The sequence below is a fragment of the Pseudomonas sp. p1(2021b) genome (assembly GCF_020151015.1).
GTDB lineage: Bacteria > Pseudomonadota > Gammaproteobacteria > Pseudomonadales > Pseudomonadaceae > Aquipseudomonas > Aquipseudomonas putida_K.
Window position 1 is genome coordinate 2,897,245 of record NZ_CP083746.1, and the last position, 230,686, is coordinate 3,127,930.

191 protein-coding genes and 5 pseudogenes (2 of these 196 running past the window's edge) are annotated in these 230,686 nt (G+C 64.4%); 100 read left to right on the forward strand and 96 right to left on the reverse strand.

Annotated features, from left to right (window positions below; genetic code table 11):
• On the forward strand, positions 1-3,271 hold the 3' portion of the coding sequence (locus K8374_RS13545) for a transporter substrate-binding domain-containing protein (RefSeq protein WP_224455984.1). 44 nt of this gene lie to the left of the window's left edge; 3,271 of the gene's 3,315 nt are visible here — the last part of the coding sequence; its start codon lies beyond the left edge, outside the window; the stop codon is at positions 3,269-3,271.
• Between the two features lie 19 nt (positions 3,272-3,290).
• Here K8374_RS13545 and K8374_RS13550 read toward each other — a convergent pair whose 3' ends face one another.
• On the reverse strand, positions 3,291-4,310 hold the full coding sequence (locus tag K8374_RS13550) for a LacI family DNA-binding transcriptional regulator (RefSeq protein WP_224455985.1): 1,020 nt from the start codon (positions 4,308-4,310) through the stop codon (positions 3,291-3,293).
• 208 nt (positions 4,311-4,518) lie between these two features.
• Between K8374_RS13550 and K8374_RS13555 the strand changes: the two genes are divergently transcribed.
• The 3 genes from K8374_RS13555 to K8374_RS13565 all read left to right on the forward strand — a co-directional run bounded on the left by K8374_RS13555 (position 4,519) and on the right by K8374_RS13565 (position 6,905).
• Positions 4,519-5,058 (forward strand): gluconokinase, encoded by a 540-nt coding sequence (locus K8374_RS13555; RefSeq protein ID WP_224455986.1) that lies wholly within the window; start codon positions 4,519-4,521, stop codon positions 5,056-5,058.
• Between the two features lie 100 nt (positions 5,059-5,158).
• Entirely contained in the window at positions 5,159-6,511 is a 1,353-nt protein-coding gene (locus K8374_RS13560) for a GntP family permease (protein WP_224455987.1), read from the forward strand.
• 76 nt (positions 6,512-6,587) lie between these two features.
• The gene (locus K8374_RS13565) at positions 6,588-6,905 is read left to right on the forward strand and encodes a hypothetical protein (protein ID WP_224455988.1); all 318 of its coding nucleotides are present in this window, start codon (positions 6,588-6,590) and stop codon (positions 6,903-6,905) included.
• Positions 6,906-6,967: 62 nt separating this feature from the next.
• On the opposite strand, the gene K8374_RS13570 is transcribed toward K8374_RS13565, so the two are convergent.
• From K8374_RS13570 to K8374_RS13585, 4 genes are all read right to left on the reverse strand, one after another.
• The gene (locus tag K8374_RS13570) at positions 6,968-8,392 is read right to left on the reverse strand and encodes a sigma-54-dependent transcriptional regulator (protein WP_224455989.1); all 1,425 of its coding nucleotides are present in this window, start codon (positions 8,390-8,392) and stop codon (positions 6,968-6,970) included.
• The gene (locus K8374_RS13575; protein WP_224455990.1) at positions 8,361-9,854 is read right to left on the reverse strand and encodes a sensor histidine kinase; all 1,494 of its coding nucleotides are present in this window, start codon (positions 9,852-9,854) and stop codon (positions 8,361-8,363) included. The genes K8374_RS13570 and K8374_RS13575 overlap by 32 nt, the downstream gene beginning before the upstream one ends.
• Positions 9,855-10,135: 281 nt before the next feature.
• Complete coding sequence (locus K8374_RS13580; RefSeq protein ID WP_224455991.1) at positions 10,136-11,590, reverse strand: sensor histidine kinase; 1,455 nt, start codon at positions 11,588-11,590, stop codon at positions 10,136-10,138.
• A gap of 107 nt (positions 11,591-11,697) precedes the next feature.
• A complete protein-coding gene (locus tag K8374_RS13585) occupies positions 11,698-12,306 on the reverse strand; it encodes a lytic transglycosylase domain-containing protein (protein ID WP_224455992.1) in 609 nt (202 codons plus the stop codon).
• Between the two features lie 183 nt (positions 12,307-12,489).
• Here K8374_RS13585 and gspG point away from each other — a divergent pair, with 183 nt between their 5' ends.
• Both gspG and K8374_RS13595 read left to right on the forward strand, forming a co-directional pair.
• The gene (gspG, locus tag K8374_RS13590; protein ID WP_084858087.1) at positions 12,490-12,915 is read left to right on the forward strand and encodes a type II secretion system major pseudopilin GspG; all 426 of its coding nucleotides are present in this window, start codon (positions 12,490-12,492) and stop codon (positions 12,913-12,915) included.
• Positions 12,916-12,926: 11 nt separating this feature from the next.
• Entirely contained in the window at positions 12,927-14,117 is a 1,191-nt protein-coding gene (locus K8374_RS13595; protein ID WP_224455993.1) for a type II secretion system F family protein, read from the forward strand.
• Between the two features lie 114 nt (positions 14,118-14,231).
• On the opposite strand, the gene xerC is transcribed toward K8374_RS13595, so the two are convergent.
• Entirely contained in the window at positions 14,232-15,146 is a 915-nt protein-coding gene (gene xerC, locus K8374_RS13600) for a tyrosine recombinase XerC (RefSeq protein WP_196145359.1), read from the reverse strand.
• A 517-nt stretch (positions 15,147-15,663) separates the two neighbouring features.
• Between xerC and K8374_RS13605 the strand changes: the two genes are divergently transcribed.
• A complete protein-coding gene (locus tag K8374_RS13605; RefSeq protein ID WP_084858090.1) occupies positions 15,664-15,924 on the forward strand; it encodes a DUF1652 domain-containing protein in 261 nt (86 codons plus the stop codon).
• On the opposite strand, the gene K8374_RS13610 is transcribed toward K8374_RS13605, so the two are convergent.
• The 10 genes from K8374_RS13610 to ggt form a co-directional block, all read right to left on the reverse strand.
• Positions 15,921-18,014, reverse strand: coding sequence for a putative bifunctional diguanylate cyclase/phosphodiesterase (locus K8374_RS13610; protein ID WP_224455994.1), 2,094 nt, complete (start codon positions 18,012-18,014; stop codon positions 15,921-15,923). The genes K8374_RS13605 and K8374_RS13610 overlap by 4 nt on opposite strands.
• A 198-nt stretch (positions 18,015-18,212) precedes the next feature.
• Complete coding sequence (locus K8374_RS13615) at positions 18,213-25,460, reverse strand: neuraminidase-like domain-containing protein (RefSeq protein WP_224455995.1); 7,248 nt, start codon at positions 25,458-25,460, stop codon at positions 18,213-18,215.
• Positions 25,461-25,878: 418 nt separating this feature from the next.
• Positions 25,879-27,375: an efflux transporter outer membrane subunit gene (locus tag K8374_RS13620; protein WP_224455996.1), complete on the reverse strand. Its 1,497-nt coding sequence runs from the start codon at positions 27,373-27,375 to the stop codon at positions 25,879-25,881.
• Positions 27,372-30,479 carry an efflux RND transporter permease subunit gene (locus K8374_RS13625; protein WP_224455997.1) on the reverse strand — a complete coding sequence of 1,036 codons (3,108 nt, stop codon included), beginning with the start codon at positions 30,477-30,479 and terminating at the stop codon, positions 27,372-27,374. Before K8374_RS13625 ends, K8374_RS13620 begins: the two co-directional genes overlap by 4 nt.
• Positions 30,476-33,574: an MdtB/MuxB family multidrug efflux RND transporter permease subunit gene (locus K8374_RS13630; RefSeq protein ID WP_224455998.1), complete on the reverse strand. Its 3,099-nt coding sequence runs from the start codon at positions 33,572-33,574 to the stop codon at positions 30,476-30,478. The genes K8374_RS13625 and K8374_RS13630 overlap by 4 nt, the downstream gene beginning before the upstream one ends.
• Entirely contained in the window at positions 33,571-34,860 is a 1,290-nt protein-coding gene (locus tag K8374_RS13635) for an MdtA/MuxA family multidrug efflux RND transporter periplasmic adaptor subunit (protein WP_224455999.1), read from the reverse strand. The genes K8374_RS13630 and K8374_RS13635 overlap by 4 nt, the downstream gene beginning before the upstream one ends.
• A 263-nt stretch (positions 34,861-35,123) precedes the next feature.
• Positions 35,124-35,624, reverse strand: coding sequence for a thiol peroxidase (gene tpx, locus K8374_RS13640; protein WP_224456000.1), 501 nt, complete (start codon positions 35,622-35,624; stop codon positions 35,124-35,126).
• 158 nt (positions 35,625-35,782) lie between these two features.
• Positions 35,783-37,072 (reverse strand): serine/threonine transporter, encoded by a 1,290-nt coding sequence (locus K8374_RS13645; protein ID WP_224456001.1) that lies wholly within the window; start codon positions 37,070-37,072, stop codon positions 35,783-35,785.
• A 203-nt stretch (positions 37,073-37,275) separates the two neighbouring features.
• Positions 37,276-38,157 carry a LysR family transcriptional regulator gene (locus K8374_RS13650; RefSeq protein ID WP_084856982.1) on the reverse strand — a complete coding sequence of 294 codons (882 nt, stop codon included), beginning with the start codon at positions 38,155-38,157 and terminating at the stop codon, positions 37,276-37,278.
• 75 nt (positions 38,158-38,232) lie between these two features.
• Entirely contained in the window at positions 38,233-39,996 is a 1,764-nt protein-coding gene (ggt, locus tag K8374_RS13655) for a gamma-glutamyltransferase (protein WP_318010866.1), read from the reverse strand.
• Between the two features lie 226 nt (positions 39,997-40,222).
• Here ggt and K8374_RS13660 point away from each other — a divergent pair, with 226 nt between their 5' ends.
• From K8374_RS13660 to K8374_RS13670, 3 genes are all read left to right on the forward strand, one after another.
• Positions 40,223-40,873 (forward strand): ankyrin repeat domain-containing protein, encoded by a 651-nt coding sequence (locus tag K8374_RS13660; RefSeq protein ID WP_263498515.1) that lies wholly within the window; start codon positions 40,223-40,225, stop codon positions 40,871-40,873.
• Positions 40,874-41,022: 149 nt separating this feature from the next.
• A complete protein-coding gene (locus tag K8374_RS13665) occupies positions 41,023-41,430 on the forward strand; it encodes a MerR family transcriptional regulator (protein ID WP_224456003.1) in 408 nt (135 codons plus the stop codon).
• A 20-nt stretch (positions 41,431-41,450) separates the two neighbouring features.
• A complete protein-coding gene (locus K8374_RS13670; RefSeq protein WP_224456004.1) occupies positions 41,451-42,350 on the forward strand; it encodes a hydroxymethylglutaryl-CoA lyase in 900 nt (299 codons plus the stop codon).
• 538 nt (positions 42,351-42,888) lie between these two features.
• Here the strand turns inward: K8374_RS13670 and K8374_RS13675 are convergent.
• A complete protein-coding gene (locus tag K8374_RS13675) occupies positions 42,889-43,413 on the reverse strand; it encodes an MgtC/SapB family protein (RefSeq protein ID WP_224456005.1) in 525 nt (174 codons plus the stop codon).
• Positions 43,414-43,574: 161 nt separating this feature from the next.
• On the opposite strand from K8374_RS13675, the gene K8374_RS13680 reads away from it, so the two are divergent.
• Both K8374_RS13680 and mapR read left to right on the forward strand, forming a co-directional pair.
• Positions 43,575-43,814, forward strand: coding sequence for a DUF3203 family protein (locus tag K8374_RS13680; protein WP_224456006.1), 240 nt, complete (start codon positions 43,575-43,577; stop codon positions 43,812-43,814).
• A gap of 122 nt (positions 43,815-43,936) precedes the next feature.
• The gene (gene mapR, locus K8374_RS13685) at positions 43,937-45,346 is read left to right on the forward strand and encodes a GntR family transcriptional regulator MpaR (protein ID WP_224456007.1); all 1,410 of its coding nucleotides are present in this window, start codon (positions 43,937-43,939) and stop codon (positions 45,344-45,346) included.
• A 30-nt stretch (positions 45,347-45,376) separates the two neighbouring features.
• Here the strand turns inward: mapR and K8374_RS13690 are convergent, their stop codons facing one another.
• The 4 genes from K8374_RS13690 to K8374_RS13705 all read right to left on the reverse strand — a co-directional run bounded on the left by K8374_RS13690 (position 45,377) and on the right by K8374_RS13705 (position 49,467).
• Positions 45,377-46,123, reverse strand: a complete 747-nt coding sequence (locus K8374_RS13690) for an SDR family oxidoreductase (protein WP_084856965.1) — start codon at positions 46,121-46,123, stop codon at positions 45,377-45,379.
• A gap of 114 nt (positions 46,124-46,237) precedes the next feature.
• On the reverse strand, positions 46,238-47,773 hold the full coding sequence (locus K8374_RS13695) for a DHA2 family efflux MFS transporter permease subunit (protein ID WP_084856963.1): 1,536 nt from the start codon (positions 47,771-47,773) through the stop codon (positions 46,238-46,240).
• Complete coding sequence (locus tag K8374_RS13700; RefSeq protein ID WP_224456008.1) at positions 47,770-48,963, reverse strand: efflux RND transporter periplasmic adaptor subunit; 1,194 nt, start codon at positions 48,961-48,963, stop codon at positions 47,770-47,772. Before K8374_RS13700 ends, K8374_RS13695 begins: the two co-directional genes overlap by 4 nt.
• Positions 48,964-48,993: 30 nt before the next feature.
• Positions 48,994-49,467 (reverse strand): MarR family winged helix-turn-helix transcriptional regulator, encoded by a 474-nt coding sequence (locus K8374_RS13705; RefSeq protein ID WP_224456009.1) that lies wholly within the window; start codon positions 49,465-49,467, stop codon positions 48,994-48,996.
• Positions 49,468-49,688: 221 nt separating this feature from the next.
• Here K8374_RS13705 and K8374_RS13710 point away from each other — a divergent pair, with 221 nt between their 5' ends.
• Positions 49,689-50,696 (forward strand): FecR family protein, encoded by a 1,008-nt coding sequence (locus tag K8374_RS13710; RefSeq protein WP_224456010.1) that lies wholly within the window; start codon positions 49,689-49,691, stop codon positions 50,694-50,696.
• A 107-nt stretch (positions 50,697-50,803) separates the two neighbouring features.
• Here the strand turns inward: K8374_RS13710 and K8374_RS13715 are convergent, their stop codons facing one another.
• Complete coding sequence (locus K8374_RS13715; RefSeq protein ID WP_224456011.1) at positions 50,804-52,123, reverse strand: Na+/H+ antiporter family protein; 1,320 nt, start codon at positions 52,121-52,123, stop codon at positions 50,804-50,806.
• Between the two features lie 629 nt (positions 52,124-52,752).
• Between K8374_RS13715 and K8374_RS26450 the strand changes: the two are divergent.
• Positions 52,753-53,670 (forward strand): annotated as a pseudogene (locus K8374_RS26450) (chemotaxis protein); the annotation flags it as partial.
• A 393-nt stretch (positions 53,671-54,063) separates the two neighbouring features.
• A pseudogene (locus K8374_RS26455) lies at positions 54,064-54,576 on the forward strand (methyl-accepting chemotaxis protein); the annotation flags it as partial.
• A gap of 193 nt (positions 54,577-54,769) precedes the next feature.
• On the opposite strand, the gene K8374_RS13725 reads toward K8374_RS26455, so the two are convergent.
• The gene (locus K8374_RS13725; protein WP_224456013.1) at positions 54,770-56,728 is read right to left on the reverse strand and encodes a S8 family serine peptidase; all 1,959 of its coding nucleotides are present in this window, start codon (positions 56,726-56,728) and stop codon (positions 54,770-54,772) included.
• 160 nt (positions 56,729-56,888) lie between these two features.
• On the opposite strand from K8374_RS13725, the gene K8374_RS13730 reads away from it, so the two are divergent.
• On the forward strand, positions 56,889-57,902 hold the full coding sequence (locus K8374_RS13730) for an ABC transporter substrate-binding protein (RefSeq protein ID WP_224456014.1): 1,014 nt from the start codon (positions 56,889-56,891) through the stop codon (positions 57,900-57,902).
• On the forward strand, positions 57,899-58,750 hold the full coding sequence (locus K8374_RS13735) for an ABC transporter permease (RefSeq protein WP_224456015.1): 852 nt from the start codon (positions 57,899-57,901) through the stop codon (positions 58,748-58,750). Before K8374_RS13730 ends, K8374_RS13735 begins: the two co-directional genes overlap by 4 nt.
• 109 nt (positions 58,751-58,859) lie before the next feature.
• Here K8374_RS13735 and K8374_RS13740 read toward each other — a convergent pair whose 3' ends face one another.
• The 5 genes from K8374_RS13740 to K8374_RS13760 all read right to left on the reverse strand — a co-directional run bounded on the left by K8374_RS13740 (position 58,860) and on the right by K8374_RS13760 (position 62,059).
• Positions 58,860-59,942 carry a DUF1615 domain-containing protein gene (locus K8374_RS13740; RefSeq protein ID WP_411969643.1) on the reverse strand — a complete coding sequence of 361 codons (1,083 nt, stop codon included), beginning with the start codon at positions 59,940-59,942 and terminating at the stop codon, positions 58,860-58,862.
• 5 nt (positions 59,943-59,947) lie between these two features.
• On the reverse strand, positions 59,948-60,499 hold the full coding sequence (locus K8374_RS13745) for a hydrolase (RefSeq protein WP_224456016.1): 552 nt from the start codon (positions 60,497-60,499) through the stop codon (positions 59,948-59,950).
• Positions 60,500-60,583: 84 nt separating this feature from the next.
• Entirely contained in the window at positions 60,584-61,303 is a 720-nt protein-coding gene (locus K8374_RS13750; RefSeq protein WP_224456017.1) for a thioesterase II family protein, read from the reverse strand.
• Between the two features lie 10 nt (positions 61,304-61,313).
• Positions 61,314-61,535 carry an MbtH family protein gene (locus K8374_RS13755; protein WP_084856942.1) on the reverse strand — a complete coding sequence of 74 codons (222 nt, stop codon included), beginning with the start codon at positions 61,533-61,535 and terminating at the stop codon, positions 61,314-61,316.
• 119 nt (positions 61,536-61,654) lie between these two features.
• Positions 61,655-62,059, reverse strand: coding sequence for a hypothetical protein (locus K8374_RS13760; RefSeq protein ID WP_224456018.1), 405 nt, complete (start codon positions 62,057-62,059; stop codon positions 61,655-61,657).
• A gap of 232 nt (positions 62,060-62,291) precedes the next feature.
• Here K8374_RS13760 and K8374_RS13765 point away from each other — a divergent pair, with 232 nt between their 5' ends.
• On the forward strand, positions 62,292-63,152 hold the full coding sequence (locus K8374_RS13765) for a CAP domain-containing protein (protein WP_224456019.1): 861 nt from the start codon (positions 62,292-62,294) through the stop codon (positions 63,150-63,152).
• A 32-nt stretch (positions 63,153-63,184) separates the two neighbouring features.
• Here K8374_RS13765 and K8374_RS13770 read toward each other — a convergent pair whose 3' ends face one another.
• Entirely contained in the window at positions 63,185-64,204 is a 1,020-nt protein-coding gene (locus K8374_RS13770; RefSeq protein ID WP_224456020.1) for a GlxA family transcriptional regulator, read from the reverse strand.
• Positions 64,205-64,306: 102 nt separating this feature from the next.
• Here K8374_RS13770 and K8374_RS13775 point away from each other — a divergent pair, with 102 nt between their 5' ends.
• The 5 genes from K8374_RS13775 (at position 64,307) to K8374_RS13795 (ending at position 70,791) form a co-directional block, all read left to right on the forward strand.
• Positions 64,307-64,918, forward strand: a complete 612-nt coding sequence (locus K8374_RS13775; RefSeq protein WP_224456021.1) for a LysE family translocator — start codon at positions 64,307-64,309, stop codon at positions 64,916-64,918.
• A 46-nt stretch (positions 64,919-64,964) separates the two neighbouring features.
• On the forward strand, positions 64,965-65,318 hold the full coding sequence (locus tag K8374_RS13780; RefSeq protein WP_224456022.1) for a cupin: 354 nt from the start codon (positions 64,965-64,967) through the stop codon (positions 65,316-65,318).
• A gap of 107 nt (positions 65,319-65,425) precedes the next feature.
• Positions 65,426-67,843: a glucose/quinate/shikimate family membrane-bound PQQ-dependent dehydrogenase gene (locus tag K8374_RS13785; RefSeq protein ID WP_224456023.1), complete on the forward strand. Its 2,418-nt coding sequence runs from the start codon at positions 65,426-65,428 to the stop codon at positions 67,841-67,843.
• Between the two features lie 112 nt (positions 67,844-67,955).
• Positions 67,956-69,227, forward strand: a complete 1,272-nt coding sequence (locus K8374_RS13790; RefSeq protein ID WP_224456024.1) for a carbohydrate porin — start codon at positions 67,956-67,958, stop codon at positions 69,225-69,227.
• Between the two features lie 190 nt (positions 69,228-69,417).
• On the forward strand, positions 69,418-70,791 hold the full coding sequence (locus tag K8374_RS13795) for an APC family permease (RefSeq protein ID WP_224456025.1): 1,374 nt from the start codon (positions 69,418-69,420) through the stop codon (positions 70,789-70,791).
• A gap of 70 nt (positions 70,792-70,861) precedes the next feature.
• Here the strand turns inward: K8374_RS13795 and argE are convergent, their stop codons facing one another.
• Entirely contained in the window at positions 70,862-72,022 is a 1,161-nt protein-coding gene (argE, locus tag K8374_RS13800) for an acetylornithine deacetylase (RefSeq protein ID WP_224456026.1), read from the reverse strand.
• Entirely contained in the window at positions 72,015-72,689 is a 675-nt protein-coding gene (locus tag K8374_RS13805) for a DUF1028 domain-containing protein (protein WP_224456027.1), read from the reverse strand. The genes argE and K8374_RS13805 overlap by 8 nt, the downstream gene beginning before the upstream one ends.
• 299 nt (positions 72,690-72,988) lie before the next feature.
• Between K8374_RS13805 and K8374_RS13810 the strand changes: the two are divergent.
• Together K8374_RS13810 and K8374_RS13815 are read left to right on the forward strand one after the other, a co-directional pair.
• Positions 72,989-74,345: pseudogene (locus K8374_RS13810) on the forward strand (flavin-containing monooxygenase).
• Positions 74,345-74,761: a RidA family protein gene (locus K8374_RS13815; RefSeq protein ID WP_224456029.1), complete on the forward strand. Its 417-nt coding sequence runs from the start codon at positions 74,345-74,347 to the stop codon at positions 74,759-74,761. The pseudogene K8374_RS13810 and the gene K8374_RS13815 overlap by 1 nt, the downstream one beginning before the upstream one ends.
• Positions 74,762-74,821: 60 nt before the next feature.
• Here K8374_RS13815 and K8374_RS13820 read toward each other — a convergent pair whose 3' ends face one another.
• Both K8374_RS13820 and sodC read right to left on the reverse strand, forming a co-directional pair.
• Positions 74,822-75,727, reverse strand: coding sequence for a LysR family transcriptional regulator (locus K8374_RS13820; RefSeq protein WP_084856998.1), 906 nt, complete (start codon positions 75,725-75,727; stop codon positions 74,822-74,824).
• A 237-nt stretch (positions 75,728-75,964) separates the two neighbouring features.
• A complete protein-coding gene (gene sodC / locus K8374_RS13825; protein WP_224456030.1) occupies positions 75,965-76,480 on the reverse strand; it encodes a superoxide dismutase family protein in 516 nt (171 codons plus the stop codon).
• Positions 76,481-76,658: 178 nt separating this feature from the next.
• Between sodC and K8374_RS13830 the strand changes: the two are divergent.
• A pseudogene (locus tag K8374_RS13830) lies at positions 76,659-76,922 on the forward strand (short chain dehydrogenase); the annotation flags it as partial.
• A 65-nt stretch (positions 76,923-76,987) separates the two neighbouring features.
• Here the strand turns inward: K8374_RS13830 and ureG are convergent.
• From ureG to K8374_RS13870, 8 genes are read right to left on the reverse strand one after another with little or no spacing between them, the layout of a single operon-like run.
• On the reverse strand, positions 76,988-77,611 hold the full coding sequence (gene ureG / locus K8374_RS13835; RefSeq protein ID WP_224456031.1) for an urease accessory protein UreG: 624 nt from the start codon (positions 77,609-77,611) through the stop codon (positions 76,988-76,990).
• Between the two features lie 11 nt (positions 77,612-77,622).
• Positions 77,623-78,297: an urease accessory protein UreF gene (locus K8374_RS13840; RefSeq protein WP_224456032.1), complete on the reverse strand. Its 675-nt coding sequence runs from the start codon at positions 78,295-78,297 to the stop codon at positions 77,623-77,625.
• On the reverse strand, positions 78,297-78,842 hold the full coding sequence (locus K8374_RS13845; RefSeq protein ID WP_224456033.1) for a HupE/UreJ family protein: 546 nt from the start codon (positions 78,840-78,842) through the stop codon (positions 78,297-78,299). Before K8374_RS13845 ends, K8374_RS13840 begins: the two co-directional genes overlap by 1 nt.
• A gap of 17 nt (positions 78,843-78,859) precedes the next feature.
• Positions 78,860-79,333 (reverse strand): urease accessory protein UreE, encoded by a 474-nt coding sequence (gene ureE, locus K8374_RS13850; protein ID WP_224456034.1) that lies wholly within the window; start codon positions 79,331-79,333, stop codon positions 78,860-78,862.
• A gap of 10 nt (positions 79,334-79,343) precedes the next feature.
• Positions 79,344-81,047: an urease subunit alpha gene (ureC, locus tag K8374_RS13855; protein WP_224456035.1), complete on the reverse strand. Its 1,704-nt coding sequence runs from the start codon at positions 81,045-81,047 to the stop codon at positions 79,344-79,346.
• Positions 81,044-81,361: an urease subunit beta gene (locus K8374_RS13860; protein ID WP_224456036.1), complete on the reverse strand. Its 318-nt coding sequence runs from the start codon at positions 81,359-81,361 to the stop codon at positions 81,044-81,046. Before K8374_RS13860 ends, ureC begins: the two co-directional genes overlap by 4 nt.
• A 10-nt stretch (positions 81,362-81,371) precedes the next feature.
• Positions 81,372-81,674 (reverse strand): urease subunit gamma, encoded by a 303-nt coding sequence (locus tag K8374_RS13865; protein WP_224456037.1) that lies wholly within the window; start codon positions 81,672-81,674, stop codon positions 81,372-81,374.
• A gap of 10 nt (positions 81,675-81,684) precedes the next feature.
• Positions 81,685-82,518: an urease accessory protein UreD gene (locus tag K8374_RS13870; RefSeq protein ID WP_224459326.1), complete on the reverse strand. Its 834-nt coding sequence runs from the start codon at positions 82,516-82,518 to the stop codon at positions 81,685-81,687.
• A gap of 312 nt (positions 82,519-82,830) precedes the next feature.
• On the opposite strand from K8374_RS13870, the gene K8374_RS13875 reads away from it, so the two are divergent.
• The 3 genes from K8374_RS13875 (at position 82,831) to K8374_RS13885 (ending at position 86,079) form a co-directional block, all read left to right on the forward strand.
• A complete protein-coding gene (locus tag K8374_RS13875) occupies positions 82,831-83,850 on the forward strand; it encodes a branched-chain amino acid aminotransferase (protein WP_084856899.1) in 1,020 nt (339 codons plus the stop codon).
• Positions 83,851-84,029: 179 nt separating this feature from the next.
• Positions 84,030-84,710 (forward strand): response regulator transcription factor, encoded by a 681-nt coding sequence (locus K8374_RS13880; RefSeq protein ID WP_084856898.1) that lies wholly within the window; start codon positions 84,030-84,032, stop codon positions 84,708-84,710.
• Positions 84,688-86,079 carry a sensor histidine kinase gene (locus tag K8374_RS13885; RefSeq protein WP_084856896.1) on the forward strand — a complete coding sequence of 464 codons (1,392 nt, stop codon included), beginning with the start codon at positions 84,688-84,690 and terminating at the stop codon, positions 86,077-86,079. The genes K8374_RS13880 and K8374_RS13885 overlap by 23 nt, the downstream gene beginning before the upstream one ends.
• 137 nt (positions 86,080-86,216) lie before the next feature.
• Here the strand turns inward: K8374_RS13885 and cysS are convergent, their stop codons facing one another.
• Both cysS and K8374_RS13895 read right to left on the reverse strand, forming a co-directional pair.
• Positions 86,217-87,599, reverse strand: a complete 1,383-nt coding sequence (cysS, locus tag K8374_RS13890; RefSeq protein ID WP_084856894.1) for a cysteine--tRNA ligase — start codon at positions 87,597-87,599, stop codon at positions 86,217-86,219.
• Between the two features lie 9 nt (positions 87,600-87,608).
• Positions 87,609-89,312, reverse strand: coding sequence for a glutamine--tRNA ligase/YqeY domain fusion protein (locus tag K8374_RS13895; RefSeq protein ID WP_224456038.1), 1,704 nt, complete (start codon positions 89,310-89,312; stop codon positions 87,609-87,611).
• Positions 89,313-89,560: 248 nt separating this feature from the next.
• Between K8374_RS13895 and K8374_RS13900 the strand changes: the two genes are divergently transcribed.
• Both K8374_RS13900 and K8374_RS13905 read left to right on the forward strand, forming a co-directional pair.
• Complete coding sequence (locus K8374_RS13900) at positions 89,561-90,061, forward strand: peptidylprolyl isomerase (RefSeq protein WP_224456039.1); 501 nt, start codon at positions 89,561-89,563, stop codon at positions 90,059-90,061.
• Positions 90,058-90,783 (forward strand): UDP-2,3-diacylglucosamine diphosphatase, encoded by a 726-nt coding sequence (locus tag K8374_RS13905; protein ID WP_224456040.1) that lies wholly within the window; start codon positions 90,058-90,060, stop codon positions 90,781-90,783. Before K8374_RS13900 ends, K8374_RS13905 begins: the two co-directional genes overlap by 4 nt.
• A 129-nt stretch (positions 90,784-90,912) precedes the next feature.
• Here K8374_RS13905 and K8374_RS13910 read toward each other — a convergent pair whose 3' ends face one another.
• Positions 90,913-93,207, reverse strand: coding sequence for an acylase (locus K8374_RS13910; RefSeq protein ID WP_224459327.1), 2,295 nt, complete (start codon positions 93,205-93,207; stop codon positions 90,913-90,915).
• Between the two features lie 218 nt (positions 93,208-93,425).
• Between K8374_RS13910 and K8374_RS13915 the strand changes: the two genes are divergently transcribed.
• Positions 93,426-93,800: a fe2+ zn2+ uptake regulation protein gene (locus K8374_RS13915; RefSeq protein WP_084856886.1), complete on the forward strand. Its 375-nt coding sequence runs from the start codon at positions 93,426-93,428 to the stop codon at positions 93,798-93,800.
• A gap of 36 nt (positions 93,801-93,836) precedes the next feature.
• On the opposite strand, the gene K8374_RS13920 is transcribed toward K8374_RS13915, so the two are convergent.
• A complete protein-coding gene (locus tag K8374_RS13920) occupies positions 93,837-94,031 on the reverse strand; it encodes a hypothetical protein (RefSeq protein ID WP_084856884.1) in 195 nt (64 codons plus the stop codon).
• A 146-nt stretch (positions 94,032-94,177) separates the two neighbouring features.
• Between K8374_RS13920 and K8374_RS13925 the strand changes: the two genes are divergently transcribed.
• From K8374_RS13925 to K8374_RS13940, 4 genes are all read left to right on the forward strand, one after another.
• Positions 94,178-94,639: a hypothetical protein gene (locus K8374_RS13925; RefSeq protein WP_224456041.1), complete on the forward strand. Its 462-nt coding sequence runs from the start codon at positions 94,178-94,180 to the stop codon at positions 94,637-94,639.
• 285 nt (positions 94,640-94,924) lie between these two features.
• The gene (locus K8374_RS13930) at positions 94,925-95,305 is read left to right on the forward strand and encodes a Mor transcription activator family protein (protein ID WP_224456042.1); all 381 of its coding nucleotides are present in this window, start codon (positions 94,925-94,927) and stop codon (positions 95,303-95,305) included.
• A gap of 39 nt (positions 95,306-95,344) precedes the next feature.
• Positions 95,345-95,974 (forward strand): DUF2589 domain-containing protein, encoded by a 630-nt coding sequence (locus K8374_RS13935; protein WP_224456043.1) that lies wholly within the window; start codon positions 95,345-95,347, stop codon positions 95,972-95,974.
• 107 nt (positions 95,975-96,081) lie between these two features.
• Positions 96,082-96,618: a DUF2589 domain-containing protein gene (locus K8374_RS13940; protein WP_224459328.1), complete on the forward strand. Its 537-nt coding sequence runs from the start codon at positions 96,082-96,084 to the stop codon at positions 96,616-96,618.
• Between the two features lie 3 nt (positions 96,619-96,621).
• On the opposite strand, the gene K8374_RS13945 is transcribed toward K8374_RS13940, so the two are convergent.
• From K8374_RS13945 to K8374_RS13955, 3 genes are read right to left on the reverse strand one after another with little or no spacing between them, the layout of a single operon-like run.
• Complete coding sequence (locus K8374_RS13945; RefSeq protein ID WP_224456044.1) at positions 96,622-100,296, reverse strand: translocation/assembly module TamB domain-containing protein; 3,675 nt, start codon at positions 100,294-100,296, stop codon at positions 96,622-96,624.
• The gene (locus K8374_RS13950; RefSeq protein WP_224459329.1) at positions 100,293-102,035 is read right to left on the reverse strand and encodes an autotransporter assembly complex protein TamA; all 1,743 of its coding nucleotides are present in this window, start codon (positions 102,033-102,035) and stop codon (positions 100,293-100,295) included. Before K8374_RS13950 ends, K8374_RS13945 begins: the two co-directional genes overlap by 4 nt.
• A gap of 52 nt (positions 102,036-102,087) precedes the next feature.
• Positions 102,088-102,738, reverse strand: a complete 651-nt coding sequence (locus K8374_RS13955; protein ID WP_224456045.1) for a GNAT family N-acetyltransferase — start codon at positions 102,736-102,738, stop codon at positions 102,088-102,090.
• 156 nt (positions 102,739-102,894) lie between these two features.
• Between K8374_RS13955 and xthA the strand changes: the two genes are divergently transcribed.
• Positions 102,895-103,707, forward strand: a complete 813-nt coding sequence (gene xthA / locus K8374_RS13960; RefSeq protein ID WP_224456046.1) for an exodeoxyribonuclease III — start codon at positions 102,895-102,897, stop codon at positions 103,705-103,707.
• Positions 103,708-103,763: 56 nt separating this feature from the next.
• Here the strand turns inward: xthA and K8374_RS13965 are convergent, their stop codons facing one another.
• Genes K8374_RS13965 through K8374_RS13985 form a run of 5 tightly spaced genes read right to left on the reverse strand, consistent with a single transcriptional unit; the run spans position 103,764 to position 110,245 of the window.
• Positions 103,764-104,141, reverse strand: coding sequence for a response regulator (locus tag K8374_RS13965; protein ID WP_224456047.1), 378 nt, complete (start codon positions 104,139-104,141; stop codon positions 103,764-103,766).
• Positions 104,142-104,185: 44 nt separating this feature from the next.
• Positions 104,186-105,412, reverse strand: coding sequence for a hybrid sensor histidine kinase/response regulator (locus K8374_RS13970; RefSeq protein WP_224456048.1), 1,227 nt, complete (start codon positions 105,410-105,412; stop codon positions 104,186-104,188).
• Entirely contained in the window at positions 105,406-105,981 is a 576-nt protein-coding gene (locus K8374_RS13975; protein ID WP_224456049.1) for a chemotaxis protein CheB, read from the reverse strand. Before K8374_RS13975 ends, K8374_RS13970 begins: the two co-directional genes overlap by 7 nt.
• Positions 105,978-106,799, reverse strand: a complete 822-nt coding sequence (locus tag K8374_RS13980; RefSeq protein WP_084856865.1) for a CheR family methyltransferase — start codon at positions 106,797-106,799, stop codon at positions 105,978-105,980. The genes K8374_RS13975 and K8374_RS13980 overlap by 4 nt, the downstream gene beginning before the upstream one ends.
• Positions 106,796-110,245, reverse strand: coding sequence for a response regulator (locus tag K8374_RS13985; RefSeq protein ID WP_224456050.1), 3,450 nt, complete (start codon positions 110,243-110,245; stop codon positions 106,796-106,798). The genes K8374_RS13980 and K8374_RS13985 overlap by 4 nt, the downstream gene beginning before the upstream one ends.
• Before the next feature lie 224 nt (positions 110,246-110,469).
• On the opposite strand from K8374_RS13985, the gene K8374_RS13990 reads away from it, so the two are divergent.
• The 9 genes from K8374_RS13990 to K8374_RS14030 all read left to right on the forward strand — a co-directional run bounded on the left by K8374_RS13990 (position 110,470) and on the right by K8374_RS14030 (position 120,546).
• Positions 110,470-110,820, forward strand: a complete 351-nt coding sequence (locus tag K8374_RS13990; protein ID WP_224456051.1) for a response regulator — start codon at positions 110,470-110,472, stop codon at positions 110,818-110,820.
• Positions 110,821-111,009: 189 nt separating this feature from the next.
• A complete protein-coding gene (locus tag K8374_RS13995; protein ID WP_224456052.1) occupies positions 111,010-112,176 on the forward strand; it encodes a DUF1624 domain-containing protein in 1,167 nt (388 codons plus the stop codon).
• A gap of 20 nt (positions 112,177-112,196) precedes the next feature.
• The gene (locus K8374_RS14000) at positions 112,197-113,567 is read left to right on the forward strand and encodes an OprD family porin (RefSeq protein WP_224456053.1); all 1,371 of its coding nucleotides are present in this window, start codon (positions 112,197-112,199) and stop codon (positions 113,565-113,567) included.
• A gap of 44 nt (positions 113,568-113,611) precedes the next feature.
• Positions 113,612-114,091, forward strand: a complete 480-nt coding sequence (locus K8374_RS14005; protein WP_224456054.1) for a hypothetical protein — start codon at positions 113,612-113,614, stop codon at positions 114,089-114,091.
• An 88-nt stretch (positions 114,092-114,179) separates the two neighbouring features.
• Positions 114,180-115,760 (forward strand): sensor domain-containing diguanylate cyclase, encoded by a 1,581-nt coding sequence (locus K8374_RS14010; RefSeq protein ID WP_224456055.1) that lies wholly within the window; start codon positions 114,180-114,182, stop codon positions 115,758-115,760.
• A 90-nt stretch (positions 115,761-115,850) separates the two neighbouring features.
• Entirely contained in the window at positions 115,851-116,195 is a 345-nt protein-coding gene (locus tag K8374_RS14015) for a hypothetical protein (RefSeq protein WP_224456056.1), read from the forward strand.
• Positions 116,196-116,417: 222 nt separating this feature from the next.
• Positions 116,418-116,825 carry a DUF2946 family protein gene (locus K8374_RS14020; RefSeq protein ID WP_224456057.1) on the forward strand — a complete coding sequence of 136 codons (408 nt, stop codon included), beginning with the start codon at positions 116,418-116,420 and terminating at the stop codon, positions 116,823-116,825.
• Positions 116,826-116,881: 56 nt separating this feature from the next.
• Positions 116,882-119,032, forward strand: coding sequence for a TonB-dependent receptor (locus tag K8374_RS14025; RefSeq protein WP_224456058.1), 2,151 nt, complete (start codon positions 116,882-116,884; stop codon positions 119,030-119,032).
• Between the two features lie 191 nt (positions 119,033-119,223).
• Positions 119,224-120,546: an MFS transporter gene (locus K8374_RS14030; protein WP_224456059.1), complete on the forward strand. Its 1,323-nt coding sequence runs from the start codon at positions 119,224-119,226 to the stop codon at positions 120,544-120,546.
• 92 nt (positions 120,547-120,638) lie between these two features.
• Here the strand turns inward: K8374_RS14030 and K8374_RS14035 are convergent, their stop codons facing one another.
• From K8374_RS14035 to K8374_RS14055, 5 genes are all read right to left on the reverse strand, one after another.
• The gene (locus K8374_RS14035; RefSeq protein ID WP_224456060.1) at positions 120,639-123,785 is read right to left on the reverse strand and encodes an efflux RND transporter permease subunit; all 3,147 of its coding nucleotides are present in this window, start codon (positions 123,783-123,785) and stop codon (positions 120,639-120,641) included.
• Positions 123,786-123,800: 15 nt separating this feature from the next.
• A complete protein-coding gene (locus tag K8374_RS14040) occupies positions 123,801-125,006 on the reverse strand; it encodes an efflux RND transporter periplasmic adaptor subunit (RefSeq protein WP_224456061.1) in 1,206 nt (401 codons plus the stop codon).
• 55 nt (positions 125,007-125,061) lie between these two features.
• A complete protein-coding gene (locus K8374_RS14045; RefSeq protein ID WP_224456062.1) occupies positions 125,062-126,237 on the reverse strand; it encodes a TolC family protein in 1,176 nt (391 codons plus the stop codon).
• Between the two features lie 306 nt (positions 126,238-126,543).
• Complete coding sequence (locus tag K8374_RS14050) at positions 126,544-127,074, reverse strand: thioredoxin family protein (RefSeq protein WP_224456063.1); 531 nt, start codon at positions 127,072-127,074, stop codon at positions 126,544-126,546.
• Entirely contained in the window at positions 127,064-127,336 is a 273-nt protein-coding gene (locus tag K8374_RS14055) for a DUF2790 domain-containing protein (RefSeq protein WP_224456064.1), read from the reverse strand. Before K8374_RS14055 ends, K8374_RS14050 begins: the two co-directional genes overlap by 11 nt.
• Before the next feature lie 210 nt (positions 127,337-127,546).
• Between K8374_RS14055 and K8374_RS14060 the strand changes: the two genes are divergently transcribed.
• From K8374_RS14060 to K8374_RS14070, 3 genes are all read left to right on the forward strand, one after another.
• The gene (locus K8374_RS14060) at positions 127,547-128,287 is read left to right on the forward strand and encodes a response regulator (protein WP_196143056.1); all 741 of its coding nucleotides are present in this window, start codon (positions 127,547-127,549) and stop codon (positions 128,285-128,287) included.
• On the forward strand, positions 128,284-129,570 hold the full coding sequence (locus K8374_RS14065; RefSeq protein ID WP_224456065.1) for an ATP-binding protein: 1,287 nt from the start codon (positions 128,284-128,286) through the stop codon (positions 129,568-129,570). Before K8374_RS14060 ends, K8374_RS14065 begins: the two co-directional genes overlap by 4 nt.
• Positions 129,571-129,727: 157 nt before the next feature.
• Complete coding sequence (locus K8374_RS14070; protein ID WP_224456066.1) at positions 129,728-130,237, forward strand: DoxX family protein; 510 nt, start codon at positions 129,728-129,730, stop codon at positions 130,235-130,237.
• Here the strand turns inward: K8374_RS14070 and pssA are convergent.
• Positions 130,221-131,549 carry a CDP-diacylglycerol--serine O-phosphatidyltransferase gene (gene pssA, locus K8374_RS14075; protein WP_224456067.1) on the reverse strand — a complete coding sequence of 443 codons (1,329 nt, stop codon included), beginning with the start codon at positions 131,547-131,549 and terminating at the stop codon, positions 130,221-130,223. The genes K8374_RS14070 and pssA overlap by 17 nt on opposite strands.
• Before the next feature lie 168 nt (positions 131,550-131,717).
• Between pssA and K8374_RS14080 the strand changes: the two genes are divergently transcribed.
• Positions 131,718-132,716 carry a GlxA family transcriptional regulator gene (locus tag K8374_RS14080; RefSeq protein WP_196143060.1) on the forward strand — a complete coding sequence of 333 codons (999 nt, stop codon included), beginning with the start codon at positions 131,718-131,720 and terminating at the stop codon, positions 132,714-132,716.
• A gap of 159 nt (positions 132,717-132,875) precedes the next feature.
• On the opposite strand, the gene K8374_RS14085 is transcribed toward K8374_RS14080, so the two are convergent.
• From K8374_RS14085 to K8374_RS14105, 5 genes are all read right to left on the reverse strand, one after another.
• Entirely contained in the window at positions 132,876-134,204 is a 1,329-nt protein-coding gene (locus K8374_RS14085; RefSeq protein WP_196143061.1) for an MFS transporter, read from the reverse strand.
• A 153-nt stretch (positions 134,205-134,357) separates the two neighbouring features.
• A complete protein-coding gene (locus K8374_RS14090; RefSeq protein WP_196143062.1) occupies positions 134,358-135,569 on the reverse strand; it encodes a M24 family metallopeptidase in 1,212 nt (403 codons plus the stop codon).
• Positions 135,570-135,818: 249 nt separating this feature from the next.
• Complete coding sequence (katG, locus tag K8374_RS14095) at positions 135,819-138,071, reverse strand: catalase/peroxidase HPI (protein WP_224456068.1); 2,253 nt, start codon at positions 138,069-138,071, stop codon at positions 135,819-135,821.
• 161 nt (positions 138,072-138,232) lie between these two features.
• Positions 138,233-139,111 (reverse strand): DMT family transporter, encoded by an 879-nt coding sequence (locus tag K8374_RS14100; RefSeq protein ID WP_224456069.1) that lies wholly within the window; start codon positions 139,109-139,111, stop codon positions 138,233-138,235.
• Positions 139,112-139,603: 492 nt separating this feature from the next.
• Positions 139,604-139,816, reverse strand: a complete 213-nt coding sequence (locus K8374_RS14105; protein ID WP_084859055.1) for a PLD nuclease N-terminal domain-containing protein — start codon at positions 139,814-139,816, stop codon at positions 139,604-139,606.
• A gap of 145 nt (positions 139,817-139,961) precedes the next feature.
• Between K8374_RS14105 and K8374_RS14110 the strand changes: the two genes are divergently transcribed.
• Entirely contained in the window at positions 139,962-140,969 is a 1,008-nt protein-coding gene (locus tag K8374_RS14110) for a GlxA family transcriptional regulator (RefSeq protein WP_224456070.1), read from the forward strand.
• 17 nt (positions 140,970-140,986) lie between these two features.
• On the opposite strand, the gene K8374_RS14115 is transcribed toward K8374_RS14110, so the two are convergent.
• The 7 genes from K8374_RS14115 to K8374_RS14145 all read right to left on the reverse strand — a co-directional run bounded on the left by K8374_RS14115 (position 140,987) and on the right by K8374_RS14145 (position 155,827).
• Positions 140,987-141,658 carry a TetR/AcrR family transcriptional regulator gene (locus K8374_RS14115; RefSeq protein WP_224456071.1) on the reverse strand — a complete coding sequence of 224 codons (672 nt, stop codon included), beginning with the start codon at positions 141,656-141,658 and terminating at the stop codon, positions 140,987-140,989.
• 96 nt (positions 141,659-141,754) lie between these two features.
• Positions 141,755-148,816 (reverse strand): neuraminidase-like domain-containing protein, encoded by a 7,062-nt coding sequence (locus K8374_RS14120; protein WP_224456072.1) that lies wholly within the window; start codon positions 148,814-148,816, stop codon positions 141,755-141,757.
• A 784-nt stretch (positions 148,817-149,600) separates the two neighbouring features.
• Positions 149,601-151,013 (reverse strand): DOPA decarboxylase, encoded by a 1,413-nt coding sequence (locus tag K8374_RS14125; protein ID WP_224456073.1) that lies wholly within the window; start codon positions 151,011-151,013, stop codon positions 149,601-149,603.
• 199 nt (positions 151,014-151,212) lie between these two features.
• Positions 151,213-152,157 (reverse strand): LysR family transcriptional regulator, encoded by a 945-nt coding sequence (locus K8374_RS14130; RefSeq protein ID WP_224456074.1) that lies wholly within the window; start codon positions 152,155-152,157, stop codon positions 151,213-151,215.
• 110 nt (positions 152,158-152,267) lie between these two features.
• On the reverse strand, positions 152,268-152,978 hold the full coding sequence (locus K8374_RS14135) for a YebC/PmpR family DNA-binding transcriptional regulator (protein ID WP_224456075.1): 711 nt from the start codon (positions 152,976-152,978) through the stop codon (positions 152,268-152,270).
• A gap of 128 nt (positions 152,979-153,106) precedes the next feature.
• Positions 153,107-154,498: an FAD-dependent oxidoreductase gene (locus K8374_RS14140; RefSeq protein ID WP_224456076.1), complete on the reverse strand. Its 1,392-nt coding sequence runs from the start codon at positions 154,496-154,498 to the stop codon at positions 153,107-153,109.
• A gap of 12 nt (positions 154,499-154,510) precedes the next feature.
• Positions 154,511-155,827, reverse strand: a complete 1,317-nt coding sequence (locus tag K8374_RS14145) for an MFS transporter (RefSeq protein ID WP_224456077.1) — start codon at positions 155,825-155,827, stop codon at positions 154,511-154,513.
• Positions 155,828-156,091: 264 nt separating this feature from the next.
• On the opposite strand from K8374_RS14145, the gene K8374_RS14150 reads away from it, so the two are divergent.
• Together K8374_RS14150 and K8374_RS14155 are read left to right on the forward strand one after the other, a co-directional pair.
• Positions 156,092-156,961 carry a LysR substrate-binding domain-containing protein gene (locus tag K8374_RS14150; RefSeq protein ID WP_224456078.1) on the forward strand — a complete coding sequence of 290 codons (870 nt, stop codon included), beginning with the start codon at positions 156,092-156,094 and terminating at the stop codon, positions 156,959-156,961.
• Between the two features lie 123 nt (positions 156,962-157,084).
• Positions 157,085-157,456 (forward strand): DUF2784 domain-containing protein, encoded by a 372-nt coding sequence (locus K8374_RS14155; RefSeq protein ID WP_224456079.1) that lies wholly within the window; start codon positions 157,085-157,087, stop codon positions 157,454-157,456.
• Here K8374_RS14155 and tam read toward each other — a convergent pair.
• Entirely contained in the window at positions 157,446-158,222 is a 777-nt protein-coding gene (tam, locus tag K8374_RS14160) for a trans-aconitate 2-methyltransferase (RefSeq protein ID WP_224456080.1), read from the reverse strand. The genes K8374_RS14155 and tam overlap by 11 nt on opposite strands.
• Positions 158,223-158,521: 299 nt before the next feature.
• Between tam and K8374_RS14165 the strand changes: the two genes are divergently transcribed.
• Positions 158,522-160,147, forward strand: coding sequence for a methyl-accepting chemotaxis protein (locus K8374_RS14165; protein WP_224456081.1), 1,626 nt, complete (start codon positions 158,522-158,524; stop codon positions 160,145-160,147).
• 209 nt (positions 160,148-160,356) lie between these two features.
• Here the strand turns inward: K8374_RS14165 and K8374_RS14170 are convergent, their stop codons facing one another.
• Positions 160,357-161,763: a purine-cytosine permease family protein gene (locus K8374_RS14170; protein WP_224456082.1), complete on the reverse strand. Its 1,407-nt coding sequence runs from the start codon at positions 161,761-161,763 to the stop codon at positions 160,357-160,359.
• 315 nt (positions 161,764-162,078) lie between these two features.
• On the opposite strand from K8374_RS14170, the gene K8374_RS14175 reads away from it, so the two are divergent.
• The 9 genes from K8374_RS14175 to K8374_RS14215 all read left to right on the forward strand — a co-directional run bounded on the left by K8374_RS14175 (position 162,079) and on the right by K8374_RS14215 (position 169,337).
• Entirely contained in the window at positions 162,079-162,564 is a 486-nt protein-coding gene (locus tag K8374_RS14175) for a flavin reductase family protein (protein ID WP_196143078.1), read from the forward strand.
• Between the two features lie 89 nt (positions 162,565-162,653).
• A complete protein-coding gene (locus K8374_RS14180; RefSeq protein WP_224456083.1) occupies positions 162,654-163,697 on the forward strand; it encodes an LLM class flavin-dependent oxidoreductase in 1,044 nt (347 codons plus the stop codon).
• Between the two features lie 191 nt (positions 163,698-163,888).
• The gene (locus K8374_RS14185; protein ID WP_084853534.1) at positions 163,889-164,485 is read left to right on the forward strand and encodes an amino acid synthesis family protein; all 597 of its coding nucleotides are present in this window, start codon (positions 163,889-163,891) and stop codon (positions 164,483-164,485) included.
• 71 nt (positions 164,486-164,556) lie between these two features.
• Positions 164,557-165,390: an alpha/beta fold hydrolase gene (locus K8374_RS14190; protein WP_224456084.1), complete on the forward strand. Its 834-nt coding sequence runs from the start codon at positions 164,557-164,559 to the stop codon at positions 165,388-165,390.
• Positions 165,387-166,868 (forward strand): aldehyde dehydrogenase, encoded by a 1,482-nt coding sequence (locus K8374_RS14195; protein WP_224456085.1) that lies wholly within the window; start codon positions 165,387-165,389, stop codon positions 166,866-166,868. Before K8374_RS14190 ends, K8374_RS14195 begins: the two co-directional genes overlap by 4 nt.
• 14 nt (positions 166,869-166,882) lie before the next feature.
• Positions 166,883-167,368: a flavin reductase family protein gene (locus K8374_RS14200; RefSeq protein WP_224456086.1), complete on the forward strand. Its 486-nt coding sequence runs from the start codon at positions 166,883-166,885 to the stop codon at positions 167,366-167,368.
• Between the two features lie 170 nt (positions 167,369-167,538).
• Positions 167,539-167,928, forward strand: a complete 390-nt coding sequence (locus K8374_RS14205; RefSeq protein ID WP_224456087.1) for a carboxymuconolactone decarboxylase family protein — start codon at positions 167,539-167,541, stop codon at positions 167,926-167,928.
• A 90-nt stretch (positions 167,929-168,018) separates the two neighbouring features.
• On the forward strand, positions 168,019-168,771 hold the full coding sequence (locus tag K8374_RS14210; protein ID WP_224456088.1) for a GntR family transcriptional regulator: 753 nt from the start codon (positions 168,019-168,021) through the stop codon (positions 168,769-168,771).
• Positions 168,772-168,773: 2 nt separating this feature from the next.
• Complete coding sequence (locus tag K8374_RS14215; protein ID WP_224456089.1) at positions 168,774-169,337, forward strand: NUDIX hydrolase; 564 nt, start codon at positions 168,774-168,776, stop codon at positions 169,335-169,337.
• A gap of 7 nt (positions 169,338-169,344) precedes the next feature.
• Here K8374_RS14215 and K8374_RS14220 read toward each other — a convergent pair whose 3' ends face one another.
• From K8374_RS14220 to K8374_RS14230, 3 genes are all read right to left on the reverse strand, one after another.
• The gene (locus K8374_RS14220) at positions 169,345-169,833 is read right to left on the reverse strand and encodes an RES family NAD+ phosphorylase (protein ID WP_318010849.1); all 489 of its coding nucleotides are present in this window, start codon (positions 169,831-169,833) and stop codon (positions 169,345-169,347) included.
• On the reverse strand, positions 169,815-170,321 hold the full coding sequence (locus tag K8374_RS14225; RefSeq protein WP_224456090.1) for an antitoxin Xre/MbcA/ParS toxin-binding domain-containing protein: 507 nt from the start codon (positions 170,319-170,321) through the stop codon (positions 169,815-169,817). Before K8374_RS14225 ends, K8374_RS14220 begins: the two co-directional genes overlap by 19 nt.
• Positions 170,322-170,450: 129 nt before the next feature.
• A complete protein-coding gene (locus K8374_RS14230) occupies positions 170,451-170,744 on the reverse strand; it encodes a DUF1330 domain-containing protein (RefSeq protein ID WP_224456091.1) in 294 nt (97 codons plus the stop codon).
• A gap of 76 nt (positions 170,745-170,820) precedes the next feature.
• On the opposite strand from K8374_RS14230, the gene ribBA reads away from it, so the two are divergent.
• The 5 genes from ribBA (at position 170,821) to K8374_RS14255 (ending at position 176,200) form a co-directional block, all read left to right on the forward strand.
• The gene (gene ribBA, locus K8374_RS14235) at positions 170,821-171,942 is read left to right on the forward strand and encodes a bifunctional 3,4-dihydroxy-2-butanone-4-phosphate synthase/GTP cyclohydrolase II (protein WP_224456092.1); all 1,122 of its coding nucleotides are present in this window, start codon (positions 170,821-170,823) and stop codon (positions 171,940-171,942) included.
• 335 nt (positions 171,943-172,277) lie between these two features.
• Positions 172,278-173,303 (forward strand): polyamine ABC transporter substrate-binding protein, encoded by a 1,026-nt coding sequence (locus tag K8374_RS14240; protein ID WP_224456093.1) that lies wholly within the window; start codon positions 172,278-172,280, stop codon positions 173,301-173,303.
• Positions 173,300-174,217 (forward strand): ABC transporter permease, encoded by a 918-nt coding sequence (locus tag K8374_RS14245; protein WP_224456094.1) that lies wholly within the window; start codon positions 173,300-173,302, stop codon positions 174,215-174,217. The genes K8374_RS14240 and K8374_RS14245 overlap by 4 nt, the downstream gene beginning before the upstream one ends.
• 5 nt (positions 174,218-174,222) lie before the next feature.
• Positions 174,223-175,032 (forward strand): ABC transporter permease, encoded by an 810-nt coding sequence (locus K8374_RS14250; protein ID WP_224456095.1) that lies wholly within the window; start codon positions 174,223-174,225, stop codon positions 175,030-175,032.
• Positions 175,033-175,051: 19 nt separating this feature from the next.
• Entirely contained in the window at positions 175,052-176,200 is a 1,149-nt protein-coding gene (locus tag K8374_RS14255; protein ID WP_224456096.1) for an ABC transporter ATP-binding protein, read from the forward strand.
• Positions 176,201-176,312: 112 nt separating this feature from the next.
• Here the strand turns inward: K8374_RS14255 and K8374_RS14260 are convergent, their stop codons facing one another.
• Positions 176,313-177,224, reverse strand: a complete 912-nt coding sequence (locus tag K8374_RS14260) for a LysR family transcriptional regulator (RefSeq protein ID WP_224456097.1) — start codon at positions 177,222-177,224, stop codon at positions 176,313-176,315.
• Positions 177,225-177,323: 99 nt separating this feature from the next.
• Between K8374_RS14260 and K8374_RS14265 the strand changes: the two genes are divergently transcribed.
• From K8374_RS14265 to K8374_RS14310, 10 genes are all read left to right on the forward strand, one after another.
• On the forward strand, positions 177,324-178,415 hold the full coding sequence (locus K8374_RS14265; RefSeq protein WP_224456098.1) for a tartrate dehydrogenase: 1,092 nt from the start codon (positions 177,324-177,326) through the stop codon (positions 178,413-178,415).
• A 183-nt stretch (positions 178,416-178,598) separates the two neighbouring features.
• Positions 178,599-180,197, forward strand: a complete 1,599-nt coding sequence (locus K8374_RS14270; protein WP_318010850.1) for a BCCT family transporter — start codon at positions 178,599-178,601, stop codon at positions 180,195-180,197.
• A 200-nt stretch (positions 180,198-180,397) separates the two neighbouring features.
• Entirely contained in the window at positions 180,398-181,516 is a 1,119-nt protein-coding gene (locus K8374_RS14275) for an aromatic ring-hydroxylating oxygenase subunit alpha (protein WP_224456100.1), read from the forward strand.
• Between the two features lie 48 nt (positions 181,517-181,564).
• On the forward strand, positions 181,565-183,013 hold the full coding sequence (locus K8374_RS14280; protein ID WP_224456101.1) for an NAD-dependent succinate-semialdehyde dehydrogenase: 1,449 nt from the start codon (positions 181,565-181,567) through the stop codon (positions 183,011-183,013).
• Positions 183,014-183,075: 62 nt separating this feature from the next.
• Positions 183,076-184,050: a PDR/VanB family oxidoreductase gene (locus tag K8374_RS14285; RefSeq protein ID WP_224456102.1), complete on the forward strand. Its 975-nt coding sequence runs from the start codon at positions 183,076-183,078 to the stop codon at positions 184,048-184,050.
• A 91-nt stretch (positions 184,051-184,141) separates the two neighbouring features.
• Complete coding sequence (locus tag K8374_RS14290; RefSeq protein WP_224456103.1) at positions 184,142-185,374, forward strand: M20/M25/M40 family metallo-hydrolase; 1,233 nt, start codon at positions 184,142-184,144, stop codon at positions 185,372-185,374.
• Between the two features lie 65 nt (positions 185,375-185,439).
• Positions 185,440-186,939 (forward strand): glycolate oxidase subunit GlcD, encoded by a 1,500-nt coding sequence (glcD, locus tag K8374_RS14295; RefSeq protein WP_224456104.1) that lies wholly within the window; start codon positions 185,440-185,442, stop codon positions 186,937-186,939.
• Complete coding sequence (gene glcE / locus K8374_RS14300; protein ID WP_224456105.1) at positions 186,939-187,991, forward strand: glycolate oxidase subunit GlcE; 1,053 nt, start codon at positions 186,939-186,941, stop codon at positions 187,989-187,991. Before glcD ends, glcE begins: the two co-directional genes overlap by 1 nt.
• An 8-nt stretch (positions 187,992-187,999) precedes the next feature.
• Complete coding sequence (gene glcF / locus K8374_RS14305; RefSeq protein ID WP_224456106.1) at positions 188,000-189,214, forward strand: glycolate oxidase subunit GlcF; 1,215 nt, start codon at positions 188,000-188,002, stop codon at positions 189,212-189,214.
• Positions 189,215-189,342: 128 nt separating this feature from the next.
• The gene (locus K8374_RS14310; protein ID WP_224456107.1) at positions 189,343-190,776 is read left to right on the forward strand and encodes a PLP-dependent aminotransferase family protein; all 1,434 of its coding nucleotides are present in this window, start codon (positions 189,343-189,345) and stop codon (positions 190,774-190,776) included.
• Here the strand turns inward: K8374_RS14310 and K8374_RS14315 are convergent.
• Entirely contained in the window at positions 190,769-191,965 is a 1,197-nt protein-coding gene (locus K8374_RS14315; protein WP_224456108.1) for a CynX/NimT family MFS transporter, read from the reverse strand. The two genes, K8374_RS14310 and K8374_RS14315, sit on opposite strands and share 8 nt — an antisense overlap.
• Entirely contained in the window at positions 191,962-192,420 is a 459-nt protein-coding gene (locus tag K8374_RS14320; RefSeq protein WP_224456109.1) for a nucleoside deaminase, read from the reverse strand. The genes K8374_RS14315 and K8374_RS14320 overlap by 4 nt, the downstream gene beginning before the upstream one ends.
• 246 nt (positions 192,421-192,666) lie before the next feature.
• Between K8374_RS14320 and K8374_RS14325 the strand changes: the two genes are divergently transcribed.
• Entirely contained in the window at positions 192,667-193,104 is a 438-nt protein-coding gene (locus K8374_RS14325; protein ID WP_084853580.1) for a carboxymuconolactone decarboxylase family protein, read from the forward strand.
• 107 nt (positions 193,105-193,211) lie between these two features.
• Here the strand turns inward: K8374_RS14325 and K8374_RS14330 are convergent, their stop codons facing one another.
• The gene (locus tag K8374_RS14330) at positions 193,212-194,222 is read right to left on the reverse strand and encodes an AraC family transcriptional regulator (protein WP_084853582.1); all 1,011 of its coding nucleotides are present in this window, start codon (positions 194,220-194,222) and stop codon (positions 193,212-193,214) included.
• Between the two features lie 169 nt (positions 194,223-194,391).
• On the opposite strand from K8374_RS14330, the gene K8374_RS14335 reads away from it, so the two are divergent.
• Genes K8374_RS14335 through K8374_RS14345 form a run of 3 tightly spaced genes read left to right on the forward strand, consistent with a single transcriptional unit; the run spans position 194,392 to position 197,034 of the window.
• A complete protein-coding gene (locus K8374_RS14335; RefSeq protein WP_224456110.1) occupies positions 194,392-195,576 on the forward strand; it encodes an acetyl-CoA C-acyltransferase family protein in 1,185 nt (394 codons plus the stop codon).
• Positions 195,577-195,587: 11 nt separating this feature from the next.
• On the forward strand, positions 195,588-196,436 hold the full coding sequence (locus tag K8374_RS14340) for a 3-hydroxybutyryl-CoA dehydrogenase (RefSeq protein WP_224456111.1): 849 nt from the start codon (positions 195,588-195,590) through the stop codon (positions 196,434-196,436).
• Positions 196,437-196,449: 13 nt separating this feature from the next.
• Positions 196,450-197,034, forward strand: coding sequence for a TetR/AcrR family transcriptional regulator (locus K8374_RS14345; protein WP_224456112.1), 585 nt, complete (start codon positions 196,450-196,452; stop codon positions 197,032-197,034).
• Between the two features lie 289 nt (positions 197,035-197,323).
• Here K8374_RS14345 and K8374_RS14350 read toward each other — a convergent pair whose 3' ends face one another.
• Both K8374_RS14350 and K8374_RS14355 read right to left on the reverse strand, forming a co-directional pair.
• Positions 197,324-198,076 (reverse strand): anti-sigma factor family protein, encoded by a 753-nt coding sequence (locus tag K8374_RS14350; RefSeq protein ID WP_224456113.1) that lies wholly within the window; start codon positions 198,074-198,076, stop codon positions 197,324-197,326.
• The gene (locus K8374_RS14355; protein ID WP_224456114.1) at positions 198,073-198,588 is read right to left on the reverse strand and encodes a sigma-70 family RNA polymerase sigma factor; all 516 of its coding nucleotides are present in this window, start codon (positions 198,586-198,588) and stop codon (positions 198,073-198,075) included. Before K8374_RS14355 ends, K8374_RS14350 begins: the two co-directional genes overlap by 4 nt.
• A 129-nt stretch (positions 198,589-198,717) precedes the next feature.
• Between K8374_RS14355 and K8374_RS14360 the strand changes: the two genes are divergently transcribed.
• From K8374_RS14360 to K8374_RS14380, 5 genes are all read left to right on the forward strand, one after another.
• Positions 198,718-199,764: a catalase family peroxidase gene (locus K8374_RS14360; RefSeq protein ID WP_224456115.1), complete on the forward strand. Its 1,047-nt coding sequence runs from the start codon at positions 198,718-198,720 to the stop codon at positions 199,762-199,764.
• On the forward strand, positions 199,761-200,294 hold the full coding sequence (locus tag K8374_RS14365) for a cytochrome b (protein WP_224456116.1): 534 nt from the start codon (positions 199,761-199,763) through the stop codon (positions 200,292-200,294). Before K8374_RS14360 ends, K8374_RS14365 begins: the two co-directional genes overlap by 4 nt.
• Positions 200,295-200,342: 48 nt before the next feature.
• Positions 200,343-201,548, forward strand: a complete 1,206-nt coding sequence (locus K8374_RS14370) for an MFS transporter (protein WP_224456117.1) — start codon at positions 200,343-200,345, stop codon at positions 201,546-201,548.
• A gap of 82 nt (positions 201,549-201,630) precedes the next feature.
• Positions 201,631-202,176, forward strand: a complete 546-nt coding sequence (locus K8374_RS14375) for a cupin domain-containing protein (RefSeq protein ID WP_196143115.1) — start codon at positions 201,631-201,633, stop codon at positions 202,174-202,176.
• A 311-nt stretch (positions 202,177-202,487) separates the two neighbouring features.
• Entirely contained in the window at positions 202,488-203,081 is a 594-nt protein-coding gene (locus tag K8374_RS14380; protein WP_224456118.1) for a DUF4157 domain-containing protein, read from the forward strand.
• Positions 203,082-203,102: 21 nt separating this feature from the next.
• Here the strand turns inward: K8374_RS14380 and K8374_RS14385 are convergent, their stop codons facing one another.
• Positions 203,103-205,877 carry an RHS repeat domain-containing protein gene (locus K8374_RS14385; protein ID WP_224456119.1) on the reverse strand — a complete coding sequence of 925 codons (2,775 nt, stop codon included), beginning with the start codon at positions 205,875-205,877 and terminating at the stop codon, positions 203,103-203,105.
• Between the two features lie 203 nt (positions 205,878-206,080).
• Complete coding sequence (locus tag K8374_RS14390) at positions 206,081-206,959, reverse strand: LysR family transcriptional regulator (RefSeq protein ID WP_224456120.1); 879 nt, start codon at positions 206,957-206,959, stop codon at positions 206,081-206,083.
• A 111-nt stretch (positions 206,960-207,070) separates the two neighbouring features.
• Between K8374_RS14390 and K8374_RS14395 the strand changes: the two genes are divergently transcribed.
• From K8374_RS14395 to K8374_RS14405, 3 genes are all read left to right on the forward strand, one after another.
• Positions 207,071-208,132, forward strand: a complete 1,062-nt coding sequence (locus K8374_RS14395) for a YeiH family protein (RefSeq protein ID WP_224456121.1) — start codon at positions 207,071-207,073, stop codon at positions 208,130-208,132.
• Positions 208,133-208,220: 88 nt separating this feature from the next.
• Positions 208,221-209,594: a nucleotide 5'-monophosphate nucleosidase PpnN gene (gene ppnN, locus K8374_RS14400; RefSeq protein WP_224456122.1), complete on the forward strand. Its 1,374-nt coding sequence runs from the start codon at positions 208,221-208,223 to the stop codon at positions 209,592-209,594.
• Positions 209,595-209,897: 303 nt separating this feature from the next.
• On the forward strand, positions 209,898-210,539 hold the full coding sequence (locus tag K8374_RS14405; protein WP_084858809.1) for a TIGR04211 family SH3 domain-containing protein: 642 nt from the start codon (positions 209,898-209,900) through the stop codon (positions 210,537-210,539).
• A gap of 85 nt (positions 210,540-210,624) precedes the next feature.
• Here the strand turns inward: K8374_RS14405 and K8374_RS14410 are convergent, their stop codons facing one another.
• The 3 genes and pseudogenes from K8374_RS14410 to K8374_RS14420 form a co-directional block, all read right to left on the reverse strand.
• On the reverse strand, positions 210,625-211,560 hold the full coding sequence (locus tag K8374_RS14410; RefSeq protein ID WP_224456123.1) for a 5'-nucleotidase: 936 nt from the start codon (positions 211,558-211,560) through the stop codon (positions 210,625-210,627).
• Positions 211,550-211,675 (reverse strand): annotated as a pseudogene (locus K8374_RS14415) (3-alpha domain-containing protein); the annotation flags it as partial. The pseudogene K8374_RS14415 and the gene K8374_RS14410, both read right to left, overlap by 11 nt.
• A 166-nt stretch (positions 211,676-211,841) precedes the next feature.
• Entirely contained in the window at positions 211,842-212,111 is a 270-nt protein-coding gene (locus K8374_RS14420) for a hypothetical protein (RefSeq protein WP_224456124.1), read from the reverse strand.
• 191 nt (positions 212,112-212,302) lie between these two features.
• Here K8374_RS14420 and K8374_RS14425 point away from each other — a divergent pair, with 191 nt between their 5' ends.
• Entirely contained in the window at positions 212,303-212,989 is a 687-nt protein-coding gene (locus K8374_RS14425) for a GNAT family N-acetyltransferase (RefSeq protein ID WP_224456125.1), read from the forward strand.
• Positions 212,990-213,086: 97 nt separating this feature from the next.
• Positions 213,087-213,827: a FecR family protein gene (locus K8374_RS14430; RefSeq protein WP_224456126.1), complete on the forward strand. Its 741-nt coding sequence runs from the start codon at positions 213,087-213,089 to the stop codon at positions 213,825-213,827.
• A 51-nt stretch (positions 213,828-213,878) separates the two neighbouring features.
• Here K8374_RS14430 and K8374_RS14435 read toward each other — a convergent pair whose 3' ends face one another.
• The gene (locus K8374_RS14435) at positions 213,879-215,288 is read right to left on the reverse strand and encodes an amino acid permease (protein WP_224456127.1); all 1,410 of its coding nucleotides are present in this window, start codon (positions 215,286-215,288) and stop codon (positions 213,879-213,881) included.
• A gap of 485 nt (positions 215,289-215,773) precedes the next feature.
• On the opposite strand from K8374_RS14435, the gene K8374_RS14440 reads away from it, so the two are divergent.
• Together K8374_RS14440 and K8374_RS14445 are read left to right on the forward strand one after the other, a co-directional pair.
• The gene (locus tag K8374_RS14440) at positions 215,774-217,225 is read left to right on the forward strand and encodes a PLP-dependent aminotransferase family protein (protein ID WP_224456128.1); all 1,452 of its coding nucleotides are present in this window, start codon (positions 215,774-215,776) and stop codon (positions 217,223-217,225) included.
• 53 nt (positions 217,226-217,278) lie between these two features.
• A complete protein-coding gene (locus K8374_RS14445) occupies positions 217,279-218,187 on the forward strand; it encodes a LysR family transcriptional regulator (RefSeq protein WP_224456129.1) in 909 nt (302 codons plus the stop codon).
• A gap of 36 nt (positions 218,188-218,223) precedes the next feature.
• Here the strand turns inward: K8374_RS14445 and K8374_RS14450 are convergent, their stop codons facing one another.
• Entirely contained in the window at positions 218,224-218,970 is a 747-nt protein-coding gene (locus tag K8374_RS14450; protein WP_224456130.1) for a hypothetical protein, read from the reverse strand.
• A gap of 183 nt (positions 218,971-219,153) precedes the next feature.
• Here K8374_RS14450 and K8374_RS14455 point away from each other — a divergent pair, with 183 nt between their 5' ends.
• Positions 219,154-219,660, forward strand: coding sequence for a VOC family protein (locus tag K8374_RS14455; RefSeq protein WP_224456131.1), 507 nt, complete (start codon positions 219,154-219,156; stop codon positions 219,658-219,660).
• A gap of 61 nt (positions 219,661-219,721) precedes the next feature.
• Positions 219,722-220,480 (forward strand): glucose 1-dehydrogenase, encoded by a 759-nt coding sequence (locus K8374_RS14460; RefSeq protein ID WP_224456132.1) that lies wholly within the window; start codon positions 219,722-219,724, stop codon positions 220,478-220,480.
• Positions 220,481-220,637: 157 nt separating this feature from the next.
• Here the strand turns inward: K8374_RS14460 and K8374_RS14465 are convergent, their stop codons facing one another.
• Entirely contained in the window at positions 220,638-222,395 is a 1,758-nt protein-coding gene (locus tag K8374_RS14465; protein ID WP_224456133.1) for an FAD-dependent oxidoreductase, read from the reverse strand.
• 165 nt (positions 222,396-222,560) lie between these two features.
• Between K8374_RS14465 and K8374_RS14470 the strand changes: the two genes are divergently transcribed.
• Entirely contained in the window at positions 222,561-223,151 is a 591-nt protein-coding gene (locus K8374_RS14470) for a TetR/AcrR family transcriptional regulator (RefSeq protein ID WP_224456134.1), read from the forward strand.
• 4 nt (positions 223,152-223,155) lie between these two features.
• Here the strand turns inward: K8374_RS14470 and K8374_RS14475 are convergent, their stop codons facing one another.
• The 3 genes from K8374_RS14475 to K8374_RS14485 form a co-directional block, all read right to left on the reverse strand.
• Positions 223,156-223,329, reverse strand: coding sequence for a hypothetical protein (locus K8374_RS14475; RefSeq protein ID WP_172403065.1), 174 nt, complete (start codon positions 223,327-223,329; stop codon positions 223,156-223,158).
• 92 nt (positions 223,330-223,421) lie between these two features.
• Complete coding sequence (locus tag K8374_RS14480) at positions 223,422-224,348, reverse strand: alpha/beta hydrolase (protein WP_224456135.1); 927 nt, start codon at positions 224,346-224,348, stop codon at positions 223,422-223,424.
• Entirely contained in the window at positions 224,335-225,165 is an 831-nt protein-coding gene (locus K8374_RS14485) for an SDR family NAD(P)-dependent oxidoreductase (RefSeq protein WP_224456136.1), read from the reverse strand. Before K8374_RS14485 ends, K8374_RS14480 begins: the two co-directional genes overlap by 14 nt.
• Positions 225,166-225,352: 187 nt before the next feature.
• Between K8374_RS14485 and K8374_RS14490 the strand changes: the two genes are divergently transcribed.
• From K8374_RS14490 to nudE, 3 genes are all read left to right on the forward strand, one after another.
• On the forward strand, positions 225,353-226,396 hold the full coding sequence (locus tag K8374_RS14490) for a Rieske 2Fe-2S domain-containing protein (RefSeq protein ID WP_224456137.1): 1,044 nt from the start codon (positions 225,353-225,355) through the stop codon (positions 226,394-226,396).
• A gap of 139 nt (positions 226,397-226,535) precedes the next feature.
• The gene (locus tag K8374_RS14495) at positions 226,536-227,663 is read left to right on the forward strand and encodes a LuxR C-terminal-related transcriptional regulator (protein WP_224456138.1); all 1,128 of its coding nucleotides are present in this window, start codon (positions 226,536-226,538) and stop codon (positions 227,661-227,663) included.
• A 94-nt stretch (positions 227,664-227,757) separates the two neighbouring features.
• Positions 227,758-228,309 carry an ADP compounds hydrolase NudE gene (gene nudE / locus K8374_RS14500; RefSeq protein WP_224456139.1) on the forward strand — a complete coding sequence of 184 codons (552 nt, stop codon included), beginning with the start codon at positions 227,758-227,760 and terminating at the stop codon, positions 228,307-228,309.
• 122 nt (positions 228,310-228,431) lie between these two features.
• Here nudE and nfuA read toward each other — a convergent pair whose 3' ends face one another.
• The 3 genes from nfuA to K8374_RS14515 form a co-directional block, all read right to left on the reverse strand.
• The gene (gene nfuA / locus K8374_RS14505; RefSeq protein ID WP_224456140.1) at positions 228,432-229,016 is read right to left on the reverse strand and encodes a Fe-S biogenesis protein NfuA; all 585 of its coding nucleotides are present in this window, start codon (positions 229,014-229,016) and stop codon (positions 228,432-228,434) included.
• A gap of 58 nt (positions 229,017-229,074) precedes the next feature.
• Positions 229,075-230,109: an acyltransferase family protein gene (locus tag K8374_RS14510; protein WP_224456141.1), complete on the reverse strand. Its 1,035-nt coding sequence runs from the start codon at positions 230,107-230,109 to the stop codon at positions 229,075-229,077.
• A gap of 222 nt (positions 230,110-230,331) precedes the next feature.
• Positions 230,332-230,686, reverse strand: partial view of a fatty acid cis/trans isomerase gene (locus K8374_RS14515; protein WP_224459331.1) — the final stretch only. It continues 1,946 nt past the right edge of the window; the window shows 355 of its 2,301 coding nt (coding positions 1,947-2,301); its start codon lies off the right edge, out of view; the stop codon is at positions 230,332-230,334.

Below are 230,686 nucleotides of genomic sequence, written 5' to 3' on the forward strand. Positions count from 1 at the left end.
AGCCACCTCGCCTGCGGCAAGCACGGACAGCGAGGCCCGCCACTTGCTGGCCCGGTCCCTGAGCGTCGCACCACCCTTGCCGTTGGACCCGGTCGATCGGCAATGGCTGGAGCGGCGCAAGGCCTTGGTGCTTGGGAGTTCGAAGCCGGACTACCCACCGTTCGAGATCAACACCAGCCTCACCGATTACGAAGGGATCAGCGCCGACTATGCCGGCCTGATCGCCGAACAGTTGGGTGTGGCGATCGAAGTCCGGCGCTTCCCCGATCGCCAGGCAGCCATCGAGGCACTCCACGCAGGCAGTATCGACCTGCTGGGCAGCTCGAATGCGTTCGAGGCCGCCGATGCCCAATTGGTGCTCAGCCAACCTTATGCCGATGACCTGCCGGTGATCGTCAGCCGGCAAGACCGGATGCTCGCCCGGCACGCCAAGGACCTGGCCGGCTTGCGCCTGGCGATGGTTGATCACTACCTGCCGGAGTCGGAGGTCCGCAAACAGTATCCCCAGGCGCAGCTACGCCTGTATCGCTCGACCCTGGCTGGGCTCTCCGCCGTGGCGCTGGGCGAGGTGGATGCCTACCTGGGCGATGCCATCAGCACCGACTACCTGGTTGGCAAGAGTCTGCAGGGCCTGGTGAAGATCGACCATTTCAGCCCGCTGGCAACGGATGTCTTCGCCTTTGCCCTGGCTCGCGACAACCCTCGCCTGCAGCGACTGGTCGATAGCGCCCTCGCCAGGATCAGTGACAGTGAACGGCTGGACATATTGCGCCGCTGGAGCACTGGCAACACCAGCCTGCTATTGAAAAACCACACTGGGGCCCTGACTGCCGAAGAGCAGGACTGGATCAAGCAAACCCCGAAAATTCGCGTACTGGTAAACAGTTCACTCGCCCCCCTGACCTTCAATGATGCCGCACATCACCCCAGCGGTATCACGATCGACCTGCTCAAGCAGATCCGCCTGTTGACCGGCCTGCGCTTCGAAATCGTCGAACGCGACTCGATCCAGGAAATGGTCGACCAGGTGGCCGAGGGCAAAGCCGAGATGATCGGCGCCCTGGGCTATGGCCCCGAGCGGGCGGCACGCCTGCGCTATACCCGCCCTTATCTGGTGAGCCCGAGGGTCCTGGTCACCCGCAGCGATGCTTACTGGGCCGGCGGCCCCACCGCCTTGGACGGGCGCCGGGTCGCGCTGCTGCGCGGCGCCCCACAGCGGGAGGCGCTGCGGCAGAAATACCCTCGGGCACGCCTGGTCGAGGTGGACACCCACCTGGAACTGATGGAAGCAGTGGCCAATGGCGAGGCGGATGTCGCGCTCAGTTCGCACATCAATGCCAGCTATTACATCGCCCATGTGTTCAAGAACACCTTGCGCATCGCCGGCCTGCAGAGTGACGAACCGGCGGTGGCGGCCTTCGCGGTGGCGCCCAACCAGCCACTGTTGCAATCGATCCTGAACAAGACACTGTTGAGCATACCGCCCGAGGAGCTGGATCAGGTGGTCAATCGCTGGCGCACCACCACCGTGGTCAGCGACAGCCCGTGGCGCAATTACCGCACCCTGGTCTTGCAAATCGTCGTGCTGGCCGTCCTGCTGCTGGCCGGCGTGGTGTTCTGGAACACCTACCTGCGCAAGCTCATTCACCAGCGCACCGAGGCCGAACGTGCCCTGCAGGCCCAGCTGGCCCTGAGCCGGAGCTTGCTGGAGCAATTGCGCCAGGCCAAAGACGACGCCGAGCAGGCCAGCCAGGCCAAGAGCACCTTCCTGGCGATCATGAGCCATGAAATCCGCACGCCCATGAATGCCGTGATAGGCCTGCTCGAACTGGCGCTGGAAGACAGCCGTCACGGCCGCAGCGACACACAGGCGCTACAAACCGCACACGGCTCGGCGGTAGGCCTGCTTGAGCTGATCGGCGACATCCTCGACATTTCGCGCATCGAGTCCGGCCATCTGACCCTGCAACCGGCGCCCACGGACCTGGTCGAGCTGGTCCGCTCGACCTTGCGTGTGTTCGAGGGCAATGCCCGCATCAAAGGCCTGCTTCTGCACGCCGAACTGCCCCAGGCTCCGGCCTGGCTGCAAGCCGATCCGGTGCGCCTGAAGCAGATTCTCTCCAACCTGATCAGCAATGCCATCAAGTTCACCGACCACGGCAGCGTGAAGGTCAGCCTGAGGCTTGCGCCGGATACGTCCGGGGCAACGGTTCGCGTGGCATTGGCCGTACAGGACACGGGTATCGGCATAAGCCCTGAGAACCAGGCGAGGCTATTCAATACCTTCGCCCAGGTAAACGGGACCCAGGCCCACCAGGGCGCAGGCTTGGGGCTGGTGATCAGCCGCACCCTGGCCGAGCTCATGGGTGGCCAGTTGCACCTGCAAAGCGTGGAAGGCATGGGCACCCGGATCGAAGTGGAGCTTTCCCTGCCGCCTGCCACGCCACTGCCCCGGCACGAACACCCCGAAGCCCCCCCATCACAGGCGAGCAGACCATTGAATATCCTGGTGGTCGACGACTATCCGGCCAACCTCCTGCTGCTGGACAAGCAGTTGACGACCCTGGGACATCGGGTCACCCTGGCCGAACACGGTGCGGCAGCCTTGGCGCTATGGGAAGCCGGCAGCTTCGATGTGGTGTTGACCGACTGCAGCATGCCCGTGATGGATGGCCATGAGCTGAGCCGGCGGATCCGCGCCCTGGAACGTGAGCGCAATTTGCCGCCTTGCCGGTTGCTTGGCATCACGGCCAATGCCCAGGCCGAGGAAAAGGCCCGGTGCCTGGCCAGCGGGATGGACGATTGCTTGTTCAAGCCCATCGGCCTGCAGGCACTCAAGGCCCACCTGCCCCAGGCGCGACCGCAGCCGTTGCCGACCTCCGAACCGCCAGCGCCTGAGGAACCCAGCCCGGTCGACGTCCCGACCACCGGCTTCAACCTCAATGAGCTGCGTCACCTGACCCAGGATGACGAGACACTCATTCGTCGCCTGCTGGATCAGCTTGCTCATAGCGCCAGCGAAGACCTCGCCGCGCTGCGGGCCCTGGGCGACACGCCCGAAGACGAAGCGACCCGCGCCCTGGCCCACCGTATCAAAGGGGGTGCCAAGATGCTCAAGGTCCGTGGCGTGGTAGGTGACTGCGAAGCGGTCGAGCACGCCATCGCCCAAGGCCAGCCAAGCGGGGCCGCGTTGCACCGCCTGGAAGCCAGCCTGGAAATCCTGCTGCAGGAGTTGCGGGAAAGTCTCGCCAGGCTCGATAGGTCGGCGTGATCCCTCGGCCTGCCCAACCTCAGGTGCTTTCGCGAACCATCAGCTCGAACCCCAGGTCCTGCTGCTCGGTCGCCACCCGCTTGCCGTCGAGCAGGGCCAGCAACGCCTGGGCCGCACCACGGCCGACAGCGGCCCTCGGCGTGCGGATCGAGGTCAGGCGCGGCACCATGTGTGCCGAGGCCGGCAGGTCGTTGAAGCCAACCATCGCCACCTGGTGCGGCACCTGAATCCCTTGGCGCAGCGCCTGCAGCACCGCGCCCTGGGCGAGGTCGTCGTTACAGAAGAAGATGCCATCCACGTCCGGCGACTGCGCAAGCAAGCGGCTGAATAGCTCGCTGCCAAGGGCGATGGATGAGGGCTGCGGCGCCAGCAGCTCCAGCTCCGGCGCGTGCAGGCCGGCTTCGGCCAGGGCCTGGCGAAAGCCCTCGGCGCGCTGCATCACCCGCGGGTCGAGCTGGGCGGCGATGAACGCCAGGCGCCGCCGGCCTCGCTCGATCAAGTGGCGTGCCGCTGCACGCCCGGCCTGCTGCTGGGAGAACCCCACCGACAGCTGGCCCGCCTCGCCGCCCAGCTCCATCATGTGCACGCAGGGCACACCGCTGGCCATCAGCATCTGCCGCGCGGCGTCGCTGCGCTCGAAGCCGGTGAGCAACATGCCGCAGGGCTGATAGGCCAGGTAGTTGCGGATAAGGTTTTCTTCTTCGGCAATGTCGTAGTGATAGTTGCCGATCAGCACTTCCAGCCCGCGCGGGCGCATCACCTCGTGGATCGCTTCGAGGGTATCGATGAACAGCTGGTTGGACAGCGATGGGATCAGCACCACCACCGATTGGCTGCGCGCCGACGCCAGTGCTCGCGCAGCCGGGTTGGCCACATAGCCAAGGCTGGCAGCGGCGAGCATGACTTTCTCGACCAGCTCCGGGGCGACGGTACTGACGCCGCGCAAGGCGCGCGACGCGGTGATGGGGGAAACGCCGGAGAGCCTGGCGACTTCTGCCAGAGTGGGGCGACCGGTGGTACGCGAGCCTGTGCGGGACATGGGAGTTGTAATTTTACTACTTGCCAGAAAGGGGAACGGCCACTAAGGTAGCGCTGTCTCAGGACACAGGCAACGTAAAACTTTAGCGGCTATGTGCCCAGCGTCCATACTGCGTGAAGACAAGACCAATAACACCCGGGAGGGTGGCGCTTGCAACCTCGTTTCGTCGTCAGCGAGACAGCGCTATCTTACCCCGCAGGAGGTACTGATGAACTCTCCCCTGTCTGCAATAGTGGTGATGGGTGTGGCTGGCTGCGGCAAGAGCTGCATCGGTTCGGCCATTGCCAGCACCAGCGGCGGTCGCCTGATCGAAGGCGATGCCTTTCACCCTGCCGAGAACATTCGCAAGATGAGCGCCGGCATTCCCCTGGACGACGATGACCGTGCTGGCTGGCTGGTGCGCCTGGGCCAGGAATTGCAAGCCACGCTCCAGGCCGGCGAACGCCCCATCCTCACCTGCTCGGCGCTCAAGCGCCGCTACCGCGAAACCCTACGTCAGGCCGTGCCGGGTCTTGGTTTCGTATTCCTCGAGCTGACCCCGGCCGAAGCCGAAAAACGCGTGCTCGCCCGCCCTGGCCACTTCATGCCGGCCAGCCTGATCGACAGCCAGTTCGCCGCCCTCGAGCCGCCCCATGGCGAACCGCTGACCCTGACGCTGGACGCCACCCAGCCGATCGAGACCCTGGCCCAAGCCGTAGACACCTGGCTAAAGCCCTGCGGTGACCGGAGACTGGCGCGAACTGCCTGATGCCGGCGGTTTTTCCGGCTCACCAAAGACAGCGCTGTCTCGACACCTGAGCGTGTCGAACGTTCCGCCAAAACAACGATAAGATCGAGGCACTTCAACCATGTTCGGACTGGCTACTGATACCTTCCTGCTGCTCGACGCCCTGGTGACCATCGTCGGGCTCATCCTGCTGATCACCCATTTCAAGGTCCACCCCTTCGTCGCCCTGACCCTGGCCGCGGGCTTTCTCGGCCTGACCTCCGGCATGCCGGTGGCCAAGGTCATGAAGTCGTTCCAGGACGGCTTCGGCGGCGTGCTCGGCTTCGTCGGCATCGTCCTGGCGCTGGGCACCATGCTCGGCAAGCTGATGGCCGATTCCGGCGGTGCCGACCAGATCGCCCAGACACTGATTCGCGCCTTCGGCAAGCAGAAGGTGCACTGGGCCATGATGTTCGCCGCCTTCCTGGTGGGGATCCCGCTGTTCTTCGAGATCGGCTTCGTGCTGCTCATCCCGCTGGTGTTCATCGTCGCCCGCCGCTCCGGGGTGTCCCTGGTGAAGATCGGCATCCCGCTGCTGGCCGGCCTGTCCGTGGTCCATGGCCTGGTACCGCCGCACCCGGGCCCGCTGTTGGCGATCGGTATTTTCCATGCCGATATCGGCAAGACCATCTTCTACGGCCTGCTGGTCGCGCTGCCGACCGCCGTGATCGCCGGCCCGCTGTTCGGTAATTTCATCTCTCGCTACATCCCCGGCAACCCGTCCCAGGAACTGATGGACCAGATCGCCCGGGAAACCGACCAGAAGAACCTGCCAAGCTTCGGCATCACCCTACTCACCGTGCTGTTGCCGGTGGCGCTGATGTTGCTCAAGACCTTTGCCGATGTGGTACTGCCGGCCGAACATATCGTGCGCCAGTGGATGGACCTGATCGGCCACCCGATCACTGCCCTGCTCGCTGCCCTGCTGCTGGCGTTCTACACCTTCGGTTCTGCCCGCGGCTTCTCGCGCCAGCAGATCATGAAGATGCTCGACCAGAGCTTGGCGCCCACCGCCGCCATCGTACTGATCGTCGGTGCCGGCGGCGGCTTCAAGCAGATGCTGGTGGACACCGGTGTCGGCAACGTGATCGGGCAGATGGCGGTACAGGCCGAGATCTCGCCGATCCTCCTGGCATGGCTGGTGGCGGCGGTGATCCGTATCGCCACCGGTTCGGCCACCGTGGCGACCATCACCGGCGCCGGCATCGTCGCTCCGGTGGTGGACCTGGTTCCCGGCGTGAACCGCGAACTGCTGGTGCTCGCCACCGGCGCGGGGTCGTTGATCCTGTCCCACGTCAACGACGCGGGTTTCTGGCTGGTCAAGCAGTACTTCAACATGACCGTGGCCGAAACGTTCAAGACCTGGAGCATGATGGAAACCATCCTTTCGGTGGTGGGCATCATCTTCATCATGCTGCTTTCGACGGTGGTCTGACCGTTCATCGTGGTGATGGCACCTTGCTGCAGGCCTGTAGCCCAAACCGGTACAGGTCATTTGCAAGGAGCCCCACATGAAACTGCACCACACCTGCCTGCTCGCCGCCCTGCTGGCCTCTCCCCTGGCCCTGGCGGCGGGCACTGGGCCGACCCACCCGGACGACCCGCACAGCCCCGCGCCCCAGCCCGGCGCCGACAGCACGCTCAACCCGATCGAAAAGCCCATGCCGCGCGACACCGACCCGCGGATCCAGGGCAATGACCCGGACAGCCCGCCCGCCGAACAGAACGACAATCGCGACCTGCCCGGGATGGATGGTGGCGGGTCGGAAGGGATGCGCGGGCATGGCGATGGCAGCGGGACGCGCGGTGGCGATAGCGGCCAGCCCTGAGGCGTGCGCACGGAACAACGCAAAACTGCTGGTTTTGCGGCGTCTATATCACGTGCCAAGCCTCACCACTGACGCTTGTCGGGCCGGGTCAACCCCAGCTTCTCGATCCGATAACGCAGCATGTCCCGCGATAACCCCAGCAGGCGCGCCGACTTGGTGACGTTCCAATCGGTCCGATCCAGGGTCTTGCACACCAGGTCGCGCTCCATGTCCGGCAGGCTGGTGCCAGGCTCCGGCTCCTGGCGCGGCAGCTCGAATGCTGCGGGCATCGGCTGGGCCATGGGTTCATCGACAAGCGTCATGCACAGGTTCAGCTGGTGGGCGGCGATCACGTCGCTGGGCGCCAGCAGCACGGTTTGCTCGAGCATGTTGCGCAGCTCGCGCACGTTGCCCGGCCAGCTGTAGGCGAGCATCAAGGCCTCGGCCTCGGCACTGAAGCGCAGGTTGGGCTTGCCATAGCGGCGGCCGTGATGGGCCAGGAAGTGCCGGGCCAGCAGTAGGATGTCCTGCCCTCGGGCATACAACCGCGGCACCTTCAGGGCAATGATGCGCAAGCGGAAGAACAGGTCGCGACGGAACTTGCCCTGCTGCACCATCTGCTCGAGGTTACAGTTGGTGGCACTGATCACCCGTAGGTCGACCTTGCGCTCCTTCACCGCACCAATGCGCCGAATGCTACGGTCTTCGAGGAGCTTGAGCAATTTGGCCTGAAGCACCAGGTCCATCTCGCCGATCTCATCGAGGAACAACGTACCGCCGTCGGCCGCCTCGACCAGGCCCACCCGGCGTTCCTTGGCGTCGGTGAACGCGCCTTTCTCATGGCCGAACAGTTCGGCCTCCAGGAGGTTGGCCGGGATCGAAGCGCAGTTGAACTCAATGAACGGGCCCTTGCTGCGCGCGCCATCGAAATGCAGCGCACGGGCCACCAGTTCCTTGCCAGTGCCTGTCTCGCCTTCGACCAGCACCGGCGGCAGGTCGTCGCTGGCCATGCGCCGCTCGGCATCGAGCAACTGGCGCAGGGTGTGCTTGAGGCTCTGCATCACCGGCGATTCGCCGATCAAAGCCTGCAACCCGGATTTCTGCGCCTCGCGCTCCTGGTAGAACGACAAGGTACGCTCCATCCGCTCGGCGGCCAACGCCTTGTCCAGCATCAGCTTGAGCTCAGCGAGCACCACCGGCTTGGTCAGGTAGTGGAAGGCGCCCTCCTTCATCGCCAGCACGGCATCTTCCACGTTGCCGTAGCCGGTCATCATGATCACTTTCAGGTCCGGCGCCTGGGCCACCAGATTGCGCAGCAAGTCGTGGCCGCTCATGCCCGGCAATGAGTTGTCGGTCAGCACTGCGTCGGGCAGGCCCTGCCGAATCTGCTCCAATGCCTGCTCGGCGCTATGGCAGACCGTGACCTCGAAGCCCTTCAGGCCCAAGTATGTGCGTATGTTGTCAGCGAGGATCTCGTCATCCTCGACCACCAGAATGCTGGGCCCCATGGTCCCCTCCCGCTGCGATATTGAAAACAAGGCTGACGCGGGTTCCTTCCTCTTCGCGGCTGCTCAAGCTGACCGAGCCGCCAAAGCGTTCCATGATGCGCTTGACCAGGGCCAGGCCAACACCGAGGCCGCCCTGCTTGGTGGTGAAGAACGGCTTGAAGACCATTCGCTCCTGTTGCTGGCTCATGCCTTTGCCGGTATCGCTGAGCACCAGCTTCACCTGCTGACCCTCCAGGTTGCTGACCTCGGCGCACAACAGGCCGCCCTTGGGCATGGCCTCCAGGGCATTGGCGAACAGGCTGTTGAGGATCTGGGTCAACTGCAACGGCTGGCTGGCCACCCAAAGCTGGGTGGGCCCTTCGAAGCTGAACTGCACGCCGTTGCGTTCGATCTGCTGCAGGAACGCCAGCCGGGTGTCCTCGATTGCCGCTACCAGGTCCACCGCCTCGGGCTCGTCGCTGGTCGGGCGCAGCGACACCAGCAGGTCACGCACCCAGCGCGACATGCGGTCGACCTGGCTGATGATGTCGGCGATGTTCTTGCGCGCCGGCTCGCTGGCGATTTCCTGGGCCAGTTCGGCACTGGAGCGGATATTGGCCAGCGGGTTGCGCAGGCTGTGAGCCACCGCCGAGGACATCTCGCCAAGGGCGACATAGGTCTCGCTGGCCACCAGACAGTCCTGCTGGTGGCGGAGCATGCCGGCGGCGCGGCGCACGATCCAGAACAGGCCAAAATAGACCAGCGCCCCGCCCAGCAAGGTCGACACCCAGATCAGCACGTAGCCGCGCTGGATACGCCGGACCAGGTCCTGGGGCTCTTTGTAGATCTCGACCATCGACAACACCTGCTCGCCCTGGCTGTCGAACAGCGGGATGTAGTTCTCGATGAACAGGTACTGCGGCTCACGCTGGAACTTCTGCTCCTCGCGGTCCTCGTCGGCCTTGTGGTAGCTGGCCGACACCGGTTTGCGCGAATGGAAGGCGTGGTCCAGGTCGTCGTCCTCGGCGATGCGCTTGCCTAGCAATGCCGGGTTGGTCGACCAGACGATCGTGCGATCGTGGGCATAGACATTGGCCAGCAACGTATCAGGCAGGTGCTCGACATGGTCGAGGAATTCCACCCGGGTCGACTTGACCAGCGCCGGCGCGATCTGCAAGTGCTGCGCGTCCAGCCGCGGGTCGAGCAACTCACCCATGGTGGTGCCGGGCGGCAATTGCGAATGACGGACCTCGGCCTGGGCCATGGCCTGGATGAACTGGGCAGTGAGCATCGCGTCGCGCTCGACGCTGTCGCGCACCACGAAGCGGGTGGAGAAGTAACCCAGCCCACCGGCCACGGCGGCGATCACCAGCAGACTGATCACCGAAAACCAACGTAGCAAGTTGAATTCACGCAGCGGCGCGGCCAACCCGCTCGAGCCAGGCGCCGTCTTGTCGGGAACATCATGATCCAGCGTCTGCATGGTGGGGTTCCCGCTCTGAGGTCTTCATCAACGGCGTCGCTACCGCCCGTAGCAAGGTGATAGCACTTTGCCTATTGCGCTGCCGCCGCCGTCTGTCGCCAAAGGGCTCAGCAAGAAATCGGCCAATCCAGTTCGAAAACTAAATATTCATATAAAACAGTAGGTTATGAAATATTTATAACCCTGACTCGAGGTCGGTGACCCACAATTGGGTATTCTTCACCCAAAAAACAAAACACATTAAAAAACAATTGGTTATATAAACTAAATGCCGCTTTGCTTTAACTCTTGATCAGCCGAAAGCTCAAGGAAACGTTCGTACCCACGCCCTCCCGGCTGCTCAGCCGGACCGAGCCACCGAAGCGCTCCATGATCCGCTTGACCAACACCAGCCCAACCCCAAGCCCACCTTGCTTGGTGGTGAAGAAAGGCCGGAAGGCCATGCGCTGCTGTTGTTCGCTCATGCCTCTGCCGGTGTCCGAAACCCGCAAGGTCAGGCTGCGACGGTCCTGGCGTACCACCTCCACTCGCAACTGGCCGCCTTGCTCCATCGACTCCAGGGCATTGGCGATCAGGCTGTTGAAGATCTGCCCCAGCAACACCGGATGCCCGAGCACCTGGAGCGGCGGCAAGGGCTTGAGATCCAGGCTCACACCATTGCGCCCCAGCGGCACGGCGAAGGCCTGCAAGCTGTCCTGGAGCGTTTGCGACAGGTCCACGGGGACCGCATCGTCGTTGAGCGGGCGCAGCGATTGCAGCAGTTGGCGCACCCACTGGGACATTCGATCGACCTGGCTGATGATGTCGTTGATGTTCTTCTGCGCCGGCCCTTCGTCGAACGCCTGGGCCAGTTCGGCGCTGGAACGGATGCTGGCCAGCGGGTTGCGCAGGCTGTGAGCGACCGCCGAGGACATCTCCCCCAGCGCCACGAAGGTCTCGTTGCTGATCAGCCGCTTCTGCTGCACCGCCATCACTCGGGCGGCACGCCGCATGATGCCGTACAGGCCCAGGTAGACCAGGCTCGCCCCGATGGCGATGGCCAGCCAGATCAGCAGCAGGCCGTGTTCGATGCGCACGATCAGGTCATGGGGTTCCTTGTAGATCTCGACCATGGCCGCGACCCGCTGGCCGTCGGCGTCGAACAGCGGAATATAGTTCTCGATGAACAGCTGCTTGGGTGGGGTCACGAATTTCTGCTCGCTGCGTGCATCGTCGAAATCGTGGTAGCTGGCCGACACCTGCATCTTGTATTCGAAGGCACGCTCAAGGTCGTCATCGGACTCGATCATCTTGCCGATCAACGCCGGGTTGCTCGACCAGATCACCGTACGGTCGGGCGCATAGATATTGGCCAGCAGCACATCCGGCAAATGGGCGATATGGTCAAGGAACTCGCCACGGGCGCGGCGCCGTGCATCCGGGTCGACATCGGGCATGGCCAGGTCCATGCGCGAATCGAGCAGTTCGCCCATGGTGCGCACATTGGGGATGGACACGTGGCGCACTTCGGCGTCGGCGATGGCTTGGATGAACTGCGCGGAGAGCAGCGCATCGCGTTCGACGCTCTCATTGATGATGAAACGGCTGGAAATCAGGCCCAAACCCACAGCCACCGAGACGATGATCGCCAGGCTGACCCAGGCATACCAGCGCAACAGGTCGAACGGCTTATGGGCCGTACCGCCATCACCACTTGCGGGCACTTCGAGTGTGTCGGAACGTGGGGCGAGGTCCATGACGGACTCCAACGGCTGGGGCACCTTCTGAAGGTTATAGCCCAGAGTTGGGGGTTCGCCCGCTGCTCACCGAACAGGTTCCTGGCAAAAAGCCACACGCCTCGCCTTCACCACCCGCTGTAGAGCGGCGCATCCTCGGCCAGCCCCTGCAAGCGGCGGTAGTCACGCAGTACATTGGGCACGTACTTCTGCGTCTCGGCGAACGGCGGCACCACCCGCCCCCGGCTGAGCACAGCTTCCGGGCCGGCATTGTAGGCGGCCACGGCCAGCGTTATGTCGTTGTCGAACAACGTGAGCATGCGCTTGAGGTAACGCGCACCGCCTTGCAGGTTGGCCGCGGGGTCGAGCACATCCTTGACGCCCATTTCCTTCGCCGTGCCGGGCATCAGTTGCATGAGCCCAGCCGCGCCCTGGGGCGAGCGCGCCTTGGGGTTGTAGCCGGACTCGGCCTTGATCAGCGCATGCAGCAGCGCTTGGGGCACGCCATGGGTACGCGCGGCGGCGGCCACCAGGTCAGCATAGGGGCGCCCGGTGATCAGTTGCGCATCGACAGGCCCAGGGTGGGCCTGGGGTTCGCTGATGATCTTTTCATAGTGCCGCCCTGGTCGATGCACGTTGGACAGCACATAGCCGCCCTTGGCATCGATGGCGATGTACATGTCGGCCTGGGCAGCACCTGCCGCCAACCAGACCAACACCAGGATGATTCCACGCATGTCGGCTGCCTCCCCGTCGTGGCCCCCGATGTGGGGGAAATGCCCCGGAAAACCCGAGGTTTCCAGCTGCGACGCAAGCACTGTGCCGCTTGCCATGGCCCATGGCGCAAGGGCCCGAGCCAGACGTGCACGGCTGTTGCATGGCGAAGGCGAACCTGCCCGAACGCACTGGAGGGTTTCACCATGCAGCGCAGATCCATCACCCAACGCGGCTTCACCCTGCTCGAACTGTTGGTGGTCCTGGTGGTGCTCGGCCTTCTGGCCGGCATCGTCGCCCCTAAGTACTTCAGCCAGCTCGGCCGCTCGGAGGCCAAGGTCGCCCGGGCGCAGATCGAAGGCCTGGGCAAGGCACTGGACCTGTACCGCCTGGAGGTCGGCCATTACCCCAGCAGCGAGCAGGGCTTGCAGGCATTGGTAACTGCACCGAGCGGCGAACAACGCTGGTCGGGCCCCTACTTGCAGAAGGCCGTGCCTCAGGACCCCTGGGGGCGCCCCTATATCTACCGTCAACCCGGTGAGAACGGCGGCGAGTACGACCTGCTCTCGATGGGCAAGGATGGCCAGCCCGGCGGAGACGGAGAAAATGCCGAAATCACCAGCTGGCAATGAGGAGAGCCGCCATGCGCTACAGCCTCAAGGCCCTGGGCCGGCAGGGCATCGTCCAATTGCAGGTCGAGGCCGAGGATGCCGGCCAGGCGCGGCGTCACGCCGAGGCCCAAGGCCTGCGGGTGGTCAGCCTGCGCAGCCAGGGCGGCGGCTTGCACTCGCTGCCTTGGCGCCGCACGGCACGTTTCGACCTGGTGTTGTTCAGCCAGGAACTGGGCACCTTGCTCAGTGCCGGCCTGCCACTGATAGAAGCTCTGGAGAGCCTGGCCGAAAAGGCCCCCACCCCTTCGGCGCGCCAGGTCCTGGAAGCCTTGGTACGCCAGCTCTACGAGGGCCACTCGCTATCCCAGGCCCTCGGCCAGCAGGCGAAGATATTCCCCGCCCTGTATGTAGCACTGGTGCAGTCGAGCGAGCGCACCGGCGCGCTGGGCGATGCGTTGGCACGCTATATCGGTTACCGGCAACGCCTGGACCTGGTTCGGCAGAAGCTGGTCGGAGCCTCGGTCTATCCGTTGCTGCTGTTGCTGGTGGGCGGCGGTGTGGTGTTGTTCCTGCTCGGCTACGTGGTGCCTCGCTTCAGCCTGGTATTCGAGGGCATGGGCAGCGAGCTGCCTTGGCTGTCGCGCCTCTTGATGCAGGTCGGCCTGTTCCTGCATGCGCAGCAGCTGCCCCTGGCATCGGCGGCACTGGGTGGCCTTTGCGCCTTGGCGCTGCTGCGACGCCACCCTGCCGTACGCCGCTGGGCCAGCCGCCAGTTGCGGCGCCTGCCGGCCTTGCACCAGCGCCTGGTGATGTATGAGCTTGCCCGCTTCTATCGCTCGCTGGGCATTCTCTTGCAAGGCGGCATCCCCATCCTCACCGCCATGGGCATGGCCCGAGGCCTGCTCGGCAGCGCCGCTGCACAAGGCCTGGAACAGGCGTGCCGACGCGTGGGCGAAGGCCTGCCGCTGTCCGATGCGCTGGAGGGGGGGCAGCTGGTGACGCCGGTGTCGCTACGCCTGCTGCGGGCGGGCGAGCGCTCAGGCAACCTGGGCGAGATGCTCGAGCGCTGCGCCGACTTCCATGACCAGGAGATCGGCCGCTGGGTGGAATGGTTCGTGCGCCTGTTCGAGCCGTTGCTGATGACCTTCATCGGGCTGCTGATCGGCCTGATCGTGATCCTCATGTACATGCCGATCTTCGAGCTGGCTTCAAGTATTCATTGAAACCCACGCCGGCCCTGAAGACCGGGCTCGCCCGGCTTGCCGCCGCTGCACACCCGATCGCGGGACAAGCCCGCAGAGGGTCATGCCGAGCTCAACAGTGTGGGAGCAGCCCGGTCAGTAGTCGAAGCGGTCCACCGCCCGACGCCGCTCGTTGTCGTCACGCCGGTCATAGCTGGCGGTGGTCTGGATATTGGCGTGGTGCGCCAGCTTCTGAGCAATCGACAGGTCATGCTCCTCGATCACCCGGGTAATGAATGCCCGGCGGAAATCGTGGGGCATGATCTTCACCCCCACCTGAGACCCACGCTGGCGAGCGATGTAGTAGATCGCATGCTTGGTGATGCGCGCCCGGGTAATGTGGCTGCCGCGCCGGATACGGTTGAACAGGAACGCATCATCGGCCTCGCCCGCCGGCAGGTGCGCGCGGCGCAGGTCCAGCCAGGCCTGCAGCTTCTCAAAGGCCCAGGCCGGTGCGTACTTGATCAGCTGCCGGTTGCCCTTGCCCACTACCTGCAGGCTGCGTGCCTGGAAGTCCACCTGGGCCAGGTCGATGTCCACCGATTCGGACTTGCGCATGCCCGTGCCATACAACAGCGCGATGATCGCGGCATCGCGCACGCCCTGTGGGCGCGGGTCGGCCGCGCACACGTCCATCAGCTCGCGGATCAGGCTGCGGCGCAGGTTGCGCCCCGGCGGCAGGCGGCTGCCGCTGGCCGGTTTGACCTCGCGGATGTGCAGCAGCTTTTCATGGTCTATCAGCCCCTGGCGCCACGCTTCGTTCATCACGCCACGTACCGCGTTCACATACAACGACGAGGTATTGGGCGCATAGCCATCGGCGCGCAGCGCCGCCACCAGGGCGACCACATGGCCAGGCTCGAGCAGGTGCCACGGCACTTCGGTGATATCGCAGTCGACGAAACCCAGGCGGTCGGCCGCGTCCTGGAGGATATAGCGCATGGTCAGCTGGCTGGAGGGGGCCAGGCGGGCCAGGTACTGCAGCAGAGGATTGTGCAGGTGATCGGACAAAACGTGGATCCTGTAGCGGGAGCTTCGAGCAGGGTATGACATGAAGCGAGTCATTACGACTGGGTTAATAAATCAGCGCGACAACAAAAATGGACAGGTCGTTGAGACCCAGGCCGTGCCATCACCCCCGATATTCAGGGGCTGCCGGCGGCACGGTTGGTGATGGTACCCCATTAGCCGCCCACTGTTCGAACCGAGGATCGCCCCATGCTCATCCCGTCGGATTGCTGTACCTGATGCGGGTGGCGACCTGCCAGGTGGACCGCTGGTCTGAAAGTGCAGCATTTCTCGATCAATGGCCGGAACCTCCAGACCGGCCGGTTTTGCCCCGAAAAAACGTTTGCCCCAGCGGCTTGCGCCGCGCGGCCAGCCACCGCTCGCCTGTGACGTACGTCAAGCAATGGCATTTTTGTCATGTTCGGCGCGAGACACTGGCGATACAGGTGCTATGGTTAGATTCCCACCGGCCGAGTGAGCGGCCGATCACCGGGTTCAGGATCAGAACAAGGAGGCTGGCATGAACAAGATGACGTTCCCCAACGCCTGCCAGGTGATGCGCTGGCATTTTCACCCATTGGGCTTCGAGGCCAGTATGGATGCCCCCCGCAGCATGGTGGCACGGCTGTTCGACCGCGCGACCGGCGAGACCCTGCTGGCCATTGCCGGCATCCCCTGCGCCGCGATCATGCCCGCAGCGGATGTGGAACGTATCATCGAAGCCGTCGAGGCCGAGATGGAAGCGTTCGAACCTTCCTATGTCCTGCGGGACGCGGTCTAGCCAGCCCGAACCTCGTCGCCAGGCTGGCCCATGGCATCTAGCCGTGCCATGAACTGCTCGGCCGGCACGGGCTGGCCGAGCAGGTACCCCTGCAACGAATCGCAACCCAGCCGGGTGAGGAACTCCTGCTGGCGATTGGTCTCCACGCCTTCGGCGACGATGCGCAGGTCCAGGGCTTGGCCCAGGGCGACGATGGCCGAGACGATCGCCGCATCGTCGCTATCCTGCTCCAGGTCGCGGACGAACCCGCGGTCGATCTTCAGCTCGTTGGCCGGCAGGCGCTTGAGGTACATCAGGCTGGAATAGCCCGTGCCGAAGTCGTCGATGGACAGATCCACTCCCATGCCGGACAGTTTCTGCAGTACCGCCAGGCTGGCATCGGCGTCGCGCATGGCGGTGGTCTCGGTGATCTCCAGGGTCAGGCGATTGGCCGGCAAGTTGTTGTCCTGCAGCGCGCGGGCCACGCTGTCGACCAGCCCGATATGACAGAACTGAATGGGCGACAGGTTCACCGCAATGCGCCAGTCGCTGCGCCCTTGGTCAAGCCACACCCGCATCTGCCGGCAGGCTTCGTCGAGCACCCAGTCACCGATCGGGATGATCAACCCGGTCTTTTCCGCAAGGCCGATGAAACGGTCCGGCAATAGCAGGCCATGTTGCGGGTGCTCCCAGCGCAGCAGCGCCTCGGCACCGATCGGCTGGCGGGCAACAGCATCGAACTTGGGCTGGTAGTGCAGGCGGAACTGGCCGTGCTGCAGGGCCGCACGCAGGTCCTGCAACAGCTGCAGTTGCTGGCGTGCATTGGTGTTCATGGAAACATCGAAGAAACTGTAGCCGTTCTTGCCGGCGCTCTTGGCGTGGTACATGGCAGCATCGGCGTTGCGCAGCAGTTCGTGCTGGTCTTGCCCGTTGCCGGGGTACAGGACGATGCCCACGCTCGCCGACAGCTGCAGGTCATGCTCGGCCACCCGGTAGGGCCGGGCGACCAGGTCGACCTGCTTGGCTGCCACGTCCATGGCATCGGCCGGTTCGTCCAGCGCCACCAGCAGGACGAACTCGTCGCCACCGATACGCGCCAGGGTGTCCTGGCTGTGCAAATGACCACGCAGGCGCGCCGCCACGGCCTTGAGCAGTTGGTCGCCGACATGGTGGCCAAAGGCATCGTTGACCGGCTTGAAGCCATCCAGGTCGATGAACATCAGGGCGAAACAGCCGCCCTGCTCCGCGACCTTGCTGATCGCCTGCTCGATGCGCTCGGCCAACAGGGTGCGGTTGGGCAGGCCGGTCAGGGTGTCGTGCAGGGCCAGCTGGGTCAGCTCCTGGTTGGCCAGGGTCAGCGAATGCGCCAGTGCCGAGGTACGCGCCTCCAGGCGCGCATCCAGCACCGAGGTGAGCAGCGCCACCGCCAGCACCGCCAAGGTGGTGATCAATACCAGGTAGGCCAGGCCGTCGCCGCGCAGGCCACCGGCCAGCGCGCCACAGAAACTGCCTTCCGGGAAACTGGCTGCCGCCATGCCGGTATAGTGCATGCCCACGATGGCGATGCCCATCACCACCGCTGCGGCACCTCGGATATGACGCACGTAGGGCGTATGCTGACGCAGACGGAAGGCGATCCACAGCGCCGCCGCCGAAGCCCCGACGGCGATGCCCAGGGACACGCCGAACAACGTCGGGTCGTAGTCGATGCCTGGCAGCATGCGCAGGGCCGCCATGCCGGTGTAATGCATGCTGGCGATCCCGCCGCCCATGATCACGGCACCCAGGCCCAACTGCAGCCAGGGCAGGTGCGGCTGGCTCACCAACCACAGGGCGAAGGCCGATGACAGCACGGCGATCAGCAACGACAACGCGGTCAGGGTCAGGTCATACCCAAGTTCGATGGGCAGGCTGAAGGCGAGCATGCCGATGAAGTGCATCGACCAGATGCCGACGCCCAGGGCGAAAGCCCCTCCTCCCATCCACAGGTAGGCCGCACGGCCCTTGGCCGTGGCGATGCGACCGGTGAGGTCCAGGGCGGTGTAGGACGCCAGGATGGCCACACACAACGAGATCAACACAAGGGAAGAGGAGTAGCTACCGATCAGCATTCGAATCCCAGCCAGCGCTGTACATGAGTCCGGAAAAAGCCGCTCATTGTACTGGAGCGCGGGTGAAACGCACGGGCTTTCGAGAAGAGGGATAGCTGGACGAAAAGGCCGCGCAGCCCATCGGATTGCGCGGCATCGCACCACGAACGCGCCGTGGTTGCAGGAGAGCAAGGGAGGGGTTGCCCCTCCCCGCCTTGTTCAGCGCACGGTGAATTGCACGTGCACGATGATGTCGCTCAGGCTTTCCAGCAGGCTTTGCTGGTCGCCTTGGGCCTCGGTAAAGCTCAAGGTCATCACGGTATCGGCACCTGGTTGGTTGTCATCGGCGCCAGCTTCTGCAATGTGCAACCCTTCGAAAGGCAGCCACTGGGCGCCCCACCGCGGGTGGGAGTCACCACCATCCGGCGAGAACAACCCCTTGTCCTGCATGCCATGGGAGATCACGGTCTCCTCGCAGCCATTCGGCAGCCCCTGGGCATTCGTGCGCAAGCGCGCCCGCACATCCTGGTAGGGGCCGAGCAGTGCCGGCAGGGAGACGGCGATGCTGCGCACCCTGCGCACTTTGCCGGCGAAATCGCCTGCCAGGCCCAGCTCCTTGAGGCCGAAATGGACAGCCAAGGCACCGGTACTGGCCATTTCCAGCTTGCTCAATGGCAGATCCTTGACCGGAATGTCCGACTCACCCTCATTATCGATCAGCGTGCGCAGGGCGCCATTGAGCGTCCGGGGACGTTCGTCCTGATCCGTGCCGAGCCGGCCTTCGAAGAGCTGAGCCAACGACACCGTACGGGTCACCTCCAACTCTCGCTTCTGCCATTTCACCCAGGCATTTTCCATCTGGCCCAGGGCCAACATCAGCCCTTCGCCACACAGCAGCCCGGCCCAGGCGCCATTCCAGGTGCCGGTGCGCAGGTAGCGTGTGTTGTCACCCATTTCCCATTGCAGCGCCTTCTGCGCCATCATGCAGCGCGACGCGGTCAGGTCGTAGTAGGTATAGAAAATCGTCGCCAGACGCGAGCGCAGCCAGCTGTACATCTTCTTGCCGGTGAACTTGCCACGCAGCAACTCCAGCTGTGCCTGGGCATGGGCCGCCTGGGTCTGCATATGAGCAATCTGCATGTTGGCCGAGGTCTCGCGCACGTCCAAAGCGTCGAGCTGGGCCTGGATGACGTTCATTTCCTGCTCTGCTGCCTTGTACTGGATCTCCCAGTCCTGGCGCCGACGGCGGTACATCTCCTCCTGGCCGACCCGCCACGAGGCAGTCTCAAGCGCATCGGACGCCAGGTCTGAGGCAATGGCCGCGGCCTTGAATGCAGCCCCCCAGTGGCTACCACCGTTGGCCAGACCAAAGATATTCGGCGCCGATTCTGCGAGCGAGGCCGCCATATGCAACCCCTTGGTAGCGGCTCTGATGGTCTGGGACGAGGTGGACATATCCAACACCATGCGTTCGCGAGCATTGATGTCTTCTTCGTAAAGCCGATGGTAGTGGCTATAACGCAAGCTGGCGGTTACGTAGGAAGCCGTTAACACGTCACGCTCGGCTGCCAGTTCATTCACGGTTTGCTGCTGCAGCTTCACACTGCTTTGCGCCAGCTCCACACCTTGGGTATTGAGCAGTTCTGCCAATGCCTCGGCATCCTGGCGCTCCAAGATGTTCTGCATGGTGCTGCCGAATTGGATGAGCTGGGAGGCCATGGTCCGCGCCCCTTCCATCAGCGGAATGAAACGCAACGCCGGCACGTTGTCGATGGGCGGCAAGGCATTGGCCCCGCCCGCCTCGGCAGCCACCGCGTCGGCCCACAAGGCCTTCGGGTCCGCCGGCGTGGCGTACAGCGCCAGGTTCAGTGGCTGGCCATCCAGCGTCAGGTTGTGCCGCAGGTTATACAGGCGGATGCGCAGCGCTTCCCAGTATTCCAGCAGCATGCGGTTGGCCTCGGGCAGGAACAGCGTCCTGCCGGCCTCGGCGCGTGCCGGCCCCGCAGCGCGCAGCTTCACCACGTCCTCGGCGCGTATGCCTTCGGCCATCATCGCCAAGGCGTCCATGCGATCGTCCAGTACCTGTTGCGAGGCCGCATCGCCCAGCTGCGGGTCGTCCCAGTCGGTGCTCGGCTCGATCCATGGTTCGTCGCCCAGCAGGCGCAAGGCGCGCTGGTACCACACCTTCGCTTCGCTCAGGGTGTCGCGTTCGAGCTTGCGATACGCCGCATCGCCGCGCCCCAGGGTGATGTCCAGCAAGCGCATGAAGGCGTTGAGCTTGTAGTGCATCGGGTCGTTCTGTGCCACGGCGTCCGGGTCCAGCACCGCCAGCGGCTCGTCGTTCCAGGCGGTGTCTTCCTCCAGTGGGCGCACATTCCACAGTCGTGGCGTGTAATGGCCATTCACCGTGTAGCCAGCCGGGTTGAAGATGTACTTGAGCCATTGCTCGGCCAGGTCGAAGCGCTCTTCCTGCAGGAAGCGCTGCATCACCATCATCGGCGTGTAGTAGAACAGTTCCCAGAAATACAGGGCGTTGGCACCCCCGAAGTCCATCATCGGGCTGGCATCGCTGCCCTCGATGACCGGTTCCGGCATCTGCTGGGTGTCGTAGCTGAGGATGGTGTCGATGCCTAAAGCCGCACGCTCGGTGAGCTTGCGGGCGAACAGCGTGTTGAGCCGGGTGACCGAGGTACCGCGCTTGAAGTACTGGGCCCCTTCGGCGGTTTCGCCGATGATGGGGCTTTTCACCGAGGTGACCGCTGCGAGCCTCGCTCCCCATTCGGCCGGACGGGTCTCGGTACCGGGTTGCTTGTACAGATTGATCCGCCAGTGGCGTTGCACTTCGCCGACCGTCAGGGTCATCGTGTGCGAAACTTGATCCTTACCAGACCACTCCGACATCCGACCAATGTCCAGAACGCTGGAGAACTTAGCCTGCTGCGCACCCAGGGCCAGATCGAAATCGACCTTCGCGGTCTCACTGACAGATCTTGTTTCATCGACGCCATAGACGATACGGCGAATATCCGACTTGCCGACCTTGCCCGGCGGATTCAAATAGCGGCTAGGCGTTACCAGCTCTCGGCTCATCCCGCTGTATTCGAGCAACTTCGCGACATTGACTTCGTGACTGACAAAGCTGCTGCCATATCGGAACTTTATATTTATCGCAGACAGCGGATAGTTAGCGGTGTTTATCTTGAATCTGCAAAGAATGTAGCCCGATTCGTGACGGACCCCAGTCCCCACCCCCACGGGCACATCATAAACATCGGCAATGGTCGAAAAAAAGACGCCAAAATTGCTGAGCTGCGCAAAACTGACGCACAGGTACCCCCAGTCCTCTGCATTCTCATGGCGGACCAGGAAGGCGCCCTCCTGAGTCAGCGCCAACGCTCTGACTGGGGTGGTTTGCATGGCAAGCCCCTCGAAGCCCTTGACCAGCTTGGTGATCCAGGGGTTGGCGACCTCCGGACGCACGGCCTCCACCGACAGCGTGGTATCCAGGCGCAGGCTATAAGTACCCTCTTGGGTAGCGGAGGTGTCGATGACCCTCACGCTCGCATCGGACAGGTCGAACGACACGAAATCCGTCGGTTTTCCAGACGCAGGCGTGATGTCCTTCGCCACGGGCCGGTCTTGGCGATCGAACACGCTGCACAGCCCCGTATGCAGGGCCGTGTCCAGCCAATGCGGGACTTGCTGCAGGTCATTCAATAGCGCAATCGACGTGCTGGTGAAATCCTCCCGGATCTCGATGCCGCCGTACTCCTTGGCCTCGTCACCGGCGCCGACGCCCCGATCATAGATACCGGCCACCAGGGCGTTCAGCCCTGACAGGTTGACCAGGAACAGCGAGAGGTTTTCACGGGACTCGACCGACTCCAGTTCTTTCACGTTCTCGGCCGACATCGGGTAGCTCAGCGGCGCACTCCAGGTCCCGTCATAGCGCAGCCATGCCAGCTTGTAGGCCCACACATGTTCCTTCTGGTCTGGCTGGCCCTGTTCGTTGCGGGTCAGGATATGCTCCTGCCGCTCCACCCACATCAGATACAAGCGCTCGTTGTAGATCACCGGCCGGATCAGCCGGCCCACCACCTGGGGCGCCAGATCGATCTTGGTCCAGCCGCGCCAGGCGTTGGCCGGCAGCGCGCCGGTGTCCTTGTCACGCTTGCTCTCGTCCACCGTCCGCCACCAGTACTCGCGCGGCTCGCCGCGGCTGCGGCCGATGAACCAGGTCTTGTCCAGCGCCGAGTCGGCCTCCTGCGGCTCCCGGCCGTTGTAGTAGCCGCTGATCGTCTCCAGGTTGGCCACTTCCTCGAAAGCACTGAGGTAGCCGTGGAAGGCATCGCCCACCGTATCGCCGTTGATCTGTGCCTGCCCCAGCACTTGCAGCATGTCGTCCATCGCCTTGGTCTGGCCCAGGCGTACGGTCGGGTCGATGTAGTTCTCCGGGTAGTACATCAGCATCTGCCCCGCCGACCAGGTGGCGTAGCGGGCGTTCCAGCGGGTCCAGTCTCGGAAGAACGGACGGTCCAGCGCGGCGCTGTTGAGGCCGTGCTTGTCCTCAGGCTCCGACAAGGTGCGGTGGATGAACAGTTGCAGCGCCGCCATCGCCTCGGCGATACGCGAGGTCGTCACCTGGGCACTGTTCAGGCTGTCGAGCAACAGGTGCTGGTTCAGGCGCTCCACACCCAGGTTGCCGCGCGCGGCCAGCACACCGGCCAGCGCCTTGCTCAGCGGCGCCTCGGTCGCGGCCTGCGCACGCTTGACCTGCGACGGGCTCAGCCCCGCTTCGACACTGTTCGCCAGGGCTTGCCACTGAGCCCACGCCTCTGGGGACACCAGTAACGTCGCCAGGGTCTCGGGTCGCACGCCCAGCGTTGTCGCCAGGTCGGTCCATTGCCGGACCACGGCGATCTCCTGCCAATTGGCCAGGGCCGAGGCGTTTTCGACATCCCGTTTCAGGGCTGCCTGCCTGGCGGCCTCGGCGACCACCCCTTCTGCCTGGCCGGTGGCCGTGGCCAGCAGCGCTGGCGTTACGCCTTCGGCCACCAGCGCAGCCATCAGCGCGCTCGCCGACTCTGGCCGTGCTTTCAGCCAGGTGCTGAAGTCCGTCAGGGCCTCGACCGTGGCCACGCTGCGCTTCAGGGTCGCGTTGCCCCCTGCGCCTTCCACGGCCTCGGCGCCCAACACATGGGGTTGCGTCACCAGCACAGCCAGGACGTCGGCGGTCACGCCGCTGGCGTGCACGATCAGGGCCATCTGGGCCAGGCCGTAGGTGAAGGCGATTATCTGGGGATCGGCTACCGGGTCGGAAGGCTCTTCTGGCTCTTCCGACGCTTCTGGATCTTCCGATTTCAGGCGCTCGCCCACCTCTTGCAGCGAAAGCCCACCGGGCTTGCCACGGTCCGCCCAGATCAGCAGGGCCCGGGCCGCGGTTTCACCGCTCAGGCCAAAGGTCGAGGCGATCAGCGGAGTCAGTGCGCGCAGGTAGTCTTCCATGACGGGCTCGCCAGGCAGTTCAGCATTGGCGAGCGCCGCTTGCATTTCCTTGATCAGGTTGGTGATCTCGGGGCTCGGAGGAATATCGCCCACGTCCCGGGTCATCAGCACCAGGTCAGAGACCGTCCAGCCACGAGCCTGCAGCCAACTGGCCAGGTGCTCCACGCAGCCCAGCAAACGCAACCACTCGGCAGTGTCCGCCTGGCGCAGGTACCGCGGCGCGCCGAAGGTCTCCAGCAGCAGCCCCAGCTCGCCAGGCGCCAGACCATGCAGGCGCGCCCACAGGCTCAGGGTGTAGAGGCCGGACAAGTCCTCGTGCGTGGTGGCGAAGCGCACCTCATCGTCTTCTGCATCGCTGGCCTGCGCCTCCAGCGCCAGGAAGCGGCCCAGCTGGTACAGCCCTTCGTCGTCCACCTGACAGGCGCGCTTGAGTGTGGCCTTGATGTCGGCCTGCTCCGCGGCCTGGTCGGGACGCAGGTCGATCACGACGTAGTCGGCCGGGTCCAGCCCCCCTTCGACCAGCGCGGGGTCGTTGAACAGCCGGTCGTATTGGCTCAGCTCGCCGCCCCGGGCGGTCACGGCGATCAGTTGCCGGCCCATGACCAGCGCCTGTTCATGAGGGATGGCGTAACGTTTGGCCAAACGCACGGTCTGCGTCAGCACCGCCAGCGATCGCTCGCTGATGGCCAGCGGGTCCACGCTGTGGAGGATGCGCGCCAGCGCCTCGGCCCCAAGGCCGGTGGCCTTGTGCAGCCTGATCACCTTGTTGAGCCTGAGCAGGAACTGTGCCGGCGCAAGCTTCGGCGTGGTGAAACGGGCGCTCAGCACACGGCCCTGGTCGGTGGCGTGGGTGAACTTGATCCGGTAGCTGGCATAGGAGCGATCTTCGTTCGGTCCCTTCCATTCGAATGCATAGCGGTAGTCGGTGTCCGGCACGAAGGCCTCGACCTCGAGCATCTGGGGCGACACCCTCAGGTGGTGCACTTCTTCCAGGATGAACTCGATCGCCCCGGCCTGCTTGAGGCTGAAGCTCAACTCCCAGCGATCGCCGCCCAGGAAGAACAGGTAGGCGTAATGGATCGCCGTGCTGGCCGAGCCCACGCCCAACTGGTAGGTCACGCCCTCGCGATTGAGCAGCTCGGAGACATGCGTTTGCGGCCCCAGGCGCTCGTCCTCGACCTGGGCGCCGCCGTCGATGAAGGCCTTCAGTTCCGGGTCGCTCAAACCAAACCAATCGCGGAGACGGGCCGGGCGCAGCATGTCCTGGGGCACGGTGCCGGGGAAATAGGTCGCGAACTTTTCGTCGGCGTTTTCATCGGTGATCTCATCGGTCAACAGCCCGTACAGCGCGGGTGGGATATCGTGGCAGAGCCCGGCCAGCGACGGCGCCGCGAAGTGCTTGGCGACGTCGGTTGCTGCCCATAGGTGCTTGAAGTCCGGGTCTTTCAGGCGGTAAGCCTGGCGCAGGCGAGTGTGCTGATGGTGATAAGGCGTGGCGCCGAAGCCTACCTGGCTCGACAAGCCTTCGAGGGTGTCGCCGTGCTCGCCCAGCCGCTCCATCAGGATAGCGTTGGACAGGCTCAGGGCGCTGACCGGTGTGTCCAGGTTCACCTGGCTCAGCACCAAGTGCTTCAAGTCAGGACGACGTGTGTCGATATGCCATGGATTGCCTTCGGGGTAGAGCTTTTTCGCTTCCCGGTACAGGGTTGTCAGGTAGGCCGCTGGCGAGAACATCGAGGCGACGCTGCCTGGGGCGGCAAACTTCGCTGCGCGGCCCCCGAACCATTCTTTGTAGTCATCCAACGAAACGTCCGGATGCTGGATGCCGCGCTTGATCGCCTGGGGCAACAGCGGCGAGGCACGGGTGAGGATTTTCTTTTCCAGCAGTACCGCATCCTGGTTGGCCTTGATCGCGGCCGCGTGCAGCGCCTGCACGTCGCTCGACGTCAGTGTATCGTCCAACTCGCGCAACTGCGCACAACTAAGAAGACCAACAGGTGCCAATGAACGAACACCGGTTTTCGCACATATCGCAACCGGCGGCTGAGTATTTTGCGGCATCAATCTATATCCTTTCCATATATGGCCTTGCGACTTGTTCAAACCAAGCAACCTCACGCCCCCAGTCGGTGCGCGGAAAGTTATTTGGTTTAAAGAATGCACCCGACTTCGTGGCCGCTTGCGGGTTGTAAAACCGCACAACGCCATACATCACGGATGCATGTATATGGAAAGCTTAGAGCCACACCTCCCCTGCCATAACCAGCAACCCTACGAGGTTATTGATTGTTTAACTTCCTGTACCCTGCCCACTCATTTCAATCCGTATGAAATGAATACGATCTTTATTAATTGTTGAAGTAGCTGCCGAACACTACCGTCAGTACCCTTGACCAGCCTCGGCCAGGGCCTGCTTGGCATCCCAGCCTCCCCCCAACGCGGCGATCAGCTGTACGCTGGCAACCAACCTGCCCTGGAGCAAGCTCAGCACGCTGCGCTCATTGCTCAGCGCGGTGGTCTGCACATTGACCACATCCAGGTAGCTGATCAGGCCGGCACGATACTGGTTCTCGGTCAGGCGCAACGATTCGCGGGCCGCCTCCAGCGCCTCCTGGCGCACCACCGCTTCGTCGCTGTATACCTTCAGCTGTACCAGGTAGTTTTCCACTTCCTTGAACCCATCGAGCACGGTTTGTCGGTACTGGGCCACGGTCTGGTCGTATACCGCGACGGTGCGGTCGACCTCGGCACTGCGCCTGCCAGCATCGAACAGGGTCATGGCCAGTGACGGCCCTACCGACCAGTAGCGGTTGGGCAGCTCGATCCAATTGCTGAAACTGCTGCTGGAATAGCCACCGCTCATGCTCAGGCTCAGGTCCGGGAAATAAGCCGCGCGGGCCACGCCGATGTTGGCGTTGGCGGCCATCACGTTGCGCTCGGCCGCTGCGATGTCGGGGCGGCGTTCCAGTAATTGCGAAGGCAGCGACAGCGGAATCTGTGGCAATGCCGGAATGGCCTTGCTGTCGGCCAGAGCAAAGTCCGCCGGCGCCTTGCCCAGCAAAACGGCAATGGCATTCTCGTACTGGGCACGCTGCCAAGCCAGGTCGATCAGGTCCGCCTGGGTGCTCTTGAGCTGGGTTCGCGCCTGGGCGACCGCGTCAGGCCCGGCGACACCTGCCCGGTACTGGTTCTGGTTCATCCGCAACGAGCGCTCGTAGGCCGCCACGGTGGCTTCCAGCAGGCGCTTGTGTTCATCGATGACGCGCAATTGCAGGTAGTTCTGCACCAGTTCCGACTGCAGGCTCAGGCGAATGCCGGCCAGGTCAGCCAGACTAGCCTGGGCACTGGCTTCGTTGGCATTCAAGGTTTCGCGTAGCTTGCCCCACAGGTCTATCTCCCAACTCACGCCAAGCTGGGCGTTGTAGGTGTTGCGAATACCGCTGCTGTTATTGGACAAGCTCGAACTGCTGCTGCCGGTGCCCTGGGCCGAACGGGTCTTGCCCACCGACAGGTCGAGGCTGGGGAACAGTGCGCCCCGGCTGCTGCGCACCAGAGCCTGGGCCTGGCGGTACTGGGCCTCGTACTGGGCAACGGTCTGGTTGCTGCGGTTGAGCTCATCGACCAGCGCGTTCAGCTCGCTGTCACCGTAGATTTCCCACCAAGCCCCTCGGGCGATGGCGTCGGAGGGGTTGGCCTGGGTCCAGCCTTCGGCCTGCTTGAACTGTGCCGGGGTCGCAAGCGCTGGGCGGTGATAGTCCGGGCTCAAGGTACAGGCACTGAGCAGTACTGCGCACAGGCCAGCGCCGACCAGGCGCGAGCCGCGCCCGCGGGTCAGCATCTGCAGGGCGCGGTGAAGTGGGGTCTGGGCGAAATTCATAGCGGGGTATCCAGTGCGGCGTCGGTGCGCACGCCGCGCCAACGGTTGAAACGGTGGCGCAGGCGGTCGAGGTACAGGTAGACCACAGGCGTGGTGTAGAGGGTCAGGACCTGGCTGAATACCAGGCCGCCGATGATGGTCAAGCCCAATGGCTGGCGCATCTCGGCACCTTCGGCACGGCTGAGCAACAGCGGCAGCGCGCCAAGAATGGCTGCCAGGGTGGTCATCAGGATCGGACGCAGGCGCAGCAGGCACGCCCGACGGATGGACTCCTCCGGGCTCAGGCCATCATGGCGCTCCAGCTGCAAGGCCAGGTCGATCATCAGGATGGCATTCTTCTTCACCACCCCGATCAGCAGGAACAGCCCCAGCAGCGAGATCAGGCTGAACTCACCGCCGGTTGCGTACAGTGCGAGCAAGGCGCCGACGCCAGCCGAAGGCAAGGTGGAAAGAATGGTCAGCGGATGGATATAGCTCTCGTAGAGGATCCCCAGCACCAGGTACACCAACACCAGGGCGCCGAGGATCATCAGTGGCTGGCCCTGGGTAGTCTTGGCGAACACATCGGCTGTACCACCGAGCTTGGCAATCACTTCTTCCGGCAGGCCGAGCGTGGCCACCGCGCGCTCCACCGCCGCCATCGCCTGGTCCGGGCTGTAGCCTTCGGCAACGTCGAAGGCAATGTTCTCGGAGGCGAACTGGCCCTCATGGCTGACGCGGTCATTGGCCAGGCTGTTCTCGTAATGGGCGAAGGTGGACAACGGCACGCGGGCACCCTCGGCAGTGATCACCTGCACCTGTTCCAGGGTCTTGGGGTCCCAGGCATACCTGGGGTTGATCTCCAACACCACCTGGTACTGGTTGAGGCTGTCGTAGATGGTCGAGATCTGCCGCTGGCTGTAGGCGTTGTTCAACACCGTGGTGACCATGTCCATGTCGATGCCCAGGCGCTTGGCCTGGTCGCGATCGACCACCAGCGTCACCTGCTGGGTGCCGGCGCCATCACGGGCATCGATGGCGGTCAGCTGCGGCAAGGCGCGCAAGGCAGCGACCACCTTGGGGAACCATTCGCGCAGTGCCGCCAGGTCACCGCTCTGCAGGGTATAGAGGTACTGCGATGTGGACTGGTCGCGCCCGGCGCTGCCCAATTGCAGGTCCTGGTCAGCCATCAGGAACAAACGCCCGCCGGGTACCTTGGGCATTTCCTTGCGCAGGCGCTCGATCACCTGCTGAGCCGACAGCTTGCGCTCGCCGATCGGCTTGAGGCGCACCAGCACGAAGGCATTGTTGGTGCCGCTGTTGCCACCGATGAAACCGGCCACGCTCTGCACCGCAGGGTCTGCCAGCAGGGCCCGGCGGTAGATTTCCATCTTCGGCTGCATCACGCTGAACGACAGGCCATCGTCGCCCCGGATGAACCCCTGCAGTTGACCGGTGTCCTGTTGCGGCATGAGGGTCTTGGGCACCACCACGTACAAGGCGATATTGACGCCGATGGTCACCAGCAGGCTGAGCAGGGTCAGGCGCTTGTGCCGCAGGGCCCAGCCCAAGCTGCGGTCATAGGCCGCCACCATGCGTTGGTGCACGCGGTCGCTCCACTGCTGCAGGCGGTTCTGCTCCTGGGCGTGGGGCTTGAGCCAGCGCGAGCACAGCATTGGCGTCAGTGTCAACGACACCAGCAGCGAAACCAGGATGGCGGCTGCCAGGGTGATGGAAAACTCCAGGAACAAGCCGCGGACGATGCCCCCCATGAACAGGATCGAGACGAACACCGCCACCAGCGAGACGTTCATCGACAACAGCGTGAACCCCACCTCCTTGGCCCCCAGGAAAGCCGCACGCATGGGCGGTTGGCCTTCTTCGATGTGTCGGGAGATGTTCTCCAGCACGACGATGGCATCGTCGACCACCAGACCTGTGGCGAGGATCAACGCCATCAGCGACAAGTTGTTCAGGGAAAAGCCGCACAGGTACATGACCGCGAAGGTGCCGACCAGCGACACCGGCACGGCCAGGCTCGGGATCAGCGACGCACGCAGGTTACCGAGGAACAGGTAGACCACCAGGATCACCAGCACCACGGCGATCAGCAAGGTGTGCTCGGCTTCCTTCAGGGTGGCCTTGATCACCGGCGAGCGGTCCATGGCCACATCCAGCTTGACGCTGGCCGGCAGCAGCGACTGCAAGGCGGGTAGCTGGGTCTTGATCTGCTCGACCGTCTGGATGATGTTGGCGCCGGACTGGCGGTTGACCACCAGCAACACCGCGCTCTGGTCGTTGAAGAAGCCGCTGTTGTAGCGGTTCTCCACGCCATCGGTGATGGTGGCCACGTCGGCCAGGCGCAGGATCGAACCGTCCTGCTGGCGGATCACCACCGGCTTGTAGTCGTCGGCTTTTTCCAGCTGGTCGTTAGCCCGCACCTGCCAGTTGCGCTCGGCGTCCTCGACGAACCCCATGGGCCGGCGCTGGTTGGCGTTGGCCACCGCCGTGCGCACCTCGTCCAGGGACAGGCCGTACTGGTTGAGCAACTGTGGCTCCACGGCGATGCGCACCGCCGGCAGCGAACTGCCGCCGATCTGCACTTCCCCTACCCCACTGACCTGGGACAGGCTCTGGGCCAGGATGGTATCGGCCAGGTCGTACAGCTGGCCTTTCTGCAGCACATCGGAGGTCAGCGACAGCACCATGATCGGCGCCTGTGACGGGTTGATCTTGCGGTAGGTAGGCATGCTGCGCATGCCGCTGGGCAACAGGTTGCGCGTGGCATTGATCGCCGCCTGCACCTCGCGCGCCGCACCATCGATATCGCGGCCCATCTCGAAGCCGATGATCACGCGGGTCGAGCCCTGGTTGGAGCTGCTGGTCAGCGTGGTGACGCCGGCGATACTGCCCAGCTTGCGCTCCAGCGGCGTGGCCACCGTCGCGGCCATGACTTCGGGGCTGGCACCCGGCAGGTTGGCCTGCACCACGATCACCGGGAAATCCATCTGCGGCAAGGGCGACACCGGTAGCAGGCCGAAGCTCACGCCACCGAGCAGCATGATCGCCAGGCTCAGCAGCATGGTCGCCACCGGCCGGCGGATGAAAGGCCCGGAGAGATTCATGCCTCGGCCTGCTGCGTGTCGGTGGCCGGGCGCCTGCGGCGTGCCAGGCGGTCGAAGTACAGGTAGATCACCGGCGTGGTGAACAGCGTCAGCACCTGGCTGACCAGCAGGCCGCCGACCATCACCAGCCCCAGCGGCTGGCGCAGCTCGGCGCCGGAGCCGGTGGCGAGCATCAGCGGCACAGCACCGAACAATGCTGCCAGGGTGGTCATCAGGATCGGCCGGAAGCGCAGCAGCGCAGCCTGGTAGATCGCCTCGCGTGGGGACATGCCCTGGTGGCGCTCAGCCTCCAGGGCGAAGTCGATCATCATGATGGCGTTCTTCTTGACGATGCCGATCAGCAGGATGATGCCGATGATGGCGATCATGCCCAGGTCATTGCCGCTCAACAGCAAGGCGAGCAACGCGCCGACCGCTGCCGACGGCAATGTCGAGAGGATGGTCACGGGATGGATGTAACTCTCATAGAGCACGCCCAGCACGATGTACATGGTCACCACCGCCGCCAGGATCAGCAGCAAGGTGCTCGACAACGAGGCCTGGAACGCTTCGGCGGCGCCCTGGAAGCGCGTCTGCACACCCAGCGGCATACCGATCTGCTGCTGTACCTGCTCGATGACCTTGACCGCCTCGCCCAGGGACGCGCCGTGGGCCAGGTTGAACGACATCATCACCGCTGGAAACTGGCCGATATGGGAAATCGCCAGCTGCGCCTGGCGCTGCTCGATGCGGGCGAGCGCCGAGAGACGCACCTGGCCCCCGTCGCTGGCCTTGACGTGGATCGACTCCAGCGCCTGCGGGCCGATGCTCGAGGCGGTCTGCGACTGCAGCACCACGCGGTACTGGCTGGCCTGGGTGTAGATGGTGGAGATCTGCCGCTGGCCGAAGGCGTCGTACAAGGCATTGGTGATCTGCGACACGCTGATGCCCAGGCGGCTGGCCATGTCACGGTCGATCACCAGGTATACCTGCAGGCCCTTGTCCTGCAGATCGCTGGCCACGTCCTGGAGTTCGGGGCGTTGCTGCAGGGCCTGGACCAGCTTGCCGCTCCATTCGGCGAGCAGGTCGGCGTCCGGGGACGACAGGCTGAACTGGTACTGGGTACGGCTGACCCGGTCCTCGATGCTCAGGTCCTGCACCGGTTGCATGAACAGGCGAATACCCACCAGTGTGTCGAGCTGCGGTTGCAGGCGCTCGATCACCCCGCTGGCGGTGACATCGCGCTCGCCGTGGGGCTTGAGGTTGATCAGCAAGCGGCCACTGTTGAGGGTGGCGTTGTCACCGTCCACGCCGATATAGGACGACAGGCTCTGCACAGCCGGGTCCTGCAGGATCACCTTGCTCAGGGCCTGCTGGCGTTCGCTCATGGCGGCGAACGAGGTGGCTTGCGGTGCTTCGGAAATGCCCTGGATCACCCCGGTGTCCTGCACCGGGAAGAAACCCTTGGGCACGATGATGTAGAGGAACACCGTCAGCGCCAAGCTGGCGACAGCGACCAGCAAGGTCAACGGCTGGTGCTTGAGGACCCACTGCAGGCCACGGCCATAGCGCTCGATCAGCCAGTCGATCCAGGCGCCGCTGGCACGGTAGAAGCGCCCCTGCTCCTCTTCCCTGGGCTCGCGCTTGAGCAGACGTGCGCACATCATCGGCGTGAGGGTCAGCGACACCACCAGGGAGATCAGGATCGCCACCGCCAGGGTGATGGCGAACTCGCGGAACAGGCGGCCGACCACATCGGCCATGAACAGCAGCGGGATCAGCACCGCGATCAACGAGAAGGTCAGCGAAACCAAGGTGAAACCGATCTGCCGGGCGCCCTTGAGCGCCGCCTGCAGCGGCGTCTCACCCTCCTCGATGTGCCGCGAGATGTTCTCCAGCATGACGATGGCGTCGTCCACCACGAAGCCGGTGGCGATGGTCAGGGCCATCAGGGTCAGGTTGTTGACCGAGAAGCCGGCCAGGTACATCACGCCGAAGGTACCGATCAGCGACAGCGGCACGGCGATCGACGGGATGATGGTGGCGCTGAAGCGGCGCAGGAAGACGAAGGTGACCATGACCACCAGGGCGATAGCGATCAGCAGCTCGTGCTGCACGTCCTTGACCGCGGCACGGATGGTCTGGGTACGGTCGGTCAGGACCATCACGTCCAGGCCGGCCGGCAGGTTGTCGGTGATCGACGGGAGCATGGCCTTGATCAGGTCGACCACTTCGATGACGTTGGCCCCGGGCTGGCGCTGGATGTTCAGCAGCACCGCCTGGTTTTCGTTGGCCCAGGCCGCCAGGCGCTCGTTCTCGGCGCCATCGACGATCTCGGCGACATCCTTCAGGCGCAGCGGTGCCCCATTGTTGTAGGCCAGGATCAGGTTGGCGTATTCCTCAGGCGAGCGCAGCTGGTCGTTGGCGTCGAGCATCGACACACGGGTCGGGCCATCGAAGTTGCCCTTGGGCTGGTTGACGTTGGATGCCCCGATCAGGGTGCGCACGTCCTCGAGGTTCAGGCCGTTGGCCGCCAGGGCGTCGACGTTGACCTTGATGCGCACCGCCTGGCGCTGGCCACCGGCGATGCTGACCATGCCCACGCCGCTGATCTGCGCAAGCTTCTGCGCCACGCGGGTATCGACCAAGTCGTTGAGCTTGGGCAGTGGCATGGTTTTGGACGAGATGGCCAGGGTCAGCACCGGGGTGTCGGCCGGGTTGACCTTGTTGTACACCGGCGGTGCCGGCAGGTCGCTGGGCAGCAGGTTGGTAGCGGCATTGATCGCAGCCTGCACCTGCTGTTCGGCGACATCCATGTTCATGTCGAGGTTGAAGCGCAGGGTCAGTACCGAGGCGCCGCCGGAGCTGGTCGAGGCCATCTGGGTCAGGCCGGGCATCTGGCCGAACTGGCGTTCCAGCGGGGCGGTGACCGCGCTGGTCATGACCTGTGGGCTGGCGCCGGGGTACAGGGTCATGACGCGGATGGTCGGGTAGTCGACCTGGGGCAACGCCGAGACCGGCAGCAGCTTGTAGGCGATCAGGCCGGCCAGGACGATGGCCAGCATGCTCAGCGTGGTGGCGACCGGCCGCAGGATGAACAGGCGCGAGAGGTTCATGCGCCCGCCTTGCCCGACTCACCGGCCTGGGCCGAGCCCTTGGCATCCTGGCCCTGCAGGTGCTGGCCGGGAGTGGTCGGTACTTGCGAGCTGTCCTCCACCACTTCGACCTTGCTGCCTTCGCGCAGGCGGTCGGTGCCTTCGAGCACCAGACGATCACCTGCGGCCAAGCCTTCCAGGATCACGCTCTGTTCACCATCGCTGGCACCGACCTTGACCTTGCGGATATTGACGTTGCTTTCGGCATTGACCACGTAGGCGAAGGTACCGTCGTTACCAAACTGGATCGCTGCGGCCGGGGCCAATACCACTTGCTTGAGCGTGTCGGCCAGCAGGCGCACATTGACGAACTGGTTGGGGAACAGAGCCTGGTCCTGGTTATCGAACCGGGCCTTGAACTTCAGGGTACCGGTGGTGGTGTCGATCTGGTTGTCGAGGCTGCCCAGCACACCGGTGGATTGCAGTTTGCTGTCTGCGCGGTCCCACGCTTCGACCGGCAGGCTGGCACCGCTGCGGTAGCGCGTAAGCACCGTGGAGAGTTCGGTTTCCGGCAGGGTGAAGGCGACGCTGATCGGCTCGGTCTGGGTGATGACCACCAGGGCAGTGGTGTCGTTGGCTGCCACCAGGTTGCCCAGGTCGAGCTGACGCAGGCCGACGCGGCCGCTGATCGGGGCGCGGATCTGGGTGAAGTCCAGGTTCAGGCGAGCGTCGGCGACCGCGGCCTGGTTGGTCTTGACCAGCCCCTGGAACTGCGCCACCTGGGCCTCGGCAGTGTCGAGGGTCTGCTTGGCGATGCTGTCCTCGGCATACAAGCCCTTGTAGCGCGCCAGGTCGACCTGGGCGTTCTTCAACTGGGCCTGGTTCTGCGCCAGGGTACCTTCGGCCTGTTGCAAGGCGATGCGGTACGGGCGTGGGTCGATCTCGGCGAGCAGCTCGCCAGCCTTGACCTGCTGGCCCTCCTTGAAGTGGATCTTGACCAGTTCACCGGCCACGCGGCTGCGTACGTTGACGGTGTTGGTCGCGGTAACGGTACCCAGGGCCTTGTAGTACAGCGGGAAGTCACCGACATGCACCGGCGCCACACGCACCGGCACCGGGTCACTGGAGGCGCCAAAGCCTGGACGCCCGCCCATTCCCATGCCCATGCCCTTCCCCGGCCGGCCGCTGGGCTGCGCCTGGTGGGGCGGCGTCGCGGGCCACAGCCACCAGGCCAGCAAGGCCACCAGCAGCAGGATCAGCAGGCCGAAAAGCCAGCGACGAGGGGAGCGAGAGACAGAAGCTTGCATGGGTTGAACGAACCTTGTTCGGTGATGACGACTTGGGGAGGTTGAACGATAAGCACTGGGGCGGTGTTAGCAAAGCACCTTTACCAGGCATTTACCTTCGCCTTACGTTGCCAAGATGCTGAACTTTAAATGAAAACGGCCTGGAAATCGTTCCAGGCCGTCATGTTGATCTCGTAGGACTCTGTGGGAGCGACGGTCCGACCTGCCCCGCGATCAAGGGCAAAGCCCAGATCAACGATGGGGCGCGAAGCGCCCCGGTACGCTTACTTCAGGACAGCCAGCGCCGCGTCGTAGTTCGGCTCGTCGGCGATCTCGCCAACCAGCTCGCTGTGCAGGACCTTGTCGTTCTCGTCCAGCACCACCACCGCGCGGGCAGCCAGGCCAGCCAGCGGGCCGTCGGCGATGGCCACGCCGTAGTTCTCCAGGAACTCGCGACCACGCAGGGTAGACAGGTTCTGCACGTTCTCCAGGCCTTCGGCACCGCAGAAGCGGGCCTGGGCGAATGGCAAGTCGGCGGAAATGCACAGCACCACGGTGTTGGTCACCTCGTTGGCCTGGGCATTGAATTTGCGTACGGACGTCGCGCAGGTCGGGGTGTCGACGCTTGGGAAGATGTTCAACACCTTGCGCTTGCCGGCGTAGTCCTTCAGCGACTTGTCGGCCAGGCCTTCACCGACCAAGGTGAAAGCTGGGGCCTGGGTGCCCACCTGAGGGAGGCTGCCGCTGACTTGAACCGGGTTACCTTGCAAAGTTACTTGAGCCATTACGAAAATCCTAGCAATTGAAAAGGAGGGCTGAGTTAACCATGAAGGTGCGGTGGTGCCTATGAGAAATGCGAAATTGTTGAATTGTCCGACAACAATTGTGAACAAAAAAAAGCCCGAGTGGCGACAGTGCCCTCGGGCTTTTTCGCTGCGATAGATCAGCCCAGCAGACTATCGACCACCGAATAGACCACCGAAGACATGGCGACCAGGCCAAGCACCACGACGAAGACGTTGGACATCGCGCCGCTGTACTTACGCATCGACGGCACGCGACGGATGGCGTACATCGGCATCAGGAACAGCAGCGCCGCGATGATCGGGCCGCCCAGGGACTCGATCATGCCCAGGATGCTCGGGTTCAGGGTAGCGACGACCCAGCACACCACCAGCATCAGCGCGGCGACCACGCGGTCCAGGGCCTTGGCGCCGGGGCGCAGGCCAGCCTTGGCGATGATGCCCTTGAGGCCTTCGCTGGCACCGATGTAATGGCCCAGGAACGACTTGGCGATGGCGATGAAAGCAATCAGCGGCGCCGCAAAGGCAATGGCCGGGTTGCTGAAGTGGTTGGCCAGGTAAGACAGGATCGACAGGTTCTGCGCCTTGGCCTCGGCCAGTTGCGCGCTGCTGAGGGTCAGCACGCAGCTGAAGACGAAGAACAGCACCATGGCCACCATCAGCAGGTGGGCACGGGCCAGGATCTGGCCACTGCGCTGGTCGGCATGCTCACCGTAACGGCGCTTTTGGTCGACCGCGAAGGCCGAAATGATCGGCGAATGGTTGAAGGAGAACACCATCACCGGAATCGCCAGCCACAGGGTATGCAGGAAGGCCGAACCGGTCGGCAGCGTGGTGGCGCTGTCCAGGATGCCGCCGTTCCAGTGCGGCACCAGGTACAGGGCCAGCAAGGCCAGGGCAACGATGAACGGATACACCAGCAGGCTCATGACCTTGACCGTGGCCTGCTCGCCGCAACGCACGATCGCCAACAGCCCCAGAATCAGCACGAACGACAGGATCGCTCGCGGTGGCGGGGTCATGTGCAGTTGGTGCTCCATGAAGCTGCTGACGGTGTTGGTCAGGGCAACGCTATAGATCAGCAGGATCGGGAAGATGGCGAAGAAATACAGCACGGTGATCAAGGCACCGGCCTTGAGCCCGAAGTGTTCTTCCACTACGTCGGTGATGTCGCCACTGTGCCCGGAAAGGACGAAACGGGTCAGGCCACGGTGGGCATAGTAGGTCATCGGGAAGGCCAGCACGGCCAGGATCAGCAGTGGCCAGAAACCGCCAAGGCCGGCGTTGATCGGCAGGAACAAGGTCCCGGCACCGATCGCCGTGCCAAACAGGCCCAGCATCCAGGTGGTGTCTTGTCGCGACCAGCTGCCAAGGGTGGCGGGGGTCGATTCTTCGAAGCGCTGTTCGACGCTTGGGGCCTGCTCATTCATTCCGGGTGCAACTCCACTCGCAAGACTGCAACAGGCTGAGAGTGGCGAAACACGGGGCCTCGCGCACCTCAACCGAAAAAGAGGGGCGCGATTGTGCGCTGATCGGGTTGCACTTGCATAGCCCCGCCCGAGGAGCGGTTGCACCTTTTGTGTAGGAATTACCTTAAAAAATCACCACCGAACAACAGAGAGAGTTGCACCCATCAGATTTCATGGGCAGCGAGAAGCTCCGTGAGTACGTCGGCCAGCGCCCGCACCATGGCGTCCGCGGTGGGCCGGTGCACGACCACGATCTCGTAGCTGTCCACCTCCGGCAGCCCTTGCCCTGCGCCCAGTACCCTGTGCTCGGCAGTCGCTGCGCGCGGCGGCAACAGGCTGATGCCCATGCCGTCGGCCACCGCAGCCTGTATCCCGCTCAGGCTGGAGCTGGTGAAACTGATGCGCCAGCGCCGGCCCATCCCCTCGATGGCGGTGATCATGTCGTCCCGGTATAGCCCCCGGGGCGGAAAGGTCACCAAGGGAATGGGGTCCAGTTCGAACGCCGGGGTCCGCACGCTGTCGATCCACTGCAGGCGCTCCGGCCAGCAGGCCACGCCCTCGCGTGCATTGCGGCGCTGCTTGAGCAGCACCAAGTCCAGCTCGCCATTGTCGTAGGCCTGGCTGAGGTCGCGGCACAACCCGCTGGTCACTTCCAGCTTGACCTCGGGGTGGCGCCGGCTGAACGCCGACAAGGCATTGGTGGTGCGCCCGCCAACGAAATCCTCGGGGACCCCGAGGCGTACGGTCACGCCCACCATGGCACCGGCCAGGGCTTCGAGCATCTGGTCATTGAGCGCGAGCATGTGTCGGGCATAACCGAGCAGCGTCTGCCCCGCATCGGTGGGCAACACGTCGCGGTTGCCTCGCACCAGCAAGCGATGGCCGACCATATCTTCCAGCCGGCGCACCTTCTGGCTGATGGTGGACTGGGTCGAGTGCAGGCGTGTCGCGGCGGTGGTGAAACTGCCGCAGTCAGCCACCACGACAATGGCACGCAACAAGTCCAGGTCAAAAAGAGCCCTATTCGATTTAACGCTGATAGACATGGAACTATTCAACTTTTGAATGGCAGGCTCGACTTCTAGCACGCCTGCCCATGGCGGGCAACAGCGCCCAAGGAATCAGTCGCCCAGCGCCACCCCTTCGCGGCGCGGGTCGGCACCGGCCGACCAGCCATCAGCCGTGCGCTGGATGACCTGGGTACCGCTGGTCATCGTCATGGGCGTTACCTCATGGCCCAGCGCCTGGAGCTCATGCACCAGCTTCGGGCTGACCAGGCCCGCTTCCACTTCGGTGCCGACATTGCGGCTGCCGAAATTGGGCAGATTGATGGCCTGCTGAGGGTCGAGCTGCCAATCCAGCAGCCCGATCAGCGCCTTGTTCACGTAGCCGATGATCTGCGAGCCACCGGGCGAACCGAGGCTGGCCACCAGCTCACCGCTCTGGCGGGAAAACACCAACGTCGGCGACATGGACGACAGCGGCCGCTTGCCCGCCTCGACGCGGTTGGCGACCAAACGGCCACCTTCGCTCGGCACGAAGGAGAAGTCGGTAAGGTGATTGTTCAGGACGAACCCCTTGACGAACAGGTGCGAGCCGAACGCGGCTTCCACCGAGGTGGTCATGGCGATGGCCCCGCCCTGCTCGTCGACCGCCGAGACATGGGATGTGGCGATTCGCAACGGCGAGCGGTCCGGGGCCAGCGACAGGTCGGCGCCAGGTGGGGACCCGGCCTGCGCGTGCTTCATGCTCCGCGCACCGATCAGCCTGGCGCGCTCGGCCAGGTAGGCCTTGTCGAGCAGGCCCTGGGTATTGACCGGGACATAGTCGCTGTCGCCCAGGTACTGGGCGCGATCGGCATAGGCCAGGCGCTCGGCCTCGGCAATCAGGTGAACCGCCGTGGGTGTCGGCTCCAGGCCCGCCAGGGACGGTACCGGCACGGGCGGCATGCGTGCGAGGTCCAGCCGGGGCGTCGCCGTTTGCAGCGCTTCGAGAATGCCCAGTGTCTGCAGCACGGCAACCGCGCCGGAAGACGGCGGCGGCATGCCGCATATACGCCAGGCCTTGTAGGGGCCACACAAGGCGGTGCGGGGTTTGGCCCGGTACTGGCGCAGGTCCTCGAGTGACAAGACACCAGGGTTGGCGTGGCCACGCACGGCGGCCACCATCGCCTCGGCAACCTCTCCGGTGTAGAACCCATCCGGGCCCTGGTCGGCGATCAGTTCCAGGGTATGGGCAAGCTCGGGGTTTTTCAGCAACGCGCCAACCGCCAGAGGCTTGCCCTGGGCATCGAGGAAATAGCGAGCCATGCTCGGCGAACCGGCAATGAAGGCGTCGGAGGCCAGCAATGTATGCAGGCGGCTGGAAACCGGGAAGCCCTCGCGCGCCAATTCGATGGCCGGCGCGAAGAGGTCGCGCCACGGCAACCTGCCATGCTGCTCATGGGCCAGTTTCAGCGCCCGCAGCACGCCAGGCACCGCGACCGAGCGACCGCCGATCTGGGCATCCCTGAAGGCCATGGGTGTGCCGTCTGGCTTGAGGAACAGGTCTGGAGTCACACCGCTGGGGGCGCTTTCGCGACCATCGAAGGCCTGCACGTTCCGGTCGTCCCAATACAGGATGAATGCCCCACCACCAATGCCGCTGGACTGCGGCTCGACCAAGGTGAGCACCGCCTGCATGGCGATTGCCGCATCGATGGCGCTGCCACCGGCACGCAACATGGCCCGTCCCGCCTCGCTGGCCAGCGGGTTGGCTGCAGCGGCCATATAGCGGCTGGCCTGAGTAGGTACCAGGCCTGCACGATAGCCGGACGCAAGTTCCGGTGCAGGTGGCAGGGAAGGCGACCCTGCCCGCCCGCCCCAGCCGCAACTGGTCAGGGCCAGGAGGCAGCAGAGGACAAGCGGCAGTGTGTGCGAAGGCCTTTTCAAGCGTGACGTCCTGTAATCGAGGGGCAATAGGTGCCAAAAACAGCGATTTTAGCCGAACCTGCGTGAAAAGCCGCAAAGCGTCTCGTATCAAGAAATGCACTGCATGCCATGCGGATAATTAACTTCCAAGCCAGCCTGTGGTTTTCCTAGGATGAAAGCCGGTCAATCAGGAGCCCAGCCCATGCGCTTGCCGTTCGCCACTGCCCTTTTCGCCTTGTTCACAAGCTTCGCTGCCCACGCCGAGACCTCTGCCATGGATACCCAGTTACTCGATGCCGCCCAACGTGGCGATGCCACAGCCATACGCCACCTGCTCGACCAGGGGGCCACAGTGGATGCCCGCGACAGCCAGGACCGTACGGCGCTGCTGGTCGCCACCCACGCCAACCGCGTGGAAGTGGCCAAGGTGCTGATCGAGGCCGGTGCCGACGTCAACGCCAAGGACACTATCCAAGACAGCCCCTACCTGTATGCCGGCGCCCGCGGCCTGAACGACATCCTGCGCCTGACCCTGGATCACGGGGCCGACCTCAAGAGCACCAACCGCTACGGCGGCACGGCATTGATCCCCGCTGCCGAGCGCGGGCATGTCGAGACCGTGCAGCTGCTGATCGATGCCGGCGTCGACGTGAACCACCTCAACCGGCTGCACTGGACCGCCCTGCTCGAAGCGGTGATCCTCGGCGACGGCGGCCCACGTCATGTGGAGATCGTGCGTCGTCTGCTGGCGGCCGGTGCGGACCCGATGATCACCGACAAGGATGGCGTGACGGCCCTGGAACATGCGCGCCAGCGTGGTTATCGGGAGATGGTGTCGCTATTGGAAAAGTAGGATCCCCCACTGCTCCCACAGTGCTCGTGCGAACCGCTGCTCTTTACGATGTTCCGCCTTCCCTGTCGGAACATGGCCCGGAACGGCCTGCTTGACGTAAACGTCAACCTGCCTTTAGCTTACGGCTATCCACTCTTCCGAGCCCGAGCATGAGCACCCAGACCTACAGCATTTCCGACCTGTCCCGTGAGCTGGACATCACCACTCGCGCGATCCGCTTCTATGAGGAACAAGGCCTGCTCAGCCCTGAGCGCCGGGGGTTGGAGCGCATCTATTCAGCGCGTGACAAGGTCACCCTGAAACTGATCCTGCGGGGCAAACGCATTGGTTTTTCATTGGCCGAGTGCCGTGAGCTGATCGAGCTGTACGACCCCAGCGGCGGCAACCTCAAGCAGCTGACCAGCATGCTCGCCAAGATCGCCGAACGTCGCGCTCAGCTGGAGCAGCAGATGCTCGACATCCAGCAGATGCACCTGGAGCTGGACACCGCCCAGGAGCGCTGTGAACAGGCCCTGGCCGCCACCTTGAACAAGCAGCACCACAACAATAGCCATTGATCCGCCACAGGAATCCCGCCATGTCATTGCCTCAGAATGTCCGCCTGGTCGAGGTCGGCCCACGCGACGGCCTGCAGAACGAAGCCCAGCCCATCAGCGTCGCCGACAAGGTCCGGCTGGTGGATGATTTGACCGATGCTGGGCTGTCCTATATCGAAGTGGGCAGTTTCGTCTCGCCCAAGTGGGTGCCGCAGATGGCGGGCTCGGCCGAGGTGTTCGCGGCGATCAGGCAACGTGCAGGCGTGACCTATGCCGCATTGGCGCCCAACCTGCGCGGCTTCGAAGATGCCCTGGCAGCGGGCGTGAAGGAGGTGGCGGTATTCGCGGCCGCCTCCGAGGCGTTTTCCCAGCGCAACATCAACTGCTCGATCAATGACAGCCTCAAGCGCTTCGAGCCGATCATGGACGCAGCGCGCAACCATGGCGTACGCGTGCGTGGCTATGTCTCCTGCGTGCTGGGCTGCCCCTATGAAGGCAAGGTCAGTGCCGAGCAGGTCGCGCCAGTGGCCCGTGCACTGCACGAGATGGGCTGCTACGAAGTCTCCCTGGGCGACACCATCGGCACCGGTACCGCAGGCGACACCCGCCGGTTGTTCGAGGTGGTTTCGGCCCATGTGCCGCGCGAGCGGTTGGCCGGGCATTTCCATGACACCTACGGCCAGGCCCTGGCCAATGTCTATGCCAGCCTGCTCGAAGGCATCCAGGTGTTCGACAGTTCGGTCGCAGGCCTGGGCGGCTGCCCCTATGCCAAGGGTGCTACCGGCAACATCGCGACCGAGGACGTGATCTACCTGATGCAGGGCTTGGGCATCGAGACTGGCATCGACCTTGCGCGACTGATCGCCGCTGGCCAGCGCATCAGCACGGTGCTGGGCCGCGACAATGGGTCGCGGGTCGCACGGGCCTATAGCGCACGATAAATCATCGAGGTGTCACATTCGTGTGGGTGGAGTGTTACCTCCCCCACGTTTGCCAGCGAAAAATCGGGTAACAGGGAAACAAATCGGCAGATTTTCAGGCCCTCAGATTTTTTCGATTGCGCTCAACCAATTGATTTTAAAGGGTTTTTAAAAGTTGGCACGGCACCTGCTTTATCTCTGGCATAACAAGAACAAAAACGCGATACCCAATAAAAACAATAGGTAACGGCTCTGACATAACAAGAACAACACGGCAGAGGCGTAGCAAGCAGATTTTTTTGGAGTAAACACGCTTTTCAGGGGTTCGCCCCGCGGTCTGGCACAGAACAATAAAACTACCTCCAGGTAGCGGCAGCCAGGTTCGGATCAGCAATGATGGAAGCGGGTCGGCGCTCAAAAAAATACGTTTGCTCTTGTGCCCCGAATGGGGGCCACCCGCGGTACAGAGGCAAAGGCTGACAAAAACAACAACAGGCCAGTCTCCAATAATAAAAAAAGAGCAGGCAACAAACGCTTATGAGGGGAGCTTCGGCTCCCCTCAGTGCTTCCTGTCATCCCCTTCCGGCCTCTCCTCCTCGCCCTCGATCTTCTCCACCAGCACCGGCATGCTGCCCAGCACCAACAGCGCCAGCACCGTACTGATCACTGCCGTGGCCTCGCGACCCATGCCGGCGGCGGTACCGATGGCGGCGGTCATCCACAGCCCAGCAGCGGTGGTCAGGCCTTTCACGTGGCTGGTGTCCGTGCCGTTTCCCTTGAGAATGGTACCGGCACCGAGAAAGCCGATGCCCGCGACAATGCCCTGGATCACTCGGCTCAATGCCTGTTCGTCCGCACCCGCCATGCTTGGCGCCAATACGAACAGCGCCGCGCCCAGGGATACCAGCATATGCGTGCGCACGCCCGCCGACTTGCCCTTGTGCTCGCGCTCGAAACCCAGCACCGCGCCGAGAAGCGCCGCCATGATCAGGCGTACGAGGACCTGGGTGACCTCGCGCACATCGGTGATGTCGGCGAACTCGGCCTGTATCGCCTGCCATATCGTGTACCACCAAGGATCCATGCTGTGCCTCCCAGGTTGTGCACCACCCTTGTATGCACCGTTCCCCTGTAGGTTGACCGTTGTGCCTGCCCGGAGTGCGATCGGCCCCGCCGAGCGGAACGATGCAGCAACCGCGAACCTGGTGCGGTCACAACCGATGACTGCCATAGGAGGAATTCGCCATGCCCGTTGAAATCGATGAAACCACCCGCCGCTGCACGCTGATCGGCGAGGACCTGCGCCTCGAGGCCGAAGGCCCGGACATCGAGATCGTCACCGATGAACAGCTGCGCATGTCCGTGGCACTGCTCGCAGGCCAGCGCGTCCCTATCACCGAGGCCGAAGCCGACGCGCTCACCGTGGCCGGCGCGCTGGACAGCCGCAGGCACCTGAAGTCCAGCGCACCGGGCTCCGTGATCTAAGGGGTGCATGACAGTTGGAGTTGATCTGATACGTCATGCCCGCCGGGGTCCGACAGCCAGTTCGTCGTACCCCGCAGCCGCGGATCCCTTACACTGGCATGTCACTTGCCTGACGAGCCACGATGAAACGCTACGAACGATTCGCCGACGACATTGCCGAACTGATCCGCTCCGGGGTGCTCGCCCCTGGCCAGCGCGTGCCCTCGGTGCGCTACGCGAGCCAGACCCATGGGGTCAGCCCGTCCACGGTGTTCCAAGCCTACTACCTGCTCGAGCGCCGTGGCCTGATCCGGGCCCGGCCGCGCTCGGGCTATTTCGTCAATGCCCATGCGCCACGCCAATTCAGTGAACCTCTGGCCCAGGCACCGGCCAGTGAGTCCACCGACGTGGATGTCAGCGCCTTGGTGTTTTCCATCCTCGACTCGATCAAGGACCCGCACACCGTGCCGTTCGGCTCGGCCTTCCCCAGCCCGGAACTGTTTCCGCTGCAACGTCTGTCGCGCTCACTGGCCAGTGCCAGCCGCGCCATGGACCCGCAGATGGTGGTCACCGACCTGTCGCCGGGCAATCCACAGCTACGGCGGCAAATCGCCCTGCGCTACATGGTTACAGGCCTGATGTTGCCGATGGAGGAACTGCTGATCACCAATGGCGCGCTGGAAGCCCTGAATCTGTGCCTGCAGGCGGTCACCCAGCCCGGCGACCTGGTGGCGATCGAGGCACCGGCTTTCTATGCCTGCCTGCAGGTACTGGAACGGCTCAAGCTAAAGGCCGTGGAGGTTCCGGTCCATCCACGCGAAGGTATGGACCTGGGGGCGCTGGCCCAGACCCTGGAGAAACACCCGATCAAGGCCGTGTGGTGCATGACGAATTTTCAGAACCCGGTAGGTGCCAGCATGCCGGAGGCGAAGAAACAGGAGCTGGTCGAACTGTTGCGCCGCCACCAGGTGCCACTGATCGAAGACGATGTCTACGCGGAACTCTATTATTCGCAGCAAGCGCCCAAGCCGGCCAAAGCGTTCGATACCGATGGGCTGGTGATGCATTGCAGCTCGTTCTCCAAGAGCCTGGCACCCGGCTACCGCATCGGCTGGGTGGCGGCCGGGCGCTTCGCCCAGAAGACCGAACGGCTCAAGCTGATGACCTCGTTGTGCGCCTCGATGCCGGCCCAGGCAGCCATTGCCGACTATCTGCAGCACGGGGGCTACGACCGGCATCTGCGCAAACTGCGCTACGCCCTGGAGGGCCAGCAACTGAGCATGCTCGGCGCGATCGCCCGGCACTTTCCGGCCCAGACTCGGGTCAGCCACCCCACCGGGGGTTATTTCCTGTGGCTGGAGCTGCCCGAACAGATGGACGCCCTCAAGCTGTTCCACCTCGCCCTGGCCCAGGGCATCAGTATCGCACCGGGGCCGATCTTCTCGCCGACCCGACGCTTTGGCAATTGCATTCGCCTGAACTACGGCAGCCCTTGGCACGACACTGCGGAACAGGCCATGGAGACGTTGGGGAAGATCGTCAGGTCATTCTGACAGACCTGCATGCCAGCTACGGGAAGCGGCCTAGCGCCCGCCCCCCAGATCGATGAAGCTGCCTGTCGAATAGGATGCCTTGTCCGACAGCAGCCACATGATCGCCTCGGCCACCTCTTCAGGCCGCCCGCCCCGCCCCATCGGCAGGCCAGGCTCGAGCTTGGCCACACGGTCCGGGTCACCGCTGAGGGCATGAAAGCCGGTATGGATATAGCCGGGGCGTACGCCGTTGACCCGCACGCCCTCGCCGGCCACTTCCTTGGCCAGCCCCAGCGTGAAGGTATCCAGTGCGCCCTTGGAGGCGGCATAGTCGACGTATTCATTGGGCGAGCCAAGCCGTGCCGCCACCGACGACACGTTGACGATCGCCCCGCCCTGCCCGCCATGGCGGCGAGCCATGCGCAGCAAGGCGTGCTTGGCACACAGCATCGGCCCGACCACGTTGGTCTTCATCACCTTGAGCAGGCGGAATTCGGACATTTCCTCGACCCGGCTCTGCTGGCCGATGGTCCCGGCATTGTTGACCAGCGCAGTAACCGGGCCAAGCTCCTGGTCGACGCGGTGGAACAGCTGGGACACTTCATCCTCGACACTGGCATCGGCACGCACGGCAATGGCCGTGGCGCCCAACGCACGCACCTGGGCCAGTACCTGCTCGGCGGCCTGGTCGTCGGCATGGTAGTTGATGCAGATGCGGTAGCCCTGTTGTGCCGCCAACAGCGCCGTGGCAGCGCCGATGCCACGGCTGGCACCGGTGATGACGATGACCTTCTCCATGAATCCGCCAATTGCTCTGGGAATGGATTCCCGACAATAGGGGAAAAGGCGATGCTTGTGAATGCCCTCGAAGGGCGTAGGGCGAAAGCGGCTTCCACAGGCTTCACACAGCTATCAATGCCCAGCCGAAGCCGGCGCTGCCTTGGCGGTGAACGGCGGTCGCGCCAGCCACACCAGCAGGATCAGGCCGGCGAACACCCAGGTCATCAAGGTGAAATAGTCCACCGTCGACATCATGTAGGCCTGGCCGTTGAGGATGCGCTCCAGTTGCGCATAGCTCTGTGGGTTGGCCCCGCCCAGCTGCCCCAGGGCATGCTGGGTCGCCGGGTCGTACTCGCTGATGTGCTCGCTCAGGTAGGCGTGGTGCTGCTCGGCGCGGCGGATCCAGATCCAGGTAGTCAGGGAGGCGGCGAAACTGCCGCCCAGGGTACGCAGGAACGTCGCGAGCCCCGAGCCGTCTGCAATCTGGTGCGGCGGCAGGTCCGACAGCAGGATGCTCAAGGTCGGCATGAAGAACAGCGCCACGCCAATGCCCATGAATAGCTGCACCAGCGCCACGTGCTGGAAATCCACCTCGTTGGTGAAGCCTGCGCGCATGTAGCAGCTGGCACCGATCGCCAGGAAGGCCAGGCCCGCCAGCAGGCGCAGATCGACCCGATGCGCGTACTTGCCCACGAAGGGCGACAGGACCACCGGCAACAGGCCGATCGGCGCCACCGCAAGGCCCGCCCAGGTGGCGGTATAGCCCATCTGCGTCTGCAACCATTGCGGCAGGATCAGGTTGATGCCGAAGAAGCCGGCGTAGCCACCGACCATCACCAGGGTGCCCACGCGGAAGTTGCGGTGCACGAACAGCCGCAGGTTGACCACGGGATGGCGGTCGGTCAGCTCCCAGATCACGAAGATCGCCAGGAATACCACCGAGACCAGGCTGCCCACGACGATGAACGACGACTCGAACCAGTCCAGGTCGTTGCCCTTGTCCAGCACCACCTGCAATGCCCCGACACCGATGATCAAGGTCAGCAGGCCGATGTAGTCCATCGGCTGACGGCTGGTGGTGACCGGCCGCGTACGCATCTGCTGGCGCACCACGGCGGCGGCGAACAGGCCGATCGGCACATTGATGAAGAAGATCCACGGCCAGCTGTAGCTGTCGGTGATCCAGCCGCCGAGAATCGGCCCGGCAATCGGCGCCACCACCGTGACCATGGCCAGCAAGGCCAGCGCCATGCCTCGCTTGGCGGGTGGGTACACGGCGATCAGCAAGGTCTGGGTCATGGGGTACAGCGGCCCCGCGACCACGCCCTGGAGCACGCGAAAAGCCACCAGCTCCGGCATCGACTGGGCGATCCCGCACAGGAACGACGCCAGCACGAACAACAAGGTGGCCCAGATGAACAGCTTCACTTCGCCGAAGCGCCGGCTCAACCAGCCGGTCAGCGGCAAGGCGATCGCGTTGCTCACGGCGAACGAGGTGATCACCCAGGTGCCCTGCTCATAGCTCACGCCGAGGTTGCCGGAGATGGTCGGCAGGGCCACGTTGGCGATGGTGGTGTCGAGCACCTGCATGAAGGTGGCCAACGACAGGCCGATGGTGGTCAGCAGCAGGCTCGGCGGGGTGAACTGCGCGGGCGCGTTGTTGCTCATCGCTGGGCCGTCTTGCCGCTGGCGCTGTTCTCGTGGATCAGCCGGGCGATCAGCTCATCGGCTTCGACCAGCTGGTGGTCATACACCTGGGTGGCATAGCTGGCCTGCTGCGGCGGTTGCTGGGCCAATGCCGGGCCGCTCTGGTCGTGCAGGTCGACCTCGACCACCGTGGACAGGCCGATACGCAGCGGGTGTTGCTTGAGCTGCTCGGGGTTGATGTGGATCCGCACCGGTACCCGCTGGACGATCTTGATCCAGTTGCCGGTGGCATTCTGTGCCGGCAACAGCGCGAAGGCGCTGCCGGTACCGGCACCAAGGCTATCGACCGTGCCACTGTACTTCACGTCGCTGCCGTACAGGTCGGCGGAAATCTCCACCGGCTGGCCGATGCGCATATCGCGCAGTTGGGTTTCCTTGAAGTTGGCGTCGATCCAGACCTGGTCCAGGGGAATCACCGCCATGGTCGCCACACCCGGTTGCAGGCGCTGGCCCAATTGCACGGTACGTTTGGCCACGTAGCCGGTAACCGGCGCCACCAGCGTGGTTCGAGCATGGTCGAGGTAGGCCTGGCGCAGGTCGGCGGCGGCGGCCATGACTTCAGGGTGCGACGACACCACGGTGTCGTCGACCAGCGCAGTGCTGGTATTGAGCTGCTGGCGGGCGCTGTTCAAGGCGCTCTGGGCAACGCTCAGGTCATCGCGGGCATGGGATATTTCCTCGGCTGCGATCGCCCCGCTGTCGGCCAGCACCTTGCGCCGCCGGTAGTTGTCCTGGGCCTTCTGCAACTCGGCCTGGCGCGTCTGCAACTGGGCCTTGAGGGCATCGACATTGCTGTACAGCCCGCGCACCTGGCGCACGGTGCGCGCCAGCCTGGCTTCGGCGGCCTGCAAGGCCACCTCGCTGTCGGCGGGGTCGAAACGCAACAGCATCTGACCTTCGTGCACCAGATCGCCATCGTCGGCACCGATGCTGGTGACGGTGCCGGTCACCAGCGGCGTGATTTCCACCACATTGCCGTTGACGTAGGCGTCGTCGGTGCTTTCGTGCCAGCGCCCGACCAGGGCATACCAGGCCCAGGTGGCGGCGCCTGCCAGGATCAGCACCAGCAGCAAGCCCAGCAGCCAGGCCTTGCGCTTGCGCGTGTTGTCCGGCGCAGGTGCTGGGGTGGGAGTGTCAGCGGAAGTGGCCATGACAATACCTTGGAAAGAGTCGTGGGAGGATCAACGATTGCCGAAACGGCGAATCGTCAGGGGGTCGCCGGCGCTCAGCAGCACCTTGGCCAGCAGGCCCTCGAGGGTCTTGAGCTCCTCGGGCTGCAAGGCGCCGACCAGCTCATTCATTGCCGCGGCACCGATCTCCGGCAACCGATCGGCCAGGCGCTGGCCATCCTCGGTCAACGCCAGGCGAACCTGGCGGCGATCCTCGGGGCAACGGTTACGCAGGATGAGGCCCTTCTGCACGAGGCGATCGAGCATGCGGGTCATCGAGCCGCTGTCCAGGCCGAGGTAGCGGCACAGTTCAGCTGGGGTATCCACGTCGTACTGGGTGACGATGATCAGCACCTTGAACTGCGCGGCGGTGACGCCGTCTGCTTCCAGGTGCCAATCGAGGATGCGGTCCTTGAGCAACGCGGCACGCCCCAAGAGCATGCCGATGGCGCAGGTCTGGAAGTTTTCCGGCGAGAAGTGAGACATGACGAAGGCCCGGGCAATATGTGTATAAATATTACTGCCTAGGCAGTGAATGTCAAAGCCTTGATTAGCCTGCTATGTAAAAGTTCGGCAAGACGCTGTATCAGGTCGCCTGGACCCGCCGGAATCGCGATGAAAAAACAGACATCTGATAGTCGTTCGCCATTATCTTGGTTCTCGACACTCCCCGGTCGAGGGTAGAATGCACAAAACCGGGAGCCGCAATGAACCACGATCGCTTGACCCCCACTCCAGACGATGCCCTCGCCGACGCTGCCGCCCACTGGTGCATGCGGCTGCATGCCGACGACTGCACGGCAGCCGAGCGCGAGGCATTCCAGCGCTGGCTGGCGGCCGACCCACGGCACCAGGAGGAGTATCAGGCGATGCTGGAGATCTGGCATACCGCCGAATGCTTGCCCCCTACCGCCACAGCGGTGGACTTCAACCCGCGTGCACGGCCTGCAGCGCGCCAACCCACCTGGCGCCCGCTGGCCTCGGCTGCAGCAGTGCTCCTGCTCGCCCTGCCCCTGGCTGGCTGGGTCAGCTGGGAACAAGGCTGGCTGCCCAACCGCTACCAGCACGTCGAAAGCGACGGCCAGGTGCAGCAGGTGACCCTGAGCGACGGCAGCGTGGTCGAACTCAACCTGCACACCGAGTTGCGCTACCTGAACTACAAGGACCGGCGCCAGGTCACCTTGGTCAAGGGCGAGGCGTTCTTCAAGGTCAAGCACGACAGCCGCCACCCGTTCATCGTCCGAGCAGGCAGCGGCCAGACCCGGGTCACCGGAACCCAGTTCAATGTCTGGAAGCATGAAGACCAGGTCAAGGTGACACTGGTGGAAGGCTCGGTGCTGGTCACCAGCCATGGCGCCGATGACGGCTACCGCCTTGGCCCCGGCATGCAGGCCAGCTACCGCACCGGTGACTTCGAGCCGGTACTGGCGCAAACCGACGATTCCGGCAACAGCCTGGCCTGGCGCAGCGGCAAACTGATCCTGGACAACCTCACCCTGGCCCAAGCCCTGCCAGTGATCAATCGCTACCTGGACAAGCCCTTGCGCCTGGCTGACGAGAGCACGGGCAAGATCCGCGTCAGCGGGGTGTACAGCATCGACGAGGTGGAGCGCCTGGTGGATAACCTGCCCAAGGTGCTACCGGTCTACCTGACGCGTAGCCAGGACGGCAGCACCGTGCTCAATCGCATCTCCCCACCGGCCAGCCGAGGCTGAGCCTGAAGCGTTCGCCGCAACAGCTTCGGCGCTTTTGAAATCGAGCGCCGCCCGCGCGGACGGCGCTCGATTTCACAGTTACCAACCCGCTCAAGCCCTGCCCCGACTCAAAGCACCATCGCCGCCAACCAGCCAAACGCCAGCAGCGGCAGGTTGTAGTGGATAAACGTTGGCACCACGGTGTCCCAGATATGGTGATGCTGGCCATCCACGTTCAGCCCTGAAGTCGGGCCGAGGGTGGAATCCGATGCAGGCGACCCGGCGTCGCCCAGGGCGCCGGCGGTACCGACGATGCACACCGTGGCCAGCGGGTCGAAGCCCAGTTGCACGCACAGCGGCACGAAGATCGCCGCCAGAATCGGCACGGTGGAGAACGACGAGCCGATGCCCATGGTCACCAGCAGCCCCACCAGCAGCATGAGCAGAGCCCCGACGCCCTTGCTGTGGTCGATCCAACGTGCCGAAGCCTCGACCAGGCCGTTCACTTCACCGGTGGCCTTCATCACCTCGGCAAACCCGGACGCGGCGATCATGATGAAGCCGATCATGGCCATCATCTTCATGCCTTCGGTGAACAGGTCGTCGGTGTCCTTCCAGCGCACGATGCCCGACAGCGAGAAGATCAGAAAGCCGACCATGGCGCCGATGATCATCGAGTCCAGCCACAACTGGATGATGAACGCTGCGGCAATCGCGGCGCCGGCTACCAGCAAGGTCAGAGGGTTGTAGCGGACGCTGACCTGCTCGACCTGTTCGATGCGGTCCAGATCGTAGTCGCGCTTCTTGCGGTAGCTGACGAACACGGCCAGCAACAGCCCGGCGAGCATGCCCGCGGCCGGAATGGCCATGGCATGAGTGACGTTGACGCCACTGACATCCACGCCGGCACGGGCGACGTTGGCCAGCAGGATCTCGTTGAGGAAGATGTTGCCAAAGCCCACCGGCAGGAACATGTACGGGGTGATCAAGCCGAAGGTGATCACACAGGCGATCAGCCGCCGGTCGATGCGCAGCCGGGTCAGCACGTACAACAGCGGCGGTACCAACAGCGGAATGAAGGCGATATGGATAGGCAGGATGTTCTGCGAGCAGACAGCCACCACCAGCATCAGCCCGACCAGCACCCACTTGAGCGCACCCTTGTTGGCATGCCCCTGCCGGTCGACCATCGCCAAGGCGCGGTCGGCCAAGGCATGGGCCAGGCCGGACTTGGCGATGGCGACGGCAAAAGCGCCGAGCAGCGCGTAGGACAGCGCCACCGTGGCACCACCGCCCAAGCCACTGTTGAAGGCTTTGAGCGTGCCTTCGGTGCCCAGGCCGCCGACCAGGCCACCGGTCAGGGCGCCGACGATCAGGGCGATGACCACATGCACGCGGGACAGGCTCAATACCAGCATGACGCCAACCGCGGCAATGACTGCATTCATGGTGTGGTTTACCTCGTTACGACAGACGAAAAGCGAGTGCGCCGGCGACAGACTGCATGCGGGCAGTGGCCGGGCCAGGGGATGTTGTTATGAAGGGCGCACACTCTGAAGCACACCTGGGCGCTTGTCAAAGCCGTCAAGACCGTGACGGGTGTCAGAAGTGCCTGAAAGTACGGTTTTTTATTGAACGCATGGATAAAGAAAAGGACCGGCTCGCCGACATAAAGGGCAACCCCAGGCCCTGCTGCCAATCAGCCGCGACTAGACCGACTGGCACTGGCCAAGACCTCTTAACAAGGGATCCCCAAATGCCTTTGCGTCAACTTTCCATCCAGTGGAAGATCACCCTGTTGGCCGGCCTGTGCCTGGCGACCATCGTCACGGTGCTGATCGGTCTTTCGTTGTACCGCATGGATCACAGTTCGGACCTGGTCAAGGCCAGCAGCATGCAGATGCTCACCGAGTCGGCCCAGGCCCGCATCGAGTCCCAGGGCGAGGTACAGGCCCTGGATATCCGCCGCCAGTTCATGGATGCGTACCAGTACGGCGCCGGTTTTGCCCGCCAAGTGTTGTTCCTGCGCGAGCAGGCCGAAAAGCGTTTTCTCGATGCCTATGACCTGCGCGAGGACATGACCCGGCAGGTGCGCACGGCGCTGCAGGCCAACCCCGAGCTGCTCGGCCTGTCGCTGGTCTTCGAGCCTGATGCGCTGGATGGCAAGGACAGCCTGTTCAACGGCCAGGCCGAGCTGGGCAGCAACGAAACCGGGCGTTTTGCCTTGTACTGGTCGCAGCCACGCGCCGGCCAGCTGACAGCCATGGCATTGCCGGAACAGGACATGGCCAACACCGAGATCGGCCCCAGCGGCGAGCCGGCCAACACTTGGTGGGTATGCCCGCGCAGCACGCGCAAAGTGTGCGTGAGCGAGCCCTACTTCTATACCATCGATGGCCAACAGGTGCTGATGACCAGCATCGTGTTCCCGTTGATCGTGGCAGACAAAGTCATCGCCACCCTCTCCATCGATATCAACCTCAACAGCCTCCAGGCCCTGAGCGAACGCGCCAGCCGAAGCCTCTACGAAGGCCGCACCACGGTCGGCATCCTCAGCCCCGCAGGCCTTCTGGCCGGCTACAGCGCCGATGCTGGCAAGCTGGCCCAGCGCTTCGACCAGGTCGACCCGGCCCAAGGCGCAGCACTGGTGCGCAAGCTGGCGGACGGCAAGCTGCAGGTCGTGCGCCATGAACAGCGCCTGAAGGTGCTGGCTGCCTTCGAGCCGATCCCGGGCGGCAAGCCCTGGGGCGTGTTGCTCGATGTCCCGCAAAGCGCCCTGACCGGCCCGGCCGAAGCGCTCAAGCAAGAGCTGGACGCGCTCAATACCAGCGGCACCTTGCTCGAGCTCGGCCTTGGCCTGGCCGTCGCAATCGCAGGGCTGTTGCTGGTGTGGCTGATGGCCCGTGGTGTCACCCGGCCGATTCTTGGTGTTGCGGCCATGCTCAAGGACATCGCCAGCGGCGAAGGTGACCTGACCCGTCGCCTGGCCTACGACAAGCGCGACGAACTGGGTGAGCTGGCCGGTTGGTTCAACCGCTTCCTCGACAAGCTGCAGCCGACCATCGCCGAGGTCAAACGTTCGGTACATGCCGCACGCGGCACGGCGGACCAGTCGGCAGCCATTGCCGCTCAGACCAGCGCCGGCATGGAGCAGCAGTACCGTCAGGTCGACCAGGTGGCCACCGCCTCCCATGAGATGAGTGCCACTGCCCAGGACGTGGCCCGCAGCGCTGCGCAAGCCGCCCAGGCCGCTCGCGAGGCCGACCAGGCCACCCGTGAAGGCCTGGCGGTGATCGACCGCACCACCCACAGCATCGATGCGCTGGCGGCCGACATGAGCGGTGCCATGGCCCAGGTCGAAGGCCTGGCCCAGAACAGCGAGAAGATCGGCTCGGTGCTGGAGGTGATTCGCTCGATTGCCGAACAGACCAACCTGCTGGCTCTCAATGCCGCCATCGAGGCCGCCCGGGCCGGCGAGGCCGGACGAGGCTTCGCGGTGGTCGCCGACGAAGTGCGCAACCTGGCCCGGCGTACCCAGGAGTCGGTGGAAGAAACCCGCCAAGTGATCGAGGCGCTGCAGGCCGGCACCCAGGAAGTGGTCGGCGCCATGGACAACAGCCACCGTCAGGCCCAGGGCGGCGTCGAGCAGGTCGGCCAAGCGGTCACCGCACTGCAACGCATCGGCCAGGCGGTGACGGTGATCACCGACATGAACCTGCAGATCGCCTCGGCCGCCGAGGAGCAGAGCGCGGTGGCCGAAGAGATCAACCACAATGTCGCGACCATTCGCGATGTCACCGAATCGCTGTCGGGTCAGGCCAACGAGTCGGCACGGGTCAGCCAGTCGCTCAACGACCTGGCCAACCAGCAGCAGGGGCTGATGGACCAGTTCCGCGTCTGAGGGTCACACCGGGGCCCTGCCTGACTGCAATCTTGCATAGGGCTCGGCCCCCTCCCCCAACGATCGGCTACTCGTGTGGTCGCCGCTCGGTGACTTTCCGTAAAAACCTAGTGTGGTGTTTTGCAAATACGACCAATAACTCGCAAGCGATTTTTGCGCTCAGGCAAGGCGTCGTTATTTGTGAAACACCACACTAGCGTTCACCCCGCGCCGGATGGAACCGGCCTCCGCCCAGAATCCGGTCGAGCATCACCAGCGCCCCATGTACATTGGGCCGCGCGCCCATCGGCAACACATCGGTATCGGGCACGGTCGCATCCTTGTACCCCGACGCCATCACCAACAGGTGCATCTGGTTAGCATTGAGGTAGACGTGGTGCTGCTCGATCGCATAGGACTGGATCAGGGCCAGCGCACCGGTGGTCATCGGCGTCGCGGACGATGTACCGCTGTAGTTGTCCGTGTAGTCCCTGTCGTGCCCGGGCTTGTCCTGCAACGCTCCGTAGCCCAGTGTCGCCACGCCAATGCCCCAGGCATTGAGCATGCGGTAGCGATAGCTATGGTTGGAAAAATGCATGGGCTTGCCGTCCCAGAACTGACAGGCCCCCACGAGAATGGCGTCGGCATCGCCATGGTCGGTGAAATACGGCCATTGGGACAGATCGACGCCGGTGTCCTGCGTGGTTCCCTTTTGGCGATCGGTCTTGGCACTACCGTTCGCTGCGGCGTTCAAGACAACGGCCCCTCTGCGTGTCAGCGCCTGGCAGACATCCCACCAGACCTGGTCGTGCAAGGAAGGCAGGAACGTGTGCAGTACATCTATATTCGCGGTCTGCCGGTTGATGCCCACGATATCACCCGGCTCCACATGCAAGAGCAGCTCCTTGGGTGTGGCGTAGCGTTCTGCATTGGCTTCGGCGCGATTATCGTAAAGGAACAATTCACAATCGTGACTGATGCCGGTCATGCCGATGCCATTACGCATCGCCAGCATCACACCCACAGAAGCGGTACCGTGGTCAGGATCGTCATTGGGCTCGGGCCTGACGATCTTGAAGTTCGGGTTACCTCGCAAGTCTTCATGGTTCGGATAGATCCCACCATCGGAGAAGTGAATCCGCGCGCCTTTGCCGGTAACCCCCTTGGCCCAGGCCTTGCGTACGTTCAAGCCCTGATAGGACGCCCCTGGTTCGTCCAGATAATGCTGCATCGCCTCGAAGTCAGGCGTGGGCTTGGCTTTCTCGTGGGCGCGATCGCCGAACACCACGGCAGTACCGGTGATGATCGTCGCCAGGACGGCCGAAATGCCCAACCACACCACCCCCGGTTCCGTTTCGCTGAAAAAGTGCAAGGATTTGACATACTCGAGGGCGGCCAATGTCCGGACCAGGTCGACATAGGTGTCGTTGAGCATGGTATCCGGCTGTGCCAGGTAGCAATACTCGCGCAACGCGCCCAGGCGCGCGTCTTGACGCTCCTCGGGGTTCAGCAGTGGCTGGGGAGCGAGTACGGCCTTGAGCCCAGGCCAAGTCCGTACCAGCAGCGAACCCGAATCGGGCTCCATGTCCGCCAGCAGCCGCTCATATCCACCCTCGTGAAACTTGATGACCAACCCGGGGTATTGCTGCCCCTGCGGCCGATAAGGGAACGGCGCTTGCGCCTGACCGAACGGGTCGACCACCCGTGAGGCGGACTCAGATGGCGTTGCCGGCTCACGCTCCTGAGCCGCCCGTCGACGCCGCCCCGCAGCGCCATCCAGCGGTACCTTGTCGAGGATGCTTCGTTCCGACTCGCCTTCCTTGACCTCCACGACCAGCGGCGCCAGGTCGATGACGCCCGCGGCCCCAAGCGGCCGATTCAACGCCGTGGCGGCACTGTCCAGCAATATGACCCTGGGGGTGATCCTATAGACCCCTGGCCGCCCATCGGTATGGAACGTTGCCGGGCAACCATGATCGGCCAGCTTGCCCGTGCGAGCCTGGGAGCGCGAGGAAATGCCATCGATCAGAGCATCGATGTGCGGGGTGCTTCCTCGCTCCAGTTCGTAACGGATGCGTGCCACCTTGTCCAGGTCCTTGCCGGTGCAACGCACGTGCAATTTCCCATCGAAGCGAAAATTCCGGTAGTAGACAAAACTCAGGTCCAGCTTCATGGGCGCTCCTTCGAGGCGAGGTCATCAATCAGGCCGCCATTATTCCGGTCGGCGCCGGCCCGGCCGCAGGCTGAAGCCTTTCCCGGCCCGGCAGACAAAGCGCCAGACCTGTGTCGTCTACACTTGCCCCAACCCTGGGACTGGCAACACAGAGGTACGGATGAAGAGAATCCCCACGCTGCTGGCCGGCCTGCTGCTCGCCGTCGGCCTGGCCAGCACCGACAGTGCCGCGGCGGATGAACGCACGCCCATCCACTTCGGCGCCATCGGCTGGGAAAGCGGCGCCTTGACCACCGAGATCCTGCGGCTGATCGTCGAGCACGGTTACGGCTACCCCACCGACACCTTGCCGGGGAGCACCGTCAGCATGGAGGTCGCCCTGGCGCGCAACGACCTGCAGGTCATCGCCGAGGAATGGGCCGGACGCAGCCCGGCCTGGGTCAAGGCCGAACAGGCCGGCCAGGTGTTCGCCTTGGGCGACACGGTGAAGAACGCCGAGGAAGGTTGGTGGGTGCCGGCCTACGTGATCAAGGGCGACCCGGCGCGCAACCTGGCGCCGCAAGCCCCCGACCTGCGCACCGTCGATGATCTCAAGCGCTACCCGCAGGTCTTTCGCGACCCTGAAGTACCGGACAAAGGCCGCTTCCTCAACAGCCCCAGCGGCTGGACCTCCGAGACGGTCAATAGCCAGAAGCTCAAGGCTTATGGCCTCGACACCCTCTACAACAATTTCCGCAGCGGCTCGGGCGCAGCCCTGGATGCGGAGATCGGCTCGGCTATCCGGCGCGGCCAGCCGGTGCTTTTCTATTACTGGAGCCCGACGCCGCTGATGGGGCGCTACGATCTGGTGCGCCTGGAGGAGCCACCTTTCGACGCAGCGGCCTGGGCTACACTGACCGATGCCAAGCACCCGGCGCCCAAGGGCAGCCGCTCATTGCCGGCCAAACTGTCGATCGGCGTGTCGGCGCCCTTCCGCCAGCAATACCCGGACCTGGTCGCGGTATTCGAGAAGGTCGACCTGCCGATCGACCGGCTGAACAAGGCCCTGGCACGAATGAGTGAAACCCGACAGCCACCGCGTGATGCGGCCCTGGCGTTCCTGCGCGACAACCCCGCGGTGTGGAAGGCCTGGTTGCCTGCCGAGGCCGCCGCCAAGGTCGAGGGGGCGTTGTGAGCGCAGGCTTTCCCGAGGCACTGCAATTTTCTTTCGCCGCATGGGTCAACCGCCTGGTCGATTGGCTGGTGCTGCACTACGGCAACCAGCTGCGTCATGTCTCGGACCAGCTGTTGCAGGTGCTGGTGAGCCTGGAAAACGGCTTGCGCCTGCTGCCATGGTGGCTGTTACTGCTGGTGGTAGGGCTGCTCGCCTGGCATGCCAGCCGTAGCCTGCTGCGAGCGGTGGTGCTGTGCGCCTTGCTGGCGCTGATCGGTATGCTTGGGCTCTGGGACAAACTGCTGCAGACACTGGCCCTGGTCCTGGTCAGCACGGGCCTGTGTGTGTTGGTGGGCGTGCCGCTGGGGATCGTACTGGCGACCCGGCCACTGGCCCGGCGCCTGCTGTTGCCGGTGCTGGACGTGATGCAGACCTTGCCGGCATTCGTCTACCTGATCCCGGTGCTGATGCTGTTCGGCCTGGGCAAGGTGCCCGCCGTGTTCGCCACCCTGGTATATGCCCTGCCGCCCTTGGTACGCCTGACCCAATTGGGCCTGGCACAGATCGACCCCTCGTTGCTGCAGGCCGCCCATGGCCTGGGCGCCAATCGTTGGCAGCGGTTGCGGCGCATCGCCCTGCCCCTGGCGTTGCCGAGCATCATGGCCGGGTTGAACCAGTCGGTGATGATGGCGTTGTCGATGGTGGTGGTGGCCTCGATGATCGGGGCACGGGGGCTGGGTGAAGATGTGCTGGCCGGCATCCAGACGCTCAATGTCGGCCAAGGGGTCGAGGCCGGGCTGGCGATCGTCGCGTTAGCCATGGTCATCGACCGGATCAGCCAGGCGTATGGCCAGCCGGCGCGTTCATGAACCCTCGTCGCCACACAAAGGCAGCATCACACTGACCTGTAGGAGCGGGCTTGTCCCGCGATCAAGGGCGAAGCCCTTGCCATACCACCGCAGCTCCCGCAAAGCCTTATCAACGTTTCATGCAGCGCTGGTAACGCTCGTCCACCCTGCCGGCAAACCATGCAGTGGTCAGCTTGCGGGTGATCTTCGGGCTCTTGAGCTCGATCCCCGGCAACACCGCTCGCGGCATAGGTTTACCAGCCGCGGCATCAGCGAGGGCGAACACACCCTCATACAGCTCGGTGCCCTCGAATGCGAGGCTGTCGCCCTTCTCCAACTGGCTGCGGATCTGCGTATTGCGCAACCCAAGCTTGACCCCGAGCGTACGAGCGGCCCGTTCGGTACTGCCAGGCATGATCGAACCCGGCGCGATCAGGTCGCCGTCGAGCGCCAGCCGCTCTCCGGTCGCACGGCTCAGGGCTGCCTGGAACGCGGCATTGCGGCTGGCGTACCAGCCGGCGTTGAAATCGGCGAAGCGATACAACTGACGCTGGTAATGGCTGGGGTAACCCAACAGGTGGGCAATACCGAAGTACATCCCACCACGGCGGGTGAACACTTCCTGGCGGATCGTCCCCGAGTAGCTGTAGGGGTAATCCCTTGCGTTGCGCTCGGCGAAGTCGATGCTCACCTGCATCGGCCCTCCGGTGCGCACCGGGTTGAGCCCACCGAGCAGGGTTCTTCCCAAGGGCAGGCTGGAGATGAAATCGTCGAACAAGCCGCTCAGTTGCTTCTCGCTGCGTACCGCCAGCAACCGTTGCTGGTAGGTCTGGCCATTGGGCGATGGGGTCTTCAGCGCGCCATCGATCAGCAGCCTGGGAATATGCAGGCGCGCGGCGCGGCGGTCGATCTCTTCCCGGGCGATGCGGCCGAGGTTCGGTACCTGCGGGTCGGCGTTGAACGTCGACTCCTGTTCGGTGATGGCCAGCACGGCGCACAGGTTGCTCTTGCTGGGGGCGATGCGCTGAGCGGCGAAGGCAACCTGGATATCCCGCGCCCAACCCTCCCGGTCCCGGGTCGAGGCCGGCAGCAGGCGCTTGACCTGGGCCTGGACTTTGGCCGGGTCGGCCTCGGGCGCTCGCGGTGGGGTGGCACAACCTTGCATCAGCACGAGGATGGCCAGCCCGCAAGCCACCAGCCGCCGGTCGATCATTTTCTTCAAGGCTGCTCGCCCACCAGATAGGTCTTGCTGATATGGCGGAACAATGGATGGGCGGCGCTGCCCATCCATTCGAACAGCACCATCTCACGGGTGACCACCTGGGCCCCGGCATCGCGCATGCGTGCCAGGCCCGCCGCCTTGCTGGCCGGGCTGCGGCTGTCGCAGGCATCCTCGACCACGAACACTTGCTTGCCCAGGGCCAACAGGCCGAGCACGGTCTGCAACACGCAGACGTGCGTTTCCATGCCACAGACAATCACCTGCTCGCGCGCCATCAGGCTCGCCGGCAGGCACTGCGCGGCCACACAGGAAAAATGCTGTTTCTCCACCACTTCGGCCGCCGGCGCTGCTGCCAGCAGCTCGGCCAGGGTAGGCCCCAGGCCCTTGGGATACTGCTCGGAAATCACCGTGGGCACTTCCAGTTCGGCGGTCGCGGCCAGCAACCAACGGGCCCGCGCCCGCGTGCCCTCCGGGTCGCTCATGGCGCCTATGAGTTTTTCCTGGATATCGACGACCAGCAGCGTGGCCTTGTGAGAATCGATCAGCATTGACTGCCCCTTGCCTGGGAACGTAGCGGCCTGCCGTAGGCCACGAAGACTACTAGGCTGGCCGAGGCAAGGGGGTGGCGTCAATCATGCGCAACGCCGATAGGCGCCGAGGGCGCTGGCCAGCACGGCCAGAACACGGTCTTCGTGCTCGTGGATGAAGAAATGCCCACCGGGGAATACCTCCAGGGAAAAATCGCCCACCGTCTCCTGGCGCCAGGCCAGCAATTGTTCCTGGCTGGCCCGGTCGTCCTCACCGCCGAGCACATGCAACGGGCAGCGCAGCAAGGGGCGGTGGCGGTAGGTATATCGGCCACATAGCAGGAAGTCGGCGCGCAGGACTGGCAAGGTCAGGCTCATCAACTCCTGATTGGCCAGCACCTCCTCCGGAGTGCCCTGCAAGTCGCGCAGTTCCGCGATCAGGGCGTGATCAGGCCTGGGCTCGCGCCAGTGGCCGGCTTCGTAGTCTTCCCGGCGAGTCGGCGCCGCGGTGCCACAGGCGAACAGCGCCAGCGGCGGCGGGCAGCCCACGGCCTGCAGTTCATGGGCGAGCTCGAAGGCCAGCAACGCACCCAAGCTATGGCCGAGCAAGGCATAAGGCGTATTGGCCTGCAGGCGCTGTTCGGTGGCCAGTTGCCGGGCCAGGGCCTGCATGTCGGTCTGCAGCGGCTCGCCCAGGCGCGCGCCACGCCCGGGCAGCTCCACCGGGCATACTCGCAACCAGGCCGGCACCTTGCGGCGCCAGCGGCTGTAGACCCTGGCGCTGGCGCCGGAATAAGGCAGGCACAACAGGTTCACCACAGTCACAGGCAACGCCTCATTGCGCCTGGGCCTGCGCCATCTTCTGGCGCAGGCTCAACGGGCGCATGTCGGTCCAGACTTCATCGATATAGGCCAGGCACTCCTGCTTGAAACCGCTCTTGCCCACCGCGCGCCAGCCGTTGGGGATGGCCTTGTAGTCCGGCCAGATGGAATATTGCTCTTCGTGGTTGACCACTACCTGGAACACGATGTCGTCGCGGTCGAATACGGAAGTCATTGCCTGTCTCCTTGAATGATGAAGGCCGGTGCGCGGCGCGCAGGGCGGCTTCCCATCAAACGAAGGGCGAGCGGGGAAAATTAAGGCCGAACGAGGACCGCATGTCGAGGTCGCGAGTTTCAGGCATCACGCAACAGGTCATGGGCATCGAGCAGACGGAACGCAACCTGTGGGTTGCGCTCCAGCCCGCGACGAATGGCAGCCGGGATCGACTGGCGCGTCTTGCGGCACAGGCCCGGCTGTTCGTCCAGTTCGATGACGATGCCGCGCATGGTGCGCACTTCGTTGTAACCCGGGGCGATGCGCACACGGATGCCCAGTTGCTCGTACAGGCGCACCTGCAGGCGCTGCAGGTCTTCCAGGTCCTTGAGGTTTTCCAGGCGCTCGAGCAGGCGTTTTTCCTCCTGGCGGGTCAGCAACAGGATACGTTGCGCCTGAGGCGGCCCTTCGTGCAGCCGCTCGCGCCCACAATTGCAGGCGCCCGGCGGGCAGGGTTGGCGAAGGGGAAACTGGGTGCTGGTCATGGAGCAAGCATAGATCTTTCCCTGTCCAAGTTCATGAGGCGGGGATCGCCTGGATGAAAAACGCCAATGACGTGCCGCACTTTTCCGGCAAGCGGTGGTCTACCCCCTCTTTTGCCGAGTTGCAATCGATTACCGGCCGTTATTCGCAGTGCACAAGGCAGGGCCAAAAGCCCTGCGCTTGTGTAGGATGAGCAGCGCAACCTAGGCGCTGCCAGTTCATAGGGAGATCTTCATGCGCGTCCTGTCATCCGTTGCCCGTCTTGCCGTCCTGTCGCTGGGCCTGGTGGCGTGCGCCAATGCCCTGGCCTTCAGTGGCGAAGAGGGGCAGCTGATCGAGTCGATCAACGCCTACCGCAGCCAGGCCCAACGTTGCGGTGGGGAGGCTTCGCTGGAGTTGCCCCCTCTCAACAGCGACACCCGCCTGGCCTTGTCGCCCGAAGGCACCCGCGATCTGCAGCAGGCCATGACCCGCGCCGCCTATCCGATGGTCAACGTACAAGCCATCAGCCTGTCCGGCCCGCGCGATGCCCAGGCCGCGATGCGTGCCATCGAGGAGAGCTTCTGCCAGGTGGTGCTCGACCCGCAGTTCGTCGATATCGGGGTCAGCCAGGAGGGCCGCGATTGGCGTATCGTCCTCGCCCGCCCGTTGCTCAGCGGGCGCCTGGGCGACTGGCAGGCCGAAGGGCAGAAGCTGCTGCAGGAAATCAATGCCGCGCGCAAGGTACCACGCCAGTGTGGCGGCCAACCCTTCGCAGCCGCGCCGGCGTTGGGCTGGAACACCACCTTGGCCGGGGTTGCCGCCAACCATACCCGAGCGATGGCCAACCAGAACTTCTTCGACCACCTGGACCGTGATGGCCGTACCCCTGGCGACCGCGTGGAACTGGCCGGCTACCTGTACCAGCAGGTCGGCGAAACCATCGCGGCCGGGCGTGATACACCGCGCAAGGTGGTGGACGGCTGGCTGGCCAGCCCGGGCCATTGCGCCATCCTGATGAGCCCTGAGTTCCGCGAACTGGGCGCCGCCTATGCCGTGGACCCCAAGAGCGATGCCGGGATCTACTGGACCGGTGTGTTCGCCTCGCCGCAATGACCCCTGCCTGGCACGCCCTTGTGGGAGCAGGTTCACCTGGGAATTGTCGCATTCGCGGGTAAACCCGCTCCCACTGGGTTCACCGTACGCTGCCCTCGCAACGCCAACGCCGTACAGCCAAACCGCCGCCGCACGCACTTGCCCAGGTAGCTGGCATCGCCCAGCCCGACTTCATCAGCGATCTGCGCCAGGCTGTGGCTCGAGTTGACCAACCGCCAACGCGCCTGCTGCAGGCGCAGCTCCTGCCACCACGCCTTGGCGCTCATCCCGTGGCTGGCCTGGAACTGGCGGTCCAACTGGCGGCGGCTGATGCCCAGCTCGGCCGCCAATTGCTCGATCGACAGCGAGGCGCCCAGGTGATGGCGCATCAGCGCAGTGGCACGCTGGACCTGACGCCCCTGCTGCCCTGCCCCGGCGTCCAACGAACGCAAGGCGTGACGGCTGTCTCGGGTCTCGTCCACCAGCATGTCAGCCAGACCCTTGAGTGCGCGGGCTCGCCCGCAGGCCCGTGACAACAACTCCACGGCCAGGTCGATGGCTGCGGTCCCCCCGGCACAGCTGATACGTGCACCATCGAAACAGTACAGCTGTTCGCGTTGCACCTGCAGATGAGGGAACGATGCGCGAAATTCAGCTTCGTGCCGCCAATGCACCACCACTTTGTGGCCATCGAGCAGGCCGCAGGCGGCCAGGAGAAACGCTGCGTTATCGACGCAAACCAGCTTCACTCCAGCGCGCACGGCACGCTTGAGCAGTGCCCGGTAAGACGGCGCCAGGGCAGCCGTTGCAGCGGCACTGCGCCCGCCGAACAGCACCAGGTAATCGTAGCCCTTGAACGCCACCTGCTGCGCGATCACGTCCACCTGTACCACCGCACCGCTGCTTGAGGACACAGGCTGCCCGTCCAGGCCCAACAATGCCCAACTGCAATAACGCTGGCGGCTGTAATCCTCATCGTCGGCGCTGAAACGCAACTTATCGAGGAAGGCCCCGAACGGCAGCAAGGCGAATTCCGGCAGGGGAAGGATCAACAGTCGGATATCGGGTGTCATTGAAAAACACGTCCAGAAAACACTATGTAATGTCCGAATATTACCCTTCAAAAGACGCTTCGTGCTCTAGACTGGCGCTCGTCCCTACCTAAGGCGCTGCTCATGGCATTGGATACCTGGCTTCTCTACCTGCTGGCCAGCATAGGCCTGTCGTTGACCCCCGGTCCGAACAGCCTGCTGGCCCTGACCCATGGCGCGCTCTATGGCGCCCGCCGCACGTTGTTCACCATCGTAGGTGGCGTGTTCGGCTTCAGCGCCCTGATCGCCCTGGCCATGTTCGGCCTGAGCGCCTTGCTGCACACCTCGGCCTCGTTGCTGCAGGTGCTCAAGTGGGTTGGCGGGGCCTATCTGCTCTGGCTGGGCATCCAACTCTGGCGCAGCCCGGCCATGCGTCTGGAACTGGCCGAAGGCAGCCCACGCGTGGGCAATGGTGGCTTGTTCCGCCAGGGTTTCCTCTGCGCCGTGGCCAACCCCAAGGTGCTGCTGTTCTACGGCGCCTTCCTGCCGCAATTCATCGACCCGCAACGCGGGCTGGCGATTCAGTTCTTGATCATGGCCGCAACGTTCGTCAGCGTGGAGTTTCTCGTCGAGTACCTGCTGGCGCGCCTGGCCTTGGGCGTACGCCCCTGGCTGACCAAGGGCGGTCGTGGGTTCAATCGCTGCTGTGGAACGTTGTTCGCCCTGATTGGCGTGGCCTTGCCGTTGGGACGCTGAGCCGGTCTACACTCACAGCCAGGCAGCCACGACTCACGAGGCGGCGATGCTCGGCAACCTCTTCTGTGATCTACCTCCCCTCGCCGCCCACAGCGCCGAGCGCTTCGACGACCTGCTGCGCCGCCCCGGGCTGCGCATCGAGCGCATCGTCTCCACCGGCCAGGCCAGCCCGCCTGGCTTCTGGTACGACCAACCCGAAGGGGAATGGGTGCTGCTACTTAGCGGCAGCGCCGGGCTGCGCCTGGCCGATGAGGCCCAGGTACGCACCTTGCACCCGGGCGACCACCTGGATATCCCGCCCCATTGCCGTCACCGGGTGGAATGGACCGAGGCGGGTGCCGCCACGGTATGGCTGGCCGTGTTCTATGACGCCGGCAGCCGATCCCACCAGCAGCCTTGAACGCACGTCGCCTGCGACAATCCGCCACGAAAATTTTGTACCAACTTGTTAATTAGCAAGCTAAGAGTCTACACTTCACGCAGTTTCCCCCTGCGAGATCCCTGGCAATGTCACACACACCTCGCGCCTCCGGCGCTTCAACGTTCCTCTTGGTCGGCCTGGGCCTGGTCATCGCCCTGCTCGGCCTTCTCCTGGCCGCCGGCGGCATCAAGCTGGCCGGCCTGGGAGGCTCCTGGTACTTCCTCATCGGCGGCCTGGCCATGGCCATGGCCGGCGTACTCATCGCGCAGCGCAAGCCGGCAGGCGCCTGGCTGTTCGCTGCGTTCCTGATCGGCACTGCGATCTGGGCCATCATGGATGCGGGCCTGGTGTTCTGGCCGCTGTTTTCGCGCCTGTTCATGTTCACGGCCATTGGTCTGGTGGTTGCGCTGACCTACCCAATGCTGGTGCGCGCCAGCGGTGGCAATGCCGGGCGTGGGGCCTACGGCGTGGCTGGCGTACTGGCCGTGGCACTGGTGGTCGCTGCCGGCAACATGTTCGTCGCCCACCCAAGCGTTGCCCCGACCGGCAAGGGCCCGGGCCTGACGCCCGTCGAGCCGGCCAAGGCGCAGAAAGACTGGGCCCACTATGGCAACACCGAAGGCGGCAGCCGTTTCGCCGCGCTGGACCAGATCAACCGCGACAATGTCCACAAGCTGCAGGTCGCCTGGAGCTATCGCACAGGCGATGTGGCCCTGAGCGACGGCAACGGCGCCGAAGACCAGCTGACGCCGCTGCAGGTGGGTGACAAGGTGTTCGTCTGCACCCCGCACAACAACCTCATCGCATTGGATGCCGACACCGGCAAGGAGATCTGGAAGCGCGCGATCAACGCCCAGTCCAAGGTCTGGCAGCGTTGCCGCGGCATGGCCTACTTCGACGCCACCGCGCCGATCGCCCAGCCCACCCAACCCGACAGCTCGCCGATTGCCACCGCTCATGTACTGGCCGGCGCGAACTGCCAACGCCGGCTGCTGACCAATACCATCGACGGCCGGCTGATCGCGGTCGACGCCGACAGCGGCGAATTCTGCGAAGGTTTCGGCGACAACGGCCAGGTCGACCTGAAGGCGGGCCTGGGCGATGTCCCGGACTCGTACTATCAGCTCTCCTCCGCCCCGCTGATGGCGGGTACCACCGTGGTGGTCGGCGGCCGTGTGGCCGACAACGTCCAGACCGATATGCCAGGCGGTGTTATCCGTGGTTTCGATGTGATCACCGGGCAAATGCGCTGGGCCTTCGACCCCGGCAACCCGCAACAGCGTAACGCGCCGCAAGGCGACGCCACCTACGTGCGCAGCACGCCCAACAGCTGGGCGCCGATGTCCTATGACCCGGCGATGAACACCGTCTTCCTGCCGATGGGCAGCTCTTCCACCGACATCTATGGTGTCGAGCGCAGCGAACTGGACCACACCTACGGCGCCTCGGTACTGGCACTGGACGCCAGCACAGGCGACCAGAAGTGGGTGTTCCAGACCGTGCACAACGACCTGTGGGACTTCGACCTGCCGATGCAACCGAGCCTGATCGACTTCACCAAGGACGACGGCAAGACCGTCCCGGCCGTGGTGATCGGTACCAAGGCCGGCCAGATCTACGTACTCGATCGCGCCACCGGCACGCCGCTCACCCAGGTCGACGAAGTGCCGGTCAAGCCAGGCAACATCCCCAACGAGCCGTATTCGCCGACCCAGCCGAAATCCGTCGGCATGCCGCAAATCGGCGCGCAGACCCTCACCGAGTCGGACATGTGGGGCGCTACTCCTTATGACCAGTTGCTGTGCCGCATCGACTTCAAGCAGATGCGCTACGACGGCCTGTACACCGCGCCGGGTACCGATCTGTCACTGAGCTTCCCCGGCTCGCTGGGTGGTATGAACTGGGGCAGCATCTCCACCGATCCGGTGCACGGTTTCATCTTCGTCAACGACATGCGCCTGGGCCTGTGGATCCAGATGATCCCGTCGCAGAACAAAGGCCAGGCCGCCTCCGGGGGCGAAGCGCTGAACACCGGCATGGGCGCCGTGCCGCTCAAGGGAACCCCTTACGCGGTGAACAAGAACCGCTTCCTGTCGGTGGCCGGTATCCCGTGCCAGGCGCCGCCGTTCGGCACCCTTACCGCCATCGACATGAAGACCCGCCAGGTGGCCTGGCAGGTACCGGTGGGCACCGTCGAAGACACCGGCCCCCTCGGTATCCGCATGCACCTGCCGATCAAGATCGGCCTGCCGACCCTCGGCGGCACCCTGTCCACCCAAGGCGGCCTGGTGTTCATCGCCGGCACCCAGGACTTCTACCTGCGCGCCTACGACAGCAGCAACGGCAACGAGATCTGGAAGGCCCGCCTGCCCGTGGGCAGCCAGGGCGGCCCGATGACCTACGTCTCGCCCAAGACCGGCAAGCAGTACGTGGTGGTCACGGCAGGCGGTGCGCGGCAGTCCACCGACCGTGGCGACTATGTGATGGCCTACGCCTTGCCATAGAGCGAGTCGCCCCATCGCGGGTCAAGCCCTATAAGGTCCGTGCATGCCGCTGGCCTGTGGGAACGGGCTTGTCCCGCGATGATTCCCTACAGACAACTCCCGAGATTTTGCAATGCCACCCGTTTTTCGTGTCATCCCCATCGCCCTGTTCGTGGCCCTGGCCAGCACCACCGCCCTGGCCAGCAGCGACCTGACGACCCGCAACACCCTGACCGGTGACTGGGGCGGCCTGCGCCACCAGCTCGAAGAAGACGGCATCAGGTTCACCGGCGACTACAGCGGCGAAACCGCCTATAGCGCCCATGGCGGTCTGCACCGCTCTGCGCGCTACTCACAGAACCTCAAGCTCGGCGTGCAGTTCGACCTCTCCCGGCTCTACGGCCTGGCGAACGGCGGCAAGGTCCAGCTAACCCTCAACGATCGCCGCGGCAACAGTGCCTCCGAAGACCTCGTGGGCAACCGCCTGCCGATCCAGGAAAACTACGGCGGCCTGTATACCCGCCTGACCGAACTGAGCTACGAGCGCACGCTGTTCACCCCGGCCCTGAACGTCAAGCTCGGCTACATGGCCATGGGCAACGACCTGGGCGGGTTGGACAGCGGCATCCTGTGCAACTTCATGAACGCAGGCTTCTGTGGCCACCCGCTGAACATGTCCGGTGGCAGCGGTTGGACCAACTACCCCAACGCCCACCTGGGCGTGCGGGTGAAGTACGACCTGTCGCCCGCCTGGCAATTGCGCGTGGCGGCGTTCAATGTCGACCCCGAAAGCAACGGTGATTCCAGCCGCGCCTGGCACCTGGGGCCGCGGCACACCACCGGGACCGTGGTGCCAGTGGAGCTGGTGTACAAGCTGCAGGGCGAATTGCCCGGCGAGTACAAGCTCGGCTACTACTACGACAGCTCCGACGTGAAGCGCATCGGCAGCGACAAGGAAGTCTCCGGTCGCGGCGGCCATTACCTGCTGGTCGACCAGGCTGTGTGGAACGACCCCACATCGCCTGGGCGCACCCTGCATGCCTTTGGCCAGTACTCAGCCTCGAGCAAGGCCGCGTCGCCGTTCACCAAGTGGTACGGCGCGGGCGTGGTGCTGTACAAGCCGTTCGAGGGTCGCCCGCGTGACACCCTGGCCCTGGGTTATGGCCGCGCGGTGCCCAACCCGCGTAGCCGCGATGTGCTGCAGGATGCGGCGCTGGCCACCGGGCAGGGCTTCCCCGACCTCGACAGTGCCGAGCAACTGGTCGAGCTGAGCTATGGCTACCAGGCCACGCCGTGGCTGAACCTGCGGCCGGATGTGCAGTACATCATCGAGCCGGGGGCCTTTTCCGGGCAAGACATCGACAATGCGCTGGTCGTGGGGCTGCAGGTCAAGGCGACGTTCTGAACCGTGCCTTGTGCCGCTTTGCGACCATCGCGGCACAAGGCTGCGCCTAGAGGGGCATCGCCAGGCCTACCCAACTTTTTCCTACCTACCGAACATATTTTTAATAATTTTCCGTTCCCGTCCCCTGCTCCAGTATTCGCCGCAACTACAACAACAAAGAGCGGTGAACACGATGAGTACGAGTGCGTCCATGCCTGCCACCGCGCAGGCGAATCATGCCGGCTTTCGCCGGGTATTGGGGTTGGGTTCGCTGTTGGCCGTGGCCATCGGCCTGGTGGTGTCACAGGGTGTGATGGTGATGATGTTGCAAGGCGTCGGTGCCGCGGGCCTTGGCTTCATCGTGCCGCTGGGCCTGGCCTATTTGCTGGCGCTGAGCTATGCCTGTTCGTTCTCCGAGCTGGCCTTGCTCATACCCCGCGCCGGTAGCCTCTCCAGCTACACCGAAGTCGCCCTGGGCCACTTCCCGGCCATCCTGGCGACCTTTTCCGGCTACGTGGTGGTGGCCATGTTCGCCCTGTCGGCCGAACTGCTGCTGCTCGACCTGATCGTCGGCAAGGTCTACCCCGGGGTCTTCCCGCAGTTCTCGGTGGCTTTCGCCGTGCTCGGCCTGTTCACCGTGCTCAACCTCATGGGCATCGATATCTTCGCCAAATTGCAGAACGCCATGGCGGTGGTAATGGTCATCGTGCTGCTGATTCTGGGCATCGCGGCCATCCGTGAGGGCCATGACGCCGGCGCGACCCACGCCCTGCTGCAAGGCGACTGGAACCCCATGGGCGCAGGCGTGCTGGCACTGACCGCCATGGCCGTGTGGGGCTTCGTCGGCGCCGAGTTCGTCTGCTCGCTGGTAGAAGAAACCCGCAAGCCGGAGCGCAATATCCCACGTTCGATGATGATCGGCCTGACCGTGATATTCGCCACCATCGCCCTGTATGGCCTGGGCGCGTTGTTCCTGGTGCCACGCCAGGCGCTGTCTAGCGACGCCTTGCCGCATTACCTGTTCGCCACCACGGTGTTCGGCAAAACCGGCGAAGTGTTCCTGGTGATCGCGGCGGTCACCGCCACCTGCAGTACCCTCAACACTTCGCTGGCAGCCATTCCGCGGATGCTCTACGGCATGGCCTGCAACGGCCAGGCGTTCCCGCAGTTCAAACGGCTCAGCGCCCGCGCCAATACGCCCTGGGTAGCGGTGCTGTTCGTCGCGGCCATCACCGGCCTGCCGATCCTGGTGATGGGCCAGAACGCTGCGGCGATCAACCTGCTGCTGCTTTCCGCTGCCCTGGCCTGGTTGCTGGCGTACATCATCGTGCATCTGGATGTGATCGCCCTGCGCCGTCGCTACCCGCACCTGGCGCGTCCGTTCCGCACACCGTTCTACCCACTGCCGCAGGTGTTCGGCATCGGTGGGATGCTGTATGCGATCTGGTATGCCTCGCCGAGCCCGGAAATGACCGGGGAGATCTTCGGTGTTGCCGGGGTGGTACTGGCGGTCGTTTCGCTGATCGCGGTGGTGTGGATCAAAGGTGTGATGAAGAAGAAGCTGTTCAAGCCTGAGGCGATGTAAGCCTGGAAGGCTTTTTTTGGCTGAACTGACGCTATCGCGGGGCAAGCTCGCGATAGCGTCGGTACAGGCCTCAACCAACGCTCAGGTGCTTCACCAAGCGCTGCAACATCGCATCGCACCCGCGCAACTGCTCGTGACTGATGAACTCATCCGGCTTGTGCCCTTGGTCCATGCTGCCCGGCCCGCATACCACGGTCGGGATACCTGCCTGATCGAACAGCCCGCCTTCGGTGCCGAACGCCACGGTGCCGAACGCATCCGAACCACTGAGCAGCGCCACCAGTTGCGCCGCCTCGCTGTCGGCCGACGTCGCCAATCCTGGGTAGGCACTGAGCGGTTGCAAGCGGATGTCGCTGTCGGCGCTCACCGCACGCATACGCGGCAACAACTCGGCATGGGCATAGGCCTGCAGCTGGTCGACCACGGTCTGGGCCTCGAAACCAGGCAAGGCGCGCACCTCGAAGTCGAACGCGCAGTCGGCCGGGACGATGTTCAACGCCCTGCCCCCCTTGATCACACCAGTCTGTACCGTAGAGAACGGCGGATCGAAGCGTTCATCGTGGTGCTCGGGCCGAGCCAGGCTGTCACCGATCTGGCCCAGCTTGCCGATCAGCCGCGCAGCGTATTCGATGGCATTCACACCATAGGGTGCATAGGCCGAATGGCAGGCTGCGCCCTGCACCTGGCAGCGCATGGCCAGCTTGCCCTTGTGCCCGAGCACCGGCCTGAGTTCGGTGGGCTCACCGATCAGACACAGCCGTGGCTTGTGGGCACGTTGCTCGAGGGCGGCGAGCAGGGAGCGCACGCCCAGGCAGCCGACCTCTTCGTCGTAGGAAAACGCCAGGTGCACCGGCAGTTTCAATGGCTGGGCGAGGAATGCTGGCACCGCCGCCAGCACCGACGCGATGAAGCCTTTCATGTCGGCGGTGCCACGCCCGTAGAGACGTCCATCGCGCTCGGTCAAGGTGAAGGGTTCGACCGTCCAAGCCTGGCCGTCCACCGGTACCACGTCGGTATGCCCGGACAGCACCACACCGCCGCGGTCCTGAGGGCCGATGGTGGCGAACAGGTTGGCCTTGCTGCCTTCGTCGTTGAGAAACAGCTCGCACGCCACCCCCAACCCGGCCAGGTAATCGCCAATGAAGCCGATCAGCTCCAGGTTCGAGTCGCGGCTGACGGTGGCAAAACCCACCAGCCGCGCCAGCAGGTCGCGGCTGCTCGACTCATTCATCGCCAGGCACTCCGTAGCTGGGCGCAGCAGTGGGGTCCAGCGCACGGGTCACGTAGTCCTGCATCTGTGGGCGATAGTCCTGCCACAGTTTGCCCAAAGCGCCGATGGGGTCGTCGTCGGCCCAGTCGACCCGCAGGTCGACCAGCGGCCAGGTCAGGTCACCGGCAATCTTCATCGCGGCCGAATGCACCGGCCCCGCTTCGCCACCGGCAGCCGTTGCGGCGTGCATGGCCGCCAGCAAACGATCGCCCAGGTGCCCCGCAGCGTGCTCGAACGCCTCGACCATCGCCTCGATCACATGGACAGAGGACAACAAGTTACCCGCTGCCGCACATTGCTGGCCGGCCACCGCGTTGTGCACACCCAGCGCCTCCCTGCCGGTGAACAGGGCCACCTGGCCCTGGCTGTCGATCACCGTCACCTGGCGGTACTCGCTCCAGCCGTTGGCCCTGAGCACCTGTTCCAGGGCTGTGCTCGGCGCCTGCCCGTGCTCCAGGGCGTCCAGCACTTGGGGGCCCAAGGCCGGCAACGTGATGTTTTGCGTGGCCACCGCGCCAACGCCAGCGCGCACCCAGGGGCAACGAGCCCCCACGGCGATGCTCGACGAGCTGATGGCGATACCGAGCTGTCCGGTTTCCGGGCAGCGGCCGATGATGGAAAAGGTCATGTTCCAAGGCTCCTGATGGTCTGTTCGAGTCCCGCCAAACAACAACTTTGCGCGCGGGTAACTGCATTCTGGGCAAAAGCCAACGGCCCACGAAACCAACTTTTTCCTAGGACTTGGCAAGCAAAAAACTACGCCGATAAAACAGAGGAAACGCGTCTCCCCAACGCCTCTGAACACACCTTGAAGCCCCGCAGATCAAGGCCTTCGTTAATTTATGGGCAAGCATTAGCTAAATAATATTTTCGCGATCCAAGCGGCGTCCCTAGTCTGGCCCCAGGCAAAGGCGGTACCCCACCGACCTGAATAAAACCGCCTTCGAAGAAGGGCTCAGACATGACATTGAACAACCTCGAAATCGACACCCTCGTGGTCGGCGCCGGCCAGGCCGGCGTGGCCATGAGCGAACACCTGAGCAAACTCGGCGTGCCGCACCTGGTGCTCGAACGCAAGCGCATCGCCGAAGCCTGGCGCACCGGGCGCTGGGATTCACTGGTGGCCAACGGCCCGGTCTGGCACGACCGCTTCCCAGGCCTTGAATTCGACCTGGATCCGGACGCCTTCGCCGGCAAGGACCAGGTCGCCGATTATTTCGAGACCTATGTCCGCACGTACAACCTGCCCGTGCGCACCGGCGTCGACGTGAAGCGCGTGGTACGCAACACCGATCGCCCGGGCTTCATCATCGAGACCAGTGAGGGGGTGATACGCGCCAACCGCGTGGTAGCCGCTACCGGGCCGTTCCAACGCCCGGTGATCCCAGCCATCGCGCCGAAGGACGAACGCCTGCACCAGATCCATTCCGCCGCCTACTACAACCCCGCGCAACTGCCCGAGGGCGCCGTGCTGGTGGTTGGCGCGGGCTCTTCCGGGGTGCAGATCGCCGAAGAGCTGATGCGCGCCGGGCGCCAGGTGTATTTGTCAGTGGGTGCCCATGACCGCCCACCGCGCAGCTACCGCAACCGCGATTTCTGCTGGTGGCTGGGTGTGCTCGGCGAATGGGACGCCGAGATCGCCAAGCCCGGCCGGGAACATGTGACCATCGCCGTCAGCGGTGCCCGCGGCGGCCATACCGTGGACTTCCGCGCCCTGGCCCATCAGGGTATGACCCTGGTCGGCCTGACCCAATCGTTCGACAACGGCGTGGTGCGCTTCCAGGCGGATCTGGCCGACAACATCCGTCGCGGCGACGAGAACTACCTGGCCCTGCTCGATGCGGCCGATGCCTACGTCGAGCGCAACGGCCTGGACCTGCCGGAGGAGCCCGAGGCCCGCAAGCGCCTGCCGGACCCCGACTGCATCACCAACCCGCTGCGTGACCTGGACCTGGCCAAGGCAGGCGTGAGCACCGTCATCTGGGCCACCGGCTATGGCGTGGACTTCAGCTGGCTGCAGGTCGACACCTTCGATGCCAACGGCAAGCCACAGCACCAACGCGGGGTATCCCGCGAACCTGGCGTGTACTTCCTCGGCCTGCCCTGGCTGTCACGTCGCGGCTCGTCGTTCATCTGGGGCGTGTGGCACGACGCCAAGCATGTGGCCGGCCATATCGCCACCCAACGCACCTACCAGGCCTACCGCGATCGACAGCAGCGCGAAGCGGATGCCGAACGTGTCCCTTCCTCGAACAAGAAAGTCAGCACCCTCGGAGCACACTGATGCCTACCCATACCCGTATCCGCATGTTCAACACCAAGGCGACCTACCCCAACCAGACGCTGGATAACGACCTCTGCCAGGCGGTACGCGCCGGCAATACCATCTATGTACGAGGGCAAGTCGGCACCGACTTCGAAGGCCGCTTGGTGGGCCTGGGCGACCCCCGTGCCCAGGCCGAACAGGCGATGAAGAACGTCAAGCAGTTGCTCGAAGAAGCGGGCTCGGACTTGTCGCACATCGTCAAGACCACCACCTACATCACCGACCCACGCTTCCGTGAGCCGGTGTACCAGGAAGTCGGCAAGTGGCTCAAGGGCGTGTTCCCGATCTCCACCGGGTTGGTGGTGGCGGGGTTGGCACAGGCTGAATGGTTGATGGAAATCGATGTGATCGCCGTGGTGCCGGATCAGGTGTGAGGCGATCGCGGGACAAGCCCCGTACAAGGATGTGGGCCCGGGCTTGCCCCGCGATGCTTTTTATAGCTGCTCCAGCTGCTCCCGGCAGAACTCCACGAACAACTGCGCCGGCTTGGTCAGTTGCACGCGCTTCAGCCGCGCCGCCGCGAGCCCCGACAATGCCACCGGCTCGGCGATATCCACGGTCACCAAGCGCTGGCCATCGTAGGTGTATGGCGAATGCGGCCGGGTCACCAACAGCGAAAAACCGAACCCCTGCCCCACCATTCCCCGCACCATCTCGATCGACGGCGAGCTGAAGACGATGTTCGGTGTCAGGCCCATCTCGTTGAACAGGCTCACGAAATAGGTTCGGCTCGGCGCCACGTCGAGCAGGATCATCGGCTCCGGACACAAGTCACGCAGGGATACCTGGGCCTGGCCGGCGAAGCGGTGTTTCTCCGGCAGCAATACGTAGGGCTTCTGCGGCGCCATCAGTGGCTCGGCCTCGATGGTGCCATCGAGGTCGTGGTCGTAGAGCAATGCCAGGTCGAAGGTACCGGCAGTCAGCCCTTGGATCAGGTCCTGCTGCTCACCATCGCGCAAACGGATATCCACGCCTGGGTAGCGCTCGCGAAAGCCGGCGATCAACCTGGGCAGGTACAACGGCGCCACAGTCTCGAAACACCCGATGTCGATCTGCCCGGCCACGGTGTCGTTGTCGGCCAGGGCGTTCTGCTCGAATTCATGGGTCATCTGCAGCAGAGCCTTGGTCTTGGCATAGAAGCGCTTGCCGCTGGGTGTCAACGACACGCCCTGGGCATGGTGACGGATGAACAACTGGACACCGAAGCTTTCTTCCAGGCTCTTGATGGCCGTGGAGATGGACGGCTGGGCGATGTACAGCTGGCGTGACGCCTCGGCGACACTGCCCGCTTCCACGGTGGTGACGAAGTACTTGAGTTGACGCAAGGTATAGGAAGCCACAGGCACCTCTCTGGCGCCGTGGGCGGCGCGCGGGATTTTTCCTGCCACCATACCTTAGCGCCGGGCTGGCCGGCGCTTCGGTGGCCAAGGATTTGCCTATGGCTTGAGCATATTTTTCATGGGGCCTGTAGGAGCGGGCTTGCCCCGCGATTGGCCGGCCCGGTTACCGCGCTTGGATGGCAAGGGCGTCGCCCTTGATCGCGGGACAAGCCCGCTCCTACAGACCCTGCAGACACCCTACTGAACGACCCCGCAGGCAACCCGGGCGCCACCGCCGCCCAGCTTCTCGGGGTGATCGCTGTGGTTGTCGCCACCGGCATGCACCATCAGGGCATGGCCCTTGAAGTCCTCTGTCTTGAGCCGGGGCGCCAATACCGGCGTCATGGCCTTGCCGTCGGCGCCGACATACAGCGCCGGCAAGTCGCCGCGGTGGCCGCTGTCATCATAGGGGCCCTTGTGCGCATTGGTCGCATCCGGGTCCCAATGCCCGCCTGCGGCACCGGCCGGCACCGGCTTGCCGTTTTCCTCGGCCGGGTCGCACGAGGGGCGCTGGTGCAAATGGAAACCGTGCACACCGGGTGGCAGGTCCTTGAGGTCCGGGGTGAGCAAGGTGCCGTACTTGCCCTGTTCGAGGGTGACCGTGCCGATCGGCTTGCCCGGGCCATCCGGGCCGGCCAGTTTCAATTCCACCGTCTGCGCGGCCTGGGCGAGGCCGGCGGTGGCCAGCAATGCGGTCATTACCACTGCTTTCATGACATTTCTCCATGGCGAGGGATATCGGGCTTCATACATGCCCACCTATCAGGTGGGACTGCGCAGGCTGCCAGCGATTCCATCGCGCCACAGTCAGAAACACTTCCGTCTTTTGTAAGGAACCTCTACGCAGGGGGTGGTTTCTACCCAGTACCTACCACCAACGGAGGCTCATCGGATGCTCGACCCCAAAACCGGCATGCAACCTGGCGAACGCTATACAGTGGATAACGAAGAGCGTACCTGGCAGTTCACCGGCTTCTTCCTCGACGGCAAGTACTACCTCGGTCCCGACCTGCAGACCGCCCTCGGTTGGCTTGAGGGCACGCGGTTCTATTACGACGATGTCGACCCCGACGGTCAGCCGATCTTCCCGGATCGCCTGGCCGGGACCATCGAGGATCTGGTGCTGACCCTGGCCGACGGGACGACCCTCAAGCTCGAAGGCTCGCTACAAGGCCACCCGGCGGATGCACGCAAAGGGCTTTGACGTGCACCCGAGGGCACTCAGTGCCTGACGCCCAGCATCCCACGCTCGACGATAAAATCGATCACCGCCTGCAGCCCTTCACCCTGCTTGAGGTTGCTGAAGGTCCAGGGCCGCTCCGGCCGCATACGTCGGGTGTCACTGGCCATGACCTCGAGCGAAGCGCCGACATAGGGGGCCAGGTCCGTCTTGTTGATCACCAGGAAATCCGATTTGGTGATGCCAGGCCCACCCTTGCGCGGGATCTTCTCGCCCTCGGCCACATCGATCACATAGATGGTCAGGTCTGCCAGCTCTGGGCTGAACGTCGCACTCAGGTTGTCGCCGCCGCTCTCCACGAAGATCACCTCGAGGTTGCCGAACTTGCGCGCCAGCGCTTCCACGGCAGCGAGGTTCATCGAGGCATCTTCGCGAATGGCGGTATGCGGGCAGCCGCCGGTCTCCACGCCGACGATGCGCTCGGGCTCCAGGGCGCCGGCCTCGGTGAGGATGCGCTGGTCTTCCTTGGTGTAGATGTCGTTGGTCACCACGGCGATCTGGTAGCGATCGCGCATGGCCTTGCACAGGGCTTCGAGCAGTGCAGTCTTGCCGGAGCCGACGGGGCCGCCGACACCGACGCGCAGGGGTTGCTGGTAGTGTTGCATCAAGGCAGTCCTCAGGATCTGAACAAACGGGTGTATTGGGTTTCGTGGCGTGACGAGGCGATCGCCAGCAGCGGCAGGCCGCCGCCGAGCTGGTCGTCGGCAAGAACCAGGGCATTTTCGAGCACGGCAGGTAGCGCCTCGCCCAGGTCCCGCAGCAGGGTCTGGGCGGCTTGCTGGCCGAACGGCACCAGCTTGACGCCCGCCATCACCGCCCCTTCCAGCCAGGCGTAGCCATGGCCCAGGGCCAACTGACGCAACGGGATGGACCAGTGCACGCCAAGCCAGGCCATGCCACCCAACTGACAGCGCTCAAGGCTTGCCCGCCAGGCCGGTGCCTGGCCCAGCTGCCAACCGTCGAGCATGCGCGCCAACGCGCTGCCACGCTGCTGCTCTTCCAGCCTTAGCTCGGCGGTTTCCCGATTGCCCAACAGGAAGCGGCTCCAGTGGTCGAAGCCTTCGGCATCATCGTCCAGGCAAGCCTGGTAGAGCCGCACCAGCACCGGCCAATCGAGAAAACCAAGGGTGTCGTGCAACTGCTCGCGTTGCCAGGCGGCGAAGCTTGCGACATCGTGCACCCAGCCGGCTTCCACAGCCCACTCCAGGCCTTGGGAATAGGTGAAGCCACCCACCGGCAGGCCGGGGCTCGCCAGTTGCAGCAGGCGCAACAGCGCCATATCGTTCTTCATCAGCCGGCCAGCACCAAGGCCGCGCCAGCCAGCAGGCCGCCACCGAAGGCTTTTTGCAGCCGTTGATGGCGGCGCAACAGGCACCCCACCGCGAAACCTGCCAGCAACAGCAAACCGCTGACCGTGACGAAGCCGGCACTGAACAGCCAGAACGCGCTTGGCGTCGCTTCCACGCCATGGGCCCAGCCATGGAACAGGGCGAACAGCGGCATGGCCAGCGCCAACAGCAGTTGGCGGCTGGGCAGCAACATGGCGCCGGCAGCCACCACCAGGGACACGGCGATCATCATTTCCATGCCCATCACATCTCCGAAGTAATGGCCACACACCGCGCCTGCGAACATCGCTGCCAGGGTGGCCAGCGGCAAGCTCAGGCTGCGCCGGGTCAAGGCCGCCAGCACGCCGGTGCCCAGCAGCATGAGCAGGTGGTCCAGGCCGGTCAGTGGGTGCAGCAGACCGTCATGCAAGGGGTTGCCGTCATGGCCTGGGTGGGCGAACGCCGGCAAGGCCAGCAGGAGAAGAACCAGGGTGAACGTCTTTTTCATCGAAAGCTCCTTGAGGGTCATGAATGGGCAGGCAGGCGTACGAAGGGATGCTCGTGGGCATGGGGCGCACTCTGGTAGGCGCCTGCCTCGGGCTCGAAAGGCGCCTGCTCGGTGAGCACCACCAGGCCCAGGCCGCGCAGCATGTCATCCAGCACGGGGTCATGCTGGTAGCGCAGCAGGCCCGGCTCGATCTGCAGCGGCACGTGGCGATTGCCCAGGTGATAGGCAGCACGGGCCAGCAGCAACGGGTCGACGCAACGCACCGTGGACACCTGCTCGGGGGCCGCCACGACCCTCACCACCTGCGAACGTTGGGCATCGGTGAGCAGTTCGCCGCCACGCAGCAGGTGGCCGCGTTCGAGCATCAGCCCGGCTTCGCGCCCATCGTCCAGGGTTACGCGCAAACGGCTCTTGATGCGCCGGTCCACATCCAGGGTTACGGTGCCGGTCACCGTGTCGGCCTCGGCGATCCGGCGGGTCAGGATAATCATGGGCACTCCTTCAGAACAGGAAATAGCGCTGGGCCAGCGGCAGTTCGCGGGCCGGTTCGCACACCAGGAGCTCACCGTCGGCGCGCACCTGGTAGGTCTGGGCATCCACCTCGATATGGGGCTGCAGGCTGTTGTGGACCATGTCGGCCTTGCGCACCCGTCGGCAACCATGGGCCACACCGATCAGGCTGCGCAGGCCAAGCTCGTCGGCCAGGCCACGGTCCATCGCCACCTGGGGCAGGAAGGTCATGCGTGTGGCGTGGCGGGCCGCACCCAGGGCGCCGAACATGGGCCGGTAGTGCACCGGCTGCGGGGTCGGGATCGAGCCATTGATGTCACCCATGGGAGCAGTGGCGATCATTCCGCCCTTGATGACCAGCGCCGGTTTGACCGCGAAGAAAGCAGGCGACCACAGCACCAGGTCGGCCAGCTTGCCCACTTCCACCGAGCCTACTTCATGGGCGATGCCGTGGGTCCGCGCCGGGTTGATGGTGTACTTGGCGATGTAGCGCTTGACCCTGAAGTTGTCGCTGTAGCCGCTGTCCGGTGCCAGAGGCCCGCGGCGTAGCTTCATCTGGTGGGCCACCTGCCAGGTGCGCAGCACCACCTCGCCGACTCGGCCCATGGCCTGGGAGTCCGACGAGGTCATGGCGAAGGCGCCCAGGTCGTGGAGGATGTCCTCTGCGGCGATGGTTTCGCGGCGAATGCGCGACTCGGCGAAGGCCACGTCTTCGGCGATGCTCGGGTCCAGGTGATGGCAGACCATCAGCATGTCCAGGTGCTCGTCCACAGTGTTGACCGTATAGGGCAAGGTCGGGTTGGTGGACGACGGCAGCACGTTGGCCTGCCCCGCCGCGCGGATGATGTCCGGCGCATGGCCACCGCCGGCGCCTTCGGTGTGGAAGGTATGGATGGTGCGATCGCCGATGGCCGCCAGGGTGTCTTCGATGCAGCCGGACTCGTTGAGGGTGTCGGTATGGATCGCCACTTGGATGTCCAGCGCCTCGGCCACACCCAGGCAGCAGTCGATGGCGGCAGGCGTAGAGCCCCAGTCCTCATGCAGCTTCAGGCCCACCGCGCCGGCGGCGATCTGTTCGCGCAGCGCTTCGGGGCGTGAAGCGTTGCCCTTGCCCAGCAGGCCGATGTTGATCGGCAGGCTGTCGGCGGCCTGGAGCATGCGCGCCAGGTACCAGGGCCCGGGGGTGCAAGTGGTGGCATTGGTGCCCGTGGCCGGCCCGGTACCGCCGCCGATGAAAGTGGTGACGCCGCTGGTCAATGCTTCCTCCACCTGCTGCGGGCAGATGAAATGGATATGCGAGTCGATGCCGCCTGCGGTGACGATCTTGCCCTCGGCGGCGATCACTTCCGTGCCCGGGCCGATCGGCACGGTGACACCCGGCTGCACGTCGGGATTGCCCGCTTTGCCGATGGCGGCGATACGCCCGCTGCGCACGCCGATGTCGGCCTTGACGATGCCCCAGTGGTCGATGATCAGGGCATTGGTGAGCACCAGGTCCATGGCTTCGGCGGCGAGCATCTGGCCTTGCCCCATGCCGTCACGGATGACCTTGCCGCCGCCGAACTTGACCTCCTCGCCGTAGATCGTGAAGTCCTTTTCCACTTCGACCCACAAGGCGGTATCGGCCAGGCGCACGCGATCGCCCACGGTAGGGCCGAACATGTCGGCATAGGCTTGCCGGGAAATGCGGCTCATGCCTTGCCCTCCAAGACGCCCATCACTTTGCCCTGGAAGCCGAAGACCTCGCGCTTGCCGGCATAGGCCACCAGTTGCACGGTCCGCGCCTGCCCTGGCTCGAAGCGCACCGCGGTGCCAGCGGGGATGTCGAGGCGAAACCCGAGCGCCGCCGCGCGCTCGAAGACCAGGCACGGGTTGACTTCATGAAAGTGGTAATGCGAGCCGACCTGCACCGGCCGGTCGCCATGGTTGGCCACGCTGAGGCTGAGGGTTTCGCGGCCGACATTGAGCTCGATGTCGCCCTCTACGACCTGGACTTCTCCGGGAATCATGCTCGGCTCCTTAGATGATGGGGTCATGCACGGTCACCAGCTTGGTGCCGTCGGGAAAAGTCGCCTCGACCTGCACGTCATGCAGCATCTCAGGCACGCCCTCCATGACCTGTTCTCGCTGCAGCACCTCGCGGCCCAGGCTCATCAGCTCGGCCACACTGCGCCCATCACGCGCACCCTCCAGCACTGCGGCGCTGATCAGCGCCACCGCCTCGGGGTAGTTGAGCCTCAAACCACGTGCCAGGCGCCGCTCGGCCAACAGCGCGGCAGTGAACAGCAGCAGTTTGTCCTTCTCTCTCGGGGTCAGCTCCATGGCGTCTCTCTCAGGTGGCCCAGATGCGCGGCGGGCACGGCGCCAGGCCAAGGACGGCCGGACGCAGCATGTGCCAGAGGCGCTGCAGGGTGTGTTGCAGGTTTTGGTTGTCGTGGTCGAGCAAGCGAATCACCAGTAGCTGCCCAAGCAAGGTTGCGCCGGCCGGGTTGCCCAGGCCTTCGAGCACTTGCCTGGCCTTCTCCAGCACAGCGCTAGTTGCAGGCGCGGCGCAGAAAGTGGCGACCAAGGGATGACCACCCAGCTTCTCCAGCCGACCGTCTTCGATACGCAGCCGCTCGTGCAGGCCGATGTCGTCAGGCATTTCGATATGCAGGCGACTGTCCAAGGCCCCCTGCGCGAAGCGCTCGCCCATCACCGGCCGACCGAGGCACAGGGTCTCCCAGGCCAGCAACCGGGCGCCGGGTTCGAGGGTGAAGCGGCTATCGAGGCTGGCCCGGGCCCCATCAAAGAAGATGCTGTCCTGGGGCAGCCACTCCAGGGTGCTGCCGGCGGCCAGGTGGAAACGCTGCACGAGCTGCGCGGTCGGGCCGATGCTGCGGTAGAACTTGCTCGCCCCCGGCATGGTCAACAGCGCGTGGCTGCCCGGTTCGAGGTGAACATCCAGTGCCAGCCGGTCACCAGCGACGATGCCGCCAGGCGGATGCAACACATAGACATGGCAGGGCGCGCCTTCGGGGTGAAACGGGCGCTGCACCAAAAGAGGACCGACGTGCCGCCGTGCACCAAGGCAGGTCATTCCCTGGCGCTGGATGAAGCGCAATTGCAACTGCGCACGCCAGCCTGCCTCCTGCCCGTTCTGTTCGACCTGCTCTGCCAACGACATCCTGTAGCCCTTGCTGTACCAGGCCTCACGGCCATCGGAAAGGTCCTGCACAACGCCATGCAGCGGCGCTGGCCTGACCATTCGATCAATATTCGCTGGCTGGGATATAGCAGGGAGTGGGCCAACTTTGCAGGTGAACCTTGATGAAACCTTTCATGCCCTTTGCGTAGTGCGTTGCAGATCCAAGCCTATACAACCTGGCGCCAATTCATGACTGGACGTTTCCGATCCGCGGCGGATGTATTATCGTGGCGAGGTGCGCATATAAAAGCAGCCTGAGCGATCAGGCCCTAGGCAATACAAGAGGGTGTCATGAGTAACGAGAGCATTAACTGGGACAAGCTGGGCTTCGACTATATCAAGACCGACAAGCGCTACCTGTCCGTATGGCGCAACGGCGAGTGGGACAAAGGCACCCTGACCGAAGACAATGTGCTGCACATCAGTGAAGGCTCCACCGCCCTGCACTATGGCCAGCAATGCTTCGAAGGCCTGAAGGCCTATCGTTGCAAGGACGGTTCGATCAACCTGTTCCGCCCCGACCAGAACGCCGCCCGCATGCAGCGCAGCTGCGCCCGACTGCTGATGCCGCAGGTGCCGACCGACGTGTTCATCGAGGCCTGCAAGCAAGTGGTCAAGGCCAACGAGCGCTTCGTGCCGCCGCACGGCAAGGGTGCCCTGTACCTGCGCCCGTTCGTGATCGGCACCGGCGACAACATCGGCGTGCGCACCGCCCCCGAGTTCATCTTCTCGATCTTCGCCATCCCGGTCGGCTCGTACTTCAAAGGTGGCATGAAGCCGCACAACTTCGTGATCTCCAGCTACGACCGCGCGGCCCCGCAAGGCACCGGCGCAGCCAAGGTCGGTGGCAACTATGCAGCCAGCCTGATGCCAGGCGCCGAGGCCAAGAAGAACAACTTCGCCGATGCCATCTACCTGGACCCGCTGACCCACAGCAAGATCGAGGAAGTCGGCTCGGCCAACTTCTTCGGCATCACCAAGGACAACGAGTTCGTCACGCCGAAATCGGCCTCCGTGCTGCCAGGTATCACCCGCCTGTCGCTGATGGAGCTGGCTGCCTCGCGCCTGGGCTTGAAAGTGGTCGAGGGCGACGTCGAGATCAACAAGCTCGACCGCTTCATCGAAGCCGGTGCCTGCGGTACCGCCGCGGTGATCACCCCGATCGGTGGTATCGAGTACAACGGCAAGCTGCACGTGTTCCACGACCTGGAAAAAGTCGGCCCGGTTACCCAGAAGCTCTACAACGAGCTGACCGGCATCCAGAGCGGTGACGTCGAAGCGCCAGCAGGCTGGATCGTCAAGGTCGCCTGAGGCTTCGGCCTACTCTGAAACGCGGGGCATGCCAGCAATGGCATGCCCCGTTTTCATTGAGGCCCACGCCCCCTGTAGGAGCGGCAATCGGGTGAGAGCCGCCAGATGAATTTTTCTTAAATCCGCCGTTGTCTATTCTTTGGCACAATCGAATCTCCAATCGCTGCCCAGGTACTAGCATGCCCCGCGTACTGACCATCGAAGACGACGCCGTCACCGCCCAGGAGATCGTCGCCGAACTGTCCAGCCATGGCCTGGAGGTGGACTGGGCCGACAATGGCCGCGAGGGCCTGTCCAAGGCCATCGGCGGTGGCTATGACCTGATCACCCTGGACCGTATGCTGCCGGAGGTCGATGGCCTGACCATCGTCACCACCTTGCGCAACCTGAAGATCGCCACGCCGATCCTGATGATCAGCGCGCTGTCCGATGTCGACGAGCGGGTGCGGGGCCTGCGTGCCGGGGGTGACGACTACCTGACCAAACCCTTCGCCTCCGACGAGATGGCCGCCCGGGTCGAGGTGCTGCTGCGTCGCAACAGCGTGCCCATGACCCAGACCCGGCTGCAGGTAGCCGACCTGGAGCTGGACCTGATCAGCCACGAGGCCCGCCGCGGCGAGCAGACCCTCAACCTGCTGCCCACCGAGTACAAGCTGCTGGAGTACCTGATGCGTCACGCCGGCCAAGTGATCACCCGGATGATGATCTTCGAGGAAGTCTGGGGCTATCACTTCGACCCGGGCACCAACCTGATCGATGTGCACATCGGCCGCCTGCGCAAGAAGATCGACCCGCCCGGCCAGAGCCCGCTCATCCGTACCGTGCGGGGCTCCGGCTATGCCATTGCCGAACCCGTCTAAGGGCTGGAGTTCTTCGACCAGCCGCCTGCTGGCACTGTACAGCTTTCTGTTCGTGGCCTGGAGCAGCATCCTCATGGGGGTGTTGTACTTCGAAGTGTCCAGCTACCTGAACAAGCTCACCCGCCATTCCATGCTGCAGCGTCAGCATCTGTTCGCCCATATGACCGGCAAGCAGCTGGACGATGCCTTGATCGCCAGCCAGGCCTTCGAGGAGCGCAGCTTCGATGCCTACGGCCTGTTCGACGCCCAGCTCAACCCGATCAGCGGCCGGATCCGCGCCATTCCGCCAGAGCTCGGCCTGGACGGCCAAGTCCATGAGCTCAAGCGCTGCCTGGACGCCGACGACCCACACGTACCCCGCGACAGCTGCGATGCGGTGGCGATCCAGGTCAAGGACGGTCGCTGGCTGGTGCTGGTGCGTGACAACGGCTCCTTGTTCGTGGTCACCCGGATCATCCTCCATGCCCTGCTCTGGGGCATTTCCCTGACCCTGATCCCCGGCTTCGCCGGCTGGTACCTGCTACGCCGCAGGCCACTCAAGCGCATCCGCGCGATCCAGGCCCAGGCCGAGCTGATCGTCGCCGGTGACCTCACCCATCGCCTGCCCCTGTCGGCCCGGCGTGACGAACTGGACATGCTGGCAGCCATCGTCAACGCCATGCTCGATCGCATCGAACGGTTGATGCACGAGGTCAAGGGCGTCTGCGACAACATCGCCCACGATCTGCGCACACCGCTGACCCGCCTACGGGCCCAGTTGTATCGGATCCGCCAGCAAAGCGGCGACCACGCTCCCGAGGCGCAGGCCCTGGACCAGGCCATCGGCGAAACCGACACACTGATGGCACGCTTCCGTGGCCTGCTGCGCATCAGCGAGCTGGAAGATCGCCAGCGACGCGCGGGCTTCGTCGAACTGGACCCGCACGCCTTGCTGGTGGAGCTGCACGACTTCTACCTGCCCCTGGCCGAGGATGGCGGCATTCGTCTGGCGCTCGTGCAACCGGAGCAGCTACCGCCCCTGCATGGCGACCGGGAACTGTTGTTCGAGGCACTGGCGAACCTGGTAGGCAATGGCATCAAGTTCACCCCCGACGGCGGGCAGGTACGCATCCACGCCAGCCATGATGCTACTGGCGTGCATATCGCCATCGAGGACAGCGGGCCGGGCATTCCCGAGGATGAGCGTGCGGCGGTCTTGAAACGCTTCTATCGCAGCGAGGAAGGCCATCGTCACCCGGGGTTCGGGTTGGGCTTGTCGATCGTCGCGGCGATCGTCGACCTGCATGGGTTCCGGCTGGAGGTGGGGGCCAGTGAGCTGGGTGGGGCGAAGCTGGTGCTGCATTGCCCTACGGGTGGTCTACCCAAATAACGAATAGGGCCGCATTGCGGCCCAATCGCGGGACAAACCCGCTCCCACAGATTCTCCATGCCCCTTGGGATCGGTGAACAACCTGTAGGAGCGGGCTTGCCCCGCGATTGGGCTGCAAAGCAGCCCCACTCGATGGATCAGTCAGCCAAGCGCCAGGTGGTCCCGCCCTTGCCGTCTTCGAGCACCACGCCCATGGCGGTCAGCTGGTCGCGGATACGATCGGACTCGGCCCAGTTCTTGTCCGCACGCGCCTGCAGGCGCGCCTGGATCAGCGCTTCTACTTCGGCCGCATCGACCTTGCCTTCGGCACCGGCACGCAGGAAGTCATCGGCCTCCAGCTGCAGCACACCCAGCACATCGCCCAGTTCGCGCAGACGGCCTGCCAGGCCTGCGGCGGCCTGTGGGTCGACATCGCGCAGGCGGTTGATCTCGCGCACCAGGTCGAACAGCACCGCACAGGCTTCGGGGGTACCGAAGTCATCGTTCATGGCAACGCTGAAGCGCTCGACGAATTCCTCGCCGCCCTTGGCCGCCACCCGCGGCAGCCCACGCAGCGCATGGTAGAAGCGCTCCAGGGCGCCCTTGGACTCGCGCAGGCTGTCTTCGGAATAGTTGATGGCGCTACGGTAGTGGCTGGCCACCAGCAGGTAGCGCACCACCTCCGGGTGGTACTTATCGAGCACGTCGCGGATGGTGAAGAAGTTGTTCAACGATTTGGACATCTTCTCGCCGTTGATCCGGATCATCCCGCAGTGCATCCAGGCATTGGCGTACGGTTTGCCGGTAGCCGCCTCGCTCTGGGCGATCTCGTTCTCGTGGTGCGGGAACTCCAGGTCGCTGCCGCCGCCATGAATGTCGAAGCTCTCGCCCAGGCAGCAAGTGGACATCACCGAGCACTCGATATGCCAGCCCGGACGGCCTGGCCCCCACGGCGACTCCCAGCTCGGCTCGCCCGGCTTGGCGGCCTTCCACAGGACGAAGTCCAGCGGGTCCTGCTTGGCCTCACCGACTTCGATGCGCGCACCGATGCGCAGGTCTTCGATCTTGCGCCGCGACAGCTTGCCGTAGCCGACGAACTTGCCGACCCGGTAGTACACGTCGCCATTACCCGGCGCGTAGGCGTAGCCCTTGTCGATCAGGGTCTGGATCATCGCGTGCATGCCGGGGATGTGGTCGGTGGCACGCGGCTCCTGGTCTGGTGGCAGGATGTTCAGGCGGCGCTCGTCCTCGTGCATGGCATCGATCATGCGCGCGGTCAGCTCATCGAAACGCTCGCCGTTTTCATTGGCGCGGTTGATGATCTTGTCGTCGATGTCGGTGATGTTGCGCACATAGGTCAGCTCGTAGCCGCTCTTGCGCAGCCAACGGGTGATCAGGTCGAAGGCCACCATGCTGCGGCCATGGCCCAGGTGGCAGTAGTCGTATACGGTCATGCCGCACACGTACATGCGCACCTTGTTGCCGTCCAGGGGCTTGAAGGCTTCCTTGGTCTTGCTCAGGGTGTTGTAGATGGTAAGCACGGCGATTCCTCAGCTGCCCCAGGAGTCACGCAGGGTGACGGTGCGGTTGAACACCGGACGGCCCGGCTGGCTGTCCTTGAGGTCGGCGCAGAAGTAGCCTTCGCGCTCGAACTGGAAGCGGTCCTCAGGCGCGGCCTGGGCCAGCGACGGCTCGGCGCGGCAGCCGGTCAGCACGTGCAGCGAATTCGGGTTGATGTTGTCCAGGAAGCTGCCGCCCTCCTCGGTCTTCTCCGGGTTCGGCGAGCGGAACAGGCGGTCGTACAGGCGCACTTCGCATTCGACGCTGCCTTCGGCCGGCACCCAGTGGATCACGCCCTTGACCTTGCGGCCCTCGGGGTTCTTGCCCAGGGTGTCGGGGTCGTACGAGCAGCGCAGCTCGACGATGTTGCCTTCGGCGTCCTTGATGGCTTCGTCGGCACGGATCACGTAGCTGCCACGCAGGCGCACCTCACCGGCCGGCTCCAGGCGCTTGTAGCCTTTCGGCGGCTCTTCCATGAAGTCGTCGCGGTCGATGTACAGCTCGCGGGAAAACGGCAGCACGCGCACGCCCATGTCTTCCTTGGGATGACGCGGCAGCTCGAGCTGCTCCACCTGGCCCTCTGGGTAGTTGGTGATGACCACCTTCAGCGGGCGCAGCACGCACATGGCACGCGGCGCGGTGCGGTCGAGGTCGTCACGGATGCTGAACTCGAGCATCGACATGTCGACCACGCCGTCGGAACGGTTGGTGCCGATCATTTCGCAGAAGTTGCGGATCGAGGCCGGCGTGTAGCCGCGGCGACGGAAGCCCGACAGGGTCGACATGCGCGGGTCGTCCCAGGCATCGACGTGCTTCTCGTCCACCAGCTGCTTGAGCTTGCGCTTGGAAGTGATGGTGTAGTTCAGGTTCAGGCGGCTGAACTCGTACTGGCGCGGGCGTGCCGGCACCGGCAGCTTGTCGAGGAACCAGTCGTACAACGGACGATGGCTTTCGAACTCCAGGGTGCAGATCGAGTGGGTGATGCCTTCGATGGCGTCCGACTGGCCATGGGTGAAGTCGTAGTTCGGGTAGATGCACCACTTGTCACCGGTCTGGTGGTGGTGGGCATGGCGGATGCGGTACAGGATCGGGTCGCGCAGGTTCATGTTCGGCGAGGCCATGTCGATCTTGGCGCGCAGCACGCGCTCGCCATCCTTGAACTCGCCGGCCTTCATACGTGCGAACAGGTCCAGGTTCTCCTCGACACTGCGCTCGCGGAACGGGCTGTTCTTGCCTGGCTCGGTCAGGCTGCCGCGGTATTCCTTGGCCTGCTCGGGGGTCAGGTCGCAAACATAGGCATCGCCCGACTTGATCAGCTCGACAGCCCAGTCGTGGAGCTGGTCGAAGTAGTCCGAGGCGAAGCGCACCGGGCCGGCCCACTCGAAGCCCAGCCACTTGACGTCACGCTGGATGGCATCGATGTACTCCTGGTCTTCCTTGGCCGGGTTGGTGTCATCGAAACGCAGGTGGCAGACACCACCGAACTCCTTGGCCAGGCCGAAGTTCACGCAGATCGACTTGGCATGGCCGATGTGCAGGTAGCCGTTGGGCTCCGGCGGGAAGCGGGTGACGATGCTGCTGTGCTTGCCCGAGTCCAGGTCGGCCTGGACGATCGGCCGCAGGAAGTTCGCAGGGACGGCGGGAGCGCCTTTGGCAGCGGCGTTGGGCGCGTTGTCGGCAGTGGGCTTGCTCATAGGATCCTTGAATGCTGGTGTTCGGCCTGGGTAGGCCGATTGAATCAAAGGGCCTATCATAGCCGAAGCAGTCAAGCTGCTGACAGCCGGGCTCGGACAAACAGGCGCGATTTATCGCAGCTATTTGTCGCAAGCTGGCAAAATGGCCGCCGCGCGCCTTGTGTCGTGGTCGCCCGATCCTGCGTCAGGTGACAAGTACGCGCCCTGCGCACCCTATTCCCGAATGCCTTGAAAGAGCGAATTCCAGCATGTCCAAAGTCAAACTGAGCACCAACCACGGCGACATCGTCCTGCAACTGGACGCCGAAAAGGCACCGAAAACCACCGAGAACTTCGTTCAATACGTCAAGGAAGGCCACTACGACGGCACCGTCTTCCACCGCGTGATCAACAACTTCATGATCCAGGGCGGTGGGTTCGAAGCCGGCATGAAGCAGAAACCGACCCGCGCGCCGATCCAGAACGAAGCCGACAACGGCCTGAAGAACGCCAAGTACAGCATCGCCATGGCCCGCACCATGGAACCGCACTCCGCCTCGGCGCAGTTCTTCATCAACGTCGCCGACAACGACTTCCTCAACCACAGCGGCAAGAACGTCCAGGGCTGGGGCTACGCGGTGTTCGGCGAAGTGATCGAAGGCCGGGAAGTGGTCGATGCCATCAAAGGCGTGTCCACCGGTTCCAAGGCCGGCCACCAGGACGTGCCGAAGGACGACGTGATCATCGAGAAAGCCGAGATCATTGAGTGATCCTGCTGATCTCCGATCTGCACCTGCAAGAAGAACGCCCGGACATCACCCGGGCGTTTCTTGATCTGCTCGACGGCCGCGCCCGCCATGCCAAGGCGCTGTACATCCTCGGCGACTTCTTCGAGGTCTGGATCGGCGACGACGCCATGACGCCCTTCCAGCAGTCGATCTGCCAGGCCCTGCGACGGCTGAGCGACAGCGGCACGGTGGTCTACCTGATGCACGGCAACCGCGATTTCCTGATCGGCCGCAGCTTCTGCGAAGCCGCAGGCTGCACCCTGCTGGACGATCCCACCGTGGTGCAGCTCGGTGGCGAGTCGGTATTGCTGATGCATGGCGATACCCTGTGCACACGCGACCTCGCCTACATGAAGTTGCGCCGCTACTTGCGTAACCCGCTCACCGTGTGGATCCTGCAGCACCTGCCGGTGTCCACGCGCCAGAAGCTGGCACGCAAGCTACGCAGCGAGAGCAGTCACACGCAGGCACAGATGAAAGGGTCCGAGATCGTGGATGTCACGCCTGAAGAAGTGCCCAAGGTGATGGCGACCTACGGTGTTCGCACCTTGGTCCATGGCCATACCCACCGGCCAGCGATCCACAAGCTGACGGTCGATGGCCAACCCGCCCGGCGCATCGTGCTGGGTGACTGGGATCGTCAGGGTTGGGCGTTGCAGGTCGACGAGCAAGGCTTCCAGCTGGCGCCGTTCGGCTTGCGCTGATGCGGCGCCCTGGCAAGGCTGCTACGCCTTTCATCGCGGGCAAGCCCGCTCCCACAGGGTGCCGCAAATCAAATGGTCATGCGTTGTTCTATGAGAGCGGGCTTGTCCCGCGATGGGGCATAGCCTATATCAGTGGGTGGCGCCCACTGCCACGCCCTTGCCAGCCTCACTGATCACATACCGACGGTACTGTGGGTCAGCCTTGATCTGCGCCTCGGTGAAGGGGATCGGAGCCAATTGCTTGGCCGCGAACGCCCGGGTCTGATCGTTCGCATGGGCCGATTCCGCCTCGCTGGACTGGGAGAACGCCAGCAATCCGAACGCTTGCGGCCCCTGCTCGTTAAAACTGACCAACTGTAAGTAGCTGGTACCGCTGACCACCAGACGCTTGCCTGCCCCATCGGGCACGCTGTACATGGCGTTGTACACGCCCAGTTCCTGGGGGCCGCCCGGTACCGGAGTGCCATCGGCAGACTGCTGCACCTGCCCCCAGCGGCTGTCGCTCGCAATCCCGGCCTTGCCTACCCGCTCCAGGGAAGCCAATGCGGCCTCGTGTACGCGTTGGCGCACCGCCGCCTGCTCCACCGCAAGCCCGCGCGGGGTGTGCAGGGGATCGACTGGGTCGAAGGCCACCCGCCATATGTTTGATTGGGCCACCAGCGCGTCGAAGATATTGGCGAAATGCAACAGGCCGATGCCACTGGCCAGGTCAGCCTTGCCGTCCCAGGCTGCCAGGCTTGCACACACCGCCTGGACGTCGGCGGGCGCGGTCTTGCACCAGGCCAGCAGGTCCGGCAGCACCAGGCTGGCTGCGTACACCTCATCGTCCAGCACCATGCGCTGCAGGTCTTCCAGCGTCAGCTTGCTATTGCCCTGCAGCCGCTGCAGGGCAAAACGGCTGCGCAGGCCCAGCGGTTGGCCCTCACGGCTGACCAACGGGGAAAAGCCGGTCAGCGGTTGCGCAGGGTTGGCCATCCAGGCCGGGTCGTTGGAATTCTGCACGAAGTCTTCGCGTACAAGGCTCGGCAGTAGCCGCGCCGGAAAAATACCCGGCTGGGCTGCCTGGGCGTCGGTCTTCCATTGACATGCGCTGCGCGAACCATCAAGTACCACCAGCGGGCCGGCGGCCGACGGGTCGCTACAGCGAGCGAGCAGCTCTTGGTCCACATGCGGCACTACGGACTGGTTCAGGTAGGTCGCCTGGCCACCTGCATCGACCGCCAAGGTGTTGACCCAAGGGATGCCCTGCAACTGCGCCACCGTACGCTTCAGGCCATCCAGGCTGTCGGCATGGTTGATGGCGTACCACTGCTGCAGTACCCGGGTATTGTCCAGGTTGGCATCGCGCAGGCTGTAGGCGAACCGATTGTCCCAATCCAGCCGGCCCGGCCAGCGCACCACAGGGCCGAACGTCGAGGCGTAGACCTGTCGCTCGACCTGCTGCAATTGGCCGTCCTCACCTTTGACCGCGACGCTCAAGGTCTGGCGGCTCAGTGGCAGGGATTTTCCATCGAGCACGTAGCGTGTCGGGTCCTTCGGGTCGAGCTGCAACCTGTACAGTGTGAAATGCGTCGAGGTATCGACCGTATGGGTCCAGGCCAAGTGGCGGTTGAAGCCGATATTGACCACCGGCAAGCCTGGCAAGGCGGCGCCCATGACATCCAGCTGGCCTGGGATGGTCAGCTGCATCTGGTAGAACCGCAGGCCCCCCACCCAGGGGAAATGCGGATTGGCGAGCAACAGGCCACCACCGTTGGCCGACCGTTGCGCCCCTACTGCCACCGCGTTGCTGCCACGGGCCATGGTGAACTGCGCCTGGCGATCCAGGGCCAGGCTGAAATCTTCCTTGCCCAGGCGCGCAGCCCGCTCAGGCGGAGCAGCCGCCACCAGCGCCTCGGCGAATTGGCCAACGCCGCCTTCAACCAGGAGCCGACGGGTCAGCTTGACCAGATCGAGGCTGCTGATCGGCCGCAACCAGTCCCCCTGGCCGCACTCAGCAGGCAAGCCCTGCGCCCGACGCTCGACCAGCGCGCGGTTGTAGCCGTGGACATAGCCCTCCAGCAAGTCGCGTACCCGCGCAGGCTGGGCTTCGAGGAAACCCTTGACCGCAGCGTCTGCATTGAGCCAGGCGAAGAAGAAGTCACTGTCCAGATTCGCACGCTGCTCCACTGTTCTGCCCTGGGCGCCGAAGTAACGGGAACGCTCGCCGTTGACGGTCACGACCTCATTGGCCAACAGGCACAGGTTGTCCTGGGCGTAGGCATAGCCGATGCCATAACCCAGACCTCGTTCGTCCTCGGCCAGGATGTGCGGAACACCGAAACTGGTACGGCGGATCTGTGCCGAGGCCTCGCCAGCGGCTTCCCGCGCCTGGGCTGCCAGGCCAGATGCAATCAACACGGCTGCCAGGCCAAGACGGGTCATAGGACGCGAAAATGTACGCACGGGCACTCCTGGAATTGGGGATATCCCGTACAGACGAACGGCTCACTGGAAATTTTACGCAGGCCAAGGCCCTGCATCGTCATGAACAGGGCCTGAGCATTATTTTTTCATCGTGGGCTGCAGTTTTGTCCGTCTCATTCGTCATACCCAATGAGGCACCCTTGTTTTCGGGACAGTCCACGAAAAGGAGCATTCACATGTACAACCCACAACCTGCATTGCAGAGCGCCCGCAACCCGGGCCCCAGCAGTGCCGGGCCAATCCCGGGCACACCCGCACGCGCCGGCAACGAACAGATTCGCGAATTGCTGCGGGCCTTTGGGCTACGCACCAGCCTGATCCGCCTCAAGGTCATCGATGCCTTGCATGCAGCTGATCGGGACGGCCGCAGCATTGGCGTGCGCGGCGTTCATGCGCAACTCGAGCAGTTGGATATCCCGTTGTCGTTCCTCAGCGTGCGCGAGGTGCTCAAGCGATTGTGCGCCGAGGGCGTGATCCGCCTGGGCAGCGACAAATGCTACAGCCTCAACCCCGAAGCGCGAGCTGTATTGGAGCAGCCCATGTCGAGCTGAAGGCATGGCCGGCCAGGGTTGGCCGGCCTGGCAGGTTCAGGGCTTCGGCCCGACCTTGCGGCGCAGGATACCGTTGATCACCACCACGACCACCGCGATGGCGATGGCAATGTACTGGAAGGTCTGCTCGCTGATGGTCCCCTGTTTTTGCAGGTAGGACAGGCCCAGCATGAGACCCAGCACCACCAGGATGATCAGGATGGAATATTTCAGGCGTTGCACATGTGTCATCGAAGGTTCCTTGCAGCATCAGGGACAGAGGGCTCGCGTCGAGCCGGGGCCATGATACAACGTCACCGGTCGCGTTTCCTGCTGCCTGGTCCCTTCCTCGCTTGAAAGCATCCGGTCTCCCTAGAAGCCCCGATGGAGGCCACCCGATGCGTACCGCCCGCTTGCTCCTCAGCCTGTTGCTGTTGTCTCCCTCTGCCGCGATGGCATTGGACCCCACCGAGCTGTCCAACGAACAGTTGCACCGACTCGCGCGTGAGCTGGCACCTCGCGCAGGCGCCAGCCAATGGCAACAGCTCTGGCAGAACATGCGCCGGACCGGCCACTTCAGCGCCCAACCAGGCCAACTGCACGTGGTGGTGTCACACGCTCAGTTGCCAGCCCTTGCCCGCCAGACCCTGGCCGAGGCCGACCAGGCCCAAGCCCTGGACACGGCACGGGTTCGTTATCGCAAGGACTTCACCCCCCAGGTCGTCGGTCGGCGCGATACCAAGGATTTCACGGCCCTTTGCCTGGAAGTCGACTGGCGTGCCCTTCCGCGTTCCCAGGCCCATGCACCGAAGAGCTACCTGGGCATGGTCGGCTTGCTGCAGGGGTACCCCTGCCAATAGAGGGTAGGGCCACCCTTCAAAGCTCATGTCGTGTCAAAGAACAGGAACTCAAGGCTTGCGGGCTGCGGCTGAAGGCATGTCCTACGCGCCCGACCACTGCTGCCTGCAAACCCTTGGGGCCGGAGGCTACATCCAGCGATCCGCTTGGCGCCTAGCGACTCCTGGGGCGCTCCCTGAGAATCAAGCCAGGCCATCGCACGAGCTGCCCAGCGGCACATCGACGACAGCCAGCGCCACCAGGGATTTCACACCTGGCGCCTGCTCACCAGTTCGAGGGAACCTCACATGGAATTGCCAGACCTCAATCGCATCGACATCTCCCAGTTGCCCCATTCGCTGCAATCGCTGATCGAGTGCATCGGCATCGAAAATGCGTACCGGCTGACCTGTGCCTATGGCGGCCGGCCGAAATACATTCCCAAGCATCTTGAGCGCACCAAGCTCGCCGATGTGCTTCCCGCCGATGCCCTGCAAGCGTTGATCAAGCGCTTTGCCGGTGTAGCACTGGAAATTCCCAAGCCAGACCACTTCCTGCGCCAGTTGCGCAATTTGCAGATCCAACAGGAAAGCGCCGATGGCCTGTCCCGTAGCCTCCTGGCGGACAAGTACGGCCTGAGCCTGCGCCAGATCGGCAACATCCGCCGGCAGGACAACCACATCCGTTGATTCCCGCCGCATCCACCGTCAAATACCAGGAAAAAAACAATGTCCATCGATAACAATCTGATCGGCTCGGTCATCAATGCATTACCCATGGACCGCATGATCGCGGCGCCCTTGCAGGCAATGATCGACGCCCAGGTCACCGCCAGCCAATCCTATGCCGACTTTCTCATGCAGGTCTGCATCAAGGACGGCAAGGCCGTCGCGATCGAATTCAACTACGACGAAACCCTCGTAGACGAGCAAGGCCTGCACCAGGGAACCGTCAGCCGAGCGATGCAGATCCCGCTGATGGCGGCGATCACACACCCCAACATCTGTATCGAAGAGGGCCGGGTCGAGTTCGAGCTGACCATCAGCCAGATGGCCGAAACCCGTACGAACTCCGAGTTCAGCGGCGAGGGGGAAGCCTCACTGGGTTGGGGGCCTTTCAAGTTGAACGTGAAGGCTAGCGCAAGCCATAAGTCGGAACAGACCCGCAAGACCGACACTCGCGCGCGCTACGCCTTCAACACCACGGTTCGCCGCCAAGACCCACCCGAGGCGCTGCAACGGGTCATGGATTATCTGACCGACGCTGCCACGAAGCCGACCGTGATCAAGGACATCACACCCACGCAGCCGGACCTGCCACCGCAAACCGCGCCGGAGCTGCCCAACTCCGGCAACTGATCCCGCTCGCCCTGCCGACCACCTGACGCTGCCCCCGCTCCGGCGGGGGTCTGTGCACCTATCGAGGAATACTTTGCGTGGATACCCGCCCCACCAGCCAAGCCCCCATGACATCGAGCGATCTGTCCGACATCACGCGCGGCTTGCAGGAAGCAGCAGCCGCCACCAATACGTTGATCGCCCAGCAATACATCAAGCTGTTCGACCAATTCTTCGACTACGACCCCGAGCAACTGGGGGCCCCTATGAAAGCCAAGATGGTAGAGATCGCCATGGACGGCCAGCATACCCTGCAGATTCCATTGATCGCCCTGGTGTCACCGCGAGGCCTGGCCCTGGAGCGCATGCAGGTCGACCTCTCGGTCAGGGTCAACGGAATAGATGCTGGCGACCCGCACAAGGATACCCATGACAATGGCACCGCCCGCTTTCAGGTCACCGTCGGGGCCAATGGCCGTCGCGGGGACCAGCGCGACCCGGACGAAGTGCAGATCCGCATGCAGTTCCAGGCGTGCGAACCGCCCGAGGCGATCAATCGCCTGATCGAGGAATACACCAACCTCATCGTGCCCCAGCGCCAGAACGCCCCATCCACGAGGGATGAGGCGCCCAATGAGTTCATTGAGGCAGCGACCGTTCGCTGAGCGCTAGAAGTCCCGCCTGTAGAAGATATCCAGCGAACTGGCCAAGCCGCTGGCCGCCTCCAAGTAGACCTTCTTGCTCAGTTTGTAACGCAAGGCGATGGTGTTGGCTGGCTCGAACACGCCGACACCATAGCGCAAGCTCAACCGCTCGGTGATGTTGCCGCTGGCGACCACACTGGTGCTGTTGCCCGTCCCTTCGGACCCCAACTGGAAGTCCTCGATGCCAAGGCTCGAGGCCAGCCCACCGGTCAGCTCCTCGCCGCCCAGCAACCCCAGCCCCAGGGCTGCCTGGGCCAACATGTTGTTGTCCTCGCCGCTGGTCGCCAGAGGCCTGCCCAACACCAAGTAGGACAATGCCTGCTCCTGGCCCATGGCAGGTTCGGAAAACACCTTGGTGGTCGGCTGCTCGGCGCTGCCGCTCAGGCGAATACCCGCGATCACGTCATCGACCCGACGGATCGCCTCGATATCCAGGTACGGTTGGTCGATGGGCCCGGCAAACAGCAAACGTGCCCGCCGGATGATCAGGTTCTGGCCATATTTGCGATACCGTCCTTCGGCAAGGCTGAGCTCACCGCGGGTGTCCATGTTGTTGCCGATATGCACATGGCCGAGCAGGTTGGCAGTCAAGCCAAAGCCTTTGAACGACAACTTGTCACGCCCCACCTCGACATCGATATCCATGTCCATGGCCATCGGCGGCTTGCCTTCTTCGGTCTGCTCGCCGACGATCACCGTGTCATCGGAGACCTTGACGGTCGAGGGCGGCAGTTCGCGCACGGTGATCTTGCCCGTGGGCACCTGCACCTTGCCGGCGATCGCCAGTCGTTCATCGACCAGGCGGATGTTCAGGTCAGGGGCAACCTCCAGGTCTGCATAAGGTTCGACATGCACCGGCAATTGCTGGCCACGCAAGCGTAGGTCCATTGCCAGTGCCTGCCCCCAGGTCAGGTTGCCCTCGAGCCGACCACGGCCGTTCGGCCCACTCTGCCAGTTACCTTGCAACTGTACCTGCTCGCCGGCGATCAGCGCCTGCAGCGAGAGGTCTTCGAGACTGACCGGCAGCTCGGCCCCACTCACTTCGCCGCCGCTCAGCGCCAGATTACCCGTGACCTGAGGGCTCAGCAGCGTGCCAGACAACCGGCCGCTGCCATTGAGCTGGCCCGCCAGGCGCTCGACCATCGGCACGAATGGCCGGGCGATCGACAGGTCCAGGCCGGCCAGGCGGAAGTCGCCGCTCAGCGGTTTGTCCTTGCCCAACGGGTCGAGCCGGGTAACCAGGGACAGCTCGCCCAGGCGCTGGCCACGAAAATCCAGGCGGGTGTCGACGCGGCGCGGGGCAAGGGTGCTGTCCAGGCGCAGGACCTGGTACGGGAAATCGACCCAATGGCCATTGTCGCGAATCCGCAACGTCCCATCGCCGGCGTCTACCCGCAAGGTGCCCTTGGGCCCACCGGCGGGGATATCCAGGTTGATGTCGGCATTGAGCAGGCCCTGCCAGGCAAAGTCCTTGGGCAACCATTGCGCCAAGCTGTCCAGCGGGAACTGCTTGAGGTGATAGCGCAGCCGTGGCTCCGGCGCCAGGCGTTGGTCTTCGCCGCACAGGCTCGCCTGACCGGAGCGCCAGCAATGGGCGCCGAAGTCCAGTTGCCCGCTGGCCAGGCGCTGCAGCTTGGCCGGGGCCTGCAAGCGCCAGTCCTGGCCACCTGCCTGGATACGCCCGGAGGCCAGGCGCCCCCGCCAATCGCCCTTGGCCAGCTGGCCGTCCAAGGCCAGGTCGAGTTTGAGCTGCGGCCCATCCAGGGCCAGGGTGGCGGCTTGCTGATGGATATAGCCCTTGCCGTCGATGTCCAGGTTGCCCAATGCGGTTTCACCGAGGCGGATATTGCCGGCCTTGAGCGTGACCCGCCCGCGTTGGGCATTGTCCAGGCGCGCCTCCAGGTCCAGGCGCTGGATACGGTTTTCGGCCTGGCCCAGCTGTTGACCTTGCAGCATCAGCGTGCCTTGCGGAGCAGCCAGGGTACCGGCCAGGTCCAGGCGCCCCTTGGCCTGCCCTTGTAACCTGGGCCACAGCTGCCCCAACCGCGGCAGGTCGAGGTCGATTCGCCCGGCCAGGCGCTGCTGCAGGCTGGCGCTGCCGTTGATACGGTTGTCGCCCAGCTGCACCGCCAGGCTGCCGAGGGTCCAGTTCTCCCCTGCCCCTTCGGTCTCGACCTTGAGCACAGCCGGTTGCCCGCGCAGGCGCCCCTTGAGGTCGAGCTGCGCCTGCAGCTGCAGACGCTCGTTCTTCAACTCACCCTTGCTGCGCAACGGCCCGGCCAGGGTTCCTGGCAATTCCGCCAGCCAATAGGCCGGGTCGAGCGCCGACAATTGAAGGTCGACATCCCAGGCCAAGGTGTCGGCGAAGCGGATCGCCACACTGCCAGCAGCCCTGCCTTGCCCGGCGCTCACTGCCAGCGCAGGCAAACGTACCTGGGTCAGGTCACCATCGAACGGGCTGGCCACGCTGAAGGCACCGGCCGGTCCATCGAGGTCACCCTTGAAGGCGCCCGTGTAGCGGTCATCGCGGTAGTGCGCCTGGGCATTGAAACGCTTGAGGGTGACCTGCGGTGCCGGCTCCATGGGGTACAGGCGCAACCAGGGGAAGTCCAGCCAGTCGACCTGGGCATCGGCCTTCAGCCCCTGCTGCCAGTCAGCGCTGGCTTGCAGCTTGACCCGCTGGGTGTCGCTGGCATTGAGGTCCAGGGCATCGAGGCGAGCGCCCTTGGCATCAACCCGGCCGCCCAGCGCCAGGCCGATGGGACCTTGCTCGGCCGGCAGGCTGGCCGAACCCGCCAATTGGTAGCCACTGAGCAGGTCGCCCTTGGCCTCCAGCCGCAGCTGGTTCAGTTGCACGGTATCCGGCAACGATGCCGCAGGCTTGAAGGCGTCGGCGCGAATGCTCAGGGTGGCCGGCAAATGTTCGGCCAAGGCCTGCAGACGGCCTTCCAGGCGGGCGTCGAGGTAACCGCTGCTGGTGGCATCGATGACGAGCGACTTCTGCAGCTCACCCTCGATGGCCAACGCCAGTTGCCAGGGCTTGCCTTGCACTTCGGGCAGCTGCAGCGTGCCGCTCACCTGCAGGGGCCAATCGGCTTCGGGCTTGAGATCACCTTGCAGGTCCAGGCGCAGGTCGTCGCGCTGCAGCCGCAGGGTATCGATGCGCAGGCCGTTGGCCGCCCAATGAGCCGCCAGTTGCATATCGCCCAACAGGTCGTTGCCATCCAGGCGCAACCGCCCGAGCTTGACCTCACCCAGTTCGATGGCGATGGGCAGCTTCAAGCTGGGCAGTTGCAGCGGCCCGCCGTCCGCCTGTGCCTCGTCCTGGGCGAACACCATGTCGACCTGCTCGGCCTGCACCCGCTCCAGGCACAAGGTGGCGCGCAGCAGACACAGCGGCGACCACGCCAGCTGCACAGCCTGTACCTGGACTTGGCTCGCGCCGTCGGCCCACACCAGTCGCTCGGCCTGCCAGCTGCCACCCAGGCGACCCTGGAAGTGGGTGACCTCAAGCCCAGGGACGCGCCCAAGGGCCCAGCGGCTGCCCGCCTCGGTCCCCAGGAGCAGGCCCAGCACCAGGGCGATCAGCAACAGCAGCCCCAGCAACGCCAGGAGAATGGGTTTGAACACACGCGTCACAGCTCAGGCCCCATGGAGAAGTGCAAGCGGATACCACCGTCGTCATCCAGCGCGTGGGCCAGGTCCAGGCGCAGCGGCCCGACCGGTGATACCCAACGCACGCCGATACCGACACCGGTCTTGAGGCTGGGCAGTTCCAGCGAGTTGAACGAGTTGCCCTGGTCGATGAATGTCGCCACTCGCCACTTGTCCGCCACCGAATATTGGTACTCGACACTCCCGGCCACCAGGTAGCGGCCGCCGATGCGGTCGCCATCGCTGTTCTTCGGTGACAGGCTTTGGTAATCGTAGCCACGCACGCTCTGGTCACCGCCGGCGAAGAAGCGCAACGATGGCGGGACGTTCTGCTTGTAGCCGTTGGTGGCACTGCCGCCGAACTGTACGCGCCCGAGCACGCGATGGTTCTGCCCCAGGGTGGTCAGGCCCTTGAGCAGCACGTTGCCATGCAACAGGTTGGTGTCCGACACCAGCCCGTCCTTGGCCCCCTGCAAGTCGAACTGCAGGCGATAGCCATTGTGCGGGTCGATGCGATTATCGCTGCGCAGGTAGGAGAAACTCACGCCCGGCATCAGCAGGTTGCTCAGCCCCGAATCGTCGCCCAGCCGGTACTCCTCGCGCTGGTACTTGAGCGAGATCACCCGCTGCCAACCACTGGGCAACTTGCTGTGCCACTCCGGGCCGACCGTCAGCAGCTTGCTCAAGGTATCGGTGCCGGCGATCTCTTCGTTCTGGTAACCACCTGCAAAGCGCAGCTTGTCGGTCAGCGGCGGGTCCAGGGGAATGTCGTACCACAGGCCAACGTTCTGCCGAGGAGCCGACAGTTCGGTCTCCCAGCCATAGCTGTGCCCCTGGGGGTTGACCCAGTGGCGGGTCCAGTTGGCCTTGCCGCGCGGGCCGACGTCCGTCGAAAAACCCAGGCCAAGGCCCATGGTGCGTGGCTTGCGGGTTTGCAGGTGGACATCCACCGGGATTTCTTCGTTGACAGCGGCGGTCGGCGCCGCGTCGACCCGCACGCCTTCGAAGTAGCCGCTCGATTGCAGGTCGTTGTTGAGCTCGGCGATCAGCTCGGAATCGTAGGGGGTGCCGGGTTTGAAAGAGACCATGCGCTGCAGCAGGTCGTTGTCCAGCGGCGTATCGCCACCGAAGGTCACGGCGCCCATGCGATAACGCGGGCCGCTCTGGTAGACGAGTTCGATGTCGGCGATGCCGGCCTGGGGGTCGATTGCCAGACGCTGGCGGGTGAAGTGGCCACTGAAGAACCCATAGCGCGAGGCCTGGTTCTGGATCAGCCGCTTGGCATCCTCGTAGGTGCCATGGTTGAGCTGCTCGCCCGGGCGCAAGGCCTTGCTGTCAGGTATGCGAAACGCCGCGAGCTCGCTGGCCGGCCCTTCGATGCGCACGGTCACGTTGCGCAGGTGCACAGGCTCACCCGGCTCGATGTGGATGATCAGTTGCGGCGCCTTGCCCTGCGCGCTCGGCGGCTTGACCTCGGTGTCGATCTGCGCCTGGTAGTAGCCCAGGGCCTGGGCGGCCTTGCGCGCCTGTTCCTGGGCCCCACGGCTGAACCGCAACAAGGCCTCCTCGTCACGGTTCCCGAGGCTTCCGATATAGCCTTCGATATTGCTCTTGAGCGCCTTGTTGGCCGGTTTCACCCGCACCAGCAATTCGCTCTGCGCCCATACGGTGGTACTGGCGACCCAAAGAATCAGGCCCCAGCTTAGTCTTCCTGAATACGTCATGCGGCGCATGCTACCAGAGGCGGGCCCTCCAGGGTGTCGCTCGGTGAGCGGATCATGCAATGTCCGACCCTGGCGAGACCGGCTGCGGGCGGAAAAACACCCGTTCGCGAATAGGGCCGACGGCGATTTCTCCCGCTTGCTGATAGCCCTGGCGCTGGTAGAACGCCAGGGAATGCGCATTTCCGGTGTTGAGTACCACGCCTGCGCAACCAGGTGCTTCGGCGCACCATTGATGCACAGCTTGTAACAATTGTTCGCCGTAGCGCTGCCCCTGGAATTGCGGCTGCACCCCGAGCAACGACAGTACATGCACCTTGCCCTGGGGCAGGCAGGTCGCCAAGGCCGCCTGAAAATCCAGATAACGGCGGGTACAGCCTACGCCCGTACCCAGGACCATGCGCAGACGCCATGCCCAACTGTCGTCCACGCCCAGGCGCCGGGTCGGTGGCACGATCAGCGCCACCCCGACCAAGCGGTCATCGATCAGCAAGCCAATGGCAGGCAGCTGCAAGTGAAAATGCTGGCCTACCCAGGCCCGCAACATTGCCCGCAGGCGTCGCTCGTAGCCCGGCCGCTGCGCTTCGAGCACATAGGCGAAAGTAGGGTCATGGCGGTAGGCATGATAGAGCACTGAGCGGACGTCGCCACGATAACCGTCATCCAGCTGGCAGATGCGAACTGGCTCGGCGTTGACGTCGGGCATTGCGAGATCCTTTTGAAATTACCGTGATATAGCGGAGCAAACGCCGTGCCATACACCGTGTCTTCGGTACATTAGCAGCGCAGGCTGGAAGGTGCCATGCTGGCAGCGGGGGCGGATGTCGGATAGCATCCCAATTTTTGTCAGGATTGTCTTTTCATGAAGATCGTCTCGTTCAACATCAACGGCCTGCGCGCGCGCCCGCACCAACTGGCAGCGCTGATCGAAAAGCACCAGCCGGACGTGATTGGCCTGCAGGAAACCAAGGTCAGCGACGATCAGTTCCCGTTGGCTGATGTCCAGGCCCTGGGTTATCACGTGCACTACCATGGCCAGAAGGGCCATTACGGCGTAGCCCTGTTGTCGCGGCGCGAACCGCTGGACCTGTTCAAGGGCTTCGCCAACGACGAGGAAGATGCACAGCGGCGTTTCATCTGGGGCACCTTCGCCGATGCGCACGGCACGCCCATCACCGTCATGAATGGCTACTTCCCGCAGGGCGAAAGCCGCGACCACCCCACCAAGTTCCCGGCCAAGCAGCGCTTCTACAGCGACTTGCAAGGTCTGCTGGAAGGTCAGTTCAGCAGCGATCAGCCGCTGCTGGTGATGGGCGACATGAACATCTCGCCCCAGGACTGCGACATCGGCATCGGTGCGGACAACGCCAAACGTTGGCTGCGCACCGGCAAATGCAGCTTCCTGCCGGAGGAGCGCGAATGGCTGGAGCGGCTCAAGGGTTGGGGGTTGGTCGACAGTTTCCGACACTTGCATCCTGAAGTGGCCGACCGCTTCAGCTGGTTCGACTATCGCAGCCGTGGGTTCGAGGATGAGCCCAAGCGGGGGCTGCGGATCGACCTGATCATGGCGTCCCAAGGGCTGGTACCACGGCTCAAGGCGGCGGGTGTCGATTATGAACTGCGCGCGATGGAGAAGCCTTCCGATCACGCGCCGATCTGGCTGGAGCTCGCTTGAGCCTGTAGACGATGTCCGCCGCAGCGGCTTCGGTGCCTTAAGCGAACAAGCAAGCGTTACTGTAAAAGCCTCTGGATCTGTTCGCGCAGGCTGTCCAGGTCGAACGGCTTGGCCAAAATGGGGGCCTTGCGCGCAATCGGGCTTTGGCTTTCAAGGATCTCGGCTGGATACCCGCTGATGAAGATCACCTTCAGGTCAGGCCGCAACTTGACGGCCGGCTCGGCGATGTCCACCCCCGAGATCCCGCCCGGCAGGCGAAAGTCCGTGACCATCAAGTCCAGGTGCGGCTTGCTCGCCAGGATGGCGAACGCCTGCTCGCCGTCCTCGGCCACCAATACGTGGTAGCCCTCCCCGGCGAGGTAATCGCGCAGGATCATGCGAATCGCCGGTTCATCCTCGACGACCAGTACCACATCTTGTGCATCTTCACTCATGACTTCGCCTTGGAATTCAATAGGTTGGCCATCAGACCCCAGGCTTAGGCAGAGGTTGCCTGCGCCTGGTCGCTTTGCAGTCGTGCAGCCGCCAACGGCAGGCACAGGCTGAAGGTTGCACCCTTGCCCTCCTCGCTGTCGACCCGGATATGCCCACCATGGGCCTGGACGATCTGCTCGGAAATATACAGCCCCAACCCCAGCCCCCCACTGGCCTGCTGCGCCGCGACCCGTTCGAACTGCTGGAAGATCCGCTGCTGATTGGCGGCACTGATACCGATCCCCTGGTCCTGGACCTGCACCCAAGCCCTACCGCCCTGCTCGAACACCCGAACTCGCACCGGTCGCCGCTCACCATAGCGCAGCGCATTGGACAGCAGATTGGCCACCACCTGCTCGATACGAAATTCATCCCACTCTCCCGGTAACGCCTCGCAGCGCTCCAGTTCGATATGAGTGTCGAAGGCTGCGGCCTGGGCGGTGAAGTTCTCCACCAGCCCCCGCACCAACTGACCGAGGTCGAACGCCTTGGGCCGTATCGACAACTTGCCGGTGCGGATGCGCGAGACATCGAGCATGTCCTCGATCAGGCGGATCAGGCTGTTGATCTGGCGCTCGTCACGCTCGACCATGGCCTGCAGGCGATCCGGGGTAAAGGCGTCGAGGTTGCCCTTGGCCAAGTGCATCTTGCGCAGCTGGGTCTCGAGGATCAGGCCATTGAGCGGTGTGCGTACCTCGTGTGAGACGATCGACATGAAGTCGTCACGCATGCGGACCGCGCGCTCGAGCTCGCCCCGCGCCACCTCGAGCTCGGCCAACAATTGCGCCTGCTCCTGGCGACTGTGCTCCAGCGCCTCCAATTGACGCCCCAAGGCCTTGCGCTGGCGGAACAGGTCGACGAACACCGAGACCTTGCTCTTGACCGCCAGGGTATCGAGCGGCTTGTGCAGAAAATCCACCGCACCGCTCTCGTACCCTTTGAAGGCATAGTTCATTTCACGGGCTGCGGCACTGACGAACACGATCGGAATGTTCTTGGTCTTTTCCGTGCCACGCATCAGTTCGGCCAGCTCGAAACCGTTCATGCCCGGCATCTGCACATCGAGGATGGCCAGGGCGAACTCATGTTCGAGCAACAGCGACAGCGCCTGTTCGGCAGACTGGGCCTGGTGCACTTCGCGGTCCTCGCCCTGGATCAGGGCATCGAGGGCCAGCAGGTTTTCCGGCAGGTCGTCGACGATCAGCAGTTTGGCGATGATATTGCTTAGCATGCGCTGGGTTCCAGGGTCGCGAGCAGTTGCCCGATACCACTCAGGGAAAGGATATGGTCGGGCTGGTGCAGGGCCAGTGCGGCCTCCGGCATCAGTGCGACCTGTGCGTCGCGAGGGTCCTGGACCACGGTCCGGCCTCCGCTGTTCTTGATGTGCAGCAGCCCCTGGGCGCCATCTTCGTTGGCCCCGGTGAGCAGCACGCCGAGCAGGCCAGGGCCGTAGGCATCGGCCGCCGACTGGAACAGGAAATCGATCGCCGGACGAGAGAAATGCACCGCCTCCTCCTGGCTCAACGACAGGCTGCGGTCGCGCTCCACCGACAGGTGGTAGCCCGGCCCGGCCACATAGATCCACCCGGGCTCGATACGCGCTTTGTCGCAGGCCTCGCAGACCGGCCGACGCAGCCGCCGCTGCAGCACCTCGGCCAGTTGACTGTGGCGGTCGTCAGGCAGGTGCAGGACACACAACACCGGGATGGCAAAGCGCTCCGGCAGTGCGCCAAGCACCGCGAACAACGCCGCGACGCCACCCGCGGAGGCGCCGATGACCACCGCCTGTACACCGTTCATGACTTACGGTAGATCCGTTCGGGCCGCATCAGTGCCTCGAATCGGTCGCTGTAGACGGAAAAATCCACCGACTCCTTGCTGCCCAGGACCAGAAAGCCACGGTGACACAACGATTCATGGAACAGACCCAAGGCGCGATCCTGCAACTGCTTGTTGAAATAGATCAACACGTTGCGGCAGGACACCAGCTGTGTCTCGGAGAACACGCTGTCGGTGGCCAGGCTATGGTCGGCGAAGGTCACGTTGTCGCGCAGGCTGCTGTCCATGATGGCGTTGCCGTAGGCTGCGGTGTAGTACTCGGCGAAATCCCGGCGACCACCGGCCTGGCGGTAGTTTTCGGCATAGGCCTGCATGTCGTGCATCGCATAGATGCCTTGCTTGGCCTTTTCCAGCGAGTACGGGTTGATGTCGGTGGCATAGAGGATGGTGCGCTCGAGCAACCCTTCCTCGCGTAGCAGGATGGCCATGGAATATACCTCCTCGCCCGTACTGCAGCCTGCGATCCACACCTTGAGCGACGGCCAGGTGCGCAGCAGCGGTACCACTTCATTACGCAACGCGAGGAAATGCCCAGGGTCGCGGAACATCTCGCTGACCGGAATCGTCAGGTACTGCAGCAGTTGCATGAACATGCTCGGGTCGTGCAACACCCGCTCCTGCAACGCCGAGATCGTGGGACAGTCGAATTGCCGCACGGCATGCAGGATCCGGCGCTTGATCGAAGCGCCGGAATAGTCGCGGAAATCGTAGCTGTACTTGAGGTAGATCGCCTCGATCAGCAGCCGGATCTCGATGTCGGTACTACGTTCGCTAGTCAAATTCGCTCCAGTTGTGGCAGCCAGACACGGATCAGCGAGAACAGCCGTTCCAGCTCGATCGGCTTGGCCAGGTAATCGTTGGCACCGGCCTGCAGGCAGCGCTGCTGGTCGTCCTTCATGGCCTTGGCGGTCACGGCGATGATCGGCAGTTTGCGCCAGCGGGATTGCTGGCGAATCAGCCGTGTCGCCTCGTAGCCATCCATCTCTGGCATCATCACGTCCATCAACACCAGGTCGATGTCCTCGTGCTGTTCCAGCCGTTCGATGGCTTCGCGCCCGTTACGACCGATCTCGACAAGGGCACCTTTGTGCTCGAGGGCACTGGTCAAGGCGAAGATGTTGCGCACATCGTCATCGACCAGGAGGATCTTGCGCCCTTCGAACACCTTGTCGCGGCTGCGTGCGGTCTTGAGCATGCGCTGGCGTTCATGGGACAGCTGCGCTTCGACTTTGTGCAGGAACAGCGTGACTTCGTCGAGCAGGCGCTCCGGCGAGCGCGCGCCCTTGATGATGATCGAGTGGGAGTACTTGCGTAGCTCGGCCTCTTCCTCACGGGTAAGGTTGCGCCCGGTGTAGACGATCACCGGCGGGAAGGCGCGAATCTGTTCGCAGGTCATACGCTTGAGCAGTTCGTCGCCAAGCATGTCCGGCAGCTTCAGGTCGATGATCATGCAGTCGTAGATGTGCTCGCGCAACAGCGTCAGGGCGTCCTGGGCCAAGGCCACGGCAGTGATCTCGATGTCGTCGTCGCCAATCAGCCGGGCGATGCTTTCTCGCTGCAGGTCGTCGTCCTCCACCAGCAGGATGTGCTTGAGCTTCTGGGTCAGCTTGGCCTCCAGCCGACCGAACACCGCCTTGAGCTCCTCTCGGCTGGTAGGCTTGACTGCGTACCCCACCGCCCCTAGGTGCATGGCGGCCTCCACACGATCCTCCACCGAGATGACATGCACCGGGATGTGCCGGGTAGTGGCTTGTTCCTTGAGCCGCTGCAGCACCGTCAGGCCCGAATGGTCCGGCAGGCGCATGTCCAGCAGGATGGCATCCGGCGTGTACTGGGCGGCCAATTCGTAGCCCTCGTCCGCACTTTGCGCCACCAGACAGCTGTAGCCCAGCTCATGGGCCAGATCGAAGAGGATGCGGGCGAAGTTCGGCTCGTCCTCCACCACCAGGATGCAGCGATTGGCAAAGGGCGCACGCTCTCGGTCGTCGGCGAAGGCAGGCCCGCGGGGTGCCGGTGGCATCGGCGGGGCAGCCTGGACCGGGGGTTTGGCAACCTTCGGCGCCTGGGCCTCGGCCGGTGTGCCCTCGTACTGTTCAGGCAGGGTCAGGCTGAATGTACTGCCCTGTCCTGGCGTGCTCTGCACCGTGATCTGCCCGCCCAGCAGGCGCGCCAGGTCTCGGGAAATCGACAAGCCCAGACCGGTACCACCGTAGCGTCGATTGCTGGTGCCATCGACCTGGTGGAATGCCTCGAAGATCGCCTGTTGCTGGTCGGCCGCAATGCCGATACCGCTGTCGCGCACGCTGAAGCGCACGCCCCGGCCGGCCTCGCGGCCGATGGTCAGGCTGACCTGGCCATGCTCGGTGAACTTGATCGCGTTGGACAACAGGTTCTTGAGGATCTGCTCCAAGCGTTGGCGGTCGGTGAACAGGGTTTCCGGCACCTGCGGCTCGACCTGCACCGCAAAGTCAAGGCCCTTGTCCCGGGCCACGGGCTCGAACAGGGCCCGCACCCCCTCCACCACCCCCTCGACCTGGGTGACCTGGGCGCGCACATCGAGCTTGCCGGCCTCTACCTTGGCGATATCGAGGATGTCGTTGATCAGGTTGAGCAGGTCGTTGCCGGCCGAATAGATGGATTCGGCGAACTTCACCTGTTCATCGCTGAGGTTGCCCTCGCCGTTTTCCGCCAAAAGCTTGGCCAGGATCAGCGAGCTGTTGAGCGGCGTGCGCAGCTCATGGGACATGTTGGCCAGGAACTCGGACTTGTAGCGGTTGGTGCGTTGCAGGTCCTCGGCGCGGGCCTGCAGCTCCAGCTGCGCCAGGTTCAGCTCGCCGTTCTTGCGGTCCAGGGCGTCGGTGCGCTCGGCCAACTGCTCGTTGGTCTGTTCCAGCTCCGCTTGTTGGGTCTCCAGATGCGCCTGGGATTCCTTGAGGATACGCGACTGTTCCTCAAGCTCCTCATTGGCGGTCTTGAGCTCCTCCTGCTGCACCTGCAGTTCTTCGTTGAGCTGCTGGGTCTCGGCCAGCACTTCCTGAAGGCGTTGGCGGTTGCGTGCGCTTTCGATGGAGATCCCCAGGTTGCCGCCGACCTGCTGCAACAGCTCCGCATCACGCTCCTGCAGCGGCCTGAGAAAGCCCAGCTCGAGCACGCCATTGACTTGCCCGTCATCACTGGCCGGCATCAGCAACGCGCTGCGCGGCAGGCCATCGCCCAGGCCCGAACTCAAGCGCAGGTAATCGGCGGGCAGGTCATCCAGGCGCAGCGGGCGGAGCTGGCGTACCACTTCGGCCAGCAAGCCGTCATGGCTGGCCACTCGCTCGCCGCGGGCTTGCTGTTCGGCGTCCAGGCCGTAGCTGGCCACACGCACCAGCTGCCCTTGTTCGTCGCGCACATAGAAGGCGCCGACCACACTGCCCAGGTACCCGGCGAAGAAGCGCAGGATGTTGTCGCCGAGCATGGGCAGGGTCAGTTGCCCAAGCACCTGCTCCGCCAGTTGGGTCTGGCCGTTGCGCAACCAGGCTTGGTGTTCCAGGCGTTCGGTGGCCTGTCGCTGGGCCTGCAGGTTCGCCACGTAGCTTTCCGACAGCGCGAGCAGGTCGCGGCGGCCGAGATAGGCCAACAGGGCTGTCAGGGCCACGATGAACAGCACGAACGCGCTGCAGAGCAGCACCGTCACGGTACTCACGGTTTCGTTGCGGGCCATGCGCAGCTGCTGTTCGGCGGCGATCAGCTCGTCGTATTCCTTGCGGATCCCGTCGCTCAGGCGTTTGCCGCGGCCATCGGCGAGGGCGACCTGGTAATCGCCCTGGTTGCGGCGCAAGGCAATCATCTCGGCACCGAAGTCGTTCCAGGCCCGTTGCAAGGCGATCAACCGGTCGATGCGCTCGACCTGTTGCGGGTTGTCCATCACCATCGAACGCAGCGCCTGGAGGCTGTTGAAGATCCGCGGCTTGGCCACCTCGTAGGGATCTAGGAAACGTTCCTCCCCGGAAATCAGGAAGCCGCGCATACCGGTTTCCATGTCGATCGCAAGCTTGGCTGTCTCGTTGGCATTGCCGATCACCCGATCGGTGTGCTCGACCCATTGCATGGCCGAGAGCAAGTAGTTGATCACCGCGACAAACGCCACGGCCCCCAGCAGGCCTATGCCAAGGGGCAAGCCGACATTGCGGCGCAAGAGCTTGCGAAAGCTCTGCTGGTCCATAGAGGCTGCTTGAATCATTTGAAAACGCCCGCGCGAAAAGTATCCATTGGGTGGGTGGCCGCTGCGCCACCGGTTCATAGCGAGTCTAACCAGCTTTACCGGCTCTGGCAGGGCACTTAGCCAGTATTTGAAGGCTACTTGCACCAATCGTTCCATCGATGTGCAGGGCCCGTTATGCTGGGGAACTTCTGCTGCCCGCCGGGGCACCCAATAAAGACCACCCCATGAACAGGATCCACACAATGCAGCTACTGGTAGTCGAAGACGACGACATCGTACGCATGCTGATAGTCGAAGTGCTCGGCGACTTGGGCTATACCGCGATCGAGGCCGACAGTGCCGCTGCCGCCTTGGCAGTGCTCGAGGATCGGAGCCGGGACCTGGCATTGCTGATGACCGACGTGGGCCTGCCGGACATGCGCGGCGAGGACCTGGCTGCCAAGGCCCGTGAACTGCGTCCAACGCTGCCGGTGCTGTTTGCCAGCGGTTATGCCGAAACGCTGGATGTGCCAGAGGGGATGCACATGATCGGCAAGCCGTTCGGGATCGACCAGCTGCGGGACAAGGTCGTGGGGATACTCGGAGCGCCCTGAGGTTCGACGCGACACCTTCGGTGCCTGTGAGATCGAGCGCCGCGCGGGCGGCGCTCGATCTCACAGCACCTCTACCTTCCTGCTTACGCCCCCCTGCACCCGCACACCACAAAAAGCACTGTGCTGCCGCGCCGAAAAAGTTATAAGATAACATTTCAATTCAACGACAAGCCCCGTCCGCATCCAATCATGACAAGCGCCTGCGCCACCCCCACCCAACTCACCCAGCGCCTGCAGAGCATCGATGCCCTGCGCGGCCTGGTGATCCTGTTCATGCTCCTGGACCACGTCCGTGAAACCTTCTTCCTGCATCGCCAGGTCAGCGACCCGATGAGCATCGATGCCACCGAACCCACCCTGTTCATCAGCCGTACCCTGGCCCACCTGTGTGCACCGGTCTTCGTTCTGCTGACCGGCCTCTCGGCGTGGCTCTATGGCGAAAAGCACCAGGGCCGCGGCGATGTATCGGCCTTCCTGTTCAAGCGCGGCCTGTTCCTGGTGGCGCTGGAATTTACCCTTGTGAACTTCGCCTGGACCTTCCAGCTGCCGCCAACCGTGATCTACCTGCAGGTGATCTGGGCCATCGGTGTCAGCATGATCGCCCTGTCGCTGCTGGTCTGGCTCCCCCGCCCGGCGCTGCTGGCTGTCGGTATCACCCTTGTCGCCGGGCACAACCTGCTCGATGGGTTGCACTTCGAACCCGGTTCGGTCCTGCATGTTCCTTGGGCGATCCTGCATGACCGAGGCTGGCTGGAGGTCAACGAACATCTGCGCCTGCGCACCTCCTATCCGGTATTGCCATGGATCGGCGTGATCGTGCTGGGCTATGCCCTGGGCCCCTGGTTCGCCCGGGGCAGCGATGCCGGGGCCCGCCAGCATCGCCTGCTGCTGCTCGGTATCGGCGTGCTGCTGGGGTTCTTCGCCCTGCGCCTGTTCAACGGCTATGGCGAGGCCCCATGGAGCGGCTACCCGACCGCGACCCAGACCCTGATGAGCTTCTTCAACATCACCAAGTACCCACCGTCGCTGTTGTTCCTGGCCCTGACCCTGGGCCTGGGCCTGCTGTTGCTGCGAGCCTTCGAACGGGCCGGGCAGGCACGCTGGATCGGGGTGCTGGCAGTGTTCGGTGCAGCGCCCATGTTCTTCTACCTGTTGCACCTTTACGTGCTGAAGCTGTTGTACCTGGCCAGCGCCGCGCTATGGGGCCTGAACCAGGGGGACTATTTCGGCTTCGATGGCATCGGGGCGGTCTGGCTTGGTGCGCTCCTGCTCGCCCTCGGGCTGTTCCTGCCGGTGCGTGCATTCGCCCGGCTCAAGGCCCGCCGCCGCGACATCGCCTGGCTCAAGTACTTCTAAGGCGGCAGGAGCCCAGCCCCATGCATGCCTGCATCAATTCCGGGCCTCGGCAGTCGCTGCGCGTCGCCCTGCTGCTGCCGCTGCTCGGCGCCTCGCCCGTGGCCTTGTCGGAATCGGCCCAGGCGCGGTCCGACGGCTTTATCGAAGACAGCACCTGGAGCCTGCTCAACCGCACTGTGTTCGACCAGCGCGACTATCGTCATGGCGGCCGTAACGGTGCCGCCCGCAATGCCTACAAGCTACGCAGCGAGCGCAGCGGCAAAGCCGAGGAATGGGCCTATGGCCTGATGGGGACCTTCCAGTCCGGGTTCACCCAAGGGGTGCTGGGCGTCGGTGTCGATGCCCACGCCTACCTCGGCGTACAACTGGACAGCGGTGGCGGCCGTGCCGGCAAGGCGCGCCTGCTGGCCCTGGACAACGACGGCCACCCCAAGGGCAACTACAGCCGTGGCGGCGCGGCGCTCAAGCTGCGGCTGGCCGACACCGTGCTGTCCTACGGTGAGCAACGGGTGAAGACACCGGTGTTCAGTTCCTCCGATAGCCGCCTGCTGCCCGAGACTGCCACGGGCCTGTTCTTCACCAGCAGCGAGATCGACACGCTCAAGCTGGTGGCCGGCCATTTCAACGAAAACACCGACCGCAATGCCTCGAGCCATGACCAGGGTTTCGCGGTGAACTACTCGAACGCACGCCAGGGCGACAGCTTCGACCTGGCAGGCATGGTGTGGACCCCGAACAGCGCCGTTAACGCCAGCCTCTATACCTCGCGTTACGCGGATACCTGGCGCCAACATTACCTGGGCAGTACCCTCAGCCATGCCTTGGATGAACACCGCAGCCTGAGCCTGGAACTGAACCTGTACCGCACCACCGATACCGGCAAGGCCTTGTCCGGGCGTATCGACAACACCACCTGGAACCTGCTCTCACGCTATACCCACGGCCCGCACACGTTCAGCCTCGGCTGGCAGCAGGTCGATGGCGATACACCGTTCGACTATGTCACCCGCGGCGCGATCTATCTGGGCAATGCCGTGCCGCTGTCCGATTTCAACGCACCCAACGAGAAGTCCTGGCAAGCGCGCTATGACCTGAACATGGCCGCCTTCGGCATCCCCGGCCTGAACCTGGCGGCCTTGTATGTGCGCGGGTTCGATATCGATGGCAGCCACATCGACCCGGCCGGCGGCTACGCCTACCTGGGCTACGGCAAGGGCGGCAGGCATTGGGAGCGAGACCTGGAAGCGCGGTACGTGGTGCAGGACGGCGCAGCCAAAGGCATGACATTCTCGGTACGGTACAACGTCCACCGTGGCAATACTGCCCAGGCGGAGCTGGATGCCGACCAGATACGCCTGGCCGTGGAATACCCGTTGGGTGGCGGGCGTTGAGATCTGCAGTAAACTGCCCGCCAGACCAACCCAAGGCCCGATCGATGCCCCGCCCTCCCAGATGCCTGTTCCCGTTGCTCCTGCTCGCAGCCCTGGCCGCTTGCGATCAGGCGCCCAGCCGCGAAGAAAAGATCCTGGCCAACCTGCCCCTGCAGGAGGCCTACGCGCACAACATCGACAAGATCGCCGCGCTGCTCGCACCCAAGCACCCCGGCCTGTCCGAGGAACAGATCCAGGCCGTGGTGCGCAAGCACCTGACCGTCGAAGATCAACGCCAGGACCTGTTCAAGCTCTACAGCGAGGCGCACTTCAGCGATGCCGAGTTCGACCTGATCGTCACCGCCACCCAGGATCCCGCCAAGGCCAGGGCGCTGGAGGAAACCGAACAGGGCAGGCAGTTGAGCGAAAAGCTCACCGCCCTGATGCGTGAAAGTGCCAACGATGGGAAAGCCCAGGCGCTGGCCGAACAGCGCATGCAGCAGGTCGAGCAGGACTTGCTCGAGCTGGAACAGACCCAGCCGTGAACTGCCTGCGCTGCCTCCTTGATGCCCCATGGCCACCACGGTGCAGAACAGGTAAGGTGGTCACTCTTTCCCGCTGTTGAGGTCAGGATTGCCACACGCCAAGAAAGGCCTGCGCCTGGATCTGCGCACGTTGATCCTCGTGCTGTCGGCGCTCACCGCCACGGTGATGCTGTTGACCAGCTATTTCGCCAGCTATCGTGTGCAGCGCCAGTTGCTGATCGATCATGCGCTGGAGGCCAACCGGGTGTATGCCGCCAAGCTTGCAGCCATCACCGAGACGTTCGTTGGCAATGCCCTGCAGCAGCTGGCTTTCAGTGCTACGGTCCAGGCCCGGCAACTGGGCGATGCGCAGCTGACCCAAGCCGAAACCGACCGTGTGCTGCGCCAGAGCCATGCCTTCAACTCGGTGTACCTGGTCGACGCCCAAGGCGTGCTCCGAGCCATTTCGCCTGCGCCCCTGCGCAAGGTGCTGGGCACCCGCCTGCACACCCCGGGCGCGGTCCAGGCACTGCAAGCGCGCAAAACACTGATTTCGACGCCGTTCCTGTCCACCGCCAACAACCTGGTGGTGATGCTGTCGCAGCCGATCTTCAGCGCCGACGGCCAGTACCTGGGCTACGTGGGTGGCAGCTTGTACCTGCGCGAGCACAACATCCTCAACAGCCTGCTCGACAAGCACTTCTACACGAACGGCGCCTATCTCTACGTGGTCGACCGTAACCGCCGCCTGCTCTATCACCCCGACACCCAGCGGGTGGGCACGGTGGTCAGCGGCAACGCCCTGGTCGATCGGCTCGCCACCCTGGGCAACGGCACGCAGCAAGTGACCAATACCCATGGCGTGGAGATGCTTGCAGGCTTCGCCACGGTGCCCAGCACCGGCTGGGGCATCGTCGCCCAGCAGCCGCTGGCCCAGACCGTGATGCCGCTGCGCCGCCTGATCCTCGATGTGATCGGTATCTCCGTGCCCTTGGCCCTGGTCGGGTCCCTGGTGCTCTGGTGGCTGGCCCTGGCCATCACCCGCCCACTGCGGCAACTGGCGGCCGCCGCGCGCACCCTGGACAGAGCCGGCACGGCAGAACGCCTGCACCGGGTCCGAGCCTGGTACTTCGAAGCCGCCGAACTCAAGCGAGCGCTGCTGTTCGGCCTGAACCTGCTGCAGGAACGCATCGGCCGGCTCAACCGCGACGCCCAGACCGACCCGCTCACAGGGCTGGGCAACCGCCGGCGCCTGGAGCTCAGCCTGGCGCTGCTGGAGGCCGAGGCGCGCGGCTTTTGCGTGGTCGCCCTGGATATCGACCACTTCAAGCAGATCAACGATGGCCACGGTCATGACGTCGGCGACCAGGTACTCAAGCGCCTGGCCGAGCTGATGCGCCGCTGCTGCCGTGAAGGCGACGTGCTGTGCCGGACCGGGGGTGAAGAATTCCTCATCCTGTTGCCCAAGGCCAGCCTGGAAGTGGCGACGGCCGTGGCCGAGCGCCTGCGCAAGGGGGTGCAGGACACGCCGATCGAGCCGGTGGGTGCCATTACCCTCTCGCTTGGGGTCGCCCGCTGGGACGCGCAAGGGGACGAAACCCCGGCCGATGTGCTCAACCGTGCCGACCAGGTGCTGTATACGGCCAAGCAGGCCGGGCGCAACCGGGTGGTTGCCGAGCACGCCCGCTGAAGGTGCTGCCTGCTCCGTCCGTCAGGGCGTCGGCACCGCGCAAGCCTGGGCACGCTCGAACGCAGAAGACACCTGGATGGGAGATCCCCGATGAAACACACACGTGTCCTTTCCCTGGGCCTGGCTCTCAGCCTGGGCGTCGGCGCCTCCCTGGCGCTGGCAGCGAACGAGCCGAACACCCAGCGCATCCCGAGCGAACAGGTACCCGGCACCGGCACCATCGACCGTGACGGGGGGCCGATGGGCGCCGGCACGCGGGGCGACGGTCTGGGCATCGGTACCGGCACCGATGCCAACGACACCGACAACACCGGCGGCGACGGCACCGCCCACGGCAAGCCCGGAGAGACAGGGCCCGGCACTGGCAACAGTGGCGACCTGGATGACTCCGGCAGCCCAGGTGGCGGCGCCCCGCGCAACGACGATTCGCTCTAGGCGGCCCTGCATCGAAGCCGCATGCCAAGGGCTGCGCCCTTGATCGCGGCACAAGACCGCTCTCATAGAACAACGCATAACTCATTGATTTGACAAGGCCTGTAGGAGCGGCGGTGCGGCGGTCCGACTTGTCCCGTGATTAGGCCCACCGGCATCGCTGCGACATTCCACCGCACCTGCGCGTTATACCGCTCATCCACTCGAATGGTAGATTCGCCAACCATGAACACCTCCCGCCAGACACGTTCGCTGACTGCCTGGGCGCTCTATGCCAGCGTCCTGTTCAGCCTATTGTTGTGCGGCTTGCATCATGGCCAGATGAGCGGCCTGCGCCTGGCCGGGCTGGAGGGCGGTTTCTGTTCGCTTTCCAGCGACCACGGCCCGGCCATCGACCTGGGCGACAGCAGCAACGACCAGCACATGGCCCAGCTCGATTGCCCGGTGTGCTCATCCTTCGCCCTGGCCGTACCGCTGGCCAGCCACGGCTGGGCGCTCTTCCGGGCCCGGGGCAACACGCCCTCACCCATCGCCGCACGCAGTTGGGCGCAGCCGCCGCCACGCTACCTGCGCCCCGCCCTCAACCCCCGCGCCTCTCCCATCGCCTTCCCCGCAGCAGCGACCTTCGCCTGACGCCAGCCGTGCGCGCTGGTGGTCAGCCATGACCTTTGCGTGGAAGCCCTGACAACATGATTCGCAAGACCTCCCTGGTGCTCCTGATGGGCACCTGCAGCTACGCCTGGGCGGGTACCGCCCCTATCGAACTGACCGCCACCACCGTCGATGGCGAACGCCAGGCGCCCACCGGCGTTCAGCTGGACGAGCCGATTCGCACCGGTTCCCGGCTCGGCTTGACCGCCCGAGAAACCCCGGCCTCGGTGAGCGTTTCGGACCGCCGTGTGATCGAGGAGCGCGGCGCCAAGGACACCCAGGATGTGATCAACGCCATGACCGGCGTCAATGCCTCGGCCAATCCCGGCTATGGCGGCTACGTGGCCTACCGCGGCTTTACCCAGAATCAGGTCACCCAGCTCTACAACGGCATCAACCTGGGCTACAGCAGCGCTACCCGCCCTGTGGACGCCTGGGCCATCGACCGGGTCGAGCTGCTTGGCGGGCCCTCGTCGTTCCTGCATGGCGCCGGTGCCGTGGGCGGGTCGATCAACTACATTACCAAGCTGGCCAGCCGCGACGAGCAGATCGTCGATGCACGGGTGCGCTATGGCAGCTACGACGACTCGGAAGTCGCCTTCGGCATCAACCAGGCCCTGGCCGGCAACCCGGCCGAGGCCCGGCATTTCGCCCGCCTGGACTTCAGCCGTGGCCACGGCAATGGCTATGTCGATCGTAACGAGCGCTGGACCGACAGCCTGGCCTTCTCGCTGCTCAGCGACCTGTCGCCCACCCTGACCCATACCTTGGCCCTGGAGTACCAAGAGGACAAGGAAGACAGCCCCTACTGGGGCGCGCCGATCCTGCCGGGGCGCAGCACCATGAAGATCGACCGGCACCGGCGCTTCGAGAACTACAACGTCGCCGACGGCCGCTACGAACAGCGCGTGCGCTGGCTGCGCTCGATCCTGGATTACCAGGTCAGCGACAGTACCCGCGTGCAGAACACCCTGTACCACTACAATGCCCAGCGCGACTACCGCAACCTGGAGCGCTACGCCTACAACGACGCCGGCAATGTCGTGCGCTCCGGCCCCTACCTGCAGCGCCACGAACAGCGGGTACTGGGCGACCGTATCGAACTGCGCCACGACCACGCGCTGTTCGGCCTGGCCAGCCAATGGGCGCTGGGCCTGGACTATTCGCGCATGCGCCAGACGCTCTACCCTACGTCCGGCAACTGGAGCGATGTAGTCGACCCGGACCACTTCGACCCCGGTAGCTTCGAGGACATCCCTGGCGTGAACAATGGCCTGAGCAAGCAACGCCACCACGAAGTGACCAACCGCGCCCTGTTCACTGAAAACCGCCTGCAGCTCACCGAGCGCCTGGCCCTGCTGACTGGCTTGCGCTACGACTACCTGGACATGCAGGTGCACAACTATGGCCCGGTCTCGGCCACCAGCCCGGCCTACTTCGAACGCCGCTGGGAGCCCCTGAGTGGGCGTGTCGGCCTGACCTACGCCTTGACGCCGTCGGCCAGCATATACCTGCAATACAGTACCGCCGCCGATCTGCCGGCCGGCGCCCTGGCGTCTGCCACCTACTCCAACGTGGGTTTGTTCGACCTGTCCAAAGGCGAGCAGTGGGAAGCGGGCAGCAAGTTCGACTTCCTCGACGGGCGCGGCGCGGCGACGCTGGCGGTGTACCAGATCGTGCGCAAGGACTTCGCGGTGCGCGACGCCAACGACCCCAACGTGACCGTCCAGGCGGGCCAGCAGACTTCGCGCGGCATCGAAGTGTCCGGCCGGCTGCAGGTCACGCCGAGGCTACTGGCCGAGGCCAACTATGCCTATGTCGATGCCAAGTACGATGATTTCAACGAAGCGGTCGGCGGCGAATCGGTATCGCGCAAGGGCAATACCCCGGTCAACGTCCCGGCCAACGTCGCCAACCTGTGGCTCACCTACGCCCTCACTCCGGCCTGGGCCGCGGGGATGGATGTGCGCTATGTGGACTCCGTATACGCGGACAATGCCAATACGCTCCAAGCCCCTGCCTATACCCTGTTCGGTGTGTTCACCCGCTATCGCCTGGACGAACACACCGCGATCACCGCACGGGTGCGTAACCTGACCGATGAGCTGTATGCCAAGCAGGCGTATGGCACGCAGTACTACATGGGCGCACCGCGCACGTTCGAGGTGGCGATGGACCTGCGGTTCTAGTGAGGTGTTTCAGAAACACCGCAGAACAGGTGGGGCTTGCCCCGCGACAGGGCCAGATCAGGTATCCCGATGTCGTCCATGAAAAAGCGCCTCGCCCCACCTGCCGCTCTACTGGGCCTCATAACAACGATGCCGCGGCCCGACCGCGGCACTTTCGTCCAGGCTGCCCATGAAGACCGGAGAACACCCCCATGCCCATACCCCATGAGGTATCCCCCGCCACCCTGCGCCGGGTGATCGCCGCCTCGGCCATTGGCAACTTCGTCGAATGGTTCGACTTCGCCGTCTATGGTTTCCTCGCCACGCTGATCGCCAGCCTGTTCTTCACCGGCGAGGATTCGAGCATCGCCCTGCTCAAGACCTTCGCGGTGTTCGCCGTGGCGTTCGCCCTGCGCCCGTTGGGCGGCATCGTGTTCGGCGCCTTGGGCGATCGTCTGGGACGCAAGCGCATCCTGTCGCTGACGATCCTGCTGATGGCCGGCTCCACGACCCTGATCGGCCTGCTGCCGACCTACGCCAGCATCGGCCTGGCAGCGCCCTTGCTGCTGACCCTGGCCCGGTGCCTGCAGGGCTTTTCGGCCGGTGGCGAATATGCCGGTGCCTGCGCCTACCTGATGGAGCATGCGCCCCAGGACAAACGCGCCTTCTACGGCAGCTTCGTGCCGGTGTCGACCTTTTCGGCCTTCGCCTGTGCAGCGGTGATCGCCTATGCCCTGGAAGCCAGCCTGACGCCCGAGGCGATGAGCAGCTGGGGTTGGCGGGTTCCCTTCCTGATCGCGGCACCGCTGGGGCTGGTGGGCCTATACCTGCGCTGGCGCATGGAGGAAACCCCAGCCTTCCGCGAGGCCATGGCTGAGGGCAAGGAACATAGTCATTCGCCGCTCAAGGACACCCTGCGCCATCACGGCCGGGCAATCCGCAACCTAGGGGCTTTCATTTCCCTGACCGCGCTGTCGTTCTACATGTTCACCACCTATTTCTCCACCTACCTGCAGATGGTCGGCAACCTGACCCGTGCCCAGTCGCTGCTGGTGTCCACCGTGGCGCTGCTGGTGGCTGCCGTCGGCTGCCCCCTGGCCGGTGCGTTCTCCGACCGCGTCGGACGGCGCAAGACCATTGGCTTTACCTGCCTGTGGGTGATGGTGGCGGTGTTTCCGGCCTACTGGCTGGCCAGCTCGGGGTCGATGTCAGGCGCCTTGCTGGGGGTGATCCTGTTGGCGATCGGCGCCTTGCTCAGCGGCGTGGTCACCGCCGCGCTGCTCTCGGAAAGCTTCCCGACCCGCACCCGCTACACCGCCTCGGCGATCACCTACAACGTGGCCTACACCCTATTCGGAGGCACCGCACCGCTGGTGGCGACCTGGCTGATCAGCCAGACCGGCAGCAGCCTGGCGCCAGCGTTCTATCTGGTGGCGATCGCCCTGGTGGCGTTGCTCGGTGGCTTGGCACTGCCGGAGACCTCGCGGATTTCGTTGCATGAGGAAATCGGTGAGCGTCAGGCTGAAGCGACGTAGACCCAAGGCCCCTATCGCTGGCAAGCCGGCTCTCATAGAACGTGTGGGAGCGGGCTTGTCCCGCGATAGGCTGCAAAGCAGCCCTACGGCCTTCAACCAGGCTCCCCCTCCTCCCGCTGGTGTGCCCATTGGTACAGCGCCGGCAGTACCAACAATGTCAACGCGGTGGACGAAAGGATCCCCCCGATCACCACGGTCGCCAGCGGTCGCTGCACCTCCGCCCCAGTACCGGTGGCCAGCGCCATGGGAATGAACCCCAACGACGCCACCAACGCCGTCATCAGCACCGGCCGCAACCGGGTCAGCGCCCCTTCCTCGATGGCCGCGCCCAGCGACCGGCCCTCCTCGCGCAGGTTGCGGATGAAGGCGATCATCACCAAGCCATTGAGCACCGCCACCCCAGACAACGCGATGAAACCGACCCCGGCGGAGATCGACAGCGGGATATCCCGCAGCCACAGCGCCAGCACCCCGCCGGTCAGGGCGAACGGGATGCCGGTGAACACCAGCAGGCCATCCTTGAGGTTGTTGAACATCATCAGCAGCAACGCCATCACCAGCAGCAGCGCCACCGGCACCACCACCTGCAAGCGCTCGGCGGCCGACTGCAGTTGCTCGAACTGGCCGCCCCAGCGCGTCCAATAGCCCGGCGGCACCTGCACCTGGTCGATCAAGGCCTGCCCGGCCTCTTCGACGAACGACCCCAGGTCGCGCCCACGCACGTTGGCACTGACCACCACCACCCGCTTGCCATCCTCACGACTGACCTGGTTCGGGCCCAGTTGCAGGTTGAGCGTGGCCACCTGGGACAGCGGGATGAAACCGATCTGCGTTGCCCCTGCCGCTGCGCCGGCCGGCACCGGGATGAGCAGGTTCGAAAGCCCGTCGACATCGGTACGCAGGGTCTCGGGCAGGCGCACCACCATGTCGAAACGCCGGTCGCCTTCGTACAGGGTACCGGCCGTTCGGCCGCCGACGGCAATGGCGATGGCATCTTGCACATCACCGATGTTCAAGCCATGGCGGGCGGCCTTGTCGCGGTCGATATCGATGGTCAGCACCGGCAGCCCGGTAGTCTGCTCGACCTTCACCTCCGAAGCCCCCGGCACCTGTTGCAAGGTGGCGGCGATCTGCGCGGCGGTGCGGTTGAGCGTTGCCATGTCGTCACCGAACACCTTCACCGCCACATCGCTGCGCACGCCGGAAATCAGCTCGTTGAAACGCAGCTGGATCGGCTGGGACAACTCGTAGTTGCTGCCCGGTACGCTGGCCGCCGCGCGCTGCACCTCGGCGATCAGCGCTTCGCGCGGCTTGCCCGGGTCGGCCCATTGCTCGCGCGGTTTGAGCATCACATAGGCATCGGAGATGTTCGGCGGCATCGGGTCGGAAGCGATCTCAGCGGTACCCGTGCGAGCGAATACCCGCTCCACCTCGGGCACCTGGGCGATGATGGCCGTTTCCAGCTGTTGCTGCATCTGCACCGACTGGCTCAGGCTGGTACCTGGCACGCGTAGGGCCTGCAGGGCGAAGTCGCCTTCGCTGAGGCTGGGAATGAATTCGCTGCCCATACGGCTGGCCAGCACGCCCGACAACAGCACCAGGGTTGCTGCCCCGGCGAACGCCAAGTTGCGATGGCCCAGCACCCAGCCCAATACCGGTGCGTAGCGCTGGCGTGCGGTACGCATCACCACGCCCTCTTCTTCCTTGACCTTGCCGGTGACGAACAGCGCGATGGCCGCCGGGACGAAGGTGACCGACAAAATCATCGCACCCAGCAAGGCGATCACCACGGTGAAGGCCATGGGGTGGAACATCTTGCCTTCGACACCGGTCAGGGCAAAGATCGGCAGGTACACGACCATGATGATCAACTGGCCATAGACCAAGGGCCTGCGCGCCTCGCGAGCAGCGGCGAACACTTCGTGAAAGCGCTCGCTGCGGGTCAGCATGCGCCCATGGCGCTGCTGCGCATGGGCCAACCGGCGGATGGCGTTCTCGACGATCACAACTGCGCCATCGACGATGATGCCGAAGTCCAGGGCTCCCAGGCTCATCAAGTTGGCGCTGACCTTGTTGCTGAACATTCCGGTGAAGGTGAACAGCATCGACAGCGGGATGACCATGGCCGTGATCAATGCCGCACGGATATTGCCCAGGAACAGGAACAGCACGGCAATCACCAGGATCGCGCCCTCCACCAGGTTCTTCTTCACCGTGGCGATGGCCTTTTCAACCAGGTTGGTGCGGTCGTACACCGTCACGGCTACCACCCCCTTGGGCAGGCTGCGGTTGACCTCGGCGAGCTTGGCGGCCACGGCCTGGGACACCGTGCGGCTGTTTTCGCCGATCAGCATGAACACCGTGCCCAGCACCACCTCGCGGCCATTCTCGGTGGCCGCGCCCGAACGCAGCTCCTGGCCCAGCCCGACCCGGGCGACATGGCTGACCCGGATGGGCGCGCCATCGGCACTGGAGATGACGATGCTGGCGATATCCTGGGCCGACGCCACCTGGCCCGGAGCGCGAATCAGCAGTTGCTCGCCGTTGCGCTCGATGTAGCCGGCCCCCACGTTGGCGTTGTTGCGCTCCAGGGCGCCGATCAGGTCATTGAGCGTGAGCTTGTAGGCCGCCAGGCGCTTGGGGTCTGGCGCAATCAGGTACTGCTTGGCATGTCCACCGATGGTGTTGACCTCCGCCACGCCGGGCACGTTGCGCAATTGCGGCTTGATGATCCAGTCCTGGATCACCCGCAAGTCAGTGGTGGTGTAGGGCGTACCGTCCTCCTTGAGTGCCCCCGGCTCGGCCTCGACGGTCCATAGGAAGATCTCGCCCAGGCCCGTGGAAATCGGCCCCATGGCCGCCTCGATGCCCTCAGGCAGCTGCTCGCGGGCCACTTGCAGGCGCTCGTTCACCAGCTGCCGGGCGAAAAATATATCGGTGCCGTCATCGAAGATGACCGTCACCTGGGACAAGCCCGAGCGCGACAACGAACGGGTCTGCTTGAGCCCAGGCAGGCCGGCCATGGCCGTCTCGATGGCGAAGGTGATGCGCTGCTCGGTTTCCAGCGGCGAATAGCCGGGCGCGGCGGTGTTGATCTGCACCTGGACGTTGGTGATGTCCGGTACCGCGTCGATGGGCAGTTTCTGGTAGCTGTTGATGCCCACGGCGGCCATCAGCACCACCGCGAGCATGACCACCAGGCGCTGCTCGATGGCGAATTGGATCAGGCGTTCGAACATGGATACGTTCCTGGGTCAGTGGCTGTGCTCGGCCGAGCCCTTGCCGAGCTCGGACTTGAGGACGAAGCTGCCGGCGGCCGCCACCTGGGTGCCGGCGGCCAGCCCTTCGGTGATTTCCACCTGGCCGGCATCGCGCCGGCCGGTCTTGACCGGGCGGGCCTCGAAGCCCTCCTCGGTGCGGGCGAAGACCACCGTCTGCGCTTCCCAGGTCTGCAGGGCCGCTTCCGGCACCACCACCGCGGCGTCGAAGCGCTCGATGTTCACCGCGATCGTCACGAACAACCCCGGGCGCCAGGCGCCGTCAGGGTTGGCCAGAGTGGCTCGGGCGGTGGCGGCGCGGTTCTGCTCGCCGAGCAGGTTGCCGACATAGTTGACCTTGCCTTGTACTTCGGCTCCCAGGTCTGGTGCACTGACGGTCACGTTCCGCCCGGTGGTCACCCGGCCCAGGTCGCCAGGCGTGACGGCGAAGGTCGCCCATACCCGGCTGAGGTCCGAGAGGGTGAAGGCATTGCTGGTTTCATCGACCACCTCACCTACGGTCAGGTGCTTTTCCACCACCACTGCATCGAACGGTGCGCGCAGTTCATAGCGGTTGCCGGCCCCTGCCGGCGCCACGGCAGCGACTTTCTGCCGGGCGTTGGCCAGGGCGATCTCGGCTTCCTGCAACGCCTGGCGAGCTTGCAGGTAGTCCTGCTCGGCGCTGATGCGCTCCTGCCACAACTGTTGTTCGCGCTTGAAGGTCAGCCGCGCCAGCTCCAGGCGCCGTTGAGCGGCCTGTTGTTCGCTGCGCAACTCGGAGATCTGCTGGCTGGCAATCACCGCCAGTACCTGGCCGCGCTTGACCGCCTGGCCCAGTTCGGCCTGCACCGCTTCGACCACCCCAGGCACCCTTGGCACCACATGGGCGGTATGGTCTTCGTCAAAGCGGATTTCGCCTGGGAAGCTGATGGCGGTGCCCAATGTCATTGGTCCGGCAGCGACCAACTGCACGCCAGCGGCTTCGATCTGGGCGGCGCTAAGGTGCAGGCTACCCTCCTCGCCCTCCTCGCCCTCCTCGCCATGGCCGTGGCCGTGGCCGTCATCCTGCTTGCCATCATGGGCGTGGGCCTGTTCGCCATGGTCATCGCGGACGTTGCCAGCGGTATTGGTCCAGGCCAGGCCGCCAAGGCCGAACACGGCGAAGGCGGCAGCCAGGAGGGCTATCTTGCGGGTGTTGTTCATCATTACTCCTGAAAAGACGGGCAGCTCTGGGTTCCGGGGCCGCTGTGCGGCCCAATCAGAACCCCTCACCCAGATCGCCATAGATACGTTCCACCTGCGCCCTGGCATCGGTGGCCGAGGCCAGGGCGTCCAGGTACAGTCCGCGCGCCTCGATCAGCGTGCGCTGGGCATCGAGCACGTCGAGGAAGCCGAACTTGCCCATTTCGAACCCTCGCGTGGCGGTGTCGACCGCCTGCTGGGCCGACGGCAGGATGGTGCGGTCGTAGGCCTGCACCTCCTCCATGGCGGCGGCCCACTGGCTGACGGCGCTACGGGTGTCGCTGCGCAGGCGCAGTTCGACGGCGTTGCGCAGGTCGCGGGCCTGGTCGGCACGCCGGGCGGCAGCCAGCACGTTGCCCTGGTTGCGATCGAACAAAGGCAGCGGCATCGACAGGCCAACCACGTTCACCCGTTCGCGGTCTTCGCGGCTGTACTGGCTGCCCAGGCTCACAGTGAGGTTGGGTATGCGCAGGGCCTTCTCCGAGCCCAGAGCCGCCTCGCCCCGCTGGATCTGGGCCTCGGCCAGGCGCCATTCGGCGGTTCGCGCAACCTTGTCGAGCAAGGCCTCGGCGCGGGGCGCAGGCCCTGGCGACAGGTGGCTGGCATCGAGGCGGTCGAAGGAGGCCAACGGGTTTCCGGTCAGGCGCGCCAGGGCCTGGTAGGCGACCGTACGCTGGGACTCGGCACGGCGCACCTGGGCACGTGCCTGGGCCAACTGCACCTGGGCACGGGTGACCTCGACCGGTGAGGACTGGCCGGCCTTGACCCGCCCCTGAACCACCTGCAGGCCGCGCTCGGTCAAGGCCTGGGACTGCTGCGCCAGCTCCAGCGCGGTCTGCGCCCGCAGAGCGGCATGGAAGGCCTGGACCACATCGGCGCGCAGGCCGTTGCGCTGGCGCTCGAGTTCGAGCTGCGCCACGCTCTGGCCGGCGCTGGCCAGCTCGGTCCGGGCGCCACGCTTGCCGCCGAGCTCCAGCGCCTGGCTGAGGGTCACGGTGGTGGTGCTGGTGTCGCGGCGGGTGTCTTCGACCTCCCAGGACAGTTCAGGGTTGGGGATCAGCCCGGCCTGGCGCCGCTCGCCCTCGGCGATACCGATTTCACGGCCAGCGGCGGCCAGTTCGGGGTTCTGGGCGAAGGCGGCGTCGAGCGCCTGGGGCAGGCTCAAGCCTTGCGCTGCCTGTAGCTGCGGCATGACAAGCAAAGCCAATAGCAGGCCAAACAAGGCAGCATTGCGGGGTGTGGCACGGTTGCACGGCACGGTGAGGTCCTCGTCGACAAGCGTCGGAAAGCTTGGCGAGGGACTCTAGAGCGGGGCGCTTATCGTCGCGGTGGCATGAACATTACAATTCTGAAAGAAAGCGCCAGGCTGATCAGGTGGCTGCTCCAGCCCAATCGCAGGACAAGCCCCACACAGGATCGCGTAACTCCGGGCTTACGCGATCCTGTGTAGGGCTTGTCCCGCGATTACAGTCGAAAGGCCGCCGCCTACCCGACGAGGTCATTCCGCCAGCAGTGCCTGGATCACGCGCTCCTGCCCGGCATAGTCACCCTCACCGAAATGCACATGCCGCACCTGCCCCTGGCGATCGACGAAATAGTGCGCAGGCCAGAACTGGTTACCCCAGGCGTTCCAGACCCGGTAGTCGTTGTCCACCGCGACCGGGTAGCCGATGCCGAGCCTGGCCACCTTCTCGCGCAGGGTACCCAGGTCATGCTCATAGTCGTACTCCGGGGTGTGCACCCCTACCACCACCAAGCCCTGGTCGGCGTAGCGCCGGGCCCAGTCATTGACGTGAGGCAGGCTGCGCTGGCAGTTCACGCAGTCCCAGGTCCAGAAATCCACCAGCACCACCTTGCCCTTGAGGGCGGCATCGTCCAACGGCGGCGAATTGAGCCATTGGCTGGCACCGGCCAGCGAGGGCATGGGTTTCTCCCTGCCCTGGGCTGCCAGGTAGCCCGCCAGGCCAAGCCCCAGCAGGCCCAACACCCACCCAGCAACCTTCAGCCGCCGGCGTCGGTCAGTTGTCATGGCAGCCTCCGGTGGCGTAAGTACGATACTCCAGGCTTTGTCTACGGCCATTGGAATCGAGGTAGTCCATGCGGGTATTCACCACGCCGCAGGCATTGCTCTGGTCATCCTTGATCAACAGCACTTTCTGCACGTCCAGCCGGTCGCCATAGCGATACTGCATCACGCTGTCGCTCATCGGTTCGCTGTTGGCCTGGGCGGAAATGGCGGCAACGCCGAACAACGCGAACAGGGCTGCATTGGCAAAAGTCTTGAAGGTCATGGCATCTCTCCTGTGCAAATGGGGAGTGGGTTCCCCGGTCGAGAGCCATTACAGGCCTGCTGGGTATCGCGGATGTGTCTGCACAGGGACAGGTGTGCATGTTCCTGTATCGCTGCCATAGGCAGATACACTGCAATACAAACCCCGGCAGGCAAGCACTGCGACGCTCGGTACACTTGCCTGCATCTTTATTCGTACAGGAACCCTGCGATGGAACACGTCGATCACATCCTGATCGTCGACGACGACCGCGAGATTCGCGAACTGGTCGGCAACTACCTGAAGAAGAACGGCCTGCGTACCAGCATCGTTGCCGATGGCCGGCAGATGCGTGCCTTCCTGGAGAACAATACCGTCGACCTGGTGGTGCTCGACATCATGATGCCGGGCGACGACGGCCTGCTGCTGTGCCGCGAACTGCGCGCCGGCAAGCACCGCAACACCCCGGTGCTGATGTTGACCGCCCGCAACGACGAGACCGACCGCATCATCGGCCTCGAGATGGGCGCCGACGACTATCTGACCAAACCCTTCTCGGCCCGTGAGCTGCTGGCCCGGATCAACGCCGTGCTGCGCCGTACCCGCATGCTGCCGCCGAACCTGACTATCAGCGAAAGCAGCCGGCTGATCGGCTTCGGCCAATGGCGGCTGGACACCACAGCCCGCCACCTGCTCGACAGCGACGGCACGCTGGTGGCCCTGAGCGGCGCCGAATACCGCCTGCTGCGGGTGTTCCTCGACCACCCGCAGCGGGTGCTCAGCCGCGAGCAATTGCTCAACCTCACCCAGGGCCGTGAAGCGGACATCTTCGACCGCTCCATCGACCTGCTGGTCAGCCGCCTGCGCCAGCGCCTGGGCGACGACGCCCGCGAGCCCAACTGCATCAAGACCGTGCGCAGCGAAGGCTATGTGTTCTCCCTGCCCGTGCAATTGCTCGAGTCACCCGCATGAGGTGGCCGCGTACCCTGGCGTCGCGCCTGGCCCTGATCTTCCTCACCGGCTTGGTGCTGGCCTATGGCCTGTCGTTCAGCCTGCAGTTCTACGAGCGCTATGTCAGCAGCCGCTCGATGATGCTGAGCAACCTGGAGCAGGACGTCGCCACGTCGGTGGCCATCCTCGATCGCCTGCCGGCCGAGGAGCGTGCCGCCTGGCTGCCCCGTCTGCAGCGCCACAGCTACCGCTACCAGTTGGGTCAGGGCCTCGGCGGCCAGGCCATGCCCAGCGAAGACCCGCCCATGGCCGCCGAGTCCATCGTCAAGGCGATCGGCCGAGACTACCGCCTGACTTTCCTCGAGATCCCAGGCCCTACTCCGCATTTCCAGGTACACCTGCGCCTGGCCGACGGCGCCCCCCTGACCCTCGACGTCACGCCTTCCGGCGTGCCGGTGGCCAAGTGGCTACCCGTGGTGCTGTTGATCCAGCTGGCGGTGTTGTTGGTCTGCACCTGGCTCGCAGTGCGCCTGGCCATCCGCCCCCTGACCCGCCTGGCCCAGGCAGTGGACGACCTGGACCCGGACAAGCCAGGCCCGCAACTGGACGAAAGCGGCCCACGGGAGGTGCGCTATGCCGCCGTGGCGTTCAATGCACTACAGGCTCGCATCACCGCCTACCTCAAAGAACGCATGCAACTGCTGGCGGCCATCTCCCATGACCTGCAAACTCCCATCACGCGCATGAAACTGCGTGTCGAGGTCATGGACGATGGCACGGAGAAGGACAAGCTGTGGAGCGACCTGACGGCCATGGAGCACCTGGTGCGCGAAGGCGTTGCCTATGCCCGCAGCATGGACAGCAGCACCGAGGCGCCCTGCCGCATCAAGCTCGATGCCTTCCTCGACAGCCTGGTCTTCGATTACCAGGACAGCGGCGCCAAGGTCGAGCGCCTGGGTGCCACCGATGTCACCCTCCACACCCGCCCCCACGCCCTGCGCCGGGTGCTGGTGAACCTGGTGGACAACGCGCTGAAGTTCGCAGGTGCCGCGCAGCTTGAGGTGGAACACACCGGGAACGGCACCTTGATCCGTGTGCTCGACGAAGGGCCTGGCATTCCCGCCGATGAGCTGGCCGAAGTGCTCAAACCGTTCTACAGGGTGGAAGGTTCCCGCAACCGCAGCACCGGAGGTACCGGTCTGGGGCTGGCGATCGCTCAGCAACTGACCCAGGCCATGGGAGGGCAACTGACCTTGACCAACCGCGCCGGCGGCGGGCTGTGCGCGCAGATCGAGCTCAAATGACGTGGGGGCCGCCTCCCGGCCCCGGCTTCGACTACACGCCGATACATAACGCCACTGCCCTGGACACACTGCAGATACCCTCGCCGCACACACTCCTTGTCACACCTCGAGCCCCCAGGGCTCGAGTTCTCCAACCTGCTGACAAGAGAGCCTGACCATGAACGCATTGCCCCGCGCCTTTAACGCCCTGGATCGCCTCGGTACCTGGAGCGCCGACCTGCCCCTGCGCCTGTTCCTGGCCTGGGAGTTCTTCGAATCGGGTATCGAGAAATTCAACGGCGCCAACTGGTTCACTGATCTGCAAGCGAGTTTTCCCTTCCCCTTCAACCTATTGCCAGCCAATGTGAACTGGCAGCTCTCGCTGTGGGCTGAATTGATCTGCCCGCTGTTGCTGCTGCTCGGCCTGGGCACGCGCCTGGCCTCGGCCGTGCTGATGGTGGTGACGGTGGTGGCCATTGCCGCGGTGCACTGGCCGGCGCAGTGGTCGAGCCTGGCCGAGCTTGCCCAGGGCTATGCGATTACCAACCAGGGCTACGGCAACTTCAAGCTGCCGGTCATCTATCTGGTGGCCTTGCTGCCACTGTTGCTCAAAGGGGCCGGCCGCCTGAGCCTGGATCACTGGCTGCGCGGCCGGTTCCAGCCATTGAGCGTCAGAGCACCCGCCTGATCAATGGCTCGAGGCGGCTGTAGCGCAGCCGCCGCAGCAGCTTGAGCACTTCGCGCGGGTGTTCGCCAGCCTCGCCCAGCTCCTCGGCCGACGACAGCCGGGGGGCGTGCCGACGGATCCTTTCGAGTTCGGCCTCACGGGGGGCGAGCCACTGTCCCTGGGGGTCATCGATCAACAGGCCGTTCTCAAGGTCCAGATTGAACCCACGGGGATTGAGGTTGTTGCCGGTGAGCAAGCTGTAGCGTTCGTCGATCCACACGCCCTTGGCATGGAAGGTGTGCCCCGGATCGTTCCAGATCCGCACCTGCAGCTGGCCGCTGGCAATGGCGGCCTGGCGCCGATGGGCGAAGGCGCGCAGGTTGTCCTCGTACAGATAGGGCAAGGCGGCGCTGGCGGTGAAGGGTTGCCCGGGGGCGACGTAGAAATCGTTGGCGGCTCGGTGACCGATGATCATCTCCACCGTCACCCCACGGGCCAGCGCCCGGTCGATCTCGGCGATCAGTACACGAGGCGGGTTGAAGTACGGTGTGCTGAGCACGATCTGCGAACACGCAGCCGCAAGCAGCGCGCACACGCTGCGGTTGAGCGGATTGCCTCGGCCGATGCCCAACAGAGGGATCACCCGCAGCCCTTCCCGGGCCGGAGCCACGGGCAGGTCGTAGGCCATGTGCCTCAAACGCGCACGCAGCCGGCGAATCGCACCACGCAGGCGTTTGGTCGTCGGCGGTGCAGGCAAGTCCAGGCGCGGTGTCGCGGTACTTGCCAGTATCTGCCGCACCAGGCCGGCCATGGCGTCAGCCAAGCCGGCATTGTGGAACAGGTGGTATCGATCCAGCCGGTAGCGGTCGAAGCGGTGTAGGTAGACGTTGTTCAGGCTCGCCCCGGTGTACAGCACTTGGTCATCGATGATGCTGCCTTTGAGGTGCAGCACGCCGAACAGCTCGCGGGTCTGTACCGGCACACCATGGATGACCACATCAAGGCCTCGGCGTTGACGCTGGGCCTGGTACCACGCCGCGTTGCCCGGTTGCCGGCCCGCCCCCAGCAAGCCGCGCCGGGCCCGGAACCAGTCGACGACGACGAGAACCTCCAGCGCTGGTCGCGCCGCCTTGGCCTGGTACAAGGCGTCGAGCACTTCTTGGCCGGCCTCGTCCTCTTGCAAGTACAGGGCGACGATGACAATACGTTGGGTGGCGCTGGCAATCAGCTCAAGCAAGCGAGTGCGGTAGCTCGCCGCATCGGGCAACACCTCGATGGCACCGGGGGCCAGGGCGAAGCCCTCCTGGGGTACCGGCACGGATTTACGGTTCAAGCGGTCGTCTCCTGTGCAAAAGGGGCTCCGGGTCGTGGGCATTCCGGCCCCTGTCATCCGGGTGTACTATCGGGCCGGCCACGGCATAAACAACAAGAGTTCCTCAAGGCTGGTTTTTTCTTATAGCCCGGAAACAACGACGCCTCAGCTTGCACAGGTAAATCGCACATGGTCCAACCCTGCTCTGCGCAGCCTGCCTCCCCGCTCCCCCCACCCAGGACATTCGGCTTTCTGGTACAACCCAACTTCACCACCATCGGCCTGGCCTCGGCGGTCGAGACCCTGCGCATGGCCAACCTGGCCGCCTGCCGCCCGTTGTTTCGCACCGTAGTCGTCGCCGCCACGCCGGAACCTGTGACCGCCAGCAACGGCATGCGCGTGCTGCCTGACCATGGCATCGCTGACGCACCCGCACTGGATGCCCTGTTCGTGGTAGGTGCCAACCCCATTGCCAACGACCGTGACAGCCGCCTGCTGATCGACTGGTTGCGACAACTTGCCCGTCAGCGGGTGCCCCTGGGTGGCATATGCACGGGCAGCTACCTGCTGGCGCGGGCGCAGTTGCTCAAAGGCTATCGCTGCACCATCCACTGGGAAGACATCGAAGCGCTCAAGGAGCGTTTCCCCGGCATCGTCATCTCCAATCAACTGTACGAGCTGGACCGCGACCGCTACACCTGCTCCGGCGGCGTGGCCGCCATGGACATGATGTTGCAATTGGTCGCCCGCCTGCCCGATGGCCAAGCCATCGCCGCCAAGGCGGCCGAGCTGTTGCTGTGCGACCGGGTGCGTGGCGAGCGTGACCGCCAGCGGGTGCCACTGCGCACCCGGCTCGGCAATGCCCAACCCAAGCTGAGCCAGGTGGTGGCGATCATGGAAGCCAACCTGGAAGAACCCCTGGGGCTGGAAGAGCTGGCAACCCTCAACGAGGTGACGGTGCGCCAACTGGAGCGGCTGTTTCACAAGTACCTGCAGCGCACCCCCAGCCAGTACTACCTGGAGCTACGTCTGTCACGGGCGCGGGAGATGCTGCTGCGCAGCGACGCCCAGGTGCGGGAAATCGCCCTGGCCTGTGGCTTTACCTCGCCTGCGCATTTTTCCAAGAGCTACAGCCGGTTCTTTGGCCTGTCACCGCTCGGAGAGCGGCGACAGGCGTCGTTGCACTGACGGGTTGCTAACGAAGGTAGGGTTCACATCGAACAAGGTTTCCCGGCGGCACCTGGCACCGGCTCCGCCGATGTTCGCAGGTGAACCCGCTCCCACAGGTTCTGGATTGCTCGCAAACACGCCATCCTACCGGTTGGGAGCGGTGGGCGCTCTGCGCGGTCAGTCCTGCAGCGCCCGATGCGCCGTTTCCCGGCAGGCCAGCATGGCCACTAGTGCCACCACCGCAGCGACCAGCAGGTAGCCCGCCGGGGCCAGCTTGTTGCCAGTGACCTGGATCAGCCAGGTGGCAATGAACGGCGCGGTGCCACCGAACAGCGCGTTGGCGATGTTGAAGCTCAAGGCAAACCCGCTGAAACGCACACGTGTGGGAAAAATCTCCGCCAGCAAGCAGGGCAAGGTGCCGTCGTTCATCGCCAGCATCGCACCGAACAGGATCTGGATCGCCAGGATCACCAACAGCGGCTGATGGTCGAGCAAACTGAACAGCGGCACCGTCAGCCCCAGAAACAGCAGCGAGGCGACCACCAGCATGGGCTTGCGACCAAAGCGGTCCGACAAGCGCCCCATCAGGAAGATCAACCCGATGTAGGTTGCCAGCGACACCGTCGAGGCAATGAACGAGTCACCCTCGCTCATGCCCATTTCGTTGGACAGGTAAGTCGGCATGTAGCTGAGCAGCAGGTAGAAGGCGACCGCATTCAGGCAGGTCACGCCAATGCCGATCAACACGCTGCGCCGGTGCAGGGTCAGCAGTTCGCGGATCGGTGTGGCGCCCGCGCAGCCCTTGCTTTCCAGGCGCTGCTCCATCTCCAGGAACTTGGGCGTGTCCTGCAGGCTCATGCGGATATAGCGCCCCACCAGGCCGAACGGTGCAGCCAGCAAAAACGGCAGGCGCCACCCCCAGCTGTGCAAGGCCTCGGTGCTGAGCAGCGCATGCAGGCTGGCAACGAACGCGGCGCCGAACAGCAACCCAGCGGCGGTACTGGCCGGCACGATGCTGGTGTACAGCCCGCGACGGCCTGCTGGCGCGTATTCGGCCAGAAACGCCGAAGCCCCGGCATACTCGCCCGACGCGGAAAAACCCTGTACGAGGCGAATCAGAAGCAAGAGGCACGGCGCCCACAGGCCGATCTGCGCATGGCTGGGCAGTATGCCGATGCAAAACGTCGACACCGACATGATCAGGATCGACCACGACAGCGCGTTGCGTCGCCCGTAGCGGTCGCCGAAATGCCCCCAGACCACCCCACCCAGCGGTCGGACGATGAAGGACAAGGCAAACACCGCAAAGGTGGCCAGCAAGCCGGTGGTCTTGTCGGCATCGGGGAAGAACGTGGCAGCGATGATGGTGGCCAGGTAGCCATAGGCGGCATAGTCGAACCATTCGACGAAGTTGCCCATGAAACTGGCTCGCGCAGCCTTGCGCAGCGCCTGGCGTTCGGCGTCCTGTGCCGGGAGGTCAAGGTGACGGGCGCTCATGGTGATCATCGCGCACCTCCCTGGGCGGGCAGCAAACGAGATTTCGGCACAACGGAATGACGCTGGGACATGACGGATACCCTCTGTTCTTGTAATTGGCGGCAGGGTCGAGCGGTCACTGGCGGGAAGGTCGCGGGGCTGGCCCGCGACCGTGCCCGAGGGTCACTTGCGGATGATGTTGTGCTCCGGCCCGTAGGGGAAATGGGTGATGTTCTCGGCACCGTGCTCGTTGACGATCAGGATGTCGTGCTCACGGTAGCCGCCCGCGCCGGGATGCCCTTCGGGCAGCATGATCATCGGCTCGATCGACACCACCATGCCTGGCTCGAGCACGGTGTCGATGTCCTCGCGCAGCTCCAGCCCCGCTTCGCGGCCGTAGTAATGGCTCAGGGTGCCGAAGGAGTGGCCGTAACCGAAGGTGCGGTACTGCAGCAGGTCATGGCGAAGGAAGATCTCGTTCAGCTCGCGGGCGATGTCGCAGCAGCGGATGCCGGGACGTACCAGCTTCAAGCCCGCTTCGTGCACCTCGACGTTGGCTTGCCACAGGCGCAGGTACTCGTCCGGGCAGTGGTCGAGGAACAAGGTGCGCTCCAGCGCGGTGTAGTAACCGGCGATCATCGGGAAGCAGTTGAGGCTGAGGATCTCGCCCTTGCTCACCTTGCGGCTGGTGACCGGGTTATGTGCGCCATCGGTATTGAGCCCGGACTGGAACCAGGTCCAGGTATCCATCAGCTCGGCGTCAGGGAAGCTGCGGGCGATCTCACGCACCATTGCCTGGGTGGCATGCAATGCCACCTCGTACTCAGGCACCTGATCGCGCAAGGCCTCGACCACTGCCGCGCCACCGATGTCGGCGACACGCGCACCCTGACGGATCAATGCCTGCTCTTCGGCGGACTTGATCATGCGCATGCGCATGCAAGGCGCGCCGATGTCGACCAACTCGGCCTTGGGATAACAGGCAGCGAGCTTGGCATGATTCTGTAGATTGAGATGGTCATGCTCCACGCCGATGCGCGAGGCCAGCGGCAGGGCCTGCTGGATGGCGACGAAGAAGTTGTCGCGCTGCCAGTCGGTGTAGACGATGTTGTCGGTGCCGACCGTCCGCCGCCAGGGTTGGCCGCCATCGATGTTGGCGCTGATCGAGACCACCTTGTCCTGGGTGACCACCAGCGCATAGGGGCGCCCGAACGAGCAGTAGAGGAAGTCGCTGTAGTAGTTGACGTTGTGGTACGAGGTGAAAATCGCCGCCTCGATGTCATGCTCGGCCATGTAAGCGCGCAGGCGGGCCTGGCGGGCAGCGTACTCCTGAGCGGAGAACGTGGGTTTGACTTTCTCGCCGTTGCGGATTTTCAGGGTCTTGGGCATTTGCATGGTGGGTTTCCTTGTCGTTATGGGCATGCTGTTCAGGCCGGTTGCCTGGGATGCATTGCAGCAGAACGACCAAGGGCGCTTTTGTATCTATCCGACCTGAAATTGGCGAAACGGCCACCGTCCCTTGGCGGCCTTTTTTGCGGATCACCTGGCACAAAGCCGCCCCACAGGCACAGCGCAATGGCGTGCGCAGTACCTGTGGGGCGGCCTGGTATCGCGAAAGGGGCGTACAGGCCCCTCAAGCCACGGTTACTTCAAGTCGAACCTATCGAGCTCCATCACTTTGACCCAGGCAGCGACGAAGTCCTTGACGAACTTGTCCTGGCCATCACTGCTGCCATAGACCTCCGACAAGGCCCGCAACTGGACGTGGGAGCCAAACACCAGGTCGACGCGGGTACCGGTCCACTTCACCTGGCCAGTCTTGCGGTCGCGACCTTCGAAGGTTTCGTTGTCCGCCGAGGTCGGCTTCCACTCCACGCTCATGTCCAGCAGGTTGCGGAAGAAGTCGTTGGACAGCACACCGGGCTTGTCGGTAAAGACCCCGTGTCGGCTGCCACCGACATTGGCACCCAGTACCCGCAGGCCGCCGATCAGCACGGTCATCTGCGGTGCGGTGAGGGTCAGCAACTGGGCTTTGTCCAGCAACAGTTTCTCGGCTTTGACGCTGTAGCGGGCTTTGGTGAAGTTGCGGAAACCGTCGGCCAAGGGCTCGAGCACACCGAACGACTCGACATCGGTCTGCTCCTGGGAGGCGTCCATGCGTCCAGGCCTGAACGGCACATTGACTGTGTGCCCACCGTCCTTGGCAGCTTTTTCCACCGCGGCGCAGCCCGCCAGCACGATCAAATCGGCCAGGGAAACCTTCTTGCCCGAGGCGTTGAACTCACTCTGGATCTTCTCCAGCGCCTTGAGCATTTTGTCCAATTGTTCAGGCTGGTTGGCTGCCCAGAACTTCTGCGGCGCCAGGCGCAGGCGGCCGCCGTTGGCACCACCGCGCTTGTCCGAACCCCGGAAGGTCGAGGCCGAGGCCCAAGCGGTGGAGACCAGTTCGCCGACGCTCAGGCCCGAGGCCAACACCTTGGCTTTGAGGGCGGCGATGTCTTGATCGTTGATCAGCGGGTGGTCCACCGGCGGGATCGGGTCCTGCCAGAGCAGCACCTCCTGCGGCATTTCCGGGCCCAGGTAGCGTGACAGCGGGCCCATGTCCCTGTGGATCAGTTTGTACCAGGCACGGGCGAAGGCATCAGCCAACTGGTCGGGGTTGTCCTTGAAACGCCGGGCGATCGGCTCGTAGATAGGGTCGAAACGCAGGGCCAGGTCGGAGGTGAGCATGGCCGGCGCGTGACGCTTGGAAGGATCGTGGGCATCGGGGATCTGTCCTGCCCCGGCGCCGTTCTTCGGCCGCCACTGGTGGGCACCGGCCGGGCTCTTGGTCAGTTCCCAGTCGAAGTTGAACAAGTTCTCCAGGTACTCGTTGCTCCACTTGGTCGGGGTAGACGTCCAGGTCACTTCCAGGCCACTGGTGATGGTGTCGCCGCCCTTGCCGGTACCGAACTTGTTCTGCCAGCCCAGACCTTGCAGCTCGAGGCCTGCGGCTTCTGGCTCGGGTCCGACGTTGTCGGCAGGGCCTGCACCGTGGGTCTTGCCGAATGCATGACCGCCGGCGATCAGGGCCACGGTTTCCTCGTCATTCATGGCCATGCGGCCGAAGGTCTCACGGATGTCCTTGCCGGAAGCCACCGGGTCGGGGTTACCCTCGGGGCCTTCCGGGTTGACGTAGATCAGCCCCATCTGCACGGCGGCCAAGGGGTTCTCCAGGTTTCGCTCGCCGCCCAGGGCGCGCCCTTGTTCTTCTTCGTGCTTCTGCGGTTCCGCCACCAGGTCGCCCTTGCCGGGGGGTTGCGCCTTGCCGTAACGGGTGTCACCGCCCAGCCAGACCTTTTCCGAGCCCCAGTACACATCTTCATCCGGCTCCCACACATCGGCGCGCCCACCGGAGAAGCCGAAGGTCTTGAAACCCATGGATTCCAGGGCCACGTTGCCCGTCAACACGATCAGGTCGGCCCAGGAAATGTTGCGCCCGTACTTCTGTTTGATCGGCCACAGCAAGCGCCGGGCCTTGTCCAGGCTGACGTTGTCCGGCCAGCTGTTGAGCGGGGCGAAACGCTGCTGGCCGGAGCCTGCGCCACCCCGGCCGTCGCCGATACGGTAGGTGCCAGCACTGTGCCAGGCCATGCGGATGAACAGCGGGCCATAGTGGCCGAAGTCCGCGGGCCACCAGTCCTGGGAGTCGGTCATCAAGGCTCGCAGGTCTTGCTTGAGGGCCTGAAAATCGAGTTGCTTGAACGCCTTGGCGTAGTCGAAGTCCGGGTCCATCGGGTCGGACTTGGACGAATGTTGATGGAGGATCCGCAGGTTCAACTGGTCAGGCCACCAGTCACGGTTGCTCGTGCCGCCACCGGCGGTCTGATGAAACGGGCATTTCGATTCGTTCGACATCTGCGTGTACCTTTCGCACGGAAGTGGAACAGGCATCAGGGTGTCCCTGCCCATGCCTGCATGCCGTTTTCTTGGGGCAGAGTGAAGCCTAGCCGAGCGCAGCCAGGTTTCTAATAGGGCAATTGACTAGGGTCGATAGGCCAAAACTGTCAGCAGCATTGTCACTTGCCGCGTTGCATCCAGGCCGCCCCCAAACCACTCAGGCAGATGATGGCGATGCCCACCAGGCTGGCGATGTCCGGCACCTGGCCGAAGATCAGCAGCCCCAGCAAACCGGCGAAGACGATCTGGCAATAGCTGAAGGGCGCCAGCAATGCCGGGGCAGCCAGGCGGAAGGCCTGGGTCAGCAACAGGTGCGCGGTCATGCCGCAGCCGCCGAGGGCCAGCATCAAGACGACGTGGTTCCATTGCGGCGCGTGCCAGAAGAACGGCACCAGCACGCTCAGGATCAAGGTGTTGCACAGCCCGGCGAAGAAGTTGCTGGTGGTTGGGCTGTCGTAGACGGCCAACTTGCGGGTCAGCAATTGGTAGAAGCAGAAGCCCAGGGCCGATCCAAAGGGGAACAGGATCGCCGGCGTGAACATCGCCCCCCCAGGGTGCACAACGACCAGTACGCCGATAAAGCCCATCACCACCGCTACCCACTGGCCGACGCTGACGCGCTCCTTGAGCAGCGGCACCGAAAGCGCGGTGACCAGCACCGGGGCGAGGAAGTTGACGGATGTCGCTTCGGCCAAAGGCAGGTACTGCAGGCCTGTGGTGAACAGCAAGCTCGTGCTCAACAGGCTCAGCGCACGCAACGTCTGCAAGACCGGGCGGCGAGTGCGCAATACGGCCACGCCGGCCTTGGGAAGGAAGATCCCGGCCATCAGCAGGGTATGTACCAGGTAGCGTGCCCAGACCACCATGATGATCGGGTACAGGCCGCCCAGGAACTTGGAAAGGGCGTCGTGACTGGCGAACAGGAAAGTCGCCACCACCACCAGGGCGATGCCGCGCAGCGGTTGGTTGACTCCGGACAGCGGGGTACTGGCACTCATGGCGTTCTCGGCGGTGGCGCACACTCGCGCCGGGAACCGCACGGCCGGTCGGTCGGCGGGTTTACTGTGCGGATTCTAGAAGAGATGCACCAGGATGCGAAACCTGTAATGCCAGGCGACCAAGCCCTATCGACTGCAAGCGCCGGCACACACGTAGAACGTCAGTTTGGACGCCAGGCCGTACCTGTGGGAGATTCTACGGTGCTGGACAAGCCCAATTGCCTTCGGTTGGTTTTCCAAATATGGCCCAGGCTCCGCTTGCCTCGTGGGAGCTGGCGGAGCCTGCGATGGGCCGCAAAGCGACCCCTTGAGTCTGGAGGGGCTCCAGCGTTTGAGGGCTTGGGGCTGCTTTGCAGCCCATCGCAGGCTGTCGCCAGCTCCCACCGAGATTGCGCCGCTCTCAAGACTTGCGAAATCCCTGGAGCCGACTTGCCGGCGATGGGGCATGCAGCATTCGGTGTCCTTGACTGACAGGCATCAGCCCCAGGTGTTCTATTTTTCCTCGAGCACCGCCCGCCCCTTCACGGCCCGAGGCCCCATCCAGGCCCAGACGATCAAGCCGGGTAAGGGTACGTAGACCACGAAGACGATCCATAGCATCTTCCGTTCAGCGCGCCGGTCGCTGCCGATGATGTGCCAGATGGCGAAGATCTCCAAGAGGATCAGAATGGCTGCGAGAATGATCCAGATCGTTCCGATTTCCATGAGCGCTCTCCCAATAGGCATGTAGTGCTTTGGGTGCCAGCCGGCCGCCAGGGTTCAGTCCGATCCTGCCCGCACGTGCGATCCAGTTGTCTTTCCCTCACGCTCCCAGCAAACTCAACGGGCCAGCCAGGAGTCGGAGTCAGCAGTGTCCACACCACGTCAGTTCAGCCAGAAGACCAGCACCAGCAACATGCTGCGGCTAAAATCCGCCTCCGGTAACGGCCAGGTGCCCTATCGAGTCGACTTCGTCCTTCTCGAACACTTCTCCATGGCCAGTTTTACCGTGGCGATGGACGTGCTGGTCACCGCCAACCTGTTGCGCGCCGACAGTTTCCGCTTCAACCCGCTCTCCCCCCAGGGCGACCGAGTACTCAGCGACCTGGGCCTGGAATTGGTGGCCAGCGAACTCGATGCCGCCAGCCTGAAGGAGCTGGACCTGCTGGTGATCTGCGGCGGCTTGCGCACGCCCCTCAAATATCCTGAGCTCGACCGCATGCTGGGCGATTGCGCGGCCCATGGCATGGCGCTGGGCGGCTTGTGGAACGGCGCCTGGTTCCTTGGTCGCGCAGGTGTACTGGACGACTACGGCTGCAGCATCCACCCTGAACAGCGCGCCAGCCTGGCCGAACGCAGCCCGCAAACCCGCCTCACGCCGGCCAGCTTCACCCTGGACCGGGACCGGCTCACCGCCGCCAGCCCCAATGGCGCCATGGAGTTGATGCTCGGCCTGGTTCGACGTCTCTACGGCGACGCACTGGCCGAAGGTGTCGAGGAAATCCTGTCGTTCTCCGGAGCTCGCTATCGCCAGGTTGGCCCTGGGGCGAAGAAGTCCATGAGCCTGCACTTGCGTACCATCGTCGAGCTGATGGAGAACAACCTCGAGGAAACCCTCAGCCTGGACCAGCTCGCCGCCTACAGTGGCCGCTCGCGACGCCAGATCGACCGCTTGTTCCAGGCCCAGCTCGGCACCTCGCCGCGGCGCTACTACATGGAGCTGCGCATCACCAAGAGCCGCCGGCTGCTGCAATATTCCGACCTCTCGGTAATGGAAGTCGCGGTCGCCTGCGGTTTCGTCTCGGTATCGCACTTCAGCAAGTGTTATGCGGCCTATTTCGGCTACCCGCCGTCACGGGAGCAGCGCCTGGGCGAGTGAGGCCGTTGGCAGCCCGTTCAAGCACGGATGTAACCCAAGACCGCTTCGCGAATCATCTGCTTGTGGCGTCGCTTGACCTCCTGCTCGCAGAGGTCGATCTGGAAGAGCTCGCCGAAGGTATGCCGGTTGGACACGCGGTAGAAGCAGAACGAGCTCATCAGCATGTGCAGGTCGATGACGTCGATGCCTGCCCGGAACACGCCCTCCTCCACACCTCGTTGCAGGGTACGGGCCAGCCCTTGCAGTACGAGGCTGCTCATTTCGCGAATCGCCGGTGATTGCTTGATGTACTCGCCGTAGTGGATGTTCTCGGTGCAGACGATGCGCACGAAGTCGACATTATGGTCATGGTGGTCGAAGGTGAAGTCCACCACACGTTCGATGGCCTGCACGGCCGGCAGCGACTCCAGGTCAAGGCTGTGCTCGGTCTTGCGGATGTCACCGTAGAGCTTGACCAGGCACTCGATGTACAACTGCTCCTTGCTGCCGAAGTAGTAGTAGATCATGCGCTTGGAGGTGGCGGTGCGCTCGGCGATGGCATCGACCCGCGCCCCGGCAAGGCCCTGCTGCACGAACTCGTGGATGGCGGCCTGGAGGATGTCCTCGCGCGTTTTCTCGGGGTTGTGCTTGCGCGACTTGCGCCCCCCTTCGATCCCGGATTGCCCGAGATTGACTACCGAATCACTCATACCCACTCGCAGGCTGTTGTCTTCAATGGCGTGGGATTATCCGCGAGCGGGGCCGTACAGGGAAGCGGGAGGGCATCTGCGTGCCCTCCCAAGGTATCAGCGAACGGTGAATTGGATGTGCAGGGTAATATCGCTCAGTTCCTTCAGGACCTGCTGACCCTTGGCGTCAGCGAAGGTCAGGCTCAGGGTCGTCTTGTCATCCTCGTCATTGGCCGACGCAATGGTCAGCCCTTCGAACGGCAGCCAGCGGGTGGCCGCGTCGCCGCCCTCCTGAGGGAATAGACCGTCGTCCTTGCGGGCATGGGATATGACGCTTTGGTGGCAACCGGAAGGCAAACCAAGGTAGTTGGTCATCAAACGCGCCCGGACCTGCTCGGAAGATTCGACGTTCGGCCCCTCGAGGCTAACCGCTATGCGACGAATACGGCATTTGCCGTCTTCGAACTCTTGCGCCAAGCCCAGATCCTTGAGGCCAAACTGTACGGACAGCTTGTGCGATTCGAACGTCAAACTGCCCAGCGCAAGCGTGCAATCGACATCCTCTTCGTTCAGGACGCGCTGAATGGCGTCCTGCAGCGTGACCGGCTCCCCATCCACGAGAAGCATGCCATCGAAGACCTTAGCCAGCGACACGTCGCGAGTCACCTCCAACTCACGCTTTTGCCATCTCACCCAGGCATCCTCCATCTGCCCCAGCGCCAACATCAGCCCTTCTCCGCACAACAGCCCGGACCAAGCGCCATTCCAAGTGCCCGTGCGCAGGTAGCGGGTGTTGTCACCCATTTCCCATTGCAGCGCCTTCTGCGCCATCAGGCAGCGTGAAACCGTCAGGTCATAGTAGGTATAGAAGATACTTGCCAGGCGCGCGCGCAACCAACTGTACAGTGCTTTGCTGGTCGCCTTGCCTTGATGGAAGGCAAGTTGCACTTGGGCGTTCGTCTCCTGGGACCGCGCGTGTGCGATCTGCAGGTTGATAGACGTTTCACGCACCGTCAGCGCTTCCAGTTGCACCTGGAGTACCGCCATGAGTCCTGCGGCATTCTTGTACTGAATCTCCCAGTCCTGGCGCCGACGTCGATAGGCCTCGCATTTATCGATCGTCTCGCTGGCGATCTCCAAGCCGGTCATCGTCAACCCAGCAACCGTACCTGCCGCCTGTAGTGGCCCGCTGGGACGTCCGCCACCGTTGGATGTGCCGAAAACGTTCGGGAATGTCTTCACCAGTCCCGCCGTCACGGCAAGCGATCCCCAAACGCCGGTCAAGGCTTTTCTCGTTTGGGCGAAACCCAGTGCCAGTTTTTCACCTGTGTTCATGTTCTCGTCATACAGGGCGCGGTAATGATCTCGCCGCGTCCTGGCGACCTCCATAAGCGCCGTTATACGTTTGCGTTCAACATCCAGTTCCTTGAGCGACTGCTCTTGCAACTCCACGCTTCTGGTCGCCAGTTCTACCCCTTGGGTACTGAGCAGTTCCAGCAACCCTTCAGCATCCTGACGCTCCAGAATCAGCCGCATGGCATTGCCGAACAGCATCAGGTGGGAAGTCATCGTACGCGCCCCTTCCACCAGCGGAATGAAACGCAACGCCGGCACGTTGTCGATGGGCGGCAAGGCATTGGCCCCGCCCGCCTCGGCAGCCACCGCGTCGGCCCACAAGGCCTTCGGGTCGGCCGGCGTGGCGTACAGCGCCAGGTTCAGTGGCTGGCCATCCAGCGTCAGGTTGTGCCGCAGGTTATACAGGCGGATGCGCAGCGCTTCCCAGTATTCCAGCAGCATGCGGTTGGCCTCGGGCAGGAACAGCGTCCTGCCGGCCTCGGCGCGTGCCGGCCCCGCAGCGCGCAGCTTCACCACGTCCTCGGCGCGTATGCCTTCGGCCATCATCGCCAAGGCGTCCATGCGATCGTCCAGCACCTGTTGCGAGGCCGCATCGCCCAGCTGCGGGTCGTCCCAGTCGGTGCTCGGCTCGATCCATGGTTCGTCGCCCAGCAGGCGCAAGGCGCGCTGGTACCACACCTTCGCTTCGCTCAGGGTGTCGCGTTCGAGCTTGCGATACGCCGCATCGCCGCGCCCCAGGGTGATGTCCAGCAAGCGCATGAAGGCGTTGAGCTTGTAGTGCATCGGGTCGTTCTGTGCCACGGCGTCCGGGTCCAGCACCGCCAGCGGCTCGTCGTTCCAGGCGGTGTCTTCCTCCAGTGGGCGCACGTTCCACAGTCGTGGCGTGTAATGGCCATTCACCGTGTAGCCGGCCGGGTTGAAGATGTACTTGAGCCATTGCTCGGCCAGGTCGAAGCGCTCTTCCTGCAGGAAGCGCTGCATCACCATCATCGGCGTGTAGTAGAACAGTTCCCAGAAATACAGGGCGTTGGCACCCCCGAAGTCCATCATCGGGCTGGCATCGCTGCCCTCGATGACCGGTTCCGGCATCTGCTGGGTGTCGTAGCTGAGGATGGTGTCGATGCCTAAAGCCGCACGCTCGGTGAGCTTGCGGGCGAACAGCGTGTTGAGCCGGGTGACCGAGGTACCGCGCTTGAAGTACTGGGCCCCTTCGGCGGTTTCGCCGATGATGGGGCTTTTCACCGAGGTGACCGCTGCGAGCCTCGCTCCCCATTCGGCCGGACGGGTCTCGGTACCGGGTTGCTTGTACAGATTGATCCGCCAGTGGCGTTGCACTTCGCCGACCGTCAGGGTCATCGTGTGCGAAACTTGATCCTTACCAGACCACTCCGACATCCGACCAATGTCCAGAACGCTGGAGAACTTAGCCTGCTGCGCACCCAGGGCCAGATCGAAATCGACCTTCGCGGTCTCACTGACAGATCTTGTTTCATCGACGCCATAGACGATACGGCGAATATCCGACTTGCCGACCTTGCCCGGCGGATTCAAATAGCGGCTAGGCGTTACCAGCTCTCGGCTCATCCCGCTGTATTCGAGCAACTTCGCGACATTGACTTCGTGACTGACAAAGCTGCTGCCATATCGGAACTTTATATTTATCGCAGACAGCGGATAGTTAGCGGTGTTTATCTTGAATCTGCAAAGAATGTAGCCCGATTCGTGACGGACCCCAGTCCCCTCCCCCACGGGCACATCATAAACATCGGCAATGATCGAAAAAAAGACGTCAAAATTGCTGAGCTGCTTAAAACTGACGCACAGGTACCCCCAGTCCTCTGCATTCTCATGGCGGACCAGGAAGGCGCCCTCCTGAGTCAGCGCCAACGCTCTGACTGGGGTGGTTTGCTTGGCAAGCCCCTCGAAGCCCTTGACCAGCTTGGTGATCCAGGGGTTGGCGACCTCCGGACGCACGGCCTCCACCGACAGCGTGGTATCCAGGCGCAGGCTATAGCTACCCGCTTGGGCAGCGGAGGTGTCGATGACCCTCACGCTCGCATCGGACAGGTCGAACGACACGAAATCCGTCGGTTTTCCAGACGCAGGCGTGATGTCCTTCGCCACGGGCCGGTCTTGGCGATCGAACACGCTGCACAGCCCCGTATGCAGGGCCGTGTCCAGCCAATGCGGGACTTGCTGCAGGTCATTCAATAGCGCAATCGACGTGCTGGTGAAATCCTCCCGGATCTCGATGCCGCCGTACTCCTTGGCCTCGTCACCGGCGCCGACGCCCCGATCATAGATACCGGCCACCAGGGCGTTCAGCCCTGACAGGTTGACCAGGAACAGCGAGAGGTTTTCACGGGACTCGACCGACTCCAGTTCTTTCACGTTCTCGGCCGACATCGGGTAGCTCAGCGGCGCACTCCAGGTCCCGTCATAGCGCAGCCATGCCAGCTTGTAGGCCCACACATGTTCCTTCTGGTCTGGCTGGCCCTGTTCGTTGCGGGTCAGGATATGCTCCTGCCGCTCCACCCACATCAGATACAAGCGCTCGTTGTAGATCACCGGCCGGATCAGCCGGCCCACCACCTGGGGCGCCAGATCGATCTTGGTCCAGCCGCGCCAGGCGTTGGCCGGCAGCGCGCCGGTGTCCTTGTCACGCTTGCTCTCGTCCACCGTCCGCCACCAGTACTCGCGCGGCTCGCCGCGGCTGCGGCCGATGAACCAGGTCTTGTCCAGCGCCGAGTCGGCCTCCTGCGGCTCCCGGCCGTTGTAGTAGCCGCTGATCGTCTCCAGGTTGGCCACTTCCTCGAAAGCACTGAGGTAGCCGTGGAAGGCATCGCCCACCGTATCGCCGTTGATCTGTGCCTGCCCCAGCACTTGCAGCATGTCGTCCATCGCCTTGGTCTGGCCCAGGCGTACGGTCGGGTCGATGTAGTTCTCCGGGTAGTACATCAGCATCTGCCCCGCCGACCAGGTGGCGTAGCGGGCGTTCCAGCGGGTCCAGTCTCGGAAGAACGGACGGTCCAGCGCGGCGCTGTTGAGGCCGTGCTTGTCCTCAGGCTCCGACAAGGTGCGGTGGATGAACAGTTGCAGCGCCGCCATCGCCTCGGCGATACGCGAGGTCGTCACCTGGGCACTGTTCAGGCTGTCGAGCAACAGGTGCTGGTTCAGGCGCTCCACACCCAGGTTGCCGCGCGCGGCCAGCACACCGGCCAGCGCCTTGCTCAGCGGCGCCTCGGTCGCGGCCTGCGCACGCTTGACCTGCGACGGGCTCAGCCCCGCTTCGACACTGTTCGCCAGGGCTTGCCACTGAGCCCACGCCTCTGGGGACACCAGTAACGTCGCCAGGGTCTCGGGTCGCACGCCCAGCGTTGTCGCCAGGTCGGTCCATTGCCGGACCACGGCGATCTCCTGCCAATTGGCCAGGGCCGAGGCGTTTTCGACATCCCGTTTCAGGGCTGCCTGCCTGGCGGCCTCGGCGACCACCCCTTCTGCCTGGCCGGTGGCCGTGGCCAGCAGCGCTGGCGTTACGCCTTCGGCCACCAGCGCAGCCATCAGCGCGCTCGCCGACTCTGGCCGTGCTTTCAGCCAGGTGCTGAAGTCCGTCAGGGCCTCGACCGTGGCCACGCTGCGCTTCAGGGTCGCGTTGCCCCCTGCGCCTTCCACGGCCTCGGCGCCCAACACATGGGGTTGCGTCACCAGCACAGCCAGGACGTCGGCGGTCACGCCGCTGGCGTGCACGATCAGGGCCATCTGGGCCAGGCCGTAGGTGAAGGCGATTATCTGGGGATCGGCTACCGGGTCGGAAGGCTCTTCTGGCTCTTCCGACGCTTCTGGATCTTCCGATTTCAGGCGCTCGCCCACCTCTTGCAGCGAAAGCCCACCGGGCTTGCCACGGTCCGCCCAGATCAGCAGGGCCCGGGCCGCGGTTTCACCGCTCAGGCCAAAGGTCGAGGCGATCAGCGGGGTCAGCGCGCGCAGGTAGTCTTCCATGACGGGCTCGCCAGGCAGTTCAGCATTGGCGAGCGCCGCTTGCATTTCCTTGATCAGGTTGGTGATCTCGGGGCTCGGAGGAATATCGCCCACGTCCCGGGTCATCAGCACCAGGTCAGAGACCGTCCAGCCACGAGCCTGCAGCCAACTGGCCAGGTGCTCCACGCAGCCCAGCAAACGCAACCACTCGGCAGTGTCCGCCTGGCGCAGGTACCGCGGCGCGCCGAAGGTCTCCAGCAGCAGCCCCAGCTCGCCAGGCGCCAGACCATGCAGGCGCGCCCACAGGCTCAGGGTGTAGAGGCCGGACAAGTCCTCGTGCGTGGTGGCGAAGCGCACCTCATCGTCTGCTGCATCGCTGGCCTGCGCCTCCAGCGCCAGGAAGCGGCCCAGCTGGTACAGCCCTTCGTCGTCCACCTGACAGGCACGCTTGAGCGTGGCCTTGATGTCGGCCTGCTCCGCGGCCTGGCCGGGACGCAGGTCGATCACGACGTAGTCGGCCGGGTCCAGCCCCCCTTCGACCAGCGCGGGGTCGTTGAACAGCCGGTCGTATTGGCTCAGCTCGCCGCCCCGGGCGGTCACGGCGATCAGTTGCCGGCCCATGACCAGCGCCTGTTCATGAGGGATGGCGTAGCGTTTGGCCAAACGCACGGTCTGCGTCAGCACCGCCAGCGATCGCTCGCTGATGGCCACCGGGTCCACGCTGTGGAGGATGCGCGCCAGCGCCTCGGCCCCAAGGCCTGTGGCCTTGTGCAGCCTGATCACCTTGTTGAGCCTGAGCAGGAACTGTGCCGGCGCAAGCTTCGGCGTGGTGAAACGGGCGCTCAGCACACGGCCCTGGTCGGTGGCGTGGGTGAACTTGACCCGGTAGCTGGCATAGGAGCGATCTTCGTTCGGTCCCTTCCATTCGAATGCATAGCGGTAGTCGGTGTCCGGCACGAAGGCCTCGACCTCGAGCATCTGGGGCGACACCCTCAGGTGGTGCACTTCCTCGAGGATGAACTCGATCGCCCCGGCCTGCTTGAGGCTGAAGCTCAACTCCCAGCGATCGCCGCCCAGGAAGAACAGGTAGGCGTAATGGATCGCCGTGCTGGCCGAGCCCACGCCTAACTGGTAGGTCACGCCCTCGCGATTGAGCAGCTCGGAGACATGCGTTTGCGGCCCCAGGCGCTCGTCCTCGACCTGGGCGCCGCCGTCGATGAAGGCCTTCAGTTCCGGGTCGCTCAAACCAAACCAATCGCGGAGACGGGCCGGGCGCAGCATGTCCTGGGGCACGGTGCCGGGGAAATAGGTCGCGAACTTTTCGTCGGCGTTTTCATCGGTGATCTCATCGGTCAACAGCCCGTACAGCGCGGGTGGGATATCGTGGCAGAGCCCGGCCAGCGACGGCGCCGCGAAGTGCTTGGCGACGTCGGTTGCTGCCCATAGGTGCTTGAAGTCCGGGTCTTTCAGGCGGTAAGCCTGGCGCAGGCGAGTGTGCTGATGGTGATAAGGCGTGGCGCCGAAGCCTACCTGGCTCGACAAGCCTTCGAGGGTGTCGCCGTGCTCGCCCAGCCGCTCCATCAGGATAGCGTTGGACAGGCTCAGGGCGCTGACCGGTGTGTCCAGGTTCACCTGGCTCAGCACCAGGTGCTTCAAGTCAGGACGACGTGTGTCGATATGCCATGGATTGCCTTCGGGGTAGAGCTTTTTCGCTTCCCGGTACAGGGTTGTCAGGTAGGCCGCTGGCGAGAACATCGAGGCGACGCTGCCTGGGGCGGCAAACTTCGCTGCGCGGCCGCCGAACCATTCTTTGTAGTCGTGCACCGCCGCATCGGAAGATGCCATGCCGCGCCTGATCGCCTGGGGCAACAGGGGCGAGGCGCGAGTCAAGATCTTTTTTTCGTTTATCAGCGCATCGTTGCATGCCTTGCGGGCAGCCTGATGCAACGCTTGCACCTGACACAAAGTGAATTCCGCACCCAGCTCAGTATGCAATTCTGCGCAAGAGCGCAGCCCAGCCGCCGCCGTCAGTTTGACGGCAGCAGGAACATCAAATTCTTTTCGCGACATATCCAGCCTCATTTAATCATGAGCAGGCGCGCCCCCTGACACGGTCGTCGGCCGAAGCCCAACAATGTGTCGACCCTGTACAGGCAAGGCGCTCGCCTGAAGCAAGTAATTTTTTATTGAAGGAGGCGCAGTTCCGTCGCACACACCAGACATTACAACGGAGGAAAAAGGCGGGGGGCGAAGAAAGGACAACACCGCTGGCGGTGCTGGTCAAAACATTTGGATGTTTCCCATGTGGAGTGCGCGGGGCACTAGTTCATCCTGATCACATATCCTCTCACTCGTCCATACAATTACATCGGGCATCGAACTGCCCGTTCTTCCCTGCATTGAGCCGCTACATTCAACCTCTCAACCAGCGATGTGGATGGTAGCCAAGGACAGCACTGGTACTAACTGGCAGAAGTAATAGGTGTGTTGAAGCATCGTCTTTCAGTTGCAGATAACGTCGTCGCCGCACGGGAAATGGCTGCGAGGTGATCGGGCCGCTGCACAGCCCGATCACAAGGCCAACCTGATGTTCATGCCCGCCATCAGGCCACAACGCGAGCGTGTGGACTCAAGCCTTGACGATATCCTGCAGATTCGCCCATAACCGTTCCACATGAGCCCGTTCGGTCGGCAGCGCGCCCACCGATATTCGCACCATCCAGCGTCCATCCAGGCTCGCCGGCGTCACATAGGCATTGCCGGAACCATTGAGCCGATCCGCCCAGGCGCGGGTATGCACATCCAGGGCTTCACCTTCCAGCCCCGTTGGCCGGTGGCGGATACACAGGGTCTGCAACTGCACCGGCGCCAGCAGCTCCCACTCGGGCGCGGCCTCGACCTGCTCGGCCAGCCAGCGGGCGTTGTCCAGGTCGCGGCGCAAACGTTCCTGCAGCGCCTCGACACCTTCACTGCGCAGCATGAACCACAGCTTCAGGGCTCGGAACCGACGCCCCAAGGGGATACCCCAATCACGCAGGTTCTTCACCTCCCCGTCCACTGCCGACTGCAGGTAGCTGGGGTTGGTGCTCATCACCCGAATCAGGTGCTGGGGGTCGCGCACGTAGTAGATCGAGCAATCGAAGGCCACGCCCAACCACTTGTGGGCATTGACCACCACCGAGTCGGCCAGCTCGATGCCCTCCCACATCCAACGGCATTCAGGCAGGATCATCGCCGAGCCCGCCATGGCCGAATCGACATGCAACCACAGCTGGTGCGCCTGGGTAATGGCACCGATCGCGGCCAATGGGTCGAGCGCGGTGGTGGCCGTGGTACCGGTCGTGGCGACGACGGCACAGGGTTGGTTACCAACGGCCAGGTCTTCCTCGATAGCGGCCTGCAGCGCCTCCGGACGCATGGCGAAACGTTCGTCGGTGGGGATCAGGCGGATGTTCTGGCGACCGAAGCCGGCCAGCAGCGCGGCCTTGTCCACCGAGCTGTGGGCATGAGCACTGACATAGACCACCAGGGGTTTCTCCTGGGCCTGCAAGCCGCCACGCACCAGCGCGTAGTCGGTGGCCCGCTCACGGGCACAGATCAACGCGACCAAGGTGCTGGTGGACGCGGTGTCCTGGATCACCCCGCTCCAGTGCGCGGACAGCCCCAGCAGCTGGCGTAGCCAATCGAGGGTGGTTTCCTCCAGCTCGCTCAACGCCGGACTGGACTGCCACGACAGGCCCAGCACGCCCAGGCCGGTGCTGAGAAAATCGCCCAGCACCGACGATAAGGTACCGTTGGAGGGGAAATAGCCGTAGAAGTCCGGATGTTGCCAGTGGGACAGTCCAGGCATCAGCAGCTTGTCGACATCGGCGAGGATCGCCTGGAACGGCTCGCTCTGTTGCGGAGCCGCCGCGGGCAACGCGGCCTTGAGGTAGCCAGGCTCGACCTGGGCCATGACCGGTCGCTCGGCGACGCCTTGGCGGTAGTCGGCGATCAAGTCGATCAATTGGTGGCCGTACTGGCGGAAGTCTTCTGGGGTCATGGGCGCGCTCCTGGGCATCTTGGTGGTCAGTGCAGGCCCAATCGCGGGACAAGCCCGCTCCTACAAAAAAACCGGCGGCCGACCTATGGGGCCAGCGATTCGTTTGTAGGAGCGGGCTTGTCCCGCGATTGGACCTGCGTCGTACCGAGAGTCTAGGCGCCCTCTCCCTCCGCAAAGAACCCCGCTTCGCGCATAGCTGTTATGGCGAAGGCGCATGCCCGCCGTGCACACCGAACTGCGACTGGCGCCACAACTCGAACACCCGATTGCGCAACCAACGGTGCTCGGCCGAGGCCTGCAACCGCTGGTGCCAGACCACCCAGTAGCGCTGGGTATGGGCAATGAAACCCAGTGGCCGCCAGGCCAGCGAGTGCAAGCGGCACAGCTGACGGGCAATGTGCTCGGGCACCGTGGCCAGGGCCTGGCCATTGCCGACCACCTGCACCGCAGCGCAGAAGAACGGCACCTGCAGGCCGATCCGTCGCTGCAGGCCCTGGGCGCGCAGGTGCCGGTCGATGAAACTGTCCTTGTCGCCACCGCCTGAAATGCGCACATGCTTGAACGCCAGGTAGTCGTCCTGGCTTACGCTGGCATGGGCGGTCAATGGGTGACCCTGGCGCATCAAGCACACCGCCCGGTCCTCGCCCAGCAGGCGCCCATGCAGGTTGGGCGGCGCCTCGTCGAACAAGGTGGTGGCCAGGTCGATCTCGCCGCTGGCCAGCAAGGCGTGCTGCCCCGCCTGCCAGGTGCGGTACTCCAGGGTGACGCCGGGCGCTTCGCGCTCCAGGGCCGCGACCAGCAATGGCAGCATGTGCTCGGCCACGTAGTCCGAGGCCGCCAGGCAGAAACGTCGCTCGCAGCGCGCCGGGTCGAAGACCGCCGGCTGGCGCAGGGCTTGCAATTCTTCCAGCACCTGGCGTAGGGGCTCGACCAACGACTCGGCATGTTCGCTGAGCACGTAGCCGCGGCCTTGGCGTACCAGCAAGGGATCGTCGAAGGCGTCGCGCAGGTTGGCCAATTGCCGGCTCAAGGCCGACTGGCTGCAGCCCAGGCGTTCGGCGGCATGGCTGAGGTTCTTCAACTGCAGGAGGCAGTCGAGGGTGCGCAGGTGCGCGAGGCTGAGGGCAGCGAAGGTGGGGTTCATCGATGAGGGATCCGGCGAGGGCTGCGCCCTCGATCGCGGGGCAAGCCCGCTCCCACAAGGGCTGCAGTAGGCCTGCGGGAACGGGCTTGCCCCGTGATTGGGGGCCTGGATCAGTCCGTCAGGCCGACATAGACGTTCTGCACGTCGTCATGGTTGTCGATGGCCTCGAGGAAGGCCTCGACCTCGGCCAGGGCCTCGGCGCTCAGGCTGGCTGCGCTGACCGGATTCTTCGGGGTGTAGCCGATCTTCGCCGAGATCACCGTGAAACCGTGCTCCGGCAGGGCCTTCTGCACGGCGTCCAGGTCGGTGGTGTCGGTGATGAACAGGGTCGCCCCCTCTTCCTCGCCTTCCTCGAAGTCCTGGGCACCGGCCTCGATGGCGGCCAGTTCCGGGTCGGCATCGCCGTTGGGTGTCGCCTCGATCAGGCCGACATGGTTGAAGTCCCAGGCGACCGAGCCGCTGGCACCGAGCTGGCCCTTGCGGAAGGCCACGCGGATCTCGGCGACGGTACGATTGATGTTGTCGGTCAGGCATTCGACGATCAGCGGCACCTGGTGCGGGGCGAATCCTTCGTAGGTCACTGCGTGATATTGCACCGAGTCGCCGTCCAGGCCTGCGCCCTTGCGGATGGCGCGCTCGAGGGTTTCACGGGTCATCGAGGCCTTCTTGGCCTGTTCCACGGCCAGGCGCAGGCGCGGGTTCATGTCCGGGTCGGCGCCGGACTTGGCAGCGATCTGAATTTCCTTGGCCAGCTTGCCCATGATCTTGCCCTTGGCATTGGCTGCGGCTTCTTTATGCTTGGCTTTCCACTGTGCGCCCATGTCGATTCTCTTTGTTCCAGCGGCCGGTTCAGGAAGCGACCGGCCAAAAAAGTGGGAGCAGTTTATACGCCCTCGCCGGTGGGATCGACAAGAAATCTCGACACAGGCCCCGCGATCGGGGCAAAAAATCAGGCTTTGTCGGCCTTGCCCGCCGCCGCCGCGAACCGCGCCAGGCGCACGTCCAGGTGCCGTGGACGTACACCGCGGTCCTCGGCGCGCTCCTTGCGACGGATGGCATTGCGCACCATCAATGACCCCAGATAGCGGATCGGCTCCGGCGGGAACTGGCCCAGCGGGCCCTTGACCAGCGGTGACCGAGTCCAGGGGTTGTCCTGCCCCAGAGCCAGCGACGACAGAATCTGCCCACCCATGTGGCACGGCCCCACGCCGCTGCCGGAATAACCAAAGCCATAGAACACGTTGCCCTGCCCATCCAGTCGGCCGAAGAACGGCAGGCCGGTCACCGAGCGGTCAGACGGGCCGTTCCAGCTGGCCGCCAGCGGCACGTCGGCCAGCGCCGGGAAAAACGCGCCAAGGCTTTCGCGCAGCAGTGGTCGGTAAGGCGATGGTTGGTCGAACACCGGCAACATACGCCCGCCATAGGCGAAGGTGTTGCCCCCTTTGCCGAGCATCAGCCGCCCGTCGCTGGTGTTGTGGTAGTAGTGCACGAAAATCCGTGAATCGAGAACGCTCACACCGCTGACCAGGCCAATTTCACGCAGCAACTCCGGGCACGGCTCGGTGATCACCATATCGCTGGAGACGATCGCCACGCTGCGCTCGAACTGCGAGAAGGCCCTTGCCATCCAGGCGTTGAGGCCCAGCACCACACGGTCGGCGCGAATGGTCCCCTGGCGGGTGCGCACCTGTACCGGTGCGCCATGCTCCAGGCCCGTCATCGCCGTGCCTTCATGGATGCGCACCCCGCGTGCCAAGGCCACTCGCCGCAGGCCGCGCACCAGTCGGCCCGGTTGCACCGTGGCAGCGGCGGGCGAATACCAGCCTTCCAGGTGTCGGGTGGACCCAGCGAGGCGTTGCACCTGTTCCAGCGGCAAGCGCTGGAACGAATTGATTCCCTTGCTTTCCAGGGCGGCGATCACCGCATCGGTGCTGCCGACCTGGGCCTGGTTGGTCGCGGTATACAAGGTGCCGTCCAGGCGGTAGTCGCACTGGATGCCATTGGCCGCGCAGAACGCACCGATGGCAGTGATGCTGCGCTCCGACTCGCGCACCAGACGCACCGCCTCGGCTGCCCCGAACAGCCGCTCGAGGGTGAAGTACTTGGCCGACCACGACAATGCACACCCTCCATTCCGGCCGCTGGCCCCGGCACCGCAGATATCCGCCTCGATCAGCAGTACATCCAGCGAGGGTGCCTGTTCCTTGATCATCAAGGCGGTCCATAGGCCGGTGTAGCCGCCCCCGACGATGCACACGTCGCAGCGCGCGTCACCGGCCAGTGGTGGGCATGGTGCCTCGCCTTCGATGTCCAGGGCCTGTTGCAGCCAGAAGGGTCTCATCTATTGCATTCCTCAGGTGCGTGCGGGCTTGATCGCCATTGCAGTGTTCGGGGCCACGTCATTGGCCGCCACCAGGCTGGCCGGGCGGCTGTTCCAGTGCGGCAGGAGCACAAGGGCGGAGAACAGCGCGGTGCAGGCAAAGATGATGAACACCGTGACGCTGTCGAAGTAGCCAGGCAGCAGGCCGCCGAGTACCGCGCCCACCGAGCCGCAACCGTTGACGAAGCCTGCCGCGGTGGCACCGGCCTTGGCCGTGCCGAAATCGATCGCGGCCGCGCCGCTGATCATCGAGTCAGGCCCATACAGGGTCAGGCCCATCACGAACAGCAAGGCCACGACCAGGACCACGCTGCCGGTGTGCATGGCGCCCATGAAGCCCGCCAGCACCAGGGTCAGCAGCACCAGGCTGATCACACAGGCGGGCATGCGCCGTGCCCCGAACAGTTTGTCGGAGGCAACGCCGATGATGATCGGCCCGAGCAGGCCCGCCAGCTCGAAGGCAGTCGGAATGATGGCGGCCCCCACCTTGCCCACCGACGGCATGTGTTCGAAGACGATCACCGGGCCCCACAGCAGAATGGCGTAGCGCGCCGGCTTGAGCATGAAGTAGGCAAGCCCCAGGGTCAGCACCGTGCGGTTGCGCAGGATCTCCTTCAACGGCGCCCAGACGCTGCACAGGTTCGAGCCCGGCGCCATGCTCTGCGGCTCGGGCTCCACCGGCTGCAGGCCGACATCCTCGGGCTTGTTGCGCTGGAAGATGAAGAACAAGACCGCCACGCCCGCCACCACTGCGGCGCTGGAGAAGAACGCCGCGTGCCAGGTGCCGACCAGGGTATAGGCCCACCAGCCGGCGAACGGCGAAGCCACCAGGCCACCGAAGGCGTAGCACGAACTCCACAGGCCCAGCACCCGCCCGCGTTGCACCGCCGGGAAGAAGCTGCCGATGTTCTTGCACAGCCCCGCCCACCCGGTGGACTGGGCCAGGCCCTGGACCAGCATGCAGGTGGCGAAGATCGGGAAGGTCGCGTAGCTGCCCATCACCACTGCCGCGGCGGCAGAGATCAGCAGGCCGCCGAGTACCACCACGCGCGGGCCGAAGCGGTCGGCAAGCATGCCCCAGGTGAACTGGCCCACGGCGTAGGCCGCCAGGTAGATCGCATCGAGGTTGGCCATGGCGGCCTTGTCGAGCATGAACGAGGGGTCTTCGCCGATGCCGAGCTTGGCGACCGAGAAGGCCTTGCGGGTGAAATAGAAGGCAGCGTATGCCAGCCAGGTGATTGCGAAGATCTGGACGCGCCAGCGCTTCATGGCCGCTAGGGATTGATTCATTTGACTCTGACCTCTTGCTCGAGTGTGCCGGCAGAATGTGAAAAAACGCCTGTTTTGTTGTTGTGTTGCGCACTGCATGACGAGTAGGACCGTCATTGGTCAGATGGCACCGGCGGTCGGGCGTGACCGGGGAAGTGCCATGGCCCCCCGGTGGTTGCTTTTGGCAACGCCGCTGGGCTGTCGAACATGGAACCAGCTGGTGACTGATAAATAAAATCGATTTATCGTATTTCACACATAAGCTCAGCTTGTTACGGAGTGGTCATGTCGGTCTCCCACGCTCAACTCAAGGCCTTTCACGCAGTTGCCGAGCAAGGCAGCTTCACCCGTGCCGCGGAAAAACTGTTCCTCACCCAGCCGGCAGTCTCCGACCAGGTGCGCAAGCTCGAGGAACGTTTCGGTGTGCTGCTGTTCCATCGCAATAAACGTTCGGTGCAACTGACCGACCTGGGCGAGCGCCTGCTGGGCGTCACCCAGCGGCTGTTCGCCTGCGAAACCGAGGCGGTGGAGCTGCTGCAGGACTCCCGCGCCCTGCATACCGGCAGCCTGGTGCTGGCCGTGGACGCCCCGGTCCACGTACTGCCGCAGATCGCCCGGTTCTGCCAGCGCTACCCAGGTATCCAAGTGAAGATCGAAACGGGCAACACCGACGAATCCCTGGCCCGCCTGTTCAGCTACCAGGCCGACCTGGCCTTGCTCGGGCGCGATGTCGATGACGAGCGGCTGTTCTGCGTACCCATGCGCCGCGACCCGATGGTGGCGTTCGTCTCGCGCCACCACCCGTGGGCCAGCCGCAGTTCGATCACCCTCGCCGACCTGGACGATACCCCGCTGGTGCTGCGCGAACCGGGTTCGGTGACCCGCCAGACGCTCGAGGAGGAAATGCAACGTGCCGGCCTGCGCATCCGCCCGGCGATCCAGGTCGAAGGCCGCGAGGCCGCACGGGAAGCGGTGGTGGTAGGCATTGGCGTGGGCGTGGTGTCGGCCGCCGAGTTCGGCGCAGATGCCCGGGTCTGCGCATTGCCGATCCTCGATTGCCAACGGCACCTGACCGAAACCCTGGTGTGCCTGAGCGAACAGCGCACCCGGCGGGTGGTGGCGACCTTCCTGCAGATGGTGCAAGACGAAAGTTAAGGAGCGCGCGAGCCCACCGCTCGAGATGCGTTGCTCTGTGGGGCCGGGTTTGTCCCGCGATTGGGCCTGCACCGACCGACTTGGTTTATGCTCGGTATGAACGTCCTGCTGCGGGTATACACCATGCTCCCCCGCCTCGCCGCCGACGCCCTGGTCCTCCTGCACCTGGCCTTCATCCTGCTGGTGTTGTTCGGCGGCCTGCTGGTGCTCAAGTGGCGCCCTGCCCTGTTCATCCATCTGCCAGCCATGGCCTGGGGCCTGGCGGTGGAATGCCTGCACCTGGGCTGCCCGTTGACCGGCTGGGAAAACCGTCTGCGTGCCGCCGCAGGCCAGGCCGGCTACCAGGGCGGCTTCATCGAGCACTACCTCTGGCCGTTGATCTACCCCGCCGGGCTGACGCCGCAAATCCAGCTCCTGCTGGGCATGTTCGTACTGCTGCTGAACCTGGCCGTATATGGCTACGTGGCCTGGCGCTGGCGCCGCGCTAGCGGGTAGCGACCACGAACAACCGTGGGAACGGCAACAGCACCTTGCCGTCGCTGGCAGGCGGGTAGCCCTGCTGCATCGCCTGCAGGTAGAGCTGCAGGAAATCCGCCTGCTCCCGTTCATCCAGCCGTGCCAGGTACGGGCGCAGGGCCGAGCCCTTGAACCATTCCACGACCGCTTCGGCCCCCCCGGCCATCGGGTGATGGTAGGTCGTGCGCCACACATCCACCCGGGTGCACAGAGGGCTGAGCAGGTCATAGTAGAACGCCGCATTGTGCCGTGGCGGCAGCGAAAAGTCGGCGAACTTGCCCGCCCATGGCCCTTGGCTGGCGATCTCGCGCAATTGCCGATGGGCCGGTTCATCGATGTTGTCCGGTGTTTGCACGGCCAGGCTGCCGCCCTCGGTCAATTGCCGCACCAGATGTGGGTACAAAGTGCCGTGGTCGGGGACCCATTGCAGCGAAGCGTTGGCCAGGACCAGGTCCTGCGGCTCGCTGGCCGTCCAGCTGGCGATGTCACCGATTTCGCAGCGCACCTGGGGTACGCACAGGCGCCGCCGCTGACGCGCTTTGTCGATCATGTCCGGATCGCTGTCCAGGGCCACCACCATGGCATCGGGGTGTTGGCCACGCAGCACTTCGGTGGAGTTGCCCGGGCCGCACCCAAGGTCGGTGGCGTGACGCACCGGGCGTGGCGGCACTGCGGCCAGCAGGTCGCGCACAGCGCGGGTGCGCTCGTCTTCGAACAACGAATACTGGGTGGCGGACCACGTCATGACAGGCTCCTTCGGCAAACTGAATAATCAGCATAAGCCATGCGTCGACCAGGCGTCGCCCTGCCCGCCTGGCACAGGGCCTGTTCAATGGCACAAGGACTTTCGTCGAGGTCGTTTGGGGGCACCAAAGCGTCGTTGAGCGCCTATCCATAAATAATGGCCATATGTCATCATTCTGCTAAAAACAATAAGGATGGTAAGGACTTAATTTCAACTCTCAGCGCATCATGAGCGCAAATACCCGACCCGTGCCGTCTTGTCCGTGCTCGTGATGCCGCTACCGCCAAGGAAAATCTCACATGCAACTACGGAATCTGAAAATCGGCATACGGGCAGCCGGCGTGTTCGCCCTGTTGGGTTTTCTGGTCCTGGCCATGGGCCTGATCGCACTGTACGAAACCCGCAAGATGGACAGCGCCACGGACGAAATCCGCCTGAACTGGATGCCCGCGATCATATCGCTGGGCGACATCAGCAACAGCCTGGGTCGGGCTCGGGCGTTCACCTTGCGCAGCGTCCTGGAAGAACAACCCGCCGCACGCAAGGTCTCCCTGGACCGGATCATCGAGATCAACCAGAAGCTCGAGAAAGACCTGAAGCTGTACGAAGACACCATCGTCGACGCTGAAGATCGCGCCCTGTTCAACACCTTCATGCAGCTGAGCGAGCGCTACCATGGCCTGCAGCAGTCCATTCGGGACAACGTCGCCGCCGGGCAGATGGACGAAGCGCGTCGGCTGATCAATGGCCCCATGGTCGAATACGCCGACACCATGATGAAAGCGCTCGGTGCGCTCATCCAATACAACGCCCATAACGCCGAACAGTCCTCCTTGCGCAGCAGCACCACGTCCGACGAAGCCTTCGCGCTGATCATCGGCACCCTGGTGGTGATCCTGCTCGCCCTGGCGGCCATCGCCACCCTGCTCACCCGCAGCATCGTCCTGCCCCTGGCCGACGCCGTGCAGGTCGCCGAACGGGTGGCCACCGGCGACCTGACCCACGATATCCAAGTGGTCGGCCGCGACGAGCCGGCACAGCTGCTGCGCGCCCTGGGCCGCATGCAACAAAGCCTGCGCGAGACCCTGCGCAAGATTGCCGCCTCCTCCGACCAGCTGGCATCGGCCTCCGAGGAACTGCACACGGTCACCGAGGACACCAGCCGCGGCCTGCACCAGCAAAGCGCCGAGATCGACCAAGCCGCCACGGCAGTCAACCAGATGACCGCTGCCGTCGAAGAAGTGGCCAACAACGCGGTGAGCACCGCCGATGCGTCCAAGGGCGCCGACCAGACCACCCGCGACGGCCGTGACCAGGTCAACCAGGCGCTGGCGTCTATCCAGCATCTGGTCAACGACGTAACCGGGACCTCCGAAGAAATCGAACAACTGGCCAGCAACGCCAACGAGATCAGCCGGGTGCTGGATGTGATCGGTGCCATCGCCGGGCAGACCAACCTGCTGGCACTCAACGCGGCCATCGAAGCGGCCCGTGCCGGCGAGGCCGGCCGCGGGTTCGCCGTGGTGGCCGATGAAGTGCGCGCCCTCGCCCACCGTACTCAGCAGTCCACGGCGGAAATCGAGCAGATGATCAGCGGCATCCAGTCCGGCACGGAGCGAGCGGTGAGCGCCATGCACACCAGCCAGGGCCGCGCCAACGGTACGCTGGAGGTGGCCCAGTCGGCCGGCCAGGCATTGGAAGTGATCGCCGAGGCCATCGCCTCGATCAACCAACGCAACCTGGTGATCGCCAGCGCTTCGGAAGAGCAAGCCCAGGTGGCCCGCGAGGTGGACCGCAACCTGGTCAATATTCGCGACCTGGCCATGCAGACGTCGGCGGGGGCCAACCAGACCAGTGCCGCAGCGCAGGACCTGTCACGGTTGGCAGTGGACCTGAACGCGATGGTGGCTCAGTTCAAGCTCTGAGCCGGTGGGGCCGCGATGCGGCCCAATCGCGGGGCAAGCCCGCTCCCACAGGATCAGCGCCAGCCGCTTGTCCTCTGCAGCCCGAAAGGCTGGGGTATCTCCCACAGGGGCTGAACCATACTTATGCATCGAAGGTTGCAAGCCCCTGTGGGAGCGGGCTTGCCCCGCGATTGGGCTGCAAGGCAGCCCTCTATGCCACGCTACCCGTATCAGTCATTCACACTCACCGCCCGCGCCACTCCAACCGGCTTGCGGCTGCGGGTCGCCAGGCAGTAATACAGCGGGCAGGTCACCAACAGTCCGAACAGCCACGACAGGTCCGCCCCTTCCACCAGGTTCGAATACGGCCCGACATACAACGACGTGTTGGCGAACGGCAACTGCACCAGGATGCCGCAGGCATAGGCAATGATCGCGTGGTGGTTGAAACGCCCATAGATGCCGCCATCGGCGCGAAAGATCGAGGCAATGTCGTACGCGCCCTTCTTGATCAGGTAGAAGTCGATCAGGTTGATCGACGCCCAGGGCACCAGCACCAGCAGCAGCGCCAGGATCAGCCCGATGAACTGGCCGATGAAGTCGGCCGAGGCGTTGAGCGCCACCAGCCCGCACGCCGCCAGGATCACCGTGGCCAGCACCACCCGCACCTTGACGCTTGGCGTCCACTGGGCCGCGAAGGTCTGGATGGCGGTGACGATCGACAGCACCGCACCGTACAGGTTGAGCGCGTTGTGGCTGATGATGTTGCACAGGAACAGCACCATCAACACCGGCCCCAGCCAGCCCGTCGCCTGCTCCACCGCCGCCATGGCGTCAGTGCCCTCCGGCACGCACAGCACCGCCACTGCCCCGAAGGTGAAGCACAGGATGGTCCCCAGGGTGGCGCCGAAATAGGTGGCCCAGAACGGCTTGGCGATGCCCACTTCACGCGGCAAGTAGCGCGAATAGTCGGAGGTATAGGGCGAGAAGCTGATCTGCCAGATCACCCCCAACGACACGGTGGCGACGAAGCCGGACAGGTTGAACGCACCGCGGCTGAAGAAGTCCGTCGGCAGCGCCTGGCTGAACATCATGACAAACCCTGCCAACAGCGCCGAACCCATCACCCAGGTGCCGATGCGGTTGAGGGTATGGATGAAGCGGTAGCCAATCACGCCGATGGCCGTGGCGCTCAGGGCGCCGATGACGATTGCCGTGGGCATCGGCACGCTGGGAGCGATGCCATGGATCGACTTGCCCGCCAGCACGATGTTGGAAATGAAGAACCCGACATAGATCAACGCGGTAAAGAATACGATCAGCAAGGCGCCGTAACGCCCGAACTGCCCGCGGCTCTGCACCATCTGCGGGATGCCCAGTTGCGGCCCCTGCGCAGAGGCCAGGGCGATGACCACGCCGCCCAGCAGATGCCCCAGCACGATGGCGACCAATCCCCACACCAGGTTCAGGTGGAACACCTGGACCACCATGGCTCCGGTGACGATAGGCAGCGGCGCGATGTTGGTGCTGAACCAGAGGGTGAACAGGTCGCGCGCCTTCCCATGGCGCTCGGCAGGTGGAACGTAATCGACCGTGTGATTTTCGACAAACTGGTGTTGCGACGACGGTTGGGACATGGTTTTCAGCTCGAAAGGTCGTTTTTTATCTTTGTAGGAAACCGCTCGAGGCGGCCTCTCAGCTGTGCACCATATTATGGTATTCCAAGTTTTTGACAACACTGCGCCGCCCTTTTTCAGCGCATCTGATCTGCCTCACGCCCCGCCGCGAAGTGTCCGTCTGGCTGACAAACCCACTGAATACGGGGCTTTGACCGTTTATCGCCTATGAGCCCGCAGAAAAAAATCTGCTTGCAATCGAGGTATTACGGTATACCATCAGACACATCAACGATAAAAATGCGGACCACCGCTGCCCTACCCGAGGAACACGCCATGATCGACGCAACCGTCTACAAGAACGTCCTGGGCTCCTTCCCGTCCGGCGTCACGGTCATCACCACCCTGGACGACGACGGCTCGATCGTCGGCCTCACTGCCAGTGCCTTCTCGTCCCTGTCCATGGACCCGCCGCTGGTGCTGTTCTGCCCCAACTACAGCTCCGACTCCTACCCCGTGCTGATCAAGCAGAAGCGCTTCGCCATCCACCTGCTTTCCGGTGAACAGCAAGCCGAAGCCTACGCCTTCGCCAAGAAAGGCAAGGACAAGGCCGCCGGCATCGAGTGGTCGCTGAGCGAGCTGGGCAACCCGCTGCTGGCCAACGCCACCGCGATCATCGAGTGCGAGCTGTGGCGTGAATACGAAGGCGGCGACCACGCCATCATGGTCGGCAAGGTGCATAACCTGATCGTGCCCGAGGAAGCACCACGGCCAATGGTGTATTGCCGCGGCAAGATGGCCAGCCTGCCAGCCTTCGCCTGAATCACCAGCGGGATTGCCCGCTTGTCGTGCATCAGATCTGACCGCCTGCCCCCTGCAGGCGATAACAACAAGCTCCGAGGAAAACCCCCATGAAATTTTCGCTGTTCGTGCACATGGAACGTTGGGATGAACAGGTCAGCCACCGTCAGCTGTTCGAAGACCTGACCGAACTGACCCTGATGGCCGAGCGCGGCGGTTTCAGCACCGTGTGGATCGGCGAACACCACGCCATGGAATACACCATCTCGCCCAGCCCCATGCCGCTGCTGGCCTACCTGGCCGCGCGCACCGAGACCATCCGCTTGGGCGCCGGCACCATCATCGCGCCGTTCTGGAACCCGATCCGCGTGGCCGGCGAATGCGCCCTGCTCGATGTGATCAGCAACGGGCGCATGGAAGTGGGCCTGGCCCGGGGCGCCTACCAGTTCGAGTTCGACCGCATGGCCAACGGCATGCCCGCCACTGACGGCGGCAAGGCCCTGCGCGAGATGGTCCCGGCGGTACGCAAGCTGTGGCAAGGCGACTACGCCCACGAAGGTGAGGTCTACACGTTCCCCACCTCCACCAGCGTGCCCAAGCCAGTGCAGAAAGGCATGCCACCGATGTGGATCGCGGCCCGCGACCCGGACTCGCACAACTTCGCCGTCAAGCATGGCTGCAATGTCATGGTCACCCCGCTGATGAAGGGTGACGAGGAAGTGCTGGACCTGAAGAACAAGTTCCAGGCAGCGCTGGACAACAACCCCGAGGTGCCTCGCCCGCAACTGATGGTGCTGCGCCACACTCACGTGCACAGCCCGGACGAGCCCGAGGGCTGGAAGATCGGCGCCCAGGCCATCTTGCGCTTCTACCGCACCTTCGACGCCTGGTTCGGCAACAAGACCACCCCGGTCAACGGCTTCCTGGAACCCAGCCCGGAGTCGAAGTTCGCCGAGGTACCAGCGTTCGAGCTGGAGAACATCCGCAAGAACACCATGATCGGTACGCCCGAGCAGATCATCGCGCGCATCAAGTACTACCAGGAACTGGGCGTCGACGAATTCAGCTTCTGGTGCGACAACAGCCTGCCCCATGCCGAGAAGAAGAAGTCGCTGGAGCTGTTCATCAAGGAAGTGGTGCCGGCGTTCGCCTGAGTTCTGTTAGTTGGGGCGCTGCTCGCGATGCACCGCGCGGGCTGCGCTCGATTTTCCAGGCGCAGCAAATCCCACCTCCAACCCGCCTTTCATCCGCCCCGCCAGATAAATTTCAGGCAGCCTCTTGCACTACCAGTATTATGGTATACCATCAGACAACAAGAGCTGATAACCCTCACCAGGAGCCCTCCATGAGTTTCGAAATCCGCAAGATCGTCACCTACTCCGAAGAGACCCGCATCGAAGGCGGCAAGGCCACCGACAAGCCGGTGACCATGGTCGGCCTGGCCGTGGTGATCAAGAACCCATGGGCCGGTCGCGGTTTCGTCGAGGACCTCAAGCCGGAAATCCGCGCCAACTGCTCCGACCTCGGTGCGCTGATGGTCGAGCGCCTGTGCGCGGCGATCGGTGGTGCCGACAAGATCGAAGCCTATGGCAAGGCGGCCGTGGTCGGTGCCGACGGTGAGATCGAGCACGCCTCGGCCGTCATCCACACCCTGCGCTTCGGCAACCACTACCGCGAAGCTGTCCAGGCCAAGAGCTACCTGAGCTTCACCAACAAGCGCGGCGGCCCGGGCACCTCGATCCAGATCCCGATGATGCAGAAAGACGACGAAGGCCTGCGTTCGCACTACATCACCCTGGAAATGCAGATCGAAGACGCACCGCGTGCCGACGAGATCGTCGTGGTCCTGGGCGCGGCCGACGGCGGCCGCCTGCACCCGCGCATCGGCAACCGCTACATCGACCTGGAAGAACTGGCCGCCGAGAAGGCCAACGCTCAATAACAACAACCAGACGGGCCGGGGCGTTGCGCGCAAGCATTGCCGCCACGCCCGACCTTCGAGGAGCGCCCTCCATGATTCAGCCTGTTGCTGAACGTACACCCGCCGGGACCAGCTACCTGAGCCTCGGCCAAGGCCAGCCCGTGGTGCTGATCCACGGCGTGGGCCTTAACAAGGAAATGTGGGGCGGGCAGTTCGTCGGCCTGTCCAGCGACTATCGCGTCATTGCCTACGACATGCTCGGCCACGGCCAGAGCCCACGACCGGCCGCCGATACCGACCTTGCCGGTTACGCCGCGCAGCTGGCCGAACTGCTCGACCACCTGCAGATTGCGCAGGCCACGGTCATCGGCTTCTCCATGGGTGGCCTGGTCGCCCGCGCCTTCGCCCTGCACTACCCTGCACGCCTGTCGGCGCTGGTGGTGCTCAACAGCGTGTTCAACCGCAGCCCCGAGCAGAGCGCCGGTGTCATCGCCCGTGCCGCCCAGGCCGCCGAGCACGGCCCCGACGCCAATGCCGAAGCGGCGCTGGCGCGTTGGTTCAGCCGCGAATACCAGGCAGCCAACCCGGCCCAGGTCGCGGCCATTCGTCAGACCCTGGCCGGCAACGACCCGCAGGGCTACCTGACCACCTATAAATTGTTCGCCACCCAGGACATGTACCGCGCCGAGGACCTGGGCAGCATTCAGGTACCGGCGCTGATCGCCACCGGCGAGCACGACCTGGGCTCGACCCCGGACATGGCCCGCCAACTGGCGGCGCGCATTCCAGGCGCACGCAGCGTGGTACTGGCCGAGCAACGGCACATGATGCCGGTGGAGGCGCCGCGCGAAGTCAACAAGATGCTGCTGGACTTCCTCAAGCAAGCCCGCACGTTCACCGAATCCGCCAAGGGGATAGTGGCATGACCCTCGTACGTTTCCAGATGTGCATCGACGGCCAATGGTGCGATGCGCAGAGCGCCAAGACCTTCGACAGCCTCGACCCAGCGACCGCGCGCCCTTGGGCGCAACTGCCCGATGCCGATGAAGCCGATGTCGAGCGGGCCGTGCAGGCCGCCCAGCGTGCCTTCGAAAACCCGGCCTGGCGTGCCCTGACCGCCACTGCGCGAGGCAAGCTGCTGCGCCGCCTGGGCGATCTGATCGCCGAGAACAAGGAGCACCTGGCCCAGCTGGAAAGCCGTGACAACGGCAAGCTGATCCGCGAAACCCGCGGCCAGGTCGGCTACCTGCCCGAGTTCTTCCATTACACCGCAGGCCTTGCCGACAAGCTCGAAGGCGGCACCCTGCCCCTGGACAAGCCAGACCTGTTCGCCTACACCGTGCACGAACCTATCGGTGTGGTAGCCGGGATCATCCCGTGGAACAGCCCGCTGTACCTGACCGCGATCAAGCTTGCCCCGGCGCTGGCCGCCGGTAACACCATCGTCCTCAAGCCATCCGAGCATGCCTCGGCGACCATCCTGGAGCTGGCCCGCCTGGCCCATGAAGCCGGCTTCCCGGCGGGCGTGGTCAACGTGGTCACCGGCTTCGGCCCAAGCACCGGTGCCGCGCTGACCCGCCACCCGCTGGTGCGCAAGATCGCCTTCACCGGTGGCGCCGCGACCGCCCGCCACGTGGTGCGCAGCAGCGCCGAGAACTTCGCCAAGCTGTCGCTGGAACTGGGTGGCAAGTCGCCGAATATCATCTTCGCCGACGCCGACCTGGACAGCGCCATCAACGGCGCCGTCGCCGGCATCTATGCTGCTTCCGGGCAAAGCTGCGTGGCCGGTTCGCGCCTGCTGGTGCAGGACGAGATCTTCGACGAATTCGTCGCGCGCCTGGTGGAGCGTGCCAAGCGCATTCGCATCGGCAACCCACAGGACGACGCCAGCGAAATGGGCCCGATGGCGACCGCCCAACAGCTAGCCGTGGTCGAAGGCCTGGTCGCCGCGGCCAAGGCCGAGGGCGCCAAGCTGCACCTGGGCGGCAAGCGCGCCGAGGTCGAGGGCGATGGCTGGTTCTATGAGCCGACCCTGTTCGAGTGCGACAGCAATTCGATGAAGATCATGCAGGAGGAAGTGTTCGGCCCGGTGGCGGCGGTCATCCGCTTCAAGACCGAGCAAGAGGCCCTGGCCATCGCCAACGACTCGCAGTTCGGCCTCGCCGCCGGTATCTGGACCCGCGACCTGGGCCGTGCCCATCGCCTGGCCCGCGACGTGCGTTCGGGCATCATCTGGGTCAATACCTACCGCGCGGTGTCGGCCATGGCTCCGATCGGTGGCTTCAAGAATAGCGGCTACGGCCGCGAAAGCGGCATCGACTCGGTGCTCGCCTATACCGAGCTGAAGACGGTGTGGATCAACCTCTCCACCGCGCCGATGCCCGACCCGTTCGTGATGCGTTGACCGAGGGCACGAAGATGATCGAACCAGGCATCTACAAAGACGTGATGGGCTCCTTCCCGTCCGGCGTCACGGTGGTCACCACCCTGGACGCCGACGGCGCCATCGTCGGCATCACCGCCAGTGCCTTCAGCGCACTGTCGATCGACCCGGCGCTGGTGCTGTTCTGCCCCAACTACGCCTCCGATACCTACCCGGTCCTGCGCGACAGCAAGCAGTTCGCCATCCACTTGTTGTCCGCCGACCAGACCGCCGAAGCCTATGCCTTCGCCGGTAAAGGCAGAGACAAGGCCAAGGGCATCGACTGGCACCTGAGCGAACTGGGCAACCCGCTGCTGGCCAAGGCCACGGCGATCATCGAGTGCGAGCTGTGGCGCGAGTACGACGGTGGCGACCATGCGATCATCGTCGGCCAGGTGAAAAACCTGATCCTGCCAGCCGAGCCGGTGACGCCGATGGTGTATCACAAAGGGAAGCTCGGCGCGCTGCCAACGCTGGGTTGATCGGGTACGCCGCGCGCCCCATCGCGGGGCAAGCCCGCTCCCACAGGTTCGGCGCAATCCCTGTGTGGGCTTGTCCCGCGATGGACTGCACGGCAGCCCCAAGTTTCCGGGGCCGCGCATACCCCCTCACCTTCGGTTGCGGCCCCTTTTTCCACGCAGGAGCACGGCACATGAGCAACGAGAAATACGAAAAAGGCCTGCAGATCCGCACCCAGGTGCTGGGTGAGGACTATGTCAATCGTTCGATCCAGAACGCCGATGACTTCACCAGGCCCTTGCAGGAGCTGGTCACCGAATATTGCTGGGGCCATGTCTGGGGCCGCGATGGCTTGTCGCTCAAAGAGCGCAGCATGATAAACTTGGCCATGATTTCCGCGCTCAACCGGCCCCACGAGCTCAAGCTGCACATCCGCGGCGCCTTGCGAAATGGCCTGAGCCGTGAACAGATTCGCGAGATCCTGCTCCAGGTCGGCATTTATTGCGGCGTACCCGCGGCGGTGGACAGCTTCCGCCTGGCCCGCGAGGCGTTCGCCGAAGCCGATGCGGAGTCAACCCGTTAACAGCGGGCTGTTCGAACCACGCAAGGAGAGCGCCCAGGGTTCGTGGCGCTTCCAGGTCGCGGCCGGGCAGCCTCATTCAGAGCGCACTCGATGAAACGCCAGCCCCTCGACGACAGCTTCAAGGTCAACCGCAACCCCGTTACCCTGCGCGAAATCGTGCTCGACAAACTGCGCGGGGCGATCATGAACTTCCACCTGCTGCCCGGCGATCGCCTGGTCGAGCGCGACCTCTGCGACCGCCTCGGGGTCAGCCGCACCTCGGTCCGCGAAGCCCTGCGCCACCTCGAATCCGAAGGCCTGGTGGAGTTCGCCGACGCCAAGGGTCCACGGGTGGCGATCATCACCCTGGAAGACGCCCGCGACATCTATGAGCTGCGCTGCGTGCTCGAAGGGCTGATCGTCCAGCTGTTCACCCTCAATGCCAAGGCCAAGGACATCCGTGCGCTGGAACGTGCCCTGGAAGTCAATCGCGAAGCCTTGGAGGAAGGCGAGCTGCAACAGGTGCTGGAATCTGTTCAAGGGTTCTACGACGTCCTTCTGGAAGGCTCCGGCAACCAGGTCGCCGCCCAGCAGCTGCGCCAGTTGCAGGCCCGTATCAGCTACCTGCGCGCCACCTCGGTGTCCCAGGAAAACCGTCGCGGCGCGAGCAACCAGGAAATGGAAAAGATCGTCGAGGCGATCAAGAGCGGCGACCCGCAGCGTGCGCACCAGGCCTCGGTCGACCATGTACGCGCCGCTGCCAAGGTGGCCCTGGACTACCTGCGTCAGAAGCAGGAAGACAACGCCAAGGTCCGCGACATCGTCGAACCCCTGCCCCTCAAAGACCCCCGCATAGGCCGCTGACCATGCCACCCGCCCCGCGCTATTGCCCGCACTGCACAACGGAGCTCGCCCGGGGCGTTCCCAGCGGCGACACCCACGAGCGTCTGCATTGCGCCGGGTGTGGCTATGTCCACTACATCAACCCCAAGATCATCGCCGGCTGCATCATCGAGCGCGATGGCAAGTACCTGCTGTGCCAGCGCGCCATCCCCCCTCGCCCCGGCACCTGGACCTTGCCGGCCGGCTTCATGGAGGCCGGCGAAACCACCGAACAGGCCGCCTTGCGCGAGGTCTGGGAAGAAAGCGGCGTACGCGGCGAGATCGTCTCGCCCTATTCGATCTTCAGCGTGCCCAAGATCAGCGAGGTGTACATCATCTTCCGCGCCATCGCCACGGAAGAGACCGGCCAGTACGGTCCGGAGACCCTCGCCTATCGCTTCTTCGAGCCTGACGAAATCCCCTGGGACGAGATCTACTACCCCGCCATCCGCCAGATCCTCGAGCGCTACATCCTCGAGCGCCAGGCCGGGGTATACGGCATCTACATGGGCAACGACGATACCGGCAAGGTGCATTTCATTCGGTGATTGCCCATCAGCCTGCACGCGCCTTGAACATTCGCTCGTCATAGGCGAAATCGAACACCTCGCGCACACGGACCTCGCGTACCGCCGGGTGCAGCGGATTGACCACCAGGTTGCGCTCCAGTTGCAGCACCACCGAAGGCACGATGAGCCCCAGATGGCTGCGCGCTTCGAGCCAACGTGTGCCGAACAGCATGCTGGGGTTGTCGGCCGGCAGCGCATCCCAGCCGGCAGGCAGTTGATCGGCGGCAGGTTCCAGGTACAGCGCCGGATCGTCGGGCAACTCGAAACAGGTGATCTTGAGGGGAAACTGGGGGCGCCCGGCCGCATGGACGAAGGTCTCCAACGTACAGATCGCCGGCGACAAGCCCATGTACAGCGCCGGCACGTCGATCTGGTTCCAGCGCCCACCCACGATCGCCGCGCCCCTGCCACTGAGGTCATCTGCCCGGGAAGCCTTGGCGACGCGCCAGGCCAGCATCAGACGACGCCACCCCATTCCAGGGCCACCAGCGCCCGGCGTACCTGCTTGGCACCGATCTCGGTCTCGCACAGCATCACCGGGGCCATACCGCCTAGGGCATCGTTGGGCCGGGACATCCACGCCACGGCCGGCGCTTCGCCTTCGAAGACCGCCACCGCCTGATGGGTGATTTCGGCGATGCGGTCCAGGCGTTCGGAGGCCACGGCATCGAGCGGCTGGTTGTCGCGCACACGGCGCTCGAGGGTCGAGATCGACGCGTTGAACAGCGCCGCCAGCTGTTTTTCCGGCAGGCTGAACAGGCGCTTGACCTCCTGATAAAGCTTGGCCGGCAAACCGTCGCGGATCTGTACCAGACGCTGGGCCTCGGTCAACTGATCGTGGGCCTGGGAATAGCCCCAGAACACGCCGTCCGCCTCGCGGACCTCGAGCGCTGCCTTGCGCCCGCCTTCGATCGTGGCGTAACGCGCACGCCGGGCAGGTGCCTTCTTGGTCGTCTCGATCATGCTCACCTCATTTGGTGATAAAAAAACATCAAATGAAGGATACATCGACTGGAAGGCCGTTGCACGGGTCTTTCTGTGCGGCGAGCGACCTTGCGTCGCGAAAGGACCGATCCCGGCCCCATGGCATTCTCAAGGCCCGACGCCCTCGACAATGATCACCTCGGCCCTCGCCACACCTTGCCGATACCCGCATGCCTCCTGGTACGCCTCGGACCGGTAGCACGCCAACGCCTGCTCGTACGAGTCGAACTCGATCACCACGCTACGCTGTGGGGTAGGCCTGCCCTCCATCGCCTCGCTGCGCCCGCCACGGGCCAGCAGGCGGCCGCCAAACGCGGCGAAGGCCGCCGGGGCGCGTTGGGTGTACTGCTGGTACTGCTCGGGGTCGGTGACGTCGACATGGGCGATCCAGTAAGCCTTCATCCAGTGCTCTCCTGAAAAGGTTATTTGTGTATGATGGTATACCATAAAAACCACCCTACCACAGCGAGTGTGCAGCATGGCTTTCAACAGCATCGAAGAACTCCTCGAGGACTACCGCCAGGGCAAGATGGTCCTGCTGGTGGACGACGAGGACCGTGAAAACGAGGGCGACTTGCTGATCGCCGCCGAGCGCTGTGACGCCCAGGCCATCAACTTCATGGCCCGGCAAGCGCGCGGGCTGATCTGCCTGACCCTGACCGACGAGCACTGCCAGCGCCTGGGCCTTGAACAGATGGTGCCGGCCAACGGCAGCATGTTCAGCACCGCCTTCACCGTGTCCATCGAGGCCGCCACAGGCGTCACCACCGGCATCTCTGCCGCCGACCGCGCCCGCACCGTGGCGGCAGCCATGGCCCCTGACGCCCGCCCCGAAGACCTGGTACAGCCAGGCCATATCTTCCCGCTGCGCGCCCGCGAAGGCGGCGTACTGACCCGTGCCGGGCACACCGAGGCCGGTTGCGACCTGGCCCGCCTGGCCGGCTTTGCCCCCGCCTCGGTGATCGTCGAGGTGCTCAACGACGACGGCACCATGGCCCGGCGCCCGGACCTGGAGCTGTTCGCCGAACACCACGGCATCAAGATCGGCACCATCGCCGACCTGATCCACTATCGCCTGAGCACCGAGCAGACCATCAAGCGCATCGGCGAGCGCGAACTGCCCACCGTGCATGGCACCTTCCGCCTGGTGACCTACGAAGACCGCATCGAGGGCGGCGTACACATGGCCATGGTGATGGGCGACATCCGCCGCGACCAGCCGACGTTGGTGCGGGTGCACGTGATCGACCCGCTGCGCGACCTGGTCGGCGCCGAATATGCGGGCCCCGCCAATTGGACGTTGTGGGCGGCACTGCAGAAGATCGCCGCCGAAGGCGCGGGCGTGGTGGTGATCCTGGCCAACCATGAATCCTCCCAGGCCTTGCTCGAACGCGTGCCGCACCTGACCCAGCCGACCCGGCCTTACCAGAGAGGCCAGTCGAAAGTGTACTCGGAGGTCGGCACCGGCGCGCAGATTCTCCAGGACCTGGGCGTGGGCAAGCTGCGCCACCTGGGCCCGCCGCTGAAGTACGCGGGGCTTGCCGGATATGAGCTGGAGGTGGTGCAGAGCATTCCGTTCGAGCCTGCCGAGTTCAATTGACAATTTGGGGCTGCTACGCAGCCCTTTCGCGGCACAAGGCCGCTCCTACCGGTACGGCGCCGCACGGATGGCGCAGCCCCTGTAGGAGCGGCCTTGTGCCGCGAAAGGGCCGCATAGCGGCCCCAGATCTTTGGGTTTTAGTGATGGCCGGTCGCCCACAGCCCCTTGCTAAAAGTTTGGAATACCATAATATGATATCCCGTAGACCTTGAATTTTTGGCCGCACCTGCACGCATAAGAACGGCCACGCGACATCGTTGGAAAGCTGCTCCCCGAAGACATGGCGGGCGACAGGAAGCCCGCTCAAATAACAAAAGCAATTGAGGGCGTTAACCATGCTGTTAAGCAAACGAGTCACCGCTGTGCTGTCCGCCAGCCTGCTGTCCCTGGCCTGCCAAGCCACCCTGGCCGCCGACAGCCTGAATTTCGTCAGCTGGGGCGGCACCACCCAGGACGCCCAGAAACAGGCATGGGCCGAACCCTTCAGCGACAGCACCAAGATCAAGGTCGTACAGGACGGCCCCACCGACTACGGCAAGCTCAAAGCCATGGTCGAGAGCGGCAACGTGCAGTGGGACGTGGTCGATGTCGAAGCCGATTTCGCCCTGCGCGCCGCCAGCGAAGGCTTGCTTGAGCCGTTGGACTTCACCACGATCCAGCGCGAGCGCATCGACCCGCGATTCGTTTCCGACCATGGCGTCGGCTCGTTCTTCTTCTCCTTCGTGCTCGGCTACAACGAAGGCAAGCTCGGCGCCAACAAGCCAATGGACTGGTCGGCCCTGTTCGACACCAAGACCTACCCCGGCAAGCGCGCCCTGTACAAATGGCCAAGCCCCGGCGTGCTGGAGCTGGCCCTGCTGGCCGACGGCGTACCGGCGGACAAGCTCTACCCCCTGGACCTGGACCGCGCGTTCAAGAAGCTCGACACCATCAAGAAGGACATCGTCTGGTGGGGCGGTGGCGCCCAGTCCCAGCAGTTGCTGGCCTCCGGCGAAGCCTCCCTCGGCCAGTTCTGGAACGGCCGGGTCTACGCCCTGCAGCAGGATGGCGCCCCCGTGGGTGTGAGCTGGAAGCAGAACCTGGTCATGGCCGATTTCCTGGTCATCCCCAAGGGCGCCAAGAACAAGGACGCGGCCATGAAGTTCCTGGCCAATGCCAGCAGCGCCAAGGGCCAGGCCGACTTCGCCAACCTGACCGCCTACGCCCCGGTCAACCTCGACAGTATCGCCCAGCTCAAGCCCGAGCTCGCCCCGAACCTGCCGACTGCCTACGCCCAGGACCAGGTGACCCTCGACTTCGCCTACTGGGCGAAGAACGGCCAGGCCATCGCGGCCCGCTGGAATGAGTGGCTGGTCAAATGAAAGTCGCCATCAATGCCCTGCACAACGCGCAAGGTGCGCCCAGCGGCACCGGCACGCCGGGGGCGGCCGTGCGCCGCCCGACCTTGAGCCAACGCTGGCGCGGCAGCCGCAACCTGCTGCCGGCCCTGGTGTTCCTTGGCCTGTTCTTCTTCGCGTCGTTGATCGGCCTGTTGCTGCGCGGCGTGCTGGAGCCGGTACCGGGGCTGGGCAACTACGAGCAGCTGTTCGCCAACTCGGCCTATACGCGGGTATTGCTCAACACCTTTTCCGTGGCCGGCCTGGTGACCATGATCAGCGTGCTGCTGGGCTTTCCACTGGCCTGGGCGATCACCCTGGTGCCACGAGGCTGGGGCCGCTGGTTGCTGAACATCGTGCTGTTGTCGATGTGGACCAGCCTGCTGGCCCGCACCTACTCCTGGCTGGTGCTGCTGCAGGCCTCGGGGGTGATCAACAAGGTGTTGATGGCGCTCGGCATCATCGATTCGCCGCTGGAGATGGTGCACAACCTCACCGGCGTGGTGATCGGCATGAGCTACATCATGATCCCGTTCATCGTCCTGCCCCTGCAGGCGACCATGCAGGCTATCGACCCGATGGTGCTGCAAGCCGGCTCCATCTGCGGCGCGAACCCCTGGACCAATTTCTGGAAGGTGTTCATCCCGCTGTGCCGCTCGGGGCTGTTCTCCGGTGCGCTGATGGTGTTCGTCATGTCACTCGGTTACTACGTGACGCCCGCCCTGCTGGGCGGTGCGCAGAACATGATGCTGCCCGAATTCATCGTCCAGCAGGTGCAGTCGTTCCTCAACTGGGGCCTGGCCAGCGCCGCCGCTGCGTTGCTGGTACTGATCACCCTGGTGCTTTTCTACTTCTACCTGAAGCTGCAGCCGGAATCCCCGGTCGGCAACGCGAGGTAAACGCCATGCTCCTGACTCCCAACGCCATGGGCCGACCGCTGCGCACCGGCCTGTACCTGACCACCGGGGTGATTGCGGCCTTCCTGCTGCTGCCGATCCTGTTCATCGTGCTGCTGTCGTTCGGCTCGTCCCAGTGGCTGGTATTCCCACCCCCGGGCTGGACCTTCAAATGGTACGAACAGTTCTTCTCCAACCCCGAGTGGATGGACGCCGCCCTGGCCAGCCTCAAGGTCGCCGTGCTCACCACCCTGTGCGCCGTGCTGCTGGGCCTGCCTACGGCCTTCGCCCTGGTGCGCGGGCGCTTCCCGGGCCGCGAGTTGCTCTATGGCCTGTTCACCCTGCCGATGATCGTGCCGCTGGTGATCATCGCCGTGGCGGTGTATGCCCTGTTCCTCGAGCTCGGCTATACCGGCACGCTGTTTTCCTTCGTGGTCAGCCACGTGATCGTCGCCCTGCCGTTCACCATCATCTCGATCATCAACTCGCTGAAGCTGTTCGACCAGTCGATCGAGGATGCCGCGGTGATCTGTGGCGCCTCGCGCTTGCAGGCAGTCTTCAAGGTGACCTTCCCGGCGATCCGCCCGGGAATGATCGCCGGCGGCCTGTTCGCCTTCCTGGTCTCCTGGGACGAGGTGGTGCTCAGCGTGATGATGGCCAGCCCCACCCTGCAGACCCTGCCCGTGAAGATGTGGACCACCTTGCGCCAGGACCTGACCCCGGTGATCGCCGTCGCCTCGACGTTGCTGATCGGCCTGTCGGTCCTGGTCATGGTCATCGCCGCCGCCTTGCGCCGGCGCAACGAAGTCAGCGCCTGAGCGCTCGGAGACAATAACAATGAGTGCAGTGATCAAAGATGCCGCGCCCGCCAAGACCCTGGTCAGCCTGCGCAACCTGAACAAGCACTACGGTGACTTCGCCGCCGTGGACAACATCAGCCTGGACGTCCAGGACGGCGAGTTCCTGACCTTCCTCGGCTCCAGCGGCTCGGGCAAGTCCACCACCTTGTCGATGCTGGCCGGCTTCGAGACACCCAGCAGCGGCGAGATCCTGGTCGACGGCCAGTCGCTGGTGAAGGTACCGCCGCACAAACGCGACATCGGCATGGTGTTCCAGCGCTACTCGCTGTTCCCGCACCTGTCGGTGCGCGACAACATCGCCTTCCCCCTGGCGATCCGCAAACACAATGCCGCCGAGACCGCCAAGCGGGTCGATGCCATGCTCAAGCTGGTGCAGCTCGAGCAGTTCGCCCATCGCCGCCCTGCGCAGCTTTCTGGTGGCCAGCAGCAGCGTGTGGCCATTGCCCGGGCGCTGGTGTACGAGCCACGCATCCTGCTGATGGACGAACCCCTCGGCGCCCTGGACAAGAAGCTGCGTGAAGACCTGCAGGACGAGCTGCGCCAGCTGCACCGGCGCCTGGGCATCACCATCGTCTACGTGACCCACGACCAGGAAGAAGCCATGCGCCTGTCCCAACGCATCGCGATCTTCAGCCACGGCAAGATCGTCGGCCTGGGCAGCGGCTTCGATCTGTACCAGAACCCACCGAATGCCTTCGTCGCCTCGTTCCTGGGCAATTCCAACTTCCTTCGGGTCAAGGCCACCAGTAACGGCGCGGCCAGCTTCGAGGGGCAGTCGTTGGCGATCCGCCTGACCGCCGGGCTGACGGTCGGCCAGGATGCGCTGATCATGGTGCGCCCGGAAAAGGCCCTGGCCCTGACGGCCGACCAGGCGACGCGCGAGGTATTGCCGGCGGGTTGGAACGAGGTCTCGGCCAAGGTGGCGGAGGTTCTGTTCCTCGGCGAAAGCCAGACCTGCCATGTGGTGACCGCAGGAGGCACGGAAATGACCGTAAAGGCCCTGTCGGCGGCGGGAATGGCGATGCAGCCTGGCGATAGCGTGAAGGTGCGTTGGGCGGTGGCCGATGCCTGCACCTACACCGAGTGGGCCGAAAGCGACCTGAGCAAGGCCGCCGGAGCGCATTGACCCAAACAAGGCAGCACTGGCCTTTCGCGGGTAAACCCGCTCCCCCAAGGATCTTCGACAACCCTGTGGGAGCGGGTTTACCCGCGAACAGGACAACGCCGAACGCCGGGACTCACCCAGGCAACCGATACCGTTCGGCAAAGTATTGCCGGAAGAACTCCACCGCCACCCGCACCTTGGCGGAGCCGGCCAGGGGCGCGGTGTACACCGCCCAGATATCCGCGGCCTGCTGGTAATCCTCCAGCACCTGCACCAAGCGCCCGTCGGCGATGCTGTCGTGCACGTCCCACCATGAACGCAGCAGGATGCCCCACCCATCCAGGCACCACTGGTGCGCCACCTCGCCATGGTTGCTCGACAACGCGCCGGTCACCCGCACGCTCTCTTCGCCATCGGGGCCCTCCAAGTGCCACACGCCGAAGGGGTGGTCACGTTCCTTGATCACCAGGCAATCATGGCTGGCCAGGTCCGCCAGGCTTTTCGGCGTACCGCGCCGTGCCAGATACCGAGGGGCCGCGCACAGCACCCGGCGATTGCGTGCCAGGGGCTTGGCGATCAGGTTCGGGGCGATGACGTTGCCGACCCGGATGTCCAGATCCACCCCTTCGGCGATCAGGTCCACCAGGCGGTCGTGCACATCCAGGCGGATGTCCAGCTTCGGGTAGCGCGCCGCCAACTCCGACAACGCTGGCGCCACGAAGCGCCGGCCCAGGCCCAGGCTGCTGGCGATACGCAGTTGCCCGGCAGGTTCGCGCTGGCCGGCATTGAGATCGTCGTCCATACGCTGCAGGGCTTCGAAGATCTGCTGCGCCCATTGGTACACCCGCTCGCCCTCCTCGCTCACCGTCACCCGTCGGGTGGTGCGGTGCAGCAGGCGTACGCCGAGGTTTTCCTCGAGCAGGCGGATGCGCTTGCTGACGAAGGCCGCAGACATCCCCCGCTCATCCGCCACCGCGGCGAAGCTGGCGCGGCGCGCCACCTGCAGAAAGATATCGAGGTCGTCCAGGTTCGGCAGATTATTCACGATTCGTGCACCAAGAATTGATGGATCGCCGGATTATCTCCGGAACGCGTCCTTATAGCATGGCCGGCATCCGTTACCCAGAACAGCGAGTGCGCCCCCATGAGCAAGACCTTCAAAATCGCCGCCATCCCCGGAGACGGCATCGGCAACGAAGTCCTCCCCGAAGGCATCCGCGTGGTCGAAGCGGCCGCGCGCAAGCACGGCCTGAACCTTGAGATCGAATACTTCGAGTGGGCCAGCTGCGACTACTACCTGGCCCACGGCAAGATGATGCCCGACGACTGGTTCGAGCAGCTCAAGGGCTTCGACGCCCTGTACTTCGGCGCCGTCGGCTGGCCGGACAAGGTGCCTGACCATATCTCCCTGTGGGGCTCGCTGCTCAAGTTCCGCCGCGACTTCGACCAGTACGTGAACATCCGCCCGGTGCGCCTGTTCCCTGGCGTACCCTGCCCGCTGGCAAACAAGGCCCCTGGCGACATCGACTTCGTGGTGATCCGCGAAAACACCGAGGGCGAGTACTCGTCCCTGGGCGGTCGCATGTTCGAGAACACCGAGAACGAGTTCGTGCTGCAGGAGTCGGTGTTCACCCGCCGCGGCGTCGACCGCATCCTCAAGTACGCCTTCGACGTGGCCCAGACCCGCGAACGCAAGCACGTGACCTCGGCGACCAAGTCCAACGGCATGGCCGTGAGCATGCCTTACTGGGACGAACGCACCGCCGCGATGGCCGCACACTACCCAGAGATCAGCTGGGACAAGCAGCACATCGACATCCTCTGCGCCCGCTTCGTGCTGCAACCGGAGCGCTTCGATGTGGTGGTCGCCTCCAACCTGTTCGGCGACATCCTCTCCGACCTGGGCCCAGCCTGCGCCGGCACCATCGGCATCGCGCCGTCGGCCAACCTCAACCCCGAGCGCAAGTTCCCGTCGCTGTTCGAACCGGTCCATGGTTCGGCACCGGACATCTACGGCAAGAACATCGCCAACCCGATCGCCATGATCTGGTCCGGCGCACTGATGCTCGAGTTCCTCGGCAAGGACGGCGACGACACCCGCTACCAGGCCGCCCACGACGACATCCTCAAGGCCATCGAGACAGTCATCGCCAACGGCGACACCACCCGCGACATGGGCGGCAGCCGTTCGACCCAGGAAGTAGGTCAGGCCATCGCCGAACTGCTGGGCGCTTAATCGATAAACCTGGGCCGACTGTCAGGATTGTCAGACAGTCGGCTTGCAGTTCGTGATAATTCGATGCACACTTCGTTAACCAAAAGATATGAGTTAACTTTCGGTTAACAGATGAGGAAAAAAGCTATACCTGACAAGGACTTCCCAAGCGCTTAGCATTCCAAACGCTCCAGGAGACAATTGATGTCCCACAAGAATAAAAAGATTGATGTATTCCTGATCACTGTGAGCCTGATCGCCGTACTGCTCACCGTCATCGGCCTTGCTGCCTTCCCCGTGCAATCGGAAAGCATGGCCAACCAGTTGTTCGAACTGTCCACCCGTACCTTCGGCACCAGCGTCCAGGTGCTGGTCTTCGGCAGCTCCCTGGCCGTGCTGTACCTGGCGTTCAGCAAGTACGGCAATATCCGCCTGGGCGCCGGCAAGCCCGAATATTCCACCGCGACCTGGGTGTTCATGTTCATCTGCGCCGGCATGGGCTCCTCGACCCTGTACTGGGGCGTCATGGAATGGGCCTACTACTACCAGACGCCCGGCCTGAACATCGCGCCGATGTCGGCCCAGGCGCTGGAATACAGCGTCAGCTACTCCTTCTTCCATTGGGGCATCAGCGCCTGGTCGATCTATGCCCTGGCATCCCTGGCCATGGCCTACCACTTCCATGTACGCAAGAAGAGCGGCCTGAACCTGGCCTCGATCATCGAGGCAGTCACCGGCTTCAAGGCCACCGGCCCCATCGGCCGCACCGTGGACCTGATCTTCCTGTTGACCATGATGGGCGCGCTGACCGTTTCCCTGGCCCTGACCGCCTCTACCCTGACCCGCGGCCTGTTGGACCTCGCCGGCACCCCCAACACCTTCACCGTGCAACTGATGGTGATCGGTGCGGTGGCGCTGCTGTTCTCGCTCAGCTCCTACATCGGCATCGACGGCGGCCTGCAACGCCTGTCGAAGATGGTCTGCGTGGGCGCCCTGCTGTTCGCCGTGGTGGTGCTGCTGGTCGGCCCGACCCAGTTCACCGTCAACAACACCGCCAATGCCATTGGCCTGATGATCCAGCAATACGTGCACATGAGCCTGTTCACCGACCCTGCCGGCGATGGTGCCTTCACCCGTAACTGGACCGTGTTCTACTGGCTGTGGTGGGTGTCCTATGCACCGGGCGTGGCCATGTTCGTCGCCCGGGTGTCGCGCGGCCGGCAGATCAAGGAAGTGGTGTTCGCCTTGCTGATGGGTGGCAGCTTCGGGTGCTGGTTCTTCTTCGGCGCCCTGGAAAGCTACAGCATGCACCAATTCATCAACGGCCAGATCGATGTACCGAAGTTGCTCAGCACCGTCGGTGGCGAAGCGGCGGTGACCGACCTGTTGCTGGCCTTGCCATGGGGCACGCTGTTCCTGGCGGTGTACCTATTCATCATGGCGGTGTTCTGCGCCTCGCACATGGACGCGGCGGCCTATGCCGTGGCGGCTACCAGCACCCGCAATCTGCGCGAAGGCGAGGACCCGAGCCCGACCCTGCGCCTGTTCTGGTGCATCGTGCTGACCCTGGTGCCGCTGGCCATGCTGTTCGCCAAGGCATCGTTGTCGACCATGAAGACCGCCGTGGTGCTCACCGCCATTCCCTTCATGTTGATCCTGCTGGTGAAGATCTACGGCTTCTTCAAGTGGCTGGCCGCCGACTACGGCCAGGTTCCGGCCTACCGGATCGAGGAAGAGGCCGCGCGCCTGGCTGGCGAGGAGCCGGACGAGCAAACACCACGCAGCGCGGCTGCCGTGCACTGAGTTGAAACTGCGCTGACCCTGTGGGAACGGGCTTGTCCCGCGATAGGGCCAGCGCAGGCAGGACGCCGCCGGGGACCGCTGCGCGGTCCTTTCGCGACACAAGGCCGCTCAAAAAAGCAGCCTGCAAGACCCAAATTTTTTTGCCCAATCTGTTAACCAACAGATACGCGTTAACCAATAAGTAAAACCGAGATAGAGTCATGAACGATTTCAAACGCCTGCCCGTCGATTTCTGCGCCAACCCTGAAGTAGCCTTCACCCTTCCGGCCAATTTCTACACCCAGGCCGCGGTGTTCGAGCACGAGAAGGAAGCGATCTTCGCCAAGAGCTGGATCTGCGTCGGTCACCGCAGCGAAGTCGCTGAAAAGAACGCCTACATTACCCGTGAGGTGATCGGTGAAAGCATCATCGTCGTGCGGGGTCGCGACGACGTGCTGCGCGCCTTCTACAACGTCTGCCCGCACCGTGGCCACCAACTGCTCGAAGGCAGCGGCAAGGCCAAGAACGTGATCACCTGCCCATACCACGCCTGGACCTTCAAGCTCGACGGCGAGCTGGCGCACGCCCGCAACTGCGAGAACGTCGCCAACTTCGACAAGGAGAACTCCACCCTGGTGCAGCTGCGCGTCGAAGAGTACGCAGGCTTCATCTTCATCAACATGGACATGGATGCCGGCAGCGTCGAAGACCAGCTGCCAGGCCTGCAGAAGCGCATGCGCGAAGCCTGCGCCGTGATCGACGACCTGCACCTGGCCGCGCGCTTCGTCAGCGACACCCCGGCCAACTGGAAGTCGATCGTCGACAACTACCTGGAGTGCTACCACTGCGCCCCGGCCCACCCAGGCTTCTCCGACTCGGTGGACGTCGGCCAGTACAACCACAGCCTGCATGGCAACTGGACCCTGCAGTACGGCCTGGCCAAGCCTTCGGAGCAGTCGTTCAAGTTCGACGAGTCGGTCAAGGACCCGTCCTTCGCCGGCTTCTGGGCTTGGCCGTGCACCATGTTCAACGTGCCGCCAGGAGCGAACTTCATGACCGTGATCTATGAATTCCCGGTCGATGCCGAAACCACCCTGCAACACTATGACATCTACTTCCTGAACAAGGACCTCACCGAAGAGCAGCTCAAGCTGATCGACTGGTACCGCGACGTCTTCCGCCCGGAAGACCTGCGCCTGGTGGAAAGCGTTCAGAAAGGCCTCAAGTCCCGCGGCTACCGCGGCCAGGGCCGGATCATGGTCGACCAGCAGCGCAGCGGTGTGAGCGAACACGGTATCGCCCACTTCCACAACCTGATCGCCGTCGCCCATCTGGACTGATGCACCCGGCCGCCGGCCCAACGGTCGGCGGCCTTCGGAGAGCCTTGCGTGAAACTTCAAGACAACAAGCTGTTCCGCCAGCAGGCCTATATCGCCGGGCGCTGGTGCGATGCCGACGGCCAGCAGACCCTGGCGGTCAACGACCCGGCCAGCGGCGAGCTGCTCGGCCATGTACCGCTGATGGGCGCCGCCGAAGCCGTGCGCGCCATCGAAGCGGCCGAGGCGGCCCTGGCCGACTGGCGTGGCCGTACGGCCAAGGAGCGGGCGAATATCCTGCGCCGTTGGTTCGAATTGCTGCTCGAGCACGAGCAGGACCTCGCCCTGCTGATGACCCGCGAACAGGGCAAGCCGTTGCATGAGGCCCTGGGCGAGATCCGCTACGCCGCCTCCTTCGTCGAGTGGTTCGCCGAAGAAGGCAAGCGCGTCTACGGCGATGTGATCCCAAGCCCTGCCAATGACAAACGCCTGCTGGTGATCAAGCAAGGCATCGGCGTGTGCACCGCGATCACCCCATGGAATTTCCCGGCGGCGATGATCACCCGCAAGGTCGCCCCGGCCCTGGCCGCTGGATGCACCATCGTGGTCAAGCCGGCCAACGAAACCCCGTTCAGTGCCCTGGCCCTGGTCGAGCTGGCCGAGCGCGCCGGCATTCCAGCCGGCGTGTTCAGCGTGGTCACCGGCGATGCCCCGGCCATCGGCGCGCAATTCACCGGCCACCCGAGAGTGCGCAAGCTCAGCTTCACCGGCTCCACCCCGGTGGGCCGCCTGCTCATGGGCCAATGCGCAGAAACCATCAAGAAGGTCAGCCTGGAGCTGGGCGGCAATGCGCCGTTCATCGTCTTCGATGACGCCGACATCGACGCTGCGGTCGACGGCGCGCTGATCGCCAAGTACCGCAACGCCGGGCAGACCTGCGTGTGCGTCAACCGTTTCTATGTGCACGACAGCGTCTACGAGCGTTTCGCCCAGCGCTTCGTCGAGCGCGTGCGCGCCCTGGCGGTCGGCCATGGCAATGCCGAAGGCACGCAGATCGGCCCGCTGATCAGCGACAAGGCCGTGGCCAAGGTGCGCAGCCTGATCGACGATGCCACCGGTCAAGGCGCCAGCGTGCTGCTCGGTGGCAAGGCCCACGCACTGGGCGGGCAGTTCTTCGAGCCGACCGTGCTGGCCGACATCGCCCCCGGCATGGAGCTGCTGCAGGAAGAGATCTTCGGCCCGGTGGCCGCGCTGGTGCGCTTCACCACCGACGATGAAGTGATCGCGCTGGCCAACGCCACCCAATATGGCCTGGCGGCGTACTTCTACAGCCGCGACCTGGCCCGGGTGTTCCGCGTGGCCGAGCGCCTGGAGTACGGCATGGTCGGCATCAACACCGGGCTGATCTCCAACGAGGTCGCACCCTTCGGTGGCGTCAAGCAATCGGGCCTGGGCCGCGAAGGCTCCAAGTACGGCATCGAGGACTATCTGGAAATCAAGTACCTGTGCCTCGCCGTCTGAGCGGGCCACTATCCGTGCCACGCGGCAGGGCCTGCCGCGTGTGCTGTAAGTCGAGGTGAACCATGGCCAAGCAATACGAAATGTTCAAGGTGCGAGTCACCGACGTGGAACAGGCCACGCCGCTGATCAAGCGCTTCACCCTGGCCCGCGAAGACGGCGCCGCCCTGCCCGCCTTCACCGGCGGCAGCCACGTCATCGTGCAGATGCAGTCGGCCTGCGGCAACCAGTTCAGCAACGCCTATTCGCTGATGAGCGACCCGCGCGACCTCTCCCGCTACCAGATCGGCGTGCGCCTGGAAGAGCAGTCCAAGGGCGGCTCGGCGTTCATGCACAACCAAGTCGAGGTGGGCAGCGAACTGACGATCTCCACCCCCAACAACCTGTTCGCCCTCGACCCGTCGGCTGGCCGCCATGTGCTGATCGCCGGCGGCATCGGCATCACCCCGTTCCTGGCGCAGTTGCATGAACTCGAAGGCAGCGATACCCCCTACGAACTGCACTACGCCTTCCGCGCGCCGGAACATGGCGCCTTCCAGGCTGACCTGGAAAACGGCCCCCATGCGCCAAGCACCCGTTTCTACATCGACAGCCTGGACCGCAAGCTGGACCTGGGCGGCCTGTGCGCGGGCCTGGTCGGTGATGCGCACCTGTACGTGTGCGGGCCCAAGCCACTGATCGATGCGGTGATCGCCACTGCGGCCGCCGCAGGCATCCACGAATCGCGCGTACACTGGGAACAGTTCGCCGCTGCAGCACCTGCCGCCGGTGCCGCGTTCACCGTGGTACTGGCCAAGTCCGGCACGGAACTCCAGGTCGAGGAAGGCATGACCATCCTTCAGGCCATCGAGAAGTCCAAGGCTGCCAAGGTCGAATGCCTGTGCCGCGAAGGCGTGTGCGGCACCTGCGAGACGGCCATTCTCGAAGGCGAGGCCGAGCATTTCGACCAGTATCTGAGCGATGAGGAAAAAGCCTCGCAGCAAACCATGATGCTGTGCGTGTCCCGCGCCCGCAGCGCCCGCCTGGTGCTCGACCTGTAACACCGACTGCGCCGGTGCCTGCCTGCGGGCCGGCACCGCGCGCAGTGGTCTAGGCTGTACCTCTTGACCACAAGGAAAGAGGCCCAAGCCCATGTTTTTGTCACGCCCGCCCTATGCCATGGCCCTGGCGCTGTGCATCGCCTGCTCCCCGGCGCTCGCCGCCGAATCCTCCCCCCAGGACCTGCTCACGCAGGCCCAGGCCGAGCAACCGGCCTACCTCGCCACTCTCAAGACCCTGGTGTCGGTCGATACCGGTACCGGTACGCAAGCTGGCCTGGCCCAGCTCGGCGCCGAACTGGCCAAGCGCCTGAAGGCCCTGGGTGCCCAGGTGCACACCAGCCCGGCCAAGCCGTCGGTGGGCGACAACATCGTCGGGACGTTCAAGGGCAACGGCAGCAAGGATTTTCTGCTGATGGTGCACTACGACACGGTGTTCGGCCCGGGCACCGTGGCCAAGCGGCCGTTCCGGGTGGAAGGCGAGCGCGCCTATGGCCCGGGCGTCGCCGATGCCAAGGGCGGCGTGGCGATGATCCTGCATGCGCTCAAGCTGCTGCAAGACCAGCAGTTCAAGGGCTATCGCACCCTCACCGTGCTGTTCAACCCGGACGAGGAAATGGGCTCGGCAGGCTCGAAACAGCTCATCGCACAGCTCGCCCGCGAGCATGACTATGTCTTTTCCTACGAGCCGCCAGACAAAGACGCGGTGACCGTCGCCACCAACGGCATCAACCGCCTCAAGCTCGAAGTGAAAGGGCGCTCCTCGCATGCCGGCTCCGCCCCCGAGCAAGGCCGCAACGCCTTGACCGAACTGGCCCACCAGCTCCTCCAGCTCAAGGACCTGGGCGATGCCAGCAAAGGCACCACAGTGAATTGGACCCTGGCCAAGGCTGGCGAGAAAGCCAACATCATCCCGGCCCTGGCGAGCGCGGAGGCGGACATGCGCTATTCGGACCTCAGCGAAACCGAGCGCGTGGCGGCCGATGCCAAGCGTATCGCGCAAAACCACCTGGTCGAGGACACCCAGGCCACCGTGACCCTGGAAAAAGGCCGCCCGCCCCTGGCCCGCAACGAAGGCTCCCGCCAGTTGGCCGAAACGGCCCGGGAGCTGTATGGCCAGATCGACCACACCCTCGAGCCCATCGCCATGCGCTTCGGCACCGACGCCGGCTATGCCTATGTGCCCGGCAGCGCCAAGCCGGCGGTGCTGGAGACCATGGGCGTGGTCGGTGCCGGGTTACACGCCGAGGACGAATACATCGAGCTCGCCAGCATCGCTCCACGGCTGTACCTGACGGTGGCGATGATCCGGCGCCTGGCGCAGTGAGGGGTACGGTCGCAACCGACGATAGGGCCATACAGCCATGACAAGAACAATTCGGCGAACGACACATGAACATCCTCTACGATGACCGCCTCGATGGCCTGTTGCCCACGGTCGACAAGGCCCAATTGCTGGCCGAACTGCACAGCACCCTACCGGACCTTCAGGTCCTCCACCGCACCGAAGACCTCAAGCCCTACGAGTGCGACGGCCTCTCGGCCTACCGCACCGTCCCGCTGCTGGTGGTACTGCCCGAGCGCATCGAACAGGTCCAGGCCCTGCTGCGCCTGTGCCACCGGCGCGGCGTCCCCGTGGTGGCGCGCGGCGCCGGCACGGGGCTGTCCGGCGGCGCCCTGCCTTTGGCGCAAGGCATCCTGCTGGTGATGGCGCGCTTCAATCGCATCCTCGAAGTCAACCCGCAAGGCCGCTACGCCAGGGTCCAGCCCGGTGTGCGCAACCTGGCCATTTCCCAGGCCGCAGCCCCACATGGCCTGTACTACGCGCCAGACCCCTCGTCGCAGATCGCCTGCTCGATCGGCGGCAACGTCGCGGAAAATGCCGGTGGCGTGCATTGCTTGAAATACGGCCTGACCGTCCACAACCTGCTCAAGATCGATATCCTCACCCTCGAAGGCGAACACCTGACCCTGGGCAGCGACGCCCTGGACAGCCCCGGCTTCGACCTGCTGGCCCTGTTCACCGGTTCCGAGGGCATGCTCGGCATCGTCATCGAAGTCACCGTCAAGCTGTTGCCCAAACCCCAGGTGGCGCGGGTACTGCTGGCCAGCTTCGACAAGGTCGAGGACGCCGGCCGTGCAGTGGCCGGCATCCTCGACGCCGGTATCGTCCCCGGAGGCCTGGAAATGATGGACAACCTGGCGATCCGCGCCGCCGAGGACTTCATCCACGCAGGCTACCCGGTGGAAGCCGCGGCCATTCTGTTATGCGAACTGGACGGCGTCGAAGCCGACGTGCAGGACGATTGCCAACGGGTCGATGCCGTGCTGCGCCAGGCCGGTGCCCGTGACGTGCGCCTGGCCTGCGACGAGGCCGAACGCGCACGCTTCTGGGCCGGGCGCAAGAATGCCTTCCCTGCAGTAGGGCGTATCTCGCCCGACTACTACTGCATGGACGGCACCATCCCCCGCCGAGAACTGCCCAGGGTACTCGAGGGCATCGCCGCGTTGTCCGAGGCCCATGGCCTGCGGGTGGCCAACGTGTTCCATGCCGGCGACGGCAACATGCACCCATTGATCCTGTTCGATGCCAACCTGCCCGGCGAGCTGGAGCGCGCCGAAGCACTCGGTGGCAAGATCCTGGAGCTGTGCGTGGCGGTGGGCGGCAGCATCACCGGCGAGCACGGTGTCGGACGCGAGAAGATCAACCAGATGTGCGTGCAGTTCAATGACGACGAGATCACCCTGTTCCATGCGGTGAAGGCGGCATTCGACCCCAACGGCTTGCTCAACCCGGGCAAGAACATACCCACCCTGCACCGCTGCGCCGAATTCGGTGCGATGCACGTGCATCACGGGCAACTGCCCTTCCCCGACCTGGAGCGCTTCTGATGGACCAGGATCGTGACCTGAGCGAAAGCCTGCTGGAGCAGGTCAACCAGGCCCTGGCGATGGACACTCCGTTGCGCATCCAGGGGAGCAACAGCAAGGCCATGCTCGGCCGCCCGGTCGCCGGGGAGATACTCGACACCCGCGGGCACCGCGGCATCGTCCATTACGACCCTACCGAACTGGTGATCAGCGCCCGCGCCGGCACGCCATTGCGTCAGATCGAAGCAGCGCTGCACGAAGCTGGGCAGATGCTGCCGTGCGAGCCCCCTCACCTGGGCCCCGAGGCTACCCTGGGCGGGATGGTCGCGGCAGGCTTGTCAGGCCCACGTCGGCCCTGGGCCGGTTCGGTACGGGACTATGTGCTGGGCACCCGGGTGATCACCGGCCATGGCAAGCTGCTGCGCTTTGGTGGCGAGGTGATGAAGAACGTCGCTGGCTATGATGTGTCCCGGCTGCTAGCGGGCAGTTTCGGTTGCCTGGGCCTGCTGACCGAGGTGTCGTTGAAAGTGCTGCCGCGCCCCCGTCAGTGCCTGAGCCTGCGCCTGCAGATGACGGTACGCCAGGCCCTGGCCGAGTTGGCCGAATGGGGCCAGCAGCCGCTACCGATCAGTGCCGCCTGCCACGACGGCCAGGCACTCTATCTGCGCCTGGAGGGCGGTGAAGGGTCGGTGCTGTCGGCAAGCCAGCGCTTGGGGGGCGAGACGGTTGCGAGCCAGTTCTGGACAGACCTGCGCGAGCAGCGGCTGCCATTCTTCGACGACCCCGCCCCGTTGTGGCGGTTATCGCTGCCGACCATTACCGGCGAACTCGACCTGCCTGGCCGGCAGTTGATCGATTGGGGCGGCGCGCAGCGCTGGTTGAAATCTTCAGCCCCTGCGACGTCGATCCGCAAGCAGGTCGCCAAGGTGGGCGGCCATGCCACTGCCTACGCACCCGGCGACGACAGCATGTCACCCTTGCCCCAGGCATTGATGCGCTACCACCGCGCCCTCAAGCGCCAACTCGACCCCCAGGGGATCTTCAACCCAGGGCGCCTGTACCCGGACCTGTGAGGCGAAACATGCAAACCAACCTGAGCGATGCCGCCAAGCGCCTGGCCCGTGCCGACGAAGCCGAGCGCATCCTGCGCAGTTGCGTGCACTGTGGCTTCTGCACCGCGACCTGCCCCACCTACCAATTGCTGGGCGACGAGCTGGACGGGCCACGCGGGCGCATCTACCTGATCAAACAAGTGCTCGAAGGCACGCCGGCCAGCGCCAGCACGCAGGTGCACCTGGACCGCTGCCTGAGCTGTCGCAACTGCGAAACCACCTGCCCTTCGGGCGTGAGGTACCACGACCTGCTGGACATCGGCCGCCCCGTGGTCGAGCAACAGGTACCGCGCCCCTTGGGCGAACGCCTGCTGCGCCAGGGCCTGCGCGCCGTGGTACCGCGTCCTGCGCTGTTCGCAGCGCTCGTTCGCGCCGGGCAGGCCCTGCGGCCTTTGCTGCCGGCAACGGTCGAGGCAAAGCTGCCAAGCCAGGTGGCCCACCCCGGTGAACGACCGGCACCACGCCATGCCCGCCGCGTATTGCTGCTCGAAGGCTGCGTGCAGCCGACCTTGTCACCCAACACCAATGCCGCCGCGGCACGCCTGTTGGACCGCCTCGGCATCAGTGTCGAGCCGGCCCGGGACGCCGGTTGCTGCGGTGCCGTGGATTATCACCTCAATGCCCAGGCACAAGGGCTGGCACGTGCCCGCCGCAACATCGACGCCTGGTGGCCGGCGATCGAAGCCGGTGCCGAGGCGATCGTGCAGACGGCCAGCGGCTGCGGGGCGTTCGTGCGCGAATACGGCCACTTGCTGGAAAACGACCCACGCTACGCCGCCAAGGCGGCCCGGGTCAGTGCCCTGGCCCGGGACCTGGTGGAAGTGATACAGGCCGAGCCGGTCGAGCGCCTGGGCGTGTGCGCCGAACAGCGCCTCGCCTTCCATTGCCCCTGCACACTCCAGCATGCCCTGAAGCTTGGCGGCGCGGTGGAGCAGTTGCTGACCCGCCTGGGCTTCACCCTGACGCCGGTTTCCGACGGCCACCTGTGTTGCGGCTCGGCAGGGACCTATTCACTGACCCAGCCCATCCTGGCGCGCCAACTGCGGGACGAGCGCCTCACAGCCTTGGAAAGCGGCCACCCCGAGGTCATCGCCACCGCCAACATCGGCTGCCAGGCACACCTGGGCAGCGCCGGACGCACACCGGTGCGCCATTGGATCGAAATCGTCGAGGCTGCCCTTTGAGCGACCGTCCAGCCCTGCCGTGTCACCGTGAGTCACATTCCGTTGGGGACTGAACGGGAGCGGGCCGGCCTCTTGCACCCAGGCCCGAAAAACCCGAAGCTTCGATCATCCTGCACTCCGGACGCCCCATGGAACTGCACATCCGCCTGCAAGGCCGCAAAGGCCTGGCCGACCAGCTCTATCAACAGTTACGGGCTGGCATCGACAGCGGCCACCTGGCCGCCGGTACCCAGTTGCCCCCCACCCGCCTGCTCGCCGAACAGCTGGGCGTGTCACGCAAGACCGTGGCCGAAGCCTATTCGCGCCTGACCTACGACAACCTGCTCAGCGGCGTGGTCGGCCGCGGTACCTTCATCACCCCGCGCAAGCCGTTGCAGGCCAGCGACGCCCAGCCCATCCCCCTGGCTGCCGCCGCTACGCTGCAACGCTGGCAGCAACGCGCCACGGTGCTGGCCGGGCAGGCCCAGGAGGCGCCCTCGCGTCATGACTTCGTCGGCGGCGCCTCGAGCAAGGCGCAGTTCCCCTTCGACCAGTGGCGTAGCTGCCTGCAATACGCCCTGCGGCGCAGCCAACGTCACCCCCAGCGGCACTTCCTCGCCCAGGGCCTGCCGGAACTGCGCGAAGCCATCGCCCACCACATCGCCTTCGCCCGGGGCGTGCACTGCAGTGCAGCGGATGTACTGGTGTGCAACGGCGCCCAACAGGCCCTGGACCTGATCGCCCGGGTGTTGATCGAACCAGGCTGCCAGGTGACCATGGAAGACCCCGGCTACCCCCCGGCGCGCCAGCTGTTCCTGGCCCTGGGCGCGCGCGTGCAAGCGGTGCCGGTGGACGATGAAGGCATGTGCGTGGAACAGATCGCCGATGGCACGCGGCTGATCTACGTGACGCCCTCGCACCAGTTCCCTTTGGGCATGCCCATGAGCGAGCGCCGTCGCACCGCCTTGCTGGCCCGCGCGGCCGAGCTTGGGGCCCTGATCATCGAAGACGACTACGACTGCGAATTCCGCTACCAGGGGCCTGCCAGCGATGCCCTGCAACGGCTCGACCGACACGGCCTGGTGGCGTATGTCGGAACCTTCTCCAAGACCTTGCTAGCGGAGCTGCGCCTGGGCTATGCCGTGCTGCCGCCAAGCGTGCTGCGGGCGGCCTGTGCAGCCAAGCACCTGACCGATTGGCACAGCCCGCCGCTGCAGCAATGGGCATTGGCGCGTTTCATCAGCGAGGGGCACCTGAACAAGCACATCCGCCGCTGCCATGAGGTGTACAGCGCCCGTCGCGAACGGATCCTGGCACGCCTGGGCGGCGACCTGGCGCCCTGGCTGACCGCAGTGCCGGCCAACGCTGGCTTTCACCTCAGTGCGCTGGCAAAGCCCGGGGTAGACGTGGAGCTGCTGGTAACCCTGGCGCGCAAGGTCGAAGTGGGCCTCTACTCGCTGGCCCCGTTCTTCAGCGAAGCCCCGGTGCGCCCAGGGCTGCTGTTCGGCTTCGGGGCCATCGAGCTGCTGGACATCGACCCGGCACTGGACCGGGTCCGCGACACCTTGCAGGGCCTCAGCTGACCGTCGCCTGCGCCGCTTGCCCTGGGCGGGCAATGGCGCTGGCATAGCCCCGTGGGACGAAGCGCACGGTCACCAGCAGCATCGCTACCACGGTGATGGCCAGCAATGTCCAGGAGGCCTGGAAGTCCCCGGTCACATCGCGCAGCCAACCGGTGATGTACGGCACGATACCGGTGATGATGAAACCGATGCCCTGGACGAACGCTGCCAGGCTGCCCGCTTGCGCGGGGTCCTTCTTCAGGTGCTCGAGGGTCAAGGTCAGGCTCAGGCTGAAACACGCTCCCAGGCCAAGGCCGATCATCGCCACCCAGACGCCCATGGCCAGGGTCGGGGCCAGCAGCAGGCCGAGGAAGCCCAGCAGTTGGATGGACAATGCCAGCCAAAGACCCGGTCGACGGTCCGCCAGGCTACGCAGCAACAGCGGCAGGCCCAAGGCACCGGTGACCTGGAAGATGGTCATCAGGCCCACCAGCTCACCCCCACCCTGGGCCGTGCCGCCGTGCTCGATGTGGTAGGCTGGCAACCAAGCCACCATGCTGGTGTAGCCGCCGTTGATCAGGCCGAAGTAGCTGGCCAGCAGCCAGGCCCGACGGTTGCCGAACCAATGCCCACCACCGCCGCCGGCCAGCTTCGGCGTGCTGTGCCGTGGCCTGAGCACCAGCCAGGCCAGCACCGCCAGCACAGCGGGCAGTGCCCAGACGCCCAGGCCGACCTGCCAGCGCCCGCTGGCCTCGCTGATCGAAGGCCCGAGCACCGCGGCTAGGCCGCCTCCACTCATCAAGGCCGCCGAATACAAGCCCATGGTGGTCGCCAAGCGCGTGGGGAACCAACGGTTGACCAGGCCCGGCATCATGCCCTGGACGACAGCCACCCCCAGCCCGGCCAACACCGCACTGGCGATCAACGCCCAGGCGCTGTCGAGCTGCAGGCGCCACAGGCACGCCAGGGCGATCGCCGCCAGCCCCATGAGCATGCCGCCATGCTCGCTCAGCCAGCGGCGCAACCAAGGTTGCAGCAAGGGGATCAGGCCCATGCACAGCACCGGCAGCGCCGTCAGCAGGGCGGCCTGCTGGTAGCCAAGGCCGGTACTGGCGCGCATGGGTTCCAGCAGCGGGCCGATACTGGTGAGGATCGGCCGCAGGTTCAGTGCCAACAGCAGCACCAACAACAGGTTCAGTGCGCCTCTCATGCCTGGTGCGCCTGCTTCCATTGAAGGTACAGGTCGGCCTCGCCGGCAGGCTTGAGCGGCTTCAGGGGCAGGCTCTGCTGCTGGGGCGGGCGGGCCATCTGTGCGTATACGGCCGCCGTCGACAGGCCATAGGGCTCGCCTTCGTCGTTGTCATAGGCGAACCAGGCCCGTTCGATGCCGCACAGGTGCATGGCGGCCAGGCACATCGGGCACGGATGGCCGCTGGCATAGATCTCGGCGCCATCCAGGCGTGCCTGGCCCAAGGCCTGGGCGGCTTTGCGGATCGCCTGCATTTCGGCGTGGGTGGTCGGGTCCTGGGTGCTGTGGATCTCGTTGACGGCACGTGCCAGCACCTTGCCTTGGTACACCAGCACGGCACCGAACGGGCGCCCGCCGGCCTGGATGTTGGCGCGAGCCAGGTCGAGGGCTTCGCGCATGAAACGTTCATCGGACATCGTTGGAATCTCTGAAAGCAGGACCCGGTCATTATCCCGCCTTGGCCAGGCGCGCCAAAATGAAGAGATTGGATGCAGGTCAGTGGCCGCCTGAATGGATCGATTGGTCCCCTGGCAAAACCAAAGATTGGCTATCGGGCGATCCATGGCCATGGCACTAAGGTATGTCCCTGTGGCAGCGGGCTCGTCCCGCGATCGGTTGTACCGCGGCCGAGAACACTATCCATCCTCACACCGGAGTCCACCATGCACGACCGTATCGAATGGGCCAAGCACGCCCCGCAAGCCTACAAAGCCATGATCGGCCTGGAGCAGGCCCTGGCCAACAGCGGCCTGGAAAACTCGCTGCTCGAACTGATCCGCCTGCGCGCCTCGCAGATCAACGGCTGCGCCTATTGCGTCAACATGCACGCCAACGATGCCCGCAAGGCTGGGGAAACCGAAGCCCGCCTGCAGACCCTCTGCGCCTGGCGCGAAACCCAGTACTTCACCCCACGCGAACGCGCGGCCCTGGCCTGGGTGGAAAGCCTCACCCGCCTGCCCGAGCGGGGCGCGCCACAGGCCGAGTACGAAGCCCTGCAAGCGCACTTCGAACCGGCAGAAGTGGCCAACCTGACCCTGGCCATCGCCACCATCAATGCCTGGAACCGCTTCGGCGTGGGCTTTGCCATGGTGCCGGCCTGACGGACCGAGCGGGCTCAATCGCGGGACAAACCCGCTACCATTGAATGCGGCGCTACTCGGTAGAAGCGACCTTGCGCCGCGCAGGGCCGCCTAGCGGCCCCAACCCATTAGCGCCCGGCCAACCGCGCCCGATAGCTGCCCGGGCTGTACCCAGTCCATTTCTTGAACGCACGGTGAAACGCGCTGGGCTCCTGGAAACCGGCCTGCTCGGCGATCTCGGCGATGCTCAATACCCCTTCGCGCAATCGCTCGAAGGCCATGGCCCGGCGCACCTCGTCCTTGATCTGCTGGTACGAGCGCCCTTCCCGCTCCAGCTGACGGCGGAACGTACTGGCACTGATGCCCTGCTGCTCGGCCATGGCCTGCAGGGTCGGCCACTGGCCGTAGCGCCGCGCACGCAGGTGGCGATAGACCACCGCCGCCAGGCCGTTCTGGTTGCGAAAGCGGATCACCAGCCCCTGGGGTGCGCTGCGCAGGAAAGTCTTCAGGGCGGCCAGGTCCTGCACCACTGGCAGGCGCAGGTAGGCGCTGTCGAACTCCACCTCGGTACGCCCGCTGCCCAGGCGCAGGTCAGGGCCCCATAGCAGGCTGTCGTCCTCCTGCGCCGGGCGGGCCACCGCGAGTTCGGTACGGTCGATGGCGATGCGCCGCCCGGCGAGCCAGCAGAGCAGGCCGACCACCAGCACCAGGAAGGTTTCCTCGGCGTATACCCGGGTCAGCGGGTCGGCGATGGTCGACTGCACGCTGATCACCACCCGGCCACCTCGCACCGAGAACGCGCCACGCAGGTCACGCATGAACAAGGCAAAATTGCCCAGGCACTGGCGCAGGGCCTTTTCCAGGGTGGGCTCCTGGATCAGGCCACGGCAGATCAGCGCGAAGCTGCCGATGGGCATCCCGTGGCTGTCCAGATGGAAGAACTCGTCGTCCAGCACATGGATCAGTTCCAGCCACAGCTGAGCGAAGGCCTTGGCCGGCACCCGTGCCTGGGGCTGCGCGAGCACTGCCGGATCGATGCCCACCGCGCGCAGGTAGGCATCGCGCTCGTCGGGGCGCTCGCGCAGGCTGTGCAGCATGGCGTTGAGGAAGTACACCGCGACCGAATCGCTATCGCGCATGGCTGGTTTTCACTGTCTATGCTGGGTGGCAAAAAATGCCAGGTTTACTGAACAGATCCGGCATAGGCCGGGCCCAGGCGTTTGCCTAGACTCGACCCATTCCGGGAACGCCGGCCATTCTCGCAGAGCCTGTGCCGGTCCCGCCATGCCTTTGCAATCGGAGCCTTCCATGAGCAACGCAGAGATCTACGTCGTAAGCGCAGTCCGTTCGGCCATCGGTGGTTTCGGTGGGTCACTCAAGGACCTGCCGCTGGCAGACCTGGCCAGCGCCATCAGCCGCGCCGCCATCGAGCGTTCGGGGGTGGCCGCCACCGACATCGGCCATGTGGTCATGGGGACCGTCATCCCCACCGAGCCCCGCGATGCCTACCTCAGCCGCGTCGCCTCGATGAATGCCGGCGTGCCCAAGGAAACCCCGGCCTTCAACGTCAACCGCCTGTGCGGCTCGGGCCTGCAGGCCATCGTCTCGGCCGCGCAGACCCTGCTGCTGGGCGATACCGACGTGGCCCTGGCCGCCGGCGCCGAGTCCATGAGCCGTGGCCCCTACCTGCTGCCGCAAGCGCGCTGGGGCGCACGCATGGGCGACCTGCAAGGCATCGACTATACCGTGGGCGTGTTGCAGGACCCCTTCGAACACTTCCACATGGGCATCACCGCCGAAAACGTCGCGGCCAAGCACGGCATCACCCGGGAAATGCAGGATGAGCTGGCCCTGACCAGCCAACGCCGCGCCGCCCGCGCCATTGCCGAAGGCCGTTTCACCAGCCAGATCGTCCCTATCGAGCTGAAAACCCGCAAAGGCAGCGTGCAGTTCAGCACCGACGAGCACGTGCGCGCCGAAGTGACCGCCGAGCAACTGGCCGGTATGAAGCCGGTGTTCAAGAAGGACGGCAGCGTCACCGCCGGCAATGCCAGCGGTATCAACGATGGTGCAGCCGGCTTGGTCCTGGCCACCGGTGAAGCCGTGCGTCGCCTGGGCCTCAAGCCCCTGGCGCGCCTGGTGGCCTACGCCCATGCCGGCGTCGAGCCGGAGCTGATGGGCCTGGGCCCGATCCCGGCTACGCGCAAGGTGCTGGAAAAAGCCGGCCTGGCCATCCACGACCTGGATGTGATCGAGTCCAACGAAGCCTTCGCCGCCCAGGCCTGCGCCGTGGCCCGTGCACTGGACTTCGACCCGGAGAAGGTCAACCCGAACGGTTCGGGCATCTCCCTCGGTCACCCGGTCGGCGCCACTGGTGCGATCATCGCCACCAAGGCCATCCATGAACTGCACCGCACCCAGGGCCGCTATGCCCTGGCCACCATGTGCATCGGCGGTGGTCAAGGCATCGCTGTGGTCTTCGAGCGCGTTTGAGGAGTCTGGACGTGAGCATTCAACAGATTGCCGTGATCGGCGCCGGCACCATGGGCAACGGCATCGCCCAAGTCTGCGCCGTGGCGGGCTACCAGGTGCTGCTGATCGATGTGTCCGAGGCGGCGCTGGAGCGCGGCGTGGCGACCCTGGGCAAGAACCTGGAACGCCAGGTCAACAAAGGTACACTGGAAGCCGACCAGGCCCAGGCGGCCAGGACGCGCATCCGCACCAGCACCGACTATGCCGAGCTGGCCAGCGCGCAGCTGGTGATCGAGGCAGCCACCGAGAACCTCGAACTCAAGCAACGCATCCTCAAGCAAGTCGCCGCCCAGGTACCCGATGATTGCCTGATCGCCACCAATACCTCGTCGCTGTCGGTCACTGCCCTTGCCGCCAGCATCGAGCACCCGGAGCGCTTCATCGGTGTGCACTTCTTCAACCCGGTGCCGATGATGGCCCTGGTGGAGATCATCCGCGGCCTGCAGACCAGCGACAGCACCTATGCCCAGGCGCTGGTGGTGACCGAGAAACTGGGCAAGACGCCGATCACCGCCGGTAACCGACCAGGCTTCGTGGTCAACCGCATCCTGGTGCCGATGATCAACGAGGCGATCTTCGTGCGCCAGGAAGGCCTGGCCAGTGCCGAGGACATCGACACCGGCATGCGCCTGGGCTGCAACCAGCCGATCGGCCCGCTGGCCCTGGCCGACCTGATCGGCCTGGATACCTTGCTGGCGATCATGGAGGCCTTCCACGAGGGTTTCAACGACAGCAAGTACCGCCCTGCCCCGCTGCTCAAGGAAATGGTCGCTGCCGGCTACCTGGGCCGCAAGAGCGGTCGCGGTTTCTTCATCTACTGATCGGGAGTGCACCATGCCAGTCACCGCCGCCCTACGCTGTGCGAACTTCGAAGAGCGCCGCGACAAGGCCATGGCGCTCTTTGCCGAAAAAGGCTTTGGCCAGGTGAGCATGCGCGAGCTGGCGGCGCATGTGGGCCTGACCCCAGGTTCGCTGTATCACCATTTCCCCAGCAAACAGGACCTGTTGTACGACTTGATCGAGGAGCTCTATGAAGAGCTGCAAGCGACCCTCGATCAAGGCCGGCGTGCCCTCGCGCGCGGCCAGGCGGTGCTGCCTTGTTTGATTGCCGCACATTGGCAGTTGCACGAGGAGCGCCCCCTGCAGTTCCGCCTGGCCGAGCGGGATTTCTGCTGCCTGAGCGAGGACCAGCAAGCCCGTCTGGCCAGTGCACGGGCACGCTACGAGAAAGGCCTGCTGCACCTGATCGCGCCACACGCCCGGCTGCAGGGCCAAGCCTTGGCGGCCACCGGGCATGTGCTGGCCACACTGCTCAACCAGCTGCCCGGGCTGCTGCGCGGGCGTGGGCTGGACAGCGACCAAGGGCTGGCCTTGATGCAGAGCCTGTTGCTCGGCGCGCTGGAACGTACGCTGGGCTAGACCGGCTGGACCGGTGTCGGGAGCTGCCACTGCAGCGTCAATCGACGTATTGCCGCCTTGGTCAACGCCGGCCACTTGAGCTGCCATTGGTTCGCCTGTGCCTGAAGCGCATCAAATGCCTGCCGGGCCCCACCACGGTTGGACAATGTTGCTCACCACCTCTGCGAAACGTATTTGACTGGGGTGGCCCGGCTGCTCCAGGTCCTTGTACCCCGATAAATGAAGCGGTGAGGCTAGAGAGGACGGTCCAGGCGCACGCGTTGAATAGTTACGTCTGGCAAGCCAGCGACTACAGGCTCACACCCAACGCCTGACGCAATTGATCGGCACGTCCATCGTCGGCGGCGCCGACCAAGGCAAAGTTGTAAGCACCATGGGACCAGTAGCGCGCTTCGAGCTGCCCCTCCGTCCGCTGCCCGCTGGGCATGCGTGCAAACCGTTCGCTGGGTGAGCGCAGGAACAGGCTGATGCGCTTCCCCTTGTTGTCCTGAAACACCAGCAGCGCCGCCGGGCCCTGTTCGTTGCTCAGCAGCCGGGCGCCCACCGGCTGGAACCCATAGACACCTAGGTCCGGCAACTGCCCTACGCGGTCGAAGTGGCGCTCGAGCCAAGCCTGCAGGTGCTGCGGGTCGCCGGCCTGGACATCCAGCGTGGCCGCCCCTGCAAACAGACGATGGGCCTGCACGGCGTCTGCCATCGGCAAGGTATCGGCCGTCAGCGTCGCTTCACGGGCTTGCCAGCCACCGAACCCACCCACGCCCAGCGCCAGAAGCAGCAGCGCAGCCGATGCCCACTGCCGCTGGCGACGCCGACGCAAGCGCCGCCTTAACTGGCCAAGGTCCAAGTCGGTAGCAGTGCTGTTCTGCCCGAAGCCGGCCAAGGCCGCGCGCAGGCGCCGGGCGTCGTTGCGCCACGCGTCCACCCGCGCCGACTCTTGCGGATTAGCTGCCAGCCAGGCCTGAACCTGGGCTCTGCGCACCGGGTCGAGCCGGTCATCGACGTAGGCATGCAGCTCATGTTCGGTGGGAATCAACAGGGTCATTTCAGTCTCCGCAAGGCCGGTGGCGTGGGCTGGCCCTCGGTCAAGTCGCGCAGGGCGGCACGGGCACGCGACAGGCGCGACATGACCGTACCGATAGGGATGCCCAAGGCTTGGGCGGCCTCCTTGTAGCTCAACCCTTCGACACTCACCAGCAACAGCAGCGCACGCTGTTCGGTGGACAATCGGGCGAAGGCCGCAAGATCGGCATGGGCCAGGACGATGCGCTCGGTTTCGCCACCCACCGCTTCCTCCTGGCCACGCCCGAACCAGGCCAGCCAGCGGGCATGCAGGCGCTCGCGGCGCTTGCCGTCGAGAAACAGCCGATAAAGGATGGTGAACAACCAGGCGCGCAGGCTGTCGGCGTCACGCTGCTGCCCGCTGCGGCGCAAGGCGCGCTCGACGGTGGCCTGGACCAGATCGTCGGCGCTGCCCGACTCACGGCACAGCCACAACGCGAAGCGGCGCAGCCGTTGCAGCAATTCGCGCCATTGTTGTTCATCCAGGTCATGCATGGTCAGGTCCCGGGCCTTTGAGAGTCAGTCTAAGGGGGCAGACGCGCCGGCACGACATTTATTCCCACGGCGGGAATAAATCTCCAGCCAGCCCGTCGTACCGGCTCATTCACTGCGTGGAACCCGACCATGACCACTCCTCTGCACGGCCCGGCCAAGGCCTTGCGCCTGGCGGCGATCGGCGCGACCCTGCTGACCCTGGGCGCCGGCTTCGCCTACGCCGCCGGCTGGATCGGCGCCCCGGCGCTGACGCCTCAACGCATCATCGACACCTTCGAAGCCCAGGCCGGCCATTACCCGGGCTATCGCAAGAACCACGCCAAAGGCTTGTGCGTGAGCGGCTATTTCCAGAGCAGCGGGCTGGCCGAGCCGCTGTCCAGCGCGAGAGTGTTCAGCCAGCCCCGGGTGCCGGTCATTGGCCGCTTTGCCATCGGCGGCGCCAACCCGTTCGCCCCAGACACCAGCATCCCGGTACGCAGCCTGGCCCTGCAGTTCAGCACCGATGACGGGCACATCTGGCGGACCGGCATGAACAACCCGCCAGTGCTCGCGATCGGCACGCCGCAAGCGTTCTACGAACAGGTCCTGGCCATGGCGCCGGATCCGGCCACCGGCAAACCGAACCCGGCAAGACTGCAAGCCTTCTTCGCTGCGCATCCGGAGAGTGCGGCCTTCCGTCAGTGGGCCGCCAGCTACAAACCCAGCGACAGCTTCGCCAGCACCCCGTACCACAGCATCAATGCCTTCGTGCTCAAGGACGGCGGCGGCACGGCCCACCCGGTGCGTTGGCAACTGGAGCCCCAGACCCCCTTCGCCCCGCTGCCAGCGCAGATCGACGACAAGCAGTTCCTGCAACACGATCTGCAACAACGCCTGAGCCAGGGCCCGCTACGCTGGAGCCTGATCCTGGTACTCGCCGAGCCAGACGACCCACAGGACGACGCCTCGCGCCCCTGGCCCGCCGAACGGCGCCGCGTCGATGCTGGCACCCTGGTCATCGAACAGGCCGACGCGCCCGAGCAAGGCGCCTGCCGCGACATCAACTTCGACCCGCTGATCCTGCCCCCGGGCATCACGCCTTCTGCCGACCCGATCCTGGCCGCCCGCTCGGCCGCGTACTCGGAGTCCTTCAATCGCCGCAGCCGCGAGTCCCTCGATACCGGAGCCCGTCCATGACCGTCACTGTCTTCCATCCCCTCGCCCGGCTGGTGCACTGGCTGATGGCCGTGCTGATCCTGGCAATGCTGTTCATCGGCGTGAGCATGGTCGGCGACCTGTCGCCCCGCCATCCACTGATGGTCGAGCTGCACAAGGCCACGGGCCTGGCCTTGCTGGTGCTGGTGGTGTTGCGCATCGGCCTGCGCCTGGCGCTGCCCCATCCCCCCTTGCCACATGACCTGCCGGCGATCCAGCGCCTGGCCGCCGGTGCCTCGCACCTACTGCTGTATGCCCTGATGCTGGCCATGCCGCTGCTGGGCTGGGCCATGCTGTCGGCCGGTGACTACCCGCGCCCGCTGCAATTGCCGGCTATCGCCCCGCACAACCTGCAACTGTACGCAGCGCTGCGCCGGGCCCACGGCTGGGCCGGCTACCTGCTGTTCGCCACCATCCTCGTCCACCTGGGAGCCGCCTTGATGCATGCCTGGGTGCACCGGGATGGCGTATTGCGTAGCATGTGGCCTGGCCCTGTGCGCCGCAGCGAATGAGCGTTGCGGGGCAGCCTGGGCATAGACTTCCAACCGACTGGACTGCCCATGACCGCTGCAAAGGACCCTGCTGCTTCAACGCCCCCTGCGACCCTGGACCTGCGCCCACTGCTGCTGATCAGCGGCGCATGCACCCTATCGATGATGGCCTTCGTGTCGTTGATCGGCCCGATCGCGCGCCAGCTGGGGATGGCCACCTGGCAGGCTGGCGCTGCGGTCACCGTTGCGGGCGTGGTCTGGGTGATATTGGCCCAGCCCTGGGGACGCGCCGCCGACCGCTACGGGCGCAGGCGCATCCTGCTGCTGGGCAGCGCGGGGTTCACGCTTTCATATTGGTCGCTGTGCCTCTTCATCGACGGCGCGCTGCGCTGGATGCCGGGGGCGACCCTGGCATTCGTCGGCCTGATGCTCACCCGCGGCATGATCGGCGCCTTCTATGCCGCCTTGCCGGTCAGCGCCAATGCCCTGATCGCCGACCATGTCGAGCCGCAACGCCGAGTGCGCGCCATGGCCTCGCTGGGCGCTGCCAATGCCGTCGGGCTGGTGCTGGGCCCGGCACTGGCGGCGCTGCTGGCGCGCCACAGTTTGAGCATGCCCTTCTATGTGATGTCGCTGCTGCCAGCGGGCGCCTTCCTCGTGCTGCTGTTCAAGCTCAAGCCGCCACCCTTGGCGCACAGCCATGGGCCTAGCCCGGTACGGCTGGGTGACCGACGCCTGCGTCGCCCCTTGTTGGTAGCTTTCAGCGCCATGCTCAGCGTGACGGTGTCGCAGATCACCGTCGGCTTCTTCGCGCTCGATCGTCTGCAACTGGGTCCGGCCGATGCCGCCCAGGCTGCCGGCATCGCCCTGACCATGGTGGGCGTGGCGCTGATACTGGTGCAGGTGCTGCTACGGCGTTTGGAGTGGCCGCCGCTGAAGATGATCCGCATCGGTGCCAGCGTCTCGGCCCTGGGCTTCGCCTGTGCCGCACTGGCCGCCAGCGCACCCTGGCTGTGGGCTTCGTTCTTCGTCGCGGCTGGCGGTATGGGCTTTGTCTTCCCTGCCTTCTCGGCCTTGGCGGCCAATGCCATGCATGCCTCGGAACAAGGCGCGACCGCCGGTTCCGTTGGCGCCGCCCAGGGCATGGGCGCGGTGATCGGGCCGCTGGCCGGCACCTTGGTCTATGCCCTCGACCCTCGCCTGCCCTTCCTGGCGGTGGGCATGCTGTTACTGGTGATCGGAGTGTGGCCGACGCCCACCGACCAACGCCACTGACAAGCACAGCGCGTTGCCGCCCAGAGTGTGCTTTAATGCGTCGCCCATTATTTTTGACACCTCTCTATCTAACAAGGCGGCTATGGACACGGGGACACGACTCAAACTGGTGCGTGAACGCAACAATCTCTCCCAACGGGAACTGGCCCGCCGCAGCGGCCTGACCAACTCGACGATCTCGCAGATCGAACAGAACCGTGTCAGCCCGTCGGTCAGTTCCCTGAAAAAGCTGCTCGAAGGGATCCCCATGTCCCTGGCGGAGTTCTTCAGTTTCGACGAGCCAGTGCGCGAAGAGCGCTATGTGTTCCGTGCCGGCGAACAACCGGACCTCGGCCGCAACGGCCTGCGCATGCTGCTGGTCGGTGCCAGCGTCGAAGGTCGTCAGATGCGTATGCTGCGCGAGCTCTATGCCCCCGGCGCCGACTCCGGCGAGCCGATCGTGCACTCCGAAGGCGAAGAATGCGGCCTGGTCACCCGCGGTACCGTGGAATTATGGGTGGATGGGCATGTGAGCATTCTCAATTCCGGCGACGGGTACTACATCCCCACCACCTTGCCGCACAGTTTCAAGAACATCGGCCCCGACGAAGCCGAGATCATCAGCGCCAATACCCCGGCCAACTTCTGATCGCGTCTACACAATCCCTGTGGGAGATTACCCAGCCCTTTGGGCTGCGCTGTCGCGCAGAGAACAAGTGGCTAGCGCCGCCTTCTTCTGTAGGAGCGGGCTTGTCCCGCGATTGGGCCGGCCCAGCCGCCGCGGCTGTATGGCAAGGGCTTCGCCCTTGATCGCGGGACAAGCCCGCTCCTACAGGCCTTGTCAAATCAATGAGTTATGCGTTGTTCTATGAGAGCGGCCTCGTGCCGCGAAAGGAGGGCAAAGCCCTCCCGGTTGCACAACGCTATGGTATGGTTTCGGTTTTGTCGGTAGGGCCTTGAATGAAGCATGCTAGTGTCTTGTTCGGCCTCTTGCTCACCCTTCCTGTATTCGCACAAACCACCTGCCCGCCCGGCCAATACGAGGTGTGCCTGATGGGCTGCTTCTGCGCGCCAGTCGACCCCGGCCAGGCGGGCCAGATCCTCAAGGATATGGAAACCATGGCCTCCGGCAGCCTGGCCTTTGCCTTGCGCCAGGCCCGCGACGAGGCGACCGCCGCCGGCACCCAGCCGATCCCCCTGCACATCCGCGCCCAGCTCGAGCCCTGGTACGACTTCGCCGTGCTCGATGCGGCGCGTTATCGCGTAGGCAACGAGCAGCAGATGAGCGCAGCCAATGCGGTGTTGCAAAACCCGGACGTGAATGCGGTGACCTTGATCGATACGATCATCTTCCGCCATGCGCAGGATGCCGAGGACAATGTCGCGCTCTGGGCCCATGAACTCAAGCACGTGCAGCAGTACCAGGAGCTGGGTGTCGAGGAGTTCGCCCGACGGTATACGCGCAACTACGATGACCTCGAGGCGCCGGCCTACAAGATCGAAGCGCAGGTGGCCAAGGCGTTGCGACAGAACAGCGCCGGGCGAGCCCGATAGTGGAATCACGAGCAGCGTAACTCAATGACTCTGGTTGCGCTGTTTGATCGTACGTCCTGCGCCATCGAAGACTTTATAACTCGCTAACTGTCTCTCCGGCTTGTCCGTGAACGGTCCCTGTTTGCCAAAGAATCTCGAATAAATAGATTTCTTTTCCGTCGGCAATGTAGTGCTGGAATGAAGAGGGCTGATATTCACCTTTTTCATGTATTCAGGTGCATTGACGAAAATGGTCTTCCGGTAGCCTCGGACCTGGTATTTCTTCAATGTTCTTGCAACTTCGCGAGCGGCACCGGTACGTCCTGCACGGCATGCCAACAGAATGAACTCCTTGCCTTCTTCATAACCAATACCCTCCAGCCAGGGCTTGATATCCTTTTCTGCAACTTCACGTGCCGGCCGATACTCCCCCTGGGCATTCATCAAGCTTCCATCGTCGCCACCATGCGTCGCGAACGCCGCGAGCCCCGTCCCCAGAAAATTGGCGTAGAACACCACATCATGACTACCTTTTTCCTGCTCCCAGAGGGTAATGGCATTGTTGTCTACCCTGCCTGCCCGCGTCGGTGGGGATGCGGCCGCTCCTTCCTGTAGGTTCAATTGCGCAAAAATGGCCTTTAACCCGTCTTCGGTGAAAGCGGGCACCGAAACAAGTTCCGCTTGCTCGGCCGGGTCAGTTTCCCGGGCCAGATAGTCGATGGCGGGCGTCCAAGGGTTTGTCGGCGGGTTGGCATGCTCCTCTACCAAGCCCTGTTTATCCACCAATGTCGTAGGGTTGTTGCTTACCATTCTGAACAGATTGAGGCCGTCTACCGTACCGGCCGGATCCGCGCTCAACCAGCGCCCCGCCCAAGGCTGGTAATAGCGATAGCCGTAGTAATACAGCCCCGTGGCATCGCGCTCCTTGCCTGAATAGCGCACGGTCTTGTAGCTGGCCTCGACTTCATTACGCGCAGCCCATACCGCCGTGCCGCCAAAGGGGTAGTACTCTTCCTGGCTGATCAGGTTGCCGGCGCCATCGACCTCCAGCGCGCTGCTGCCCAGCAGGTTGTCGTAGCTGTAGCGCAGTTGGTCGTTCGGTAGGTCATCGGGCTTTCCTGCCGCCCAGTGCAGTACCCGCACTTGCGCACGACCGGCCTCGCCCACCGTCAGCACCTGCAGCTCCTGCATGAGCGTGTCGCCATTGGTGTGGGTACGCAGCTCCAGCCCTGGCAGGTAGATCACCCGCTGGGCCTGGGTGCTGCTGGCCGTTCGCTGGGTGCTGGCTTTCAGCACCCGTTGGCTACGGCTGTCATAGCGGTAGCTTTCACGATCGTCCGTAGCACCTTCGCGCTTCACCGACACGACCTGCGTGAGCTCGGCGCGCGAACTCCAGGCCAGTGGTTGCCCCGGCAACAGCACGGCCTGTTGCCCGCCCGGGGTGAACAGCGCCTCGACAGCCGACGGCTCCTGGGCCAGCGTGCTCAACACGGCCCGGTTGCTGCGGTCGCTGACGGTGATGTCGGTGGTGTAGTTGTGGTTCGTGGCGGGGGCGCTGTGACGGATCTGCAGCAGGTTGCCTGCGGTGTCGTAGCGGTACGTGCGGGTGTATGGGGTGTAGGTGGTGTTGTCGAAGGGGGTGACGTGCGGGAGGTGGCGGCCTGGTTGGCCGGCGTTGGCCATTTCGCGGCCCGTGGCACTGGCCAGTTGGTAGAGGCTGTCGTAGGTGTAGGTGTTTTCCGGCACCACTTTCTGGTTGCGCCAGAACCGGGTGGCCTCGGCATCGTTGCGGATCTTCAGCACATTGCCCACCGGGTCGTAGGCATAGCGCAGATCCTGCAGCACCTTCGCGCCAGTGCCCTGGCGCTCGGTCTTGATCGAGGACAGGCGCTGGGTGTCGGGCTCGTAGGTGTAGGTGGTCACCACACCGTTACCATGCACCTCGCGCAGCTTCTGCCCGGCGGCGGAATAACTGACGGACTGGACGATGACCTGCCCGGCCTTGCCCGCGATCATCAGCCAGCTGCCACTGAGCTGGCCGGCCACGTCATAGGCCACCCGTTGCAGGTTGCCTGCGGCATCCAGGGTCGTCAGCATCGCGCCCGTGGCGTCTGCCGTGGTCTGGGTCGTATAGGCCTTGGGGGCCAGACGGGTGTCCCATTCCACCGCCTCTTCGCCCTGCCAGTCGGCGACGATATCAGGATGGTCGGCATCCTTGAGCAGCTGCCGGGTCGTTGAGATCGGCACACCCGTCAGGGCAAAGCTGTTCGCCTGCGCCAGACCCGCCGGGTCGTAATGGCGGGTCGTCTGCCCGAGCAAATTATGGTCCCGTGCCTGTTGCGTAACCTGTGCCCAGACGAACCGCTCGGCAATCCGTACCTCGCTGTCGGCCACTTGCTCCGTCATGCTCAGCGGTCGGCCGGCCAGGGACGGAGCCTCGTACTGCCAGGTACGGGTGATCGCCCTGCTTTTATCCGCTCCGCCGGTCTCATCGATACCGACTTCCTTTATAGCCATGACAGGACGGCCAGCGGCATCGGCAAGAAACAGCGAAATACCCGCATCGACACTGCGCGTGCGCAATGCGGTACCGGCAAGATCCGTCCAGTAAGTGAAATTCGCCAATCCACGGGCATGCAGTCGTGGGTCAGCGCTCTGAACAAGGAAACTGCGCGCATCGTGTCGATGATGGGTGAGGCGCCTGTCCGTCGTGCTCGGTGAGTCGGGATGGCGGTGGAACTCGATATCTCGAACGGTCAAGCCGCGATTATCGAAGACCTTGATCGTAGGCGTGCAACTAAAAAGCGATGTATCCATGAAATTTCTCCAGGACTGAAATGCCAATCCTCGATCATCGCCCACACCCGTACTGCACACGTACAGGCACTCCTGATAGGAGGCCAGCCCAAGCATTGTGCAAGGCTTGGCTATAGACACCGCAAAGAGAGAAGACATCCGAGGCAACATTGCGTTCCAGGACCAGCCCGCACCTAGGATCCACGCATGCCGGCGATGAGAAGCTATTGGCCCAGGCACAGCGCCATGAACCGCGCCGCCGCCCGCGAAGGTGTCGCGGCATGGGGCATCAGGATCGAGAAATGGCGTGTCAGGGGCTGTGGCGCAATGCCCAGGCGGTGCAGGGCGTTGTCTTCATGACGGATCGACATTGCTGACACAAAGCCGATACCCATCCCTGCCCTGACCGCCTCCTTCACCCCCTCCACCCCGGCGATCTCCAGTGCCACGCGCATCGCCACGCCCTCTCGGGCGAAGGCGCGCTCCACCAATTGCCGCACACCCGAACCGCTTTCGCGCAGCACCAATGGGTAAGCCCCCAGCACGTCGAGCGGTTGCGTCTGGCCACCGCTCGCCAAGGGGTGGTTGCTCGGGACGATGGCGACGATCTCATCTTCGCGCCAGGCCGTGACTTCGGTGCCCAACGCCAGCTCCTGGCCGGGGGGGCCTTCGATCAGGGCGATGTCGAGGGTTTCCAGCGCCGCAACGATTTCCGAGGTGTTGCCATTGGTGGTGGTGACCACCACATCCGGGTAGCGCCCGTGGAAGTCCGCGAGCAGGTAAGGCAGCAGGTAGCTGGCCGGCGTGGTGCTCGCACCGATGCGCAGCGTGCCGCGCTCGAGACCACGCATGGCATCACGCAGGGCCTGGGCCTGGCGGAAGGTGTCGCGCAGGCGTTCGGCATGCCCAAGCAACTGCTCACCGGCTGCGGTCAGGCGCACGCCACGGCCTGCGCGTTGGTACAACGGCTCGCCGAATGCCTCCTGCAATAGCTTGAGCTGGCCCGAGACGGCCGGCTGGGACAAATGCAGTGCGTTCGCGGCATGGCTGATATTGCCGTGTTCGGCAACCGTGGCGAATGTTATCAGTTGCTCAGGGGTCATATCGCAAAAGTATCAGCTATACGGATACTTTGCATCTCAAAGTACGATTTTTTATAAGCTTATAACTGAATTAACGTAGACCTCATCTCGTCACCGTTCGGAGGTCCTACCATGGCCACGGCCCCTGCCACCTCGGCCCTTGAGCCCACCCACTCCACCCGTGGGCGGCTCAATGGCATCCTGTTCGTTGCACTGTTCGCCTTCGCGGTCACCCAGGTGGCCGCCTTGCCCGCCATCGCCGGGCTGGGCATCAGCCCACTCATTGTCGGTATCGTCGCCGGTGCCGTGTATGGCAATGCCTTGCGCCACGGCCTGCCGGCGAGCTGGGCGGCCGGCGTGAACTTTTCCGCGCGCAACCTGCTGCGCCTGGCGGTGGCCTTCTTCGGCCTGCGCGTCAGCCTGCAGGAAATCGCCCAGGTGGGCTGGTCGGGGCTCACCGTCTCGTTGTTGGTGGTCGTCAGCACGCTGCTGGTCGGCCTGTGGGTCGGCATGAAGGTGATGAAGCTGGACCGCGACACCGCCCTGCTCACCGCCGCCGGCAGCGCGATCTGCGGCGCGGCGGCGGTGCTGGCGTTCGAGTCGGCGCTGCGCTCGCAACCGCACAAGGCCGCCATGGCCGTGGGCAGCGTGGTGCTGTTCGGTACGCTGTCGATGTTCCTCTATCCGCTGATGGTGAGCGCCGGCTGGGTACCGCTCGACACCCTGGGCGTGGGCCTGTTCTTCGGCGGCACCCTGCACGAGGTGGCCCAGGTCGTAGGTGCGGCCAGCAATGTGAGCCCGCAAGCCACGCATATCGCCACCATCGTCAAGATGACCCGGGTCCTGCTGCTGGTGCCGGTGCTGCTGGTGGTCGGCGTGTGGATCAGCCGCTCGCGCAAACCAGGCCAGGCCCAGGGTGGCGGTCGTATCGCAGTGCCCTGGTTCGCCTTCGGTTTCCTGCTGCTGGTGCTGGTCAACTCGTTGCAAGTACTGCCTGCGCCGCTGGTCGCCTCGATCAACAGCCTGGACACCTTCGCCCTGACCATGGCCATGACCGCCCTGGGTATGGAAACCCGCTTCAGCCAGATCCGCCAGGCGGGCCCGCGCGCCTTGCTCACCGGGGCACTGCTGAACCTCTGGCTGCTCGGCGGCGGCCTGGCGATCACCCTGGGCGTGCAACGTCTGCTTGGCTAGGCTTTTTCGGTGCCCCCCTCGTTGCCGCGCACATTTGTCGGTATGGTGGTGTCCAAGTAGGAGTTTTACACGCACAGGAAAGACTTAGATGCCCCAACGCAATGTCATCAACGCATCCGTCAGCCCCAAAGGCAGCCTGGAGACGCTGTCGCAACGTGAAGTCCAGCAACTGAGCGAAGTCGGTACCGGCAGTCTGTACACCCTGTTCCGCCAGTGCGCCCTGGCCATTCTCAATACCGGCGCCCATGTCGACAATGCCAAGACCATCCTCGAGGCCTACCAGGACTTCGAGGTGCGCATCCACCAGCAAGACCGTGGCGTGCGCCTGGAGCTGCTCAACGCCCCCGCCGACGCCTTCGTCGATGGCGAGATGATCGCCAGCACCCGCGAAATGCTCTTCAGCGCCCTGCGCGACATCGTCTACACCGAAAGCGAGCTGGCCAGCCAGCGTATCGACCTGGAGAGTTCCCAGGGCATCACCGACTATGTCTTCCACCTGCTGCGCAACGCCCGCACCCTGCGCCCAGGCGTCGAGCCGAAGATGGTGGTGTGCTGGGGTGGCCACTCGATCAGCAGCGAGGAATACCAGTACACCAAGAAGGTCGGCCACGAGCTGGGCCTGCGCAAGCTGGACGTCTGCACCGGTTGCGGCCCGGGCGTGATGAAAGGCCCGATGAAGGGTGCGACCATCGCCCACGCCAAGCAGCGCATGCATGGCAGCCGCTACCTGGGCCTGACCGAGCCGGGCATCATCGCCGCCGAGGCGCCCAACCCGATCGTCAACGAGCTGGTGATCCTGCCGGACATCGAGAAGCGCCTGGAGGCCTTCGTGCGGGTCGGCCACGGCATCATCATCTTCCCCGGCGGCGCGGGTACCGCCGAGGAATTCCTGTACCTGCTGGGTATCCTCATGCACCCAGACAACCAGGACCTGCCCTTCCCGGTCATCCTCACCGGCCCGCGCAGCGCCGAGGCCTACCTGCAACAGCTGCACGCCTTCGTCGGCGCCACCCTGGGCGAAACGGCCCAGCGCCACTACACGATCATCATCGACGACCCGGCCGAGGTCGCTCGGCACATGGTCGAGGGGCTGATGGCGGTCAAGCAGTTCCGACGCGAACGCAATGACGCCTTCCACTTCAACTGGCTGCTCAAGATCGAGGAAGGTTTCCAGCGCCCGTTCGACCCGACCCACGAAAACATGGCCAACCTGGACCTGCGCCGGGAGCTGCCGCCCCATGAGCTGGCGGCCAACCTGCGCCGGGCGTTTTCCGGGGTGGTGGCGGGCAACGTCAAGGACAAGGGCATTCGCCTGATCGAGGAACATGGGCCATACCAGATCCGCGGTGACAGCGCCGTGCTGGATCCGCTGGGCCGATTGCTGCAGGCGTTCGTCGACCAGCACCGGATGAAGTTGCCGGGTGGGGCGGCGTATGTGCCGTGTTATCAGGTCGTGACCTGAGGCCTTAGGCCATTCATAGGGGCAGCCTGGCCTGATTGCCCTCTTTCATCGCCGGCAAGGCGGTTCCCACAGGCAAGCGCTGCTTGAGAAGGCAGCGCAGGGCGAGTGGGCGCCGGCTTGCCGGCGATAGGGCAGGAACAGGCACTCCTTCGGTCCCCTCCCTGCAACATCCTGCAGACATTTCCTACATCAAGCAGTGAACCTGCTTCGATAAAAACGGTCTTTCGCTGACGGTCAAATCACCGACCGGTTCATCGGCCCAGTCACCGGGCCTTCTTTTGTCCTGTTTCAGCGAAGACCACCATGCCCGACTTCCGCCCTGCCTCCCCTGCCCTTGCCACCCTGTTCGCCGCCGCCCTGGTTGCCCTCGCCGGCCCCGTCCATGCCGAAGAACCGGCCAGCGACGCACGCTGGGTCAGCGACAGCCTGAGCACCTATGTGCGCAGCGGCCCGACCAATGGCCACCGTATCGTAGGCTCGGTCAAGGCCGGGCAAAAGGTCACTCTGGTCGACACCCAGGGCAACTACAGCCAGGTACGCGGCCAGAACGGCGACCTGGTGTGGATCCTCACCAGCGACCTGCAGTCGGTGCCTGGCCAGGCCGAGCGCCTGCCAGCACTGGATGCCAAGGTGGCGCAGCTGTCCGACCAGCTCAAGACCATCGATGACAGCTGGAAGAACCGCGTGCAAGGCATGCAGGAAACCCTCGACTCGCGCAAGGCGTTGATCGACGAGCTGGAAGCGCGCAACAAGTCGCTCAACGAACAGCTCGACCAGGCCCAATCGTCCCTGCGCGATACCCAGGCACGCCTGGGTGACGAGAACAAGCAGGTGATGATGCGCTACATGGTGTACGGCGGCAGCATCGCCGGTGCCGGCTTGCTCGCCGGCCTGATCCTGCCGGCCCTGACCCGCGGGCGCAAGCGCAACGACCGCTGGTTCTAAGCACCCATACATTCGACTCGCTGGATGGCACCGGCTTCGCCGGTGTTCCCGGAGCAAGCCCGCTCTTACACGTCTTCGCCCCCGCCTACCCCGTCTGGTTGGTGACACCGAACGGAATGTGTACCGAGGGCACCACGGTGCTGGTGCCCTTCAGGTGCCCGGACTGGTCGTCGAAGAAAATGTGCGGCTTGAGCACCTGCAGCACCCGGCGCTTTTCGATACCGCCCAGGAAGAACGCATCGTTGGCCATCACGCCCCAGCTCTTGAGCGTGTTGAGGGCGCGCTCGTGGGACGGGGCATTGCGGGCAGTGACGATAGAGACCCGCAGGCGGTTCTCGTAGCCTTCGTGCTTGAGCTTGTACTGCTCTTCGATCGCCTGGATCCTCGCGATCCGCACGAAGAACTCCTTGAGCGGCCCAGGGTTGTGGGGCTGGGTGACATTGGTCACCTCGTGGGCATGAAAGCCCAGCAGGCCATCGCGCTGCATCACGGCTTCCGACTCGTCACCGGCCAGCACGCCATCGAAGTCGAAGGCGATGCGCAGGCTGTCGTCGCTTTCGTCATCGTCGAACTGCGAGTCGAGCACCTGGCCGGCCGGGTAGCCGGCCTGAATCGCGGCGTCCACGTGTTTCTTGTCGGCGGAGAGGAACAGGGCGATGTTCAGCGCCGGGATATATTCATAGGGCGAGCGGCCCTGCATGAAGATGGCCCGGGTCATGTTCAGGCCGTAATGCTCGATGGTCTTCATCACCCGCAGGCCGGTGTCCGGGTCGTTCTGCGACAGCAATACCACCTCGACCAACGGGTCGTTGGGGTCTTCGCGCAGGTCATTGAGCGCCAACAGGCGCTTGATGAAGGGATAGGCGATGCCCTTGCCCAAGGGCGTGTGCAGGTGCTGCTCCTGGTACTTGCGGTACTGCGCCTCGCCCTCACGGCGGAACACGGCGTCGGACTCGCTGAGGTCGAAAACCGCGCTGGACGCTACGCCGACCACCAGCCGATCATCCACATCATAGGCCACGGGCGGCTCCTTCCAGGCGCGGGGCCCAGTCTTCGACCTGGCGCTGCTCCAGGCGCCGCTGCAAGGTCTTGCGCCACGACGGTAACAGTGGCAGGGCCAGGCATTGCTCGAGCAGGCAGTCAAGGGCAAGGGTAGTCTGGGGCATGCGCAATCTCTTGAAGCTATCGCTGTAGCGCAAAGCTTACCCGAGACCAGGGCCATACCGGAACGCCCTGGCAACCGGCTTCGCCAGCCCCACAAGAGTACCCACGTACGTAGGGCGGCGAAGCCAGAAGGATGCGCTATCGGCCCCGCGCCTTGTTGTAGATGGTCTTGGCGCGGTCGGCCGAAGCCTGGCACTTGGTCATGTCGCCGGCGGCCTGGGCATCCTTGGCCTGGGTAAGCAGTTTCTGGTAGTCCTGGGCCATACCGCCATGCAAGGCCTGGCCATCGGCCCTGTGGATGTCCTCAAGTTCCTTGATCTTGGCGGCGCAGTTGGTTTCCGGGCCGGATTCGGCATGGGCGGCAACGCTCAAGACGGACGCGATCATCAGCAGTGTCATGGATTTCATGGAGCCTTCTCCTTTGGAAAAACCGGACTTCTGGCAAGCGCCTGGACGGCTCGACGCAGCGAAAAGCATAGCCGTCCACGCGGATCCAGCCAGACGCCAGGATCGCGCGCGGATGCACGCCGGCCTGGGTTAGACTGTACACCCCGCGCGGTGCGGCGCGGCACGATTCGACCCTAGCTGGAGCTTGCCCGATGTTCATCCTCAGCCGTCTCGACGGCGTGCCCCCCGAATCCTTCCAGAACCAGATCCGTCAACTGGTGATCGATCATGTCGGCGAGCTGAGCAGCGTGGCCATCACCGTGGACAACCCGTTGTATCCGCTGTACCAGTACGGCGTCGGCCTGGAAGTGCACCAATACCTGCAAGCGCTGGACGGCACACGCGGCCTGGCGGTGGAGCTGACCCTCGCCCTGGATGCCGAAGCGCCGGATCAGTTGCTCGGTTTCGCCCTGGCCCTGCCCGCCCAGGACAATGACCAGGCATGTGTCCTGGCCTTCCTCGCCGTGCAGCCCAGCCATCGCCGCCAAGGCATCGCCCGTGCGCTGGTGGCCGACATCCAGGCACGCCACGCCTGTGTCGAGCTCAATGCCTTCGCAGGCCAGGTGCCCTGGTTCGAGGCGATGGGCCTGCAGGTCGTCGCCGCCGCGGGCCCCCAGGTATTGATGAGCAGTACCGGGCAGGCCAGCGGCGCCTTGGTCGGCCGCCTGGACATCGCACCGATCTACCGCACCACCGAGGTACGGCAGATCCACGCCTACCTGGTCAAGCAGCACGGCGACGAGGCCATGCTCGACGCGGAAAAGCAGCGCGATGAACGCCTGGATGCTCTGGCCCTGCAGGCACAGGCCTGTGTGAAGCAACGCCAAACGGTGCATTGACGCGACTAAGGGCCAAGCCCTTGCCATACAGCCTCGGTAAATGGGTCTCAGCGTCTATCCTTAGGTGACCCGCCAAGGAAGATGCGCCCCACCGCCTATGAACCTGCTCCCCCGCCTCGCCCTGCCCCTGGCCATTCTCGCCCTGGTCGCGGCCTGTGCATTGCTTGCCTCGCCCTGGATGGGCCAAGGCTTCGAGCTGGCTGACCTGTCCACCGACAGCCAGCACCGTCTCACCCGCCAGCTGGAAGACGGCAGCCTGCTGACCCTGGATGCCAGCTCCTCGGTGGATGTGGAGTTCGATGCCCAGCAGCGCCACCTGCAACTGCTCGCTGGCCAGGTGTTGCTGGAGGTGGCCCCAGGCGACCCGCGCCCGTTCCGGGTCGGCACACCCGAAGGTACCTTGCGCCCGCTGGATGCCCGCCTGATCATCGAGCACCTGGGCAACGCCACCCAGGTCAGCGTGCTGCATGGCAGGGTCGAACTGCAGGAAGCCGGGCGGCACCTGTCGCTGGGCCGAGGCCAGCAACTGCGCTTCAGCGCGGGCGAGCCCGGCACGCTGGAGACCGTGGATACCGGCATGCTGCAGGCGGCCTGGCACCTGCAGCGCCTGCCTGCGGCTGGCCAGCCCTTGGTCACTACCCTCGAGCGCCTGGCCCGCCATCGCCAGGGCGTGCTGCTGTTCGACCGGGAGGCCCTGCAAGGCCTCCGCGTTTCCTACGACCTCCCCCAGGACGACAGCGACCAGGCCCTGGCCGACCTGCAAGCCGACCTGCCGATCAGCGTGCATCGCTTTACCCGTTGGGTCACCGTGGTCAGCAAGGCCGACAGGCAGAAATGAAACGCGGCCGGGTCCCCAAGGGGAGCCGGCCGCGTTGTGCTACAGGATGCCTCAGTGGCGTTTGCTGGTACGGATCTGGTGGACCACGCCCATGGCCACCACGATAGCAGCCGCGATACCCGTGGAGATCACCAGGATCTGGTAGTCAGGCATGAACGCCATCACCACCAGGCAGACCACGATAAAGGCGATCACCAGGTAGGTCAGCCAAGGGAACAACCACATCTGCAGGCGGATCTCCTTGCCTTCGGCCTGCAGCTTGCGACGCATGCGCAGCTGCGAGAAGGCGATCACCAGGTACACCAACAGGGCGATCATGCCGGTGGTGTTCATCAGCGTTTCCAGCACATCCTTCGGGCGCAGGGTTTCGCTGAAATTGATCAGGGCGCAGAAGATCGCCACCGCGCACGACCCCATGATCGCGTACACCGGTACGCCGGTGCCGGCACGGGTGATCTTGAAGAACGACGGCGCATCACCACGCTGGCCCAGGGAGAACAGCATGCGCGAGGCGGTGTAGTGACCGGAGATCAGGCAACTGCTCACCGAGGTCAGCACCACGAAGTTCATCAGCAGCTCGGCGTATGGCACGCCCAGCAGCTCCAGGGTACGACGGTAGGCGCCATAGCCGGACTCGCCCAGGTGCGGGTCGTTCCATGGCACCAGGCAGACGATCAGGAAGATGGAGCCCACGTAGAACAGGCATACACGCCACACCACCGAATTGGTGGCCTTGACGATCTGGGTGGAGGGGTCCTTGGATTCGGAGGCCGCGATAGTGACGATCTCGGCACCGAGGAAGGCGAACATCACCCCCAGCAGCGCGCCGATCACCGTGGTGATGCCATTGGGCATGAAACCTTCGGCCGTCAGGTGGCTGATGCCACGCACCTCACCGAATTGCCAGATATTGAACACCGCCGCGGTACACACGATCAGGAAGCAGACGATGGCCACCACCTTGATCAAGGCGAACCAGAACTCGAACTCGCCATAGTGCTTGACGTTGAAGAAGTTGACCGTGATCAACAGCAGGGTCGTGGCCAGCACGAACACGTTGACGCTGACCCCCGGGAACCAGCCATGCAGGATCTTGCCCGCCACGTACGCTTCCCAGGCCATGAGGATGACCCAGTACCACCAGTACAGCCAGCCGATGGTGAAACCGGCCCAGCGCCCGATGGCGCGGTCGGCGTAGGTGGAGAACGAGCCGGTATCCGGCGAGGAAGTCGCCATCTCGCCCAGCATGCGCATGATCAGCACCACCAGGATGCCACCGGCCAGGTACGCCAGGACCGCGGCGGGGCCAGCGCTGTGGATCACGCTGCCGGAACCGACGAACAAGGCGCCGCCGATGACCCCGGCGATCGACATCATCGTCAGGTGACGCGACTTGAGCGAGGCGCTGAGCTTGCTCTCGTGCTCACCTTTCGCAGTGGTGGATGTGGATGTTGCGTCCATCAGTTATGTACCCCGTGCTTCTTTTTATCCAAGGAAAAACTGTGAAACCCCGATGGCTATCGGTCTCACCTGACATCAGTACTCAAGCGGGCAGGAGGTGTGCGCCAGGCACACGCAGGCCTTCCGTGGCGGCCTGCTTACGCGTCCGAAGGCGAACCTGCGAACGAACTGAACGGTATGCCGGCCGGGCTTCGGCGGCTCGGCGCGGCGCAATGAAGGTGCGAGGCGAACCTCGACGGTAAAGCAGCGAATTTATGATTGTGCATGACGCTGACAGGTATGCTGTGGCGATATCTGACACGTAATGTAAAAATGTCTGGCACACAGAGCCATGCACAGTGGCATGAAAAACGCACTGCACTGTACAGGCCGCCAATGCAATACACCTGCGACACCCTGCCGACGCCGGGGAGCTGAACGGTTGGTTCGCCACGCGAATCGACCGCACGCGCCACCTTGCGATACGCACACCTGAAGGCACCCCAATGCTCCAGCTACATCCGGACTCCTCCACCCCGCTGGTCAACCAGATCATCGACGGGTTGCGCGAGCTGATCGACAACCAGACCCTCAAGCCCGGCGCCAAGGTCCCATCGATCCGCGCCTTTGCCGCGACCTATTCGGTGAGCACCTTCACCGTGGTCGAGGCCTATGATCGCCTGGTCGCCCAAGGCCTGCTGGTCAGTCGCGGCAATGCGGGGTTCTTCGTCAATCGTGCGGCGGGCGAGCTGCTGGACACCCAGGGCCAAGCACTTGGCACCACCCGGCCGACGTTCAATTCCGAGTGGTACTTGCAACAGATCTTCGAAACCCGCCAACTGCCGTTCAAGCCTGGCTGCGGATGGCTGCCCAACGACTGGATGTACGAGGACGGGCTACGCCGCGGCCTGCGCCAGGTGGCCGGCAGCCCGCTGGAGCTTTCCGGCTACGGCGACCCGATGGGCCTGCCGGAGCTGCGTGCCCTGACCGCACAGAACCTGCAACAGGAACTGTCGATCGTCGCCAATCCGGCGCAGTTGATGCTGACCCATGGCGCCAGCCAAGCCTTGGACCTGACCGTGCGTACCCTGGTACGCCCGGGGGATGTGGTGCTGGTGGATGACCCCGGCTATCCCAACCTGATGAGCATCCTGCGCACCCAGGGCGCTACCTTGATGGGCGTGCCACGAACCCCGAGTGGGTACGACCTGGACCTGCTGGAGCGCCTGCTGGCCCATCACCGGCCCACGGTCTTCTTCACCCAGCCCCACCTGCACAGCCCGACGTGCTCGCGCACACCGCTGGCGCAACTGCATCGCCTGTTGCAACTGGCCACGCGGCACAACTTCCGCTTGGTGGAAAACAACCTCTACGCCGACATGATCGCCGAGCCACAGCCGTGCCTGGCCAGCCTCGACCCACTGCAACAGGTCGTTTACGTCGGCAGTTATTCCAAGAGCATTTCACCCAACGTACGGGTGGGCTACCTGCTGGCCAACGCCGACCTGATGCAGCAATTGCTGCACCTGAAGATGCGTTCGGGGCTCACCACCTCGCAGGTGATGGAGCGCGTGGTGTATGCGGCCATCATCGATGGCCGCTGGCGCAAGCACCTCAAGCGCCTGCGCCAGCGCCTGGCGCAGGCGCACCAGGACGTGGGCCGCCACCTGCACCGGTTGGGCTTCGAGTTGTTCATCGAGTCGGACGAAGGCATGTACATCTGGACCCGCCACCCTGCCCTGCCTGACAGTGCCGCGCTGCTGGACGATGCCCTGGAGCAAGGCATCATGCTGGGCCCCGGGCAGCTGTTCATGGTCGATACCCAGGCCACGGGCTGGATGCGCTTCAATGTGGCATTCAGTACCGACCCGGCGATGTGGGCGCTGCTGGAGAAGGTGTTGGTCAAGCATGTACGCCGAGGCGGGGCCCAGGCGCCGACTGTCGGCCCTGAGCCATGATCAACCCGCTTTCTGGTTACCCTTTCTACCATTAGCCCTACTTATTCTTCGCCATGCCCGACCGCCTGCTCACCGACCGCCTCGATTGGAACTTGCTGCGCACTTTCCGCGTGATCGGCCAAGAGCTGTCCATCAGCCGCGCCGCCGCGCGCCTGCACCTGACCCAACCTGCCGTGAGCCAGGCGCTCAAGCGCCTCGAGGAGCAGCTCGGGCGCCAGCTCATCGCCCGCCGCGGGCCGCGCTTCGTGCTCACTGAGGTAGGCGAGCAACTGTTCCAGCTGGCCGGCGAGATATATGGCCAGATGGCGCAGATCGGCAGCCTGCTGGAACAACCAGCCACCGAGCTGGTGGGCAAGGTGCGCCTGCTGATGGTCAGCCGCGTGGTCGATGCCCGCTTCGACGAATGCCTGGCTCGGTTCCACCACCAATACCCCCGGGTCGAGCTCGAGATCGAGGTGATGCGCAGCGCCGACATCGTCGCGGCCCTGCAGGAGAAGACCGCCACCGCCGGCCTGAGCCTGAACCGGCGCCCGCAGCCACGCCTGGAGCAGCGGCTGTTCCATCGCCAGCGCTACGCCTTCTTCTGCGGCAAGCACCACCGGCTGTTCGGCCAGCTGGAGGGCGACCTGCAGCAAGAAAGCTTCGTCAGCTTCAGCAGCGACCAGATCGGCGGCATGCTCTCGCCGCTGACCATCTTCCGCGATCAACAGGGCTTCGCCGGGCGCGTCATCGCCTCCTCGCCAAGCCTCGAAGAAGTGCGCCGCCTGGTGATCGCAGGGTTCGGTATCGGCTGCCTGCCCGAACATGTGGTAGCCCCGGATGTGGACGCGGGGCTGCTGTGGAAGCTGCCGCCGCTGGAGGGTATCGCCGATGTGGACATCCACCTGCTGTGGAACCGCGAGCAGCGCATGAGCCGCGCTGAAGAAACTTTCATCGAGGCGCTGCAGGCAAGCCTGCAGTAACGCCGGCCTTGCGAGGCCAGCAGGAGAACCGTTGGCCTACCGGCGGGCAAGCCCATCGCCGCAGGCCCTGCGCCGCTGCCTGAAGCACACCGCCCCCAGCCCGAGCACGACCACGACCAGCACGGCCAGTGCTGCTACCAGCTCCCGGCCATAGCGCCCGGCCCAGGCCGGAAAGCCGACGAACTCCCGGTAGATCTGCACATCGGCCGCGCCACCGTCATGGCGGATGCTGATCCCGCCCTGACGGATCAGTGAATAGTCCGAGTCGAAGTAGACCCACACCTTGCTCGCCCCCTCGCGCCTGATGGCGTCGATCTCGATCACGCTGGTCGGTGCCTGGACGATGGTATCGTTGCCGGCATCGTCGCGAATCTGCACCAGCCCCTTGGCCGGCAGGCGAATCTGCACCTTCCTCAATGGGGTTTGGCCCTTGTTGCGCAACTCGATGAGCAGCCCAGTGCGATGATCCACCAAGCCTGCTTCGAAAGGCTTGGCGAACAACTGCAGGTAAGGCGCCTGGGCCAGCTCGACGAGCTTGTCGACCTGTTGATGGCTGAGCGCCCCCTTGCCGATGGCGCTCACCTGCTCATGCAGGCGTTCGTACTTGAGCAAGTCGTTGGTGGTGCTGATGCGTTCGCTGAACTGGCTGGGGTAGGTCAGGTAGGCGTAGGTCAGGCGCGCCTCCAGACCGGCGTCGTCCTTGAGCAGCGCATAAAGCGCCGCGACCGAGGTCGCGACGACCAGCACGCCCACGAGGGCTTTCCCGACTTTTTCCCAGCTCACCTTGGCGGTTCCTTCTTTCGCGGTAGGGGCGATACGAAATGGCCGGCAAAGGGTGCCAAGAACGACCGGTTGTAGCAAGCGCAAGGGCCTTGTGATGCCTCGAATCGCAATGTCACACATTAATTATTTTGTGCCATTATAGACCACACAAGAATAAATACGTGCCATAGCGAGGCCTGCGCCATGCAACACAGCCCCCCAAACGCATTCGACCAGATCGGTTTCGTCGTCGACGACCTCGACCAGAGCATCCAGCACTGGCTGCAACACCTGGGCGTCGGGCCTTGGACCCTGTTTCGCGATATCGAGCTGCAGGGCCATTACCGCGGCCAACCGGTCCAGGTGCGCATGCATGTAGGCCTGGCCTACCGCGGCGACCTACAGATCGAGCTGATCCAACCTCTTGGCGACAGCCCTTCCCCCTACCGCGATACCCGGGGCATGCACCATATGGCCTGGGTGGTAAGCGAGCTGGACAGCGCCGTCGCCGGCTTGTGCCAACGCGGCTTGCAGCCGGTGTTCGAAGCCGGCAATGCCGCGACCCGCGTGTGCTACCTGGAAAACCCCGCCGAGCCTGGCGTGCTGTTCGAAGTCATCGAGGGCGCAGGCCTGCGCCAGATGATCGACCACGGCATCGCCCAGGCACGCGGCTGGGATGGCGAACAGCCGATCCGTGTCATCGGCGCCTGAGTGTTCCCCCTGCCCAGGTGCAGGGCGCCTGGGCCATTTCCCCACAAATAAAGGAGCTTTCATGATGACTCGATTGGCAGGCAAAGTTGCCCTGATCACGGGCGCCGCACGCGGCCAGGGCGCGGCGGAGGCCCGGCGCTTCGTCGCCGAAGGTGCGCAGGTGGTGATCGCCGATGTGCTCGAGCAGGAAGGCCGGGCTCTGGCCGCCGAACTGGGCGACGCGGCGCGCTTCCAACCATTGGACGTGACGAGTGCCGAGCAGTGGCAGACTGCCGTGGAGGTCACGGTTGCGCACTTCGGCAAGCTCGATGTGCTGGTCAACAATGCCGCGACCCTGCGCATGGCGCCGCTGGAATATTGTTCGCTGGAGGACTATCGGCAGGTCATCGAGGTCAACCAGGTCGGCTGCTGGCTGGGTATGAAGTCAGTGCTGGCCGCCATGCGCCAGGCGGGCGGCGGTTCGATCGTCAATGTGTCGTCGACTGCCGGCATGGAGGGTGTGGCCTATGGCACGGCCTATTCGGCGAGCAAGTTCGCCGTGCGCGGCATGACCAAGTCGGCAGCGTTGGAGCTCGGTGCCAGCGGCATCCGTGTCAATTCGGTGCACCCGGGAGGGATCGACACAGCGATGGCGCGACCGCCGGAAATGGCCGACTTCGACCCGGCGCAGGTCTACAAGGGCTTACCGATCCCGCGTATCGGCCAGCCGGAAGAAGTCGCCAACCTGGTGCTGTTCCTGGCCAGCGACGAGTCCAGCTATTGCACGGGCTCGGAGTTCATCATCGACGGCGGCATGCTGGCGGGAAGCACGTTCGGTTGACCTACAGGGGCGCCTGGCACGGGCTGCGCCCTTGATCGCGGGACGAGCCCGCTCCCACAGGTGTGGCGTTGCGCAGGAACACTGCGCGGTACCTGTGGGAGCGGGCTTGCCCCGCGATTGGGCCGGCCTGCCTAGCGCAGGAGCCGCCCCAGATGCGTCAATGCGTAGCGCCCTCGGTCACTATGTCAGGCTGTTCGATGGGTACCTGGCACGCCAAGTGGTTCGCCGCGATGTAGCCGAAGGTCATGGCCGGGCCGATGGTCGAGCCTGGGCCCGGGTAGGTCTTGCCCATCAGTGCCGCACTGGTGTTGCCGATAGCGTACAGGCCCTCGATCACCGAGCCGTCAGGGCGCAGCACGCGAGCATCGGCATCGGTGCACAGCCCCCCCTTGGTGCCCAGCTCACCGGCGTCGATACGCAGCGCATAGTAAGGCGCCCGCTCCAGCGGCCCCAGGCAAGGGTTGGGCTGGCAGTTGCTGTCGCCGTAGTAACGGTCGAACAGGCTCGCGCCCTTGCCGAAGTCCTCGTCGACACCTTGGGCGGCCTGCTGGTTGAGGCGGCTTACGCTCTGCTCCAACCCCGCTGCATCCACCCCGATCTTGTCCGCCAATGCCGCCAGGCTGTCGGCGCGGTAGATCACGTTGTCCAGCCAGCCCTCGGGGATCTTGCTGTCCGGCTGTACCGAGCCAGGCAACAGCACACCACAGGGGTAGCGCTTGCGGTATTCGGCATCGAAGATCAGCCAGGCCGGCACATTGGTGCCGGCGCGCTGCTGGTCGGCGTACATCGCGTAGATGATGTCCGGATAGGGCGCGGCCTCGTTGACGAACCGCCGGCCGTTGCCGTTGACCATAATGCAGCGGGGGAATGCCCGCTCGACGAACAACGCGCGCTGCTTCTCCTCGCCCGGCACATGCACGGTGGGTGCGCCCCAGGTATGGCTCATCAACGCCACCCCGGCGCCTTGCTCCAGGCCCGCGCGGATCCCGTCGCCATGGTTGATCGGCGGTGCCGCAGTCCATTCGGCACGGGTCGGGCTGGGCAGGTACTGCTCACGCATCAGCTGGTTGGCCTCGAAGCCACCACACCCCAGGATGACGCCGAATGCAGCGCGCACATTCAGCGGCCTGCCCTCGCGTTCGACCCGCACGCCGCTGACCTTGCCGTCATGGCTGTGCAAGGCGCGCATCGGCGTCTGCAACCACAACTCGATACCCCGCGCCAGCATCGCCGCACGCAGGCTGGCGACCAGCGCGTTGCCCAGGGTCAGGCGTCGATCCCGGGGCGTGCGCCGGCGCCAACGCAGGTCGGCCATGTAGCCAAGGCCCAGGCGCGCGGTGAGCCAGAGCCAGCCGGGTTCCTTGGCCAGGATGGTATGGGCCTCCACCTGGGTCATGGCAATGCGCCCGGCGATCAACGTCGCGGGCGACGGCGCACGCAGGCGTTGGAATTCCTCGCCCAGGCGCGCCGCATCGAAGCTGGCCGGCTCCATGGTGCGATAGCCAGGCTTGCCACCCTCGAGCTCGGGGTAGTAGTCAGGGTAACGCGGCACTGCACGGAAGTAGGTCTGGGCCTGGGCGGCCAGGTAGCCAACCATCCTCGGCCCCTGCTCCAGGTAGGCCTCCATGCGCGCGGGGTCGTAGTCCTCACCTACAGTCGCACGCAAGTAGGCTTGGGCTTCTGCCCGTGAGTCGCTGCCGCCGAGCCCTTCGATCTGGTCGTTGCACGGGATCCAGATACCTCCGCCGGAGATCGCCGTGGTGCCCCCGTATTCAGCCGCCTTTTCCACCATCAGTACCGACAGGCCCTGGTCATGGGCCCGCAGCGCCGCGGTCATGGCTCCGGCCCCAGAGCCGACCACGACCACGTCGTACACGGCATCCCAATGCACGGCATGGGTGTTGTCATTGTTCATCGATGCACCTCCCCCGTTGGCGGCCACAGGGCCGCATGGCATTCCATGGACAACCACTATGTCACATCATTTATAATTTGAGTCATTGCATGTCACAAAAATTTGCAGCCGTGCCATTTGCTGCGACAATCGCGATCGATCGAGAACAGATGAAGGTGTGTCGCCATGACCCGACAACTGCGCTGGGGTGACGCCAGCCGCATGGACAGCGCCGAGCAAGGGCGCCAGCAGATCCTGGAATGCGCACTGGCTGCGATGATCGAACTGGGCCCAGACGGCTTCGCCATCGATGACGTGGCCCGCCGCGCGAACATTTCCCGGCGCACGCTGTACCGTTACTTCGCAACCAAGCACGAGCTGGTCCAGGCAGTGATCAGCAGCGAGAACGCCGCGTTCTTCAGCGCCATGCAGCAGCAATTGAGCGCCTTCGAAGACAACTTCGAGCGCTACCTGGAGGAATGCCTGTGCTTCGCCGTGCGCTACCGCGACCAGCATCGAGGTGGTTTTCACCAGGGCTACCTGGCCAAGGCGGCCAGCCCCGAGGTATTCGCCTACATCCTCGAGGACATCGCGCCGCTGTGGCAGCAGGTGCTGGCCGGCCCGTTCGAGGCCTGTGCCGCCGGCCACGGCAGTGCTGCCAGCCTGGCCGACTGCGTTGCCCTGGTCAGTCGGCTATGCCTGGCCTATTGCCTGGTGCCCGCCGAAGAAGCGCAGATCCGCAACCAAGTGCGCCTGTTGCTCCACCTCGCTGCGTAAACGTTCAGGGCAGCAGGCGCATGGCGCTGGGCACCGGCATGTAGCAGGGCTGGAAGTTGGGCTGGCAGTAATAGGCCACGCTCAATGGCATAGGCAGGGGGCGTGTCAACGCAGCCACGTAGATGGCAGCGAAGGCACACACGATCAGGGTCAGGCAGCATCTTGTTGTTGTTTTCATGGCCATTCCTCTACGCAGGAGGGGGACGTGTGAAGCCAGACTAGAATTGCCGCGCGCCGCCCGCCTCGTCCAAACGGACGAGGCGGCAACGCTCAGCACAATGCCCGGCGGATATCGGCGCAGGCGCCCTGCAAGGCACGGGCCGCCGCCTCGACGAACGGCGCCATGCTGACGAACCCATGCACCATGCCCTCGCAACGCGCCAGGCGCACCGCAACGCCTGCGGCCTGCAGGCGCTCGGCGAAGGCCTCGCCTTCATCGCGCAAGGGGTCGTACTCGGCGGTCAGCAAGGTGGTGGGCGGCAGCCCTTGCAGGTATTCATCGCGCAGGGGCGAAGCCAGGGGGTCATCGCCCTGCCCGGCATGCTCCAGGTACTGCGCCCAGAACCAGCCCATCATGGCCCGGGACAGCAGGTAGCCTTCGGCGAAGTCGGCATAGGAAGCGCTGTCGCAGGCGGCGTCCGTGACCGGGTAGAACAGGCACTGATGACGGATGGCCGGCCCCTGTCGCTCACGGGCAAGGCGGGCGACCGCGATAGCCAGGTTGCCCCCGGCGCTGTCACCGGCGAGCGCCACGCGGCTGCCATCCACGCCAAGGTCCTGGGCACGTTCCACCAGCCAGCGCGTCGCCGCGTAGCAGTCCTCCGGGGCTGCCGGAAAGCGGGCCTCCGGTGCTAGGCGATAGCCCACCGACACCACCACAGCGCTGGTTTCCAGGGCCAGGGTACGACACAGGTTGTCGTGGGTGTCCAGGTTGCCGATGACAAAGCCCCCGCCATGGAAAAACACCAGCAGCGGCAAGCCGTCCCGCGCCACCGGCCGATACAGGCGCGCCGCCAGCATGCCTGCGGCACCTGCGACCTGCAGTTCGCGAACCTCCGCCATGTCGGCCCCCGGCAACGGCGGCATCAGGTTGTCGGCATGCAGGCGATACTGACGAGCGTCGAGGCTGGCGTAGTCGGGCTCGCCCTGGGCGGTGAAGCCCTGGAGCACGGCGGCAAGCTGGCTATCGAGCGGCATGGGTCTCTCCTTGTACGTCGACCATGGCAAAACGTGGGTTGGTTTCCTCGAGGATGCTGCGCAGGCGCAGTTCCAGGGCGGGCTTGAAATCCTTGTGTGGGAGAATCCAGAAGCGCTGCTGGGCGATCGCCTCGAACACCAGAGCGGCCAGCTCACGCGGCGCCATGCCGGCACGGATGCTGGAATCGAGCATGGCGCTCAGCGTCGCTGCCGGGCCCTCGCCTGCCGAATCCGAGGCCATGATGGCGCTGGCCACCGGCCCCGGACACAGCACCGAGACCGACACCGGCACTCCCAGTTGCAGCAGCTCGTAGTGCAGGGTCTCGGACAACGCCACCACCGCTTGCTTGGTCACGTTGTAGGGGCCGAGCATCGGGCTGCTGATCAGGCCGGCCAGCGAGGCGGTGTTGATCACATGGGCCGGGCGCTCTTGCGCCAGCAGCAGCGGCACGAAACAGCGCACGCCGTTGATCACCCCGCGCAGGTTGATGTCGAGCATGCGCTGCCACTGCGCAGCCTCGATTTCCCAGCTGTAGCCGGTCTGCATCACGCCGGCGTTGTTGAACAACAGGTCGACGCCGCCGAAGCGCGCCACCGCCGCGTCGCGCAACCGCGCGACCTGTTCGGCATCGCCCACGTCGGTGACGCAGGCCAGCACGTCAGCCCCTTGCCCCTGCAGCGATGCGGCCAAGGCCGCGAGGCTGTGCTCATCGACATCCGCCAGCACCAGGCGCAGGCCCAACTGCGCCGCATGCTCGGCCAGGCCCCGGCCGATACCGCTGGCCGCGCCGGTGATCACTGCTACCTGTCCCGCCATCTTGTTCTCCTGCCCGTGGCTGATGGCTGCCAGTAGATCGGCCCGGCCGACGCCAGCCATCGTCCGTTCAGACGATGACCGCTACGCCATGGGCGGCAGAATCGACTTGCTACAGCCAGACATGTCGCCAGTCACCGCAATGGCGCGAAACAGTCGGCGGCCCCTACACAGCATGGAGAACAACAACATGAGCACGCTGCACCGTATCGAAGCCAAACTGCTGGAGGACCGCTACGCGCGCGGTTGGCACTGCCTGGGCCTGGCCGCCCAATACCGCGATGGCAAGGCCCATCGCCTGGACGTGTTCGGTACCCGCCTGGTGGCCTTCCAGGGCGAAGACGGCCAGCTGAACATCCTCGACGGCTACTGCCCGCACATGGGCGCCGACCTGAGCACCGGCTGCATCGAAGGCAACGCCATCCGCTGCCCCTTCCACAGCTGGCGCTGGAACGCCGAGGGCGTGTGCGACGACATTCCCTACGCCAAGCGCATCCCGCCACGGGCCAAGATCAAGCGCTGGCCGATCATGGAACAGAACCACCTGTTGTTCGTCTGGAACGACCCGCAAGGCAACCCGCCGATCGCCGAACAGGCCATCCCGCGCATCGATGCCTGCTACGACGAAGCCTGGGCGCACTGGGAAATCGCCGAGCTGAAGATCGACACCAACTGCCGCGAGCTGATCGACAACGTCGCCGACATGGCGCACTTCGGCACCGTGCATGGCGCGCCGGTCGATGAGTTCAGCAACGTCTTCGAGGGCCACACTGCATCCCAGGTCATGCGCGCGCGCAGCGAGCGCCTGTCTGGCGACAGCGAGCTGAACACCGTGGCCACCTACTATGGCCCGGCTTACCAGATCACCGAAATGACCGGCGCCATGGGCGGCCAGCCGATCCATTCGATCCTGCTCAATTGCCACGTGCCGATCGACCTGAACAGCTTCACCCTGCGCTATGGCGTGCTGGTGAAGAAGATCCCGGGGCTGAGTGAGGAAGAGAACCAAGCCATCGCCAAGGCTTATGTGCAACAGGCCCAGGCGGCGTTCTACGAGGACGTGGCCATCTGGCACACCAAGACCCGCGTCGACAACCCGCTGCTGTGCGACGGCGACGGCCCGGTGTACCAGCTGCGCCGCTGGTACGAGCAGTTCTATACCGATGTCGAACTGCTGGCCGCGGACACCCGTGACAGCAAGCAGTTCGTGGTACGCAGCGGCGAGCGCGCCTGACAGCGACACCCCTGGCACCGCCCGGCACGGTCGATTCCGACCGTTGGCCGGGCCTTGCAACATGACATTGCGCGCGGACAAGGGCGCCGTTTATGCTCGCCGACGCCAATGCTAATAACAAGAAAATCGGTACCCACCCATGCAGAGTCTCACGCTCGAAGACTTCAGCGAGCTGGTCGGCCAGCTCTACCAGGGCCCCTTGGAGAACATCCCCTGGGTGACCTTCCTCACGCAGCTCAACAGCCTTCTGCACAGCAAGCACGTGACGTTCATCCTGCGCCCGCCCAGCAGCCAGGTCGATGGCCTGATGGTCAGCACCAACGGCACGTCCACGGAAGCCACCACCTCCTACAACAAGCATTTCTATGCCCTGGACCCGTTCGTCGGCCTGCCCAACCGCGAAGTGGTCGCCCTGGCCGACTACCTGCCGGATGCCGAGCTCAAGCAGTCGGAGTTCTTCCGCAACTTCCTGGAGCCGGTGGACGTGTTCCATATCCTGGGCGTGGACATCAATACCAGCGACGGCGCCCAATGTCGCCTGCGCATCAGCCGCGGACGCGACGACCCAGCCTTCGTCGACACCGAGAAGCATTTGCTGGCGCGTTTCATCCCGCACCTGGAACGTTCGGTCAAGGTGCACATGCAGCTCAACCGCATCGAGACCGAACGCAACCTGTATGCCGGTGCCGTCGACCAGATGGCCGTGGGCACCATCATCCTCGACGAGACCGGCAAGGTCCTGCAGACCAACCAGGTGGCCGAACGGCTGCTGCAGGAGAAGGACGGGATCAAACAGGTCAATGACGGCCTGCAGGTCGGCAGCGCTCGCGACACCCAGGAGTTTCGCCGCCTGGTGCGCCAGGCCATGCTCTCCCAGAAAGGCAACCAGGCCTCGGTGGTCGAGGCCATGCGCGTCAAGCGCCCGTCCGGGCGCGCAGACCTCGGCATCATCGTGCGGTCGGTGCCCCTGGCCGCATGGAGCGAAGGCAAGCAGTGCCCGACGGTGGTGATCTTCATCAGCGACCCGGAGCAGCAATCCTCGGCGCCCCAGGAAATCGTCCGCGCGCTGTTCGACTTCACCCCTGCCGAAACCCAGCTGGCCATGCTGTTGGCCAACGGCCTGACCCTGGACGAAGCCTCCGAGGAGCTGGGCATCAGTCGCAACACCTCGCGGGCGCACCTGCGCTCGACCTTCTCCAAGACCGGCGTCACCCGCCAGACCATGCTCGTGCGCTTGATCCTGCGCAGCGTCGCCACCCTCGGCTGACGCTGTGTGGCCGCCATCGTCCGCTCGGACGATGGCAGGCGCCGGCAGGCGGCGCACAGTAGCGCTGACGCCTACCGTTTGCCGAGGCCCCGCCATGCGCCAGAGCCCTACCATTCTCAAGACCGAACTGCTGGCTGAAAGCAGCCATTTCCAGATCGAAGCCCTGCACCTGCAGTTCAGCAATGGCCAGCGCCGGGTGTACGAGCGCTTGCGCGGCACCGGCTACCGCTCGGTGCTGTTGGTGGTCATGCCTGACCCTGCGCATGTGCTGATGGTTCGTGAATACGCCGTGGGTGTGGAAGGAACCATCCTCGGCCTGCCCAAGGGCGGAGCCGACACGGGGGAAAGCTACCTGGAGGCGGCGCAGCGGGAATTGGGGGAAGAAGTGGGCCTGCATGCCACCCGCCTGACCGAGCTGGGTGAGCTGACCTTGGCGCCTGGGCATCTGTGCCACCGCTGCCGGGTGGTGCTGGCCGAGCAGCTCAGCCCCTGCAACAGTGATGGGGGTGACGAACCTGAGCCCTTGGAATGCGTGACAGTGCCCTTGGCCGAGGTCCCTGCCTTGGTGGCTCGTGGCGAACTGCATGAAGCCCGGGCCATCGCCGCGCTGTTCATGGCCATGGGTGCGCTGGCGCAACGTACCTGATTTCAGCCTACAGGGGGCAGCGCTAATCAATCCGGCCCAGGCGCGGCGCAGCTTCTGTAGGAGCGGCCTTGCGCCGCGAAAGGGCTGCACAGCAGCCCCAGGCTGTTGACCTGCGAACAGGATCAGTAGTACGCGTTTTCCTTTTTGCTGTGGTCGGTCACGTCGCGCACGCCCTTGAGCTCCGGGATGCGCTCGAGCAGGGTACGCTCGATACCGTCCTTGAGGGTAACGTCGGCCTGGCCGCAGCCCTGGCAACCGCCACCGAACTGCAGCACGGCGATGCCGTCGTCGACCACGTCCACCAGGCTCACGGCACCGCCGTGGCTGGCCAGGCCCGGGTTGATCTCGGTCTGCAGGTAGTAGTTGATGCGTTCGTTGAGCGGGCTGTCCTCGTTGACCATCGGCACCTTGGCGTTCGGCGCCTTGATGGTCAGCTGGCCGCCCATGCGGTCGGTGGCGTAGTCGACCAGCGCGTCCTCGAGGAACGGCTCGCTGACCGCGTCGATGTAGGCGGTGAAGCTCTTCAGGCCGACGGCGGTATCATCGGGCTTCTCTTCGCCCGGCTTGCAGTAGGCGATGCAGGTTTCGGCGTACTGGGTACCCGGCTGGGTGATGAAAATACGAATGCCGATACCCGGGGTGTTCTGCTTGGAGAGCAGATCGGCCAGGTAATCATGGGCGGCGTCGGTAATGGTTATAGCGCTCATGGAAGTTCCTCACAGACTTGCGGCCAAGTGTACGCCAACCTGGCCTTCGAACAAAGTCCTAGTATTTGACTCGGGAAAGCGCGAACGCCTGCCGTTGCTCCCCGCGCGCCTGCAACCAGGCTTGCAGGCGCCGGTGCAGGCCACGTTCGAGCCACTGGTAGCTGAGCCACGACATTAGTCCAATGGACAGCACACAGGCAGCGAACACGCCGTAGGGGTCCAAGCCCAGGCGTTGGCTGGCGAACCAGCCGCCATACAGCACCAGCACATGCATCAGGTACACCGAATAGGAGCAGTCGCCCAGGGCCTTGAGTGCCCGGTTGCCGTGGAAGTACGGCTCGAGCGCGACGAAGGCCAGCACCACCAGCGCGCTGGGCAGGCCCCAGTGCAGCAAGCGTACCGAGGCATCCAGGTGATAGAGGGCCAAGCCGGCCAGGCCTAGCACCAGCAGCGGCAGCCACAGCCCTTCGCGCACCAGGCCCCGGCGATACAGAACGCCGATGCCGATACCCAACAGGAACTCATAGATGATGCCGTTGTTGTAGAAGCGGCTGAGCACCCCGACCCGCCCCAGCACCTCGCTGACCAACAACAGTGCGCCAGTGACCAGCAGCAGGTGATGGCGCCGACGCACCAGGAATGCCAGGCCGAACAGCAGGTAGAAGAACATCTCGAAGTTCAATGTCCAACCGACGTTGAGGGTCGGGTACAAGCCGTAGCCACCGGGGTTCTCGGCCGGTATGAACAGCAACGACAGCAGCAGGTGCTGCCAATCGAACACCTGGTGCGGCATCCAGCGGCTGGCCACCAGCATCAGCGCGCCCATGAGCAGCGTGTAGAACCAGTAGGCTGGCACGATACGCAATACCCGGTTGAGCAGGAACTGCCCTGGCGCGATGGGTTTGTCGCGGGTCGAGAGGTAGATCACCAGGCCACTGATGACGAAGAAGATGTCCACGCCAACAGCGCCCCGGTCGGCAAGCAGTTGGCCGATGGGGCCGGTGGCGTGGAAGTCGAAGAAGATCTGCATGAAGTGGTGGCACACAACCACCCAGGCGGCGAACGCCCGGAGAGCCTGAAGCGAATACAGCATGTCGGTTCCTGCGGTTTTCGGTGCATTGAGGCCCAGTGCAGGTAGGCGAGCGCTTCGCGCTCGATCGCGGGACAAGCCCGCTCCCACAAGGTTTGTGGCGATCCCTGTAGGAGCGGGCTTGTCCCGCGATGGGCTGCAACGCAACCCCATTTGCATCTGGAACCACCCAAGGGTCCGACTGCAAAAAGCCGGGAAAGGTCAGGCGCCCTCCCCGGCAATCGATCAAAGGTTCTCGTAGCGGTTCATGTCCAGCACCCCCGCCTCCACCGGCTCGGTCTCCTTGATGAAGGTGTTCAGGTCATGGAAGTAGCGCCAGAACTGCGGGTGGCTGCGGCGCACGCCCCAGCGCTGGACGATCCGTTCGAACTTGGCGGTATCGTCGCGGGCCGCCTCCATGTCTTCGACGAACTCCGGCACATCCCGGGTGGGGATGTTGAAGATGAAGTTCGGGTAGCTGCTGAGCACGCCAGGGTACAAGGTCAACGTGTCCAGGCCCGGCTGGTAGCGATAGGCCTCGCCCAACAGGAAGGCCACGTTGCTGTGGGCACGGTTGCGCAGCAGACTGTAGACCTGACGC

Excerpts from the sequence above, each read along its gene's own strand:
- K8374_RS14090 (WP_196143062.1), bottom strand. The coding sequence starts at position 135,569 with ATGCAAATGCCCAAGACCCTGAAAATCCGCAACGGCGAGAAAGTCAAA.
- K8374_RS13700 (WP_224456008.1), bottom strand. The coding sequence starts at position 48,963 with ATGGCCACTTCCGCTGACACTCCCACCCCAGCACCTGCGCCGGACAAC.
- K8374_RS13730 (WP_224456014.1), top strand. The coding sequence starts at position 56,889 with ATGAAGAGAATCCCCACGCTGCTGGCCGGCCTGCTGCTCGCCGTCGGC.
- K8374_RS14315 (WP_224456108.1), bottom strand. The coding sequence starts at position 191,965 with ATGAGAGGCGCACTGAACCTGTTGTTGGTGCTGCTGTTGGCACTGAAC.
- K8374_RS14445 (WP_224456129.1), top strand. The coding sequence starts at position 217,279 with ATGCCCGACCGCCTGCTCACCGACCGCCTCGATTGGAACTTGCTGCGC.
- K8374_RS14005 (WP_224456054.1), top strand. The coding sequence starts at position 113,612 with ATGCCCCGCCCTCCCAGATGCCTGTTCCCGTTGCTCCTGCTCGCAGCC.
- nudE (WP_224456139.1), top strand. The coding sequence starts at position 227,758 with ATGCGCCAGAGCCCTACCATTCTCAAGACCGAACTGCTGGCTGAAAGC.
- K8374_RS13795 (WP_224456025.1), top strand. The coding sequence starts at position 69,418 with ATGCCTGCCACCGCGCAGGCGAATCATGCCGGCTTTCGCCGGGTATTG.
- K8374_RS14510 (WP_224456141.1), bottom strand. The coding sequence starts at position 230,109 with ATGCTGTATTCGCTTCAGGCTCTCCGGGCGTTCGCCGCCTGGGTGGTT.
- K8374_RS14200 (WP_224456086.1), top strand. The coding sequence starts at position 166,883 with ATGATCGAACCAGGCATCTACAAAGACGTGATGGGCTCCTTCCCGTCC.
- K8374_RS13740 (WP_411969643.1), bottom strand. The coding sequence starts at position 59,942 with ATGATCGACCGGCGGCTGGTGGCTTGCGGGCTGGCCATCCTCGTGCTG.
- K8374_RS14385 (WP_224456119.1), bottom strand. The coding sequence starts at position 205,877 with ATGGATACATCGCTTTTTAGTTGCACGCCTACGATCAAGGTCTTCGAT.
- K8374_RS14020 (WP_224456057.1), top strand. The coding sequence starts at position 116,418 with ATGAACACCTCCCGCCAGACACGTTCGCTGACTGCCTGGGCGCTCTAT.
- K8374_RS13845 (WP_224456033.1), bottom strand. The coding sequence starts at position 78,842 with ATGAAAAAGACGTTCACCCTGGTTCTTCTCCTGCTGGCCTTGCCGGCG.
- ureG (WP_224456031.1), bottom strand. The coding sequence starts at position 77,611 with ATGCAACACTACCAGCAACCCCTGCGCGTCGGTGTCGGCGGCCCCGTC.
- K8374_RS14255 (WP_224456096.1), top strand. The coding sequence starts at position 175,052 with ATGAGTGCAGTGATCAAAGATGCCGCGCCCGCCAAGACCCTGGTCAGC.
- K8374_RS13695 (WP_084856963.1), bottom strand. The coding sequence starts at position 47,773 with ATGAGCAACAACGCGCCCGCGCAGTTCACCCCGCCGAGCCTGCTGCTG.
- K8374_RS13560 (WP_224455987.1), top strand. The coding sequence starts at position 5,159 with ATGTTCGGACTGGCTACTGATACCTTCCTGCTGCTCGACGCCCTGGTG.
- K8374_RS14105 (WP_084859055.1), bottom strand. The coding sequence starts at position 139,816 with ATGGAAATCGGAACGATCTGGATCATTCTCGCAGCCATTCTGATCCTC.
- tpx (WP_224456000.1), bottom strand. The coding sequence starts at position 35,624 with ATGGCTCAAGTAACTTTGCAAGGTAACCCGGTTCAAGTCAGCGGCAGC.
- K8374_RS14360 (WP_224456115.1), top strand. The coding sequence starts at position 198,718 with ATGACCACTCCTCTGCACGGCCCGGCCAAGGCCTTGCGCCTGGCGGCG.
- K8374_RS14080 (WP_196143060.1), top strand. The coding sequence starts at position 131,718 with ATGGTCCAACCCTGCTCTGCGCAGCCTGCCTCCCCGCTCCCCCCACCC.
- K8374_RS14185 (WP_084853534.1), top strand. The coding sequence starts at position 163,889 with ATGAGTTTCGAAATCCGCAAGATCGTCACCTACTCCGAAGAGACCCGC.
- K8374_RS14175 (WP_196143078.1), top strand. The coding sequence starts at position 162,079 with ATGATCGACGCAACCGTCTACAAGAACGTCCTGGGCTCCTTCCCGTCC.
- K8374_RS14330 (WP_084853582.1), bottom strand. The coding sequence starts at position 194,222 with ATGCGCGATAGCGATTCGGTCGCGGTGTACTTCCTCAACGCCATGCTG.
- K8374_RS13805 (WP_224456027.1), bottom strand. The coding sequence starts at position 72,689 with ATGACCTTTTCCATCATCGGCCGCTGCCCGGAAACCGGACAGCTCGGT.
- K8374_RS14470 (WP_224456134.1), top strand. The coding sequence starts at position 222,561 with ATGACCCGACAACTGCGCTGGGGTGACGCCAGCCGCATGGACAGCGCC.
- K8374_RS13995 (WP_224456052.1), top strand. The coding sequence starts at position 111,010 with ATGACAAGCGCCTGCGCCACCCCCACCCAACTCACCCAGCGCCTGCAG.
- K8374_RS13625 (WP_224455997.1), bottom strand. The coding sequence starts at position 30,479 with ATGAATCTCTCCGGGCCTTTCATCCGCCGGCCGGTGGCGACCATGCTG.
- K8374_RS14265 (WP_224456098.1), top strand. The coding sequence starts at position 177,324 with ATGAGCAAGACCTTCAAAATCGCCGCCATCCCCGGAGACGGCATCGGC.
- K8374_RS14405 (WP_084858809.1), top strand. The coding sequence starts at position 209,898 with ATGCCCGACTTCCGCCCTGCCTCCCCTGCCCTTGCCACCCTGTTCGCC.
- K8374_RS13880 (WP_084856898.1), top strand. The coding sequence starts at position 84,030 with ATGCCCCGCGTACTGACCATCGAAGACGACGCCGTCACCGCCCAGGAG.
- K8374_RS14055 (WP_224456064.1), bottom strand. The coding sequence starts at position 127,336 with ATGACCTTCAAGACTTTTGCCAATGCAGCCCTGTTCGCGTTGTTCGGC.
- K8374_RS13910 (WP_224459327.1), bottom strand. The coding sequence starts at position 93,207 with ATGACCCGTCTTGGCCTGGCAGCCGTGTTGATTGCATCTGGCCTGGCA.
- xthA (WP_224456046.1), top strand. The coding sequence starts at position 102,895 with ATGAAGATCGTCTCGTTCAACATCAACGGCCTGCGCGCGCGCCCGCAC.
- K8374_RS13605 (WP_084858090.1), top strand. The coding sequence starts at position 15,664 with ATGAACAAGATGACGTTCCCCAACGCCTGCCAGGTGATGCGCTGGCAT.
- K8374_RS13870 (WP_224459326.1), bottom strand. The coding sequence starts at position 82,518 with ATGTCGTTGGCAGAGCAGGTCGAACAGAACGGGCAGGAGGCAGGCTGG.
- K8374_RS14035 (WP_224456060.1), bottom strand. The coding sequence starts at position 123,785 with ATGTTCGAACGCCTGATCCAATTCGCCATCGAGCAGCGCCTGGTGGTC.
- ureE (WP_224456034.1), bottom strand. The coding sequence starts at position 79,333 with ATGATTATCCTGACCCGCCGGATCGCCGAGGCCGACACGGTGACCGGC.
- K8374_RS14085 (WP_196143061.1), bottom strand. The coding sequence starts at position 134,204 with ATGATCACCATGAGCGCCCGTCACCTTGACCTCCCGGCACAGGACGCC.
- K8374_RS14245 (WP_224456094.1), top strand. The coding sequence starts at position 173,300 with ATGAAAGTCGCCATCAATGCCCTGCACAACGCGCAAGGTGCGCCCAGC.
- K8374_RS14065 (WP_224456065.1), top strand. The coding sequence starts at position 128,284 with ATGAGGTGGCCGCGTACCCTGGCGTCGCGCCTGGCCCTGATCTTCCTC.
- K8374_RS14120 (WP_224456072.1), bottom strand. The coding sequence starts at position 148,816 with ATGGCATCTTCCGATGCGGCGGTGCACGACTACAAAGAATGGTTCGGC.
- K8374_RS13885 (WP_084856896.1), top strand. The coding sequence starts at position 84,688 with ATGCCATTGCCGAACCCGTCTAAGGGCTGGAGTTCTTCGACCAGCCGC.
- K8374_RS14375 (WP_196143115.1), top strand. The coding sequence starts at position 201,631 with ATGGACACGGGGACACGACTCAAACTGGTGCGTGAACGCAACAATCTC.
- K8374_RS14170 (WP_224456082.1), bottom strand. The coding sequence starts at position 161,763 with ATGTCCCAACCGTCGTCGCAACACCAGTTTGTCGAAAATCACACGGTC.
- glcF (WP_224456106.1), top strand. The coding sequence starts at position 188,000 with ATGCAAACCAACCTGAGCGATGCCGCCAAGCGCCTGGCCCGTGCCGAC.
- K8374_RS14390 (WP_224456120.1), bottom strand. The coding sequence starts at position 206,959 with ATGACCCCTGAGCAACTGATAACATTCGCCACGGTTGCCGAACACGGC.
- K8374_RS14365 (WP_224456116.1), top strand. The coding sequence starts at position 199,761 with ATGACCGTCACTGTCTTCCATCCCCTCGCCCGGCTGGTGCACTGGCTG.
- K8374_RS14430 (WP_224456126.1), top strand. The coding sequence starts at position 213,087 with ATGAACCTGCTCCCCCGCCTCGCCCTGCCCCTGGCCATTCTCGCCCTG.
- K8374_RS14070 (WP_224456066.1), top strand. The coding sequence starts at position 129,728 with ATGAACGCATTGCCCCGCGCCTTTAACGCCCTGGATCGCCTCGGTACC.
- K8374_RS14465 (WP_224456133.1), bottom strand. The coding sequence starts at position 222,395 with ATGAACAATGACAACACCCATGCCGTGCATTGGGATGCCGTGTACGAC.
- K8374_RS13860 (WP_224456036.1), bottom strand. The coding sequence starts at position 81,361 with ATGATTCCCGGAGAAGTCCAGGTCGTAGAGGGCGACATCGAGCTCAAT.
- K8374_RS14000 (WP_224456053.1), top strand. The coding sequence starts at position 112,197 with ATGCATGCCTGCATCAATTCCGGGCCTCGGCAGTCGCTGCGCGTCGCC.
- K8374_RS14025 (WP_224456058.1), top strand. The coding sequence starts at position 116,882 with ATGATTCGCAAGACCTCCCTGGTGCTCCTGATGGGCACCTGCAGCTAC.
- K8374_RS14165 (WP_224456081.1), top strand. The coding sequence starts at position 158,522 with ATGCAACTACGGAATCTGAAAATCGGCATACGGGCAGCCGGCGTGTTC.
- K8374_RS14100 (WP_224456069.1), bottom strand. The coding sequence starts at position 139,111 with ATGAGTGCCAGTACCCCGCTGTCCGGAGTCAACCAACCGCTGCGCGGC.
- K8374_RS14205 (WP_224456087.1), top strand. The coding sequence starts at position 167,539 with ATGAGCAACGAGAAATACGAAAAAGGCCTGCAGATCCGCACCCAGGTG.
- K8374_RS14115 (WP_224456071.1), bottom strand. The coding sequence starts at position 141,658 with ATGAGTGATTCGGTAGTCAATCTCGGGCAATCCGGGATCGAAGGGGGG.
- K8374_RS13680 (WP_224456006.1), top strand. The coding sequence starts at position 43,575 with ATGCCCGTTGAAATCGATGAAACCACCCGCCGCTGCACGCTGATCGGC.
- K8374_RS14435 (WP_224456127.1), bottom strand. The coding sequence starts at position 215,288 with ATGGACGCAACATCCACATCCACCACTGCGAAAGGTGAGCACGAGAGC.
- K8374_RS14215 (WP_224456089.1), top strand. The coding sequence starts at position 168,774 with ATGCCACCCGCCCCGCGCTATTGCCCGCACTGCACAACGGAGCTCGCC.
- K8374_RS13955 (WP_224456045.1), bottom strand. The coding sequence starts at position 102,738 with ATGCCCGACGTCAACGCCGAGCCAGTTCGCATCTGCCAGCTGGATGAC.
- K8374_RS13775 (WP_224456021.1), top strand. The coding sequence starts at position 64,307 with ATGGCATTGGATACCTGGCTTCTCTACCTGCTGGCCAGCATAGGCCTG.
- K8374_RS14495 (WP_224456138.1), top strand. The coding sequence starts at position 226,536 with ATGCAGAGTCTCACGCTCGAAGACTTCAGCGAGCTGGTCGGCCAGCTC.
- K8374_RS13550 (WP_224455985.1), bottom strand. The coding sequence starts at position 4,310 with ATGTCCCGCACAGGCTCGCGTACCACCGGTCGCCCCACTCTGGCAGAA.
- K8374_RS14155 (WP_224456079.1), top strand. The coding sequence starts at position 157,085 with ATGCTCCCCCGCCTCGCCGCCGACGCCCTGGTCCTCCTGCACCTGGCC.
- K8374_RS13940 (WP_224459328.1), top strand. The coding sequence starts at position 96,082 with ATGACATCGAGCGATCTGTCCGACATCACGCGCGGCTTGCAGGAAGCA.
- K8374_RS13645 (WP_224456001.1), bottom strand. The coding sequence starts at position 37,072 with ATGAATGAGCAGGCCCCAAGCGTCGAACAGCGCTTCGAAGAATCGACC.
- K8374_RS14230 (WP_224456091.1), bottom strand. The coding sequence starts at position 170,744 with ATGAAGGCTTACTGGATCGCCCATGTCGACGTCACCGACCCCGAGCAG.
- K8374_RS13900 (WP_224456039.1), top strand. The coding sequence starts at position 89,561 with ATGTCCAAAGTCAAACTGAGCACCAACCACGGCGACATCGTCCTGCAA.
- K8374_RS14480 (WP_224456135.1), bottom strand. The coding sequence starts at position 224,348 with ATGCCGCTCGATAGCCAGCTTGCCGCCGTGCTCCAGGGCTTCACCGCC.
- K8374_RS13660 (WP_263498515.1), top strand. The coding sequence starts at position 40,223 with ATGCGCTTGCCGTTCGCCACTGCCCTTTTCGCCTTGTTCACAAGCTTC.
- K8374_RS13950 (WP_224459329.1), bottom strand. The coding sequence starts at position 102,035 with ATGACGTATTCAGGAAGACTAAGCTGGGGCCTGATTCTTTGGGTCGCC.
- ribBA (WP_224456092.1), top strand. The coding sequence starts at position 170,821 with ATGGCTTTCAACAGCATCGAAGAACTCCTCGAGGACTACCGCCAGGGC.
- K8374_RS14225 (WP_224456090.1), bottom strand. The coding sequence starts at position 170,321 with ATGATCGAGACGACCAAGAAGGCACCTGCCCGGCGTGCGCGTTACGCC.
- K8374_RS13565 (WP_224455988.1), top strand. The coding sequence starts at position 6,588 with ATGAAACTGCACCACACCTGCCTGCTCGCCGCCCTGCTGGCCTCTCCC.
- K8374_RS13675 (WP_224456005.1), bottom strand. The coding sequence starts at position 43,413 with ATGGATCCTTGGTGGTACACGATATGGCAGGCGATACAGGCCGAGTTC.
- K8374_RS14460 (WP_224456132.1), top strand. The coding sequence starts at position 219,722 with ATGATGACTCGATTGGCAGGCAAAGTTGCCCTGATCACGGGCGCCGCA.
- argE (WP_224456026.1), bottom strand. The coding sequence starts at position 72,022 with ATGAATGAGTCGAGCAGCCGCGACCTGCTGGCGCGGCTGGTGGGTTTT.
- K8374_RS14180 (WP_224456083.1), top strand. The coding sequence starts at position 162,654 with ATGAAATTTTCGCTGTTCGTGCACATGGAACGTTGGGATGAACAGGTC.
- K8374_RS13975 (WP_224456049.1), bottom strand. The coding sequence starts at position 105,981 with ATGAACGGTGTACAGGCGGTGGTCATCGGCGCCTCCGCGGGTGGCGTC.
- K8374_RS13715 (WP_224456011.1), bottom strand. The coding sequence starts at position 52,123 with ATGAATGCAGTCATTGCCGCGGTTGGCGTCATGCTGGTATTGAGCCTG.
- glcD (WP_224456104.1), top strand. The coding sequence starts at position 185,440 with ATGAACATCCTCTACGATGACCGCCTCGATGGCCTGTTGCCCACGGTC.
- K8374_RS14370 (WP_224456117.1), top strand. The coding sequence starts at position 200,343 with ATGACCGCTGCAAAGGACCCTGCTGCTTCAACGCCCCCTGCGACCCTG.
- K8374_RS13780 (WP_224456022.1), top strand. The coding sequence starts at position 64,965 with ATGCTCGGCAACCTCTTCTGTGATCTACCTCCCCTCGCCGCCCACAGC.
- K8374_RS13875 (WP_084856899.1), top strand. The coding sequence starts at position 82,831 with ATGAGTAACGAGAGCATTAACTGGGACAAGCTGGGCTTCGACTATATC.
- K8374_RS13620 (WP_224455996.1), bottom strand. The coding sequence starts at position 27,375 with ATGAATTTCGCCCAGACCCCACTTCACCGCGCCCTGCAGATGCTGACC.
- ppnN (WP_224456122.1), top strand. The coding sequence starts at position 208,221 with ATGCCCCAACGCAATGTCATCAACGCATCCGTCAGCCCCAAAGGCAGC.
- K8374_RS13990 (WP_224456051.1), top strand. The coding sequence starts at position 110,470 with ATGCAGCTACTGGTAGTCGAAGACGACGACATCGTACGCATGCTGATA.
- K8374_RS13790 (WP_224456024.1), top strand. The coding sequence starts at position 67,956 with ATGCCACCCGTTTTTCGTGTCATCCCCATCGCCCTGTTCGTGGCCCTG.
- K8374_RS13650 (WP_084856982.1), bottom strand. The coding sequence starts at position 38,157 with ATGTCTATCAGCGTTAAATCGAATAGGGCTCTTTTTGACCTGGACTTG.
- K8374_RS13745 (WP_224456016.1), bottom strand. The coding sequence starts at position 60,499 with ATGCTGATCGATTCTCACAAGGCCACGCTGCTGGTCGTCGATATCCAG.
- K8374_RS13725 (WP_224456013.1), bottom strand. The coding sequence starts at position 56,728 with ATGAAGCTGGACCTGAGTTTTGTCTACTACCGGAATTTTCGCTTCGAT.
- K8374_RS13925 (WP_224456041.1), top strand. The coding sequence starts at position 94,178 with ATGCGTACCGCCCGCTTGCTCCTCAGCCTGTTGCTGTTGTCTCCCTCT.
- K8374_RS14455 (WP_224456131.1), top strand. The coding sequence starts at position 219,154 with ATGCAACACAGCCCCCCAAACGCATTCGACCAGATCGGTTTCGTCGTC.
- K8374_RS13710 (WP_224456010.1), top strand. The coding sequence starts at position 49,689 with ATGAACCACGATCGCTTGACCCCCACTCCAGACGATGCCCTCGCCGAC.
- K8374_RS14220 (WP_318010849.1), bottom strand. The coding sequence starts at position 169,833 with ATGGGGTGGCGTCGTCTGATGCTGGCCTGGCGCGTCGCCAAGGCTTCC.
- mapR (WP_224456007.1), top strand. The coding sequence starts at position 43,937 with ATGAAACGCTACGAACGATTCGCCGACGACATTGCCGAACTGATCCGC.
- nfuA (WP_224456140.1), bottom strand. The coding sequence starts at position 229,016 with ATGAGCGCTATAACCATTACCGACGCCGCCCATGATTACCTGGCCGAT.
- K8374_RS14440 (WP_224456128.1), top strand. The coding sequence starts at position 215,774 with ATGCTCCAGCTACATCCGGACTCCTCCACCCCGCTGGTCAACCAGATC.
- K8374_RS13665 (WP_224456003.1), top strand. The coding sequence starts at position 41,023 with ATGAGCACCCAGACCTACAGCATTTCCGACCTGTCCCGTGAGCTGGAC.
- K8374_RS14050 (WP_224456063.1), bottom strand. The coding sequence starts at position 127,074 with ATGACAACTGACCGACGCCGGCGGCTGAAGGTTGCTGGGTGGGTGTTG.
- gspG (WP_084858087.1), top strand. The coding sequence starts at position 12,490 with ATGCAGCGCAGATCCATCACCCAACGCGGCTTCACCCTGCTCGAACTG.
- K8374_RS14210 (WP_224456088.1), top strand. The coding sequence starts at position 168,019 with ATGAAACGCCAGCCCCTCGACGACAGCTTCAAGGTCAACCGCAACCCC.
- K8374_RS14325 (WP_084853580.1), top strand. The coding sequence starts at position 192,667 with ATGCACGACCGTATCGAATGGGCCAAGCACGCCCCGCAAGCCTACAAA.
- K8374_RS14195 (WP_224456085.1), top strand. The coding sequence starts at position 165,387 with ATGACCCTCGTACGTTTCCAGATGTGCATCGACGGCCAATGGTGCGAT.
- K8374_RS13915 (WP_084856886.1), top strand. The coding sequence starts at position 93,426 with ATGTACAACCCACAACCTGCATTGCAGAGCGCCCGCAACCCGGGCCCC.
- K8374_RS13635 (WP_224455999.1), bottom strand. The coding sequence starts at position 34,860 with ATGCAAGCTTCTGTCTCTCGCTCCCCTCGTCGCTGGCTTTTCGGCCTG.
- K8374_RS13970 (WP_224456048.1), bottom strand. The coding sequence starts at position 105,412 with ATGCTAAGCAATATCATCGCCAAACTGCTGATCGTCGACGACCTGCCG.
- K8374_RS14345 (WP_224456112.1), top strand. The coding sequence starts at position 196,450 with ATGCCAGTCACCGCCGCCCTACGCTGTGCGAACTTCGAAGAGCGCCGC.
- K8374_RS13670 (WP_224456004.1), top strand. The coding sequence starts at position 41,451 with ATGTCATTGCCTCAGAATGTCCGCCTGGTCGAGGTCGGCCCACGCGAC.
- K8374_RS14320 (WP_224456109.1), bottom strand. The coding sequence starts at position 192,420 with ATGTCCGATGAACGTTTCATGCGCGAAGCCCTCGACCTGGCTCGCGCC.
- K8374_RS14310 (WP_224456107.1), top strand. The coding sequence starts at position 189,343 with ATGGAACTGCACATCCGCCTGCAAGGCCGCAAAGGCCTGGCCGACCAG.
- K8374_RS13705 (WP_224456009.1), bottom strand. The coding sequence starts at position 49,467 with ATGTCTCACTTCTCGCCGGAAAACTTCCAGACCTGCGCCATCGGCATG.
- K8374_RS14240 (WP_224456093.1), top strand. The coding sequence starts at position 172,278 with ATGCTGTTAAGCAAACGAGTCACCGCTGTGCTGTCCGCCAGCCTGCTG.
- K8374_RS13785 (WP_224456023.1), top strand. The coding sequence starts at position 65,426 with ATGTCACACACACCTCGCGCCTCCGGCGCTTCAACGTTCCTCTTGGTC.
- K8374_RS14140 (WP_224456076.1), bottom strand. The coding sequence starts at position 154,498 with ATGAGACCCTTCTGGCTGCAACAGGCCCTGGACATCGAAGGCGAGGCA.
- K8374_RS14015 (WP_224456056.1), top strand. The coding sequence starts at position 115,851 with ATGAAACACACACGTGTCCTTTCCCTGGGCCTGGCTCTCAGCCTGGGC.
- K8374_RS13865 (WP_224456037.1), bottom strand. The coding sequence starts at position 81,674 with ATGGAGCTGACCCCGAGAGAGAAGGACAAACTGCTGCTGTTCACTGCC.
- K8374_RS14350 (WP_224456113.1), bottom strand. The coding sequence starts at position 198,076 with ATGACCCTGTTGATTCCCACCGAACATGAGCTGCATGCCTACGTCGAT.
- K8374_RS14425 (WP_224456125.1), top strand. The coding sequence starts at position 212,303 with ATGTTCATCCTCAGCCGTCTCGACGGCGTGCCCCCCGAATCCTTCCAG.
- K8374_RS13985 (WP_224456050.1), bottom strand. The coding sequence starts at position 110,245 with ATGATTCAAGCAGCCTCTATGGACCAGCAGAGCTTTCGCAAGCTCTTG.
- K8374_RS13840 (WP_224456032.1), bottom strand. The coding sequence starts at position 78,297 with ATGAAGAACGATATGGCGCTGTTGCGCCTGCTGCAACTGGCGAGCCCC.
- K8374_RS13575 (WP_224455990.1), bottom strand. The coding sequence starts at position 9,854 with ATGCAGACGCTGGATCATGATGTTCCCGACAAGACGGCGCCTGGCTCG.
- K8374_RS14485 (WP_224456136.1), bottom strand. The coding sequence starts at position 225,165 with ATGGCGGGACAGGTAGCAGTGATCACCGGCGCGGCCAGCGGTATCGGC.
- K8374_RS14380 (WP_224456118.1), top strand. The coding sequence starts at position 202,488 with ATGAAGCATGCTAGTGTCTTGTTCGGCCTCTTGCTCACCCTTCCTGTA.
- K8374_RS14135 (WP_224456075.1), bottom strand. The coding sequence starts at position 152,978 with ATGGGCGCACAGTGGAAAGCCAAGCATAAAGAAGCCGCAGCCAATGCC.
- K8374_RS14490 (WP_224456137.1), top strand. The coding sequence starts at position 225,353 with ATGAGCACGCTGCACCGTATCGAAGCCAAACTGCTGGAGGACCGCTAC.
- K8374_RS14130 (WP_224456074.1), bottom strand. The coding sequence starts at position 152,157 with ATGAACCCCACCTTCGCTGCCCTCAGCCTCGCGCACCTGCGCACCCTC.
- K8374_RS13895 (WP_224456038.1), bottom strand. The coding sequence starts at position 89,312 with ATGAGCAAGCCCACTGCCGACAACGCGCCCAACGCCGCTGCCAAAGGC.
- K8374_RS13935 (WP_224456043.1), top strand. The coding sequence starts at position 95,345 with ATGTCCATCGATAACAATCTGATCGGCTCGGTCATCAATGCATTACCC.
- K8374_RS13765 (WP_224456019.1), top strand. The coding sequence starts at position 62,292 with ATGCGCGTCCTGTCATCCGTTGCCCGTCTTGCCGTCCTGTCGCTGGGC.
- K8374_RS14275 (WP_224456100.1), top strand. The coding sequence starts at position 180,398 with ATGAACGATTTCAAACGCCTGCCCGTCGATTTCTGCGCCAACCCTGAA.
- K8374_RS14335 (WP_224456110.1), top strand. The coding sequence starts at position 194,392 with ATGAGCAACGCAGAGATCTACGTCGTAAGCGCAGTCCGTTCGGCCATC.
- K8374_RS13815 (WP_224456029.1), top strand. The coding sequence starts at position 74,345 with ATGCCTACCCATACCCGTATCCGCATGTTCAACACCAAGGCGACCTAC.
- K8374_RS14190 (WP_224456084.1), top strand. The coding sequence starts at position 164,557 with ATGATTCAGCCTGTTGCTGAACGTACACCCGCCGGGACCAGCTACCTG.
- tam (WP_224456080.1), bottom strand. The coding sequence starts at position 158,222 with ATGACGTGGTCCGCCACCCAGTATTCGTTGTTCGAAGACGAGCGCACC.
- K8374_RS14355 (WP_224456114.1), bottom strand. The coding sequence starts at position 198,588 with ATGCATGACCTGGATGAACAACAATGGCGCGAATTGCTGCAACGGCTG.
- K8374_RS13595 (WP_224455993.1), top strand. The coding sequence starts at position 12,927 with ATGCGCTACAGCCTCAAGGCCCTGGGCCGGCAGGGCATCGTCCAATTG.
- K8374_RS14270 (WP_318010850.1), top strand. The coding sequence starts at position 178,599 with ATGTCCCACAAGAATAAAAAGATTGATGTATTCCTGATCACTGTGAGC.
- K8374_RS13610 (WP_224455994.1), bottom strand. The coding sequence starts at position 18,014 with ATGCTGATCGGTAGCTACTCCTCTTCCCTTGTGTTGATCTCGTTGTGT.
- ureC (WP_224456035.1), bottom strand. The coding sequence starts at position 81,047 with ATGAGCCGCATTTCCCGGCAAGCCTATGCCGACATGTTCGGCCCTACC.
- K8374_RS14040 (WP_224456061.1), bottom strand. The coding sequence starts at position 125,006 with ATGAACAACACCCGCAAGATAGCCCTCCTGGCTGCCGCCTTCGCCGTG.
- K8374_RS14045 (WP_224456062.1), bottom strand. The coding sequence starts at position 126,237 with ATGCCGCAGCTACAGGCAGCGCAAGGCTTGAGCCTGCCCCAGGCGCTC.
- katG (WP_224456068.1), bottom strand. The coding sequence starts at position 138,071 with ATGTCGAACGAATCGAAATGCCCGTTTCATCAGACCGCCGGTGGCGGC.
- K8374_RS14030 (WP_224456059.1), top strand. The coding sequence starts at position 119,224 with ATGCCCATACCCCATGAGGTATCCCCCGCCACCCTGCGCCGGGTGATC.
- K8374_RS14060 (WP_196143056.1), top strand. The coding sequence starts at position 127,547 with ATGGAACACGTCGATCACATCCTGATCGTCGACGACGACCGCGAGATT.
- K8374_RS14125 (WP_224456073.1), bottom strand. The coding sequence starts at position 151,013 with ATGACCCCAGAAGACTTCCGCCAGTACGGCCACCAATTGATCGACTTG.
- K8374_RS13690 (WP_084856965.1), bottom strand. The coding sequence starts at position 46,123 with ATGGAGAAGGTCATCGTCATCACCGGTGCCAGCCGTGGCATCGGCGCT.
- K8374_RS14150 (WP_224456078.1), top strand. The coding sequence starts at position 156,092 with ATGTCGGTCTCCCACGCTCAACTCAAGGCCTTTCACGCAGTTGCCGAG.
- K8374_RS13630 (WP_224455998.1), bottom strand. The coding sequence starts at position 33,574 with ATGAACCTCTCGCGCCTGTTCATCCTGCGGCCGGTCGCCACCACGCTG.
- K8374_RS13585 (WP_224455992.1), bottom strand. The coding sequence starts at position 12,306 with ATGCGTGGAATCATCCTGGTGTTGGTCTGGTTGGCGGCAGGTGCTGCC.
- K8374_RS14145 (WP_224456077.1), bottom strand. The coding sequence starts at position 155,827 with ATGAATCAATCCCTAGCGGCCATGAAGCGCTGGCGCGTCCAGATCTTC.
- K8374_RS13770 (WP_224456020.1), bottom strand. The coding sequence starts at position 64,204 with ATGACACCCGATATCCGACTGTTGATCCTTCCCCTGCCGGAATTCGCC.
- K8374_RS13580 (WP_224455991.1), bottom strand. The coding sequence starts at position 11,590 with ATGGACCTCGCCCCACGTTCCGACACACTCGAAGTGCCCGCAAGTGGT.
- K8374_RS13760 (WP_224456018.1), bottom strand. The coding sequence starts at position 62,059 with ATGACCAGCACCCAGTTTCCCCTTCGCCAACCCTGCCCGCCGGGCGCC.
- glcE (WP_224456105.1), top strand. The coding sequence starts at position 186,939 with ATGGACCAGGATCGTGACCTGAGCGAAAGCCTGCTGGAGCAGGTCAAC.
- K8374_RS13965 (WP_224456047.1), bottom strand. The coding sequence starts at position 104,141 with ATGAGTGAAGATGCACAAGATGTGGTACTGGTCGTCGAGGATGAACCG.
- K8374_RS14250 (WP_224456095.1), top strand. The coding sequence starts at position 174,223 with ATGCTCCTGACTCCCAACGCCATGGGCCGACCGCTGCGCACCGGCCTG.
- K8374_RS14475 (WP_172403065.1), bottom strand. The coding sequence starts at position 223,329 with ATGAAAACAACAACAAGATGCTGCCTGACCCTGATCGTGTGTGCCTTC.
- K8374_RS13755 (WP_084856942.1), bottom strand. The coding sequence starts at position 61,535 with ATGACTTCCGTATTCGACCGCGACGACATCGTGTTCCAGGTAGTGGTC.
- K8374_RS13570 (WP_224455989.1), bottom strand. The coding sequence starts at position 8,392 with ATGGGGCCCAGCATTCTGGTGGTCGAGGATGACGAGATCCTCGCTGAC.
- K8374_RS14395 (WP_224456121.1), top strand. The coding sequence starts at position 207,071 with ATGGCCACGGCCCCTGCCACCTCGGCCCTTGAGCCCACCCACTCCACC.
- K8374_RS14420 (WP_224456124.1), bottom strand. The coding sequence starts at position 212,111 with ATGAAATCCATGACACTGCTGATGATCGCGTCCGTCTTGAGCGTTGCC.
- K8374_RS13930 (WP_224456042.1), top strand. The coding sequence starts at position 94,925 with ATGGAATTGCCAGACCTCAATCGCATCGACATCTCCCAGTTGCCCCAT.
- K8374_RS14285 (WP_224456102.1), top strand. The coding sequence starts at position 183,076 with ATGGCCAAGCAATACGAAATGTTCAAGGTGCGAGTCACCGACGTGGAA.
- sodC (WP_224456030.1), bottom strand. The coding sequence starts at position 76,480 with ATGAAAGCAGTGGTAATGACCGCATTGCTGGCCACCGCCGGCCTCGCC.
- K8374_RS14290 (WP_224456103.1), top strand. The coding sequence starts at position 184,142 with ATGTTTTTGTCACGCCCGCCCTATGCCATGGCCCTGGCGCTGTGCATC.
- K8374_RS13555 (WP_224455986.1), top strand. The coding sequence starts at position 4,519 with ATGAACTCTCCCCTGTCTGCAATAGTGGTGATGGGTGTGGCTGGCTGC.
- K8374_RS13920 (WP_084856884.1), bottom strand. The coding sequence starts at position 94,031 with ATGACACATGTGCAACGCCTGAAATATTCCATCCTGATCATCCTGGTG.